General features: G+C 67.4%; 215 protein-coding genes, 2 tRNA genes and 1 other RNA gene (2 of these 218 running past the window's edge). 116 read left to right on the top strand and 102 right to left on the bottom strand.

What is annotated here, in order from left to right:
- Positions 1-1,142, top strand: partial view of an NADH-quinone oxidoreductase subunit NuoN gene (gene nuoN / locus ROZ00_07755; protein ID MDT3736101.1) — the 3' portion only. 337 nt of this gene lie to the left of the window's left edge; only the last 1,142 of its 1,479 coding nucleotides appear in the window; the start codon falls outside the window, past its left edge; the stop codon is at positions 1,140-1,142.
- A 43-nt stretch (positions 1,143-1,185) separates the two neighbouring features.
- Here nuoN and ROZ00_07750 read toward each other — a convergent pair whose 3' ends face one another.
- Positions 1,186-1,641 carry a ligand-binding protein SH3 gene (locus ROZ00_07750; GenBank protein ID MDT3736100.1) on the bottom strand — a complete coding sequence of 152 codons (456 nt, stop codon included), beginning with the start codon at positions 1,639-1,641 and terminating at the stop codon, positions 1,186-1,188.
- Between the two features lie 90 nt (positions 1,642-1,731).
- Between ROZ00_07750 and ROZ00_07745 the strand changes: the two genes are divergently transcribed.
- The 3 genes from ROZ00_07745 (at position 1,732) to ROZ00_07735 (ending at position 4,251) form a co-directional block, all read left to right on the top strand.
- Positions 1,732-2,304 (top strand): NUDIX hydrolase, encoded by a 573-nt coding sequence (locus ROZ00_07745; protein MDT3736099.1) that lies wholly within the window; start codon positions 1,732-1,734, stop codon positions 2,302-2,304.
- 82 nt (positions 2,305-2,386) lie between these two features.
- Positions 2,387-3,586 carry a GAF domain-containing protein gene (locus ROZ00_07740; protein MDT3736098.1) on the top strand — a complete coding sequence of 400 codons (1,200 nt, stop codon included), beginning with the start codon at positions 2,387-2,389 and terminating at the stop codon, positions 3,584-3,586.
- The gene (locus ROZ00_07735) at positions 3,583-4,251 is read left to right on the top strand and encodes a response regulator (GenBank protein ID MDT3736097.1); all 669 of its coding nucleotides are present in this window, start codon (positions 3,583-3,585) and stop codon (positions 4,249-4,251) included. The genes ROZ00_07740 and ROZ00_07735 overlap by 4 nt, the downstream gene beginning before the upstream one ends.
- Before the next feature lie 49 nt (positions 4,252-4,300).
- Here ROZ00_07735 and ROZ00_07730 read toward each other — a convergent pair.
- Positions 4,301-4,375, bottom strand: a tRNA-Arg gene (locus tag ROZ00_07730).
- Positions 4,376-4,431: 56 nt separating this feature from the next.
- Between ROZ00_07730 and ROZ00_07725 the strand changes: the two genes are divergently transcribed.
- Complete coding sequence (locus ROZ00_07725) at positions 4,432-4,962, top strand: peroxiredoxin (GenBank protein MDT3736096.1); 531 nt, start codon at positions 4,432-4,434, stop codon at positions 4,960-4,962.
- Between the two features lie 3 nt (positions 4,963-4,965).
- A complete protein-coding gene (locus ROZ00_07720; GenBank protein MDT3736095.1) occupies positions 4,966-6,876 on the top strand; it encodes an ATP-binding cassette domain-containing protein in 1,911 nt (636 codons plus the stop codon).
- Positions 6,877-6,909: 33 nt separating this feature from the next.
- Here ROZ00_07720 and ROZ00_07715 read toward each other — a convergent pair whose 3' ends face one another.
- From ROZ00_07715 to ROZ00_07705, 3 genes are all read right to left on the bottom strand, one after another.
- Positions 6,910-7,812, bottom strand: a complete 903-nt coding sequence (locus ROZ00_07715; GenBank protein MDT3736094.1) for a hypothetical protein — start codon at positions 7,810-7,812, stop codon at positions 6,910-6,912.
- A gap of 13 nt (positions 7,813-7,825) precedes the next feature.
- Entirely contained in the window at positions 7,826-8,398 is a 573-nt protein-coding gene (locus ROZ00_07710) for a LemA family protein (protein MDT3736093.1), read from the bottom strand.
- A gap of 61 nt (positions 8,399-8,459) precedes the next feature.
- Entirely contained in the window at positions 8,460-9,323 is an 864-nt protein-coding gene (locus ROZ00_07705) for an HDOD domain-containing protein (protein ID MDT3736092.1), read from the bottom strand.
- Between the two features lie 135 nt (positions 9,324-9,458).
- Between ROZ00_07705 and earP the strand changes: the two genes are divergently transcribed.
- Positions 9,459-10,604 (top strand): elongation factor P maturation arginine rhamnosyltransferase EarP, encoded by a 1,146-nt coding sequence (earP, locus tag ROZ00_07700; protein ID MDT3736091.1) that lies wholly within the window; start codon positions 9,459-9,461, stop codon positions 10,602-10,604.
- A 60-nt stretch (positions 10,605-10,664) separates the two neighbouring features.
- Positions 10,665-11,225: an elongation factor P gene (gene efp, locus ROZ00_07695; GenBank protein MDT3736090.1), complete on the top strand. Its 561-nt coding sequence runs from the start codon at positions 10,665-10,667 to the stop codon at positions 11,223-11,225.
- A gap of 61 nt (positions 11,226-11,286) precedes the next feature.
- On the opposite strand, the gene ROZ00_07690 is transcribed toward efp, so the two are convergent.
- From ROZ00_07690 to ROZ00_07660, 7 genes are all read right to left on the bottom strand, one after another.
- Complete coding sequence (locus ROZ00_07690) at positions 11,287-11,565, bottom strand: hypothetical protein (protein MDT3736089.1); 279 nt, start codon at positions 11,563-11,565, stop codon at positions 11,287-11,289.
- An 83-nt stretch (positions 11,566-11,648) separates the two neighbouring features.
- Positions 11,649-12,009, bottom strand: a transfer-messenger RNA (tmRNA) gene (gene ssrA / locus ROZ00_07685).
- Positions 12,010-12,106: 97 nt separating this feature from the next.
- Positions 12,107-12,757, bottom strand: coding sequence for an HAD-IA family hydrolase (locus ROZ00_07680; protein MDT3736088.1), 651 nt, complete (start codon positions 12,755-12,757; stop codon positions 12,107-12,109).
- Positions 12,750-13,463: a bifunctional 2-polyprenyl-6-hydroxyphenol methylase/3-demethylubiquinol 3-O-methyltransferase UbiG gene (gene ubiG, locus ROZ00_07675; protein ID MDT3736087.1), complete on the bottom strand. Its 714-nt coding sequence runs from the start codon at positions 13,461-13,463 to the stop codon at positions 12,750-12,752. Before ubiG ends, ROZ00_07680 begins: the two co-directional genes overlap by 8 nt.
- A 64-nt stretch (positions 13,464-13,527) precedes the next feature.
- Entirely contained in the window at positions 13,528-14,163 is a 636-nt protein-coding gene (locus tag ROZ00_07670) for an OmpA family protein (protein ID MDT3736086.1), read from the bottom strand.
- Positions 14,164-14,270: 107 nt separating this feature from the next.
- Positions 14,271-15,587, bottom strand: coding sequence for a TRZ/ATZ family hydrolase (locus tag ROZ00_07665; GenBank protein ID MDT3736085.1), 1,317 nt, complete (start codon positions 15,585-15,587; stop codon positions 14,271-14,273).
- Between the two features lie 52 nt (positions 15,588-15,639).
- The gene (locus ROZ00_07660; protein ID MDT3736084.1) at positions 15,640-16,287 is read right to left on the bottom strand and encodes an OmpA family protein; all 648 of its coding nucleotides are present in this window, start codon (positions 16,285-16,287) and stop codon (positions 15,640-15,642) included.
- A 239-nt stretch (positions 16,288-16,526) separates the two neighbouring features.
- On the opposite strand from ROZ00_07660, the gene gyrA reads away from it, so the two are divergent.
- From gyrA to ROZ00_07540, 24 genes are all read left to right on the top strand, one after another.
- Positions 16,527-19,070 (top strand): DNA gyrase subunit A, encoded by a 2,544-nt coding sequence (gyrA, locus tag ROZ00_07655; GenBank protein ID MDT3736083.1) that lies wholly within the window; start codon positions 16,527-16,529, stop codon positions 19,068-19,070.
- Positions 19,071-19,076: 6 nt separating this feature from the next.
- Positions 19,077-20,159: a 3-phosphoserine/phosphohydroxythreonine transaminase gene (serC, locus tag ROZ00_07650; GenBank protein MDT3736082.1), complete on the top strand. Its 1,083-nt coding sequence runs from the start codon at positions 19,077-19,079 to the stop codon at positions 20,157-20,159.
- Positions 20,152-21,330 (top strand): phosphoglycerate dehydrogenase, encoded by a 1,179-nt coding sequence (locus ROZ00_07645; protein ID MDT3736081.1) that lies wholly within the window; start codon positions 20,152-20,154, stop codon positions 21,328-21,330. Before serC ends, ROZ00_07645 begins: the two co-directional genes overlap by 8 nt.
- A gap of 3 nt (positions 21,331-21,333) precedes the next feature.
- Positions 21,334-22,401, top strand: a complete 1,068-nt coding sequence (gene pheA, locus ROZ00_07640) for a prephenate dehydratase (protein ID MDT3736080.1) — start codon at positions 21,334-21,336, stop codon at positions 22,399-22,401.
- Between the two features lie 49 nt (positions 22,402-22,450).
- The gene (gene hisC, locus ROZ00_07635; GenBank protein ID MDT3736079.1) at positions 22,451-23,551 is read left to right on the top strand and encodes a histidinol-phosphate transaminase; all 1,101 of its coding nucleotides are present in this window, start codon (positions 22,451-22,453) and stop codon (positions 23,549-23,551) included.
- Between the two features lie 7 nt (positions 23,552-23,558).
- Positions 23,559-24,437: a prephenate dehydrogenase/arogenate dehydrogenase family protein gene (locus ROZ00_07630; GenBank protein MDT3736078.1), complete on the top strand. Its 879-nt coding sequence runs from the start codon at positions 23,559-23,561 to the stop codon at positions 24,435-24,437.
- Positions 24,437-26,392, top strand: a complete 1,956-nt coding sequence (locus ROZ00_07625) for a bifunctional 3-phosphoshikimate 1-carboxyvinyltransferase/cytidylate kinase (GenBank protein MDT3736077.1) — start codon at positions 24,437-24,439, stop codon at positions 26,390-26,392. The genes ROZ00_07630 and ROZ00_07625 overlap by 1 nt, the downstream gene beginning before the upstream one ends.
- Before the next feature lie 187 nt (positions 26,393-26,579).
- Entirely contained in the window at positions 26,580-28,292 is a 1,713-nt protein-coding gene (gene rpsA, locus ROZ00_07620; GenBank protein MDT3736076.1) for a 30S ribosomal protein S1, read from the top strand.
- Between the two features lie 15 nt (positions 28,293-28,307).
- Positions 28,308-28,592 (top strand): integration host factor subunit beta, encoded by a 285-nt coding sequence (locus ROZ00_07615; protein MDT3736075.1) that lies wholly within the window; start codon positions 28,308-28,310, stop codon positions 28,590-28,592.
- Between the two features lie 103 nt (positions 28,593-28,695).
- On the top strand, positions 28,696-28,953 hold the full coding sequence (locus ROZ00_07610) for a LapA family protein (protein MDT3736074.1): 258 nt from the start codon (positions 28,696-28,698) through the stop codon (positions 28,951-28,953).
- A gap of 43 nt (positions 28,954-28,996) precedes the next feature.
- Complete coding sequence (gene lapB, locus ROZ00_07605) at positions 28,997-30,172, top strand: lipopolysaccharide assembly protein LapB (GenBank protein MDT3736073.1); 1,176 nt, start codon at positions 28,997-28,999, stop codon at positions 30,170-30,172.
- A gap of 10 nt (positions 30,173-30,182) precedes the next feature.
- Entirely contained in the window at positions 30,183-31,508 is a 1,326-nt protein-coding gene (locus tag ROZ00_07600) for a UDP-glucose/GDP-mannose dehydrogenase family protein (GenBank protein ID MDT3736072.1), read from the top strand.
- A complete protein-coding gene (gene rfaE1 / locus ROZ00_07595; GenBank protein ID MDT3736071.1) occupies positions 31,505-32,443 on the top strand; it encodes a D-glycero-beta-D-manno-heptose-7-phosphate kinase in 939 nt (312 codons plus the stop codon). The genes ROZ00_07600 and rfaE1 overlap by 4 nt, the downstream gene beginning before the upstream one ends.
- Before the next feature lie 19 nt (positions 32,444-32,462).
- A complete protein-coding gene (gene rfaD / locus ROZ00_07590) occupies positions 32,463-33,458 on the top strand; it encodes an ADP-glyceromanno-heptose 6-epimerase (protein MDT3736070.1) in 996 nt (331 codons plus the stop codon).
- Positions 33,455-34,354: a cysteine synthase CysM gene (gene cysM / locus ROZ00_07585; protein ID MDT3736069.1), complete on the top strand. Its 900-nt coding sequence runs from the start codon at positions 33,455-33,457 to the stop codon at positions 34,352-34,354. Before rfaD ends, cysM begins: the two co-directional genes overlap by 4 nt.
- Positions 34,338-36,275 (top strand): hypothetical protein, encoded by a 1,938-nt coding sequence (locus tag ROZ00_07580; protein MDT3736068.1) that lies wholly within the window; start codon positions 34,338-34,340, stop codon positions 36,273-36,275. The genes cysM and ROZ00_07580 overlap by 17 nt, the downstream gene beginning before the upstream one ends.
- 130 nt (positions 36,276-36,405) lie before the next feature.
- Entirely contained in the window at positions 36,406-37,185 is a 780-nt protein-coding gene (locus ROZ00_07575) for a 3'-5' exonuclease (protein MDT3736067.1), read from the top strand.
- A 13-nt stretch (positions 37,186-37,198) separates the two neighbouring features.
- Complete coding sequence (locus ROZ00_07570; GenBank protein ID MDT3736066.1) at positions 37,199-38,920, top strand: carbamoyltransferase; 1,722 nt, start codon at positions 37,199-37,201, stop codon at positions 38,918-38,920.
- A 19-nt stretch (positions 38,921-38,939) separates the two neighbouring features.
- Positions 38,940-39,578 (top strand): class I SAM-dependent methyltransferase, encoded by a 639-nt coding sequence (locus tag ROZ00_07565; GenBank protein ID MDT3736065.1) that lies wholly within the window; start codon positions 38,940-38,942, stop codon positions 39,576-39,578.
- Between the two features lie 104 nt (positions 39,579-39,682).
- Positions 39,683-40,606, top strand: coding sequence for a glycosyltransferase (locus tag ROZ00_07560; GenBank protein MDT3736064.1), 924 nt, complete (start codon positions 39,683-39,685; stop codon positions 40,604-40,606).
- 45 nt (positions 40,607-40,651) lie between these two features.
- The gene (locus ROZ00_07555) at positions 40,652-41,401 is read left to right on the top strand and encodes a glycosyltransferase family 2 protein (protein ID MDT3736063.1); all 750 of its coding nucleotides are present in this window, start codon (positions 40,652-40,654) and stop codon (positions 41,399-41,401) included.
- Positions 41,398-42,132 carry a VTT domain-containing protein gene (locus ROZ00_07550; GenBank protein ID MDT3736062.1) on the top strand — a complete coding sequence of 245 codons (735 nt, stop codon included), beginning with the start codon at positions 41,398-41,400 and terminating at the stop codon, positions 42,130-42,132. The genes ROZ00_07555 and ROZ00_07550 overlap by 4 nt, the downstream gene beginning before the upstream one ends.
- Complete coding sequence (locus ROZ00_07545) at positions 42,132-43,616, top strand: glycosyltransferase family 39 protein (protein ID MDT3736061.1); 1,485 nt, start codon at positions 42,132-42,134, stop codon at positions 43,614-43,616. Before ROZ00_07550 ends, ROZ00_07545 begins: the two co-directional genes overlap by 1 nt.
- The gene (locus ROZ00_07540; GenBank protein MDT3736060.1) at positions 43,613-45,076 is read left to right on the top strand and encodes a hypothetical protein; all 1,464 of its coding nucleotides are present in this window, start codon (positions 43,613-43,615) and stop codon (positions 45,074-45,076) included. Before ROZ00_07545 ends, ROZ00_07540 begins: the two co-directional genes overlap by 4 nt.
- On the opposite strand, the gene ROZ00_07535 is transcribed toward ROZ00_07540, so the two are convergent.
- From ROZ00_07535 to ROZ00_07525, 3 genes are read right to left on the bottom strand one after another with little or no spacing between them, the layout of a single operon-like run.
- Complete coding sequence (locus ROZ00_07535) at positions 45,073-46,053, bottom strand: glycosyltransferase family 4 protein (protein ID MDT3736059.1); 981 nt, start codon at positions 46,051-46,053, stop codon at positions 45,073-45,075. The genes ROZ00_07540 and ROZ00_07535 overlap by 4 nt on opposite strands.
- Entirely contained in the window at positions 46,050-47,987 is a 1,938-nt protein-coding gene (locus ROZ00_07530; protein ID MDT3736058.1) for an acyltransferase family protein, read from the bottom strand. Before ROZ00_07530 ends, ROZ00_07535 begins: the two co-directional genes overlap by 4 nt.
- Positions 47,984-48,592 carry a lipopolysaccharide kinase InaA family protein gene (locus ROZ00_07525; protein ID MDT3736057.1) on the bottom strand — a complete coding sequence of 203 codons (609 nt, stop codon included), beginning with the start codon at positions 48,590-48,592 and terminating at the stop codon, positions 47,984-47,986. Before ROZ00_07525 ends, ROZ00_07530 begins: the two co-directional genes overlap by 4 nt.
- Positions 48,593-48,710: 118 nt before the next feature.
- Between ROZ00_07525 and msbA the strand changes: the two genes are divergently transcribed.
- On the top strand, positions 48,711-50,501 hold the full coding sequence (gene msbA / locus ROZ00_07520) for a lipid A export permease/ATP-binding protein MsbA (GenBank protein MDT3736056.1): 1,791 nt from the start codon (positions 48,711-48,713) through the stop codon (positions 50,499-50,501).
- A 6-nt stretch (positions 50,502-50,507) separates the two neighbouring features.
- Here the strand turns inward: msbA and ROZ00_07515 are convergent, their stop codons facing one another.
- From ROZ00_07515 to ROZ00_07495, 5 genes are read right to left on the bottom strand one after another with little or no spacing between them, the layout of a single operon-like run.
- Positions 50,508-52,631 carry a lipopolysaccharide kinase InaA family protein gene (locus ROZ00_07515; GenBank protein MDT3736055.1) on the bottom strand — a complete coding sequence of 708 codons (2,124 nt, stop codon included), beginning with the start codon at positions 52,629-52,631 and terminating at the stop codon, positions 50,508-50,510.
- Complete coding sequence (gene rfaP, locus ROZ00_07510) at positions 52,628-53,458, bottom strand: lipopolysaccharide core heptose(I) kinase RfaP (protein MDT3736054.1); 831 nt, start codon at positions 53,456-53,458, stop codon at positions 52,628-52,630. The genes ROZ00_07515 and rfaP overlap by 4 nt, the downstream gene beginning before the upstream one ends.
- Positions 53,455-54,570, bottom strand: a complete 1,116-nt coding sequence (locus tag ROZ00_07505; protein MDT3736053.1) for a glycosyltransferase family 4 protein — start codon at positions 54,568-54,570, stop codon at positions 53,455-53,457. Before ROZ00_07505 ends, rfaP begins: the two co-directional genes overlap by 4 nt.
- A 12-nt stretch (positions 54,571-54,582) precedes the next feature.
- Complete coding sequence (locus tag ROZ00_07500; protein MDT3736052.1) at positions 54,583-55,410, bottom strand: lipopolysaccharide kinase InaA family protein; 828 nt, start codon at positions 55,408-55,410, stop codon at positions 54,583-54,585.
- Positions 55,411-55,417: 7 nt separating this feature from the next.
- Positions 55,418-56,116, bottom strand: a complete 699-nt coding sequence (locus ROZ00_07495) for a class I SAM-dependent methyltransferase (GenBank protein MDT3736051.1) — start codon at positions 56,114-56,116, stop codon at positions 55,418-55,420.
- 126 nt (positions 56,117-56,242) lie between these two features.
- On the opposite strand from ROZ00_07495, the gene ROZ00_07490 reads away from it, so the two are divergent.
- Positions 56,243-56,512: a hypothetical protein gene (locus tag ROZ00_07490; protein ID MDT3736050.1), complete on the top strand. Its 270-nt coding sequence runs from the start codon at positions 56,243-56,245 to the stop codon at positions 56,510-56,512.
- Positions 56,513-56,524: 12 nt separating this feature from the next.
- Here the strand turns inward: ROZ00_07490 and ROZ00_07485 are convergent, their stop codons facing one another.
- Together ROZ00_07485 and ROZ00_07480 are read right to left on the bottom strand one after the other, a co-directional pair.
- Positions 56,525-57,301 (bottom strand): transporter, encoded by a 777-nt coding sequence (locus ROZ00_07485; protein MDT3736049.1) that lies wholly within the window; start codon positions 57,299-57,301, stop codon positions 56,525-56,527.
- A gap of 77 nt (positions 57,302-57,378) precedes the next feature.
- A tRNA-Val gene (locus tag ROZ00_07480) sits at positions 57,379-57,453 on the bottom strand.
- Positions 57,454-57,556: 103 nt separating this feature from the next.
- On the opposite strand from ROZ00_07480, the gene gltX reads away from it, so the two are divergent.
- On the top strand, positions 57,557-58,951 hold the full coding sequence (gene gltX, locus ROZ00_07475) for a glutamate--tRNA ligase (GenBank protein MDT3736048.1): 1,395 nt from the start codon (positions 57,557-57,559) through the stop codon (positions 58,949-58,951).
- Here gltX and mnmC read toward each other — a convergent pair.
- The 4 genes from mnmC to prfB all read right to left on the bottom strand — a co-directional run bounded on the left by mnmC (position 58,934) and on the right by prfB (position 64,101).
- Positions 58,934-60,784, bottom strand: a complete 1,851-nt coding sequence (gene mnmC, locus ROZ00_07470) for a bifunctional tRNA (5-methylaminomethyl-2-thiouridine)(34)-methyltransferase MnmD/FAD-dependent 5-carboxymethylaminomethyl-2-thiouridine(34) oxidoreductase MnmC (protein ID MDT3736047.1) — start codon at positions 60,782-60,784, stop codon at positions 58,934-58,936. The genes gltX and mnmC overlap by 18 nt on opposite strands.
- Position 60,785: 1 nt before the next feature.
- The gene (locus ROZ00_07465) at positions 60,786-61,412 is read right to left on the bottom strand and encodes a glycine zipper 2TM domain-containing protein (GenBank protein ID MDT3736046.1); all 627 of its coding nucleotides are present in this window, start codon (positions 61,410-61,412) and stop codon (positions 60,786-60,788) included.
- Between the two features lie 72 nt (positions 61,413-61,484).
- The gene (lysS, locus tag ROZ00_07460) at positions 61,485-62,987 is read right to left on the bottom strand and encodes a lysine--tRNA ligase (protein ID MDT3736045.1); all 1,503 of its coding nucleotides are present in this window, start codon (positions 62,985-62,987) and stop codon (positions 61,485-61,487) included.
- Positions 62,988-62,996: 9 nt separating this feature from the next.
- A protein-coding gene (gene prfB, locus ROZ00_07455) for a peptide chain release factor 2 (GenBank protein ID MDT3736044.1) occupies positions 62,997-64,101 on the bottom strand; the annotation gives its coding sequence in 2 pieces (ribosomal slippage) (positions 62,997-64,019 and positions 64,021-64,101; 1,104 coding nt in all).
- Between the two features lie 64 nt (positions 64,102-64,165).
- Between prfB and ROZ00_07450 the strand changes: the two genes are divergently transcribed.
- Entirely contained in the window at positions 64,166-65,056 is an 891-nt protein-coding gene (locus ROZ00_07450) for a DMT family transporter (protein ID MDT3736043.1), read from the top strand.
- An 83-nt stretch (positions 65,057-65,139) separates the two neighbouring features.
- Here ROZ00_07450 and ROZ00_07445 read toward each other — a convergent pair whose 3' ends face one another.
- The 4 genes from ROZ00_07445 to ROZ00_07430 form a co-directional block, all read right to left on the bottom strand.
- Complete coding sequence (locus ROZ00_07445; protein ID MDT3736042.1) at positions 65,140-66,114, bottom strand: hypothetical protein; 975 nt, start codon at positions 66,112-66,114, stop codon at positions 65,140-65,142.
- A 19-nt stretch (positions 66,115-66,133) separates the two neighbouring features.
- Positions 66,134-66,535, bottom strand: coding sequence for a DUF3568 family protein (locus ROZ00_07440; protein MDT3736041.1), 402 nt, complete (start codon positions 66,533-66,535; stop codon positions 66,134-66,136).
- 101 nt (positions 66,536-66,636) lie between these two features.
- Positions 66,637-68,340, bottom strand: coding sequence for a single-stranded-DNA-specific exonuclease RecJ (recJ, locus tag ROZ00_07435; GenBank protein ID MDT3736040.1), 1,704 nt, complete (start codon positions 68,338-68,340; stop codon positions 66,637-66,639).
- Positions 68,337-69,344 (bottom strand): hypothetical protein, encoded by a 1,008-nt coding sequence (locus ROZ00_07430; protein MDT3736039.1) that lies wholly within the window; start codon positions 69,342-69,344, stop codon positions 68,337-68,339. The genes recJ and ROZ00_07430 overlap by 4 nt, the downstream gene beginning before the upstream one ends.
- A 26-nt stretch (positions 69,345-69,370) precedes the next feature.
- Here ROZ00_07430 and ROZ00_07425 point away from each other — a divergent pair, with 26 nt between their 5' ends.
- From ROZ00_07425 to ROZ00_07415, 3 genes are all read left to right on the top strand, one after another.
- Complete coding sequence (locus ROZ00_07425; protein MDT3736038.1) at positions 69,371-70,612, top strand: lipoprotein-releasing ABC transporter permease subunit; 1,242 nt, start codon at positions 69,371-69,373, stop codon at positions 70,610-70,612.
- Positions 70,605-71,294 carry a lipoprotein-releasing ABC transporter ATP-binding protein LolD gene (gene lolD / locus ROZ00_07420; GenBank protein ID MDT3736037.1) on the top strand — a complete coding sequence of 230 codons (690 nt, stop codon included), beginning with the start codon at positions 70,605-70,607 and terminating at the stop codon, positions 71,292-71,294. The genes ROZ00_07425 and lolD overlap by 8 nt, the downstream gene beginning before the upstream one ends.
- A 125-nt stretch (positions 71,295-71,419) precedes the next feature.
- Entirely contained in the window at positions 71,420-73,447 is a 2,028-nt protein-coding gene (locus ROZ00_07415; protein MDT3736036.1) for a methyl-accepting chemotaxis protein, read from the top strand.
- Positions 73,448-73,451: 4 nt separating this feature from the next.
- Here ROZ00_07415 and ROZ00_07410 read toward each other — a convergent pair whose 3' ends face one another.
- Positions 73,452-74,003, bottom strand: a complete 552-nt coding sequence (locus tag ROZ00_07410) for a DUF2062 domain-containing protein (protein ID MDT3736035.1) — start codon at positions 74,001-74,003, stop codon at positions 73,452-73,454.
- 79 nt (positions 74,004-74,082) lie between these two features.
- On the opposite strand from ROZ00_07410, the gene ROZ00_07405 reads away from it, so the two are divergent.
- Positions 74,083-76,419, top strand: coding sequence for a DNA internalization-related competence protein ComEC/Rec2 (locus tag ROZ00_07405; protein MDT3736034.1), 2,337 nt, complete (start codon positions 74,083-74,085; stop codon positions 76,417-76,419).
- Positions 76,416-76,937, top strand: a complete 522-nt coding sequence (locus tag ROZ00_07400; protein MDT3736033.1) for a DUF411 domain-containing protein — start codon at positions 76,416-76,418, stop codon at positions 76,935-76,937. Before ROZ00_07405 ends, ROZ00_07400 begins: the two co-directional genes overlap by 4 nt.
- On the opposite strand, the gene ROZ00_07395 is transcribed toward ROZ00_07400, so the two are convergent.
- Positions 76,934-78,217 (bottom strand): FAD/NAD(P)-binding oxidoreductase, encoded by a 1,284-nt coding sequence (locus tag ROZ00_07395; GenBank protein MDT3736032.1) that lies wholly within the window; start codon positions 78,215-78,217, stop codon positions 76,934-76,936. The genes ROZ00_07400 and ROZ00_07395 overlap by 4 nt on opposite strands.
- 313 nt (positions 78,218-78,530) lie before the next feature.
- Here ROZ00_07395 and ROZ00_07390 point away from each other — a divergent pair, with 313 nt between their 5' ends.
- Positions 78,531-79,388 carry an alpha/beta hydrolase gene (locus tag ROZ00_07390; GenBank protein MDT3736031.1) on the top strand — a complete coding sequence of 286 codons (858 nt, stop codon included), beginning with the start codon at positions 78,531-78,533 and terminating at the stop codon, positions 79,386-79,388.
- Positions 79,385-80,392 carry an NADP-dependent oxidoreductase gene (locus ROZ00_07385; GenBank protein ID MDT3736030.1) on the top strand — a complete coding sequence of 336 codons (1,008 nt, stop codon included), beginning with the start codon at positions 79,385-79,387 and terminating at the stop codon, positions 80,390-80,392. Before ROZ00_07390 ends, ROZ00_07385 begins: the two co-directional genes overlap by 4 nt.
- A 27-nt stretch (positions 80,393-80,419) precedes the next feature.
- On the opposite strand, the gene boxA is transcribed toward ROZ00_07385, so the two are convergent.
- From boxA to ROZ00_07365, 4 genes are all read right to left on the bottom strand, one after another.
- Complete coding sequence (gene boxA, locus ROZ00_07380; GenBank protein MDT3736029.1) at positions 80,420-81,631, bottom strand: benzoyl-CoA 2,3-epoxidase subunit BoxA; 1,212 nt, start codon at positions 81,629-81,631, stop codon at positions 80,420-80,422.
- Positions 81,632-81,650: 19 nt separating this feature from the next.
- Entirely contained in the window at positions 81,651-83,075 is a 1,425-nt protein-coding gene (gene boxB / locus ROZ00_07375; GenBank protein ID MDT3736028.1) for a benzoyl-CoA 2,3-epoxidase subunit BoxB, read from the bottom strand.
- Positions 83,076-83,091: 16 nt separating this feature from the next.
- Positions 83,092-84,732, bottom strand: a complete 1,641-nt coding sequence (gene boxC / locus ROZ00_07370; protein ID MDT3736027.1) for a 2,3-epoxybenzoyl-CoA dihydrolase — start codon at positions 84,730-84,732, stop codon at positions 83,092-83,094.
- A gap of 65 nt (positions 84,733-84,797) precedes the next feature.
- Positions 84,798-85,691 (bottom strand): helix-turn-helix transcriptional regulator, encoded by an 894-nt coding sequence (locus ROZ00_07365; protein MDT3736026.1) that lies wholly within the window; start codon positions 85,689-85,691, stop codon positions 84,798-84,800.
- Positions 85,692-85,927: 236 nt separating this feature from the next.
- Between ROZ00_07365 and ROZ00_07360 the strand changes: the two genes are divergently transcribed.
- The 10 genes from ROZ00_07360 to ROZ00_07315 all read left to right on the top strand — a co-directional run bounded on the left by ROZ00_07360 (position 85,928) and on the right by ROZ00_07315 (position 95,585).
- Positions 85,928-86,401, top strand: coding sequence for a DUF4863 family protein (locus tag ROZ00_07360; GenBank protein MDT3736025.1), 474 nt, complete (start codon positions 85,928-85,930; stop codon positions 86,399-86,401).
- 43 nt (positions 86,402-86,444) lie between these two features.
- Entirely contained in the window at positions 86,445-88,025 is a 1,581-nt protein-coding gene (locus ROZ00_07355; protein ID MDT3736024.1) for a benzoate-CoA ligase family protein, read from the top strand.
- 15 nt (positions 88,026-88,040) lie between these two features.
- Positions 88,041-88,730: a response regulator transcription factor gene (locus ROZ00_07350; protein ID MDT3736023.1), complete on the top strand. Its 690-nt coding sequence runs from the start codon at positions 88,041-88,043 to the stop codon at positions 88,728-88,730.
- Positions 88,714-90,054, top strand: coding sequence for an ATP-binding protein (locus tag ROZ00_07345; GenBank protein ID MDT3736022.1), 1,341 nt, complete (start codon positions 88,714-88,716; stop codon positions 90,052-90,054). The genes ROZ00_07350 and ROZ00_07345 overlap by 17 nt, the downstream gene beginning before the upstream one ends.
- A 145-nt stretch (positions 90,055-90,199) precedes the next feature.
- Complete coding sequence (locus ROZ00_07340) at positions 90,200-91,408, top strand: ABC transporter substrate-binding protein (GenBank protein MDT3736021.1); 1,209 nt, start codon at positions 90,200-90,202, stop codon at positions 91,406-91,408.
- 55 nt (positions 91,409-91,463) lie between these two features.
- On the top strand, positions 91,464-92,330 hold the full coding sequence (locus ROZ00_07335) for a branched-chain amino acid ABC transporter permease (GenBank protein ID MDT3736020.1): 867 nt from the start codon (positions 91,464-91,466) through the stop codon (positions 92,328-92,330).
- Between the two features lies 1 nt (position 92,331).
- Positions 92,332-93,348, top strand: a complete 1,017-nt coding sequence (locus tag ROZ00_07330; protein MDT3736019.1) for a branched-chain amino acid ABC transporter permease — start codon at positions 92,332-92,334, stop codon at positions 93,346-93,348.
- Positions 93,345-94,106 carry an ABC transporter ATP-binding protein gene (locus ROZ00_07325; GenBank protein MDT3736018.1) on the top strand — a complete coding sequence of 254 codons (762 nt, stop codon included), beginning with the start codon at positions 93,345-93,347 and terminating at the stop codon, positions 94,104-94,106. The genes ROZ00_07330 and ROZ00_07325 overlap by 4 nt, the downstream gene beginning before the upstream one ends.
- Positions 94,099-94,812 carry an ABC transporter ATP-binding protein gene (locus ROZ00_07320; protein MDT3736017.1) on the top strand — a complete coding sequence of 238 codons (714 nt, stop codon included), beginning with the start codon at positions 94,099-94,101 and terminating at the stop codon, positions 94,810-94,812. Before ROZ00_07325 ends, ROZ00_07320 begins: the two co-directional genes overlap by 8 nt.
- A gap of 2 nt (positions 94,813-94,814) precedes the next feature.
- Positions 94,815-95,585, top strand: coding sequence for an alpha/beta hydrolase (locus ROZ00_07315; protein MDT3736016.1), 771 nt, complete (start codon positions 94,815-94,817; stop codon positions 95,583-95,585).
- Between the two features lie 77 nt (positions 95,586-95,662).
- On the opposite strand, the gene ROZ00_07310 is transcribed toward ROZ00_07315, so the two are convergent.
- Entirely contained in the window at positions 95,663-95,875 is a 213-nt protein-coding gene (locus ROZ00_07310; protein ID MDT3736015.1) for a type II toxin-antitoxin system HicA family toxin, read from the bottom strand.
- Positions 95,872-96,081 carry a type II toxin-antitoxin system HicB family antitoxin gene (locus ROZ00_07305; GenBank protein ID MDT3736014.1) on the bottom strand — a complete coding sequence of 70 codons (210 nt, stop codon included), beginning with the start codon at positions 96,079-96,081 and terminating at the stop codon, positions 95,872-95,874. The genes ROZ00_07310 and ROZ00_07305 overlap by 4 nt, the downstream gene beginning before the upstream one ends.
- A gap of 62 nt (positions 96,082-96,143) precedes the next feature.
- Between ROZ00_07305 and ROZ00_07300 the strand changes: the two genes are divergently transcribed.
- On the top strand, positions 96,144-96,284 hold the full coding sequence (locus ROZ00_07300) for a hypothetical protein (protein MDT3736013.1): 141 nt from the start codon (positions 96,144-96,146) through the stop codon (positions 96,282-96,284).
- 146 nt (positions 96,285-96,430) lie between these two features.
- Here the strand turns inward: ROZ00_07300 and ROZ00_07295 are convergent, their stop codons facing one another.
- Positions 96,431-96,964, bottom strand: a complete 534-nt coding sequence (locus tag ROZ00_07295) for a hypothetical protein (protein MDT3736012.1) — start codon at positions 96,962-96,964, stop codon at positions 96,431-96,433.
- A 257-nt stretch (positions 96,965-97,221) separates the two neighbouring features.
- Between ROZ00_07295 and ROZ00_07290 the strand changes: the two genes are divergently transcribed.
- Positions 97,222-98,034 carry an SDR family oxidoreductase gene (locus ROZ00_07290; GenBank protein MDT3736011.1) on the top strand — a complete coding sequence of 271 codons (813 nt, stop codon included), beginning with the start codon at positions 97,222-97,224 and terminating at the stop codon, positions 98,032-98,034.
- Positions 98,035-98,037: 3 nt separating this feature from the next.
- Here ROZ00_07290 and ROZ00_07285 read toward each other — a convergent pair whose 3' ends face one another.
- The 3 genes from ROZ00_07285 to ROZ00_07275 are packed head-to-tail and all read right to left on the bottom strand — an operon-like array spanning position 98,038 to position 99,778.
- Entirely contained in the window at positions 98,038-98,559 is a 522-nt protein-coding gene (locus ROZ00_07285; GenBank protein ID MDT3736010.1) for a hypothetical protein, read from the bottom strand.
- 2 nt (positions 98,560-98,561) lie between these two features.
- Positions 98,562-99,017, bottom strand: a complete 456-nt coding sequence (locus ROZ00_07280; protein MDT3736009.1) for an NAD(P)H-dependent oxidoreductase — start codon at positions 99,015-99,017, stop codon at positions 98,562-98,564.
- Entirely contained in the window at positions 99,014-99,778 is a 765-nt protein-coding gene (locus ROZ00_07275) for a zinc-dependent peptidase (protein MDT3736008.1), read from the bottom strand. Before ROZ00_07275 ends, ROZ00_07280 begins: the two co-directional genes overlap by 4 nt.
- 45 nt (positions 99,779-99,823) lie before the next feature.
- On the opposite strand from ROZ00_07275, the gene ROZ00_07270 reads away from it, so the two are divergent.
- Positions 99,824-100,288: an OsmC family protein gene (locus ROZ00_07270; GenBank protein ID MDT3736007.1), complete on the top strand. Its 465-nt coding sequence runs from the start codon at positions 99,824-99,826 to the stop codon at positions 100,286-100,288.
- Positions 100,289-100,550: 262 nt separating this feature from the next.
- Here the strand turns inward: ROZ00_07270 and ROZ00_07265 are convergent, their stop codons facing one another.
- The gene (locus ROZ00_07265) at positions 100,551-101,453 is read right to left on the bottom strand and encodes a DMT family transporter (protein ID MDT3736006.1); all 903 of its coding nucleotides are present in this window, start codon (positions 101,451-101,453) and stop codon (positions 100,551-100,553) included.
- Positions 101,454-101,567: 114 nt separating this feature from the next.
- On the opposite strand from ROZ00_07265, the gene ROZ00_07260 reads away from it, so the two are divergent.
- The 5 genes from ROZ00_07260 to ROZ00_07240 all read left to right on the top strand — a co-directional run bounded on the left by ROZ00_07260 (position 101,568) and on the right by ROZ00_07240 (position 109,535).
- Positions 101,568-103,370, top strand: a complete 1,803-nt coding sequence (locus ROZ00_07260) for an FAD-dependent oxidoreductase (protein MDT3736005.1) — start codon at positions 101,568-101,570, stop codon at positions 103,368-103,370.
- 1 nt (position 103,371) lies between these two features.
- Positions 103,372-104,421: an FAD/NAD(P)-binding oxidoreductase gene (locus ROZ00_07255; protein ID MDT3736004.1), complete on the top strand. Its 1,050-nt coding sequence runs from the start codon at positions 103,372-103,374 to the stop codon at positions 104,419-104,421.
- Position 104,422: 1 nt separating this feature from the next.
- Positions 104,423-106,213, top strand: a complete 1,791-nt coding sequence (locus tag ROZ00_07250; protein ID MDT3736003.1) for a 2-oxoacid:acceptor oxidoreductase subunit alpha — start codon at positions 104,423-104,425, stop codon at positions 106,211-106,213.
- 11 nt (positions 106,214-106,224) lie between these two features.
- The gene (locus ROZ00_07245) at positions 106,225-107,130 is read left to right on the top strand and encodes a 2-oxoacid:ferredoxin oxidoreductase subunit beta (GenBank protein MDT3736002.1); all 906 of its coding nucleotides are present in this window, start codon (positions 106,225-106,227) and stop codon (positions 107,128-107,130) included.
- A 212-nt stretch (positions 107,131-107,342) separates the two neighbouring features.
- Positions 107,343-109,535, top strand: a complete 2,193-nt coding sequence (locus tag ROZ00_07240) for a bifunctional (p)ppGpp synthetase/guanosine-3',5'-bis(diphosphate) 3'-pyrophosphohydrolase (protein MDT3736001.1) — start codon at positions 107,343-107,345, stop codon at positions 109,533-109,535.
- Between the two features lie 112 nt (positions 109,536-109,647).
- On the opposite strand, the gene ROZ00_07235 is transcribed toward ROZ00_07240, so the two are convergent.
- The 13 genes from ROZ00_07235 to ROZ00_07175 form a co-directional block, all read right to left on the bottom strand.
- Positions 109,648-110,007, bottom strand: a complete 360-nt coding sequence (locus ROZ00_07235; protein ID MDT3736000.1) for a hypothetical protein — start codon at positions 110,005-110,007, stop codon at positions 109,648-109,650.
- Positions 110,008-110,073: 66 nt separating this feature from the next.
- On the bottom strand, positions 110,074-111,252 hold the full coding sequence (locus tag ROZ00_07230) for an MFS transporter (protein ID MDT3735999.1): 1,179 nt from the start codon (positions 111,250-111,252) through the stop codon (positions 110,074-110,076).
- A gap of 19 nt (positions 111,253-111,271) precedes the next feature.
- Entirely contained in the window at positions 111,272-111,622 is a 351-nt protein-coding gene (locus ROZ00_07225) for a DsrE family protein (GenBank protein ID MDT3735998.1), read from the bottom strand.
- A gap of 13 nt (positions 111,623-111,635) precedes the next feature.
- Positions 111,636-112,280 (bottom strand): metalloregulator ArsR/SmtB family transcription factor, encoded by a 645-nt coding sequence (locus ROZ00_07220; protein ID MDT3735997.1) that lies wholly within the window; start codon positions 112,278-112,280, stop codon positions 111,636-111,638.
- Between the two features lie 77 nt (positions 112,281-112,357).
- Complete coding sequence (locus ROZ00_07215) at positions 112,358-113,128, bottom strand: DUF2189 domain-containing protein (GenBank protein MDT3735996.1); 771 nt, start codon at positions 113,126-113,128, stop codon at positions 112,358-112,360.
- Positions 113,129-113,229: 101 nt separating this feature from the next.
- A complete protein-coding gene (locus tag ROZ00_07210; GenBank protein ID MDT3735995.1) occupies positions 113,230-114,453 on the bottom strand; it encodes an MFS transporter in 1,224 nt (407 codons plus the stop codon).
- A gap of 6 nt (positions 114,454-114,459) precedes the next feature.
- Positions 114,460-115,659, bottom strand: a complete 1,200-nt coding sequence (locus ROZ00_07205; GenBank protein MDT3735994.1) for an ABC transporter permease — start codon at positions 115,657-115,659, stop codon at positions 114,460-114,462.
- The gene (locus tag ROZ00_07200) at positions 115,656-116,864 is read right to left on the bottom strand and encodes an ABC transporter permease (protein ID MDT3735993.1); all 1,209 of its coding nucleotides are present in this window, start codon (positions 116,862-116,864) and stop codon (positions 115,656-115,658) included. The genes ROZ00_07205 and ROZ00_07200 overlap by 4 nt, the downstream gene beginning before the upstream one ends.
- 2 nt (positions 116,865-116,866) lie before the next feature.
- Entirely contained in the window at positions 116,867-117,547 is a 681-nt protein-coding gene (locus tag ROZ00_07195) for an ABC transporter ATP-binding protein (protein MDT3735992.1), read from the bottom strand.
- 261 nt (positions 117,548-117,808) lie between these two features.
- Complete coding sequence (locus ROZ00_07190; GenBank protein ID MDT3735991.1) at positions 117,809-118,975, bottom strand: efflux RND transporter periplasmic adaptor subunit; 1,167 nt, start codon at positions 118,973-118,975, stop codon at positions 117,809-117,811.
- Positions 118,972-119,766 carry an alpha/beta hydrolase gene (locus tag ROZ00_07185; protein ID MDT3735990.1) on the bottom strand — a complete coding sequence of 265 codons (795 nt, stop codon included), beginning with the start codon at positions 119,764-119,766 and terminating at the stop codon, positions 118,972-118,974. Before ROZ00_07185 ends, ROZ00_07190 begins: the two co-directional genes overlap by 4 nt.
- A 2-nt stretch (positions 119,767-119,768) precedes the next feature.
- Entirely contained in the window at positions 119,769-121,076 is a 1,308-nt protein-coding gene (locus ROZ00_07180) for an O-acetylhomoserine aminocarboxypropyltransferase (protein MDT3735989.1), read from the bottom strand.
- Positions 121,073-121,282 (bottom strand): YdcH family protein, encoded by a 210-nt coding sequence (locus ROZ00_07175; GenBank protein MDT3735988.1) that lies wholly within the window; start codon positions 121,280-121,282, stop codon positions 121,073-121,075. The genes ROZ00_07180 and ROZ00_07175 overlap by 4 nt, the downstream gene beginning before the upstream one ends.
- Before the next feature lie 96 nt (positions 121,283-121,378).
- On the opposite strand from ROZ00_07175, the gene ROZ00_07170 reads away from it, so the two are divergent.
- Positions 121,379-121,612, top strand: a complete 234-nt coding sequence (locus ROZ00_07170) for a DUF3567 family protein (GenBank protein MDT3735987.1) — start codon at positions 121,379-121,381, stop codon at positions 121,610-121,612.
- Here ROZ00_07170 and ROZ00_07165 read toward each other — a convergent pair.
- Positions 121,603-121,929, bottom strand: coding sequence for an AzlD domain-containing protein (locus ROZ00_07165; GenBank protein MDT3735986.1), 327 nt, complete (start codon positions 121,927-121,929; stop codon positions 121,603-121,605). The two genes, ROZ00_07170 and ROZ00_07165, sit on opposite strands and share 10 nt — an antisense overlap.
- On the bottom strand, positions 121,902-122,603 hold the full coding sequence (locus tag ROZ00_07160; protein MDT3735985.1) for an AzlC family ABC transporter permease: 702 nt from the start codon (positions 122,601-122,603) through the stop codon (positions 121,902-121,904). The genes ROZ00_07165 and ROZ00_07160 overlap by 28 nt, the downstream gene beginning before the upstream one ends.
- Positions 122,604-122,663: 60 nt before the next feature.
- Here ROZ00_07160 and greB point away from each other — a divergent pair, with 60 nt between their 5' ends.
- The 3 genes from greB to ROZ00_07145 all read left to right on the top strand — a co-directional run bounded on the left by greB (position 122,664) and on the right by ROZ00_07145 (position 127,076).
- On the top strand, positions 122,664-123,212 hold the full coding sequence (greB, locus tag ROZ00_07155) for a transcription elongation factor GreB (protein ID MDT3735984.1): 549 nt from the start codon (positions 122,664-122,666) through the stop codon (positions 123,210-123,212).
- Positions 123,213-123,284: 72 nt separating this feature from the next.
- The gene (htpG, locus tag ROZ00_07150; protein MDT3735983.1) at positions 123,285-125,180 is read left to right on the top strand and encodes a molecular chaperone HtpG; all 1,896 of its coding nucleotides are present in this window, start codon (positions 123,285-123,287) and stop codon (positions 125,178-125,180) included.
- A gap of 99 nt (positions 125,181-125,279) precedes the next feature.
- Positions 125,280-127,076, top strand: coding sequence for a GspE/PulE family protein (locus ROZ00_07145; protein MDT3735982.1), 1,797 nt, complete (start codon positions 125,280-125,282; stop codon positions 127,074-127,076).
- 4 nt (positions 127,077-127,080) lie between these two features.
- On the opposite strand, the gene ROZ00_07140 is transcribed toward ROZ00_07145, so the two are convergent.
- From ROZ00_07140 to ROZ00_07125, 4 genes are read right to left on the bottom strand one after another with little or no spacing between them, the layout of a single operon-like run.
- Complete coding sequence (locus ROZ00_07140) at positions 127,081-127,785, bottom strand: hypothetical protein (protein ID MDT3735981.1); 705 nt, start codon at positions 127,783-127,785, stop codon at positions 127,081-127,083.
- A gap of 34 nt (positions 127,786-127,819) precedes the next feature.
- On the bottom strand, positions 127,820-128,992 hold the full coding sequence (locus tag ROZ00_07135; GenBank protein ID MDT3735980.1) for a VWA domain-containing protein: 1,173 nt from the start codon (positions 128,990-128,992) through the stop codon (positions 127,820-127,822).
- Between the two features lie 6 nt (positions 128,993-128,998).
- Positions 128,999-131,386, bottom strand: coding sequence for a diguanylate cyclase (locus tag ROZ00_07130; protein ID MDT3735979.1), 2,388 nt, complete (start codon positions 131,384-131,386; stop codon positions 128,999-129,001).
- A gap of 12 nt (positions 131,387-131,398) precedes the next feature.
- Entirely contained in the window at positions 131,399-132,250 is an 852-nt protein-coding gene (locus ROZ00_07125; protein MDT3735978.1) for a MoxR family ATPase, read from the bottom strand.
- 126 nt (positions 132,251-132,376) lie between these two features.
- Between ROZ00_07125 and ROZ00_07120 the strand changes: the two genes are divergently transcribed.
- Positions 132,377-133,264 (top strand): HDOD domain-containing protein, encoded by an 888-nt coding sequence (locus ROZ00_07120; GenBank protein ID MDT3735977.1) that lies wholly within the window; start codon positions 132,377-132,379, stop codon positions 133,262-133,264.
- Here the strand turns inward: ROZ00_07120 and ROZ00_07115 are convergent.
- From ROZ00_07115 to ROZ00_07050, 14 genes are all read right to left on the bottom strand, one after another.
- Positions 133,257-133,694 carry a DUF1841 family protein gene (locus ROZ00_07115; protein MDT3735976.1) on the bottom strand — a complete coding sequence of 146 codons (438 nt, stop codon included), beginning with the start codon at positions 133,692-133,694 and terminating at the stop codon, positions 133,257-133,259. The genes ROZ00_07120 and ROZ00_07115 overlap by 8 nt on opposite strands.
- The gene (locus ROZ00_07110; protein ID MDT3735975.1) at positions 133,687-134,766 is read right to left on the bottom strand and encodes an FIST C-terminal domain-containing protein; all 1,080 of its coding nucleotides are present in this window, start codon (positions 134,764-134,766) and stop codon (positions 133,687-133,689) included. Before ROZ00_07110 ends, ROZ00_07115 begins: the two co-directional genes overlap by 8 nt.
- Positions 134,763-135,398, bottom strand: a complete 636-nt coding sequence (gene nth, locus ROZ00_07105) for an endonuclease III (GenBank protein MDT3735974.1) — start codon at positions 135,396-135,398, stop codon at positions 134,763-134,765. Before nth ends, ROZ00_07110 begins: the two co-directional genes overlap by 4 nt.
- Before the next feature lie 8 nt (positions 135,399-135,406).
- Positions 135,407-136,075 (bottom strand): electron transport complex subunit E, encoded by a 669-nt coding sequence (locus ROZ00_07100; GenBank protein ID MDT3735973.1) that lies wholly within the window; start codon positions 136,073-136,075, stop codon positions 135,407-135,409.
- On the bottom strand, positions 136,072-136,758 hold the full coding sequence (rsxG, locus tag ROZ00_07095; GenBank protein MDT3735972.1) for an electron transport complex subunit RsxG: 687 nt from the start codon (positions 136,756-136,758) through the stop codon (positions 136,072-136,074). The genes ROZ00_07100 and rsxG overlap by 4 nt, the downstream gene beginning before the upstream one ends.
- Complete coding sequence (locus ROZ00_07090; protein MDT3735971.1) at positions 136,755-137,783, bottom strand: RnfABCDGE type electron transport complex subunit D; 1,029 nt, start codon at positions 137,781-137,783, stop codon at positions 136,755-136,757. The genes rsxG and ROZ00_07090 overlap by 4 nt, the downstream gene beginning before the upstream one ends.
- A gap of 3 nt (positions 137,784-137,786) precedes the next feature.
- Complete coding sequence (gene rsxC, locus ROZ00_07085; protein ID MDT3735970.1) at positions 137,787-139,484, bottom strand: electron transport complex subunit RsxC; 1,698 nt, start codon at positions 139,482-139,484, stop codon at positions 137,787-137,789.
- The gene (gene rsxB, locus ROZ00_07080; protein MDT3735969.1) at positions 139,484-140,041 is read right to left on the bottom strand and encodes an electron transport complex subunit RsxB; all 558 of its coding nucleotides are present in this window, start codon (positions 140,039-140,041) and stop codon (positions 139,484-139,486) included. Before rsxB ends, rsxC begins: the two co-directional genes overlap by 1 nt.
- A complete protein-coding gene (gene rsxA, locus ROZ00_07075) occupies positions 140,041-140,622 on the bottom strand; it encodes an electron transport complex subunit RsxA (protein MDT3735968.1) in 582 nt (193 codons plus the stop codon). Before rsxA ends, rsxB begins: the two co-directional genes overlap by 1 nt.
- 83 nt (positions 140,623-140,705) lie before the next feature.
- A complete protein-coding gene (gene ald, locus ROZ00_07070; protein MDT3735967.1) occupies positions 140,706-141,827 on the bottom strand; it encodes an alanine dehydrogenase in 1,122 nt (373 codons plus the stop codon).
- Positions 141,828-141,837: 10 nt separating this feature from the next.
- Positions 141,838-142,854, bottom strand: a complete 1,017-nt coding sequence (locus tag ROZ00_07065) for a quinone-dependent dihydroorotate dehydrogenase (GenBank protein ID MDT3735966.1) — start codon at positions 142,852-142,854, stop codon at positions 141,838-141,840.
- A 39-nt stretch (positions 142,855-142,893) separates the two neighbouring features.
- Positions 142,894-143,637, bottom strand: coding sequence for an arginyltransferase (locus ROZ00_07060; GenBank protein ID MDT3735965.1), 744 nt, complete (start codon positions 143,635-143,637; stop codon positions 142,894-142,896).
- Positions 143,634-144,350, bottom strand: a complete 717-nt coding sequence (gene aat, locus ROZ00_07055) for a leucyl/phenylalanyl-tRNA--protein transferase (protein ID MDT3735964.1) — start codon at positions 144,348-144,350, stop codon at positions 143,634-143,636. The genes ROZ00_07060 and aat overlap by 4 nt, the downstream gene beginning before the upstream one ends.
- Positions 144,347-145,411 carry an ABC transporter ATP-binding protein gene (locus tag ROZ00_07050; GenBank protein MDT3735963.1) on the bottom strand — a complete coding sequence of 355 codons (1,065 nt, stop codon included), beginning with the start codon at positions 145,409-145,411 and terminating at the stop codon, positions 144,347-144,349. The genes aat and ROZ00_07050 overlap by 4 nt, the downstream gene beginning before the upstream one ends.
- Positions 145,412-145,471: 60 nt before the next feature.
- Between ROZ00_07050 and ROZ00_07045 the strand changes: the two genes are divergently transcribed.
- Entirely contained in the window at positions 145,472-147,154 is a 1,683-nt protein-coding gene (locus ROZ00_07045) for an iron ABC transporter permease (protein ID MDT3735962.1), read from the top strand.
- Positions 147,155-147,158: 4 nt separating this feature from the next.
- On the opposite strand, the gene ROZ00_07040 is transcribed toward ROZ00_07045, so the two are convergent.
- The 3 genes from ROZ00_07040 to ROZ00_07030 all read right to left on the bottom strand — a co-directional run bounded on the left by ROZ00_07040 (position 147,159) and on the right by ROZ00_07030 (position 149,240).
- Positions 147,159-147,353, bottom strand: coding sequence for a hypothetical protein (locus ROZ00_07040; protein ID MDT3735961.1), 195 nt, complete (start codon positions 147,351-147,353; stop codon positions 147,159-147,161).
- A gap of 219 nt (positions 147,354-147,572) precedes the next feature.
- A complete protein-coding gene (locus ROZ00_07035) occupies positions 147,573-148,589 on the bottom strand; it encodes a Fe(3+) ABC transporter substrate-binding protein (GenBank protein MDT3735960.1) in 1,017 nt (338 codons plus the stop codon).
- Between the two features lie 132 nt (positions 148,590-148,721).
- The gene (locus tag ROZ00_07030) at positions 148,722-149,240 is read right to left on the bottom strand and encodes a C40 family peptidase (GenBank protein ID MDT3735959.1); all 519 of its coding nucleotides are present in this window, start codon (positions 149,238-149,240) and stop codon (positions 148,722-148,724) included.
- A 171-nt stretch (positions 149,241-149,411) separates the two neighbouring features.
- Here ROZ00_07030 and ROZ00_07025 point away from each other — a divergent pair, with 171 nt between their 5' ends.
- Both ROZ00_07025 and ROZ00_07020 read left to right on the top strand, forming a co-directional pair.
- Entirely contained in the window at positions 149,412-150,404 is a 993-nt protein-coding gene (locus tag ROZ00_07025) for an oxidoreductase (protein MDT3735958.1), read from the top strand.
- A gap of 10 nt (positions 150,405-150,414) precedes the next feature.
- The gene (locus ROZ00_07020) at positions 150,415-151,536 is read left to right on the top strand and encodes a diguanylate cyclase (GenBank protein MDT3735957.1); all 1,122 of its coding nucleotides are present in this window, start codon (positions 150,415-150,417) and stop codon (positions 151,534-151,536) included.
- Positions 151,537-151,549: 13 nt separating this feature from the next.
- Here the strand turns inward: ROZ00_07020 and ROZ00_07015 are convergent, their stop codons facing one another.
- Positions 151,550-153,076 carry a fumarate hydratase gene (locus ROZ00_07015; GenBank protein ID MDT3735956.1) on the bottom strand — a complete coding sequence of 509 codons (1,527 nt, stop codon included), beginning with the start codon at positions 153,074-153,076 and terminating at the stop codon, positions 151,550-151,552.
- A gap of 11 nt (positions 153,077-153,087) precedes the next feature.
- Positions 153,088-153,621: a TIGR00645 family protein gene (locus tag ROZ00_07010; GenBank protein ID MDT3735955.1), complete on the bottom strand. Its 534-nt coding sequence runs from the start codon at positions 153,619-153,621 to the stop codon at positions 153,088-153,090.
- A gap of 250 nt (positions 153,622-153,871) precedes the next feature.
- On the opposite strand from ROZ00_07010, the gene acs reads away from it, so the two are divergent.
- The 6 genes from acs (at position 153,872) to ROZ00_06980 (ending at position 162,977) form a co-directional block, all read left to right on the top strand.
- Positions 153,872-155,839, top strand: a complete 1,968-nt coding sequence (acs, locus tag ROZ00_07005; GenBank protein MDT3735954.1) for an acetate--CoA ligase — start codon at positions 153,872-153,874, stop codon at positions 155,837-155,839.
- 127 nt (positions 155,840-155,966) lie between these two features.
- Positions 155,967-156,167 (top strand): hypothetical protein, encoded by a 201-nt coding sequence (locus ROZ00_07000; protein ID MDT3735953.1) that lies wholly within the window; start codon positions 155,967-155,969, stop codon positions 156,165-156,167.
- 9 nt (positions 156,168-156,176) lie between these two features.
- On the top strand, positions 156,177-158,942 hold the full coding sequence (locus tag ROZ00_06995; GenBank protein ID MDT3735952.1) for a sensor histidine kinase: 2,766 nt from the start codon (positions 156,177-156,179) through the stop codon (positions 158,940-158,942).
- Positions 158,939-159,310 (top strand): response regulator, encoded by a 372-nt coding sequence (locus ROZ00_06990; protein MDT3735951.1) that lies wholly within the window; start codon positions 158,939-158,941, stop codon positions 159,308-159,310. The genes ROZ00_06995 and ROZ00_06990 overlap by 4 nt, the downstream gene beginning before the upstream one ends.
- Before the next feature lie 8 nt (positions 159,311-159,318).
- Entirely contained in the window at positions 159,319-161,505 is a 2,187-nt protein-coding gene (locus tag ROZ00_06985; protein ID MDT3735950.1) for an exonuclease domain-containing protein, read from the top strand.
- Positions 161,506-161,522: 17 nt separating this feature from the next.
- Positions 161,523-162,977 (top strand): DUF294 nucleotidyltransferase-like domain-containing protein, encoded by a 1,455-nt coding sequence (locus tag ROZ00_06980; GenBank protein MDT3735949.1) that lies wholly within the window; start codon positions 161,523-161,525, stop codon positions 162,975-162,977.
- 40 nt (positions 162,978-163,017) lie between these two features.
- Here the strand turns inward: ROZ00_06980 and ROZ00_06975 are convergent, their stop codons facing one another.
- Genes ROZ00_06975 through ROZ00_06965 form a run of 3 tightly spaced genes read right to left on the bottom strand, consistent with a single transcriptional unit; the run spans position 163,018 to position 165,679 of the window.
- Positions 163,018-163,833 (bottom strand): IclR family transcriptional regulator, encoded by an 816-nt coding sequence (locus tag ROZ00_06975; GenBank protein ID MDT3735948.1) that lies wholly within the window; start codon positions 163,831-163,833, stop codon positions 163,018-163,020.
- Positions 163,834-163,848: 15 nt separating this feature from the next.
- A complete protein-coding gene (locus ROZ00_06970; GenBank protein MDT3735947.1) occupies positions 163,849-164,829 on the bottom strand; it encodes an NADPH:quinone oxidoreductase family protein in 981 nt (326 codons plus the stop codon).
- A gap of 13 nt (positions 164,830-164,842) precedes the next feature.
- Positions 164,843-165,679 (bottom strand): SDR family NAD(P)-dependent oxidoreductase, encoded by an 837-nt coding sequence (locus ROZ00_06965; protein MDT3735946.1) that lies wholly within the window; start codon positions 165,677-165,679, stop codon positions 164,843-164,845.
- Positions 165,680-165,756: 77 nt separating this feature from the next.
- On the opposite strand from ROZ00_06965, the gene ROZ00_06960 reads away from it, so the two are divergent.
- The 7 genes from ROZ00_06960 (at position 165,757) to ROZ00_06930 (ending at position 169,931) form a co-directional block, all read left to right on the top strand.
- Complete coding sequence (locus tag ROZ00_06960) at positions 165,757-166,110, top strand: YkgJ family cysteine cluster protein (protein ID MDT3735945.1); 354 nt, start codon at positions 165,757-165,759, stop codon at positions 166,108-166,110.
- A 1-nt stretch (position 166,111) separates the two neighbouring features.
- Positions 166,112-166,798 carry an alternative ribosome rescue aminoacyl-tRNA hydrolase ArfB gene (arfB, locus tag ROZ00_06955; protein ID MDT3735944.1) on the top strand — a complete coding sequence of 229 codons (687 nt, stop codon included), beginning with the start codon at positions 166,112-166,114 and terminating at the stop codon, positions 166,796-166,798.
- A 16-nt stretch (positions 166,799-166,814) separates the two neighbouring features.
- Positions 166,815-167,249: a hypothetical protein gene (locus ROZ00_06950; protein ID MDT3735943.1), complete on the top strand. Its 435-nt coding sequence runs from the start codon at positions 166,815-166,817 to the stop codon at positions 167,247-167,249.
- A gap of 10 nt (positions 167,250-167,259) precedes the next feature.
- Complete coding sequence (locus ROZ00_06945) at positions 167,260-168,243, top strand: NAD(P)H-quinone oxidoreductase (GenBank protein MDT3735942.1); 984 nt, start codon at positions 167,260-167,262, stop codon at positions 168,241-168,243.
- The gene (locus ROZ00_06940) at positions 168,240-168,890 is read left to right on the top strand and encodes a DsbA family oxidoreductase (protein MDT3735941.1); all 651 of its coding nucleotides are present in this window, start codon (positions 168,240-168,242) and stop codon (positions 168,888-168,890) included. Before ROZ00_06945 ends, ROZ00_06940 begins: the two co-directional genes overlap by 4 nt.
- A gap of 9 nt (positions 168,891-168,899) precedes the next feature.
- Positions 168,900-169,568, top strand: coding sequence for a metal-dependent hydrolase (locus tag ROZ00_06935; GenBank protein ID MDT3735940.1), 669 nt, complete (start codon positions 168,900-168,902; stop codon positions 169,566-169,568).
- 159 nt (positions 169,569-169,727) lie between these two features.
- Positions 169,728-169,931, top strand: coding sequence for a cold-shock protein (locus ROZ00_06930; GenBank protein ID MDT3735939.1), 204 nt, complete (start codon positions 169,728-169,730; stop codon positions 169,929-169,931).
- A gap of 63 nt (positions 169,932-169,994) precedes the next feature.
- Here ROZ00_06930 and ROZ00_06925 read toward each other — a convergent pair whose 3' ends face one another.
- From ROZ00_06925 to ROZ00_06915, 3 genes are read right to left on the bottom strand one after another with little or no spacing between them, the layout of a single operon-like run.
- Positions 169,995-171,104: a Zn-dependent alcohol dehydrogenase gene (locus ROZ00_06925; protein ID MDT3735938.1), complete on the bottom strand. Its 1,110-nt coding sequence runs from the start codon at positions 171,102-171,104 to the stop codon at positions 169,995-169,997.
- 10 nt (positions 171,105-171,114) lie between these two features.
- A complete protein-coding gene (locus ROZ00_06920) occupies positions 171,115-172,203 on the bottom strand; it encodes an acyl-CoA dehydrogenase (GenBank protein ID MDT3735937.1) in 1,089 nt (362 codons plus the stop codon).
- Positions 172,204-172,205: 2 nt separating this feature from the next.
- Complete coding sequence (locus ROZ00_06915; protein MDT3735936.1) at positions 172,206-173,378, bottom strand: acyl-CoA dehydrogenase family protein; 1,173 nt, start codon at positions 173,376-173,378, stop codon at positions 172,206-172,208.
- Positions 173,379-173,547: 169 nt separating this feature from the next.
- On the opposite strand from ROZ00_06915, the gene ROZ00_06910 reads away from it, so the two are divergent.
- Complete coding sequence (locus ROZ00_06910; protein MDT3735935.1) at positions 173,548-174,369, top strand: IclR family transcriptional regulator; 822 nt, start codon at positions 173,548-173,550, stop codon at positions 174,367-174,369.
- Here the strand turns inward: ROZ00_06910 and ROZ00_06905 are convergent, their stop codons facing one another.
- Complete coding sequence (locus ROZ00_06905; GenBank protein MDT3735934.1) at positions 174,370-176,382, bottom strand: fused MFS/spermidine synthase; 2,013 nt, start codon at positions 176,380-176,382, stop codon at positions 174,370-174,372. It lies immediately after the preceding gene.
- Between the two features lie 106 nt (positions 176,383-176,488).
- Here ROZ00_06905 and ROZ00_06900 point away from each other — a divergent pair, with 106 nt between their 5' ends.
- The 3 genes from ROZ00_06900 to yfcF are packed head-to-tail and all read left to right on the top strand — an operon-like array spanning position 176,489 to position 179,583.
- Positions 176,489-177,256 carry a pentapeptide repeat-containing protein gene (locus ROZ00_06900; protein ID MDT3735933.1) on the top strand — a complete coding sequence of 256 codons (768 nt, stop codon included), beginning with the start codon at positions 176,489-176,491 and terminating at the stop codon, positions 177,254-177,256.
- Between the two features lies 1 nt (position 177,257).
- A complete protein-coding gene (locus ROZ00_06895) occupies positions 177,258-178,931 on the top strand; it encodes an AMP-binding protein (GenBank protein MDT3735932.1) in 1,674 nt (557 codons plus the stop codon).
- Between the two features lie 31 nt (positions 178,932-178,962).
- Complete coding sequence (gene yfcF / locus ROZ00_06890; protein MDT3735931.1) at positions 178,963-179,583, top strand: glutathione transferase; 621 nt, start codon at positions 178,963-178,965, stop codon at positions 179,581-179,583.
- A gap of 15 nt (positions 179,584-179,598) precedes the next feature.
- Here yfcF and ROZ00_06885 read toward each other — a convergent pair whose 3' ends face one another.
- Positions 179,599-180,084 carry a diguanylate cyclase gene (locus tag ROZ00_06885; GenBank protein ID MDT3735930.1) on the bottom strand — a complete coding sequence of 162 codons (486 nt, stop codon included), beginning with the start codon at positions 180,082-180,084 and terminating at the stop codon, positions 179,599-179,601.
- A gap of 203 nt (positions 180,085-180,287) precedes the next feature.
- Between ROZ00_06885 and ROZ00_06880 the strand changes: the two genes are divergently transcribed.
- The 22 genes from ROZ00_06880 (at position 180,288) to ROZ00_06775 (ending at position 203,741) form a co-directional block, all read left to right on the top strand.
- Complete coding sequence (locus tag ROZ00_06880; GenBank protein ID MDT3735929.1) at positions 180,288-181,241, top strand: LysR substrate-binding domain-containing protein; 954 nt, start codon at positions 180,288-180,290, stop codon at positions 181,239-181,241.
- Positions 181,242-181,297: 56 nt separating this feature from the next.
- Entirely contained in the window at positions 181,298-181,987 is a 690-nt protein-coding gene (locus tag ROZ00_06875; protein ID MDT3735928.1) for a substrate-binding domain-containing protein, read from the top strand.
- A gap of 13 nt (positions 181,988-182,000) precedes the next feature.
- Entirely contained in the window at positions 182,001-183,041 is a 1,041-nt protein-coding gene (locus ROZ00_06870; GenBank protein MDT3735927.1) for an amidohydrolase family protein, read from the top strand.
- Position 183,042: 1 nt separating this feature from the next.
- Positions 183,043-183,726: a 4-carboxy-4-hydroxy-2-oxoadipate aldolase/oxaloacetate decarboxylase gene (ligK, locus tag ROZ00_06865; protein ID MDT3735926.1), complete on the top strand. Its 684-nt coding sequence runs from the start codon at positions 183,043-183,045 to the stop codon at positions 183,724-183,726.
- Positions 183,726-184,637 (top strand): DUF1932 domain-containing protein, encoded by a 912-nt coding sequence (locus tag ROZ00_06860; GenBank protein MDT3735925.1) that lies wholly within the window; start codon positions 183,726-183,728, stop codon positions 184,635-184,637. The genes ligK and ROZ00_06860 overlap by 1 nt, the downstream gene beginning before the upstream one ends.
- A 17-nt stretch (positions 184,638-184,654) precedes the next feature.
- On the top strand, positions 184,655-185,536 hold the full coding sequence (locus tag ROZ00_06855) for an amidohydrolase family protein (GenBank protein MDT3735924.1): 882 nt from the start codon (positions 184,655-184,657) through the stop codon (positions 185,534-185,536).
- A 1-nt stretch (position 185,537) separates the two neighbouring features.
- The gene (ligA, locus tag ROZ00_06850) at positions 185,538-185,927 is read left to right on the top strand and encodes a protocatechuate 4,5-dioxygenase subunit alpha (GenBank protein ID MDT3735923.1); all 390 of its coding nucleotides are present in this window, start codon (positions 185,538-185,540) and stop codon (positions 185,925-185,927) included.
- 1,832 nt (positions 185,928-187,759) lie between these two features.
- On the top strand, positions 187,760-188,791 hold the full coding sequence (locus ROZ00_06845; protein ID MDT3735922.1) for a TRAP transporter substrate-binding protein: 1,032 nt from the start codon (positions 187,760-187,762) through the stop codon (positions 188,789-188,791).
- Positions 188,792-188,840: 49 nt separating this feature from the next.
- Entirely contained in the window at positions 188,841-189,359 is a 519-nt protein-coding gene (locus ROZ00_06840) for a TRAP transporter small permease (GenBank protein MDT3735921.1), read from the top strand.
- Positions 189,359-190,678, top strand: coding sequence for a TRAP transporter large permease (locus ROZ00_06835; protein ID MDT3735920.1), 1,320 nt, complete (start codon positions 189,359-189,361; stop codon positions 190,676-190,678). Before ROZ00_06840 ends, ROZ00_06835 begins: the two co-directional genes overlap by 1 nt.
- 1 nt (position 190,679) lies before the next feature.
- The gene (locus tag ROZ00_06830) at positions 190,680-191,669 is read left to right on the top strand and encodes an aldo/keto reductase (protein ID MDT3735919.1); all 990 of its coding nucleotides are present in this window, start codon (positions 190,680-190,682) and stop codon (positions 191,667-191,669) included.
- Between the two features lie 10 nt (positions 191,670-191,679).
- A complete protein-coding gene (locus ROZ00_06825) occupies positions 191,680-192,036 on the top strand; it encodes a protocatechuate 4,5-dioxygenase subunit alpha (protein MDT3735918.1) in 357 nt (118 codons plus the stop codon).
- Positions 192,037-192,038: 2 nt separating this feature from the next.
- Positions 192,039-192,878, top strand: a complete 840-nt coding sequence (locus ROZ00_06820) for a class III extradiol dioxygenase family protein (protein ID MDT3735917.1) — start codon at positions 192,039-192,041, stop codon at positions 192,876-192,878.
- Between the two features lie 28 nt (positions 192,879-192,906).
- Entirely contained in the window at positions 192,907-194,082 is a 1,176-nt protein-coding gene (pobA, locus tag ROZ00_06815; GenBank protein ID MDT3735916.1) for a 4-hydroxybenzoate 3-monooxygenase, read from the top strand.
- Between the two features lie 271 nt (positions 194,083-194,353).
- Positions 194,354-194,713 carry a hypothetical protein gene (locus ROZ00_06810; protein MDT3735915.1) on the top strand — a complete coding sequence of 120 codons (360 nt, stop codon included), beginning with the start codon at positions 194,354-194,356 and terminating at the stop codon, positions 194,711-194,713.
- Between the two features lie 338 nt (positions 194,714-195,051).
- Positions 195,052-195,882, top strand: a complete 831-nt coding sequence (locus ROZ00_06805; protein MDT3735914.1) for an alpha/beta hydrolase — start codon at positions 195,052-195,054, stop codon at positions 195,880-195,882.
- A gap of 32 nt (positions 195,883-195,914) precedes the next feature.
- Positions 195,915-196,316 carry a diacylglycerol kinase gene (locus ROZ00_06800; protein ID MDT3735913.1) on the top strand — a complete coding sequence of 134 codons (402 nt, stop codon included), beginning with the start codon at positions 195,915-195,917 and terminating at the stop codon, positions 196,314-196,316.
- 90 nt (positions 196,317-196,406) lie between these two features.
- Positions 196,407-198,284, top strand: coding sequence for a sulfatase-like hydrolase/transferase (locus tag ROZ00_06795; protein ID MDT3735912.1), 1,878 nt, complete (start codon positions 196,407-196,409; stop codon positions 198,282-198,284).
- A 46-nt stretch (positions 198,285-198,330) separates the two neighbouring features.
- Complete coding sequence (locus tag ROZ00_06790; protein ID MDT3735911.1) at positions 198,331-199,014, top strand: response regulator transcription factor; 684 nt, start codon at positions 198,331-198,333, stop codon at positions 199,012-199,014.
- On the top strand, positions 199,011-200,273 hold the full coding sequence (locus ROZ00_06785) for a HAMP domain-containing sensor histidine kinase (GenBank protein MDT3735910.1): 1,263 nt from the start codon (positions 199,011-199,013) through the stop codon (positions 200,271-200,273). Before ROZ00_06790 ends, ROZ00_06785 begins: the two co-directional genes overlap by 4 nt.
- Before the next feature lie 97 nt (positions 200,274-200,370).
- A complete protein-coding gene (gene cptA / locus ROZ00_06780; GenBank protein MDT3735909.1) occupies positions 200,371-202,101 on the top strand; it encodes a phosphoethanolamine transferase CptA in 1,731 nt (576 codons plus the stop codon).
- 23 nt (positions 202,102-202,124) lie between these two features.
- Positions 202,125-203,741, top strand: a complete 1,617-nt coding sequence (locus ROZ00_06775) for a phosphoethanolamine--lipid A transferase (protein ID MDT3735908.1) — start codon at positions 202,125-202,127, stop codon at positions 203,739-203,741.
- Between the two features lie 54 nt (positions 203,742-203,795).
- Here the strand turns inward: ROZ00_06775 and ylqF are convergent, their stop codons facing one another.
- Both ylqF and ROZ00_06765 read right to left on the bottom strand, forming a co-directional pair.
- Positions 203,796-204,668: a ribosome biogenesis GTPase YlqF gene (ylqF, locus tag ROZ00_06770; protein ID MDT3735907.1), complete on the bottom strand. Its 873-nt coding sequence runs from the start codon at positions 204,666-204,668 to the stop codon at positions 203,796-203,798.
- The gene (locus ROZ00_06765) at positions 204,665-204,913 is read right to left on the bottom strand and encodes an RNA-binding S4 domain-containing protein (protein MDT3735906.1); all 249 of its coding nucleotides are present in this window, start codon (positions 204,911-204,913) and stop codon (positions 204,665-204,667) included. The genes ylqF and ROZ00_06765 overlap by 4 nt, the downstream gene beginning before the upstream one ends.
- A 239-nt stretch (positions 204,914-205,152) precedes the next feature.
- Here ROZ00_06765 and ROZ00_06760 point away from each other — a divergent pair, with 239 nt between their 5' ends.
- Positions 205,153-207,438 carry a TonB-dependent receptor gene (locus tag ROZ00_06760; GenBank protein ID MDT3735905.1) on the top strand — a complete coding sequence of 762 codons (2,286 nt, stop codon included), beginning with the start codon at positions 205,153-205,155 and terminating at the stop codon, positions 207,436-207,438.
- Positions 207,439-207,493: 55 nt separating this feature from the next.
- Here ROZ00_06760 and ROZ00_06755 read toward each other — a convergent pair whose 3' ends face one another.
- The 11 genes from ROZ00_06755 to ROZ00_06705 form a co-directional block, all read right to left on the bottom strand.
- Positions 207,494-207,955 carry a MaoC family dehydratase gene (locus ROZ00_06755; protein MDT3735904.1) on the bottom strand — a complete coding sequence of 154 codons (462 nt, stop codon included), beginning with the start codon at positions 207,953-207,955 and terminating at the stop codon, positions 207,494-207,496.
- A gap of 2 nt (positions 207,956-207,957) precedes the next feature.
- Positions 207,958-208,839, bottom strand: coding sequence for an alpha/beta hydrolase (locus ROZ00_06750; GenBank protein MDT3735903.1), 882 nt, complete (start codon positions 208,837-208,839; stop codon positions 207,958-207,960).
- Positions 208,836-209,555, bottom strand: coding sequence for a 2-phosphosulfolactate phosphatase (locus tag ROZ00_06745; protein ID MDT3735902.1), 720 nt, complete (start codon positions 209,553-209,555; stop codon positions 208,836-208,838). The genes ROZ00_06750 and ROZ00_06745 overlap by 4 nt, the downstream gene beginning before the upstream one ends.
- Positions 209,555-210,013, bottom strand: coding sequence for a MaoC family dehydratase (locus tag ROZ00_06740; GenBank protein ID MDT3735901.1), 459 nt, complete (start codon positions 210,011-210,013; stop codon positions 209,555-209,557). Before ROZ00_06740 ends, ROZ00_06745 begins: the two co-directional genes overlap by 1 nt.
- Positions 210,010-210,447, bottom strand: coding sequence for a PaaI family thioesterase (locus tag ROZ00_06735; protein ID MDT3735900.1), 438 nt, complete (start codon positions 210,445-210,447; stop codon positions 210,010-210,012). The genes ROZ00_06740 and ROZ00_06735 overlap by 4 nt, the downstream gene beginning before the upstream one ends.
- Before the next feature lie 2 nt (positions 210,448-210,449).
- Positions 210,450-211,220, bottom strand: a complete 771-nt coding sequence (locus ROZ00_06730; protein ID MDT3735899.1) for an enoyl-CoA hydratase — start codon at positions 211,218-211,220, stop codon at positions 210,450-210,452.
- A 10-nt stretch (positions 211,221-211,230) separates the two neighbouring features.
- Positions 211,231-213,039, bottom strand: coding sequence for an acyl-CoA dehydrogenase (locus ROZ00_06725; protein MDT3735898.1), 1,809 nt, complete (start codon positions 213,037-213,039; stop codon positions 211,231-211,233).
- Between the two features lie 136 nt (positions 213,040-213,175).
- Positions 213,176-214,300 (bottom strand): acyl-CoA dehydrogenase family protein, encoded by a 1,125-nt coding sequence (locus ROZ00_06720; GenBank protein MDT3735897.1) that lies wholly within the window; start codon positions 214,298-214,300, stop codon positions 213,176-213,178.
- Between the two features lie 9 nt (positions 214,301-214,309).
- On the bottom strand, positions 214,310-215,506 hold the full coding sequence (locus ROZ00_06715; protein MDT3735896.1) for an acyl-CoA dehydrogenase family protein: 1,197 nt from the start codon (positions 215,504-215,506) through the stop codon (positions 214,310-214,312).
- Between the two features lie 22 nt (positions 215,507-215,528).
- Entirely contained in the window at positions 215,529-216,191 is a 663-nt protein-coding gene (locus ROZ00_06710) for a glutathione S-transferase (GenBank protein ID MDT3735895.1), read from the bottom strand.
- 11 nt (positions 216,192-216,202) lie between these two features.
- Positions 216,203-217,639, bottom strand: a complete 1,437-nt coding sequence (locus ROZ00_06705) for an aldehyde dehydrogenase family protein (protein MDT3735894.1) — start codon at positions 217,637-217,639, stop codon at positions 216,203-216,205.
- A 123-nt stretch (positions 217,640-217,762) separates the two neighbouring features.
- Here ROZ00_06705 and ROZ00_06700 point away from each other — a divergent pair, with 123 nt between their 5' ends.
- The 7 genes from ROZ00_06700 to ROZ00_06670 form a co-directional block, all read left to right on the top strand.
- Complete coding sequence (locus ROZ00_06700; GenBank protein MDT3735893.1) at positions 217,763-219,847, top strand: 3-hydroxyacyl-CoA dehydrogenase NAD-binding domain-containing protein; 2,085 nt, start codon at positions 217,763-217,765, stop codon at positions 219,845-219,847.
- 18 nt (positions 219,848-219,865) lie between these two features.
- Positions 219,866-221,044 carry an acetyl-CoA C-acyltransferase gene (locus tag ROZ00_06695; protein MDT3735892.1) on the top strand — a complete coding sequence of 393 codons (1,179 nt, stop codon included), beginning with the start codon at positions 219,866-219,868 and terminating at the stop codon, positions 221,042-221,044.
- Between the two features lie 11 nt (positions 221,045-221,055).
- Positions 221,056-221,832, top strand: coding sequence for an SDR family oxidoreductase (locus tag ROZ00_06690; GenBank protein ID MDT3735891.1), 777 nt, complete (start codon positions 221,056-221,058; stop codon positions 221,830-221,832).
- Positions 221,829-222,245, top strand: coding sequence for a PaaI family thioesterase (locus ROZ00_06685; protein ID MDT3735890.1), 417 nt, complete (start codon positions 221,829-221,831; stop codon positions 222,243-222,245). The genes ROZ00_06690 and ROZ00_06685 overlap by 4 nt, the downstream gene beginning before the upstream one ends.
- 11 nt (positions 222,246-222,256) lie before the next feature.
- The gene (locus tag ROZ00_06680; protein MDT3735889.1) at positions 222,257-223,255 is read left to right on the top strand and encodes an NADP-dependent oxidoreductase; all 999 of its coding nucleotides are present in this window, start codon (positions 222,257-222,259) and stop codon (positions 223,253-223,255) included.
- Positions 223,252-224,322 (top strand): phosphotransferase, encoded by a 1,071-nt coding sequence (locus tag ROZ00_06675; protein MDT3735888.1) that lies wholly within the window; start codon positions 223,252-223,254, stop codon positions 224,320-224,322. Before ROZ00_06680 ends, ROZ00_06675 begins: the two co-directional genes overlap by 4 nt.
- A gap of 149 nt (positions 224,323-224,471) precedes the next feature.
- Positions 224,472-224,544 carry the 5' portion of an acyl-CoA dehydrogenase family protein gene (locus ROZ00_06670; GenBank protein ID MDT3735887.1) on the top strand. 1,154 nt of this gene lie beyond the right edge of the window, so 73 of the gene's 1,227 nt are visible here — the first part of the coding sequence; its start codon is at positions 224,472-224,474; its stop codon lies beyond the right edge, outside the window.

Genomic DNA, 224,544 nt, shown 5'->3' with positions numbered 1-224,544 from the left:
TGTTCGCCACCCTCGGCATGATGGTGATGATCTCGGCCAGCCACTTCCTCACCATCTATCTGGGGCTGGAGATGCTGGCCCTCTCGCTCTACGCCCTTGTGGCGATCGACCGTGATTCCGCCCGAGCCACCGAGGCGGCGATGAAATACTTCGTCCTCGGCGCCATGGCCTCAGGCCTGCTGCTCTATGGCATGTCCATGGTCTATGGTGCAGTCGGCAGCCTGGAGCTCTTCGAGATCGGCCAGCGCATCGCACTGGGCGGTGGCAACAAGGCGGTGCTGGTGTTCGGCCTGGTCTTCGTCGTTGCCGGCCTCGCCTTCAAGCTGGGCGTGGTGCCCTTCCATATGTGGGTGCCGGATGTCTATCACGGCGCGCCGACGGCAGTGACGCTGTTCATCGGCTCGGCGCCGAAGCTGGCCGCCTTCGCCATCGCCCTGCGCATCCTGGTCACCGGCCTGGCCGAGCTGGCCGAGCACTGGCAGGTGATGCTGATGATCCTTGCCGCGCTTTCCATCGCCCTGGGCAACCTGGCTGCGATCGCGCAGACCAACCTCAAGCGCATGCTGGCCTATTCGGCGATTTCCCACATGGGCTTCATGCTGCTCGGCCTGCTCTCCGGCATCGTCGGCGGCGATCCGAGCTTCACGCCGAATGCCTACAGTTCTGCGATGTTCTATGCCATTGCCTACGTGCTGATGAGCCTCGGCTCCTTCGGCATGATTCTGCTGCTCTCGCGTGCCGGCTTCGAGGCCGAGAACATCGAGGACTTCAAGGGTCTCAACAAGCGCAGCCCTTGGTTTGCCGCGATCATGATGATCCTCATGTTCTCGATGGCAGGCGTGCCGTTCTTCGTCGGCTTCTTCGCAAAGTTCGCCGTGCTTCAGGCGGTGGTCGCCGCCAAGCAGGTCTGGCTGGCGGTGTTCGCCGTGCTGTTCTCGCTGGTCGGCGCCTTCTACTACCTGCGCGTGGTGAAGGTGATGTATTTCGACGCACCGACCGACAACGCGCCGATCGAGGCACCGCGCGACATGCGCATCCTGCTCTCCATCAATGGCCTGGCCGTGGCGCTGCTTGGTCTGCTGCCCGATGGCGTGCTTAAGTATTCCTTTTACGCAACCTACGCCTTCCTCACCGGGCATTGAGTTGAAACGGGGCAGGGTGCCCCGGTCATAGGCCGATTAGTTTTCAGGCGACCTTCGCGTATTCGACCTTGGCCATGCGTGCGGCCTTTGCCTCTTCCTCTGAATAAGCCTTGCCCGACCACAGCATGCGGTAGGCGATTTCCTCGTTGCCGTTTTCGCACAGCTCAAGCACCTGCCTGAACAGCGGCTGAAAGGTGTCGCTGCGGTGCGAGGCCTCGTGCTCGGCGAAGGAGCGCCAGAAGGTGACGATCAGCGCCTCACGCTCCTTGAGCGGGCTTTCCACGGCCTGGCCGACGGTGCTTCCCTCGTTGGAAATCATGCCCGAATTGAGGGCCACGAAGCCGCCGACGAAACCGGTATCAGAGTGATAGGTCTTCACGTTTTCGCAGAGCAGGGCGACCCGTTCCTCGAGGTCGTCGACGCTATACTCGGGCTTCAGCAGCACGCGGTTGACCGTCACAACGCCTTCATCGTTGAAACCAGGAATGAAACCGGACATTTTTGCCTCCAATGTGTTAATTAGGGAATGCTTATAATAGACTAAATTAGTCGGATATAAGTTCCCTCCATCAGAGAAGTCGAAAAATCAATGAAAGACAGTCACTTGCGAGAGTCGGAAGTGTCCAGTGAAGAAGTTTTTGCAGGCAAGTTGCTCCATGTCCGGTGCGATACTGTTCGACTTCCCGACGGCAAGCAGGCCAGTCGCGAATTCGTCGTCCACCCCGGCGCGGTGGTGATGATCGCCGAACTGCCTAACGGCAAACTGCTCTTCGAACGCCAATTTCGCTACCCGCTCGACCGTGTCTTCCTGGAGCTTCCGGCCGGCAAGATCCATCCCGGCGAAGACACCCTGATCACCGCCAAGCGCGAACTGCAGGAGGAGACCGGCTATGTGGCAGACCACTGGCACCATCTCGGCGTGATTCATCCCTGCATCGGCTATTCCGACGAACGCATCGAGATATTCTTCGCGCGCGGGCTGTCTCATGTCGGACATGCCCTCGACGATGGCGAATTCCTTGAGGTGCACGAATTGGCCCTGGGTGAGGCGATCGAAGCGGTGCGTGACGGCCGTCTGACCGATGGCAAGAGCGTCGCCGGCCTGCTCTGGGCCGAGCGCGTGCTCGACGGTCGCTGGCCACTGCCGACGGCAAGCGAGTAATTAGTATTTCAGCGAATACTTATGGCGTGTAAAATCAAGCAGCAGACCTGCACCAAGCAGGCAGACCGGGTGGAGACGAGGCATGAAGCAAGGCAGCCCCATGTTGCAACAGGCTGACGTCGAATCGCAGAAGGAGGAGATCAACCGCATTCAGGCCCTGCGCGTCCTCTCCGAAGTCACTGCCACGCTGGCCTCCGAATACGACCTCGAGGCGCTGCTCGACCGCTTTCTCGGCATGATGGTGCGGCTCTCCGGCGCCTCGGCCGGCGTCGTCCGCGTGCTCACCAGCGACGGTCAGCACCTGAGGCTTGCCGCCTCGCAGGGCCTGCCCCCCGAACTGGTCGAGAACGAACGCCTGGTCGACATCGACTGCGGCGTCTGCGGCGCAGCCCTGCGCAACGACGAGATCAGGCAGACATTCGACCTCAAGCCCTGCGCTGCGCGTACCGGCCAGCCCTTCTTCGGCGGTTGCCGCTCGATGGTCGTCGTGCCGCTCGAGCACAACGGGCGGCTGCTCGGCGTCTATAACCTCTACATGACCGAGGAGCGCTCGATTCCCGAGGAGGTGTCGCTGCTTTTCCGCTCGATCAGCGAGCATCTCGCCATGGCGCTCGAGAACACCCGTCTCATGCGCGAGAACCTGCGCATGACTCTGATGAGCGAGCGGCAGATGATGGCCAACGAGGTACACGACTCGCTGGCACAGACCATGGCCTACATGAAGATGCGCATCGAGCTGTTGCGCGAGGCGCTGTTGCAGTATGAGAGCGGCAAGGCCCTCAAGTACTCCGCCGACATCCAGCAGGCGCTCGACGAAGCCTATGCCAGCCTGCGCGAGTTGCTGACGCAGTTCCGCAATCGGATGGATCCTCTCGGCCTCGAGCATGCCCTCAAGGAACTCGTCGCCGGCTATTTCGACCGCACCGGTGTCAGGCTCGAATTCGAGAACCGCATTCCCGACCTCAACTTCACGGTCGACCAGGAGGTACAGGTCTTCCACATTTTGCAGGAGGCCCTCTCCAACGTCGCACGCCATGCCGGCGCCAAGCAGGCGTGGCTGACGCTGGAAGTCGTCGACGGCCATTACGCCTTTACCGTCGAGGACGACGGCCGAGGCGTCTTCGTCATGGGGGCGCAGCCCGACCTGCGCCACCATTTCGGCATCAGCATCATGAGCGAGCGTGCCCAGCGCCTCGGCGGCAACATCGAGATCGCCAACCGGCCGCAGGGAGGTGCACGCCTGCGCCTGCTCGTGCCGATCCACCCGGAAAAGGCCAAATGAGCGAAGAGATCATCAAGGTCATGCTGGTCGACGACCACACCCTGTTCCGCAAGGGACTGGCGGAGCTGCTCGACGGCCGCGACAACATTCGCGTTGCCGCCGCCACCGGCGTCCCGGCCGATGCGGCGGGCCTGCTCGACGAAGCGCAACCTGACGTGCTGGTGCTCGACCTCAACATGCCGCCTCATGGCGGCCTTGCCCTGCTGCGCGAACTTCAGTCGAAGGGATGGAGCAGGCCGACCCTGATCCTGACCGTCAGCGACGCCGAGGACGACCTCGCCAACGCCATGCGGGCCGGCGCCCGCGGCTACCTGCTGAAGGACATGGAACCCGACGACGTCGTCGACGCCATCCAGCGCGCCGTGCGTGGCGAGACGGTGGTGGCGCCAGCCATGACGCTGAAGCTGGTGAACCTCCTGCAAGGCGGCGGCAGCAAGAATGCCGCGCGCGAGAACCTGCTTGCCCAACTCACCGCGCGCGAGCGGGAAATCCTCGACCACTTGGCACAAGGCCAGTCCAACAAGGCCATCGCCCGCGCGCTGGACATCTCGCACGACACCGTCAAGCTGCACGTTCGCCATATCCTTTCCAAGCTCAACCTCACCTCGCGTGTCGAGGCGGCGGTCTTTGCCATCGAACAGAAAATGGCGCCGCGGCAGAAATAGCCGCAGCCTCGCCGTATTCCGGGGACTGACTTTTTTCGGACGGGGAACCTGGTCCCCTCGACAGGAATCGAACCTGTATTTGCCGCTTAGGAGGCGGCCGTTCTATCCATTGAACTACGAGGAGCGCGGGCGCGTATTCTAGCAGGTTGCCGCGCAGCGCTCCGCTATAATCCGGGACCCATGAAACGCATTCTCGCAGCATTCGTCGCCTTGTTCGCCCCGTTCTGGATGGCTTGCGCCGTCGCGGCGGGGGTGCCCGCCGTCGGCTCGGCGGCGCCGGAGTTTTCCCTGCCGGACCAGGCCGGCCGCACGGTGCGGCTGGCGGATTTCCGCGGCAAGTGGGTGGTGCTGTACTTCTACCCCAAGGACGACACGCCCGGCTGCACCGAGGAGGCGTGCACCTTCCGCGACGACCAGGCGGCACTGACGCTGCTCGGCGCGCAGGTGGTCGGCGTCAGCCTGGACGATTCCGCCTCGCACGCCGCCTTCGCGAAGAAGTACAGCCTGCCGTTCCCGCTACTGGCGGACACCGATGCCAGGGTATCGGCGAGCTACGGCGCGGTGACCAACCTCGTCGTGGCGAAGTTCGCCAAGCGCTACACCTTCCTCATCGACCCGCAGGGCCGCATCGCCAAGGCCTACCTCAACGTCGATACCTCCCGCCATTCCGCCGAGATCATCGCCGATCTGAAGCGGCTGACTTCCCGCTGATTCATGCCGATTCTCACGCTGGACAAGGGCTGCCTGGCCTTCGGCCACGTCGCCTTGCTCGACCGGGCCGACTTCCAGGTCGACGACGGCGAGCGCATCGCGCTGATCGGCCGCAACGGCAGCGGCAAGTCGAGCCTGCTGCGCGCGCTGGCGGGGCAGGGCGCGCTCGACGACGGCACGGTGTGGCGCCACGACGGCCTGCGCATCGCCTACGTGCCGCAGGAGCCGGACTTCCCGCCGGAGCAGACGGCCTACGAGGCGGTCGCCTCGGGTGTCGGCGAGGCGAGCCGCCTGCTCGTCGAATACCACGACGCCGCCCAGCGCCTGGCGCACGACTACGGCGAGGCGGCGCTGGCCCGGCTGCATGAACTGCAGGTGCAGCTCGAGGCGGGCGACGGCTGGCGGCTCAACACGCGCGTCGAGCAGGCGTTGTCGCAATTGAACCTGGCGGGCGAGGCACGCCTGGGCGAACTCTCCGGCGGCGGCCTCAAGCGCGTGGCGCTGGCCCGCGCGCTCGCCGGCGACCCGGAGCTGCTGCTGCTCGACGAGCCGACCAACCACCTCGACCTCGACGGCATCCTCTGGCTTGAGAGTCTCATCGCCGGCTTCGGCGGTGCGGTGGTGGTGATCACGCACGACCGCCGCTTCCTCGACTCGGTGGCGACGCGCATCGTCGAGCTGGACCGGGGAAAATTGGCGAGCTTCCCAGGGCGCTTTGCCGATTACCAGAACCGCAAGGCGGAGATGCTGGCGGCCGAGGCGCAGCAGAACGCGAAGTTCGACAAGCTGCTGGCGCAGGAGGAGGTGTGGATCCGCAAGGGCATCGAGGCGCGGCGCACGCGCAACGAGGGCCGCGTGCGGCGGCTGGAGCAGCTGCGTCGCGAGCGCGCGGCGCGGCGCGAGCGCCTGGGCGGCGTCGGCTTCCAGCTTACGCGCGGCGAGGCCTCCGGCAAACTGGTGGCGGAGCTGGAGCATGTCTCGAAGCGCTACGGCGAGCACGACATCGTGCGCGACTTCTCCTGCCGCATCCTGCGCGGCGACCGCGTCGGCATCATCGGCCCCAATGGTGCCGGCAAGACCACGCTGATCCGCCTGATCCTCGGCGAGATCGCGCCGGACGCGGGCAGCGTACGCCTCGGCACCAAGCTGGCGGTGGCCTACTTCGACCAGTTCCGCGCTGCGCTCGACGAGGAGGCGACGCTGGCCGACGTCATCAGCCCGGGCTCGGACTACGTGCAGCTCGGCGGCGAGAAGAAGCACGTCATCAGCTACCTCGAGGACTTCCTCTTCCCCTCGGCGCGGGCGCGTTCGCCGGTCAAGTCGCTTTCCGGCGGCGAGCGCAACCGCCTGCTGCTGGCGCGGCTGTTCAGCCGGCCGGCCAACGTCATCGTCCTCGACGAGCCGACCAACGACCTCGACATCGAAACGCTGGAGCTGCTCGAGTCGCTGTTGCAGGACTACGACGGCACGGTGTTCCTCGTCAGCCACGACCGCAGCTTCCTCGACAACATCGTCACCCAGGTGATTGCGGCGGAGGGCGAAGGCCGCTGGCGCGAGACCGTCGGCGGCTACGAGGACTGGCTGCGCGAGACGCAGTCGCGACGTGCACAGCAGGCCGCCGCCGCGCCCGCCGCGGAGAAGCGCGAGGCCGCCGAGAAGAAGCGCGAGCCGCGCCCGAAGGCCAAGCTGTCCTTCAAGGAAGCGCGCGAGCTGGAGGCGCTGCCGGACCGCATCGCCGCGCTGGAAGCCGAGCAGGCGGCGCTCAATGTACGCCTGGCCGATCCGGCGCTTTACCGCGGGGCGCCGGAGGAGGCAAGGGCACTGCGCGAACGGCTGGCCGTGCTGGATGAGGAAATCACGCAGGCCATGCTGCGCTGGGAGGAACTCGAGTCCCGTTCCGCAGCCGCCGGGTAAAAGTCAGTCCCCGCGGGGCGGCGCCGGAAGTCCTCAGAAGTCGTTGATGCGCCAGATGAAAGGCAGGGCGATCAGTGCGCCGAGGAAGACGGCGATGTGGAACCACGACCACCAGCGGTATTTCGAGGCGAGCCTGCCGGGATCGAGATCGGAGATGATGTAGTGGCGCCCGTCCTGCGGCAGGTGCATGACGTGCAGCTCGGCGGAGGCACGCAGGTCGCGGTGGTTGGCCAGCACTTCGCGCTTCGCCTGCGACCGGGCGAGTTCCCATTCCTTCAGGTCGAGTTGGCCGTTCCTGTCGAGGTCGAAGCGGTGCAGGAGCTCGGCGGGCCGGGATTTCCACTCGGCGAGCAGGTGCTTGACGTCCTCGGCGACGTTTAGGTCGAGGTCGACGCTGCCGCGCGTGGCGAACTGGCCGAGGGCGTAGATGGTCTGCCGCTCGATGAGCAGCCACTGCGTGTAGCGGCGGTCGCCGTCGATCCAGGAGTCCTTCTTCGTCACCAGCATCTCGGCGTCTTCCGGGTCCACCACGCATTCGCCCGTGCCGTCGTCGAGGATGAAGGAGGCGTCGCTCTCGCCCTTGCTCTCCTGCACCCACTTGTTCTCGCTGTCCTTGCGCTCGACGGTGTAGCGGAACCACAGGCAGGGCAGGTGGGTGAGCGGGCTGAGCAGCGGTGCGCCGGCGAGCGGCTTCCCCGTGCCGATCAGCTCGACGTAGCCCTGCGCCGCCGAGGCGACCTTGGAGGTCGGCGTGTCGGCCACTGCGCGCGTGCGGCGATAGGCGGAAGTCCAGGCGACAAGGCTCAGCGGCGCCATCAGCGCCACGCAGACGAACATGCCGAGGCTCGATTCGGTTTTCAGGCCGACGAGGAGCAGGATGAGTTGGCCGCCGGAGGTGACGAGGTTGCCGTACCCTCGGCGCAGACGGACCAGCATCGCGCTGCGCGCTTCAGCCGAACAGCGCCTTCATGTCGACGTCGGCCTTTTCGGCGCTGGCGAATTCGAGCAGGGGCTTGGCCTCGAAGCGGAACATGCCGGCGACGATGGAGTCGGGGAACTGCTCGATGCGCACGTTGTTGATGTTGACCGCCTCGTTGTAGAGCTCGCGGCGGTCGGCGATGCCGTTTTCCAGGGCGGTGATGCGGCCCTGCAGCTGCATGAAGCTCTCGTTCGTCTTCAGTTCGGGGTAGGCTTCCGCAACGGCGAAAATCTGGCCCAGCCCCATGCGCAGGGCCCCCTCGGCCTGGCCCAGTGCCGGGATGTTCTGGCTCTCCCGCGCCGTCTGCACGCGCGAACGGGCCTCGACGACGCGCTGCAGGGTTTCCTGTTCGAACTGCTTGTACTGCTTGCAGGTCTCGACCAGCTTGGGCAGCTCGTCGTGGCGCTGCTTGAGCAGCACGTCGATGTTGGCCCAGGCCTTGGCGACGGCATGCTTTACCTGCACCAGGCCGTTGTAGATCATCACGCCGTACACCACGGCGACGACGATGATGCCCAGTGCCACCAACGAAACGATGCCCATGATCTCCCCCTTGGTTCGGATAGCGTGCGGTTATTCTAAACGACTGTGGCGGCCAGCATCATCAGGGCGTCTGCGGCGCCTCCGCCGCGGTTGGCGCTTCCGGAATATCCACCATCCGGCGCAGACGCTCCATCAGCGAGGCCTCGGCGATGCCGAGCAGCTTGCAGATCTCGGCGATGTCGTCCGGGATGGCTGGGTCGTCCCACCCGTTGGCCGAATGCCGAGCCAGGTTGACGGCGTGGAGGACGGTGCGCACGCGCGGATGTTCGGCATGGGTGTCGTCCATCAGGCTCTGCAGCAGGACTGGCAGGCGCCAGGCACGGGCCAAGGCGAGCTGCAATTCGCCGGCCGTGATGCCGAGCACGGCCTCTTGCGCGGCGGCACTGCGCAGGCCGCGGTTCTCCGCCTGCAGGGCGCGGATGCCGAGCATCAGCGTGGGGGCGAAGCACCAAAGCAGGATTTCCGCGGTGTCGTGCAGCAGGGCGGCGACGGTGATCTCCTCGACATCGAGATCGTGGCGCAGCACCGCCCAGTCGCGTGCGAAGAGCGACGCTTGGCGGGCGCGCGCAATCACGCGCAGCAGGCCGATGAGCGCCTGCGGTTGGTCTTTCAGGCTGCCTTCGACCAGCGGCAGGTTCTCGAACTTGGTGAAGAAGGGCGAGACGCCGATCATCATCACAGCACGATCGATGGTGGTGATGTCGGTTGTCTGGCTCCGGCGCCGGTTCGCCTCGATATAGGCCAGTACGCGCAGGGTCATCAACGGATCGTGCAGGATGACGCCCGCCAGTTGGCGGCCGGTGACGTTTTCCTCGTTTTCACGCAGGCGAGCCAGTTCCCGTACCGTTCGCTTCAGCACAGGAATGTCGGCCTGGCTGAGGTAATTCACCCAGGACTCGAGCGAAGGCAGCGGGCGCTGTAGCATCGATGACAAATAATTCAGTCAATACCGGTAGTTATAATTACGGCAGAGAGGCGGGCAGCTTGAGCCCGGGCCGCCGGGCCGGTTTCGGATCATGGCTGCGCGCAAGAAATAATTCATTTAATAACAAACAGATAAATGCCTACGCCGCAATCCTGGGATATCTTCTGCAGCGTCGTCGATAATTACGGCGACATCGGTGTTTGCTGGCGACTCGCCCGCCAGTTGGCGGGCGAGTACGGCTTGCGCGTCCGACTGTGGGTGGATGACCTTGCCGCCTTTCGGCGCATCTGTCCGGATATCGATGCAGGCCGGACAACCCAGAATTGCGGCGGCGTGCAGATATGCTACTGGCAGGAGCCGTTTCCGCCTGTCGAGCCGGGGGAGGTGGTGGTCGAGGCGTTCGCCTGCAACCTGCCGGACAGCTATCTCAAGGCGATGGCGGAGCGCCCCCGGAAGCCTCGCTGGATCAACCTGGAATATCTCAGCGCGGAGGATTGGGTCGGTGAATGTCACGGCCTGGCATCGCCTAATCCGCGTCTGCCGTTGGTCAAGCATTTCTTTTTCCCCGGCTTTGCGGCGGACACCGGTGGAGTGCTGCTGGAACGTGATCTCTTCAGGCGGCGCCAGGCATTTCAGTTCGATGCGGGGGCGCAAGCCGCCTTCTGGCAGGAACTCGGCCTGCCAGCGCCGCATGGGGAGGAAATCCGCATTTCCCTCTTCTGCTACCCGGGCAGCAGGGCGGAAGATCTCTTCGACTGTTGGCGCGGGCAGGCCGCCCCGGTGACTTGCCTGGTCCCGGAAGGCATTGCTGGAGAGGCGATTGCCGCCTTTTTCGGGCAGGCGACCCCGGCCGTCGGCGGCGCCTTGCGTCGGGGCAGTCTGGAAGTGCGCGTCTTTCCCTTCCTTGATCAGGACCGCTACGACCGACTGCTGTGGGCCTGTGACTGCAATTTCGTGCGCGGCGAGGATTCCTTCGTCCGGGCACAGTGGGCCTTGCGGCCGATGGTCTGGCAGCCCTATCCCCAGGCTGAAGGGACCCACCTGAACAAGCTGGCTGCGTTTCTCGGACGCTATTGCGAAGGATTGCCAAGGGAGACAGCCGGAGCTGTGAGCGCCTTCTGGGGCGCGTGGAGCCGCGGCGAGGGGATGGCCTCAGCCTGGCCGGCCTTCTGGGCTCGGCAGATACAGCTGGCACGTCATGCCGAATCATGGGCGGCCTGCCTGCAGGGAAATGGCGACCTTGCTGCCAAGCTGGTGCAATTTTGCTCGAATGGGCTATAATTTCCCGTTAATTTTTCGCCGCTTAACCGGTGGCGGCCAACTTTTTGAGCAGGATCAAGCATGAAACTGGCACAGGAACTCCGCGTAGGCAACGTCATCATGATCGGCAAAGACCCGATGGTCGTGCAGAAAGCCGAGTACAACAAGTCGGGCCGCAATGCTGCCGTGGTCAAAATGAAGTTCAAGAACCTCCTTACCGACGCCCCGAGCGAGAATGTCTACAAGGCCGACGACAAGTTCGAGATCGTCACGCTGGAACGCAAGGAAGTGACGTATTCGTACTTCGCCGACCCCATGTACGTCTTCATGGACGCCGAGTACAACCAGTACGAGGTTGAGAAGGAGAGCATGGGCGACGCCGTTAACTATCTCGATGACGGCATGCCCTGCGAGGTGGTGTTCTACAATGGCAAGGCCATCTCCGTCGAGATGCCCACCAGCGTTGTGCGTGAAATCATCTACACTGAACCGGCCGTGCGCGGCGACACCTCGGGCAAGGTGCTGAAGCCGGCGAAGATCTCCACCGGCTTTGAATTGCCCGTGCCGCTCTTCTGCGAGATCGGCGACAAGATCGAGATCGATACTCGCACCGGCGAGTACCGTAATCGCGTCAAGGGCTGACCCCCGGCCGCGCAAACGAAAAAGCCACCCGAGGGTGGCTTTTTCGTTGGAGCCGGAGGAGTCAGCGCCAAACTTCCTTGCACTGGGCGATCTGGGCGTCGGTCATCACGGGCTTGATGACGCACAGACGTTCGCGCTCATAGCGTTCCCTTTCCTGTTCCCGGGCCCGTTCTGCTCGCGCCAGTTGCCTGGCCTCTGCCTGCTCCTCCTTGGTGAGGATTTTTTGTTCTTCCTGTGTCTTGCCTGCAGCCGGATTTTCGCTGGCGTTCTGGGCTACGCCGCTTGCCGACAGGAGGGCCAGGCAAGCAGCTACGAGAAAGGTGAGAGTAGGGCGCATCATTGCCTCCTATCCGGATTCGGGAGGGCAAAGAGTACCGCGTCGAAGCGTAAAACGCCACCCGCAGCATAGGTGGCGTTGTTGTGTGGTGGAGGCGGCGGGAATCGAACCCGCGTCCGCAAGCCCTCTACAGGCAGTACTACATGCTTAGCCTGGTTGTTTGATTTAACCCGGCACACGCCAACCGGCAGGCTGGTGCAAGGCGATCCGCTGAGTTTTCGTGATCGGCCACGCGGCGAGGACGATCCTTAGCTGGTGTGAATGACTCTGCTGCCGCTTGCGCGGCCCGGCCCGTCAGCAAACCGGTGCAGAGCTAGCCGGTATTAAGCGGCTAGAGCGAAACGCTCGTCGTTGGCGTTTGTAGATTTCCAGATGGATTTTCGAGGTAACTGGGCCTCGGCATGCACTGCACTGCTTCGCGACCCACGTCGAAGCCAGGTCGCCCCCGGATTCGGTGTGATGCGCAACTGCTGTCTAACCCTGCTCATCTTTGAAACCCGGCATCGTTCCCAAGTTCCACAGACCTTGAACATTCTAGCATGTGCTACATGAGCAGTCCGACAAGGTCTGCCGGCGACTGAATGATGGTGTCGGCGCCCCATTTTTCAAGGGGCAGACCGTCGCCCAGATAGCCCCAGGCAGCGGCAACGGCCCCCATGCCGGCGGCCCGTGCGGCCTGCATGTCGCGCAGGTCGTCGCCGACATACAGGCAGCGCGCAGGATCGGCGCCGGCAATGGCGCTGGCCAGCCACAGGGGGTCGGGCGCCGGCTTTGGGCGCGGCGAGGAATCGCCGCTGACGATACAGTCGGCGCGTCGCACCAAGCCCAGTGCCTCCATCACCGGCAGGGTGTAACGGCTGGTCTTATTGGTAACTACGCCCCACTTGATGCCATGCGCCTCCAAGTAGTCCAGCAGGTCCGCGACGCCTTCGAAGAGGGTAGTAGCCACGCACAGCGATTCACCGTAATAGGTCAGGAAGTGCTGGTGCAGGTCGGCATAACCGTTGTCACCCGGTGCAAGGGCGAAGCCGATGCCGAGCAGGCCGCGCACCCCCTTTGAGACATGTGGGCGGATGGTTTCTGGTGGCAGCGGCGCGTTTCCTGCTTCGCTGCGTAGCCGGTTGAGCACAGCGCCGAGATCGGCGGCGGTGTCGGCCAGCGTGCCGTCGAGATCGAATAGGACGGCGTCAGTCATCGCGCCGCGCGCGCATCAAGTAGTTGACGTCGGTGTCCGAGCCTAGGGCGTAGGTCTTCGTGAGCGGGTTGTAGGTCATGCCGATGACCTCGCCGACGCTCAGGCCGGCTTCGCGGCAATAGCGAGCCAACTCGGCCGGCCGAATGAATTTGGCGTAATCGTGCGTGCCGCGCGGCAGCAGTTTGAGCACATATTCGGCGCCGACTACCGCAAAAAGGTAAGACTTGGGATTGCGGTTGATGGTGGAAAAGAAAACCATCCCGTCGGGGTGGACGAGTTGGGCGCAGGCGCGCACGGTGCTGGCGGGATCGGGTACATGCTCTAGCATTTCCAGGCAGGTCACGACATCAAAAGCACCTGGCGCTTCGACGGCCAGTTCCTCCGCTGAGATTTTCCGGTAATCGACTTTCTGACCGGTTTCCATCAGGTGCAGTTTCGCGACGGCCAGCGCCTTGTCGGAGAGATCGATGCCGGTCACGGCGGCGCCGCGCGTTGCCATTGATTCGGCAAGGATACCGCCGCCGCAGCCGACGTCGAGCACCTTCTTGCCGGCGAGACCGACGGTCCGGTCGATCCAGTCCAGGCGCAGGGGGTTGATGTCGTGCAGGGGCCTGAACTCGGACTCGGGATCCCACCAGCGGTGGGCAAGTTCGCTGAACTTGTCGAGTTCGGCCTGGTCGGCGTTGCGGTTTGCGGGTTCGTTCATGATTCGAAGTATATAAAATAAAAAAGCCCTGCTTGCGCAGGGCTTTTTTCGGCAATGAGCCGACTTACTTGGTGCCGATGACCTCGATCTCTACGCGACGATCGGGCTGCAGGCACTCGATGAGTTGCTTCGACTTCTTCTCGCTCTTGCCGCACTTGTCGCCGGTGACGGGCTGCTTCTCGCCCTTGCCTTCGGTGTAGACGCGGTTCGGCTCGACGCCCTTGCCGACCAGGTAGGCCTTGACGGCCTCGGCGCGCTTCTCCGACAACTTCTGGTTGTACTTGTCGGAGCCGATGCGGTCGGTGTGGCCGACGGCGATGATGACTTCCAGCTTCATGCCTTTCAGCTTGCTGGTAACGTCATCCAGCTTGGCCTTGCCTTCCGGACGCAGAACGGCCTTGTCGAAATCAAACAGGGCGTCGGCGGCCAGCGTTACCTTCTGGGCGGCGGGTTTCGGCGTCGCAGCCGGGGCGGCGGGTTTTGCCGCTTCAGGCTTCTTCACCAGTTCCGGATCGCACTCAGCGATGGCCATGGCGGGCGTCCAGCGGGTGGTCTTCCAGCACAGGCCGAACCCGCTCTTGGCGACAAGGCCGCGCGTGTCGAACAGGTAACCGTCGTTGTTCGGCACTTGAGCAAGCGCGACGGAGGCGCTCATTCCAAGGGCGGCCAGCAGCGTGATTTTCGAAATTTGTTTGTTCATATTCCCCCTCGTTGCGGTGCGAAAAATGAGTGGATTGATCGGCCCAAAAAACAGCGGAGTTATTAAAAACACGTTTGTTCCGGCCCTCTGCTTTCGGCCCTGCCGGTTCAAGCGGTTAATTTATTTTGCCACAAATTGACAGTGTCAAGCAATCGAGTAGTGTCGCATCCCCGCAACACTCCATTTTCGACCTGCAGTACTCCATCTACCCAGACATGGGTCACATGTTCCCTTCCGGCAGTATAGACCAAGTGGGAAGCGGGGTCGAAGCAGGGACTGGTTTCAAGTGCGTCGAGCCGGATGGCGCACACGTCGGCGGCCTTTCCGGCCTGGATTGAGCCGATGCGATTGTCCAGGCCGACTGCCGAGGCGCCGCCCAAGGTGGCCATGCGCAATATTTCATGGGCGTTCAGCACCGCAGCGTCGCCGGAGGTGACTTTGGCCAGTAGTCCGGCGTGGCGCATCTCCTGAAAGATGTCAAGACGATTATTGCTGGCTGCGCCATCCGTGCCCAGGCCAATGCGCACTCCCTGCCTCAATAGTTGGGCGATCGGGGCGGCGCCGCTCGCGAGTTTCATGTTCGATGTTGGGCAATGCGCCACCGCGCAGTTGTTCTCCGCAAGCAGGGCGATTTCGGGCTCATCAAGATGCACCGCATGTACGCCGATCAGGCCCGGGCCGAGTAGTCCCAGCCGCCGCAGCCGATCGAGGGGGCGGGTGCCGTGCTGGGCCAGGCTCTGCCTGATCTCCCAGTTTGTCTCGTGTAGATGGACATGGACGGGCAGGTCAAGCTGGGCTGAGAGGGTGGCGATACGCTCGAAGGTTTTGTCAGCTACGGTGTAGGGCGCATGCGGTGCCATGCAGAACGAGATCAGGGGCTCGCCGCGCAGCCGATCGCGCGCGGCCAATCCCTTGCTGATGTAGTCGTCGGCATCGGTGGCGTATGCAGTGGGGAATTCGATGATGACCATGCCGAGCACGGCGCGCACCCCGAGACTTTGCGCCGCTTCGGCCGCCGCCTCTGGGAAGAAGTACATGTCATTGAAGCAGGTGATGCCGCCGCGCAGCATTTCGGCGCACGCGAGCAGCGTGCCGTCGCGCACGAAAGCGGCGGAGACATGCCTTGCCTCGGCTGGCCAGATGCGTGTCTTCAGCCAGTCCATCAATGGCAGGTCATCGGCGATGCCGCGCATCAGCGCCATGGCGGCGTGGGTGTGCAAGTTGACCAGTCCGGGAATCAGCGCCTGCTGCGGCAGTGCTGCGCGTTGCGCCGGCTGATAGCGGCCGAGCGCTTCCTTCGCGGGCAGGACATCGAGGATATTCCCGGCGGAAACGGCGACGGCATGGTCCTCGAGTACCACGCCGTGCGGTTCCACCGGTATGAGCCAGCGCGGCTCGATCAGCAGGTCTATCGGTTCTGACATGCGTAAAAAAACCCCGCCGATGAGGGGCGGGGTTTTTGCAATTTGGGCTGGCTTATTTGCCGGGGCCCTGCACTTCGACAACAACGCGGCGGTTCGGCGCCAAGCACTCGATGAGCTTCTTGCGCGGTAGCTTGTCGTCGCATTTCACGCCCGGCACGGGCTGGGTCTTGCCCGCACCCATGGTCTCGACGGCATCGGCCTTGGCGCCTTTGCTTGCTAGGTAGGCTTTGACGGCGTCGGCACGCTTCTCGGAAAGTTTCTGGTTGGCCTCGTGACTGCCGATGCGGTCGGTGTGGCCGGTGATCAGCATCAGCTTGACACTGGCGCAGTTGCCCAGCTTGGCGATGACATTCTTGTCGAGTTGATCCTTGCCGGCGGCGTTCAGGTTGGCCTTGCCGAAGGCGAAGGTCGCATCGTTTTGCAGGGAGTAGGTGAAGTTGCAGGCCTTCGGTTTGGCAGGCGCGGCCGGTGCGGCCGGCTTCGGCGCTTCAGCTTTCTTCAGTTCCGGATCGCATTCGGCGATGGCCATGGCGGGCGTCCAGCGGGTGGTCTTCCAGCACAGGCCGAACCCGCTCTTGGCGACAAGTCCGCGCGTGTCGAACAGATAGCCGTCGTTGTTCGGCACCTGGGCGTTGGCTGCGCTTACGGCCAGGCCGAGTGCGGTAGCGAGAAGAGCTTTGGATACGAGAGTGTTTTTCAAGGGTTCATCCTCCACTGGCTAGAGATTGTTGATTGTTCTGTTTTCCGGCGGGTCAGTGCGCGCCGCCGCCGGCTACTGAAAATGGATTTAAGCACAAAAACCAAAGGCCTACAACTTGTTGTCGGAACGACAATTGAATGGCCGCGGGCGCATCCTGACGGCTGCGAAGGGCAAGGACGGCATGCTAAACTTATACCTTTTTGGTGAAGGGCTTTGCCCTGCCTTCGGTTACCCCTTAGATGACCACTCAATTCGCCAAAGAAACCCTGCCGGTCAGCCTCGAAGAGGAGATGCGCCATTCCTACCTCGATTACGCCATGAGCGTGATCAAGGGCCGGGCACTCCCTGATGTACGCGACGGACTCAAGCCGGTGCACCGGCGTGTGCTCTTCGCCATGCACGAGCTGTCCAACGACTGGAACAAGGCCTACAAGAAATCCGCCCGCATCGTCGGCGACGTGATCGGTAAGTATCACCCGCACGGCGACACTGCAGTCTACGACACCATCGTCCGCATGGCGCAGGATTTCAGCCTGCGCTATATGCTGGTGGATGGCCAGGGCAACTTTGGTTCTGTCGACGGCGACAATGCTGCTGCCATGCGCTACACGGAAATCCGCATGGCACGCATCGGCCACGAGTTGCTGGCCGACATCGACAAGGAGACGGTCGATTTCGGGCCGAACTACGACGGCTCGGAGCGCGAACCGCTGATCCTGCCGGCGAAGATTCCCAACCTGCTCATCAACGGCAGTTCGGGCATCGCCGTCGGCATGGCGACCAACATTCCGCCGCACAACCTGAACGAGGTGGTGGATGGCTGCCTGGCGCTGCTGGACAACCCCGAACTGGGCATCGAGGATCTGATTGCGATCATTCCTGCCCCCGACTTTCCCACGGCCGGCATCATTTACGGCACCGTCGGCGTGCGCGAGGGTTACCTGACCGGCCGCGGCCGCATCGTCATGCGGGCGCGTACGCATTTCGAGGACCTGGAGAAGGGCAACCGCCAGGCCATCATCGTCGACGAGCTGCCCTACCAGGTTAACAAGAAATCCCTGCTGGAACGCATCGCCGAGCTGGTCAACGAGAAGAAGCTGGAGGGGATTTCCCACATTCAGGACGAGTCCGACAAGTCCGGCATGCGCGTGGTCATCGAATTGAAGCGCGGCGAGGTGCCGGAGGTTGTGCTCAACAACCTGTACAAGATGACGCAGTTGCAGGATACCTTCGGCGTGAACATGGTGGCCCTGGTCGACGGCCGACCGCGCCTGCTCAACCTGAAGGAGATGCTCGGCGCCTTCCTCGCTCACCGGCGCGAGGTAGTGACGCGGCGCACCGTGTTCGAACTGCGCAAGGCGCGCGAGCGGGGCCATATCCTGGAGGGCCTGGCGGTGGCCTTGTCCAATGTCGACGAGATCATCGCCCTCATCAAGGCGGCGACGACGCCGCCGGAGGCCAAGCGCGAACTGATGGCGCGCACCTGGCGTTCGACACTCGTCGAGGAGATGTTGGCGCGTGCTAACGCGCAGGCTTCGCGACCGGATGGACTGTTGCCCGAATTCGGCATGTCCGGGCAGGGCTACCGGTTGTCCGACGCCCAGGCCCAGGCCATCCTCGAACTGCGTCTGCAGCGCCTGACCGGCCTCGAACAGGACAAGATCGTCTCCGAGTATCGCGAAGTGATGGCGCAGATCGCCGACCTGCTCGACATTCTGGCTAATCCCGCACGCATCACCCGCATCATCGCCGAAGAGCTGCAAGCTATCCGCGAGCAGTTCGGAGACGCGCGGCGCTCCGAGATCGTGGTGAACGCCGAGGATCTCTGCCTGGAGGACCTCATCACCCCGACCGACGTGGTCGTGACCCTCTCCCATGGCGGCTACTTCAAGCGCCAGGTGTTGGCCGACTATCGCGCCCAGCGGCGCGGCGGCCGCGGCCGCCAGGCCACTGCGATGAAGGAGGACGACTTCGTCGACCGTCTCTTCGTGGCCAACACGCACGATTACATCCTGTGCTTCTCCAACCGCGGACGTGTCTATTGGCTGAAGGTGTACGAGGTGCCGGAAGGCTCCTCGACCAGCCGCGGCAAACCTATCGTCAATCTCTTCCCGCTTGCCGAGGGCGAGAAGATCACCGCAGTGCTGCCGGTGAAGGAGTTCGACGAGGGACATTATGTGTTCATGGCGACGATGGGCGGAACGGTGAAGAAGACCCCGCTGTCGGCTTTCGCCAATCCGCGCAAGGCCGGCATCATCGCCGTCGATCTCGATGAGGGGGACCACCTCATCGGCGTCGCCATCACCGACGGCGAGTACGACGTGATGCTGTTCTCCGATGCCGGCAAGGCTGTGCGTTTCGCCGAGGAGGACGTGCGCCCCATGGGCCGCGAGGCGCGCGGCGTGCGCGGCATGATGCTCGAACCGGCTCAGAGCGTGATTTCGATGCTCGTCGCCAAGGGCGAGGAGCAGAGCGTGCTGACGGCGACCGAGAACGGCTTCGGCAAGCGCACGGCGATTGCCGAATACACCCGGCACGGCCGCGGCACTAAAGGCATGATCGCCATCCAGACGTCCGACCGCAATGGCAGGCTGATCGGCGCCGTGCTGGTTTCCGATACCGATGAACTGATGCTGATATCCACTGGCGGCGTGCTGATTCGCACGCTGGTGCAGGACATTCGCGAGATGGGGCGCTCGACGCAGGGCGTGACCCTGATCAACCTGGATGACGGCACCAAGCTGGCCGGCATGGAAAAGATTATTGAGACCGAGGAGGAGTAAGAAGAAATGGCACGCGTATTCAATTTCAGCGCCGGCCCGGCGACCCTGCCGGAGTCCGTGCTCAAGCAGGCGGCGGAAGAGATGCTCGACTGGCACGGCAGCGGCCAGTCCGTCATGGAGATGAGCCACCGCGGCAAGGAGTTCATGAGCATCGCCGCCCAGGCCGAGGCCGACCTGCGCGAGCTGATGGGCATTCCCGCCAACTACAAGGTGCTCTTCCTGCAGGGCGGCGCCACCCTGCAGTTCGCCATGATTCCGATCAACCTGCTGCGCGGCAAGGCGAGCGCCGACTACGTCAACACGGGTGAGTGGGCCAAGAAGGCGATCAAGGAAGCCAAGCAGTACTGCCAGGTGAACGTCGTCGCCTCCAGCGAGGACAAGGGCTTCAACTACGCCCCGGCCCAGGCCGGCTGGAAGCTTTCCAGGGACGCAGCCTACGTTCACTACACCGCCAACGAGACCATCGGCGGTGTCGAGTTCCACTGGGTGCCGCAGACGGGCGACGTGCCTCTGGTGTGCGACATGTCCTCGAACATCCTGTCCAAGCCGGTGGACGTTTCCAAGTACGGCCTCATCTATGCCGGTGCGCAGAAGAACATCGGACCGGCCGGCCTGACCATCGTCGTCGTGCGCGAGGACCTCATCGGCCAGGTGCTGCCGAAGACCCCGGTGATGCTCGACTACAAGACGCATGCCGAGAACGAATCGATGTACAACACGCCGCCCACCTACGGCATCTACATTGCCGGATTGGTGTTCCAGTGGCTGAAGCAGCAGGGCGGCCTGGCGGCCATGGAGAAGCACAACCGCGAGAAGGCGGCGCTGCTCTACGCCTTCCTCGACCAGAGCAAGTTCTTCGTCAGCCCGGTGGCCAAGGCCGACCGCTCGCTGATGAATGTGCCGTTCACCCTGAAGAAGGCCGAACTCGACGAGGAATTCCTCAAGGGTGCCAAGGCACGCGGAATGATCCAGCTGAAGGGCCATCGCTCCGTTGGCGGGATGCGCGCCTCGATCTACAACGCGATGCCGGTCGAGGGCGTCAAGGCCCTGGTCGACTACATGAAGGAATTCGAGGCGAAGCATGGCTAAGAATTTCCAGGTCCTGGTCCTCAACCAGATATCCCAGGCCGGCCTGAAGCGCCTGCCGGCCGAGCAGTACACCGTCGGCAAGGACATCGTGTCGCCGGATGCCATCCTGGTGCGCTCGGCCGACATGCACAAGATGGACATCCCGGCCTCGGTGCGCGCCATCGGCCGAGCCGGCGCCGGCACCAACAACATTCCGGTCAAGGCCATGAGCGGGCGGGGCGTGCCGGTCTTCAACGCGCCGGGCGCCAACGCCAACGCGGTGAAGGAACTCGTCATCGCCGGCATGCTGCTGGCGGCGCGCAACCTGACCGGCGCCATGCGCTTCGTCTCCACCCTCGATCCGAAGGATCCGGAGATGGAGAAGAAGGTCGAGGACGGCAAGAAGAACTTCGCCGGCTACGAGTTGGCCGGCCATACCCTCGGGGTCATCGGTCTCGGCAAGATCGGCTGTCTGGTGGCGGATGCCGCCATCAAGCTTGGCATGAACGTCATGGGCTACGACCCGGAAATCACCGTGGATGCCGCCTGGAGCCTGCCCTCGCAGGTGAGGAAGGCGCACAGCGTCGGCGAGGTGCTGAAGAACGCCAATTTCGTCAGTCTGCACGTGCCGCTGGTGGATGCCACGCGCAAGATGGTCAACGAACAGTCGTTGGAGCATGTCCGCCACGGCGCCGTGCTGCTCAACTTCTCACGCGAAGGCGTGGTGGACGAAGCCGCCGTGCTGGCGGCCCTGGAAGGGAAGAAGCTCGGCTGCTACGTCTGCGATTTCCCCAGCCCGCACGTCAACAACCATCCCCATGTGGTGGCCTTGCCCCACCTCGGCGCATCGACGCGCGAGGCGGAGGACAATTGCGCCGCGATGGTGGCCGACCAGGTGCGCGATTACCTTGAACACGGCAACGTGCAGAACTCGGTGAACTTTCCCAATACCGTGATGCCGCGCGAGTCGGGTTTCCGCATTGCCATCGTTAACGCCAACGTGCCGAACATGGTCGGGCAGATCTCCACGGCGATGGCCAAGGCCAACCTGAACATCCACAACATGGTGAACAAGTCGCGCGGCGACATTGCCTACACCCTGGTAGATGTGGACAGTGCCGTCTCGCAGGCGGTGATCGATTCGATCTCCGGCATCGAGGGCGTGTTAACCGTGCGCTACCTGCCCGCATAACAAATGAGCGACGACCTGCAGCGCCTGCGCGCCGAGATCGACCGCCTCGACGAGGAGGTGCTGCAACGCCTGTCGCGCCGGGCCGAGATCGCCCACGAGATCGGCCGCGTCAAGGGCGGAGCGGTGGTGTACCGGCCCGAGCGCGAAGCGCAGGTGCTGCGGCGCATCACCGGGCTCAATCCGGGGCCGCTGGCCGACGGTACGGTCTGGCATATCTTCCGCGAAATCATGTCGGCCTGCCTGGCACTGGAACAGCCCCTGCGCATCGCCTATTTCGGACCGGAGGGCACCTTCACCGAGAGCGCTGCGAAAAAGCATTTCGGCGCGTCGCCGCAGTTTACGGCGACGGCGACCATCGACGAGGTGTTCCGCTCCGTCGAGGCGGGCCACGCCGACTATGGCGTGGTGCCGGTGGAGAATTCGACGGAAGGTGCAGTCGGACGCACTCTCGACCTGCTCCTGCAGATGCCGATCAAGATCTGCGGCGAGGTCATGCTGCGCATTCACCAGCACCTGCTCTCGAAGGCGGAGCGGCTGGAGGCGGTCAAGCGTCTTTATTCGCACAGCCAGTCGTTGGCACAGTGCCATGAGTGGCTCAACAACAACCTGCCGGCCCTGCCGCGCGTGCCGGTGGCGAGCAATGCGGAGGCGGCGCGCATGGCAGCCGAGGATGCGGAGTCCTGCGCCATTGCCGGCGAGGCGGCGGCAGATCGTTATGGCCTGAACCGGTTGGCGAACGACATCGAGGATGACCCGAACAATACGACCCGTTTTCTCGTCATCGGCATGCATGACGCCGGTCCGTCCGGCCGCGACAAGACCTCGATCGTCTGCGCCTCGCAGAACAAGGCCGGGGCAATGTATGCCCTTCTTGAGCCGCTGGCGCGGCACGGCGTGTCGATGAGCAAGTTCGAGTCGCGCCCTTCGCGCACCGGACTGTGGGAGTACGTCTTCTACGTTGACGTCGAAGGCCACCAGAGCGAGGAGCGGGTGATCAAGGCCTTCGCCGAACTGCGCGACCGCGCCGCCTTCGTCAAGGTACTCGGCTCCTATCCGAGCGCTGCGGTTTGACAAGCCGGAACAAACGGGAGAGGTTGACCTTCGAGGGGGGAATCACACCATGAGTATCGCTGAACTCGCACCAACGTATATCCGCGCCATCTCGCCCTACCAGCCGGGCAAGCCGATCACCCAGCTGGCGCGAGAAATGGGTTTGCCCGTCGAAAAGATCGTCAAGCTGGCCTCCAACGAAAACCCGCTCGGCATGAGCCCGCGGGCCCGCGCCGCCATGAAGGCGGCCATGGAGGGCATCGAGCGCTATCCGGACCAGTTCGACCTGACCGCAGCGCTCGCCGAGAAACTCGGCGTCGGCATGGAACAGATCGTGCTGGGCAACGGCTCGAACGACGTGCTTGACTTGGCTGCGCGCGTCTTCCTGGCGCCGGGTCGCTCCTCCGTGTTCTCCAGGCATGCCTTCGCAGTGTACCCGCTGGCGACCATGTCGGCCGGCGGCGAGTGCATCGTCGTGCCGGCCAAGCATTACGGCCACGACCTCGACGCCATGCGTGCCGCCATCCGCCCCGACACCCGCATCGTCTGGGTGGCCAACCCGAACAACCCGACTGGCAACTTCCTGCCCGGCGCCCAGGTGAAGGCCTTCCTGCAGGCGGTGCCGAAGGACGTGGTGGTGGTGCTGGATGAAGCCTACAACGAATACCTGCCGCCGGCCGACCGCGTCGACACCCTGGCCTGGGTGAAGGAATTCCCCAACCTGGTCGTCACGCGCACCTTCTCGAAGATCCACGGCCTGGCGGGACTTCGCGTCGGCTACGCCGTCACCACGGCCGAGATCGCCGACCTGATGCACCGCGTGCGCCAGCCCTTCAACGTGAACAACCTGGCGCTGGCCGGCGCCATCGCCGCGCTCGACGACCATGCCTTCATTGCCGAGAGCTACGACAACAACCGGCGCGGCATGGAGCAGATCATCGCCGGCCTGAAGCGCCTCGGCCTCGAGCACATTCCCTCGCACGGCAACTTCGTCACCTTCAAGGCGGGCGACGCCGGGAAAGTGAACCAGGCGCTGCTCAAGCAGGGCGTCATCGTGCGGCCGATCGGCGGCTACGCGCTGCCCGAGCACCTGCGCGTCACCATCGGCCTGGAGAGCGAGAACGCGCGCTTCCTCGCGGCCTTGGAGAAGGCGCTCGAAGGCGCCCGTTAGCACGCTGATGGGCTTCCGCCTCGACAGAGTTGTCGTCTTCGGCGTCGGCCTGATCGGCGGCTCGTTTGCCCTGGCACTGAAGCAGGCCGGGGCGGCGGGCGAGGTGGTCGGCATCGGCCGCAGCCGGGCCACGCTCGACGAGGCGCTGCGCCTGGGCATCATCAACCGCATCGGCGCCTGCGATGCCGCCACGCTGCGCGATGCTGATCTTGTCCTCCTCGCCACCCCGGTCGGCCAGATGCCGGCGCTGATGCAGGCGATGGCGCTGCACCTCGGCCCGCGGACGGCCATCACCGACGGCGGCAGCACCAAAAGCGACGTCGTCGCTGCTGTCCGCCAATACTTGCCGAAGCATCTCTCGCATTTCGTGCCGGCCCATCCCATCGCCGGGGCGGAGAACAGCGGCGCGGCGGCGGCGAAGGCCGACCTCTACGTCGGGCGCAAGGTGGTGCTGACGCCGCTGCCGGAGAACGCTCCCGAGGCGGTCGAGCGCGTGCGCGCAGCATGGGCTACCTGCGGTGCCACCGTGCACGAGATGGCGCCGGCGCGCCACGACCAGGTGTTCGCCGCCGTGAGCCACCTGCCGCACCTGCTTTCGTTCGCCCTTGTGCACGACCTGGCGCAGCGCGAGAACCGCGAGGAGTTCTTCCGCTTCGCCGCCAGCGGCTTCCGCGACTTCACGCGCATCGCCGCCAGCCATCCCGAGATGTGGCGCGACATCTGCATCGCCAACAGGACGGCCCTGTTGGGCGAACTCGAGCAGTACCAGCGCCAGCTGGACGAATTGCGCCAGGCGCTATTGTCCGGCGACGCCGCCGCCCTCGAGGCCGTCTTCGACGAGGCGCGCACCGTGCGCCGCGCCTGGGCCGAGGGCAAGCTGTCCTGATGGAATTTCTCGACCTCGCTCCCGCGCGCCACGCATCGGGCACGGTGCGGCTGCCCGGATCGAAGAGCATCTCCAACCGCTTCCTGCTGCTCGCTGCCCTGGCCGAGGGCGAGACCGACATACGCGACTTGCTGCTCTCAGACGACGTCGAGCGCATGCTCGAGGCTCTCAAGGCGCTCGGCATCGATTGGCGGCGTGGGGAGGGCAACGACTTCCGCGTGCATGGCGCCGGCGGCGCCTTCCGGGTCAAGCAGGCGGAGCTGTTCCTCGGCAATGCCGGCACGGCCTTTCGTCCGCTGACGGCGGCACTGGCGCTCTCGAACGGCCATTACCGGCTCTCCGGCGTGCCGCGCATGCACGAGCGGCCGATCGGCGATCTGGTGGACGCGCTGCGCCAGATTGGCGCCGACATCCGCTATCTCGGCAACGAAGGCTTCCCGCCTCTGCAAATCCAACCGGCAGCGATCAAGGCCGGCGGCCGGGTCACGGTGCGCGGCGAGGCTTCCAGCCAGTTCCTCACAGCGCTCCTGATGGCGTTGCCGCTGACCGGCGCAGGGGAGACGGTGGAGGTGGCCGGCGAGCTCATCTCCAAGCCCTACATCGACATCACGCTGAACCTGATGGCGCGCTTCGGCGTAAACGTCGAGCGGGAAAGCTGGCGCGCCTTCCGTATCCCGGCCGGTGCCCGCTACCGCAGTCCGGGCACGCTGTTCGTCGAGGGCGACGCTTCCGCCGCCTCGTATTTCCTGGCGGCGGGGGCGATCGCCGGCGGGCCGGTGCGCGTCGAGGGGGTGGGACGGGACAGCATCCAGGGCGACGTGCGTTTCGCCGAAGCGCTTGCGGGGATGGGTGCGCTGGTGGCGATGGGGCCCAACTGGATCGAAGCTGCCGCGCCGAAGGGCGGCCGGCTGAAAGCCATCGACCTCGACTGCAACCACATCCCGGACGCCGCCATGACCCTGGCCGTGGCGGCACTCTTCGCCGAGGGTACGACGCGACTCGGAAACATCGCCAGCTGGCGGGTCAAGGAAACCGACCGCATCGCCGCCATGGCCACCGAGTTGCGCAAGCTCGGTGCGACGGTGGAGGAGGGCGCGGACTTCATCGCCGTCTCCCCGGGACTGACTTTGTCGCCGAACGCCGTCATCGACACCTACGACGACCACCGCATGGCGATGTGCTTCTCGCTGGCCTGCCTGGGCGGGGTACCGGTGCGCATCAACGACCCGAAGTGCGTGAACAAGACCTTTCCGGACTACTTCGAGCGCTTCGCCGGCCTGCTGGCGCCGGTGATCGCCATCGACGGCCCCTCGGCTTCCGGCAAGGGCACGGTGGCGGCCCGGGTGGCGGAAGCGTTGGGCTTTCACTATCTGGACAGCGGCGCCCTCTACCGCCTGGTGGCCCTGGCCGCCTTGCGGGCCAACGTGGCGTTGGACGACGGCGCGGCCCTGGCGCGCATCGCCGAGACCCTGCCGGCGGCCTTCGAGGGCGGCCGCATCCTGCTCGGCGGCGAGGAGGCGACCGAAGCCATCCGCAGCGAGGCATGCTCGGCAGGATCCTCGAAAGTGGCCGCCTTTCCGGCCGTCCGGGCCGCCCTGCTCGGGCGCCAGCGCGCCTACCGGCAGGCGCCGGGCCTGGTTGCAGAGGGGCGCGACATGGGTTCGGTGGTCTTCCCCGATGCCCCCCTCAAGGTCTTCCTGACGGCAACGGCCGAGGCGCGTGCCGAGCGGCGCTATAAACAGTTGATCGACAAAGGAATGTCTGTTAGCATTGATACCCTTTTGCAGGATCTGCGTGAACGTGATGCGCGCGACAGCGCGCGGGCGATCGCCCCCCTGCAGAAATGCGCGGATGCCGAGTTGCTCGACACCACGGCAATGACGGTCGATGAGGCCGTCGCCTGGGTTGTCGAACGAGTCCGGCAACGTTTGCCGCAAGCTGCGGCGCGCTCCTGAAACAACGGAAGCGCCGCAGGCGTGGTGTCGCGAAGGCGATGGCGCAGCAGGTGCCGCCCGGCGGGCGGGTCAATCGACTGATTGTTTGATGCAGGGCTACCCTGCCGCAGTGCGCGGTTTTTTCTTTGCGGCGATGTTCAACTTACAAGAGCCGTCCCTTTTTGGCCGGCGTTAGGTTTAATAATTTATGTCTATTGCAACTTCTACCCCCGCCTCGACCCCGGAAAGCTTTGCCGCCCTCTTTGAAGAAAGCCTGTCGCGCCAGGAGATGCGCGCAGGCGAGGTGATCACCGCCGAAGTCGTCCGCATCGACCAGAACTTCGTGGTCGTGAACGCCGGTCTCAAGTCCGAGAGCTTCATCACCATCGACGAATTCCGCAACGACCGCGGCGAGGTCGAGGTCAAGCCGGGCGACTACGTCAGCGTCGCCATCGAGATGCTCGAGGACGGCTATGGCGAGACGCGCCTGTCGCGCGAGAAGGCCAAGCGCATTGCCGCCTGGAACGACCTGGAGAAGGCGCTCAACGAAGGCGCCCTGGTCAAGGGCGTCATCAACGGCAAGGTGAAGGGCGGCCTGACGGTCATGACCAACGGCATCCGCGCCTTCCTGCCCGGCTCGCTGGTGGATGTCCGCCCGGTCAAGGACACCACGCCCTACGAGAACAAGGAATTCGAATTCAAGGTCATCAAGCTCGACCGCAAGCGCAACAACGTCGTCGTGTCGCGCCGCGCCGTGCTCGAAGCCTCCGCCGGCGAGGAGCGCGAACAGCTGCTCGCCAATCTGAAGGAAGGCACCGTCGTCAAGGGCATCGTCAAGAACATCACCGACTACGGCGCGTTCGTCGACCTCGGCGGCATCGACGGCCTGCTGCACATCACCGACCTGGCCTGGCGCCGCGTGCGTCATCCCTCGGAAGTCCTCAACGTGGGCGACGAGGTGCAGGCCAAGGTGCTAAAGTTCGACCAGGAGAAGAACCGCGTCTCCCTCGGCCTCAAGCAACTCGGCGAAGATCCGTGGGTCGGCATCTCGCGTCGCTACCCGCAGGGCACCCGCCTGTTCGGTAAGGTCACCAACCTCACCGACTACGGCGCTTTCGTCGAGGTGGAACAGGGCATCGAAGGCCTGGTGCATGTCTCCGAGATGGACTGGACCAACAAGAACGTGCATCCCTCCAAGGTCGTCCAGTTGGGCGACGAGGTCGAGGTGATGATCCTGGAGATCGACGAGGATCGCCGCCGCATTTCGCTGGGCATGAAGCAGTGCCTGCCGAACCCGTGGGACGAGTTCTCGATGAACCACAAGAAGGGCGACAAGGTGCGCGGCCAGATCAAGTCGATCACCGACTTCGGCATCTTCATCGGCCTGCCCGGCAACATCGACGGCCTGGTGCACCTGTCCGACCTGTCCTGGTCGGCGGCCGGCGAGGAGGCCGTGCGCAACTTCAAGAAGGGCGACGAGGTCGAGGCCGTGGTGCTGGCCATCGACGTCGAACGCGAGCGCATCTCGCTGGGCATCAAACAGCTGGAGGGCGACCCCTTCACCAACTTCATCGCCACCCACGACAAGAACAGCGTCGTCAAGGGCACGGTGAAGAGCGTCGATGCCCGTGGCGCGGTGGTGCAGCTGTCCGAAGAGGTCGAGGGCTACCTGCGCGCCTCCGAGGCCGCCCGCGAGCGCGTCGAGGACCTGCGCACCCTCGTCAAGGAAGGCGACGTTCTCGACGCCATGATCATCAACGTGGACCGCAAGTCGCGTTCGATCAACCTGTCGATCAAGGCCAAGGACCAGGCCGAGCAGAACGAGGCCATGCAGAAGTTCCAGAGCGAATCGTCCGCGTCCAGCGGCACGACCAACCTCGGCGCCCTGCTGAAAGCCAAGCTCGGCAATACCCAGCAATAACCTCATCAGGCGAACATGACGAAGTCGGAACTCATCGCGAAACTGGCGGGACGCTTCCCGCAATTGGTCGCCAAGGATGCCGATTACGCCGTCAAGATGATTCTCGATGCCATGACCGCCGCGCTCACCCGCGGCGATCGCATCGAGATTCGCGGCTTCGGCAGCTTTGCGCTGAACTACCGGCCGCCACGCATCGGACGCAACCCGAAATCCGGCGAGAAGGTGCAGGTGCCCGAGAAATACGTGCCGCACTTCAAGGCGGGCAAGGAGCTGCGCGAGCGCGTGGACCAGCTCGGCTGATCGGCCCGGCTTGCTGCCGGACTGATCTGATGGAATCGGGCGGCGTCTGGCGATGCCGCCCTTTTTTTAGGCGTGCCCGGCCGGACCGGCCGTGTGGATCGACATGAAAATTCTCATCTGGCTGCTGCGCATCGTGCTGTTCGTCGTGTTGCTTGGCTTTGCAGTGAAGAACAGCAGCATGGTCACGCTGCATTTCTTCTTCGATGCAGCCTGGCCGCTGCCGCTGGTCGCCGTCATGTTGATCTTCTTCGCGGCCGGGGCGATTGCGGGGCTGTCTGCCGCGCTCGGCACCTTCCTGCGCCAGCGCCGGGAACTCGTCCGCCTGAGGCAGGAACTGGAAGCGGGCGCGCGGCAGGAATAGGGCTGCGTCCCTCCGAGACACAAGAGAAGGGCAGGCCCGGCATATGGAATTCGAACTGTGGTGGCTGCTGGCGATCCCGCTGTTTTTCGCCCTGGGTTGGATGGCCGCGCGCGTCGATATCCGGCACGTCGTGCGCGAGTCGCGCGCCCTGCCGAAATCCTATTTCAAAGGGCTCAATTTCCTTCTCAACGAGCAGCCCGACAAGGCGATCGACGCCTTTCTCGAGGCAGCCAGGGTCGACCCTGAAACGGCCGAATTGCATTTCGCCCTGGGCAATCTGTTCCGCCGCCGCGGAGAGACGGACCGCGCCATCCGCATGCACCAGAATCTGGTCGAGCGGGAGGGGCTGAAGGAGGAGCAGCGCCAGCATGCCCTGGCCGAGTTGGGACACGACTACCTCAAGGCTGGCCTGCTCGATCGTGCCGAGGACATCTTCGCCGGCCTTCTCGGCACCAGCCAGAACGAGGCTGCCCTGAATTTCCTGCTGGAGATCTACCAGCAGGAGAAGGAGTGGCGCAAGGCCATCGACATCGCCCGCCAGTTGCCCGACCATTCCGGCCATCTCTGGCAAAAGGAGATTGCCAACTTTTACTGCGAACTTGCCGCTACCGAGATCAGCAACTCCCGTCCCGGAGAGGCGCGGGTCCTGCTTGAAGAGGCGCTGGCGACGCACCGCAAGTCGGTGCGCGCGACCATCCTGCTCGGCGACCTGCATGCCGCCGCCGGCGATCTCGAAGCCGCCATCGAGGCCTGGAAGCGCATCGAGCAGCAGAATCCGGTGTATATCGCACTGGTCGCCGCCAAGCTGATGGAGTCCTATCGCAAACTGGGGCGCAGCGAGCAGGGCCTGCAATTGTTGCGCAGCTATCTTGCACAAACCCCTTCGCTCGACTTGCTCGATGCCGCCTTCCAGTGGGCACTGGCCGACGAGAGCCCCGAGGCGGCCTACCAGCTGGTGCGCGACGAGCTGCGGCGCAACCCGACCCTGCTCGGCCTGGACAAGCTGCTGGAGGCGCAGATCCTGGTCGCGCCGCCCGAGCGGCGTGCGGACCTGGAGCTGGTGAAGAACCTGATTCATAACCACACGCGCAAGGTGGCGCGCTACCGCTGCGACAGCTGCGGCTTCAAGGCGCGGCAGTTCTACTGGCGCTGCCCGGGCTGCGGCGCTTGGGAAAGCTATCCGCCAAGGCGCACGGAAGAATTCGATCTGACACCCTGAGAGGCCATTCTTGAAGATTACCGTCATCGGCACCGGCTACGTCGGCCTGGTCAGCGGCACCTGTCTCGCCGAGGTGGGCAACGACGTGCTGTGCCTGGATCTCGATGCGGAAAAGATTCGCGTCCTCAACGCCGGCGGCATGCCGATCCACGAGCCGGGCCTGCTCGAGATGGTCGCGCGCAACCGCTCTGCCGGCCGCCTGCGCTTCACCACGGACGCGAGGGAGGCAGTGGCGCATGGACTGCTGCAGTTCATCGCGGTGGGCACGCCGCCCGACGAGGACGGCTCGGCCGACCTGCAGTACGTCGTCTCGGCGGCCCGCTCGATCGGCCGCCACATGGACGGCTACAAGGTGATCGTGGACAAGTCGACGGTGCCGGTCGGGACGGCGGACCAAGTGCGCGCGGCGGTGGCCGAGGAACTGGCGGCGCGCGGCCTGAAGGCCGAATTCAGCGTCGTTTCCAACCCGGAGTTCCTCAAGGAAGGGGCGGCGGTGGAGGACTTCATGCGCCCGGACCGCATCATCGTCGGGGCCGAGGAGGCGCGGGCGGTCGAACTGATGCGGCAGCTCTACGCGCCCTTCCAGCGCAGCCATGAACGGCTGATCGTCATGGACGTGCGCTCGGCCGAGCTGACGAAGTATGCGGCCAACGCCATGCTGGCGACGCGCATTTCCTTCATGAACGAGCTGGCCAACCTGGCCGAGAGGCTGGGCGCCGACATCGAGCAGGTGAGGCAGGGCATCGGCGCCGACCCGCGCATCGGCTACCAGTTCCTCTATCCGGGCTGCGGCTACGGCGGCTCCTGTTTCCCGAAAGATGTGCAGGCGCTCAATCGCACGGCGCGCGACGCCGGGGGCGAGCTGCGCGTCCTCGAAGCGGTGGAGGCGGCCAACGAATTCCAGAAGGGTGTGCTCGGCCGCAAGATCGTGCGGCGCTTCGGCGAGGATCTCTCCGGCCGCAGCTTTGCCCTCTGGGGGCTGGCCTTCAAGCCCAACACCGACGACATGCGCGAGGCGCCCAGCCGCCGCGTGATCGCCGACCTGCTGGCGCGCGGCGCGCGCGTCTGCGCCTACGATCCGGTGGCGATGGACGAGGCCCGCCGCGTCTTCGGCGCCGAGCCGCGCATCGCCTATGCCGACTCGCCGATGGCGGCGCTCGACGGCGCGGCCGCGCTGGTGATCGTCACCGAATGGAAGGAATTCCGCAGCCCGGATTTCGAGGACATGAAGCGCCGTCTCAAGGCGCCGCTGGTCTTCGACGGGCGCAACCTCTACGATCCGGCGCAGATGCGCGCTGCCGGCATCGAATACCACGCGATAGGAAGGTCGCAATGAGCACGCTGACGCTGCCCGACACCTCCAAGGCCCGCATTCTCGTCGTCGGCGACGTCATGCTCGACCGCTACTGGTTCGGCGAAGTCAGCCGCATCTCGCCCGAGGCGCCGGTGCCGGTGGTCAAGGTCGAGCGCACCGAGGAGCGCCCCGGCGGTGCCGCCAACGTCGCGCGCAACTGTGCGGCGCTGGGGGCGAAGGTTACGCTGCTCTCCGTCGTCGGTGCCGACGAGGCCGGCCGGTCGCTGGCGCGGCTGATGGCGGCCGAGGGCATCGAGACCAGCCTGCACGAGGATGCTGAGCTGTCGACCACCATCAAGCTGCGCGTCGTCGGCCGCCAGCAGCAGCTGCTGCGCATCGATTTCGAGAACTGCCCCGCGCACGAGGTGTTGCGCGCCAAGCTGGCGGATTTCGAACGCCAGCTGCCGGACTGCAATGCGGTCATCCTGTCCGACTACGGCAAGGGCGGCCTTGCCCACATCGGCGAGATGATCCGGCTGGCGCGTGCGGCCGGAAAACCGGTGCTGGTGGACCCGAAGGGCGAGGATTTCGCCCGCTACGCCGGCGCCACGCTGCTGACGCCGAACCGCGCCGAGCTGCGCCAGGTGATCGGCCGCTGGGTCTCCGAGGCCGAGCTCGAAGCCAAGGCGACGCGCCTGCGCGGGGAGCTGGGCCTGGAGGCCCTGCTGGTGACGCGCAGCGAGGAGGGTATGACCCTGTTCCGCGGCCAGGAGGCCTTGCACGAACCGGCCCAGGCGCGGGAGGTTTATGATGTAAGCGGCGCCGGCGACACCGTCATCGCCACCCTGGCGGTGATGCTGGCGAGCGGCGCGGACCTGCACGCGGCGATGCGACTGGCCAACCGCACGGCCGGCATCGTCGTCGGCAAGCTGGGCACGGCCGTCGTGCAGCTCGACGAATTGCGTGCCGCACTCTGACCAACGGAAGAAGACCGACATGTACACCATCGTGACCGGCGCCGCCGGCTTCATAGGATCCAATCTGGTGAAGGCGCTCAACGAACGCGGCGTCACCGACATCATCGCCGTCGACAACCTCTCCAAGGGCGACAAGTATCGCAACCTGGTCGATTGCGAGATCGCCGACTATCTCGACAAGAACGAGTTCACCGAGGCGCTGGCAGCGGGCGAGCTCGACGGAGCGGTCGACGCGGTGCTGCACCAGGGTGCCTGCTCCGACACGATGGAGCACAACGGCCAGTACATGATGGACAACAACTATCGCTACTCCCTGGAACTGCTCGACTTCTGCCTCGACCAGGACGTGCCCTTTCTCTACGCCTCGTCTGCTTCCGTGTACGGCGGCGGCCGCGTCTTCCGCGAGTCGCGCGAGTTCGAATCCCCGCTCAACGTCTACGGCTATTCGAAGTTCCTCTTCGACCAGGTCGTGCGCCGCCGCCTCGCCCGGGCTGACTTTTCCGCACAGGTCGCCGGCTTCCGCTATTTCAACGTCTACGGCCCGCGCGAGCAGCACAAGGGCCGCATGGCCTCGGTGGCCTTCCACTTCTTCAACCAGTACCAGGCCGAGGGCAAGGTCAGGCTCTTCGAGGGCTGCGACGGCTACGGCAATGGCGAGCAGCGTCGCGACTTCGTCTTCATTGGCGACGTCGTCAAGGTGAACCTGCATTTCCTCGACAGCGGCGCCTCCGGCATCTACAACCTCGGCACCGGCCGCGCGCAGTCGTTCAATGACGTTGCCGTCGCCACTGTGAATGCCTGCCGTGCCTCCAGGGGCGAGCCCCCCCTTTCGCTGGAGGAACTGCGGGCGGCGGGTGTGATCGAATACATTGCCTTCCCTGAGGCCCTGAAAGGCAAGTACCAGAGCTACACCGAGGCCGACGTGTCGCTGCTGCGCCAGGCCGGCTACGAGGCGCCATTCGCGACGGTGGAAGAAGGCGTTGCGCAGTATGTGAGCAGCCGGATCGGATCATGAAACAGGTTCTCGAAGACTTCGTCGGCAATACCCCCTTGGTGCGCCTGAAGCGCCTGCCCGGCGCGGACAACGAGCGCCGCGGCAACGTGATCCTCGCCAAGCTGGAGGGCAACAACCCGGCCGGCTCGGTAAAGGACCGGCCGGCGCTGTCGATGATCCTGCGCGCCGAGAAGCGCGGCGACATCAAGCCGGGCGACACCCTGATCGAGGCCACCAGCGGCAACACCGGCATCGCCCTGGCGATGGCAGCGACCATGCGCGGCTACAGGATGGTGTTGATCATGCCCGAGCACCTCTCCATCGAGCGCCGCCAGACCATGCGCGCCTTCGGTGCCGACATCGTGCTCACCCCGCAGAAGGGCGGCATGGAGATGGCGCGCGACGTCGCCGACAAGATGGTCGCGGAAGGCAAGGGCATCATGCTCGACCAGTTCGCCAATCCCGACAATCCGCTCGCCCACTACGAGGGCACCGGCCCGGAGATCTGGCGCGACACGCAGGGAAAGATTACCCACTTCGTCTCCAGCATGGGCACTACCGGCACCATCATGGGCTGCTCGCGCTTCTTCAAGGAGCAGAACCCGAAGATCGAGATCGTCGGCTGCCAGCCGGAGGAGGGCTCACAGATCCCCGGCATCCGCAAATGGCCGGAGGAATACCTGCCGAAGATCTACGACAAACGTGGCGTCGACCGCCTGGAGTACGTCAGCCAGGCCGATGCCGAGGAGATGACGCGGCGCATGGCGCGCGAGGAGGGCCTCTTCGCCGGCATCTCTTCCGGCGGCGCCATGGCGGTGGCCCTGCGCGTGGCCGGGCAGGTGCGCGATGCGGTGATCGTCACCATCGTCTGCGACCGCGGCGACCGCTACCTTTCCACGGGTGTTTTCCCTGCTTGAGATGATGCTGCGCGGGCGTCGCCGCGCCGTCTTCCTGGCGCTGACTTTCCTGCCTGTGCTGTCCTGCAGTGCAGCGCAGATCACCCTGTCGCTCGGCTCGATCCGGCACGAAGCCTTCGAGGCCGACGGCGTCACCGTCGCCTTCGACGCGGTGCGCCGCGGCGAGGCCGACATCCGCCTTGGCCGCCTGAAGGTCGCCGGCACCGAGTACCGCGAACTCAAGCTGCACTGCTCGGGCTTCTATTTCGACGGGCGCCGACTCGATTGCCCGGACGGCGCCCTGCAGCGCCAGGACGAGCGTGGCCGCAACCGGCCGGCGCTGCCGTTCTCGCTGGCCTGGCGCGCCGACGGCTTCCTAGACTTCTCGCTGCGCGACGTCGACGCCGTCGCCCTGTCGCCGCTGGTGAAGCGCCTGCGCGGCTGGCGGCCGCAGGGCAAGTTCGACCTTGCCCTCGCCGCCGAGGGCGGCCGGGCGCGGCTCGACCTCGCCGTGCGCGACCTTGCCTTCGCCAGCCGCGCGGGCGACATCGCGGGGAAGGACATCGCCTTCACCCTGAACGCGGCGGCCGAGCGCAACGGCGCCGGCTGGCACTGGCGTGCCCGCCTCGATTGGCCGCAGGGCGAGCTCTATCGCGCACCGTGGCGGCGCCTGGCCGGCGTGCGCCTGGAGGCCGAGGGCGACCTGACCCCGGCGGAACTGGAGGTGGACCTGGCGCGGCTTGACGTCGCCGGGCTGGGCGGCGTCACTGCCGGCCTGCGCTGGGACCGCGAGCGCGGCGAGGCGACCGACTGGGGTTTCATTACCGACCGCATCGACCTGGCGGCGGCCCAGCGCGACTGGCTGCAGCCCTGGCTGGCTTCGCTCGGCATTCCCGAATGGCAGGCCTCGGGCCACGCCCGCATCTCGGCGGAATGGACGGCGCGGGAACTGCGCCGCTTCTATGCCGGGCTGGAGGATGCCCGGCTTGCCGATGCCACCGGCTACCTCGAACTGAATGGCGTCAATGCGCGCATACCCTGGGAGGAAGGGGCGGCAACCGAGGCCGAGTTCGGCGTCGGCAGCGGCCGCCTTGGCGACCTGCCGCTGGGCGGCTTCACGCTGCCTCTGAAGCTCGATGGAAACGAGGCCAAGGTCGATAAACTCGCGGCGCCGCTGCTCGACGGCCGTCTCCTCATCGACGAGCTGCACCTGGCCAAGAGTCAGTCCGGCTGGCACGGCGAGTTCGAGGGCGGCATCGAGGGCGTCTCCATGCCGAAGCTCTCGCGCGCCCTCAAGATGCCGGCTATGGCGGGCAGCCTGACGGCGCGCATCCCCCGCATCGCCTATGAGCCGGGGGTGCTGCATCTCGACGGCGCGCTCGCCATCGAGGTCTTCGACGGCGGCATCATCGTGCACCAGCTGCGCCTGATCGATCCCTTCGGCAAGGACCGCCGCTTCGTCGCCGACGTCACTGCGCGCAATCTCGACCTCGGCATGCTCACGCGCACCTTCGCCTTCGGCGCCATCGAGGGGCGCTTCGACGCCGACCTGCACGACCTCGAGATGCAAGGCTGGAAGCCGCTGCGCTTCGAGGCGCGCGTCGCCAGCAGCGAAGGGAACTACCCGCGCAGCCTGAGTGTCGGCGCGTTGAAGGACATCACCGCGCTGGGCGAGGATGCGCCGCCGCAGGCGCTGGCGCGCGTGCCGGAACGTTCCGGCTTCAGCTTCGGCTACTCGCGCATCGGCTTCGGCTGCCGGCTTTCGAACGGCGTCTGCCTGCTCGACGGCGTCGAACGCGACGGCGACGGCGTCGTCCTCATGCGCGGCAGCGGCATGCCGTCGGTGAGCATCATCGGCTACAATCGGCATATCGACTGGGAGGCGCTGGTGGCGCGCATCCGCGAAGTGATCGCGGGCCGGCCCGGCGTCGTCATCGAATGATTAAAGAAATCCTCTTGCCGATCACGGTCTTCCTCCTGCAGGGCTGCGTCAACCTGCACGTTCACTTTCCGGATGCCTCGGTCAGGACGACTGAAGCCGCGCCTGCCGGCGCGGCCGGCGGTGAAGCGAAATGACGCCCATCCTCGCCTTCGACATCGAGACGATTCCCGACGTGGCGGGGATCCGCAAGCTGCACGACCTGCCCGACGATCTCTCGGACAACGAGGTGGCCGAGTTCGCCTTCCAGAAGCGGCGCGCGGCCAGCGGCAACGACTTCCTGCCGCTGCACCTGCAGCGCGTCGTCGTCATTTCCTGCGCGCTGCGCGAGGGCGATCGCTTCACCGTCTGGTCGCTGGCCGAGCCGAAGCTCGCGGAAGCCGAGATCATCCAGCGCTTCTACGACGGCATCGAGAAGTTCACGCCGCAGATCGTTTCCTGGAACGGCGGCGGCTTCGACCTGCCGGTGCTGCACTACCGCGGCCTGATCCACCACGTCGCCGCGCCGCGCTACTGGGACCAGGGGGAAGACGACCGCGACTTCAAGTGGAACAACTACATCAGCCGCTACCATTCGCGCCACCTCGATCTGATGGACCTGCTGGCGCTGTACCAGCCGCGCGCCAATGCGCCGCTCGACGAGCTGGCGAAACTCATGGGACTGCCGGGCAAGCTCGGCATGGACGGCGGGGCGGTGTGGGGCGCCTGGCAGGAGGGCCGCATCGACGAGATCCGCGACTACTGCGAGACCGATGTGGTGAATACCTTCCTCGTCTACCTGCGCTTCCAGCGCATGCGCGGCGCGCTGACGGCGAAGGCCTTCGACGCCGAGATGCAGGCGGTGCGCAGCGCGCTGGAAGGGCTGAAGCTGCCGCACTGGCAGGCCTTCCTGGCCGCCTGGGAAAAATCGTGAGGTTGTCTTGTCATTGACCGTACTGGGCCTTTCCGGCTCGCTTTCGCACGACCCCTCCGCCGCGCTCTACATCGACGGCAGGCTGGTGGCCGCCGCGGAAGAGGAGCGCTTCATCCGCGACAAGCACGCCAAGGGCCGCATGCCATTCGAGGCGGCGAAGTTCTGCCTCGACTTCGCCGGCATCAAACCGGCCGATGTCGACGCCGTGGCGATTCCCTTCGCGCCGATCAGTCTGATGGAGCCGGCGCGCTGGCACTATGCGAAACGCTACTGGTATGCGCCGGATCGCGCGCTCGACGCGCTGTTCAACGGCAACCGCCGCTACCGCCGCTACCGCGGCCGCATCCTCGAATGCCTCGCGCAGCTCGGCTTCGATCCGGCGAAGGTCGACCTCGTGCCGGTCGAGCACCACCTGACCCACGCCTCCAGCGCCTACCACTGCTCCGGCTTCACGGAGAAGACCGCCATCCTCGGCATCGACGGCAAGGGCGAGTACGCGACGACCTTCTTCGGCTACGGCGAGAACGGCCGCATCCACAAGATCAGGGAGTTCTACGATCCCGACTCGCTCGGCGGCCTCTACGGCGCCATCACCGAGTACCTCGGCTTCGAGATGCTCGACGGCGAGTACAAGGTGATGGGCATGGCGCCCTACGGCGACCCGCGCCGCTACGACTTCTCGCGCCTGGCGAAATTCGAGAACGGAGAACTGGTCATCAACACCGACTACGCCAACGTGATCGGCCTGCGCCGTTACAAGGATAACGGCAAGGGCTACTATTTCTCGCCGAAGCTGATCGACTGGCTCGGACCGCGCCGCCTGGGCGACATCGCCGACGACCCCTACATCCACTACGCGGCGAGCATGCAGAAGCTGTTCGAGGACATCGCCCTGCAGATGCTCGAGCACTACCTCGGCGACATCCTGCGCGAGACCGGCCGGCTCGCCTTCGCCGGCGGCGGCGCCCTCAACGTCAAGCTCAACCAGCGCATCATCGCGCGGCCCGACGTCAAGGAGCTGTTCGTGCAGCCGGCCTCGGGCGATTCCGGCACGGCGGTGGGGGCGGCGTCGTACGTCTCGGTGGCGCGCGGCGTGCCGGTGGAGAAGATGGAGCATGTCTACCTCGGCCCGGCCTACACCAACGAGGAGGTCGTCGCCGCCTGCGAACGGCATCCGTCGAAGCCGGCCTGGCAGAGGATCGAGCAGGTGCCGCAGCGCATCGCGCACCTGCTCGCCGACGGACAGCCGGTGGCCTGGTTCCAGGGCCGCATGGAGTTCGGCCCGCGCGCGCTGGGCGGACGCTCCATCCTCGGCTGCCCGAGCGTGGCCGGCGTGGCCGACCGCATCAACGAACAGATCAAGTTCCGCGAGCGCTGGCGGCCGTTCTGCCCGTCGATGCTCGACACGGTCGGCCCGCAGATGCTGGGCTCCGATCATCCGGCGCCGTTCATGACCTTCACCTTCCCGGTGGCGGACGCATGGAAGACGCGCGTGCCCGAGGTGGTGCACGAGGACGGCACGGCGCGCGCCCAGGTGCTGCGCCGCGAGTTCAACCCGCGCTACTACGATCTGATGCTGGAGATGGAAAAGCTCACCGGCAACGGCGTCGTGCTCAACACCTCGCTCAACCGCCGCGGCGAACCGATGATCTGCTCGCCGACCGACGCCCTCGACATGTTCTTCGGCTCCGACCTGCGCTACCTCATCATGGAGGACGTGCTGGTCACCAAGTGACGGCACGCCATCCCGCGCCATGAACGCCAGCGAGATCGCCGAGTACTTCGCCGCCGAGCGGCCGGAGCTGCTGGCCTTTCTTCGGCCGTACGGCCGCTTCGGCGCGGCGCTCGACATCGGCTGCGCCGCCGGCATGCTCGGCGCCGGCCTGCTGCGCGAGGGCACCGTCGGCGCCTGCGACGGCGTCGAGCTCAATTACGCGGCGGCGCGCCGAGCCGAGACGCGGCTGCGTCAAGTCTGGACGGGATCGCTCGAATCGGTGGCGGCGGAGGTGCCCTGGGAGCACTACGATCTGGTCATCCTCGCCGACGTACTCGAGCACCTCGCCGATCCCTGGGCCGCCCTGCGCCAGCTGCAGGCACGCACGGCGCCGGGCTGCAAGCTGATGCTCTCCGTGCCCAATGTGCGCCACTACAAGGTATCGCTGCCGCTGCTCTTGCGGGGCGAGTTCCGCTACGCCGACGCCGGCATCATGGACCGCACCCACCTGCATTTCTTCACCCGCGGCAGCCTCGAGGAAACCGTGCGCGACTGCGGCTGGACTGTCCGCGCCTGGGGCAGCCACATGAAGGGACGCTACCGCCGCTGGTACATGCCGACGCGCCTACTCGAGCCCTTCGTCGCCGTGCAATACATGCTGCTGGCCGAGAAGCAGTGAGTGCCGTCCGCCGGGCCGTCCCAAGGGCGGCACAGTCAGAGACAGGGAGCGGGGGCAGCCCGCGAACGACCGTCACCCCCTTCCATGGGAAGGGGGATGGGGGGATGGCCCTCCCCCTCGTCAGCGTCGCCATCCCCGCCTACAACCATGCCGCCTTCATCGAGGCCTGCCTGGCCTCCGTTTACGCCCAGACCTATCCGGAACTGGAACTGGTGCTGATCGACGACGGCTCGCAGGACGACACGCTGGAGGTCGCCCGCCGCTTTCTCGAGCCGCGCCGCGCGCGCTTCCGTCGCATCGTGCTGGAGCGCCAGGGGAACCAGGGCGTCAGCGCCGCCTCGAATGCCTGCATCGCCGCCTGCCAGGGCGAATGGGTGCACCTGCTCGGCTCGGACGACGTGCTCTATCCGGAGAAGGTCGCCCGCATCCAGCAAGCCATCGCCGACTGGGATTGTCCCGATCTGGCGCTGGTGCATGCCGATGCGGACACCATCGACGCGCACGGCCGGCCCGTCGTGCGCCGCCGGCAGAAACCGCGCCCGGCGCCGGGGCCGGACCGCGCGGCGTGGCGCGCCCTGTTCCTGGACGACAACTTCATCGTCAACCCGACCGTCGCACTGCGACGGGAAACCTTCCTGGCCGAGGGCGGCTTCGACCGCAACCTGGCGCTGGAGGACATCGACTGCTGGCTGCGCCTGTCGGCCCGCTACGCCATCGCCCGCGTGCCGGAAGTGCTGGCCGGCTACCGCAAGCATCCCGGCAACACCCTGCGCCGGCGCGTGCGCATGCTCGGCGCGCAGTTCCACACTTTCGGCAAGTTCCTCGCCGAGCATCCCGGCCTCATTGCCGAGGAGGATGTCCGCCGCCATTTCCGCCGCTACCTCAAGCGCTTCTGGCGGCGCATGCGCCGCAGGCGGCCCTGGCTACTGCCGCGCGTGCTGGGCGCGCAGCTGATGAGCCGCCTGCGCACGCCATTGCCCGAGGACTACCGCCGCTTTGGCCGCCTGCTCGATGGGGCGGCGCTCTAAGCCCCTGTTCTTCCTGTATCATTCGCATTTTTTGCCCGGCAGCCCATGCAGACCCCCCCGTTTTTCTCCATCGTGATTCCCGTCTACAACGAGGCGGAGAACATCGAGCCGATGGTGCGCGAGATCCAGGCCGCCTTTCAGGGCAGGACGGAATCCTACGAAGTGATCTTCGTCGATGATGCCAGCAGCGATGACAGTCCCGCCGTGCTGCAGCGACTGACTTCCGAAACCGCCGGCGTCGTGCGCAGCCTGCGCCACCGCCGCAACTTCGGCCAGAGCGCCGCCGTGGCGACCGGCTTCCGCGCCGCGCGCGGCGAGTGGGTCGGCACCCTCGACGGCGACGGCCAGAACGATCCGGCCGACCTGCCGCACATGCTGGATGAAGCGCGCCGGCTCGGCGTCGACTGCGTCACCGGCGTACGCGCCAAGCGCCAGGACAACTTCATCCGCAAGTTGTCCTCCCGCGTCGGCAACGGCTTCCGGAACTGGGCGACCGGCGACCGCGTCACCGACAGCGGCTGCGGCGTGCGCGTGGTGCGCGCCGCCTGCACGCGCGAGTTGCCGGTGTTCAACGGCCTGCACCGCTTCATGCCCACGCTGTTGCGCAGCAAGGGCTTTACGGTCTCCGAGTCCCCGGTGAACCATCGTCCGCGCCTGCGCGGCGTCTCCAAATACGGCGTGCACAACCGTCTCTGGCGCGGCATCCGCGACTGCTTCGGCGTGCGCTGGTTCGCAGCGCGCGGGGTGCCGGCCGAGCGGGTCGGGGACGGAAGCGGGCAAGGGCCCGGCAGATGAGCCAGTCCGGGGAGGACATCCCGGAAGGCACAGGGGACGGCATCGAACTCGAAGCGGTGGCGCCCGGCTTCGGCAAGGAGCTGCGCCGTCTCCTGATGCTCCTCGTGGCTGCGGCTGCGGCTTTCGTGCTGCTCTACTTCACTCCCGTCGGCGCCCTGGTGCGCGACATCCACCGGCTGCGCGCCTTCCTCGCCGGCGACGACCTGTGGGCCGAAGTCGTCTATGTCATGCTGGTCTTCGGCCTGGTTGCCGCCGGCGCGCCGCGGCTGATTTTCTATGTCCTCGGCGGCCTGGCCTTCGGCTTCTGGCAGGGGCTGTTGCTCGCCCAGGTCGGCGCCGTTGCCGGCTCCGGGCTGACATTCTGGGCCGTGCGCCACGGCGGACGCGCCTGGTTCGAGCGTCATTTCGGCCGCCACCGCCTCGTCGGCCGCGCCTTCCGCGTGCGCTCCTCGGTGAAGGCGGTGGTGCTGATCCGCCAGTTGCCGCTCACCAGCGTGATGATCAACAGCGGGCTGGCGCTGAGCCAGGTCAGTGCGCGCGCGTTCCTCGTCGGCACCTTCATCGGCTACCTGCCGCAGGGCATCATCGCCGTGCTCATCGGCAGCGGCGTCGTCGACGAGAAGGCGATGGACGGCATCGGCAAGCTGGTCGCCGCCGGCATCGTGCTCCTGGTCGGCGCCTTCCTGCTCTGGCGCTGGCGCAAGCGGGGCAGCAGCCCGGGAGAACCCTGATGGGCGGTGCCTGGAACCGGCCGCGGGCCTGGCGCGTCCTGCTGGCAGCGCTGGTCCTGGCGCTCTTCGCGCTTCGCCTCGCCGGACCGTCCAACCTCGAAGCCGACGCGCAGGACCGCAACGTCGGCTACGTCATGGATGTGGTCTGGGAGGGCCACTGGCTGGTACAGCAGGACATCCGCGGCCGCATCATGTCGAAGCCGCCGCTGCACACCTGGATCGCCGCCGCCTTCGCGGAAATCGGCGGCATCAACCGCCTGACCCTGGCCCTGCCGTCGGCCCTGGCGGTGCTGGCCATGGCGCTGCTCGTCCTCGAGGTCGGGCGGCGGCGCTACGGCATCCTGGCGGGCGGACTGGCGGGGTTCGCCGTGGTGATGGCGCCGATGATGTCCAAGCACATCGCGCTGGTGCGCACCGATGCGCTGTTCGCGCTGGCCGTCGCGCTGGGCGCCTTCGCCGCGCAGCGCGCCTGGGAACGTGGCGGCGGCTGGACGCCGTTCTGGTTCTGGGCGGCCCTGGCCACCCTGATCAAGGGGCCGCTCGGCCTGGTGCTGGCCGCCATGGGATTGCTGGCCTGGTTCTGGGAGCGGCGCAGCGATCCGGTCACGCCGCGCCCGGCCGGCGCGCATTGGGCCGGCGTCGCCGTGTTCCTGCTGCTGACGCTGGGCTGGCTGGTGCCGGCCATCGTCTCCGCCGGGCAGCCGCTCGTGGACAAGCTGTTCTTCCAGGAGCTGGTCGGCCAGGCGGCGGGCGTCGGCAAGGAGGGCTATCCCGGCCGCAACCTGCCCAGGCCGACGCTCTATTTCATCCTGCGCTTCCTGCCCTTCAGCCTGTTCGCGCTGTACGCCCTGTGGCGCATCGTCCGCCATCCCGCTGCGGATATCGCTGCGCGCCGCTTCGAGCGCTTCCTCTTCTGCTGGGTCGTCGGCGGCATCGTCCTCTTCTCGCTGGCCTCGCACCACCGGGGCGACCTGCTGCTGCCGCTGTGGCCGGCGGCGGCGCTGCTCGCCGGACGCGAACTGGCGGGGTTGTCCGAACGGCACGGCCGACGTCCGATGGCCGCCGTCCTGGCGGGACTGACTTTGTTCTTCCTCGCCGGCGCCTGGTGGACCTATCATGACAAGGCCGCGCGCGACAGCGAGGAAGTGCGCTACACCGTCGCGGCGGAGCGCGCCGCCCGTGCGCTGGCCGCCAGCGGCCTCGACGTGAAACGGATCCACCATCTCGACACGCCGGTCACGCTGCAGCTCGGCCTCGGCACCTTCCACACCTGGATAGGCGAAGAGGAGGCGCTGCGCCTGGCGAACGGCACGGCGCCGGTCCTGCTGGCGGTGGAATCGCCGGAGGACTTCCCGCGGCTGCTCGGACCGGGCGGCCCGGCATTGAAGGAAGTGTTCCGCTGGCCGACCGACGCCGGCGGAAAGGCGACGATGCAGGTGTTTGCCTCGGCCGGAAAAGCTGCCGAGGCGGGGAGGGCGCAATGACATCGCAATGGTCGGCGCGGGTGCGGGCAATCGGCCCGGTGTGGGTGGCGTTCGTCGGCAGCCTGCTGCTGTCATGGACCGCGCTCAGAGGTACCCTCCTCAACCGTGACGCGATCTACTACGTCGAAGCAGCGCGCTCGATGCTCGACCAAGGTGCGGGAACTTCCGCCCTCCGTTTCGATTGGCAGTTCCTCTCTATCCTGATGGCCGGCCTCTCGGCTCTGACGGGGCTGTCACCGGAGACGGCCGGGCATCTGCTCAACGCCTTCTTTCTGGCGGGTGCCTGCAGCCTGCTCGTCGCCATCACGCGCAACCGCCTTCCGGAAGCCGCCTGGGCGGCCTGCCTGGTCGTGCTGGCCATGCCGGCCTACAACGGCTATCGCAACGAACTGCTACGGGAATACGGCTTCTGGTTCTTCTGCATGCTGGCGTTCTGGCTGGCGATGCGCTGGGAGGACTCGCACCGCTGGAGGGAAGCGCTGGCCTGCCAGCTTGCACTGGCCGCTGCCGCGCTGTTCCGCCTCGAGGCGGTGGCTTTCTATCCGGCACTGATGCTGTGGCAGGCCTTTGCCGCGCCGGCGGGGCAACGTCTACGTCGCATACTCATGATCGGCTGCCTGCCGCTGGCGGGTGCGGTCCTGGCGGGCCTGCTTGTCGGCAGCGGCCTGGTCGTGCCGCCGAATCGAGTGGTTTATTATCTCGAAGCCGCCAATCCGCTGCACAAGTTGCGGTTTCTTTCCGAAGCGGCCGGACGGATGACCGAGTCGGTGCTCAGCAAGTACTCGCGCGAGGAAGCCGCGTACATCCTCTTCTTCGGCCTGCTTTCCATCATTCCGGTGAAGTTCATCAAGATGGCCGGCGTGCTCATCGTGCCACTGGGCTACGCCTTTGCCCGCCAACCAGTGCGAGCCGTCCTCTCGCGCTGGCAGCCGCTGCCCTGGTCCTTCCTAGCCTACCTGCTGGTGCTGGTTGCCTTCGTCACGCATCAGTTCTTCCTCGTCGGCCGCTACGTCAGCCTGCTCAACCTGCTGGCTGTGCCGCTGGCGGCTGCCGGCCTGGCGCTGCTGATGCAGCGCTTTCCGCGCTGGAAGGGGGTGATGGTGGCGCTGGCGCTGGTGACCATGGCGGCGAACGTCGTATCCCTCTCGCCGAAGAAGACGCACATCATCGAGGCCGGGCGCTGGCTCGGCGCCAACCTGCAGGATCCGACGCGCATCGGCGTCGACAATGCGCGCCTCGCCTATTACGCGGGGTGGTGGACGACCCATACCGTTATCCTCGACCGCCCGGCCCTGGCACGGGAACTGGCGCAGAAGCGCATCGACATGGTTGCCGTCGAGGCGCCGCACAAGGATGTGGAAGTGGAACGGTGGCTGGCAGAGCGTCATCTCAAGCCCGTGCAGCGTTTCGCCAACAAGGCGGGCGATGCGGTGATCGTTGCCGTGCCGGCGCAACCCTAGCGCAGGGACGCGACGACCGAGCGCAGCCGCCCGAACACCGCCTCGATGGAATAGTCAGTCTCCACGAGACGGCGCCCCGCTTCCCCCAGGCGCCGGCGCAGTTTGCCGTCCCCGGCGAGTTGCGCGATGCGCGCCGCCCATTCCGCAGTCGTGGATACGAGAAATCCGGTTTCGCCCTCGACGATCACCTCGGCATTGGCGCCGGCCTTCGACGACACCACCGGCAGGCCGGCCGCCATGTACTGCAGCACCTTCAGCGCGCACTTGCCGCGGCTCCAGTCGTCGTTGCGCATCGGCGCGATGCCGATGTGCGAGGCGGCCAGCTCCTGCGCCTCCGACTCGGCGCGCCAGGCCACCGGCAGCGTCGTCACGCCGCAGCCGGGCAGGTCGAAGTCGGCGATGATCTTCAGGCGCAGGCCGGGCACCGCGTCGGCCGCCACCTTCAGCCACAGCATCGCCTCGGCCAGGTACTTGCGCGTCGAATGGCTGCCGATCCACACCAGGTCAAGCGAATCGGCCGGCTTGTCCGCCTCGACGCGGTAGCGCGCCGCATCGACGCAGGTGGGAACCAGCGTCACCGCCGGATTGAAGGCGGCGGCATGGCCGGCGAGGAAGGCATTGCCGGCGAAGACGTGGTCGCAGGCCCGCGCCATCGCGGCGAAGCGCGCCATGCGCGTGCGCGAGGGCGTGCCGTCGGTGTTGCAGAAGATGGCGTCGTCGAAATCGAAGACGAGGCGGCGCGCCGCCCGCCGCAGCAGCCAGAGCAGGGCGGCGGGGAAGGTCTTGCGCAGCACGACCACCACGTCGGCGCGCCTTGCCTGCCGCAGCATGTCGAGCGTGGCGCGGAGGCCGCCGGAGGCGGTGACGTGCGCCGGCGTGAAGCCGGCCGCTCGCCAGAGCGGGAAGAACTGCAGCGCGCGGTAGCGCGTCGAGGAGGCGTCCTCGCCCTTGGAGACGAAGAGGAGGCGGGTGTTCATGGCTGCCGCGCCGGGGTGTCGCTCAGCTGCCGGAACAGCGCGGCCACCACCATCACCGAGCTCTCCTCGATCATGTGGCCGTAGTCGAAGGCGAAGGGCAGGCGGGCGCCATCCTTCTCGATGTAGCGCAGGCAGCCGCTGTCGTCGCAGGCGGCGGCGATCGGCGAGAAGAATTCGGCGCGGCCGCCGGCGAGTTCCCGGATCAGCGCGTCGCGGCGCGCCATGTCCGGATCGAGGTCGTTGCGCGAGCGCGCCCGCTCGTCGCCGCCGAGGAAGTCGCTGGCGAGCAGCTTCGGCAGCGGCTTGCGCCAGGCCGGCACGCTGCCGACCAGCACGATGCGCGGGCGCCAGGACGGATCGGCGCCGAGCCGCGACAGGGTTTCCGCCAGGCCGCGGCGGATCGTCGCCTCGTCGTGCTTGATCCAGGCGCCGGCGAGGATGAGAACCTGCGGCCGCGTCTCCAGCACCTTGCGCAGCACCCACTCGTTGATGGCGCCGCAGTGCGGCCGCTTGGCGAAGGCTTCGCCGATCAGCGGCGGGCAGCCCGAGGCCGTCCATTGCGCCGCTTCCCCGGGCACGGTCGCCGCCTTCAGGCCCGGCCACAGGTGGGCGGCGTGGGAGTCGCCCCACAGTACGATGCGCGGCCGATCGCCGGCGCACTCGGGCGCGAAGCTGTCGTGGGATTTTTCCGGCACCAGAAAGCAGCTGCCCTCGCGATAGAGCGGCTTGTAGAGTTCGCCGAAGTAGCGCGCCTGCAGCGTCTCCAGGGCGCGCACGTCGGCCAGGCGCGGATGGTCCTTGAAGCGCAGCGCCGTCACGCGATCGCTCTGGTAGTGCAGGACGGCGGCGATGGCGAAGGGCGCGAGCACCATCGCGGCGCTCAGCGCCAGCGCAGGCGCCAGGCGGAAGCGGTTGATGAGGCGCCGCGCCGGATTCTCGACGAGGCGGAAGGACAGCCAGCCGAGCAGCACCGAGGCCGCCATGCCGGCGGCGATCCAGGCGCCGTGCTGGCGCGACTGACTTTGCTGCAGCCACACGACGATGGGCCAGTGCCACAGGTAGATCGAGTAGGACCAGCGGCCGATGCCCTGCAGGGCGGCGCTGCCGAGCAGTCGCGTCCGGCCGTCGCTGCCGAGGATGAGCAGCGCGGCGCCGGCCACCGGCAGCAGCGCGGCGAGGCCCGGCCAGGGCGTGTCCGGCGTCAGCCACAGGCTTGCCGCGAGGAGGGCGGCGAGGCCGGCCGGCTCCCGCCAGCGCAGCCGCTGCGCCAGGCGGTTGCAGGCGTCCTGGTGCACGAAGATCAGTCCGCCGGCCAGCATCTCCCAGGCGCGCGTCGGCAGCAGGAAGAAGGCCTTCGACGGGTCGGCGAAGGCCAGCCAGGCCGACCAGGCGAGCGAAGCGAGAAAGACCGCCCACAGCGCGCCGGCGACGCCGCCCGGCCGGCGGAACAGGCGATGCACGGCGACGATGAGCAGCGGGTAGAGCAGGTAGAACTGCCACTCGACGGAAAGCGACCAGGTGTGCAGCAGCCACTTCTCGTGCGCGTCGGCGTCGAAGTAGCCCGATTCCTTCCAGTACACCTGGTTGGAGAGGAACAGCAGGCTGGCGCCGGCGTGCTTGGCGAGCAGCTTGTAGTCCATCGGCGAGAGCGCGAACCAGCCGTAGAGCAGGAGCAGCGCGCTCAATGCCGCCAGCGCCGGGAAGATGCGGCGCGCCCGCGCCAGGTAGAAGCCGAACACCGAGAAACGGCCCTGGGCGAGCGGGCCGAGGATGATGCGCGTCATCAGGTAGCCGGAGATGACGAAGAAGGCGTCGACGCCGACGAAGCCGCCGGAAAAGCCGGCCACGCGGAAATGGAACAGCACCACGGCGATCACCGCTACGGCGCGCAAGCCGTTGATGTCGGCGCGGAAGTCGGCGCTGGCGGGTTTCATCGCGGCGGCGCCTCCTGTGCAGCGCGGTAGGCGGCGTCGAAGGCCGTGTCGGCCTGCAGCCAGGCGCGGTCGTTGCCGTCGCGCAGCATGTGCTGCAGGTTGCGCCGCCGGCGGTGCGCCGGCAACGGCCGCGGGCCGGCGCGCAGGTCGGCGATGTCGATCAGGCCGAGGGCGCCGTCCGGCGTCAGCACGATGTTGCCGAGGTGCAGCGAGCGGAAGTAGACGCCGGCGGCGTGCAGGGCGGCGACGAAGGCGCCGAGTTGCTTGCGCACTTCGGCCGTGGCCGCGCCTTCGCTCACCAGCTGGCGCAGCGTCCTGCCTTCCAGCGGGCGGTAGCGCACCGCGTCGCGGCGGATGGCCGGGATGCGGTAGACGCCGTCGACCGAGGGGCAGGGGATGCCGCGCGCGGCCAGCGCCGCGGCGTTGTCGGCGAAGCGCTGCGCGTAGGGATACCAGGCGGCGGAGGAGATCAGGCGCTTGCGGCGGAACAGCTTGAGATAGCTGCCGTCGGCGAGTGCCAGCACCTTCTCGCCGAAGCGGTCGCGCTCCAGCACCCGGGCGCCGGCGCGCAGGGCGAGATAGTCGTCGTGTTCCAGTATCTGCAAGGGAGCGTGCCTGTGGCCGGGCGAGTCGAAGGCCGGCATTTTACCAGCCGGACCGCCCATGCCGCCCATGCTAGAATTCCCGCATCATTTCCGCCGTCCGGCGTCCTATCGGCGTCCTATGTCATCCCCAGAATCGCGCGCCAGCGTCACTTCCAGCCTGAGCCTGTATTTCCGCCTGCTGGGCTACGTCAGGCCGTACGTCGGCTGGTTCGCCGTGAGCATCGCGGGCTACGTCATCTTCGCCTCGGCCCAGCCGATGCTGGCCTCGGTGTTGAAGTATTTCGTCGACGGCCTCGTCGACCCGGCGGGAGCGAGCCTCGGCGGCCTGCAGATGATGCACGCCGTGCCGCTGCTGATCGTGCTCATCGCCGCCTGGCAGGGCATCGGCTCCTACCTCGGCAACTACTTCCTCGCCCGCGTCTCGATGGGCGTGGTGCACGACCTGCGCGTGGCCCTCTTCGACAGCCTGCTGACGCTGCCCGACCGCTACTTCGACATGCACAACTCCGGGCACCTGATCTCGCGCATCACCTTCAATGTCACGATGGTGACGGGCGCCGCCACCGACGCCATCAAGGTGGTGATCCGGGAGGGGCTGACGGTGATCTTCCTCTTCGCCTACCTGCTCTGGATGAACTGGCGCCTGACCCTGGTGATGGCCGCCCTGCTGCCGGTCATCGCCCTGCTGGTGGTCAGCGCCAGCCGCAAGTTCCGCAAGCAGGCGAAGAAGATCCAGGTGGCGATGGGCGACGTCACCCACGTCGCCTCCGAGGCCATCCAGGGCCACCGCGTCGTGCGCAGTTTCGGCGGCGAGGATTACGAGCAGCGCCGCTTCCGCGAGGCGAGCAGCAACAACATGAGCAAGCAGCTGCGCATGGTGCGCACCGGCTCGGTCTACACGCCGGTGCTGCAGCTCCTGATCTACAGCGCCATGGGCGTGCTGTTCTTCCTCGTGCTGTGGCTGCGCGGCGATGCCTCGCCCGGCGAACTGGTGGCCTACATCACCGCGGCCGGGCTGCTGCCCAAGCCGATCCGCCAGCTCTCCGAAGTGAGTTCGACGATCCAGAAGGGCGTGGCGGCGGCCGAAAGCATCTTCGAGCAGCTCGACGAGCCGCCCGAGACCGACACCGGGTCGGTGAGTCGCGAGCGCGTCGGCGGCCGGCTCGAGGTGCGCGACCTCTCCTTCACCTACCCCGGCGGCGAGCGGCGCGTGCTCGACGGCGTCAGCTTCGCCATCGAGCCGGGGCAGATGGTGGCGCTGGTCGGCCGCTCGGGCAGCGGCAAGTCGACGCTCGCCAACCTGATCCCGCGCTTCTACCACCACGACAATGGGCAGATCCTCATCGACGGCACGGATGTCGAGGACTACGTCCTGCGCAACCTGCGCCGCCATGTCGCCGTCGTCACCCAGCAGGTGACGCTGTTCAACGACACGGTGGCGAACAACATCGCCTACGGCGATCTCGCCGGTGCCCCGCGCGCCGAGGTCGAGCGTGCCGCCGAAGCCGCCTTCGCCCGCGAGTTCATCGACAGATTGCCGCAGGGCTTCGACACCCTGGTCGGCGAGAACGGCGTGCTGCTCTCCGGCGGCCAGCGCCAGCGCCTGGCCATCGCGCGGGCGCTGCTGAAGGACGCGCCGATCCTCATCCTCGACGAGGCCACCTCGGCGCTCGACACCGAATCCGAGCGCCACATCCAGGCCGCGCTCGACCGCGTCATGCGCGGGCGCACCACGCTGGTCATCGCCCACCGCCTGTCCACCATCGAGCGCGCCGACGTCATCCTGGTGATGGAGCAGGGCCGCATCGTCGAACGCGGCACGCATGCCGAGCTGCTTGCGCTGAACGGACACTATGCACGGCTGCACGCCATGCAGTTCCGCGAACCGGCAGAAGCAACGATTCAGTAAGGAAAGTCAGTCCGGCGGCAGCGCCGCATCCATCTCGCGCTGCAATACGCTGCCATCCGGCCAGTTGCGCAGGAAGCGGTCGCGGTCCTTCTGCCAGGCCTTGCGCCAGGCGGTTTCGCTGTCGTGCCGGCGCATGGCGTCGAGGTCGAGCACGACCAGTTCATCCCCGTTGCAGAGAAAGTTGGTGGCTTTCAGGTCGCCGTGGCTGAGACGTTCGGCGGCCAGCCGGGCGAAGAGCGTGCGGACGGCTTCCTTCAACCTGGTCGGCGCGCCGCTCTCGGCGTGTTCGGCCAGGCGCTCCTGCAGGCTCTGCCCCTCGCAATGCTCGGTGACGAGCCAGGCGCGGCCGCGCAGCGGGCCGAGGCGGTGCTCGATGAGCGCCAGCGGTCGCGGCGTGGCGATGCCGAGGAAGCGCAGGCGGTGCGCCTCGATCCAGGCATGCCAGGCGCGGCTCGGCCGCCAGGCGCGCGAGAGGGCGTGGCCGGCGCTCTTGATGTTGTAGCGCTTGATGACCAGCTTGCGGCCGTTCAGTTCGACCAGCGCCAGCGTGGCGCTGCGGCCGCGCTTGAGGGCGGTGCCCTGCTCGAGCCAGGCATCCGGATCGGCGATCAGGGGCGCGAGGAAGTCGGCCTCGTCGCGCACCAGCGAGAAGAAACGGTCGACGCGCCTGGCGACCTTGAAGAGGCTGCAATCGCGCAGGCACTTGTCGAGGTAGTCGGCGAGGCGCGCCTCGCAGGCCCGGGCGATGGCGGCCTTGAGTTGCGCCGCATCGACGGCGAGATGCGGATTGGCCTTGCGGTAGGCTGCCAGCAGACCGGGCAGCAGGCCGCTGCAGGTCGCCTGGGGCAACTGGGCGAACAGCAGGGCCAGGTTGTCCAGGCGCTCGCGATCCGAGCCCGCCGGCCGGATGGCGTCGCCGTCGATGACGTACAGCTTGTCCTTCCTGAACAGGAAATTGCCGAGGTGGACGTCCTCCTGCAGGATGCCGCGGGCGTGCATGCGGCCGACCGTCTCGAACACGCCCTCCAGTTCGCCGACGGCCGTGGCGTCCGGGCAGCGCGCGCCATCGAGATATTCGGTGAGCACGTAATGTCCCGCGCCCTCCAGCCTGCCGCTCGCCAGCAGCTTCGCCGTCGGCAGGTCGTATTTGTTCAGGCTGTCGATGCCGCGGCATTCGCGCTGCCAGTGGCGCTCGCTGCCGCGCGCGGCGATGAAGAGCTTGGCCAGCACGGTTTGCCCGTTCCAGTTGCCGACGCCGGTGAGCCGCTTGCCGGGCAGGATGCGCAGCCAGCGTTCGACGACCAGCTCGCGGCCGTCTTCGAGCGCGATCGTGCTCGGCACGAGCAGGCGTCGGCCGCCGGCGCGCAGGGATTCGGCGGATTCCTGCGCCTCGTCCCGCCCCGCAAAGAAGCCGGCGATCTGGCGGATGCGCCGCTTGTCGGCGTCGTCGAGTTTTTTCTTCTGCGCGTAGTCGAGGTAGAAGCGCAGGCGCTGCGTGCGGGAGAGCTGGCGCTTGGCCACCTTGTCGAGGCAGGCGAGGTCCTTGACGATGCGGTACTGCAGGAAGGGCGGCCACCAGAAGCCGCCGCTCGGGCAATCGATGAGGAAGACCTTGCCGGCCGCGTCCACCAGCAGGTTGCGCCACTTGAGGTCGCCATGCACGAAGCGGCGGCCGTGCATGCGGCGCGCGATGTCGGCCACCTGGGCGGAGACGCCGTTCCGCCAGGACTGACTTTTCAGCCGCGGGTCGTGGCTGCGGGCGAGCTTGCCCAGATCGGTCGTATCCGGAATTTCCGCCGTGATCAGCGCCCCGCGCACGAAGCGGCCGCCCTGGCTTTCGAGTCCGCAGGCGACGAGTTGCGCGGTGGGGATGCCCCAGTCGGCGAAGCGCTGCAGGTTCTCCCATTCCAGCTGCACGCGCGGGGTGCCGAACCAGCGCCGCAGCGGCTTCTTGCCGAGGCCGTGGTAGCGCTTGACGTAGTAGCGGCGGCCGTTGACCTCGACACGCACGGTGCGGGTGGTGGAGTCCTTGGCGACGATCTCGCCTTCGAGGGCGAAGACGGCGTCGAGATCGGCGAAGCGCGCGGCCGCCGCGGCATCTGCACCAGGCAGGACCTGCCACTGGCTCATGCGCTCACCCTGGAGGCGAACTTGCGCCGGTAGCGCTCCATCAGGCGTTTGCCTTCGCGCCCGAGATGGGCGAGCAGATCGGCTTCCTCGACCAGTATCTCGCGCAGGGGCCGCTCGAAGTAGGCGCGCAGGAAGCGCAGCCGGTCGCGCGCGGTGAGTCCGATTTCCAGCGTCGAGAAATGCAGCGCGGCGAGGTCCTTGTCGCGCCAGCGGCGCGGCGCCGCGCCCTCGCGCACCTGGGCGCGGTGCAGGTCGATCAGCGACAGGCGCAGCCGCTCGGGCGACGGCGCCGGCTCGGTGTGCAGCAGGAAGTGACAGATGTAGCAGTCGCGGTGATTCACGCCGCCCCGGTGCATCTTTCCCGTCATCTCCGCCACGCGGGCGATCAGCGCGCGCTTCAGCGCCGGCGCCGGCGGATGCGACGGCCAGTCGCGGCAGAAGTCTTCCAGGCTCACCGTCGGCGCCAACTCCTCCGTGACGATGAAGGATTCCAGCTTCGCCGGGTTCGACCCGCGCCGGCCGAAGGCGACGGCCTTCATGGTGTCGACGCCGAGTTCGGTCAGGCGATTGATGGCGCGCCACTCGTGCTCGGCGCCGAGCACCGGCAGGCGCGCCGTGACGAGGTTCTTGAAAATTTCGCCCCAGCCGACGCCGCGGTGCAGCTTGGCGTAATAGCCGCGGCCGGCGACCTCGGTGCGCAGCGTGCGCCGGCCTTCCAGTTCGCGCAGCACCGTGCCCTGCAGGGCGGCGGCGGCGAGGAAGGGGTCCTGCCCGGCCCACATTGTGCGGAAAGGTTCTTCGAGGAAGAGCGCCTCTGGCTGGCTCATGGCTTGAGGATGATATCCGCCGCCCGCTCGGGCAGGCTGTAGATGTCGGCCGTTTCCGCCCAGGCGAGGCCGCTGGCGCCCCACTGCTTGCGCGCCGCGTCGTCGGCCAGCATGCCGGCGAGGATGCCGTTGAAACCCGGCTGGTCGAAGGGCAGCGGCACGACGCGGCCGGCGCCGGCTTCCTCGATGTAATGCGCGTAGCCGCAGGCGGCGGTGGTCAGCACCGGCAGTCCGGCGACGACGGCCTCCAGCAGCACCGTGCCGGTGTTCTCGTTGTAGGCGGGGTGGATCAGCAGGTCGGCGCCGAGCAGGAAGCGCGGGATGTCGTCGCGGCCCTTGAGGATGCGCACCTTGTCTGCGAGGCCGAGCGAGCGGGTCATGGAGACGAAGGGCTTCGGATCATCCTGGCCGATGGCGATCAGGCGCGTGCGCCGCTTCAGGCCGTCGGGCAGGGCGGCGAGGGCCTTGAGGCTGCGGTCGAGGCCCTTGGTCTTGAAGCCGGAGCCGATCTGCGCCAGCAGCAGGTCGCCGTCGGCGAGGTGGAACTCGCGGCGGAAGTCCGCGCGGATCTCCGCGGCATCGGCCGGCGCGCGGCGGTCCTGCGCGATGCCGGGCGGCAGGAGATGCAGGCGCTCCGGCGGCGTGCCGTAATGCTTCACGTAGAGGGCCTGCTGCACGGCGGAAATCATGAGGATCTCGGTCTTCGCCTCCGGCGCGAACACCGCGCGCTCGTAGGCGGCGAAGTGGCGGTAGCGGCCGGAGAGGCGGTACATCGGGTTGCGCAGGGTGCGCGCCTTGTCCTCGTAGCAGGGGTCGGCGCAGTAGTAAACGTCCAGCCCCGGCATCTTGTTGAAGCCGACGAGGCGGTCGGCCGGCCGCGCCGCCAGATCCTTGCGCACCCATTCGGCGAACTTCTCGTAGCGGCGGTGGTTGGAGAGCGCCTTCACCGGCGCCTTCACCACCTCGAATCCCGCCGGAATGTCGCCCTGCCAGGACAGGGTGTAGACGCGGATGGCGTGGCCGCGCGCCTGGCAGGCGAGGGCGATGCGCAGGAAATCGCGCTGCAGGCCGCCGAAGGGGAAATACTTGAAGAGGGTGAACGCGAGCTGCATCGCCCTTCGCGCCTACTCGGCGACGCCGGGCTTTGCGGTGAGGAAGCGCGCCGGCGGCTGGATGCGCTTCTTCCGGCCGGAGCGCGCCGCGACGGTGCGCCACAGCCACTTGGCGAAGGGCGTCAGGCGGTCGACCTGCAGGTAGGACTTGAAGAACCACAGGCGGTCGCTGCGGCTCCACATCTGCGAATGGTAGTTGAGCGTGTACAGGTCGCGGATGGCGCAGACGACCTTCGACGGGCGCCAGCGTGACTTCTCCAGGTCGATGACGCGCGCCTCGACGCCGCCGTCCGCATTGACGCGGACGAAGACGTGCTTGGGGAAGAAGCAGTTGTGCTGGATGCCGTGGGCGTGCATGTCGCGCAGCAGCGCGGCGATCGCTTCGAGCATCCGCAGCCGGACGGGGCGCGTCGGCGCGCCGTCCTTCAGCCAGCGCTGGACGCGGTCCTCCATCGAGACGAAGCCGGCCAGCTCCTCGGTGACGAGGATGGCGCGCTCGTCCTTGCCGACCTTGTGCATGGCGAAGTACACCGGCTCCAGCGTCGGGACGCCGCAGCTGCGGTAGTGCTGGATGTGGCGGAACTCGCGCAGGAAGGTCGGCGCGCCGCGCACCGGGTGGGTCCACAGGCGCGCCTTGTGGTTCTCCTGGCGCTTGAGGAAGATGGCGCAGCTGCCGCCGCCGGGCAGGGCCAGCTCGCAGCGCGAGACGCCGCTCCAGCCGCCGCGGCGGTGGTTGGGCTCCTCGAACCAGTCCGCCTTCAGCTTCCACAGGGCGTCGAAGTCGGACAGGCCGTTGTGGGCGAGGATCGGCCGCCAGCGTTCGTTGACGAAGTCCTTCATCGGCGGTTTATTTTTTCACGCGCAGCACGTAGGCGCGCCATTTGTCCCAGTACTTGATGAAGTCGACGTGGCCGATCATCTCGAGCCCGGCAGCGGCGAAGTCGCGCTCGATGTCGGCGCGCTTGAAGACGAAGCGGTCGCGCGGGCGGTCGGCGCCGCGGATGCGCGCCTTGCGCGCGTCGTTGACCTCGTTGCGCCAGGCGCGGAAGTTGCCGTCCACCCAGAGCGAGACGATCACCGTGCCGGAGCTGATGCGGGCAAACTCCTTCAGCATGGTGATGCGGTCCGCGCTCTTCTCGATGTGGTGCATCAGGCGGATGCTGAAGACGCACTCGACGAAGTTGTCCGGCAGGCCGGTGTCGAAGGCGGAGAGGCAGAAGGACTTCTCGATGCGCGCGACGACCTCGCGCTGGCGCAGCTCCAGCCCGGCATCGATCATGTTCTGGCTGTTGTCGGCCACGTAGATCTTGCGCTCCGGCTCCTCGGCCAGCATGGCCCAGAAGCGGCCGGTGCCGCAGGGCAGGTCGAGCACCGAGCGCGGACGTCCGGCCATGACCAGCGCCTTGCGCGCCATGCCGACCTCGCGCCAGGTCGACAGCTGGCGCCAAAAACCGGTGTTGTGCTTGTGAAAATACTTCCGGGCGTGGTCGGGGTCGTATTTCTCGGAGAATTCGTAGTGCGGGGGGGTGATGCCTTCGTCAGCCATGCTTGAAACCACCTGATTTGAAGCCTCTTATCATGCCTGAAAACCCCAAAAAAGTCATCCACTTATCGAGGAAATCCGGGCGTGGCGGCCGTATAATGCGGCAGGCCTCATGCGGGAACGAAGGAAATGAAAAAGACCGACCTGGAAAAACTCAAGGGACTGAAAATCGACAGCCGGATGAAGCACGCCGGCACGCCGGGCCGCTTCGGCGCGGCGGCGGATGCGGCGACGAGCCGGCGCGAACAACGCGAAAGGGAGCGGGCGCAGGGCCTGGTGCCTTTCGCCGTCAAGCTCGACGGCGAGCTGGTGAAGCGGGTCCAGGCGCTGGCACAGGAAAGAAAGACGGGCCTGAACGAGGTGGTGGCGGAACTGCTGGAAAAGGGGTTGAAGGGCTGAAGCGGCGCCGTCCTACCAGCGAAGGGTTGCGCCGAAGAGGAGGGCGTGATCCGTGGCCGCCCGGCCGTGGCCATGCTTCAGGCCGGCATCGAGATCGAGCGCGGGTGTCGGCGAATAGATGAATCCCAGCACCCGGTAACGGATAGAACTGCGATCCGCCCGGTCCGGGTTGGAATCGGCGCTGAAGTCGGCAACCAGCTTGAGTCGCTCCGTCGCCTTCCAGGCGAGCGCGCCGGAGAGGTGCATGAGGTCGCTGCGCTGGTCCACCGTGTTGTTGTTGCGGCGGTAGCCGAGGTGGGAATGGAAGGCCAGCGGCCCCGGCTCGTAGCTGAGTACCAGCAGGGCGCCCCAGGTGGCGCGCCCGGCGCCGAAGCCGCGTTCTGCGTCGCCGGTCGGCAGCGTGATGCCCGGCTTGAAGGCGAGGCTCAGCGCCTCGCGCTCGTAGAAGCGCCACTTCAAATCCAGCGAAGCGTCGAGCGGCCCCTTGCGGGCATGGCGGCCGCCGGCGTCATGCGTGTGCTGGCGCAGTACGGGCAGGCCGACCTGCAGATCGGCGTTCTCCAGAAGACCGTAACTCAGCACGGCCGCCGTCTGCAGTTCGCGCACCGTGACGCCCGGGGGATTGTCGCGGGTCTTGTCGATCATCAGTTCGAGCTGGTATTTGCCGTCTCCCTGCGTGCCGGTATCCTCGGTGAGCAGCGGGTGGGCCGCCTCGACGGACGGGACGAATCCTGCGGCGAGGACGGCGGCTGCGGCAAGGCGGGTTTTGCGTGCGATCTCGTGGTTCACAAGCAGGGGCGGGTTTTTCCGGATTCGCGATGATAAACAAAAAAGGGCCTGCAATCGCTTGCAGGCCCTTCGTGTTCTGGTGGGCGGCACAGGGTTCGAACCTGTGACCCCTGCCGTGTGAAGGCAGTGCTCTACCGCTGAGCTAGCCGCCCGTTTGGGAGGCGCGCATTCTCTCATGGCGGCCGTTTTCGGTCAATTTCCGCGGGGCGGACACCCCCGATCGCTTAAAATATCGTCTTTTTTGCGTCTCCAGCCATGAACCGACCCGTCCGCACCCGCTTCGCCCCCAGCCCCACCGGCTACCTCCACGTCGGCGGCGCCCGCACGGCGCTGTATTCCTGGGCCTATGCGCGCAAGCACGGCGGCACTTTCATCCTGCGCATCGAGGACACCGACATCGAGCGCTCGACGCAGGCTTCCATCGACGCCATCCTCGACGGCATGACCTGGCTCGGCCTCGACTGGGACGAGGGCCCGTTCTACCAGATGCAGCGCCTGGAGCGCTATGCCGATGTGGCGCAGCAGCTGATCAAGTCGGGCCACGCCTACTGGTGCTACGCCAGCAAGGAGGAACTGGATGAAATGCGCGAGGCGCAGCGCGCGCGCGGCGAGAAGCCGCGCTACGACGGCCGCTGGCGGCCGGAGAACGCGAAGGGGAAGACGCCGCCCGCGGATGTGAAGCCGATCCTGCGCTTCCGCAACCCGGACGACGGCTCGGTGGTGTGGGACGATCTGGTCAAGGGCCGCATCGAGATCGCCAACGCCGAGCTGGACGACCTCGTGCTGCTGCGCGCCGACGGCGTGCCGACCTACAACTTCGGCGTGGTGGTGGACGACCTCGACATGGGCATCAGCCACTGCATCCGCGGCGACGACCACGTGAACAACACGCCGCGCCAGATCAACATCTACCGCGCGCTGGGTGCGCCGCTGCCGGCCTTCGCCCACGTGCCGATGATCCTGGGCTCGGACGGCGAGCGCCTCTCCAAGCGCCACGGCGCGGTGTCGGTGATGCAGTACGCCGAGGACGGCTTTCTGCCCGAGGCGCTGCTCAACTATCTGGCTCGGCTCGGCTGGTCGCACGGCAACCACGAAGTGTTCTCGCTCGAGCAGTTCGTCGAGTGGTTCGACCTCGAGCACATCAGCCGGTCGCCGGCGCAGTTCAATCCGGAGAAGCTCGCCTGGCTCGACCAGCAGCACCTCAAGGTGCGCGACGACAGGATGCTGGCCGAGGAGGTGGCGCCGCGCCTGGCGGCGCGCAACATCGGCACCGCCGCCGGCCCGTCGCTGGAAAGAGTGGTGGCGCTCTACAAGGATCGCGTGTCCACGCTGAACGAACTGGCCGACGCGGTCGAGCCGTTCTATGTCGAGGTCTATCCCGGCGCCGAACTGCTGGCGCAGCACGTCACCGACGCGGCGCGCGACGCGCTGCGCGAGCTGCGCACGCGTCTGGAGACGACGGTGTGGGAGAAAGCGCAGCTCAACCAGGCGCTGAAGGACGTCGTCGCCGCGCGCGGCCTCAAGCTGCCGCAGCTGGCGATCCCGCTGCGCGTGGTGCTCACCGGCCAGCCGCAGACGCCGTCCATCGACGCCGTGCTGGAAGCCTTCGGCCGCGACGTCGTGCTGGCGCGGCTAGCGCGCCACGTCTAGACGCGCCGCCGGCGCGAGGCCGGCGGCAAGATCCCGCTCGACCGGCAGCGGTTCCCCTTCGATTCCGCTGACGAGCAGTTCCGCGCACAGCGGCGCATAGACGAGGCCACGCGAGCCGAGGCCGAGCAGTCCGAACAAACCCTCATTGCCGGGCGTCGCACCCACGGCCCCGACCAGCGGCAGGCGGTCCGGTCCCACCGTGCGGATGCCGGCGCGGCCGCCGACGCGGGCGGCATCCGCCGTCGCGGCGAAATCCGGCAGCAGCTGCTTCAGGCGCGCCAGGTTGGCGCGATGGTCTTCCTCGCGCGCCAGTTCGTCCGTCGAGCCTTCCTCGTAGGTGGCGCCGACGACGTGCACGCCGAAGGAGGTGGCCGGCGTGACGTAGCCCTCGCGCGACACCACGGTCTTGATGGCGCGGCCCGGCTCCGCGGGGATGCAGGTGATCTGGCCGCGCACCGGGCGCAGGGGCAGGGATGCCGAGACCTCGAAGCGCCGCGCCTGATGGCCGTTGGCGAGGATCGCCACGGGCGCTTCGGCGATGACATTTCCCGAAGCGTCGACGGCGCGCCAGCCATTGCCGGCGCGCAGGAGGTCGGCAACCTCGCGTTGCGTGTGCAGGCGCACGGCATTGCCGGCAACGCGCAGGGCAATATCGCACAGCGCCGGCGGATGCACCCAGCCGCCTTGCGGGAACCACCAGCCCGGCGCCGGCACGCGCCAGCCCGCCAGTCGCGAGGCTTCCTCGACATCCACCCAGCACAGCACCTCGGGCGGCAGCAGGCCGGACTCGGCGATGCGCCGCTGCCGCTCGACCTGCTTCGCGTCGCGCGCCAGGCGCAGCACGCCGCACTGCTGCCAGATGAGCTTCGGGTCAGCCGAGAATTCCTGCAGCCGGCGCAGGGCGTAGTGGAAGCCGGCCAGCGTCAGGCGCGACAGGCGGTTGCCGTCGGCGGAGGGCACCGGCTGCAGCACGCCGGCCGGGTTGCCCGAGGTCTCGCGCGCCAGGCCGTCGCGCCGCTCGACGAGGTCGACGGCCCAGCCGCGTGCGGCGAGACGCTCGGCGACGAGCGTGCCGGCGATGCCGCCGCCGATGACGAGGGCGCGGCGCTCCCTCGTTGTTTCCGGTTCCGCCGTGCCGCCAAGGCGGCCGCGCAGCATCTCGCGCTTGCGACCGAAGCCCGCCTGCTTCTCGACGGCGAAGCCGGCCGCCGTCATGCCGCGACTGACTTTTCCGGCGGCGCTGTAGGTGGCGAAGCTGGCGCCCGGCGCGGCCAGCCGTCCCAGTTGCGCGAACAGCGCTTCGCTCCACATGTCGGGGTTGCGCGCAGGGGCGAAGCCGTCGAGGAAGAAGGCATCGACGCGCGCCTCGGCCCGCGCCAGCATGTCCGCCGCTTCGCCGAAGAGCAGGGTGAGGACGACGCGGCCGCCGTCGAGGTGCACGCGGTGGAAGCCGGGAATCAGCGGCGGATAGCGCTCGAGAAGTTCGGCACCGAGCGGCGCCAGTTCCGGCCACAGGCCATAGAGGCGCTGCAGGTCGACACGGCGGAAGGGATGCTTGTCGACCGAGAGGTAATGCAGGCGCGCGCCGGCCGGCGCCGTCTCGCGGAAGCGCTGCCACGTGCAGAGGAAGTTCAGCCCGGTGCCGAAGCCGGTCTCGAGAATGACGAATTGCCCGCGCGCCTGCCAGCGCGCGGGGAGGTCGTTGCCGGAGAGAAAGACATGGCGGGTCTCGTCGAGCCCGCCATCCAGCGACCAGTAGGTGTCGCCGTAGCTTTCGCTGAAGGCCGCGCCGTCACGGAAGGACGGCGCGGCCGGTTCGATGGGGCGCGGCAACTTATCGCGCGGTGATGACGTTGTTTTCCACCCTCACCTTGTCGCCGACGCGCCAGACGGGCTGGGTGTCGACATCGAATTCGCGGGCGGTGCCGTCCTCGAAGCGTACGATGATTTCCCACTTGCTCGTCTTGCGGATGTAACGCTCGGCCTGATGGCCGGCGACGGCGCCGCCGACACCGCCGATCACCGTGGCCGCGGTCTTGCCGCTGCCCTTGCCGACCTGGCTGCCGAGCACGGCGCCGGCGACGCCGCCGGCCACGGCGCCGATGCCGGTGCCTTCGCCTTTCTGCGTTTTTTCGGTCACCGATTCGATCGTGCCGCAGTTGGCGCAGATGGCCGGCGCCGGGGCGGGCTGCGACGCGGCCTTTTGCGCAGGCTTGCTCTCCGCCGGCTTGGCGGCAGCCACTTTCCTGGCCGGGGCCGGCTCGGCGGGCTTGGTTGCGGTGGCCGGCGCAGTCGCAGGCGCAGGCTCGGCGGCGACCGGCTCGGCCTGCTTCGAGGAGCTCCCGACAGTCGGGATGACGCCGAAGATGGCGGCGACGCCCGCCGCCGAGAGGATGATCACCGCGACGGCGGCGACCCAGAGAAGGGGATGCAGTTTATTGCCGGTGACTTGGGCTTCCATGCGGGTCTCCTATGAAAACTTCAGCAAGATTAACGCATCGGCCGAGCCTGGGCTGACGCCTGAAACAACTCCTTACACTTCCCGCCGCAGCTGCGGGAAGAGGATCACGTCGCGGATGCTCGGGCTGTCGGTGAGCAGCATGACCAGGCGGTCGATGCCGACGCCGCAGCCGGCGGTCGGCGGCAGGCCGTATTCCAGCGCGCGGATGTAGTCTGCATCATAGTACATGGCCTCCTCGTCGCCGGCCTCCTTGGCCTTGGCCTGCTCGAGGAAGCGCGCCGCCTGGTCCTCCGGGTCGTTCAGCTCGGAGAAGCCGTTGGCGATTTCGCGCCCGGCGATGTAGAGCTCGAAGCGTTCGGCGATTTCCGGATTCTTGTCGCTGCGCCGGGCGAGCGGGCTGGCCTCGGCCGGCCAGTCGACGATGTAGGTCGGTTCGAACAGCTCGCTCTCGGTGGTCTCCTCGAACAGGGTGAGCTGCAGCTCGCCCAGGGTGGCGCCATGCTTCGGCTCGATGTGCAGCTCCTTCAGCTTGGCGGCGAGCCAGGCACGGTCGTTGAGCTGCTCGAGCGTGTAGCCCGGATGGTGCTTGTGGATCGCTTCCACCGCCGTCATGCGGGCGAAGGGCCTGGCGAAGTCCAGCGTGCGGCCCTGGTACTCGAAGGTCTCGGTGCCGAGCGCCTCGCGCGCGGCGTGGCGCAGCAGGCCTTCGGTGAAGTTCATGAGGAGCTTGTAGTCCGAGTAGGCCTCGTAGAACTCCATCATTGTGAACTCGGGGTTGTGGCGAGTCGAGATGCCTTCGTTCCTGAAGTTGCGGTTGATCTCGAACACCTTCTCGAAGCCGCCGACCACCAGGCGCTTCAGGTAGAGCTCCGGCGCGATGCGCAGGAACAGCTCCATGTCGAGCGCGTTGTGGTGGGTCTTGAAGGGCTTGGCCGAGGCGCCGCCGGGGATGGCGTGCATCATCGGCGTCTCGACCTCGAGGAAGCCGTGGCCGCTCATGTAGTTGCGGATCGAGGCCACCAGGCGCGAGCGGGCGGCGAAGACCCAGCGCGCGCGCTCGTTGGTGATCAGGTCGAGGTGGCGCTGGCGCACCTTCTGCTCGGTGTCGGTGAGGCCGTGGAACTTCTCCGGCAGCGGGCGCAGCGATTTCGTGAGCAGGCGCAGCTCGGTGACGTTGATGGTCAGCTCGCCGGTCTTGGTCTTGAACAGCGTGCCGCGCGCGCCGACGATGTCGCCGATGTCCCAGTGCTTGAAGGCGGCGTGCACCGCCTCGCCGGTGCCGTCGTTGCTGACGTAGAGCTGGATGCGGCCGGAGAGGTCCTGCACGGTGGCGAAGGAGGCCTTGCCCATGACGCGCTTCAGCATGATGCGGCCGGCGACGCAGACGTCGACCGGCTGGGCCTCGAGTTCCTCGCGGCTTTTCTCGCCGTAGAGCTCGTCGAGCTTCTCGGCGGTGTTCTCGCGCAGGAAGTCGTTGGGGAAGGCGACGCCTTCGGCGCGCAGCTTCGCCAGCTTCTCGCGGCGCTCGGCCATGATCTGGTTCTCGTCCTGGGGCAGCGGGGTTTGTTCGCTCATGTTGTTTCCTTAGACGCCCTGTTTCAGGCTGGCTTCGATGAATGGGTCGAGATCGCCGTCGAGCACCGACTGGGTGTTGCCGATCTCGACGTTGGTGCGCAGGTCCTTGATGCGCGACTGGTCGAGCACGTAGGAGCGGATCTGGTGGCCCCAGCCGATGTCGGTCTTGGCATCCTCCATCTGCTGCGCCGCCGCCTGGCGCTTCCTCAGCTCGGCCTCGTAGAGGCGCGATTTCAGCATGGCCATGGCCTCGGCCTTGTTGCGGTGCTGCGAGCGGTCGTTCTGGCACTGCACGACGATGCCGGAGGGGGCGTGCGTGATGCGCACCGCCGAATCGGTCTTGTTGATGTGCTGGCCGCCGGCGCCCGAGGCGCGGAAGGTGTCGATGCGCAGATCCGCCGGGTTGATCTCGATCTCGATGGAGTCGTCGACCTCGGGGTAGACGAAGACGCTGGCAAAGGAGGTGTGGCGCCGCGCATTGGAATCGTAGGGCGATTTGCGCACCAGGCGGTGGATGCCGGTCTCGGTGCGCAGGTGGCCGTAGGCGTATTCGCCGGTGAGCTTGAGCGTGGCGGTCTTGATGCCGGCCACTTCGCCGTCGGATTCTTCCAGCACCTCGACCTGGAAACCCTTGCGCTCGCAGTACTTCAGGTACATGCGCAGCAGCATCGAGGCCCAGTCCTGCGCCTCGGTGCCGCCGGCGCCGGCCTGGATGTCGAGGAAGCAGTTGTTGGGGTCGGCGGGGTTGGAGAACATGCGGCGGAACTCGAGCGCCGCCACCTGCTGCTCGATGCCGGCGGCGTCGGCCTCCACCGCCTCCAGCGTGTCGTCGTCGTTCTCGCCGCGCGCCATCTCGAACAGTTCGCGCGAATCGCGCAGGTTCTGGTCGATGTCGGTGAGGGCGACGACGACGCCTTCGAGGGATTTCTTCTCGCGGCCCAGCTCCTGGGCGCGCTCGGCATCGTTCCAGACGGCCGGGTCCTCGAGGGCCCGGGAGACTTCGTTCAGCTTCGACTGCTTGGCGTCGAAGTCAAAGATACCTCCGCAGATCCTGCTCCCGTGCGGAGAGGTCCGAGAGGCGATTGGCGAGGCTGTTGAGGCGTTCGGCTTCCATGTTGATGCTAGACTTTCGAAAACAATGAATTATACAGGCTTCGCGGCACCTGCCGCGCTCCGACATGAGTGAAGAACGCGCCCGCCTGTCCCGTTTCGGCCTGGTCCTCCTCGCCCTGCTGGCGCTCGGCTGGGGCCTCAACTGGCCGATCATGAAGATCGTCCTGCGCGACGTGCCGCCGCTCACCTTCCGCGGCAGCTGCCTGCTGCTGGGCGGCCTCGGCGTGATGCTGATCGGCCGACTCGACGGCCAGTCGTGGCGCATTCCGCCGGGCGCCTTCGGCAAGCTGGTGCTGCTGGCGGCGACCAACATGGTCGGCTGGAACGTGCTGATGATCTACGGCGTCGGTCTGATGCCCTCGGGGCGGGCGGCCCTGCTCGGCTACACCATGCCGTTGTGGAGCGTTGCCTTCTCGGTGTGGTTGCTGGGCGAACGCCTGAACCTGCGCCGCGCGCTGGGCCTGGCGCTGGGCCTGGCCGGGGTTGCGGCGCTGATGGGCTCGTACAGGGTGCAACTGGGCGAAGCGCCGCTCGGCGTGCTGTGCATGCTCGGCGCGGCGATGTCCTGGGGGCTCGGCGTCGTGCTGCTCAAGCGTTTCGCGCTGAAGATGCCGACCACCATGCTCACCGGCTGGGCCATGCTGATCGGCGCGGCGCCGGTGCTCGCGGCGGCGCTTGCGCTCGAAGCCGGCGAATGGCGCGCGGTCGGCCTCGGGCCGTGCCTCGGCTTCGTCTACAACGTCCTCGTCGCCTTCATGTTCTGCTACTGGGCGTGGAACCGCATCGTGCTGATGGTGCCGGTGGCCGTGTCCTCGCTGAGCTCGCTGATCACGCCGGTGATCGGCGTGCTGGGCGGCATGTGGCTGCTCGGCGAGCAGCCGGGGTGGAACGAGCTTGCCGGTGCGGCGCTGATCCTCGGCGCGCTGGCGACCGTGCTGCTGCCGCAGAGGAAGTGAACTTCGGCCCTGCAGCCGTGTGCGCTGGTTCCGATGCTTCCGGGGAGTCCGGCGGACAGGAGTTTCCGGCCCGTCGGAAGGCTTCAGTGCTTGCCGCTGCCCTTGCCCTGGCCGCCGCCAGCCCCCTGGCCGTGTCCGCTGCCTTGGGCAGTGACAACGCCGGAGGCGTTGGCGCCGCTGTGGCCGGCCGCGGAGACGACTCCGCTGCCTCCGCCGGCCGTGGTAACGATGCCCGAACTGCCGCCGCGGCCATGGCCGGTAGACATTGCCCCGCCGGCGCCGCTGGATGCGGTGACGATGCCGGAATTCCTGCCGTGACCCGAGGCAGTGGTCGTACCCGAGCGGGATTGGCTCGTGCCGGCGGCTGTCGTGGTGCCCGAACGGGAATGGTTGCCGCCGGAGGCCGTCGTCGTACCCGAACGGGAATGGCCGTTGCCGGAGACGGTTGCGTTGGTCGTGGCCGTGGTGGTCGATGCGGCGGCAGGCGCGCGGCCGCTCATCACGGCGCCGAGCTTGAAGCCCATGGAGTTGGCGATCTGGCCCCAGCCCATGCCGTCGGCACGCATTTGCAGGATGCCCTGTGTCTGCGTCGTCGTGCCGGCGGGCGAGGTCTGTGATGTGCCCATCAGTGCGGTTTGCAGTTGCTGCGGCGTCGGCTGGGTGATGCCCTGGCTGGCTAGCTGCGTCTGGGCGAGGGAGAGGGCGATGCGGACGTTGCCGTAGCCCATGGGCCGCGTCGGCGGGGTGAACGTCACGGCGCCGCCGTCGGCGGGGACGGTGGTCGTGGTCGTCGTGCCCGCCGGGTTCAGCGTGATCGCGCTTCCTGTGCGCAGCCCGTTCACCAGCGAGGCCGAGTTTTCCGTCGAACCGGCGAAAGAGGCGTAGGACGCGGTCAGCCGGTTGCTGACCGTGCTGCTTGTGGCGGGGGTGGCGGTTGTCGTCGTGCCTGCGCTTGTTGTTGCAGCCGCGGTGGTTGCCGTCGTGGCCGTGCTGCTGGCATGGGCCGCGCCGAACAGCGCTGCGGCGAGGGAAAGCCCAGCAAGTCGTTTGAGTCTCATGATGCTCTCCTTGGGGTTTTTATGTACCGAGTGCGCGTTCGGTCTGGGTGATGATCTCCACCGCCGTGGCGGAGTCGACGAGCAGGCCGCCGTCCTTGCGGGCGACGGTGCGCATGCGCGTGGTGTTGGGCGTCAGCGCCTCCAGTTCGATCTCGATGTTGCGATCGGCCGCCTTCGCCTTGATCATTTCGCCGTTGTCGATCTTCTCGTAGCCCTCGACCTTGATCGCCATGCGCTTGAGCGCTGCGAGCGTGGCCTTCTTGACTCTGGTCTGGGGTTCGGAGAACGTTTTGTAGGCGATGCCGCCGAGATGATGGCCGACGCCGGCACCGGCGCCGATGCCGAGCATGGTGACGGAAACGGGTTCGCAGGCGGTCAGCAGGGCCAGGCATCCCATGGCAAAAGTCAATCTGGTTTTCATGATGGCGAGCCAATCTTCGAGTGTGTATATATAAAATATGGTTCAAAAAATTTTCGTCCGCAAGTGTCGTTGACCCACGACACTATTCACCTAGCGGTTATTCAGAGCGTTTCGAGGTGCTCGACGACGAGCTGCACGCTGGCGAGGCCGTTGAATTCGTTGACTGCGAGGCGGTAGGCGGCGCGCACGTTGGACGGGACGCTCTCGGCGAAGTTGAACTGGATGGCCTCGAAGCGGGCGGCGCCCTTGCGCAGGGTGAGCTTGAGGTGGCGGTCCTTGAGGATGCGCTGCTTTTCCACGTCGAACTCGTCGCTGAAGACCGGCGCCGGGAAGCCCTGGCCCCAGATTTCGCCTTCGAGCAGGCGGGCCGATTCGAGCGACATCCAGCCGGCCTCGAGCGGGCCGTCGGTCTCGATGGTGCGGGTGAGGTCGGCCGGGCTGACCAGGCCGCGCACGACGTCTTCAAACAAGGCTTCGAAGCGCTCCAGGTTTTCCTCGCGCAAAGTCAGTCCCGCCGCGGCGGCGTGGCCGCCGAAGCGCAGCAGCAGGCCGGGCGCCTGCTTCGACACCAGGTCGAGGGCGTCGCGCAGGTGCAGGCCGGCAATCGAGCGGCCCGAGCCCTTCAACTCGCCGGCGTTGCCGCGGGCGAAGGCGATCACCGGGCGGTGCAGCTTGTCCTTCACGCGCGAGGCGAGGATGCCGATGACGCCCTGGTGCCAGGCCGGATCGTAGAGGGCGAGGCTGGCGCGCTCGGCGGCCTCGATGTTGTCGAGAATGGCCAGGGCCTGTTCCTGCATGTCGGCCTCGATCGTGCGCCGCTCGCGATTCAACTGGTCGAGCTGCTGCGCGATGTTCAGTGCCCGGCCGAGGTCGTCGGTAATCAGGCACTCGATGCCGAGCGACATGTCGGAGAGCCGGCCGGCGGCGTTCAGGCGCGGCCCCAGAGCGAAACCGAGGTCGAAGGTGCTGGCGCGCTCCGATTCTCGACCTGCGACGCGGAAGAGGGCGCGCAGGCCGGGCTGCAGCTTGCCCTGGCGGATGCGGGCGAGACCCTGTGCGACGAAGATGCGGTTGTTGCGGTCGAGCTTCACTACGTCGGCCACCGTGCCGAGGGCGACGAGGTCGAGCAGGGCGGCGAGGTTCGGCTCGGGGCTGACGGCGAAGGCGCCGCGCTTCCGCAGTTCGGCGCGCAGCGCCAGCATGACGTAGAACATCACGCCGACGCCGGCGATGGACTTGCTCGGGAAGCCGCAGCCGGGCTGGTTCGGGTTGACGATGACGTCGGCCGCCGGCAGTTCGTCGCCGGGCAGGTGGTGGTCGGTGACGAGGGTGGCGATGCCGAGCCGCTTCGCCTCGGCGACGCCCTCGACGCTGGCGATGCCGTTGTCGACCGTGATGATCACGTCGGGCTTTCCGAATTTGCCAGATGCGGCAGCGAGGCGCACCACCTCCGGCGTCAGGCCGTAGCCGTAGTCGAAGCGGTTGGGCACCAGGTAGGAGACGTCGGCGCCGAAAGCGGAGAGTGCCCGCACGCCGACGGCGCAGGCGGTGGCGCCGTCGCAATCGTAGTCGGCGACGATGAGCAGGCGGCGTTTCGCCGCGATGGCGTCGGCGAGGAGCCGGGCCGCCTCGTCTGCGCCCTTCAGCTGCGCGGGATCGAGCAGGGTGGAGAGCGCGGTGTCGAGCTCTTCCGCCCGACTGACGCCGCGCGCGGCGTAGAGGCGCGCGAGCAGCGGATGCACGCCGGCGTATTCGAGGCGCTCGCGCGCGACTTGCGATGTTTTTCGCGTCAGTATGCGCGTCATGCAAGCAAGTCCGCGAGCGTTTTCGGCCGGCGCCAGAACTGCCACAGGTCGCCGGCATCCAGCGTGACGTCCACGACGGCGTCGTCGCCGAGGACGGTCAGGCGCAGGCCGTGGGTGCGGCGCGCCTTCAGCGCGGCGAGCATCGGTGCGAACCAGCGCGCCTCCAATTCGGCCAGTCCAGTGCGCCAGGCGGCGGCATCCAGGCCCTGGGCGGGCGCCTCAAGGGTTTCCAGGAAAGTCAGGCTGTGCGGCACGGCGTCGCCGGCGCCGGCCGGCAGCGGTGTGGCAGGCGCGCCGGCGAGTTTCGCCAGGCCCAGCGCCAGCGGCTGGTCGGCGTGCACGTGCGGAGCGGGCGCCTTGGCGGTGTCCGGAAGGATGCCGGCGCCCCAGGGCCACAGGCTGTTCGCCGTTGCCCGTCCGGCGGCCTCGCGCGCGGTGTTGAGCGGATGGTTGTGCAGCAGCACCTGCGCCTCGTTGATGAGGCGCCGCCAGTCGCGCGCCTCCTCGCCCTGCGGCAGGAAGGGCTCGAGCGTGCGCCCGGCGACCGCCGCGGGCGGATGCGTGGCGATGCGCGGCGGTTTCCTCGGGCGCAGGTACCAGCGGCGCGGATGCGGGGCGAGGAATTCGCCGAAATCGGCGAGGTGGTCGTTCAGGGCGGTGGCGAGTTGGGCCGCCTCGTCCATGCCGAGATCCGGCCCGGCCGCATCGACGACCAGGGTGTTGCGCGAGAAGCGCAGGTGCACCGGGTCGGCGCACAGCCAGGCATCCTTGCCGGGGTCGCGGCCCTCGCCGAGCAGGCGCAGCGCGCCGATGGGTAATTCTCGCAGTTCCTCGCCCGCGATGCCGAAGGCTTCGCACAGCCAGCGCTCCGCCGGCACGGCGGGCCGGCGCATGCGGCGGCCGCGGCCGAGGAGGGCATGCAGGGCGGGCAGTTCGAGGCCGCGCGTGACCTCGGCGATGGAATCCTTGGGCCAGAGCAGGCCCGGAACGACGAGATGAATCATCCAAGGAATGTTAACATAGCGACCCTATGCAGTATGAACTCTTCATCGGCCTGCGCTACACGCGCGCCAAGCGGCGCAACCATTTCATCTCCTTCATTTCGCTGATCTCGATGTGCGGCATTGCGCTCGGCGTGATGGCGCTGATCGTCGTGCTGTCGGTGATGAACGGCTTCCAGAAGGAGCTGCGCACGCGCATCCTCGGCGTCGCCTCGCACGTGCAGATTTCCGGCCGCGGCGGCGAGCTGGCGGCCTGGCAGCAGGTGGCCGAGCAGGCGTCGAAGCACAAGTCGGTGCTGGCGGCGGCGCCCTACGTCGCGGCGCAGGGCATGCTGTCCTTCGACCAGACGGTGCGCGGCGCGCTGGTGCGCGGCATCCTGCCGGACGCCGAGGAGCAGGTGGCCGAGTTCAACCGCCACATGCGCGGCGGCTCGATGCAGCTGCTCAAGCCGGGCGAGTTCGGCATCATCCTCGGCGGCGAGCTGGCGCGGGCGCTGCAGGTGTTCACCGGCGACAAGGTGACGCTGATCGCGCCGCAGGGGCTGGTGACGCCGGCGGCGATCCTGCCGCGCCTGAAGCAGTTCAGGGTGGTCGGCATCTTCGAGGCGGGCATGTACGAGTACGACTCGGGCCTGGCGCTGATCCACCTCGCCGACGCGCAGGCGCTCTACCGCATGGAGGATCGCGTCTCCGGCGTGCGCCTCAAGCTCGACGATCTCTTCGCCGCGCCGCGCGTGGCGCGCGAGCTGCTGCCGCTGGTCGAGGCCGACGTCTTCATCGCCGACTGGACGCGCAGCCACGCCAACTTCTTCCGCGCCGTGCAGATCGAGAAGAACGTGATGTTCATCATCCTGCTGCTGATCGTCGCCGTGGCCGCCTTCAACATCGTGTCCACGCTGGTGATGGCGGTGACCGACAAGGAGTCCGACATCGCCATCCTGCGCACGCTGGGGGCGAGCCCGGGCAGCATCATGCAGGTGTTCATCGTGCAGGGCGCGCTGATCGGCACAATAGGTTTGGCGCTCGGGCTGGCCGGCGGCGTCGCGCTGGCGCTCAACATCGACGTGGTGGTGCCGGCCATCGAGCGGCTGTTCAACACCCAGTTCCTCGCCAAGGAGGTGTACTACATCTCCGAGCTGCCCTCCGACCTGCAGTGGCGCGACGTCGGCATCATCGCCGCCGTGTCCTTCGCACTGACTTTGCTGGCGACGCTGTACCCGAGCTGGCGCGCCTCGCGCGTGAACCCCGCTGAAGCCCTGCGCTATGAGTGAATCCATTCTTTCCTGCCGCGGCCTGAAGAAGACCTACCTCCAGGGCAAGGTCGAGGTGCCGGTGCTGCACGGCATCGACCTCGACATCGCCCGCGGCGAGCGGGTCGCCATCGTCGGCGCCTCCGGCTCGGGCAAGAGCACGCTATTGCATCTGCTCGGCGGGCTGGACGCGCCGACGGCCGGCAGCATCAGCCTGCTCGGCCGGGAGCTGACCAAAGTGGGGGAGGCCGAGCGCGGCCGCCTGCGCAACGAGGCCCTCGGCTTCGTCTACCAGTTCCACCACCTGCTGCCGGAATTCAGCGCTCTGGAGAATGTCGCCATGCCGCTGCTGATCCGGCGCCTGCCGCGCGCCGAGGCGGAGGCGCGCGCGGCGGCCATGCTGACGGAGGTCGGCCTGGCGCATCGGCTCGGCCATACGCCCGGCGAACTCTCCGGCGGCGAGCGCCAGCGGGCGGCGGTGGCGCGCGCGCTGGTGACGCAACCGGCCTGCGTGCTGGCCGACGAGCCGACCGGCAACCTCGACCGCCACACGGCGGAGGCCGTCTTCGACCTCATGCTGGCGCTCAACGAATCCCACCGCACCAGCTTCATCATCGTCACCCACGACCTGCAGCTTGCCGCCAAGGCGCAACGCACGCTGACCCTCGACGACGGGATGCTGCGGCCGCCGGTCGCAGCGTAAACAATTCAAAACTAAAGAATTATTCCCGCCCGATCCGGCGATCCCGGCTCAAGTTCGTGCGGCGGGCGCCGTTACGAGTCCTGTTACGTCCTCGGAAACCGGACCTTAAAAAACGGAAAAAAAGAATGAATGCCCTGTTCCTGCCGGCGGTCGCCCTGATGAACCGTCTCCGCTATCCCTACAAATTCGGCCTGATCGGATCGGTCGCCCTCCTGGCCATCGCCTATCTTCTCGTGATCACGGCTTTCCACCTGCGCGCCTCGCTGAGCCAGAGCGAACGCGAGCTGTCCGGCGCCGAAGCGATCAAGCCCATGCTCGGCCTCATACAACTGGTGCAGCAGCACCGCGGCATGGCCAACGGCGTGCTGGCGGGCAACGCCCAGATGAAGGATAAGGTGGCGGCCAAGGCAACCGAGATTTCCCAGGCATTTGCCGGCGCCGATGCCGCCATGCTCAGGCACGGCGACATCGTCGGCCAGCAGGAAGCGTGGCAGCGGCTGAAGGATGAATGGACGGCGCTGGCGAAGGAGTGGGCGGAGATGACCGGTCCGGCCAGTTTTTCCGCGCACACCTCAGTCGTGCAAGGGGTCATGCAGATCGTCACGGGCATCGGCGAAAGCAGCGGCCTGGTGATGGATCCCGACCTGGATTCCTACTACCTGGCCAATACGGCGGTGTTCGTCATGCCGGAGACCCTCGAGCGGCTGGCGGTCATTCGCGGCGCCGGCAACGGGGTGCTGACGAGAAAGGCCGTCACGGAGGACGAGCGGCACGAGTTCTCCACGCGCCTCGGCGTGCTCGACAAGATGACCACCGACCTGCTGGCCGCCCTGGCCCGTTCCGAGAAATACAATCCGCTGATCAAGCCGGCGATGGACGAGTTCCGGCAGAAGTTCGTCGGCGGCGCCGGCGAAGTCGTCGTGGTGACGCAAGGCGAATTGACCACCGGGCGGCTGAGCACCCCGGCGGAGCATTTCTTCGGCAAGGCGACCGAGGCCATCGACACCGGCTATGCGCAACTGGCGAACACCCTGTTTCCGACGATCGACCAGCTGATCGCGGCACGCATCGTCCGCCTCAATGGCCAGCTCTACCTGAGCCTTGGCATCGCCATGCTGGTCATCCTGGTCTGCGGGTACCTGTCGATCGGTTCCTATCTGGCCGTGACCGGCGAGGTGCGCCGCCTGTCCGATGCCGCGGCACGGATCGCGGCGGGCGATCTGACCACGCACGTCGAACTGGTCGCCCGCGACGAGCTGGCTGCCGTCGGGGAAGGGTTCAATTCGATGTCGCAATCCCTCAACGAGCTGATCGGCAGGGTCCAGGCGAGCGCCGGCGACGTTACCGCCGCGGCCGGCGAACTGGCCGCATCCTCCTCGCAGATCCACAGCGGCTCGCAGAAGCAGAGCGAGGCGGCGTCCTCGATGGCCGCCGCCGTCGAGCAGACGACGGTCGGCATCGACCAGATCGCCGAGCATGCAAGGCAGGCGCATGAAATCTCGACGGAATCCGGGGCGCTTTCGGACGAGGGCAGCGAGGTCGTGCACCGGACGGTCGCCGAAATGAAGCAGATCGCCGCCTCCGTCGAGCAGTCGGCGCAATTGATCGAGGAACTCGGCCGGCAGTCCGGTCGCATCTCGGAAATCGTAAACGTCATCAAGGACATTGCCGACCAGACCAACCTGCTGGCCTTGAACGCGGCGATCGAGGCGGCCCGGGCGGGCGAGTCCGGCCGGGGATTCGCCGTGGTGGCCGACGAAGTGCGCAAGCTGGCCGAGCGCACGACGAAGTCGACGCAGGACATCGCCGCCATGATCGACTCGATCCAGAACGGCACCAATCAGGCGGTGGAGAGCATGAATGCCGGCGTCGAGCGGGTCACCGGAGGCGTCGAGCTGGCCACGCGCGCCGGCGAGGCGATGGAGCGCATCAAGGCGGGCGCCCTGCGCGTGGTGAGCTCCGTCAGCGACATTTCCCTGGCCTTGCGCGAGCAAAGCTCGGCAAGCGCGGAGATTGCCGCCAACGTCGAACGGATTGCCCAGATGGCCGAGGAGAACAATGCCGCGGTGGCAGCCAGCACGGCGACTGCGCGCAGGATGGAGCAACTCGCTGCCGTACTGCAGGGGGATATCCGGCGCTATCGGGTCAGTTGAAAAGTCAGTCCGGCCGGGACGTCGAGCGGCGCCGGCACCGCTGGCGCCAGGACCAGAGCAGGTACGAGCGCCACACCACGCGCACGATGAGGTAGCCGGCCGCCGCCAGCAGCGAGGCGAGCAGCACCAGGCCCAGGGCCAGCGGCTTGCCCAGATGCGCCATCCAGTCCATCAGCGCCAGGGTCCACACCCACAATCCCTCCGCACCCCATTCGGGCGGCGGGACAAACTCGCCGCCGCCGCCGAGCACCAGCCGGCCGAGTCCGTAGGCGGCGAAATACAACGGTACGATGGTGAAGGGGTTGGTGTAGAAGGTCGTGAACAGGGCCAGCGGCAGGTTGACGCGGAAAACCACCGCGAAGATCGCCGCGCCAAGCATCTGGAAGGGGCCGGGGATCAGGCCGCAGAACAGGCCGACCGCCACGCCGCCGGCTGCCGAATGGCGGTTGAGGTGCCACAGCCGCGGGTGAAGCAGGGTGTTCTCGAACGGCGCCAGCCAGCGGTTTGAGCGGACGGCCTCGTGGTCGGGGAGAATTTTGCGGAGTTTCTTGCGCATCGCGATCAGGACTTTTCCTGGGCCATTGTAGCGAATCGGCGGCGCGGTGCTGCAAAGGCCGTAGAATCCGCTTATGCGCATGTCAATTCTCGCCTTCGCGGCCGGTGTCTGGCTGTTGCAGCAACAACCCGGTCTGCCCGGCGGAAGCCTGCTGGCGGGGCTGGCCGCCGCCTCGGCGGGACTGACTTTGGCCGCCTGGAAAGCGGATGGCGGCGCCCGGAGGACGCTGGCGGTGCTGGCGGCGGCGCTGGCGGGCTTCGCCTGGGCGGCGGCGCTCGGACAGGCGCGCCTGGCCGATGCGCTGCCGGCGGAGAGCGAGGGGCGCGACATCCGCATCACCGGCGTCGTCGCCGGACTGCCGCAGGACTACGAGAACGGCGTGCGCTTCGACTTCGACGTGGAGCAGGCCGGGGCGCCGGTGCCGTCGAGGATTTCCCTGGCCTGGTACCGCGGCTGGCGCCTGGAGGAAAGCGAGGAGTGGCATGCCCTGCAGGAGGTGCATGCCGGCGAGCGCTGGCAGTTCACCGTGCGCCTGAAGCGTCCGCACGGCAACCTCAATCCCCACGGCTTCGACTACGAGGCCTGGCTGTTCGAGCGCGGCGTGCGCGCCGCCGGCTACGTGCGCAACGCCGACGACAACCGGCGCATCGAGGCCTTCGTGCCGCGTCCCGGCTACGCCGTCGAGCGCCTGCGCGAGACGGTCCGCGAGCGCTTCCGGCGTTCCCTGCCGGAACACGACTACGCCGGCGTGCTGGTGGCGCTGGCGGTGGGCGACCAGCGCGCCATCGATGGCGGACTGTGGCAGCTGTTCGCGCGCACCGGCATCTCGCACCTCATGAGCATTTCGGGACTGCACGTCACCATGGTGGCGGCGCTCGGCGCCTGGCTGGCCTCGTTCGTCTGGCGGCGCCGGCCGGCGCTGATGTTGCGCCTGCCGGCGCAGAAGGCCGCGGCGGCGGCGGGCTGGGCGACGGCCTTCGCCTATTGCCTGCTGGCCGGCTTCGGCGTGCCGGCGCAGCGCACGCTGTACATGCTCTCGGGGGTGGCGCTGGCGCTGTGGCTGGGACGTGCCTCTTCCGGCAGCCGCGTGCTGGCGCTGGCGCTCCTGCTGGTGCTGCTGGCCGATCCCTGGGCGGTGCTGTCGGCGGGATTCTGGCTGTCGTTCGGCGCCGTGGCGCTGCTCTTCTACATCGGCGCCGGGCGCCTGGCGCCGCGCCACTGGCTGGCGGAGTGGGGGCGGGCGCAATGGGCGGTGACGATCGGCCTGATTCCGGCATTGCTGGCGCTGTTCCAGCAGTTCTCCCTCGTCTCGCCGCTGGCCAACGCCGTCGCCATTCCCATGGTCAGCCTCGTCGTCACGCCCCTGGCGCTGATCGCGGCCGTGCTGCCCTTCGATGCGCTCCTGCTGCTGGCGCACCAGATCCTGTATTGGCTGATGGCCTTCGTCGAATGGCTGGCCGAACTGCCGCTGGCGGTGTGGCAGCAGCACGCGCCGCCGGCCTGGGCGGTGGCATTGGCCACACTGGGCTGCGTCTGGCTGCTGCTGCCGAAAGGCTTTCCCTCGCGCAGTGCCGGTGCGGTGCTCATGCTGCCGCTGGTGCTGGTGGCGCCGGCGCGGCCGGCACCGGGCGAACTGCGCCTCACCGTGCTCGACGTCGGCCAGGGCCTCGCCGTGCATGCGCAGACGGCTTCGCACGACCTCGTCTACGACACCGGGCCGCAGTTCTCGCCCGACGCCAACAGCGGCAACCGCATCCTGCTGCCCTACCTGCGCGCCGCCGGCGTGCGCCGGCTCGACGGCCTCGTCCTCACCCACGAGGACAAGGACCATTCCGGCGGCGCGCTGTCGCTCATCGACGGCCTGCCGGTGGCGTGGACCATGAGTTCGCTGCCGGCGGGCCATCCCTTCCGCGACGCGCCCGGCCACCGGCCCTGCGCGGACGGCCAGGCCTGGGAGTGGGACGGCGTGCGCTTCGAGATGCTGCATCCGGAGGCGGACGCCTACGACGCCGCCAGGCGCAAGAGCAACGACATGTCCTGCGTGCTCAAGCTGACCTCGGCGCATGGCAGCGCGCTGCTCACCGGCGACATCGAAACCCTTTCCGAGCAGGCGCTGTCGAAGCGGCAGGGCGAACGGCTGCGGGCGGACGTGCTGCTGGCGCCGCACCACGGCAGCCGCACCTCGTCCACGCCGGAATTCCTCGCGGCGGTGGGGGCGCGCACGGTGATCTTCCCGGTCGGCTACCGCAACCGCTTCCGCCATCCGAACGAGGCGGTGTGGCGGCGTTACGAGGAGTCGGGTGCGCAACTGATGCGCACCGACCGCGACGGCGCGATCACGGTGCGCTTCGGCGCCGTGTCGCCGGGACTGACTTTCGAGCGCGCGGCGCGCCGCCGCTACTGGCACGGAGAATGAGTTTCGAAGAGAATGCAGCCATGCTGAAGAAAATCGCCTTGCTTGCCGCGCTGGCGGCGCCCCTTTTCGCCCGCGCGGAGACCCTGCCGCCGGTGGAGGTATTCGTGCCGAAGGTCTGCCTGTCCTGCATCGACTGGGCCGAACACCTGCGCCAGAACGGCTTCAAGGTCACGGTGAAGGAGACCGACGACATCGACGCGGTCAAGCGCCGCTTCAAGGTGCCGGCCGACGTCGAATCGCGCATGACCGCGCGCGTGGCGGGGTATTTCGTCGAGGGCCACGTGCCGGCCGAGGACATCAAGGACCTGCTCAAGGAAAAGCCGAAGGCGCGCGGCCTGGCGGTGCCGGGCCTGCCGATGGGCGCGCCGGGGCGCGAGCCGACCGGCGCCGACGGCAGCTGCGAGAGCGGCTGCATCATCCTCGACCAGGGCAGCGGCGAGCGCATCGCCCGCCGCGAGTTCTTCGACACCCTGCTGGTGCTGCCGGACGGCAGCACCAAGGTGTGGGCGCGGCACTAGCCGAACAGTTCTCCGAACATCCCCTTCGCCCAGTCGACATCCTCCCCGCGCGGGTTGTAGTCGGCCTCCTGCTTCGTCGTCTGCACGATCAGCCTGTCGCCGCGCAGGCGGTAGTGCGCGTCGAAGCGAAGCAGCTCCTGCGGCGCCAGCCGTGCCGTGACGAAGCAACGGCTCTCCGGCAGCAGCGTTTCCGGCGACTGGCCGCGCGAGCGGGCGGCGATCTCGGCTGCGGCGATGCGGCCGAGGCGCGCCGCCAGGTGTCCGCTTTTCGGGTAGTGGCCGAACAGGGGCGAGGCGCGGTCGATCAGGTCGCCAACGAGAAATACCCGCTCGTCGCCGACGGCGTGGAGATGCAGCGGATCCTGCGCCGCCCAGCCGGTGGGTTTTCCCTGCGCATCGCGGCCGATCAGCCCCGCCTGCCAGGCCAGGTCGCCGGCCTGCTGCGGCGGCATGAGCAGGGCGTCGTCGAAGCGGATGTCGTCGAACTCGGTGGCGAGGGTCTTCGCGAAGGGATCGACCGACTTCACGCGGGCGTGGGGCACGACGGCGATCTGGTCCTTGTATTGCTCCTCGAAGACGTCGGCAAAGTGCTGCGGGACCTGGTTGGGGTCGAGCAAAGTCAGTCTCGCCGGCACGGCGCGCGTCTTGAAGAGATGCCCGATGACGAGCGCCCGCTCGTAGGGCGCGGGTTGGCAGCGATAGGGCGGCGGCGGAATCGTCATGACGAGGTCGCCGCCCTTGAAGTTCTCCAGCTTGGCCTTGAGGGCGCGGAACTCCCCGCCCGGCGTGTACGCGCAATAGTAGTTCTGCCTCGCCTGCTCGATGGCGCGGCGTTCCTCGCCGAACCAGGCGGCGTAGTCGTGGCGGATGCCGATGGCGAACACCAGCCAGTCGTAGTCGAGCGTGCCCTGCGCGGTGTGCACGCGGCGCCTGTCGCGGTCGATGGCAGTGGCTTCGGCCTGGAGGAAGGCGTAGCCGTGGGCCTGCGCCGCGGCCCGGTAGTCGTGCGTCAGCAGCCTTTCGTCCACCAGGCCGGCCAGCCACTTGTTCGACAGCGGCATGGAGAAGAAGGACGGGTTGCGCTCCAGCAGCACCACCTCGAGTTCCGGCGCCAGCGCGCGCAGGTGGCGCGCCGCCGACAGCCCGCCCCAGCCGCCGCCGACGACCACCACGCGCCGTCCCTTAGAAGGAGGAAGAAGGGCCGGCGCCTGCTGCGCGAACAGCGGCGCGGCGCAGGCGGCGAGGGCGGCGGAAAGCAGACGACGACGAGTGAAAGCCATGGCGCCGAGTTTAACGATAAACTCTTCGGCAAAGGAGATTAGAACCTATCTCAAGAACCCCCATGGATCGCGTTTCCACGAAAACCGCTCAGCTGCTAGGCGCGCGACGCCGCCAAGGGTCATTCCCTTGGCAAGGAGCGCAACGCCGCAGATGGGCGGTTTTCGTGGAAACCCGGAGGGGTGTGGCCATCCGGGCGGTCTGCGTCGTTGCAGCGGCTCGTCGTGGAATGACCACTGTCTTCGCCGCTGCGCCTAGCAGCCCATCCCGGATGGTCGCGCCGCGACCATCCGGGTTCTTGAGATAGGTTCTAACATGACCGAAATGCGCCAACACACCGTCCAGTGCCTCAGCCCCGGCGGCCTCCACCGCATGGCCTACGTCGAGTGGGGCGATCCGCACAACCCGCGCGTGCTGGTCTGCGTGCACGGCCTCACGCGCAACTGCCGCGACTTCGACGTCCTGGCGCAGGCGCTGGCCGGGCATTACCGCGTCGTCTGTCCCGACGTCGTCGGCCGCGGCCGCAGCAACTGGCTGCGCCTCAAGGACCATTACCAGGTGCAGCAGTACGTCGCCGACATGGTGACGCTGATTGCGCGCCTCGGCGTGGACGAAGTGCACTGGGTCGGCACCTCGATGGGCGGCATGATCGGCATGGCGCTCGCCGCACAGGCGGAGACGCCGGTCACGCGCCTGGTACTGAACGACGTCGGCCCGGTGATCAGTGCCGCAGCGGTGAAGCGCATCGGCGAGTACGTCGGCCTCGCACCGCAGTTCGCCAGCTTCGCCGAGGCCGAGCAGTACGTCCGCCTCGTCAGCGCGCCCTTCGGCAAGCTCACCGACGCGCAGTGGAAGCACCTCACCGAGCACGTCACGCGGCAGAAGGCCGGCGGCGGCTACGAGTTCGTCTACGACCCGGGCATCGCCGAGCCCTTCCGGGCGGCGATGAGCGACGAGGATGTGCTGCTCTGGCCACTCTACGATGCCATCCGCTGCCCGACCCTGGTGGTGCGCGGCGCCGAGTCCGACCTGCTGTCGCACGAGACCTGCCTGGAAATGGGCAAGCGCGGCCCGAAGGCGCTGATCGCCGAGATCCCCGGCGTCGGCCACGCGCCGATGTTCCTCGACGAGGCCCAGGTGGCAATCGTGAAGGAATTCCTGCTCTCGAAATGAAAGCCGCCTTCCTCCGCCGCTACGGCGGCAACGCCGTCGTTGAATTGGGCGAACTGCCGGCGCCGCAGGCGGGGCCGGGCGAGCTGCTGGTGGAAGTGCATGCCGCCAGCGTGAACCCGGTGGACTTCAAGATCCGCGACGGCCTGCTGAAGATGATCGTCCCCTTCGGCTTTCCGCTCATCCTCGGCAACGATTTCTCCGGCGTGGTGAAGGCGGTCGGCGCCGGCGTGACGCGCTTCCGGCCCGGCGACGCGGTGTTCGCGCGCATGGACAAGCGGCGCATCGGCGCCTTCGCCGAGTTCGCCGTGGTGGCCGAGGCGGATGCCGCCGCCAAGCCGGCGAACCTCACGCACGTCGAGGCGGCGGCGGTGCCGCTGGCCGGCCTCACCGCCTGGCAGGCGCTGTTCGAGATCGGCAGACTGCAAGCCGGGCAGAAGGTGCTGATCCATGGCGGTTCGGGCGGGGTGGGCAGCTTCGCCATCCAGCTCGCCCATCACGCCGGCGCGACGGTCGCCACCACCGTCGGTGCGCGCAATGCGGACCTGGCCCGCAGCCTGGGCGCCGACGTCGTCATCGATTACAAGGCGCAGCGCTTCGAGGACGTCGTCAGCGGCCAGGACCTGGTCTTCGACACGCAGGCCGGCGACATCCAGCACCGTTCCTTCGCCGTGCTCAGGCGCGGCGGCGTGCTGGTGAGCATCGCCGGCAAGCCGGACAGCCGGCTGGTGCGCGAATTCGGGCTGAATCCGCTTCTCGGCGTGCTGCTCGATTTCCTCGGCCGCAAGACCCTGCGCCTCGCGAAGCGGCACGGCGTGCGCTACGAATACCTGTTCATGCACCCGAGCGGCGAGCAACTGGCGCAGCTCGGCCGCCTGCTCGCGGAAGGCAGCGTCAGGCCGGTCATCGACAGGGTGTTTCCGCTGGCGCAGGTGCGCGAGGCGCTGGCCCATGTCGAGGCCGGCCACGCCACCGGCAAGGTGGTGGTGGAGGTGAAGTCGCCGTAGTGCAGGGACTGACTTTTGCGGGCAAGCTCAGTACGTCTCGACGTGGTAGCGGCTCTTCTCGCGTAGCTGCGGCAGCAGCGCGTCCCAGTCGCCGCCGTGCTGGCGGCAGACGTCGCGGAAGGCTTCGTCGACGCCTTTCTCCATGCCCTTCAGGCCGCACAGGTAGATGTAGCAGTTCTCGTCGTTGATCTGGCGCCAGACGTCTTCGTGCCGCTCGCGGATGCGGTCCTGCACGTACTGCTTGGGCTGGCCGGGCACGCGCGAGAAGGCGAAGTTGATGTCGATGAACTCCTTCGGCAGCTTCATCAGCGGGCCGAAGTAGGGCAGCTCGTCGGGCGCGCGGGCGCCGAAGAACAGCATCAATTCGCCGCCTTCCTTGAGGTCGATGCGCCGGCGGCGCCGCTCGGTCATGGCGCGCATCGGCGCCGAGCCGGTGCCGGTGCAGATCATCATCAGCGAGCTGCCGGCATGGTTGGGCATGAGGAAGTTCGACCCGAAGGGGCCGATCACCTGCACCTTGTCGCCCTTCTTCAGGTCGCACAGGTAGTTCGAGCAGACGCCCTTCACGGGCTTCTTCTCGTGGTCCTCGGTGACGCGCTTCACCGTCAGCGCGCAGTTGTGGTAGCCGGGGCGCTCGCCGTCGCGCGGGCTCGCCACCGAGTACAGGCGCACGTGGTGCGGCCGCCCCTGCGCGTCGGTGCCGGGCGGGACGATGCCGATGTTCTGGCCCTCGAGCAGCGGGAAGTGTACGCCGCCGAAGTCGAGCACGATGTGGCGGATGTCGGCGCTGGCCTTGTCGCCGGTGAGACGGAAGTTGCCGGCCACCGTGGCGGTGATCGGCCCCTTCTCGTTGTAGAGGTTCACCGCCGGCTTTTCCGCCGACCACGGCGCGGCCACCGGGCCGCCCTGGCCGGCGGTGGCCTCCGAGGTCAGGCGCGCGACGTCCTCGGGCTCGGCGATGGCCGTCGCCACCGGCACGGCGGCGGGCGCAGGCAGTTCGTCCCAGGTGAATTGTTCCTCGATCGACCAGGGCTTGCCCGGCGCGATGGGGAACCAGTTGTCGATGGCGCCGGTGGGGCAGGGCGGCACGCAGGCGCGGCAGTCGTTGCAGACCTCGGCCTTGACGACGTAGTTGCGCGAGTCGTGGGTGATGGCCTTGACCGGGCAGGTCTCCTCGCAGGTGTTGCAGCGGATGCAGATGCCCGGGTCGATGAGGTGCTGCTTGACGATTTCTGTCATGACTGCCGCTCCCGCTCCTTTAGTTGAAGCGCACGTACTCGAAGTCCACCGGCTGGTTGTTGATGCCGCGCGCCGGCGGGGCGATCCAGTTGGCGAACTTGCCGGGCTCGGCGACGCGGCCCATGAGCGACTGTACGAAGGCGCGGTCCTCCTCGGTGGGCAGCCAGTCGCGGTGCTTGTGCGTCCACTCGGCCTCCGAAATCACCTTGCCCTCGGGGCTGAGGTGCAGCTCGCCGAAGATGCCGATCTTGCGGTGGAAGCCCTTGTGCGGCAGCGTGAAGCGGAAGGGGATGCCGAGCTTCTCCGGCACCTTGTTCCAGCGGTCGATGCCGCCCTGCACGTCCTTCACCCAGTCGTCGCGCAGGCGCTCGTTGAGCGCGGTGAGCGCCGGCACGTGCTTGGTGACGATCCGGTCGCCGACCACTTCCATCACCGGGTACTCCGCGGTGTCGAGGCGGTGGTCGTCGCCGAGCTTGGTCTCCTCGTAGCGGCCCTTCAGGCCGTTGGTGTAGAAGGAGGCGGCGTTCGAAGAAATTTCCGCGCCGTACAGGTCGCTGGTGACGCTGTAGTGGAAGTTGAGGTACTTCTGCAGCGTCGGCAGGTCGATGACGCCCATCGAACGCAGCTTGGCGGGGTCGTCGGTCTTGTGCTGCGCCATGACTTCGCAGGTGCGCTGGATGATGCGGCTGATGCCGGACTCGCCGACGAAGAGGTGGTGCGCCTCCTCGGTGAGCATGAACTTGCAGGTGCGCGCCAGCGGATCGAAGCCGGACTCGGCCAGGGCGGCGAGCTGGAACTTGCCGTCGCGGTCGGTGATGAAGGTGAACATGAAGAAGGACAGCCAGTCCGGCGTCTTCTCGTTGAAGGCGGTGAGGATGCGCGGATTGTCGGCATCGCCCGAGCGGCGCTCGAGCAGGGCCTCGCCTTCCTCGCGGCCGTCGCGGCCGAAGTGGGCGTGCAGCAGGTAGACCATCGCCCACAGGTGACGGCCTTCCTCGACGTTCACCTGGAACAGGTTGCGCATGTCGTAGAGCGAGGGGCAGGTCATGCCGAGGTGGCGCTGCTGCTCGACCGAGGCCGGCTCGGTGTCGCCCTGGGTGACGATGATGCGGCGCAGGGTCGAGCGGTACTCGCCCGGCACTTCCTGCCAGGCCGGCTGGCCCTTGTGCTCGCCGAAGTTCACCGTGCGGCCGGCCTCCTGCGGGGCGAGGAAGATGCCCCAGCGGTACTCGGGCATTTTCACGTAATCGAAGTGCGCCCAGCCCTTCGGGTCGACGCTGATGGCGGTGCGCAGGTACACCTCGGCGGTGGTGGTCTTGTCCGGCCCCATCTCGTTCCACCAGTCGAGGTAGGCGGGCTGCCAGTGCTCGAGGGCGCGCTGCAGGGTCTTGTTCGACGCGAGGTCGACGTTGTTGGGTATCTTCTGGCTGTAATCGATGCTCATGGTGTCTCTCCGTTGTTTATACGCGTTCCCAATTGAATTTGGCCTTGGCGCCCGTGCCGTACACCTTCAGCGCGCCCGCCTCGCCGACGGCGTTGGGCCGGTTGAAGATCCAGTTCTGCCAGGCGGTGAGGCGGCCGAAGATGCGCGTGTCCATGGTCTCGCTGCCGGCGAAGCGCAGGCTGGCTTCCATGCCGGTCAGCGCGTCGGGCGACAGCGCCGTGCGCTCCTCGATGGCGATGCGCACTTCCTCGTCCCAGTCCAGCTCGTCCGGCGTGAAGGTGACGAGGCCGAGTTCGGCGGCCTGGTCGGCTTCCAGCATCTTGCCCAGCGTGGCGCGGGCGGCCTCCACCGGGGCGGACTCGCCGGCGAAGCGCGTGGCGAGGCGGGAGAGGCCGTTGTTCATCGGATAGAGGCCGAAGTTGGCTTCCGACAGCGCCACCTTCGGCGCGCGCGCGAAATCGTCCTCGATCTTCAGCATGAAGCTGCGGTCGGCGGCGAGCGCCAGCTCGAAGAACAGGCCGCCGAAGCAGGAGCCCTCGTCGAGCACGGCGAACATCGAGCGCGAGGAGACGTCGAGGCGGCGCAGGCAGCGGCGCAGCATGCCGATCGTCTCGCGCACGAACCAGTTGTCCTTGAATTTCGCCATGGTCGCGTCGGCTTCGAGCACGGCGGCGATGTCGCCGCGCGTCCTGATCTGCCACAGGCCGACGTCGAGGTCGTTGGTGCGCAGCATGAGGATGGCGTCGTCCAGCTCGCGCGCCACGGCCAGCGGCCACCAGCGCGCGCCCTGGGTGAGGATCTCCTCCAGTTCGTCCGGCTGGCGGCCCATCGGCGCCGTCACGGTCAGCGTGGCGGTGCGGGAAGCGCGGTCGATTTCGACGTCGACGTGGTTGTAGTGGTAGCCCTTGTCGTCGTCCTTGCGCTTGAGCGGGGTCAGGCTGATGCCCTGGCCGCCGGGGCGGTCGGATTTTTTCGCGAGTTCGGCGGCGCGCGCCTTGACCATCTCCTCGAACTGCTGCGGCTTGGCGATGTGGTCGACCAGCTTCCACTCCTTCGCCCGCTCGGCGCGCACGCCCTCCGAGGTGGTGCAGAACACGTCGGCGAGGTCGCGGCGCATCCTGCGCTTGTCCACCAGTCGGGTGAGGCCGCCGGTGCCGGGCAGCACGCCGAGCAGGGGCACTTCCGGCAGGCTGACCGCGGTGGAACGGTCGTCGATCATGGCGATCTCGTCGCAGGCCAGCGCCAGCTCGTAACCGCCGCCGGCGGTGGCGCCGTTGAGCGCGGCGAGGAACTTCAGGCCGGAATGCTCGCTGGAATCCTCCAGGCCGTTGCGCGTCTCGTTGGTGAACTTGCAGAAATTCACCTTCCAGGCGTGGGTCGACAGGCCCAGCATGTAGATGTTGGCGCCGGAGCAGAACATGCGCGACTTGCCGCTGGTGATGACGACGCATTTCACCTCGGGGTGCTCGAAGCGGATGCGCTGCACGGCGTCGTGCAGTTCCATGTCGACGCCGAGGTCGTAGGAATTCAGCTTGAGCTTGTAGCCGGGCTTGATGCCGCGGTCTTCCTGGATGTCCAGGGTGAGAGTGGCGATGGGGCCGTCGAAGCTCAGTCGCCAGTGGGCGTAGCGGGATGGGTCGGTATCGTAGGTGATCATCTCTGTGCCTCCGTGGGTTTGCAGCCCCCGTCGGCACATGATGCATTAAAGTGCCAACAAGAGCTTTAAGTCGAAATATTATACATATTCTGCAGCTCTTCTTGACTTGCGTCAACTGTTTTGTTTGAGGTGTCAATTATGGCATCGGCCAGGCCATAAAGTTCGTTTCTTTCCGCGAGGATACGGCGCAGGTCGGCCATCGCCTCCTCGCGTCCCGTCATCGGCCGCAGGTCGCCCTGGGCAATCACCCGCTGCATGTGCTCCTCCGGGCTGGCCTTGATCCATACGGTATAGCAGGCCGAGCGCAGCAACTCGTAGGTGGGCGGGTCGTTGACGATGCCGCCGCCGGCGGCGATGACGACATGTTCATGGTGCTCGACGATGCGCTCCAGGCAGCGCTTCTCGAAGCGCCGGTAGGCGTTCTGGCCATAGAGCGAGAAGATCTCCGAGGCGGGCACGCCGGCCTCGCGCTCGATCTCGTCGTCCAGTTCGACGAAATGAACGCCGAGGCTCTCGGCAAGGCGCCGGCCGAGGGTGGACTTGCCGGCGCCGCGCAGACCGATGAGAGCGATGCGGTGGCGCCGTTCGAGGGGATCCTGCTCGCCGAAGGCGCTGGACAGGATGGCTCTCGCCTGGGTCAGCTTCTTCGGCGAGAGCTTCTCCAGATACTGGATCAGCAGGGTCAGTTCGATGGGGTGGCCGTCGCGTTCGCTGAGCAGTTCGGTCAGCGGCGTTTCGAGGGCGGCCGACACCTGGCGCAGGAGCAGGATGGAGATGTTGCCCTGGCCGCTTTCGAGCTGGGCCAGGTAGCGCTCGGAGACGCCGGACTTGGCCGCCAGCGCCTTGCGCGACAGGCCGTGACGGGTGCGGGCATCCCGGACGCGGGCACCCAGTTGTTGCAGGTAGGACTGGTCGTCGTGCGGCGGCTCGGCAGGGGACGGGGACAGTTCGGCCGTCATTGGATGTTCCCCCTCGGGATCAAATGCTTGATATCGGAAGGCATATTAGCACACAGCAATGCAATATAACACTTGCCATATTGTTGTTATGCATTATACTGGCAAAAAGTCGCTGTGGTGACACTGCAGCGACGGAGGGCCGAGCCATTCAAAGCATGCCAAAATAGCTTCTCTTGCTGCCTGGCGGTTCTGGCGCTGGCACTATACTGCAAACTGTCGATACGGGCCAATCCGAAATGGGAAATATCACAGTCGAGGAATTCACCACCCTGATCGCCGGCGTCACCGGCCGCATCGCCGGCCAGACGCTGGACAGCCAGCTCGATGCCAGGCTGAATGCCGAATTTCCGGCCGACGGCGCCGAGTTCAACAAAATCTTCGAAGCCTGCAAGGACGCCATCGCTGCCGGCTGGATGTGCAACCGCGAGGCGGGCGGCATCAAGTTCGGCCGCGTCATCAAGCCTACCGACGCCATCCACGGCTTCAGCGTCGATGTCGTCGTGATGGACGACTGCAAGGGACCCCACCACCGCCACACCAACGGCGAGATCGACATGATCATGCCGCTCGATGATGGTGCGAAGTTCGATGGTCGCGGCAAGGGCTGGCTGGTCTATCCGGCCGGCCACGCCCACTTCCCGACCGTGACCGGCGGCAAGGCCATCGTGCTCTACCTGCTGCCGGGCGGGGCGATCGAATTCACGAAATAGGTCGGGCTTCAGTCCGACCTGCGAAAAAAAGGAGGAGCAGGACATGCCGCAGCTTTCCACGGCCGATCACCGTTTTTCACCGCCGCGCGTCACGGTGCCGCGCGACTACAACGCCGCCTGGGATCTGATCCAGCGCAACCTGCAGGCCGGGCGCGGCGCCAAGACCGCCTTCATCGACGACGCCGGCAGCTACACTTACAACGATCTGGCGGAGCGGGCGAACCGCTTCGGCAACGTGCTCGCCGGCCTCGGCATCGAGGCCGAGAGTCGCATCATGCTGTGCCTGCTCGACACCATCGACTTTCCGACCGCCTTCCTCGGCGCCATCCAGGCCGGCGTCGTGCCGATCGCCGCCAACACCCTGCTCACCGCGAACGACTACGACTTCATGCTGGGCGATTCGCGCGCCCGCGCCCTGGTCGTCTCCGAGGCGCTGTGGCCGCAGTTCGAGAGCATCGTCGGCAAGCACAAGCACCTCAGGCACATCATCGTCTCCGGCAAAGACGGCAAGGGCAGACTGCTCCTGTCCGACCTGATGGCCAAGGCCCCGGCGCAATTCGCGCCGGCGGAGACCACCTGCGACGACATGTGCTTCTGGCTGTATTCCTCCGGCTCCACCGGCTCGCCGAAGGGCACGGTGCACCTGCACTCGCACCTGATCCAGACCGCCGAGCTGTATGCGCGGCCGATCCTCGGCATCCAGGAAAACGACCTGGTGTATTCGGCGGCCAAATTGTTCTTCGCCTACGGACTCGGCAACGGCATGACCTTCCCGATGTCGGTGGGCGCCACCGCCGTGCTGATGGCCGAGCGGCCGACGCCGCAGGCGGTGTTCAAGCGCCTGCGCGAGCACAAGCCTTCCATCTTCTACGGCGTGCCGACGCTGTATGCCGCGCTGCTCGTCAGCCCCGAGCTGCCGAAGAAGGAGGAGCTGCGCCTGCGCATGTGCACCTCGGCCGGCGAGGCGCTGCCGGCGGATATCGGCAAGCGCTGGACCGAGCACTTCGGCGTCGAGATCCTCGACGGCATCGGCTCCACCGAGATGCTGCACATCTTCCTCTCCAACCGCCCCGGCGAGGTGCGCTACGGCACCACCGGCAAGGCGGTGCCCGGCTACGACATCCGCCTCATCGGCGAGGACGGCCAGCCGGTGGCCGACGGCGAGATCGGCGAACTGCAGATCAACGGCCCGTCGTCGGCCATCATGTACTGGAACAACCGCGAGAAATCGCGCAACACCTTCATGGGCGAGTGGACGCGCAGCGGCGACAAGTACACCCGCGACGCCGACGGCTACTACCAGTACTGCGGCCGCACCGACGACATGCTCAAGGTCTCCGGCATCTACGTCTCGCCCTTCGAGGTCGAGGCGGCGCTGATGACCCATGAAGCGGTGCTGGAAGCCGCCGTCGTCGCGCACGCCGACACCGACCAGCTCGTCAAGCCGAAGGCCTTCGTCGTGCTCAAGCCCGGCGTCGAGTCCTCCGACGCGCTGGCCGACCAGCTCAAGCAGCACGTCAAGGACAAGCTGGCGCCCTACAAGTATCCGCGCTGGCTTGACTTCGTCGCCGAGCTGCCGAAGACGGCGACGGGCAAGATCCAGCGCTTCAAGCTGCGCGGCTAGCCTGTCGGTGAAACCATGCGCGTCCTGATCGTCGAGGACGACCTCGACATCGCCACCAACCTCTACGAGTTCCTTGAGGGGCGCGGCAATATCGTGGACATGGCGCGCGACGGTGTCTCCGGCATGCACCTGGCCGTCTCGCAGGAGTTCGACGCCATCGTGCTCGACCTCGGCCTGCCCGGCATGGACGGCCTCTGCCTGTGCCGCAAGCTGCGGCAGGAGGCGAAGCGGGACGTGCCCATCCTGATCCTCACCGCGCGCGACGTGCTCGACGACAAGCTGGCGGCCTTCGACTGCGGCGCCGACGACTACCTCGTCAAGCCCTTCGCCCTGCGCGAGGTGGAGGCGCGGCTGAAGGCCTTGGTGGCCCGCCGCCGCGGCCGCGTCGTCAGCCGCAAGCTGGTCCATGGCGGCATCGAGTTCGACCCGACCAACCTGGCGGTCAGCGTCGACGGCCGCCCGGTGCACCTTTCCCGCAAGTGCCTGCGCCTGCTGGAGATGATGATGACGGCGCCGAACCGCGTCTATTCGCGCGCCGAGTTGGAGCAGGAACTGTGGGGCGACGAGCACCCGCAGAGCGACTCCCTGCGCAGCCACATGCACATGCTGCGCCGCGCGCTCACCGATGCGCGAGGACTCTCGCCCATCGAGACGGTGCACGGCGTCGGCTACCGTTTCGCCGCGGCCGATGCGCGTCAGGCGTAGCCTCAGGCTCAAGCTCGCCACGACCTTCGCCCTGGCCGGCATGGTGCTGGTGCTGGCCTTCGCCTTCGCCCTGCTGCAGCTCAGCCGATACCAGGAAGCGCAGCTCATCGACCAGATCGTTTCCGACGAGGTGGAAGCGCTGCTGCAGCAGTACGAGCGGCACGGCGAGGTCGACGGCCCCCCCTATCGCAAGCTGCAGCGCTACGACGTGCGGCCCGACACCCAGGCCCTTTCCCTGCGCAAGTGGTTCCGCGCCAGCTGGCTGGTGCACGGCTACGTCGCCCGCATGGAAGAGGAAAGACGCCAGCTGCCGGAGGAACTGCGCGAGCTGGGTCCCGGCTTCCACGACGTCTGGAGCGGCGCCGACCGCTACCGCGTCGAGGTCCGCGAGATCGGCAGCACGCGCTTCTACATCGCCTATTCCGTCGCCCTGCACGAGGAGAGGGGGCGCTATTTCACCGTGGCGCTGGTGCTCAGTGCGGTGCTCACCGCGCTGGCGACCGCCCTCATCGGCCTGTGGGCCTCCGGCCGCCTGACGCGGCAGATCGTCGACCTGGCGCAGCGGGTCCGGCAACTCGACGGGCAGTCGGTCGACAGCACCCTGGAGCGGCACTACCCCGAGCGGGAGGTGGCCGACCTGGCCGCCGCCTTCGACGGCTACCACGAGCGCACCGCCCGCCTGCTCGAGCGGGAGCGCGCCTTCACCGCCGACGTCAGCCACGAGCTGCGCACGCCGCTCACCGCCATCCAGACCAGCTGCGAACTGATGCTGGAGGATGCGGGCCTGTCCGCCAAGTCGCGCGAAAGGCTGGAAAAGATTTCCGCCGCCACGGCGCGGCTGACCGACCTGGTCAATGCCTTCCTGCTGATGGCGCGCGAACAGGCCGACGGCATCCGCGGCGAGGTCGACCTGCGCGAATGCATCGAGGAAGCCGCGGAGAGCGTGCGCGAGCGCGCCGCATCGAAGGGACTGACTTTGCTGGTGGACGTGCCGGAGAGCCTGTCCGTGCGCGTGCCGCGCCGGGCGCTGCATGTGGTCCTGTCCAACCTGCTGGCCAATGCGGTGAGCTATACCGAGCGCGGCACCGTGGCGCTGCGCACGCAGGGGGCCACGGTCGAAATCACCGACACCGGCAGCGGCGTGGCCTCGGACAAGATCCCGGAACTGTTCCGCCGCTTCCACCGCGGCGACGATGCGCGCGGCGGCGACGGCTTCGGCCTGGGGCTGGCCATCGTCAAGCGCATCTGCGAGCAGGCCGGCTGGAAGATCGGCATCGAGCGGCGGGCCGAAGGCGGCACGCGGGTGCTGCTGGCCCTGATTTGACAAAGATTTGACATTCCCCTGACCAGGATTTGACGCCGCTGCCCTAGACTGTATCGGTTGCCTTGACGCGACAGATGGGAAGTGTTGTTATAAACGCCGTCGAAAAAAACCCAAACGGACGTACATCAACCAGGAGGAGAAAAGAATGAGCGAACATGAAAAGCACGGATTCGATCGCCGCGAGTTTCTGAAGGGCACGGCCGCAGTGGCCGGCGCCACCGCACTGGGCACGCTGGCGCCCGTCGGCATGGCGCGCGCCCAGGGCGCCAAGCTGAAAGTCGGCCTGATGCTGCCCTATACCGGCACGTTCACCGCGCTCGGCGTGGCCATCACCAACGGCTTCAAGCTGGCGGTCGAGGAGCGCGGCGGCAAGCTGGGCGGCCGCGAGATCGAGTACTTCGTGGTGGACGACGAGTCCAACCCCGGCAAGGCGCCCGAGAACACCAACAAGCTGGTGCAGCGCGACAAGGTCGACGTCATCATCGGCACGGTGCACTCCGGCGTCGCGATGGGCATGGCCAAGGTGATCCGGGAAGCAGGCACGCTGTGGATCAACCCGAACGCCGGCGCCGACGAGGTCACCGGCCCGCTGTGCGCCCCCAACATCTTCCGCACCTCCTTCTCCAACTGGCAGACCACCCACGCGCTGGGCAAGGTGCTCAAGGCCCGGGGCCACAAGAACGCCGTCTTCATCACCTGGAAATACGCCGCCGGCGAGCAGATGATGCAGGGCTTCAAGGAGGGCTTCGAGAAGGAGGGCGGCAAGCTCATCAAGGAGCTCTACACGCCCTTCCCGCAGGTCGAGTTCCAGGCCCTGCTCACCGAGATCGCCAGCATCAAGCCGGACGCCGTGGTGTCCTTCTTCGCCGGCGGCGGCGCCGCCAAGTTCCTCAAGGACTACGCCGCGGCGGGCCTCAAGGGCAAGATCCCGCTCTACGGCTCGGGCTTCCTCACTGACGGCGTGCTGGAAGCCGTCGGCGACGCCGCCGAAGGCGTCGAGACCACGCTGCACTACGCCGACGGCCTGAACACCAAGAAGGACAACGCCTTCCGCCTGGCCTATGCCAAGACCTACAAGCTGCAGCCCGACGTGTATGCCGTGCAGGGCTACGACGCCGGCCAGCTGCTGGCCGCCGGCCTCGATGCGGTGAAGGGCGACGTCTCCAACAAGGCGGCGATGATCAAGGCCATGGAATCGGCCAAGATCGACAGCCCGCGCGGCGTCTGGACGCTCTCCAAGGCGCACAACCCGGTGCAGGACATGTACCTGCGCAAGGTGGTCGGCAAGCAGAACCTGGTGCAGGGCGTGGCCTGGAAGGCGCTGGCCGACCCGGCGCGCGGCTGCAAGGCGTAAGCGACCGTCACTCCGAACGGCGGCAGGGTTCTGCCGCCGTTCGCTTGTCCGCACGATGGATTTCGCCTTCTTCCTCATCCAGCTGCTCAACGGCCTGCAATACGGCCTGCTGCTGTTCCTCGTCGCCTCCGGGCTGACGCTGATCTTCGGCATCATGGGCATCATCAACCTGGCCCATGGCAGCTTCTACATGCTCGGCGCCTACCTGGCCTGGTGGCTCGCCAGCCTGACCGGCAGCCTGCTCGCCGCCGTTCTCGTCGCGGTGCCGCTGACCGTCCTCTTCGGCATGGCGCTGGAATGGCTGCTGATCCGCCGCCTCTACGAGCGCGACCACCTCTTCCAGGTGCTGCTCACCTACGGCCTGATCCTGGTCTTCGAGGAGATGCGCAGCATCCTCTGGGGCGACGACGTGCACGGCGTGCCGGTGCCGGCGCTGCTGAACGCCTCGATCCCGCTCACCGAAAACCTGTCCTATCCGGTGTATCGGCTGTTCATCTCCGCCGTCTGCCTGCTGCTGGCCCTCGGCCTCTACCTGCTGATCCAGAAGACCCGGCTCGGCATGATGATCCGCGCCGGCGCCAGCAACCGCGAAATGGCGCAGTCGCTCGGCATCAACATCAAGTTCCTGTACACCCTGGTCTTCGCGATAGGGGTGGCACTGGCCGGATTCGCCGGCATGATCAACGCGCCGCTGTCCTCGGTGTTCCCCAACATGGGCGGGCAGGTGCTGATCATCTGCTTCGTCGTGGTGGTGATCGGCGGCATCGGCTCGGTGAAGGGCGCCATGGCCGCCTCGCTGATGATCGGCCTGGCCGATACCTTCGGCCAGGTGCTGCTGCCCGAAGTGGCCGGCATGATCGTCTACCTGCTGATGGCCGTCGTGCTGGTCTGGCGGCCGGCCGGCCTGTTCGGGAGGGCCTGAGGTGGCTGATTCGCGCCGGTCGCTCACCGTCTTCCTCGCCGCGGCGCTGCTGCTGGCGCTGTTCCCGCTCTTCGGCGGCACTTTCTACATCCAGCTCATCGCCAAGGTGATGATCCTGGCCATCTTCGCCATGAGCCTGGACCTGCTGATCGGCTATACCGGCCTGGTGAGCTTCGGCCATGCCGCCTACTTCGGCCTGGCCGGCTACGCCCTCGCCCTGATGGGGCCGAAATACGAGGCGGCCAGCCTGTGGTGGTCGCTGCCGGCGGCGATGGGGGTGTGCGCGCTGTTCGCGCTCGTCACCGGCCTGCTGGTGCTGCGCACCAAGGGCATCTTCTTCATCATGGTGACGCTGGCCTTCGCCCAGATGCTGTTCTTCGTCTTCCACGACACCAAGCTGGGCGGCGGTTCCGACGGCATCTACATCTACAACAAGCCGGAACTGAAGATCGGCGACTTCGCACTGGCCAACCTCGACAAGACCGAGCACTTCTACTGGCTCGTGCTGATCCTGATGCTGGCCGTCTACCTGCTGCTGCGCCGCGTGCTCGGCTCGACCTTCGGCCGGGCGCTCGTCGGCATCAAGGTCAACGAGCACCGCATGCAGGCGCTCGGCTTCCCCGTCTTCCGCTACAAGCTGGCGAGTTTCGTGCTGGCCGGTGCCCTGGGCGGGCTCTCCGGCTACCTCGCGGCGGTGCAGTTCGGCTTCGTGAACCCGGAGATCCTCTCCTGGCACAAGTCGGGGCAGGTGATGATGATGGTCATCCTCGGCGGCATGGGCACGCTCTACGGCCCGGTGCTCGGCGCCTTCGCCTTCGTGCTGCTGCAGGAAGCCTTCTCCAACCAGGCCTGGTTCGGCCCCTGGGCCAAGCACTGGCAGCTGGCGATGGGCATCTTCGTCATCCTGGTGGCGATGTACCTGCCGCAGGGCCTGGCCGGCCTGATGCAGCGCTTCGGGCGCAAGCCGGAAGCCGAAGCGGCGGAAGCGGCCGAGGACGCGCCGGAGAACAAGCCGTGAGCGGCCCGATCCTGCGCACCTCCGAACTGACCAAGCGCTTCGGCGGCCTCACCGCCGTCGACAAGGTGTCGCTGGAACTGCATGTCGGCGAGGTGCACGCCGTGATCGGGCCCAACGGCGCCGGCAAGTCGACCCTGACCAACCTGCTCTCCGGCGACCTGCCGCCGACCTCCGGCAGCGTGCAGTTCGAGGGCCGCGACATCGCCGGGCTGAAGTCCGACACCATTTCCCGCCTCGGCGTCGGCCGCAGCTACCAGAAGACCAACATCTTCCTGCCGTTCTCGGTGTTTGAAAATTGTCGCTTGGCCGCGCAGTCGCGCACGCCGCGTGCCTGGCGCGTCTGGCAGGGCACCGGCGCCTTCGGCGACATCAACCGCCTGGCCGAAGAGGCCATGGAGGCGGCCGGGCTGGCGCACCGGCGCGACCGCGTCGCCGCCACGCTCTCGCACGGCGAGCAGCGCCAGCTGGAGATCGCCATGTGCCTGGCGACGCGGCCGCGCCTGCTGCTGCTCGACGAACCGCTCGCCGGCATGGGGCCGCACGAATCCCACCGCATGGTCGACCTGATCAAGAAGCTCTCCGAAGGCCACGCCATCATGCTCATCGAGCACGACATGGACGCCGTCTTCGCCGTGGCGCACAAGCTGACCGTGATGGTGAACGGCGAGGTGATCGAATCCGGCGTGCCCGAGGCGGTGCGCAACAGCCCGGCCGTGCAGCTCGCCTACCTCGGCGGGGAGGACAACCTCCATGGCTGATCTGTTGCTGGAAGCCCGGGGCCTGCACAGCTTCTACGGCGTCAGCCACATCCTGCACGGCGTCGACTTCACGGTCGCGCGCGGCGAATGCATCGGCCTGATGGGCCGCAACGGCATGGGCAAGACGACGCTGATCAAGTCGATGCTCGGCCTGGTGCGGCCGAAGCAGGGCGATGTCCGCGTGCGCGGCAAGGAAATGACCCACGCCGCGCCGCACGCCATCGCCCGCGCCGGCATCGCCTACGTGCCGGAAGGCCGCGGCATCTTTCCGAACCTCACGGTGCGCGAGAACCTCGTCATGGCGGCGCGCGCCGGCGTCGACGGCCGCAAGGAATGGGATTTCGAGCGTGTTATGGCCACCTTCCCGCGGCTGGGCGAGCGCATCAACAACGGCGGCGCCCAGCTCTCCGGCGGCGAGCAGCAGATGCTCACCATCGGCCGCGCGCTGATGACCAACCCCGACTTGCTCATCCTCGACGAAGCCACCGAGGGCCTCGCCCCGCTCATCGCCAAGGAGATCTGGAACATCATCCGCACCATCCGCGCCTCGGGCATCGCCACGGTGATCGTCGACAAGAACTACGGCGCCGTGATGGCGCTCGCCGACCGCAGCGTGGTGATCGTCAAGGGCCGCGTCGTCTTCGCCGGCACGTCGAGCGAGCTGTCCGACAACGAAGAGCTGATGCATCGCTTCCTCGGCGTTTGAGCATGCAAAAGGGTTTTGTCGAGGCCGCCGGCCGCCAGCTCGAATACCAGCTCATCCCCGCCCACCAACTGAACCGCCCCACGCTGGTCTTCCTGCACGAAGGCCTCGGCTCGGTGGCGATGTGGCGCGACTTCCCGGCGAAGGTCGCCAACGCCACCGGCTGCCGCACACTGGTGTACTCGCGCTACGGCTACGGCGAGTCCGATCTCCTCGCCGAATCCTTTGGCGTGCGCTACATGCACGACGAGGCGCTGCAGGCGTTGCCCGAACTCCTCGACAGGCTCGGCATCGACAAGCCGGTGCTGGTCGGCCATTCCGACGGTGGTTCCATCGCGCTGATCCACGCCGGCGGGGCAGGGCGGGCCGTCGCCGGCCTCATCCTCATGGCGCCGCACGTCTTCGTCGAAGATATTTCCATCGCCAGCATCGCCCAGGCCAAGGTGACCTTCGAGACCACCGACCTCGGCCAGAAGCTCGGCAAGTACCACCGCGACCCCGCGAAGACGTTCTGGGGCTGGAACGACATCTGGCTGCATCCCGACTTCCGTGCCTGGAACATCGAGGAGTATCTGCCGAAGGTGATCTGCCCGGTGCTCGCCCTCCAGGGCGAGGACGACGAGTATGGCACTCCCGCGCAGGTCGAGGCCATCCGCAAGCAGGCGAAAGGCGAGGTCGAAGTCCTCATGCTCGCCGACTGCCGCCACTCCCCCCACAAGGACCAGCCCCAGGCCACGCTCGAGGCGATGGCGGGGTTCATCGAGCGGATCAGCTAAAACGAAGTTTCAGAGCAGGCTAATGCCCGCGTCCGCGGGCGTTATGCCGGAACTAAAAGTCAGTCGCTGCAGGACGGCTACAGGTCTTCCGGGGTAATGCCGGTGTGCTTGGCGATGCGGGCGAGCATTCTCGGCCCGATTTCCTCGCCGTCATGAAAGGCGAAGACGAAGTCCTGCCAGCCGTCGCGGCTGAGGGTGCGGTGCGAACCGGATTGACGTTTGAGTTTCCACCCGATGCCAAACAAGGCGGCAAGCAGACGCTTGGCCTTGATGGCGGGCCATTGACTCATGCGGCGAGGGGAATGGAAATGCTGATTTCGACCGGACGCGACTCGCCATGCTCGAGGCGCTCGGCCATGGCGCGAAGGGCCAGCACTTCCGCTTTCGCCATGGCTTCCTCCGCCGTGCTGCCGTAGCTCAACACGCCGGGCAACTGCGGAACCTCGGCGATCCAGCGGCCATCAATCTCTTCCTCGCACTCGATGGTGAAATTCATGATTGCACTCCGGTAGAGGGTTGTACGGATTGTAACCTGTTCCGCTGCCGGAATATCGAGGCATGTCTGCCGCGCGTAACCTGCCCTGGAAAGAAATCGACTCCGGTACCTTTAGCTTTCCCGACTGCCGCCACTCCCCCCACAAGGACCAGCCCCAGGCCACGCTCGAGGCGATGGCGGGGTTCATCGAGCGGATCGGTTAAAACGAAGTTTCAGTGAAGGCCAATGCCAGCGTGAGCGGGCGTTATGCCGGAACTAAAAGTCAGTCGTTGTGACACGACGGACGGCAGGCTTCTTGCGCCGTGCTGTAGCGGCTGACTTTTGCCAGGTTGCTGTTGAACGTACTATTTCAAGGGCGCTGAGCCGGCTTACCGGCGTTAGCGTCCGTGCGAACTGCGAGGTTAGAGGTCGGTTCTTCATGAAACGTGCCAAGGAAAATCAGCACGCCAAGGCCAATCAATAGAGAAATAGACGAGATAGCCAAGGATCGGAGAGGAATAGAACGTTTGGCTACCTTCGACCGATGAACGGCAACAGCAGCGACCCCGCAAAGAAGACAGACGGCGCCGACCACGACGGACCCAGCCACTGCGCTTACCCAGCCCCCAATGAGCGCGCCGAAGAAAGCAAGCGCGAGAACCGCAACAGGCCAAGAAATTTCCTGTCCAGAAGTAGACGCTGTTGGTGTTGGCTGGGGATTCGCCGCAGTTTCCCAAAGCAGACCAGCACCGAAGCCGCCGAACACGAGGACGATACCGGCAACACCGGTGAATGCGGGGATGAGTGCAGCGAGGACAACTGCAAGAACGACCGAGATAGCCGTAACGAGCGCTGTGCGCCAAGAAAGCAGGAGCAACGCGACGAGTTCAAAAATCCGTTCCATACGACTTCTAACAGATATGAGACGGACTACGGGTCCGTATATGAATTGATATCCAGCCAGCAGTATGCCTCCGTAATACCTTGATGCACAAGACATCCTGCTTGGCGGGGTCCGTATAGCAACGCGAATAATCCGGACGGCCGATGCTGTTCATTCCGAGCCGAACGGTGCGGGGAAAAGACAGTCTCCGCGATACGGCGCGCTTCCCCGACTGCGCCATAATGCGGCCAGCAGAAACTTTCCTGCGTGGAGAAACCATGTCCGAATTCCTGAATCGACGCGTACTGATCACCGGCGCCGCCAGCGGCATCGGGCATTTGCTGGCGCTGCGCATCGCGGCGCGGGGCGGGCGGCTGATCCTGTGGGATGTGGACGCGGCGCACCTGGCGGCCGTGGCCGGCGAGATCGCGGCCGCGGGCGGGCAGGCGTCGGTGTATGCCTGCAACCTCGCCGAGCGCGAGGCCATCGAGGCCGCCGCCGCGCGCACGCTGCAGGACCACGGCGCGGTGGACATCCTCATCAACAACGCCGGCATCGTGGACGGCAAGCGGCTGCTGGAGGCCACCGACGAGGAGATCGCACGTACCTTTGCGGTGAACACGCTGGCGCCGTTCCGCACGGTGCGCGCCTTCCTGCCCGGCATGCTGGCGCAGGGCAGGGGGCACATCGTCACCATCGCTTCGGCTTCGGGCATCGCCGCGGTGCCGCGCCTGGCCGACTACTCCGCCAGCAAGGCCGCCGCCATCGCCTTCGACGAATCGCTGCGGCTGGAACTCAAACACGACGGCGCGCCGGTGAAGACCACCGTCGTCTGCCCCTTCTACATCGCCACCGGCATGTTCGCGGGCGTGCGCACGCGCTTCCCGCTGCTGTTGCCGATCCTGAAGCCGGAGGCCGTCGCCGGGCGCATCGTGCGCGCCATCGAGCGCGACGAGGCACGGCTGATCCTGCCATGGTTCGTGCGCAACGTCTTTCCGCTGCGCCTGCTGCCGACTTCATGGTTCGACGCGCTGATGGATTTCTTCGGCATCACCAAGAGCATGGACGCCTTCACCGGGCGGAAGAAGTAAAAGTCAGTCGCTGCGGGACGGCGGTTCTTCCGCCTTCGGCACCAGCTGGTGGAACAGGCTCGATTCGCGCTTGTAGAAGCCCTCGGTGTGGAAGGTCTCTTCCAGCTTGTACAGCTCGTAGTCGAGGTGGTGGCAGAGCTCGTGCAGCAGGGTGCGCAGGAAGCTGCGGAAGGCCACCACGCGCTGGTTCTTCGCCGTGCGCATCCACAGCTTGATGACCGCGGTCTTGCCTTCGTCCTCCGGCAGGTAGAGGCCGTGCAGCTCGCCCCAGTCGCTGCTCGGGCGCACCGCCAGCACCGCCACTTTGACGGGCGGCGCGCCCAACTGGCCGACGATTCCCGAGGCAATGCTTGCGCAGAGGCGCTCGGCCTCGGCGCGTTGCTCCGACTTCAGCGCGGTTTCCAGCGGCGCCACCAGCGGCCGCAGCGCCGCGGCATCGGGCAGGTCGATGCGCTCGATGGCGTCGCTCCGGTCGTAGATGCGCTTGCGCGCCGCCGACAGCCGGTCGTAGTAGGCGAAGCGCAAGGCTAGAAAATTCCCAACGCCACGCCGCTCGCCATCGCCTCGCCGAGTTCCTCGCAGGCGGCGAGGTCGGCTTCGGTCACTTCATGCCGCGCGATGAGCGGTTCGGCGACGCGCTTCCAGCCGTAGCCGGTGGCGATGCGGTCGATCTGCGTCACGGCGCCGGTGCCATCGTTGCCGGCGCTGACGAAGAGGGCGTAGGGCAGGCCCACCGTTTTTCCTTCCGCCGGGTAGTAGGTGCGGTCGAAGAAGTCCTTCACCATGCCGGCCATGGTGCCGAAATTCTCCGGCGTGCCGACGATCAAACCCTGGCAGCCGAGCAGGTCTTCCAGCGTCGCCTCGCCGGCGCGCTTCATCACGATTTCGGTTTCCGTCGCGCGCCGCGCGCCGCGCAGCACGGCCTCGGCCATGGCGCCGGTATGGCCGCCTTGCGTGTGATAGACGATGAGCAGGCGCTTCATCGGGAATAGGCGGCGACGGGGTCCTGTCGGTAGAACTGGCGCAGCTGTTCGTACACCGCCGGATATTCCGCCTGCAGCAGGTCGGGCGCCTCGAAGAAGACCTCGCTCGTCACGGCGAAGAACTCGGCGGGATGCTCGGCGGCGTAGGGATCGATCCAGGTGTCCTCGCCGTCGTCGACGCGTTCGCAGAAGTCGCGGTAGGCCGGCTCGAAGGCGCCGGTCCAGTCCTGCCGGCGCATGCCCTCGTGCAGCGGCGGCAGGCCGTCGGGTGGGCCGTTGAGCATGTCCAGCTTGTGGGCGAACTCGTGGATCACCACGTTCATGCCGTCGGCCTGTTCCGGCCGGTCGAACCAGGACAGCAGCACCGGGCCGCCCTCCCAGGCCTCGCCCGCCACCCGGTCGTCGAATTCGTGCATCACACCGTCCTCCGACATCTGCCTGCGCGGGATGACGAAGTCGCCGGGGTAGACGATGACGCCGAGCCAGCCGCGGTAGGAATCGAGGCCGAGCTTGAGCACCGGCAGGCAGGCCTGCAGCGCGATGGAGAGCTGGATGTCCGGCGTCAGTGCCAGCCCCTGTGCGCCGTGCCATTCCTTGGCGGCGATGAATTCCAGCGCCATCTCGCGCAGGCGCGCCCGTTCGGCGTCAGTGAGGTGATCGAGGAACGGCAGGCCGGCCTCGACCCGCGCCCACTGTGCCTCGTCGATGGCCGGCATGGCCGGGGCGGCCTTGCCGAAGAGTTTTGTCAGAGTGTTCAGCATCGGTTTAGGATAAGCGAACTCGATCCGCTGCGTAACCCTACGGCCATGTCCACCTATTCCGCCACCATCCGCTGGCAGCGCAACGGCGCCGCCTTCACCGACCAGCGCTACAGCCGCGCCCACGCCTGGCACTTCGACGGCGGGGCGGTGGTGCCGGGCTCCAGTTCGCCGCACACCGTGCCGCTGCCTTACTCCGATGCGGCGGCGGTCGATCCCGAGGAGGCCTTCGTCGCCGCGCTGTCGAGCTGCCACCTGCTGTGGTTCCTGCATCTCGCGGCCAAGGCCGGCTTCGTCGTCGAACACTACGAGGACTGCGCCGACGGCGTCATGGCGAAGAATGCCGAAGGCAGGCTGGCCATGACCCGGGTGACGCTGCGCCCGCGCGTCGCCTTCGTCGGCGACCGACTGCCGTCCCGCCAGGACATCGAGTCGCTGCACCATGCCGCGCACGAGGCATGCTTCATCGCCAACTCGGTGAAGAGCGAAGTGCGTTGCGAGCCGCAGTTCTAGGGTCTGTTCACATTCATTCTGTCGGATGCGTTGTGGCCAAAAGCGTCGACTGCTAGGCGTGCGACGCAGTTAATGGCCATTCCCTTAACAAGGAGCGCAACGACGCAGCCGGCGCTTTTGGCCGCAACCCGAAGGGAACGAGTTTTCCGGGCGCATGGCGGCGTTGCGGCGGCTCGCCGTGGAATACCACTGTCTTCGCCACCGCGCCTTGCCCTGCACCCGGAAAACCCGTTCGCACCGACAGAATGAATGTGAACAGACCCTAGGCCCGCACCCGCGTCGTCAGGAAGATGCCGGCCAGGATGAGGGCGATGCCGGCGAGGTGGTAGAGCGCCGGATCCTCGCCGAGAAAGATCACCGCGAGGAGGGTGCCGAAGGCCGGCATCAGGTGCATGAACTGGCCGGCGCGGTTGCCGCCGACCTCGGCCACGGCGCGGTTCCAGAAGATGAAGCCGAGCGCCGCCGGGAAGATGCCGGCGTAGGCGATGGCGGCGAAGGCCGGTGCGCCCGGCACGATGAGTCTTCCGGAAGCCATTTCCCACAGGTAGAAGGGCGCCAGCCCGACGAGTCCCCACAGCGTGATCGCCGAGAGGAAGGAGAGGGCGTGCAGGCCGGGCGGGCGGCGCGCCAGCAGCACGGTGTACAGCGCCCAGAACAGCATCGCCGCCAGCACCCAGAGGTCGCCCGCGTTGGGGCGCAGTTCCAGCAGCCGCGCCGCTTCGCCGTGGGCGAGGATGGCCAGCACCCCCGAGAAGGACACCATCACTCCCAGCCATTCCAGCGGGCGCAGGCGCTTGCCGAACAGCGCCCAGGACAGGCCGATGATCATGATCGGCGTCGCCGAGGCGAGCAGCACGCCGTTGGTGGCGGTGGTGTGGGCGAGGCCGATGTAGGTAAGCGCGTTGTGGCAGGCGCCGCCGAAGAGGCCCAGCATGGCCAGTACCTTCCAGTGCGCGACGACCTCCCGCCATTGCGCCCGCAGGTGCGGCCAGGCCCAGGGCAGCAGGCAGAGGAAGGCGATCACCCAGCGCCAGAAGGACAGGGCGATCGGCGGCACGTCGCCGCGGATCCAGCGGCCGACCACCCAGTTGCCCGACCAGAACAGCACGGTCAGGGTCAGCAGCAGGTAGGCGAAGGCGCGCGAAGGGGGCGGGGTGGCGGTCACGAAGGATATTTTAAGTCTTAAGCTGTTGATCGGTATCAAAACCTTGCCGGATTTATGGCAGCATTATGCCTTTCGATGGCCGGGCACCAGGCCCGGTCCGGGATGGAGGCAGGCATGGGCGACATCAAACCGCCGTCGAACGCACCGGGGACGCCGGCGGCCGAGCAGCGCGAATACCTCTCCGACGATCCGCGCGACATCGGCTGGGTCAGGCAGAACGTTCCCTGCCAGACGGCCTGTCCGGCGGGCACCAACGTCCCGGTCTACATCCGGGAAATCATCGAGCGCCAGTTCGGCCGCTCCTACGAAACCAACCGCGAAGCCAACGTCCTGCCCGGCATCCTCGGCCGCATTTGCTCGCGGCCCTGCGAGTCGCAGTGCCGCCACGGCTGGCCCGGCAACGGCGAGCCGGTGGCGATCTGCCACCTGAAGCGCGTCGCCGCCGACCTGAAGGACGCCGGCCACCGCATCACCGAGCGCCTGTATTCGCCCACCGGCAAGCGCGTCGCCATCGTCGGCGCAGGACCGGCCGGCGTCGCCGCCGCGCACGACCTCTCGCTGCTCGGCCACGACGTGGTGATCTTCGAGCGCGAGGAGCGCGCCGGCGGCATGCTGCGCTACGGCATTCCCGAGTTCCGCCTGCCGCGCGACACGCTCGACATCGAACTGCACAACGCGCTGCGCCTTGGCGTGCAGATCCGCACCGGCGCCGAGATCGGCAACGGGCAGGGGCAGATCCCGATGGCCAAGCTGGAGCAGGAGTTCGACGCCGTGCTGCTCGCCACCGGCTGCATGGCGGCCTCGCCGCTGCCGCTCGCCGGTGAGTGGGAAAAGCGCGAGCTGCGCGGCCTCGAGGGCGTCGAGTACGGCCTGGACTTCCTCGTGCAGATGCACCGCGGCGTGAAGAAGGTCGTCGGCAAGCGCGTCGCCGTGGTCGGCGCCGGCTTCACGGCGCTCGACTGCGCCCGCGTCGCCGCGCGGCTCGGCGCGCAGGAGGTGACCATCCACATCCGCACCGCCGAGGAATACATCCCGGTGACGCAGGAGGAGATCTTCGAGGCCAAGCGCGAGGGCGTGCGCATCAAGGGCCTGCGCACCCCGGTCGGCCTCACCGCCGAGGGCAACCGCCTCACCGGCATCGAGTTCGTGCAGAACCGCCTCGGCGGCTGGCGCGCCGGCGGGCGCCGCCAGGCCATCCCCATCGAGGGCTCGGAGTTCCACGAGCCCTGCGACACCATCATCATCGCCATCGGCCAGCAGACGGTGAACGACTTCCTCGGCACGAAGCTGGAGCTCGACCGCTGGGGCAACGTGCGCGTCGGCGAGGACGGCATGACCTCGCACAAGGGCATCTTCGCCGCCGGCGACTACGTGAACGGCGCGTCCACCGTGATCCAGGCGGTCGGCCATGGCCGTCAGGTGGCCAAGCGCATCGACGCCTGGCTGATGGGCCGCGAGCGGCGCAAGCAGGTGGTGCGCATCGTGCCGGTCGGGCAGCCGCTGCGCGAGCGCGCCTTCGACTTCATTCCGCGCCAGCACATGCCGACGGCGCAGCTCGGCGAGCGCATGAAGGACGGCCGCCACGAGGTCGAGCTCGGCCTCGACGACAAGCTCGCCTTCGAGGAGGCCAAGCGCTGTTATCTCTGCAACCTGCGTTACCAGATCGACGTCGACCGCTGCATCTTCTGCCGCGCCTGCATCGAGGTGGCGCCGCGCAACTGCATCAAGCTGGTGCGCGGCGTCGAGGTGAACGACGACGGCGCCTACGGCAAGCTGCTCGAGACCAAGGAATGGAACCAGGTCGGCGCCATCTGGATCGACAACAACGAGTGCATCCGCTGCGGCCAGTGCTTCAAGGCCTGCCCGGTGCAGTGCATCTCGATCTCGCGCTGCGAGCTGACCGAGGTGGAGGTCTGAGATGACAAAAGCCAAGAATGCCCGGCACCACATCGTCATCGGCAGCGGCGTCGCCGGCAGYCAGGCSGCSGAGACSCTGCGCGARCGCGAGCCCGACGCCCGCGTCACCATCCTGACGCTGTCCAGCCTGCTCTTCTACAACCGCTACGACCTGCCSAARGTSTTTCGCGGGCATCGCGACTGGCGCGAGTTCCTCGCCTTYCCGGCCGAGTACTACAAGGACCACCGCATCGAGGTGCGCCGCTGCAGCCGCGTCGCCGGGGTGGACGGCCCGCGCCGCACCATCRCSCTGGAGCACAAGGARGAGATCCGCTTCGACACCCTGCTGGTGGCYTCCGGCGGGCGCGGCTACMTSCCCGAGGARCTGGYCGAGTTCCGSCCGCTGATGCATCCCTTCGCCAGCTACACCGARGCGGTCASYGCCGCSGSCGTSGTGCCGGASMGMGGCCACGTCATCATGCTCGGCGGCGACATGATCGGCCTCGACCTCGCSCGCACSCTGGTCGACACCCGCCACCGCGTCACCCTGGTGGCCGGCCCGCAGACCTTCTGGCCGCACGAGGTSRSCGASGACGAGCGCCCCGGCCTGATCGCCGCMYTSGARAASATGGGCGTCGAGGTGSTCGAGKCRGYSGACGCCGGCGGCATCGCCTCSATCGAGCAGGGCGCCAGGGGCCTCTCGGCGCGGCGCGTGCTGTTCAAGGACGGCACCGARCTSTACGGCGACGCGGTGATGCCCTTCTTCGGCCTGTCGCCCTCGGTCGAGTTCATGCTGGGGTCGGGCACCGACATCGAGCGCGGCCTGCTGGTGAATCCGGCCCTGCGCACCACCGGCGAGGGCATCTGGGCCGCCGGCGACGTCTGCCAGATCTGGTCGGATGCCGAGAAGCGCTACCGCTTCTTCTACGGCTGGAAGAACGTGCGGGCGATGGGCGACCTCGCCGCGCGCAACATCACCGGCGGCGACGAGCCGTGGGTGCCGGCGCAGGACGAGAAGCTGCACATATCGGACGACGGCAGGATCCAGTCGCCGTTCTGGGAGTACGAATAACATGGCCACCGACATCCAGATCTCCATCGTCGGCTCGGCCGGCGACGGCACCATCGCCGCCGGCGAAATCCTCCGCAATGCGCTGGCCGGCATGGGCTACAAGGTCATCAGCTTCGACGTCTATCCGCCCGAGATCCGCGGCTTCGGCAAGTGCATCGCACGCATGCGCATCACCACCGAGCAGGCCTATTCGCTCAAGCACAAGTCCGACGTGCTGGTGTCGCTCGACGACAGCCACGCCATCCCGCACGCCGGCGAGGTGCGCGACTGCGGCGCCGTCATCTACGAACAGGGCTCCATCGTCAGGCTGCCGGAAGGCGGCCACATGAGCGCCCATGTCGGGCCGGGCCAGCTGCCCTATCCGGTGCCGATCCGCGAGCTGTCCGAGAAGAGCACCGGCGCCAACCGCTCGCGCAACATCGTCGTGCTCGGCTTCCTCGCCGGCCTCTTCAACCTGCCGGTGGAGGGCTTCCGCAAGGCCATCGGCAAGAAGTTCAGGAACAAGGCCGCCGCCGCCGAGGCGAGCGAGGCCGCCTTCAAGGCCGGCCTCGACTACGCCGCGAAGACCTTCAAGCTCGACGACGTGGTGTTCGGTCCGCCGGTGTCTTCGGTGGTCGCCGGCGCCACGGTGGAAATGATCAACGGCAACGCCGCCATCGTGCGCGGCGCGCTCGATGCCGGCATCGACACCTTCTTCGGCTACCCGATCACGCCGGCCACTTCGATCATGGAGCGGCTGGCGACCGAGATGCCGAAGCGCGGCGGCCGCCTGCTGCAGACCGAGGACGAGATCTCGGCGATCTCCGCCGTCGTCGGCGCCGGCTTCGCCGGCGCGCGGGCGGCGACATCGACCTCCGGCCCCGGCCTGTCGCTGATGGCGGAGATGCTTGGCATGGGCGTCATCGGCGAGGTGCCGGCGGTGCTCTTCGTGTCGCAGCGCGGCGGTCCGTCGACCGGCATGCCGACCAAGACCGAGCAGTCGGACCTGCACATGGCGGTGTACGGCGGCCACGGCGACGCGCCGCGCATCGTCATCGCGCCGACCAACGTCGACGGCTGCTACCGCTGCGCCGGCAAGGCCTTCGAGATGGCCGAGGCCTACCAGACGCCGGTGATCGTGCTGATCGACCTGTATCTCTCAAACCGCTACGAGACGGTGGTGTTCCCGGCGCGGCCGCCCTTCGAGTCGGACATGAACCGCAAGCCGGGCAAGCAGGCCGCCGGCGCGCCGTACAAGCGCTACGCCCTCACGGCGGACCACGTCAGCCCGCGCACCATCCCCGGCGACAAGGGCGGCATGCACGTCGTCACCGGCCTCGAGCACAACGAGCTGGGACGGCCCAACGACTCGGCGGAACTGCACACGGCGATGAGCCGCAAGCGCCACGAGAAGCTGAAGGCGGCGCTGCGCCACCCCGACTTCACCCACTTCAAGCGCTTCGGCGACGAGGGGCCGGTGGACGTCGGCGTGATCTCCTGGGGCTCCAACTTCGGCGAGTGCCTGGAGGCGATGCTCAAGGCGCGCGCCGAGGGCATCCGCTGCGCGGCGATGAAGGTGGTGATGCTCTCGCCCTTCCCGACGCACGGCGTCTCGGCCTTCCTCGCCGACTGCAAGGAGGTGCTGGTGCCGGAGCTCAACTACGAGGGCCAGTTCGCCAACCTGCTGCAGGCCAACGTGGCGCGCCAGGTGACGCGGCTCAGCCGCGTGCCGGGCGAGCCGATGAAGGTCGAGGAGATTCTCGAGGAAATCCGCCGCCTGGCGGGCAGGAAAGCCGCACAGAAGGCGGCATAAGGAGCATTGAAATGGGCGACATCAAACCGGTCTATCTCGAAGAGAAGCTCAAGGAAGTCGAGGAGAGCGGGCGGCTCGACTACCGCTCGAAGACGCTGCCGACCTGGTGTCCGGGCTGCGGCTACTTCTCCATCGTCGAGGCGGTGGCGGCTTCGCTGTGCGAGCTGAACATCCCCAACGAGAACGCCGTGGTGGTCTCCGGCATCGGCTGTTCCTCGCGCTTTCCCTTCTTCGTGAACACCTACGGCATGCACACCCTGCACGGCCGCGCGCTGCCGGTGGCCACCGGCGTCAAGACGGCGAACGACGCGCTGACGGTGGTGGCGGTGGGCGGCGACGGCGACGGCTTCGCCATCGGCGGCGGCCACGTGCCGCACGCGGCGCGGCGCAACGTCGACATCACCTACCTGCTGTTCGACAACGGCATCTACGGTTTGACGAAGGGGCAGACCTCGCCGACCTCGGCGACCGGCTTCCGCACGCCGACCAGTCCCTACGAGAATCCCGACCGGCCGCTCAACCCGCTGCTGATGCTGCTCTCCTACGGCGCCAGCTGGGTCGGCCAGGCCTACGCCGGCCGGCCGGACCAGCTGCGCAGCATGATCACCCAGGCGATGGCGCACCGCGGCTTTTCCTACCTGCACATCCTCTCGCCCTGCGTCACCTTCGACAAGACGCACCGCACCTACCAGAACCTCGGCATGCAGGTGCGCGATCTGCCGGCCGACCACGATCCCTCCGACCGGCTGGCGGCGATGCGCGAGGCGATGGACGATGCGCTGCCGGCGCTCGGCCTCTACTACCGCGAGGAACGGCCGACGCTGGGCGACGCTCTCGACAGCCTGGTCGAGAAGGCCGGCGGCGAGTTGCCCGGCAAGGTTGCCGCCAAACCGGCGCGGAAGACCGCCCGGCGCTAGGAAAAGTCAGTCCCCACAGCACGGCGGCAGGTGCGCTCCCTCGCCCCGCTTGCGGGGGCGAAGGCGGGATTTCACGAAGCATGCTTCGTGCCGACTGAGCCGGCCGGCTGTGTAAAGCCGGCCGTGGGCGCAGAGCGGGGCTGGGGAGAGGGGGCGCTTTTCGGCGATAATTCGCCTGTTGGCCCGATCGCGGGCCTGTCTCAATTCATCACGTGGTCTCCGTCACCCATTCCATCGCCCAGGCCGGCGCCGAGGAAGCGCAGCTCGACCTCCTCGCCGAAGGCCTGCCGCCCGAAGCACGCCAGACCCTCGTGCAGGCGACCGGCTTCGCCCGCGGCCTGTACGGCGAGAGCGTCCTCGGCACCGGCGAGCCCGCCTGGCAGCACGCCCTCGGCATGGCGCTGGTGGCGGCTTCATTGCGGCTCGACCTCGACACGCGCCTGGCCGCGCTGCTCTTCGCCGCCTCGGATTACCTCGAGGACGCCGCCGAGACGCTGGCGGCCGAATACGGCGCGCCGGTGGCCGAGCTGGTCGGCGGCCTCAGCCGCCTGAAGGGCCTGCAGCTCGTCACCGGCAAGAGCGAGCGCGCGCAGAGCGTCAAGGCGCAGGCCGAGGTGCTGCGCAAGATGCTGCTGGCGATGTCGGAGGACATCCGCGTCGTGCTGCTGCGCCTGGCCAGCCGCACGCAGACCCTGCGCCACCTCGCCGAGCATCCCGAGGCCGAGCGCGCCGAGGTGGCGCGCGAGAGCCTCGATATCTACGCGCCGCTGGCCAACCGCATCGGCGTCTGGCATTTGAAGTGGGAGCTGGAGGACCTCGCCTTCCGCTTCCTCGAGCCGGACACCTACAAGCGCATCGCGAAGATGCTCGACGAGCGCCGCGTCGAGCGCGAGCAGTTCATCGAGGAGGCCATCGCCCGCCTGCAGGGCGAGCTGGCCGCCGCCGGCATCAGGGCCGAAGTCTACGGCCGGCCGAAGCACATCTACAGCATCTACAGCAAGATGAAGGCGAAGAACCTCGACTTCGCCGAGGTCTACGACGTGCGCGCGCTGCGCGTGCTTGTCGACGAGGTGAAGGACTGCTACACCGTGCTCGGCATCGCCCACCACATCTGGCAGCCGATCCCGAAGGAATTCGACGACTACATCGCGCACCCGAAGGGCAACAACTACCGCTCGCTGCACACCGCCGTGATCGGGCCGGGGGGGCGGGCGCTGGAGGTGCAGATCCGCACCCACGAGATGCACCGCCACGCCGAACTGGGCGTCGCCGCGCACTGGCGCTACAAGGAAGGCGCCGGCCAGGATGCGCGCTACGACGACAAGATCGCCTGGCTGCGCCAGCTGCTGTCGTGGCGCGACGAGATCAGCGACTCCTCCGAGTGGGTGCGCCAGTTCAAGCGCGCCGCCCTCGACGACACCATCTACGTGCTGACGCCGCAGGGCCGCGTCTTCGATCTCACGCATGGCGCAACGCCGGTGGACTTCGCCTATCGCCTGCACACCGACCTCGGCCACCGCTGCCGCGGCGCCCGCGTGAACGGTGCGCTGGTGCCGCTCAACACGCCGCTGGAGAACGGCCAGACCGTCGAGATCGTCACCGTCAAGCAGGGTGGCCCCTCGCGCGACTGGCTGCAGCCGGAGCAGGGCTACCTCGCCACCTCGCGTGCGCGCGCCAAGGTTCGGCAGTGGTTTACGGCGCAGGAAGAGGCCGAGATGCTGGCGCAGGGCCGCGCCTTCGTCACGCGCGAGCTGCAGCGCGAGGGCCAGACCGGCGCCAGCCTCGACGAGCTGGCGCACAAGCTCGGCTTCGCCAACGCCGACGCGCTCTACCTGGCGGCGGCGAGAAACGAGGTCGGCCAGCGCCAGCTGCAGACGGCGCTGCGCGGGGAGCCGGAGGCGGCGCCCGAAGCGCCGGCGATACAGACCCGGCGCAGCAAGGCGGGGAGTTCAAGCAGCCGCGTCCTCATCGTCGGCGTCGACAAGCTGCTGACCCAGCTCGGCCGCTGCTGCAAGCCGGCGCCGCCCGACGCCATCGCCGGCTTCGTTACGCGCGGCAAGGGCGTCTCCATCCACCGCCTGGAGTGCACCAACTTCCGCAACATCAGCGCGCGCAATCCCGAGCGCGTCATCAGCGCCGAGTGGGGAATGGGTACGGGGGGGGGCGCCGACGCACTCTACCCGGTCGACATCGTCGTCGAGGCGCAGGACCGCCAGGGCCTGCTGCGCGACATCTCCGAAGTGCTCTCGCGCGAGAAGATCAACGTCACGGCGGTGCGCACCCAGTCGAAGCAGGGCGCCGCCCGCATGGGCTTCACCATCGAAGTGAGCGGCGTCGCCCAGCTGCAGCGGGCCTTGAAGCTGATCGGCGACATCGGCGGCGTGCAACGCGCCAGCCGCAGTTGAACCTGCCCCCTCCCGCTTGCGGGAGAGGGGGAACGGCTTCTTTCAAGGGAAAGTCAGTCCCTGCGGGGCGGCGAAGAATTCCCGCCCTCTGTCCGTCTGAACGCGCTGGGTTTTATCTGCCCGAGCCGCAGCTGGCGTTGAGCTTGGCTTCCTGAAGCTGGATGTTCGGCGGCGGCAGGTCGCCGCAGAGTTTCGCAAGGTCGGCAGCGGAGGCATCGAGGGCGGCGCGCCAGCCGCCGGGGCGGGTGGCGGTGTAGTTGACCATGGTGCGGCCCTGCGTGCCGGTGGAGCGGATGTGGAACCAGGTGACGGTCGGCCCGGCGCAGTCGGTGCGGCGAACGTTGGAGATGTCGGTGCGCTTGATCTGGCCGCCGGAAGCGGCGCACAGGGCGTCGAGGTCGGCGGCTTCGTCGGCGCGGGCGGCGCCGAGGCAGGCGACGGTGAGGAGCAGCGGCAGAAGCAGGCGTTTCATCGGGCGGCGGCAGTCACGACGATGCCGCACTATAGCGGCCCCGCCCGGGACAGACCCTGACATATGTCAAGCCGCGGCGGCGCGGCGGCGCTTCAGCCAGAACAGGCTCGTGGCGAAGGCGCTCACGGCGACGAAGGGGAGGGCGATCTGGTTGAGCACCGTCCAGCCGGCGCTGGTGACGAGCACGCCGGAGCCGAAGGAGGAGCCGGCCATGGCGAAGAACATCAGGAAGTCGTTGAGGCCCTGGGTCTTGGCCTTCTCCTCGGGCGCGTAGGCCTCGGTGAGCAGCGTGGTGCCGCCGATGTAGAGGAAGTTCCAGCCGATGCCGAGCAGCAGCAGCGCCCACCAGAAGTGCATCAGGGTGATGCCCTGCACGGCGATGGCGATGCAGGCGGCCATGAGGAGGGCGCCGGCGAAGAGGACGTTGAGCACGCCGAAGCGGGCGATCAGGTGGCCGGTGAAGAAGCTCGGCGCGAACATGCCGATGACGTGCCACTGCAGGACGAAGGCGGTGTCGCCGAAGCCGAGGCCGCAGAAGTCCATCGCCAGCGGCGTGGCGTTCATGAGCAGGTTCATCACGCCGTAGCCGACGGCGGCCGCCAGCGCGGCGACGATGAACACCGGCTGCTTGGCGATCTCGCGCAGGGGCCGCCCGCCGCCGTGCTGCTCGGACTGACTTTGCGGCGGGAAGCGCAGGCTCGAAGCGATGGCCATGGCGACGAGGGCGAAGCCGATCAGCGAGGCGTACGAGGCGAGGTACTGCGGCTGCGCGAGGTCGCGCGTCACCTTGCCGACCGCCGGGCCGATGAAGCCGCCGACGATGCCGCCGGCCAGCGTCAGCGAGATGGCGCGGCTCTTCCAGTCCGGCGGCGCCACTTCCGCCGCGGCGAAGCGCAGGTACTGGCCGAAGGCCTGGTAGATGCCCGAGCAGAAGGTGGCGGCGCACAGCAGCCAGAAGCTCTGCAGGAAAATCGCCAGCGCGCCGATGGCGCCGCCGAGCATGCCGCTGAAGGCGCCGAGCAGGAAGCCGGCGCGCCGGCCGTGCAGCCGCATGAAGTGCGAGGCGGGCAGGGTCGAGACGGCGGAACCGAGCACGTAGCCGACCACCGGCAGGGTGGCGAGGCGCTTGTCCGGCGCCAGGGCGTAGCCGGCCAGGGCATTGATGGCGACGAGGGTGACGCCGTTGGTGAGCAGCAGCGCCTGGCAGGCGGCGAGGAGTGCGACGGCGCGGCGGGGAGCGGGCATGTTCGGTTCCGGTGTGAAATCAGAAAACCAGCACCTTGTCCGCCCAGGCGGTCCATTGCGCCAGTTCGTCCAGGGTGCCGCGATGGATGTCTTCGCCGAGTTCATCGGCGGCGATGCCGCGCGCGTCGAGGCAGGTGCCGCAGGCCGCCACCTCGCCGCCGGCGCGTGCGACGCGGCCCAGCATGTGCTGGACGTTGTAGTAGCCCTCGGGCACCTTCTGCCCGGCTTTGGCGCCGCCGGCGGCATCGCCCATGAGGAACAGGCGCACGGCCTGTCCTTCCTGGCGCGCCAGCGCGCCGGCCAGGCGCAGGCCGTTGTAGGTCGGTTCGGCACCATAGGGGGCGCCATTGAGGATGAACAGGGTGTTCATGACGATCCTCCTTTCAGGTTTCGACGGGGAGTCCCTGCGCGCGCCATTCGGCCACGCCGTCGGCTAGCTTGGCGGCGCGGAAGCCGCGCTTCTTCAGCAGGGCGACGGCCTCGCCGGACATCAGGCAGAAGGGGCCGCGGCAGTAGGCGACGACGGGCTTGTGCTTCGGCAGCTCGCGCAGGCGGGCGCGCAGTTCGGCGAGCGGGATCGAGCGGGCGCGCGGCAGGTGGCCGGCCGCGTACTCGTCGGCCGGGCGCACGTCGATCACGACGACGTCGCCGCGCGCCGCGCGGCGCAGCAGGGTGGCGCGGTCGGTGCCGATGAGGGCTTCGTCGGGCGCCGCCATCGATTGCAGGGCGGTCTGCAGCTCGAGCAGGCGCTCCTCGGCCAGGGCGCGCAGGCTCACCCAGAGGTCGGCGACGTGTGCGTCGGCGAGCCGGTAGTAGACGTATTTGCCGTCGCGGCGCGCTTCGACCAGGCGCGCCTGCCTCAGCGCCTTCAGGTGGGCGCTGGCGAGCTTGACGCTGCAGCGGGCGGCCTCGGCCAGCGCGTCAACGGTTTTTTCGCTCTGGCACAGCAGCTCGATCAGTTCCAGCCGCTTCGGGCTGGCCAGCGCCTTGCCGATGCGGCCGACCTGTTCGTACAGGGTATCTCTCATGACGGGCTATCATTCTAACGATCGTTGGAATGATAGCCGCGCCGGCACGGGGGCGCAAGCGTTGGTGCGGAAGGGGGCTATTCGACCAGGTCGCGGTAGGCGTGCCAGGTGGCGTGGCCGAGGATCGGGCCGGCGATGAGGATGCCGGCGAGGAAGGTGACGAGGCCGAGGCCGCCGAGCAGGGCGATGAGGCCGGCCCAGACGAACATCGCGGCCGGATTGGCGGCCAGCGCGCGCACGCTGGTGATGGCGGCGGTGACGGCGTCGAGGTGGCGGTCGAGCATCAGCGGCACCGTGATCAGGCTGATGGCGAAGGCGATCAGCGCGAACAGGCCGCCGACGGCGAAATAGGCGATGAGGAAGCCGAGGTGGTCGGTGGAGATCACGTGGCGCAGGAAGCCGCTCACGCTCGGCATCTCGCCGGAATAGAAGAGGGCGAAGACCACCATCGAGGCGCGCGCCCAGACCAGGAAGATGACCAGCAGGATGGCCGTGAATATGCCGAGGTTGCCGGCGTTGCCCTTCCAGGCCATCAGCGTGGGCACCAGGCTGCAGGGCTGCTGCTTCTCGTTGCGGCGGCTGACCTCGTAGAGCCCGATGGCGAAGAAGGGGCCGAGGATGAGGAAGCCGGAAGTGACGGCGGCGATGTATTCCGGCGCGCCGCCGAGGGCCAGCACCATCAGCGCGCCGCCGGCGGCGAAGCACAGGCCGTAGAACAGGCTGGCGGTGGGGCAGGAGAGCAGGTCGCGCCAGCCGCGCTTCAGCCACTGCAGCGGCTGCTCGATCGGCACGTCGCGGATCTTCGGGAAGGCCGGATACACCCCGGCCGGGGTCTCCTGCTGGGCCATCGTCTCGTCTCCTCTCTATGCCCCCGGTCCTGGCCGAAAGCTTTATATGTAAAACGATTCTAGCGGGGGGATATCCGGGAAGCAAGCACGATTCTTCCGGCTCAGGACTGGACGCGGATGCGGCTGGCCAGCGCCATCGCCAGCAGCGTGGCGGCGACCGCCAGATAGCCGACCTGGTCGTAGCGCAGGATGTGGCCGGCCGCGTCCTGGGTGATGATGAGGCCGCCGATGTAGGAGGCGACGCCGGAGGCAAACTGCTGCGTCGCGCCGGTGATCGAGAGGAAGGTGCCGCGCAGCCGCGGCTGCGCCGCCGAGGTGACGAGGGCCATGGCCGGCACCATGCGGCCGGGGACGAGGATGAAGAACAGCGTCGACACGACGATCATCAGCCACAGCGGGACCGGCACGAGGTGGGTCTGGATCAGCAGCGGCGCCATCGAGAGCAGGGCGACCGTGCGGTAGACGCGCACCTTGCCGTGGCGATCCGCCAGCCGCCCGATCAGGCGCGAGGTGAAGAAGGTGGCGGTGCCGCCGGCGAGGTAGATCAGGTAGAGGTCCTCCTGGCGGATGCCGACGTTGGCCACCGAGTAGATGGTGATGTAGGGAATCACCGTGAAGCCGGAGAACATGATCAGCGCCATGAAAGCCAGCGCCCGCAGGTGGTTGGCATCGCGCAGCACGCCGAGGATGGCGGAGAGGGGATGGGCGCGCTCGGTTTCGCTGATGACCGCCTGGCTCAGGTGGCCGCGCAGCGTCGGCAGCATCTTCCAGCCGGGCAGCAGCAGGAGGACGGCCATCGCGGCAATGAAAAGGAAGGGGATGCGCCAGCCGAAATGGGTGGCGAGCACCAGCGAGAGGGGCACGCCGGCGACGGTCGACAGGGCGAAGGCCGACATGATGGTGCCGCTGGCGCGGCCGCGCCGCTCGAAGGGGATGAGGTCGCCGACCATGGTCTGCACCATCGCGCCGAGCACGCCGCCGAAGGCGCCGGCGGCGCTGCGCGCCGCCATGAGGAACCAGAAGCCCGGCGCCAGGCCGCAGGCCAGGGTGGCCAGGGCGAAGAGGGCGAACATGCCGAGCAGCAGGCGCTTGCGCTCGAAGCGGTCGACGAAGGTGGCCGCCAGCACGCCGGAGAAGGCGGCGCTGAAGGTGTAGCTCGAGACCAGCAGGCCGAACTCGTGCGTGCCGATGGCGAGTTCGCGCATCAGGATCGGCCCGAGCGGCATCATCACCATGAAGTCGAGGATGTGCGCGAACTGGATGCCGGCCAGCGTCAGCAGCAGCAGGCGTTCGCGTGCCGGATCGAGGGGCTGGACGGTGCTCACCCGGGACTACTCGCTGCGCAGCGCTTCGAGCGGGTCGAGGCTGGCGGCGTGGCGGGCCGGGGCGACGCCGGCAGCGAGGCCGACGGCGACGGCGACCAGCTCGGCGAGCACGGCGTAAGCCCAGGGCGTGTGCACCGGCAGCGCAGGAAAAGTCAGTTCCAGCAGCACGGCGATGCTCCAGCCCAGCGCCAGCCCCGCCGCGCCGCCGAGGGCCGAGAGCAGCGCCGCCTCGCCGAGGAAGAGCAGCAGGATGCTCCGCTGCGTCGCGCCGATGGCGCGCAGCAGGCCGATCTCGGAGGTGCGCTCGGCSACGCCGATGGTGAGGATGGTGAGGATGCCSACSCCGCCCACCACCAGCGAGATGCCGCCGATGGCGGCGACSGCGAAGGTGATGGCGTYGAGCACSGTGCCGAASACCTCSAGCATCTTCTGCTGCGGCGTGAGGGTGAAGTCCTCGGCGCCGTGGCGGGCGACSAGGATGCGGCGGATGCCTTCCTCSACCTCGGCCAGCGGCGCCGTCGGCTCGTAGGTGACGTGGATCTCCATCAGGCYCTCGCGGTTGAACATGTCGAGSGCGCGCGMCACCGGGATGWACACCGTGTCGTCSAKGTCGAAGCCGAGGATCTGSCCCTTSGAYTCCATGACGCCGAYGACGCGGTAGCGCTCGCYGCCGACGCGGATGCGSSYGCCGAGCGGRTTSTCSGYGCCGAACAGCTCGSTCGCCACCTTCGAGCCGAGCACGACSAAGGCGCGCGCSGCGYGCGGGTCGTCGGGYGGSAGGWAKTCGCCGCTCGCCACGCGCATSGACAGCGCSCKGGCGAARTCCGGKCCSGTGCCGTAGAGCGTGACGCGGCGGCTCTTGCCGKSGWGCRCCACCTCGGCGTTGCCCTGCACCAGCGGGTCGGCCACCTGCACGTRGGGCGCYTTYTTCAGGGCGAKGGCRTCSTCGATGCTGAGCGGGCGCRMGGTGTTCACCGCGCCGAGCGAGGCGCCGTGGGTCTGGATGCGCCCCGGCGCGACGCCGATGATGTTGGTGCCGAACTGGGTGAACTCGKCGATGAYGAAGCGGTGCAGSCCCTCGCCGATSGAGGTGAGCAGGATCACCGAGGCGATGCCYACCGCGATGCCSAGCGCCGTCAGCGCCGTGCGCATCCGGTGCGCCTTGAGCGAGGCGAGGGTGAAGCCGATGAAGTCGCGGACGATCATCGCTTGGAGAGGGCCTGGACGGGATCGAGCATCGCCGCGCGCTTCGCCGGCACCACGGTGAACAGCACCGAGGTGACGAYGGCGGTGAGCGGGGCGGCRAYCACSGCCCACCAGGGCGCSGTGAASGGRATGTCGGGGAAGGCCTGGCCGATGGCGASCTGGCCGAGCTTGCCGRCGRSGAGGCCGMRGRYGGCGCCGCCCAGCGCCAGCATGATSGCCTCGGTGAAGAAGGCGGCGCGGAYSTGCKSSCCSGTGGCGCCGATSGCCTTSARCAGGCCGATCTCCTTGCGCCGCTGCGTCACGGCGATGAGCATGACGTTCATGATGAGGATGCCGGCCACGGCGAGGCTGATGGCGGCGATGCCGCCGACGGCGAGCGTGAGGGCGCGCAGGATGCGGTCGAAGGTCTCCAGCACGGCGTCCTGGGTGATCACCGTGACGTCGCGCTCGCCTTCGTGGCGCAGGCGGATGATCTCCTCGACGTCGGCCTTGGCATAGGCGATCTGCTCGCGGCTCTTCGCCTCGACGAGGACGCGGAACAGCGACTCGGTGTTGAACAGCGCCTGCGCCGCGGCGAGCGGGACGACGACGATCTCGTCGGTGTTGAAGCCGAGCGACTGCCCCTGCTTGGCCAGCACGCCGATGATGCGGAAGCGGCGGTCGCCGATGCGCAGCCATTCGCCGAGGGCCGGGCGGGCGCCGAACAGTTCGGCCGCCACCGTCGAGCCGATGACGCACACCGGCTGGCTGTGGCGCGGATCGCCCGGCGGCAGGAAGAGGCCCTGCGCGATGTCCATCTGCCGCACCTGGATGAATTCGGCGGTGGTGCCGAGCACCGGCGTCTCGCGCGTGCGGCTGCCGACGCGCACGTCGCCGGCGCCGACGATGAGCGGGGCGAAGCGCAGGACCGCGGGGCTGCGCTTGAGCGAGAGGGCGTCGTCGATGGTGAGGTCGCGCGGCGTCTTGCCGACCAGCACGCCGGGCATGGCGCCGGCCGTCTCGGAGCGGCCGGGCAGCACGATGATGAGGTTGGTGCCGAGCGAGCCGAACTGATTGACGACGTAGAGCCGCGCGCCTTCGCCGATGGAGCTGACCGCCACCACGGCGGCGACGCCGATGCCCATGGCCAGCAGGATCAGCGCCGTGCGGGCGCGGTAGCCGCCCAGCACCTGCCAGGCGAAGCGGAGGAGGTCGGCGAAACGCATGCCTACGCCTGCTCCCGGAAGTCCTCGACGATGGCGCCGTCCACCAGGCGGATGCGGCGGTGGGCGCGGGCGCCGATCTCCGGGTCGTGGGTGACGACGGCCACCGTGCCGCCCTCGTGGTGCACGCGCTCGAGCACCGCCATGACGTCCTGGCCGGTGTGGCGGTCGAGGTTGCCTGTCGGTTCGTCGGCGAGGATCAGCGTCGGCCCCATCGACATGGCGCGGGCGATGGCAACGCGCTGGCACTGGCCGCCGGAGAGCTGGTCGGGGCGATGGCCGGCGCGCGCCTCCAGGCCGTAGTCGGCGAGCAGCTTGTCGAGGCGCTTGCGCCGCTCGGCCGGCTCGATGCCGGCCAGCACCATCGGCAGCTCGATGTTCTGCTCGGCGGTGAGGCGCGGCACGAGATGGAAGAACTGGAAGACGAAGCCGATGGCCTCGCGGCGCACGCGCGCCAGCTCGTCGTCGGCGAGGCCGGTGACGTCGTGGCCGTTCAGCTCGTAGCGGCCGGCATTGGGCCGGTCGAGCAGGCCGAGGATGTTGAGCAGGGTGGACTTGCCGGAGCCGGACGGCCCCATGATGGAGAGGTACTCGCCCTGGGCGATGTCGAGGCTGACGCCGCGCAGGGCGTGCACCTCCTCGTCACCGACGCGGAAGATGCGTTCGATGCCGGTGAGGCGGATCATTTATAGAGACCCTGACGCAAGGAAACGCATGTGCGGCTAAGGCGTTTGGGATGCAGCGCTAGGCGCGGCCGCGCAGGCAGTGGTTGTTCCACGACAAGCGGCCGCAACGACGCGAGGCGCCCAAACGCCGACGCCCCGAAGGGTTGTGCTTGGATGGCGCGTCTGCGGCGTTGCGGCGCTTGCCCGTAGATGACTACGGGCGGCGCGCCGCGCCTAGCATCCATCGCCATCCAAGCACAACGCATCATGCGTTTCCTTGCGTCAGGGTCTCTTTGCGGCGGGTTTTTCCTCGGCCACCGCATGGGCGCCGGCCTTGACGCCGGCGCGCTCGAGCGAGGTGACGACGCGGTCGCCGCGGGCCACGCCGCTCCTCACTTCGGTGAATTCCCAGTTGCTCAGGCCGGCCTCGATCCTCCGCTCCTCCAGCACGCCGCGTTCGGTCAGTGCCAGCACGCGGCTGCCCGGCATGAGGGCCGAGGTGGGGATGCGCAGCACGTCGTCGCGGGCATCCACCACCACCTCGATGTCGGCGCTGTAGCCGACCAGCAGGTGGCGGATGTCGGCCGGGCTGTCGAACTCGACCTCCACCTCGACGGTGCGCGCCTGCTTCTCCAGCGCGAGGACGTAGGGCGCGATGCGGCGCAGCTTGCCGGTGAAATGCTTGCCGCGGTAGGCGTCGAGGCTGATGCGGCCGGTCATGCCGATCTTCAGCTGGGCGGCGTCCACCTCGTCGATGGGGGCGGAGACGTAGAGGCAGGAGTCGTCGATGAGGTCGATCGCCGGCAGCGTCGGGATGCCGGGCGGGGAGGGGGTCAGGTATTCGCCGACCTCGCCGTTCACCTCGGCGACGATGCCGTCGAAGGGCGCCTTGACGACGGTGCGCGAGGTGTCGGCGCGCGAGGCGCCGATGCGCGCGCTGGCCTCCTGCACCTGGGCGCGGGCGGAATCGCAGCCGGCCTGCCTGGCCTTGGCTTCGCTCTCGGCGCGGTCGACGCGCTCTTCCGAGACGAAGCCCTTGTCGCGCAGCTGGCGCGTGCGGGCGGCGTCGCGCTTGGCGGTGTCCGCCAGCAGGCAGGCTTCGCGCACATGCGCCTGCGCCGTGGCGCGCTGCTCGACGGAGATGCGCTCGCGCGCCGAGAGGTCGTCGTTCCACAGCTCGACCAGCACCTGGCCGGCCTTGACGCGGTCGCCCTCGCGCACCAGCAGCTTGTCGATGCGTCCGCCCATCGGCGGCGCCAGCTTGGCGCGGCGGCAGGCGGTGACGGAGCCGGCGCGGGTGTTGGCGACGGTGGTCTCGACCTTGCCGGTTTCGACGGCGGCCACGGTCACGGCGATGGGCTTCGGTCGCGTCAGGGCAAAAGTCAGTCCCGCCAGCACGGCGAGCACGGCCACGACGATCAGGACGGTGCGCAAGGCGGGCGTTTTCATGATGCGATGAAGCTCCGCAAGGCGTCGAGCACGGCGTCGGGGTATTCCGCCATGAGGGCGTGGCCGCTGCCTTCGATCGAAGCGATGCGGGCGTCCTGCATGGCGGCGGCGAGCTTCGGCGCGCCGCGCGGCGAGGTCATCATGTCGCGGCTGCCGACGACGAGCAGCGCCGGGCACCGCGCGGCGGCGGCGGCCTCCATGCCGCGCTGGTAGGCGTTGCAGGCATTGAGGTCGTTGAACAGCACTTCGGGCCCGGCGCGCTCCATCAGGCGGATGCTGGCGCCCATCATCCACAGGCCGGGCACGGTGTTGCCGCCGATGGCGCCGCGCGGACCGTGCGACCAGACGTTGACCATGCCCTCGGCCTTCGGCCGCGCCTCGCGCGCGGCGGTGAGCAGGGCCTCCGAGACGGGCATCGGCACGGCGGTGCCGACGAGGGCGATCTTCGCCACGCGGTCCGGGAAGCGCGAAGCGGCTTCGAGGGAGATCAGCGAGCCCATGCTGTGGCCGACCAGCGCCGCCTGCCGCACGCCGGCCGCGTCGAGCAGGGCGACGATCCAGTCGGCCTGCGCTTCCACCGTCGGCAGCAGCGGGCCGTCGGAGCGGCCGTGGCCGGGCAGGTCGACGGCGAGCACGGAAAAGCCGTGGTGGGCGAACCAGCGGCTCTGCAGGCCCCACACGCTGTGGTCGTTCTCGGCGCCGTGGATGAAGACGACGGCGGGCAGTTCCGGATTGGAAGGCTTGCCGCCGGTGTAGGCGTAGGTCTTGTTGTTGTTGACGGTGAATTCCATGGTCAGGTCTTTTGCGAAGCGCGCAGGCCGGCTTCGAGGTCGGCGATGAGGTCGGCGGCGTCTTCCAGGCCGATGGAGAGGCGCACCGTGCCCTCGTGGATGCCGGAGGCGCGCAGGGCCTCGTCGGACATGCGGAAGTGGGTGGTGCTGGCCGGGTGGATGACCAGCGACTTGGCGTCGCCGACGTTGGCGAGGTGCGAGAAGACACGCAGCGACTCGATGAATTTCCGCCCTGCGGCCCGCCCGCCCTTGAGGACGAAGCTGAACACCGAGCCGCAGCCCTTCGGCAGCAGCTGCTTCGCCAGGGCGTGGTCGGGATGGCTCTCCAGTTCGGGGTAGGAGACCGACTCCACCGCCGCATGGGCGGCGAGGTGGGCAACGACCTTTCGCGTGTTGTCCACGTGGCGCTGCATGCGCAGCGGCAGGGTCTCCATGCCCTGCAGGAGCTGGAAGGCGGTCATCGGGCTCATGCAGGCGCCGAAGTCGCGCAGGCCCTCGCGCCGCGCCCGCAGCAGGAAGGCGGCGACGGTGGATTCCTCGGCGAAGTCCATGCCGTGGAAGCCGGAATAGGGTTCGGTCAGGGTCGGGAATTTGCCCGCGTTGTTTCCTTGTCCCTCCCAGTCGAATTTCCCGCTGTCGACCAGCAGGCCACCGATGGCGACGCCATGGCCGCCGAGGAACTTGGTCGCCGAGTGGAAGAGCAGGTCGGCGCCGAGCTCGAAGGGGCGCATCAGGTAGGGCGTGGTGAAGGTCGAATCGACCATCAGCGGCAGGCCGGCTGAGTGGGCGATCTCCGCCACGCGCGGCACGTCGAGCACGTCCAGCCCGGGGTTGCCCAGCGTCTCGCCGAAGAGCAGGCGGGTGTTCGGCCGGATCGCCGCGCGCCAGGCATCGAGGTTGCGCGGGTCGACGAAGGTGGTCTCGATGCCGAAGCGCGGCAGGGTGTATTCGAGCAGGTTGTGCGAGCCGCCGTAGAGCGAGCGCGAGGCGACGATGTGAGAGCCTGAGCCCATCAGCGTGGCGACGGCGAGGTGCAGCGCCGCCTGGCCGGAGGCGACGGCGATGGCGCCGACGCCGCCTTCGAGGGCGGCGATGCGCTCCTCGAGCACGGCGTTTGTCGGGTTCGAGATGCGCGAATAGACGTGGCCGGCGCGCTCCATGTTGAAGAGGGCGGCGGCCTGGTCGGCATCCTTGAAGACGAAGCTGGTGGTGAGGTAGATCGGCGCGGCGCGGGCGCCGAATTGCGGGTCGGGAACCTGGCCGGCGTGCAGGCTCAGGGTGTCGAAATTGAAGGCGGATGTCTTGCTCATGCGGATTCGTCGGGTTCGATCATGCGTTCGAGGAGGGCGATGCGATCCTTCAGCTGCAACTTGCGCTTCTTCAGCCGCCGCAGCATGAGGTCGTCGTGCGGCGGGGTTTGCAGCAGGCGCTCGATGATGTCGTCCAGGTCGCGGTGCTCGACCTGGATTTCGTGCAGCTTCAGGCGCAGGGCGGCGATGTCTTCGGATTCCTTCATGCATCTATTATGCGGCGGCGCAGTGAAAAACAACAGAGCGGGCAGGGTTGAAATGGCTCTCGGCGTACCCACATTTGCACCACGGAGGTAGCCAACATGATGATCGTCTTCGACAATCCGGTGATGCATGTGGTCGACTACCCGGCGCAGGATGCCGTGGAGGTGATCGACAAGCGCGTGAACAAGGGCGTCCTGATGCGCAACGGCGCGGCGGAACGCTTCCGCGCCGAGCTGAAGGCGCTCGTCTCGGGCGAGCCCGACATCGAGGCCTTCGGCGACCTGCTCGAGGAATACGGCTCGCTGATCACCCAGCCCGCTGTTTACCATTGAACTAAAGTCAGTCCCCACAGCACGGCCATGCCCACCGCGATGGTGGCGAAGGTGCTGCGCGTCAGCAGGGCGACGGCGAAGCCGGCCAGCGCCGCCACGGTGCGCGGGCCGTCCAGCGTCGCTGCCAGCCCCGGCGCGCCGGCCAGCAGTTGCGGTGAAATGATGGCGGCGAGGATGGCCGGCGGCACGTAGTGCAGGATGCGCCGCAGCCAGAGCGGCAATTCCCCCTCGCCCAGCAGGGCCAGGAAGGACAGCCGGGTGGCGAAGGTCGCCAGCCCGAGCGCGGCGATCACGCCCCAGGTCGCGATTTCGGCCATAGCTTTTCCAGTGCGATGCCGACGGCGGCGCCGATCAGGGCGGCGGCCATCAGGTTCAATTTCAGCGGCAGGACGAGGAAGACGGAAGTCAGTCCCCCCGACACGGCGGCCGCCGCCATGGCGCGGTCGCGCAGCAGCGGCGCCAGCACGCCGATGAAGGTGAGGGCGACGACGAAATCGATCGACCAGCTGGCCGGCACCCGTGCGCCGAGGAAGATGCCGATCAGGCTGGCGATCTGCCAGAGCAGCCACAGCGTCGCGGCGATGCCGAGGAAGAACCAGGGGATGTCCTTGCGGCCGTCGAGGACCCGCGCCAGCGTCACGGCGAAGGCCTGGTCGGTGAGCAGGTAGCCGGCCAGCCAGCGCTCGAGGCGGGAGGTGCCGCGGAAGTGCTGCGCGAGGGTGGCGCTGTACATCATGAAGCGCAGGTTGACCACCCAGCCGGTGAGGACGATGACCCAGCCCGGCGCGCCGGCGGCGAAGAGCTGGGTGGCGACGATCTGCGAGGAGCCGGCGAAGACCAGCCAGGAGAGGGCGAAGGACTGCCCCGGCGTGAGGCCGACGCCGGCCGCGGCGGCGCCGCAGACCATGCCGAAGAGCAGGATGCCGGGGGCGAGCGGGATGCAGGCGCGTACGCCGGCGAGGAGCGCCTGCCGTCTGTCTGGGGTGGCCACGCGATTCTTCATTGTTGTTCGAACGCTATAATTATCTCATTCAAACGAAAGTTCCCGCCGATGAACAAGGCCTTCGTCAAGGAAGATGCGCCCGAGGAGGAGGACGGCCACCCGTCCGCCCCGGCGCTGCCGCACGGCACGAAGAACTACATGACGCGCCGCGGCTACGCTCTGCTCAAGGCCGAGCTGGAACACCTCGTCAAGACCGAGCGGCCGGCGCTGGTGCAGGTCGTCTCCTGGGCGGCCAAGAACGGCGACCGCTCCGAGAACGGCGACTACATCTACGGCAAGAAGCGCCTGCGCGAGATCGACCGTCGCATCCGCTTCCTCATGAAGCGGCTGGAGAGCGCCGTCCTGGTCGACCCGGCCGCGCAGGAGAACGCGGAGCAGGTGTTCTTCGGCGCCACCGTCACGGTGTGCGACGTCGAGGGCTGCGAGAGCACCTACCAGATCGTCGGCATCGACGAGGCCGATGCCGGCAAGGGCATGATCAGCTGGATTTCGCCGCTGGCGCGGGCCCTGCTCAAGGCGCGCGAGGGCGACGCCGTGCGCTTCCAAAGCCCGGCCGGCCTGCGCGAGCTGGAGATCGTCGAGATACGCTACGAGTAACCCCTGCCGCGGGGGCTTGAAAACGCCCGCGGCCGTCCCCATTTCCCCTCCCGTCTTCATCCGGAGAGCACCATGACCACTGCAACCAAAGAGACCCTCGGCTTCCAGGCCGAGGTAAAACAACTGCTGCAGCTGATGATCCACTCGCTGTACAGCAACCGGGAAATCTTCCTGCGCGAACTGATCTCGAACGCTTCCGATGCCTGCGACAAGCTGCGCTTCGAGGCCCTGCACAACGGCAGCCTGTTCGAGTCCGATCCCGACCTGCGGATAAAAGTCAGCTTCGACAAGGCGGCGCGCACCCTGACCCTCGCCGACAACGGCATCGGCATGAGCCGCGAGGAAGTGGTGAACAACCTCGGCACCATCGCCAAGTCCGGCACGCGCGAGTTCTTCCAGGCGCTCACCGGCGACCAGCAGAAGGACGCCCACCTGATCGGACAGTTCGGCGTCGGCTTCTATTCCTCCTTCATCGTCGCCGATCGCGTCACGGTGGTGACGCGCCGCGCCGGCCTGGCGGCCGACCAGGGCGTGCGCTGGGAATCGGAAGGCGCCGGCGAGTTTTCCATCGAGATGACGGATCGGCCCGCGCGCGGCACCGAGATCACCCTGCACCTGAAGGAAGGGCAGGACGATCTCCTCTCCGGCTGGAAGCTGCGCGAGATCGTCCGCAAGTACTCCGACCACATCGTCCAGCCGATCGTCATGAAGAAGGAAGAATGGAAGGACGGCGAACAGGTCGTCACCGACGAGGACGAGACGGTCAACCAGGCGAGCGCCCTGTGGGCGCGGCCGAAATCCGAGATCACCGACGAGCAGTACAAGGCGTTCTACAAGCACGTCGGCCACGACTTCGACGAGCCGCTGGCCTGGCTGCACGCCCGCGTCGAGGGCCGCCAGGACTACACCCAGCTGCTCTACATCCCGGCGCATGCGCCCTTCGACCTGTCGGACCGCCAGCAGCGCCACGGCGTCAAGCTCTACGTGCGGCGCGTCTTCATCATGGACGATGCCGAGCAGCTGCTGCCGGTGTATATGCGCTTCGTGCGCGGCGTCGTCGACTCCAACGACCTGCCGCTCAACGTCTCGCGCGAGATCCTGCAGGAGTCGAAGGACATCGAGGCGATCCGCGCCGGCTGCACCAAGAAGGTGCTCGGCCTGCTCGAGGATCTGGCCGGGAACCGGAAGGACGACTATGCGAGGTTCTGGAAGGAATTCGGCCGCGTGCTGAAGGAGGGCGTCGGCGAAGACCACGCCAACCGCGAGAAGATCGCCGGCCTGCTGCGCTTCGCCTCCACCCGTGCCGACACCGAGGAGGAAAGCGTCTCCCTGGCTGACTACCTCGGCCGCATGAAGGAAGGCCAGGACAGGATCTACTACGTCACGGCGGATTCCTTCCTCGCCGCAAAAAACAGCCCGCACCTGGAGATCTTCCGCAAGAAGGGCATCGAGGTGCTGCTGCTCTCCGACCGCGTGGACGAATGGGTGCTCGGCCATCTGACTGAGTTCGAGGGCAAGCCGCTGCAGTCGGTGGCGAAGGGCGGGCTCGACCTGGGCAAGCTGGAAGACGAGGCGGAGAAGCAGGCGCAGGAGGCCCAGGCCGGCGAGTTCAAGGAACTCGTGGAAAAGATGCAGGCCTCGCTCGGCGAGCGGGTGAAGGAGGTGCGCGTGACGCACCGCCTCATCGACAGCCCGGCCTGCCTGGTCGCCGACGAGCACGACCTGGGCGGCAACCTGGCGCGCCTGCTCAAGGCGGCCGGCCAGAAGGTGCCGGCGTCGAAGCCGATCCTCGAGATCAACCCCGACCACCCGGTGGTGCAGCGGCTGAAATACGAGGAACAGCACTTCGACGACTGGAGCGCCGTCCTGTTCGACCAGGCGCTGCTGGCCGAGGGCGGCCAGCTGGAAGACCCGGCGGCCTTCGTCAAGCGGGTGAACGCCCTGATGCTGGCGATGGGCGGCAAGTAGGCGCCGCGCCGCAGGGACTGACTATTCGTCCCGGCGGCGCCATTGAGCGGGGCGGGCGGCTCGGCTATAGTGCTGCCACCCCAACGCCATCGTCCCGCCATGAACAAAGCCAGTGAAGCACCCGAGGCGCGCGAGCACCGCCTGACCCTGCCCGAGGTGGTGGACGGCCTGGTGGCCGACGGCCTCATTCCCAAGGGCGTCGGCGAGGCCTTCAAGAAGGAGCGGCGCTACTTCAAGGGCGACATCCATCCGCTGGTCGTCATCGCCGACCAGAAGTGGAAGACGCTCGCCGAGCCGCACCGGGCGCTGACCCTGGAGCACCTGACCGAGTGGCTGGCGCGCCGCACCGGGCTCGACTACCTGCACATCGATCCGCTGAAGATCAACTTCCAGGCCGTCACGGAGGTGATGTCGAACGCCTACGCGACGCGTTTCCGCATTCTGCCGGTCGAGGTGACCACGCGCGAGGTGACGGTCGCCACCGCCGAGCCGTTCCTGCGCGAATGGGAAGCCGAGCTGAAGCCGATTTTGCGCAAGGAAATCCGCCGCGTCGTCGCCAATCCGCAGGACATCGATCGCTACCAGGTCGAGTTCTACAACCTGGCGCGCTCGGTGAAGAAGGCCGAGCAGCAGGGCGAGGTGCGCGGCGGCGTCTCCAGCTTCGAGCAGCTGGTCGAGCTGGGCAAGGCCAACCGCCAGTTCGACGCCAACGACCAGCACATCGTCAGCATCGTCGACTGGCTCTGGCAGTACGCATTCGAGCAGCGCGCCAGCGACATCCACATCGAGCCGCGGCGCGAGCTGGGCATCGTGCGCTTCCGCATCGACGGCGTGCTGCACCAGGTGTACCAGATCCCGATGTCGGTGCTCAACGCCATGACCAGCCGCATCAAGATCCTCGGCCGCATGGACGTGGTGGAGAAGCGCCGCCCGCAGGACGGCCGCGTCAAGACGCGCACGGCGGACGGCCAGGAGATCGAGCTGCGCCTGTCGACGCTGCCGACCGCCTTCGGCGAGAAGCTGGTGATGCGCGTATTCGACCCGGAAGTGCTGGTGCGCGACTTCGCCGAGCTCGGCTTCAACGACGACGACAAGGCGCGCTGGACGCAGATGACCGACAAGCCGAACGGCATCATCCTGGTGACGGGCCCGACCGGTTCGGGCAAGACCACCACGCTGTATTCGACCCTGAAGCAGCTGGCCACGCCGGAAGTCAACGTGTGCACCATCGAGGACCCGATCGAGATGATCGAGTCGTCCTTCAACCAGGTGCAGGTGCAGACCAACATCGACATGACCTTCGCCGCCGGCGTGCGCGCGCTGATGCGGCAGGATCCGGACATCATCATGGTGGGCGAGGTCCGCGACATCGAGACGGCAGACATGGCGGTGCAGGCGGCGCTGACCGGCCACCTGGTGCTGTCCACCCTGCACACCAACGACGCGCCGACGGCGGTGACGCGGCTGCTCGACCTGGGCACGCCGGCCTATCTGCTGAATGCCACGCTGCTGGGCGTGATGGCGCAGCGCCTGGTGCGCACGCTCTGCCCGCACTGCAAGAAGGCGGCGCCGATGACGCCGGAGGAGGAGGATATCTGGCAGGCTATGGTCGCGCCCTGGAAGGCCGCCCGGCCGCAGCAGGTCTATCACCCGGTCGGCTGCCTCGACTGCCGCATGACCGGCTACATGGGCCGCGTCGGACTCTACGAGATCATGCTGATGTCGTCCGAACTGCGCAAGCTGATCACGCCGACGACGGACCTGGCCAGGGTGCGGGAACAGGCCCACCGCGAAGGCATGAAGCCCCTGCGCATCTCCGGCGCGATGAAGGTCGCCGCCGGCCTCACCACCCTCGAGGAAGTCCTCCAGGTGGCGCCGCCGTCGCAGAACGAGTGATCTCTCAGTAGCTCTTGCCGCCCTGGCCGTAGAACGGCGGCCAGCGGCCGACCGCGTTTTCCAGCAGGATCAGCTCGGCGTCGGTGTGGTTGATCACCGCGGCCGGCGCCATCATCTTGCTGCCGGCGGCGCCGATGGTGATCGGGTGGTCGTGGTGCTGGGTCTTGATCGCTTCCTTCTGCTTCGGATCGGCCTTCGGCGTCACTTCGGCCTCGCCGTAGCAGAGGCAGAAATAGGTGCTGGACTCTTCGGCCTCGATGTAGCAGCCGGTGCCGCGGATGCCGATGGTGGCGGTCGGCGTCACCAGTTGCAGGTTGCGCGCCGCGGCCTTGTCGCGGCTCCTGCCGAAGACGCTGAGGACCTTGCCGGTGATGATGCGCATGACCTGGACGCCGGCGTTGTCCTCGAAGGTGATCTTGGTCTTTTCGCGTTGCAGGAAAGCGTCGGGACCGATGATGTAGACGGCCTCGCCGCCTTCCCCGGTCATCACGGTCTGTCCCATCTTGATGTTCAGCCCGATCGAGGCGCGGGTGTTGTCGACGCCGACCGGGCCCTTGAGCCGGCGGAAGCCCGGCGTCGCCGGCAGCGATCCTGCCGAGAGGGCGTCTCGCACCAGGCCAAGGATGCCGCCGGCGCCCAGCGCGCCCGCGGCGACCAGCTTGAGCAGCGATTCGCGGCGGGCCAGACGTTCGATTTCCTGTTCGTTCATTGTGGGGTTCTCCGGTGAAGTCCGCTATTTTCCACTATTTGCTGAGCAGGCGCATGGCCCGTTCCAGGCCTTCCAGGGTCAGCGGGAACATGCGGCTGCCCATCAGGCTGTGCAGGATCGTGATGGAGTGGCGGTAGGGCCACAGGTGCTCCGGCTCGGGATTGAGCCAGACGGCGTGCGGGTAGGTGTCGAGCAGGCGCCGCATCCAGGTGGCGCCGGACTCCTCGTTCATGTATTCCACCGAGCCGCCCGGCTGCATGATCTCGTAGGGGCTCATGGTGGCGTCGCCGACCAGGATCAGCTTGTAGTCGGGGCCGTACTTGTGCATGACGTCCCACAGCGGGAAACGCTCGGAGTGGCGGCGCCGGTTGTCGCGCCAGACGTGGTCGTAGACGCAGTTGTGGAAATAGAAGTACTCGAGGTGCTTGAACTCGGTCTTGGCCGCCGAGAACAGCTCCTCGCAGACGCGGATGTGGTCGTCCATCGAGCCGCCGATGTCGAGGAACAGCAGCACCTTCACCTTGTTGTGCCGCTCCGGGCGCATCAGGATGTCGAGCCAGCCGGCATTGCGCGCGGTCGACGAGATGGTGCCGTCGAGGTCGAGCTCCTCCTCGGCGCCCTCGCGGGCGAAGCGGCGCAGGCGGCGCAGCGCCACCTTGATGTTGCGCGTGCCCAGCTCGAGGGTGTCGTCGAGGTTGCGGTATTCGCGGTTCTCCCAGACCTTGACCGCCGTGCGGTTGCCGGCGGACTCGCCGCCGACGCGGATGCCCTCGGGGTGGTAGCCGTGGGCGCCGAAGGGGCTGCTGCCGCCGGTGCCGATCCACTTCGAGCCGCCGGCATGGCGCTTCTTCTGCTCCTGCAGGCGTTTCTTGAATTCCTCCATCAGCTTGTCCCAGCCGAGCGCCTGCAATTTCGCCTTTTCCTCCGGCGTCAGGTGCTTCTTCGCCATCAGGCGCAGCCAGTCCTCCGGGATGTCCGCCTCCAGGCCGGGGATGCGCTCGACGCCCTTGAAGTATTCGCCGAAGGCCTTGTCGAACTTGTCGTAGTTCGACTCGTCCTTCACCAGGCAGGCGCGCGAGAGGAAGTAGAACTCGTCGATGCTGTGGCCGGCGACGTGCTTCTGCAGGGCCTCCAGCAGGGTGAGGAATTCCTTGGTCGAGACCGGCAGCTTGCTGGCCTTCAGGTGGTGGAAGAAGTCGATCAGCATGCGCGCCTACTTGTGGGCATGGTGGGGGTGGCTGAATGTCTCGCAGCGGTTGCGGCCGTGGTGCTTGGCCTTGTAAAGGGCGTCGTCGCAACAGCGTATCAGATCGTCGGGCGTGCGGGCGTGTTCCGGGTACGCCGACAGCCCGCAGGAAATGGTCGTTTCGAGCTGGAAGTCGCCGAAGGGCACGCGGGTGGCCTGGAAGGTCCGGCGCCACTCCTCGGCGCGCTCCAGCGCGACATCCAGCGGCATGCGCGGCAGCAGGACGAGGAATTCCTCGCCGCCGTAGCGGCAGGGAACGTCTTCCGCCCGGATGTCGCCCCAGAGCAGGGCCGCCAGTTCGCGCAGCACCTTGTCGCCGGCCTGGTGGCCGTAGGTGTCGTTCAGGCGCTTGAAATGGTCGATGTCGATCATGACCAGCGACAGGGGATAGCCTTCCCGCTTGGCGCGGGCCAGCTCGCGCTCGAGGGTCTCGTCGAGGTAACGACGGTTGAAGAGGTTGGTCAGTCCGTCGCGCACCGCCCGCTCGCGCAACTCTTCCTGCAGCCGGTGGATTTCCTCGATCTGGTGCTCCAGCGTCGCATTGGTGCGCTTCAGGTCGGTCTCCATGCGCTTGCGCTCGGAGATGTCGTGCTTGACGGCGACGAAGTGGACCGTATCCCCATGCTCGTTGCGGACCGGCGCGATGGCCATCAGTTCGGTGTACAGGCTGCCGTCCTTGCGCCGGTTGATGATTTCGCCGCGCCAGACACGGCCGGCGCGGATGGTGCCCCACAGTTCGTCGTAGAAGGGCCGGTCCTGCCGTCCGCTGTTGAAGATGCGCGTGTGCTGGCCGACCAGCTCCTCGGCGGCATAGCCGGCAATCGCCGTCAGGGCGGGGTTGACGTACTCGATGACCCCGTCCGGATCGCTGATGGCGATGCCTTCGGCGGCGGCCTCGATGGCGGCGCTGCGCGCGAGCAGCGCCGCCTCCAGCCGCTTGCGCTCGCGCAGGTCGGCGATGGCGACGAACAGGGCCGGCTGGTCGTTCAGCGTGCCAAGCGTGGCGGAGCGCTGGGTCAGCACCGGGGTGCCGTCGCTGCGCAGGAACTCGATGACCTGGTTGCGGACGGAACCGGTGGCGCGCAGTTCCTCGATGAAGCGCTGGCGGGCGGACGGGTCGGGATAGAAGCGCATGACGTTGCTGTCGAGCAACTCGTCGAGCGGCAGCCCGCCGAGATCGGCCGCAGCACGGTTGGCATAGACGATCCTGCCGTCCTCGGGGCGGGTGATCAGCAGGGCGATCGGCGTAGTGTCGGCAATGGTGCGGAATTTCCTGTCGCTTTCGCGCAGCTCGGCCTCGATCTGCTTGCGTCCGGCGATTTCCCGCCTGAGCTTGCGCGTCAGTCCGATGAAGCCGGCCAGCACGGCGGTGAGGATCAGCAGGGCGCCGTAGCTGGCGGCGGCGGCTGCCGTCATGCGCCGCTCGGCGCGCGGCGCCGGATCGTAGAGGAAGCCGTCGAGCGGGAAATCCCGCTCCAGCATGCCGAGGTCGGCATAGGTGTCGGCGATGTGCCGCCAGCGGCCGGGATTCATGTGGCCGATCTCGATGAGGTCCGTCCGCAGCAGTCCCTGCATTTCACGCGCCTCGTAGAGCAGGTGCTCGCGGCTCTTGCGCTTGCCGTGGCGGGCAATGATGAGGTCGGCGATTTCCTGCGGATGCTGCATGGCATAGGCCCAACCCTGGAGGCTGGCGTCGCGAAAGGCCTTCACCCGCTCGGGCTGTCGCGCGAGCAGCTCCGCGGAGGTGAACAGGTTGTCGCCGTAGAAGTCGATGCCGGCGGCGCGCGGGGAAAATTCGAGATAGGCGAACTTCTTCTGCTCGAAGAAGTAGGGCTCGTCGGTGCTGTAGGCGGTCAGCACGTCGGTGCGGCCGTCGATCAGGTCCTGGTGGTCGAAGCTGTGCGGCTGGATCTTGAGAAGCTGCTCGCTGATGCCTTCCTTGCGCAGGTAGGCGAAGACCTCGTCGGCATGCGGCTCGACCATGAGGCGCTTGCCGGCGAGGTCGTGCACGGTGCGGATGCTCGCGTCGCGGCGGGCGGCGAGGATGAAGGGCGAGTGCTGGAAGATGACGGCCAGCGCCACCACCGGCTTGCCTTGGGCGCGGGCCAGGAGCAGCGCCGAATTGGAGACGCCGAACTGGGCGCGGCCCTCGAGGACTTCCTTGACCGGGTCGGTTTCCGGGCCGGCCTCGCGGATGTCGACCTCCAGGCCGGCATTGCGGTAGTAGCCCTTTTCAATCGCCGCGTAGTAGCCGGCGAACTGGAACTGGTGCTTCCATTTCAGCTGAAGCGCGACCTTCTCCAGCGCGCCCGCGGGCAGCGGCAGCAGGGCGGCCAGGAGAAGGAGCAGGCGCATTTCGACCGCTTGTCAGCGATTCTGTCGCGCCATGTAGACGAGGCGCTCGAAGAGGTGCACGTCTTGCTCGTTCTTCAGCAGCGCGCCGTGCAGCGGCGGGATGGCCGCCTTCTGGTCCTTGGCGCGCAGCGCCTCGGGCGGAATGTCCTCGGCGACGAGGAGTTTCAGCCAGTCGAGCAGCTCCGAGGTGGAAGGCTTCTTCTTCAGGCCGGGTATCTCGCGCAGCTCGAAGAAGACCTCCAGCGCCTCGCGGATCAGCGCCTGCTTCAGGCCGGGGAAGTGCACGTCGATGATGCTCTGCATCGTCTCCTTGTCGGGAAACTTGATGTAGTGGAAGAAGCAGCGGCGCAGGAAGGCGTCGGGCAGCTCCTTCTCGTTGTTGCTGGTGATGAAGACGATGGGCCGATTCCTGGCCTTGATCAGCTCGCGCGTCTCGTACACATAGAATTCCATGCGATCGAGCTCGCGCAGCAGGTCGTTGGGGAATTCGATGTCGGCCTTGTCGATCTCGTCGATGAGGATCACCGTCGGCGTCTCGGCGCTGAAGGCCTGCCACAGCACGCCCTTGACGATGTAGTTGGAGATGTCGTGGACGCGGCTGCCGTGCTCGCCGCCGAGCTGGGAGTCGCGCAGGCGCGAGACGGCGTCGTATTCGTAGAGGCCCTGCTGCGCCTTGGTGGTGGACTTGATGTGCCATTGCAGGAGCGGCAGGCCGAGCGCCTCGGCGACGGTTTCGGCCAGCATGGTCTTGCCGGTGCCCGGCTCACCCTTGACGAGCAGCGGGCGCTGCAGGGTGATGGCGGCGTTGACGGCCAGCATGAGGTCCGGCGTGGCGACGTAATCGGTGGAGCCTTCGAAGCGCATGATGAAAATCCGTAGGGATGAAGAGGCAATTATAGATGCTGGGACTGCGGTTTATCCACAGCCGCGGGGGCGTTCCGCAGGCGTTTTTCGATACAATGCAGATTCCCTTCCGAGACAGGAGCGACGATGGAGCACGCGGATTTCTTCGATGCCGACCTCACCGACGAAGCGGCGGTCGAGACGCTGAAGGAAATTTCCGTGCCGCCCTGCCCGGAGATCATTGCCGAGCTGCTCGAGGAGGCCCGGCGCGAGGATATCGACTTCATCCGCATCTCGCGGCTGATCACGGGCGACGTGGCGCTTGCCGCCGCCGTGCTGAAGTCGGCCAATTCGCCGTTCTTCGCCCTGCGCCGCAAGGTGCAGTCGGTGCAGCAGGCGGTGGCGGTGCTGGGTCTGCGCAACCTGCTGAAGATCGTCTATGGCGTCGTGCTCAGGCAGAGCCTGGGCGGGCCGGGCGCGCCGCCGCTGGAGCGCTTCTGGGAGCGCTCCAACTACAACGCCGTGGTGTCGGCCTACCTGGCCGGCCGCCTGCCTGGCGTGTCGACCGACGATGCCTACACCTTCGGCCTCTTCCACGATGCCGGCATCGCCATCCTGACGCAAAAATTTCCCGACTACATCCAGACGATGATGCGGGCCAATGCCTCGACGCTGCCGGTGACGGCGATCGAGGACGAGCACCATCCTACCAACCACGTCGTCGTCGGCGCGCTGCTGGCGCGCAGCTGGTATCTGCCCGAGCAGGTCGTGTGGGCCATCCGCTATCACCACGAACCGTCGATCTTCACGACGCCGCGCAAGCATGCTACGCCGGACGTCTGCCTGCTGGTGGCGATCCGCCTGGTCTCCGAGCACATCGTCGCGCGCTTCCTCAACTATCCCGACGACGCCGAGTGGGAAAACAACAAGGAGGCGGCGCTGGGCCATCTCGGCTGGTTCGAGGACGACATCGACGACCTGGCGCGCGGCCTGGCGGTGGACCTGCGCGAGATCCAGGCGTATCGCTCTACCTGAGGGATCCGGCCTTCCGCCTGACGCATTCCACGTAGGCTTCGCCGTCCGGCGGAGACTGACTTTTCTGCGCACGCCACATCGCCTCGCCGAGGCATTCCAGCACGCCGTGCAGGGCGGCGTGGCGGTCGCCGCTGCGGGCGAGCAGCGCCTCGAAGGCGGCGCGCAGGCCGGGCGGCTGGTCGATGGAGAGCTGCTCCTCGATGGCCAGGTGCAGCGAGAGGTGCAGGAAAGGGTTGGCTTCGCCGGACTCCGGCGTCCACTCGCGCGCCAGCGCGGCCTCGCCGTCGTCGAGCAGCCCGTGGTATTCGGGATGCTGGGCGACGAGACGGATCGCCGCGTCTTCGAGGGGCGAAACGACTTCCTTCGCCCGGTGCTTGCGCCAGGCTTCGATGAAGAAGCGGCGGGCCTGGTCCCGGCTGGGATTAAACATCGGCGGCGAAGAGCGAAAGCACGGCGGCGTTGTGAACCTGCTCGTTGCCGTCGATGAGCGGCGCGATCTGGCCGCCGCCGTAGGCGCCGATCAGCGGCATCCCCGGGAAGCGCTCCCTGACTACCGCCAGGTCGCGGTCCTCGCCGCCGAAGAAGTAGGGGCCGCGGCCGAGGCAGGAGAAGAGCAGGCCGAAGTCCGGCGCCGCACCGAGCTTTCCCGACAGATCCTCGGCGAGGCGCCGCATGTCGCTTTCCGCCGCCAGGCCCTGCCGCATCGCCCAGAAAACCCGGTCGCCGTCGTCCAGCGGCAGCGTCAGCGTGACCGAGCGCTCGTCGTGGCTGGCGGCGATGATCGGCACCAGGGTGAAGCGGCCTTCCTCGATGGCGCCTTCCGGCCGGCCCTTGACGATGCCGGCCGCCAGGAGGTGGAAGGGCAGCTTCTCCATTTCCCGCATCTCCAGGGGCAGCTCGCGCAGCAGCGCATTGAGCGCGGGATGTTCTCCGGCTTTCAGCACGTCGCGGCCGTTGCAGGTTACCGGGCGCGGCTCGCCGAGGATGCGCATGCCGCGCGAGACGCCGATGGCGGCGCGGGCACCGGCGATGGCCGTTTCGCAGCGTCCGTCGACGGCCATCTTGCCGTGGCACCAGATGCGCCCGGCGCCGTGCGCGCTGTTGTCGGTCGACAGCAGGCCATAGCGTTCTCCGCCGTTCGACAGCCAGCCGCGGACGGCCGTGGCCGGCGTGGCCAGGCTGAGCAGCGGGGCGCCCGCCTCGGGATGCGCCGCCAGTCCGCAGTCGCCGCCGAAGACCATGGCGCAGGCGGCAGGGCGGTCGAGCACCCAGTCCTCCTCGGTGAGCACGCCCGGCGCGGTGCAGCCGGTCACCTGCAGGCAGTGCGCGGCGCGCGAGGCGGCCAGCACGGCGGCGTGGGCCTGGTGCACGAAGTCCGTGCTGAGGAAGAGCAGCACGCTGCGGGCGATGCCGGCGCCGGCGCGGGCGAGCGCCGCGCGCACGACATCGGCGGCCAGTTCCGGGTCGGCCTTGTCGGCCGAGGCCAAGGCTGTAGCGATCATCCCGCGGTTTTCTCCGGCCATTCGCACAGGTCGTTGATGAGGCAGTGCGGGCAGTCCGGCTTCAGGGCCTTGCAGACGTAGCGGCCGTGCAGGATCAGCCAGTGGTGGGCGTTGTGGCGGAATTCGGCGGGGACGGCCTTGAGCAGTTTCTCCTCCACCTCGCGCACGTCCTTGCCGGGGGCGAGGCGGCTGCGGTTGGACAGGCGGAAGACGTGGGTGTCCACGGCGATGGCCGGTTCGCCGAAGAGGGTGTTCAGCACCACGTTGGCGGTCTTGCGGCCGACCCCGGGCAGCGCCTCCAGCGCGGCGCGGTCGTGCGGCACCTCGCCGCCGTACCGGTCGAGCAGGATCTGCGACATGGCGGCGACGTTCTTCGCCTTCGACTTGTAGAGGCCGATGCGGCTGATGTAGGGCGTCAGCCCCGCCTCGCCGAGGCGCGCCATCTTCTGCGGCGTGCCGGCCGCCTTGAACAGCTCGCGCGTGGCGAGGTTTACGCTCTTGTCGGTGGCCTGCGCGGAGAGGATCACCGCCACCAGCAGCTGGTAGGGCGTCTTGTATTCGAGTTCGGTAGTCGGGGCGGGATTGGCCTGCGCGAAGCGCTCGAAGATCGTGCGGATTTTCTTCGGGCTCATCGCGGCATTCAGGCGGCAGCCTGGGCGGGCGCCGCCAGGCGGGCGCGTTGCTCGGCGCGGGCGTCCAGCCAGTTGCGTCCGGCGACCATGAAGCCGAGGACGAGGAAGGCGCCGGGCGGCAGGATGGCGACCAGGAAGCCGGGGTAATCCGCCGGCAGCAGCTGCAGGGCGCGCGTGCCGGGAATCACCATCTCGATGCCGGTGAACAGCAAGCCGGTGCCGATGATCTCGCGCAGGCCGCCCAGCACGGCGATGGCCACCACCATGCCGACGCCCATCATGGCGCCGTCCCAGGCGGCGACCAGCGGCGTGTTCTTGGCGGCGAAGGCCTCGACGCGGGCCAGCACGATGCAGTTAACCACGATGAGCGGGATGAAGATGCCGAGCACCAGATACAGCTCGTGCAGCCAGGCGTTCATGGCGAGGTCCACCATCGTCACCAGGGCGGCGATGATGAGGATGAACACCGGGATGCGGATCTCGTGCGGGATGAAGCTGCGCACGCTGGCCACCACGCCGCTCGCCAGCGCCATGACGAGTATGGTGGCCAGTCCCAGGCTGACGCCATTCACGAAAGAGGTGCTGACGGCGAGCAGCGGACAGAGGCCGAGCAGCTGCACCAGGCTGGTGTTCTGCTTCCAGATGCCGTTGTGGGCGATGTCGCGGAATGTGCTCATGGTTTGCCTTCCTCCTCCAGCTTCGATTGTGCCGGAAGTGCGTAGAGGCTGTCGCGGTGGCCGGCGGCGAACTGCAGGGCGCGGCGCACCGCGTTGGTGACGGCGCGGGCGCTGATGGTGGCGCCGGTGCGGGCGTCGAAGCGGCCGCCGTCCTTGCTCACCTTCCAGTCGGCCGCGGCCACCTCGCCGAAGCCCCTGGCATCGAACTGGCGTATCCAGGGCGAGGCCTTGTTGCGGTCCTTCTTCGGGTCGATGTAGTCGCCCAGCCCCGGCGTCTCCTTGTGGCTGACCACGCGCACGCCGATCACGCGGTCGTCGGCGCCGACGGCCACGAGCAGGCGGATGCGGCCGCCGTAGCCGTCCGGCGCCACCGCCTCGAACACCAGGGCCGCCGGCGCGCCGGCCTTGCGCGCGCGGAACAGGCGTACCGGGTCGTCCTGCGCGGCGAGGCCGAGCCCGGCGCGCGGCGCGACGTCGACCCAGTCTGCCAGCAGCGCATTGTCGTAGAGGGCGGCGGGCAGGACCTCGCCCACCAGTTTCATCTTCTCCGCCTCGGCGCTGGCGTCGATGGCCGGCTTGGTGGCCTTGTAGGTCGCCGCCATGAGCGTGGTGAACACCGCGGTGAATACCGTCAGGATGGCGGCGGTGCGCAGGGAGGCGCGGGCGGCATTCCGCTCGGTCATGGCGTTCCGCCCTTCTGCTCGTCCTTGTGCCCGAACACCGGCGGCTGGGTGCCCATGTCGATCAGCGGCACGCACAGGTTCATCAGCAGCACGCCGAAGGCCATGCCGTCGGGGTAGGCGCCGAAGGTGCGGATGATCCAGGCGAGGAGGGCCACCCCGGCGGCGAAGATCAGCTTGCCGCGCGGCGTCGTCGCGCCGGACACCGGATCGGTGAGGATGAAGAAGGCACCCAGCATGGCGCCGCCGGTGACGACGTGGAAGACCGGGCCGGCATAGCGGTCCGGGTTGGCCAGGCTGAAGCCGCCGGCGATCAGCGCCAGCACGCCGAGGAAGGCGACCGGCACGTGCCAGGTGATGACGCGCTGCTGCAGCAGCCAGAGGCCGCCGAGAAGGTAGGCCAGCGCGATCCACTCCCAGCCCTTGCCGCCGATGTTGCCGAAGCTGGCGTGCGAGCCGAGCACGCCGGCCACGGTGGCGCGCGCCTCCGGTACGTGCAACTGGGTGCGCAGGGCGTCGAGGGGCGTGGCCATCGTCACGGCGTCCTGCGCGGACTGACTTTGGAAGACGACGGCCATCTGCGCGGAGAAATCGGTGAATCCGACCGCCGGCCACTTCGACATCAGGGCCGGGAAGGCGATGATCGAGACGCAGAAGGCGACCATCGCCGGGTTGAAGGGGTTCTGGCCGAGGCCGCCGTAGAGGTGCTTGGCGACGACGATGGCGAACAGGGTGGCCGAGACGGTGAGCCACCATGGCGCGATGGGCGGGAAGGTCAGTGCGATCAGCCAGGCCGTCACCAGGGCGCTGCCGTCGGAGAGGAACAGGCCGACCGGCTTGCCGCGCAGCCTGAGCATGGCCGCCTCGCCGGCCAGCGCCGCGGCGGACGCCAGGGCGATCTGTACGAGGATGGCCGCGCCGAAGAACCAGACGTAGACCGCGATGCCGGGCACGAGGGCGGCCAGCACCTTGAACATGATGAGCCGGACGCTGATGGGCAAATGCAGATGGGGGGAGGTGCCGTTCATTTTTTATACCGGTTCCTCGGGGGGGGTCTTGGCGATCTCGCGCACCTTGGCGCGGCGCGCCTCGATCTCGCGGATCTCGGCCTGTTTTTCCGGTGCCAGGTTGTCGGTGTTCTTCGGCTGCACGCCTTCCTTCTGCGCGCGGGCGCGTTCGACGGCCGCGGCGATCAATGCCTTCTTGGCTTCGTCCAGATGCGGCAACGCCGGCGTTTGTTCCGCCGCGGCCGGAGATGGCGCGGCGGCGGCCGGCTTCTCGCCGCCGGCGATGGCCTGCCGGGCGGCGGCGGTCTTGGCGGCGAGGCGCTCGGCCTTTTCCTTCTGTTCGCGCTCGGTGCGGAAATTGCGGAATTCGAAGCGCAGGCGCGCCGCGTCGGAGGCGTTCTTCTCGCGTTCCAGCGCGCGCATCGAGGTCTTGGCGAAGCGATAGTAGTCCACCAGGCGGATGTTCGAGGGGCAGACGTAGGCGCAGCAGCCGCATTCGATGCAGTCGAAGATGTGGTATTCCTGCGCCTTGCCGAAGTTCTTCGCGCGCGAGAACCAGTACAGCTCGTGCGGCTGCAGCTCGGCCGGGCAGGCGCGGGTGCAGGCGCCGCAGCGAATGCAGGGCATTTCCTGGCCCGGCGGCGGAAACAGCGCCGGACTGGCGGCGAGGATGCAGTTGGCCGCCTTGGTGACCGGCAGGTCGGTGCGCGGCAGGGTGAAGCCCATCATCGGGCCGCCCATGACGTAGCGATCGGTATCGCCTTTTGGCCCGACCAGCGCGAGCAGGTCGTCGATCGGCGTGCCGATCAGCACTTCGAAATTCCCCGGCCGTTCGACGTTGCCGGTGAGCGTGACGATGCGCGAGACGAGCGGTTCGCCCAGTTCGACGGCGCGGTGCACGCTCCAGGCGGTGCCGACATTGAAGCATTGCACGCCGAACTCGGGGCCGATGCGGCCGTAGGGTATCTCGATGCCGGTGAGCACGCGGATCAGCTGCTTCTCGCCGCCGGCCGGGTAGCGCGTCGGCACCGGCACGACTTCGATGCCTTCCGATCGGGCGGTTGCGGCGCGCATGGCGGCGATGGCCTGCGGCTTGTTGTCCTCGATGCCGATCAGCACGCGCTCCGCCGAGGCGATGTGGCGGAGGATGGCGATGCCGCGCACGATGTCCCCGGCCCGCTCGCGCATCAGCAGGTCGTCGCACGTGATCCACGGCTCGCATTCGGCGCCGTTGACGATCAGGTTGCCGATGCGGCCGGAAGCGCCCGGCTTCAGCTTGAGGTGGCTGGGGAAGGTGGCGCCGCCGAGGCCGACGATGCCCGAGTCGCGCAGCAGGTCGCGCAGGGCGTCCGGGGATTCCGCCGCGTAGTTTGCCGGCACGCGCTCGATCCAGCGCTCCTCGCCGTCCGGCTCGATCACCACGCAGGGCGCCGACAGGCCCGAGGGATGCGGCAGCATGCGGTGTTCGATCGACAGGACGGTCCCCGAGGTGGGGGCGTGGATGGCGGCGGAAAAGCTGCCCTCGGGCGCGCCGATGCGTTCGCCCTTGAGCACCTTCTGTCCCGCCTTAACCAGCGGCAGCGGCGTGCCGCCCGCACTCTGGCGCAGCGGCACGACCAGCCGAGCCGGCAGCGGCGCGCGCACGATGGGCGCGCGCGTCGATTCGTCCTTGTGCGAGGCCGGCTTGACGCCGCCCCTGAACTTGAACAGGCTGGCGAGCATCAGGCCGGCTCCTTCAGCCTGATGGTCACCACCGGGTATTTCCACTTCCAGGTCTCCACCGTCTCCGGCACCGGCACCATGCGGATGCAGTCGACCGGGCAGGGCGGCACGCACAGCTCGCAGCCGGTGCACAGCGGCGCGACGATGGTGTGCATCTGCTTGGCCGCGCCGACGATGGCGTCCACCGGGCAGGCCTGGGTGCACAGCGTGCAGCCGATGCACAGGGCCTCGTCGATGACGGCCACCTGCTTCGGCTTTTCCACGCCGTGCTCGGCGGAGAGCGGCTTGAATTCCTTGCCGAGGAGGTCGGCCAGCTTGCGGATGCCTTCCTCGCCGCCGGGCGGGCACTGGTTGATCTCGGCCTCGCCTTTGGCGATGGCCTGGGCGTAGGGCTTGCAGCCGGGGAAGCCGCACTGGCCGCATTGCGTCTGCGGCAGGATGGCGTCGATCTTGTCCACCAGCGGATCGCCCTTGACCTTGAAGCGGACGGAGGCGAAACCGAGCATCGCACCGAGCACCAATGCGATGCCGGCCATGACGAGCAGCGCAGTCAACATCAGTACTTGTCCAGCCCGGCGAAGCCCATGAAGGCGATGCTCATCAGGCCGGCGGTGATCATGGCGATGGCCGTGCCGCGGAACGGCAGGGGCACGTCGGCGCCCTCGAGCCGCTCGCGCAGGCTGCCGAACAGCACCAGCGCCAGCGAGAAGCCCACCGCGCTGCCGAAGCCGAACAGCAGCGATTCGAGCAGATTGTGCTTGAAGGCGATGTTGAGCAGCGGCACGCCGAGCACGGCGCAGTTGGTGGTGATGAGGGGCAGGTAGATGCCGAGCACTTGGTGCAGCAGCGGGCTGGTCTTCTGAATCACCATTTCGGTGAGCTGCACCAGGCCGGCGATGACGACGATGAAGGACAGGGTGCGCAGGTATTCGAGGCCGTTCGGCAGCAGCAGGTAGCGGTCGATCAGATAGGACGCGCCTGAGGCGACGGTCAGCACGAAGGTGGTGGCCGCGCTCATGCCGATGGCCGTCTCCAGCTTCTTCGAGACGCCCATGAAGGGGCACAGGCCGAGGACGCGGCCGAAGACGACGTTATTGACGAGAACGGCGCCGATGACGATGAAGAGATAGCCGGTCATTTGGGAGTGCTGGATCGCGACCGCAAATTATCGCTTTTCGCGGCGCAGCATACAACCCTGGTGCGGTTATAGGCTTATGACTTTTATGAATTTCTCAGTGCATCCCGGGCAGGGGTGAAGGCGCGCCCGGTGTCTTCGGCAAGACCGGCGTGGGTCACCTTGCCGGCATGCACCTGCAAGCCCTCCATGAGTCCGGTGTCCTCCTCGAGCGCCCGGCGCAGTCCGAGGTTGGCCAGCCTGAGGGCATGGGGCAGGGTGGCCTGGGTCAGCGCCAGCGTTGCCGTACGCGCCACCGCCGAGGGCATGTTCGGCACGCAGTAGTGCACGACGTCTTCCTCGACGAAGATCGGATTCGTGTGTGAAGTCGGCCGCGAGGTTTCGGCGATGCCGCCCTGGTCGATGCCGACGTCGACGACGACCGAACCGGGGCGCATCCTGCGCAGCAGCGCACGCGAGATGCACTTCGGCGACAGCTTGCCGGGAATCAGCACGGCGCCGATGACGAGGTCGGCGTCGACGATGGCGTGCTCGAGCGTGAGCGGGTCGGCGACGCAGGTCGTGATGCGGCCGCGGTAGATGCGGTCGAGCGCGGCGATCTTCTCGATGCCGCGGTCGAAGACCGTCACCTGGGCGCCCATGCCGACGGCGATCTGCAGGGCATTGGCGCCGACGTTGCCGGCGCCGACGATGACCACCTTGCCCGGCGGCACGCCGGCGACGCCGCCGAGCAGCACGCCGGAGCCGCCGTTGGCCATCTGCAGGGCCCAGGCGCCGACCTGCGGGGCGAGGCGGCCGGCCACCCGCGACATGGGCGCCAGCAGCGGCAGCTCGCCATGCGCATCGGCGACGGTTTCATAGGCGACGCAGGAGAGGCCGCAGTCGATGACGTGCTGCAGCAGGTCGGGGTCGGGGGCGAAGTGCTGGTAGGCGAAGAGCAGCTGGCCGGGTCGCGTCAGGGGGAATTCCGCCGCCTGCAGTTCCTTGACCTTGACGACCATGTCCGCGCGGCCATAGGCCTCGGCGGCGCTCGCCGCGATGCGGGCGCCGGCGGCTACGTAATCGGCGTCGGCGAAGCCGACGCGGGCACCGGCATTCGCCTCGACGAGGACTTCATGGCCGGCCAAAGTCAGTGCGTGCGCCCCGGCGGGCGTCAGGCCGACGCGGTATTCGTGGTTCTTGATCTCCTTCGGGACGCCGACCTTCATGGTGCTCTCCTCAGAAATCCCGCGTCGCCTCGATGGCTTCCTTCACCAGCGCCGGGCCGCGGTAGATGAGGCCGGTGTAGAGCTGCACCAGCTGCGCACCGGCCTCCAGCTTGGCGCGTGCCGCCTTCCCGTCCATGACGCCGCCGACGCCGATCAGCGGGATCTCATTGCCGAGGTAGTGGGACAGGGCGTCGAGCACGTGGGTGGCCTTCTCGAAGACCGGCGCGCCGGAGAGGCCGCCGGCCTCGCCGGCATGGGCGAGGTGTTCGACGCCCGCGCGCGAGACCGTCGTGTTGGTGGCGATGGCCGCGTCGATGCGGTGGCGGCGCAGGGAATCTGCGATGACGAGGATCTGCGCCTCGTCCAGATCCGGCGCGATTTTCAGTGCCAGCGGCACGTAGCGGCCTTGCTGCTGGGCGAGGGACTCCTGCTCGCGCTTGAGCGGGGCGAGCAGGCCGTCGAGTTCGGATTCACCCTGCAGCTGGCGCAGGTCCTTGGTGTTGGGCGAGGAGATGTTCACCGTCACGTAGCTGGCATGAGCGTACACCTTGCGCAGGCAGGCGAGGTAGTCGTCGGCGGCGCGCTCGATCGGCGTGTCGAAGTTCTTGCCGATGTTGATGCCGAGAATGCCTTTCCAGGCGGCGCGCTGCACGTTGGCGACGAGGGCGTCGACGCCGTGGTTGTTGAAGCCCATGCGGTTGATGATGGCCCGCCGTTGCGGCAGGCGAAACAGGCGCGGCTTCGGATTGCCGGCCTGCGGGCGCGGCGTCACCGTGCCGATCTCGATGTGGCCGAAGCCCAGTGCGGCGAGCCCCTCGATGCACTCGCCGTTCTTGTCGAGGCCGGCGGCCAGGCCGATGCGGTTGGGGAATTCCAGACCCATCACGCGTACCGGCTTGCCGGCCGGCGCGGCACAGGCAACGGGCAGGTGCAGCGCACGTGCGGTGCGCAGGCTGGCGAGGGTCAGGTCGTGGGCGGTTTCGGCGTCGAGCGCGAAGAGGAAGGGGCGGGCGAATTCGTAGAGCATGGCGCGATTCTAACGCAAGGCGCCGATCGGCCCGGCCGGCTAGCGGCGCAGCAGGTCTTCGTCGTCGAGCTCGCGCCAGGCGCCGCCGACGCGTCCCTCGATGGGGCGGAAATTCGCCTTGTAGGCCATCTTGCGGCTTTCGCCGATCCAGTAGCCGAGGTAGAGGTAGGGCAGGCCGAGGGAACGGCACTGGGCCACCTGCCAGAGGATGCACCAGGTGCCGAAGCTGGCGCCGGGCACGTCCGGGTCGAAGAAGGTGTAGACCGAGGATAGCCCGTCAGTGAGCACGTCTACGATGCTCACCATGCGCAGGATGCCGTCCTGCCGGAATTCGACCAGCCGGCTGTCGACATGGCTTTGCAGCAGGAAATGGGCGTACTGCTCGCGGCTGTCCTGGTCCATGCCGCCGCCGGAGTGGCGCGAGGCCTGGTAGCGCTGGTAGAGCTCGTAGTGCTCCTCGCGGAAGGCCAGCGGCAGTTCGCTGGCGACGAGGCCGTCGTGGCGCGCTGCCGAGCGGCGCTGGGCGCGGTTCGGCGCGAAGCGGCCGACCGGCAGGCGCACGGGGACGCAGGCGCGGCAGGCATCGCAATAGGGACGGTAGGTGAAGATGCCGCTGCGGCGGAAGCCGGAGCGCACCAGTTCGCTGTAGATGCGGGCGTCGATGAGGTGGCTGGGCGTGGCGACCTGCGAACGGGCGACGCGGCCGGGCAGGTACGAGCAGGCGTAGGGCGCGGTGGCGTAGAACTGCAGCAGGGGAAAGGGCAGGTCCTTCAGCAGGCTCATGTGTTGTCCACACCAAACAGATTCTTCGCGCCGTCCCGCGGCCACATGCCGGGCCCCTGGCCTTCGCGGGTCCAGGTTGCCAGGCCGCCCGCCAGTTCGCGCCGCCGGATTTCGCGTGCGCCGAGCGACGCCAGGTGCGCGGTTTTCATCTGGCAATCTATCACGGCGAATCCGCGGCATTCAAGATAGCGCACCAGGTGGGCGAGGGCGATTTTCGAGGCGTCGGTGACGCGGGTGAACATCGATTCGCCGTAGAAGGCGCGTCCGATCGCCATGCCGTACAGCCCGCCGGCGAGCTTGCCGTCGATCCAGGTCTCGACGCAATGGGCATGGCCGAGTTCGTGCAGGCGGACGTAGGCCTGCTGCATTTCCGGGGTGATCCAGGTGCCGTCCTGGCCCGGCCGCGGCAGGCTGCATTCGCGGATCACCGTCGCAAAGGCCGTGTCGAGTCGCATTTCGTAGCCTCCGCGCCGCAGCGTCCTGGCGAGCGAACGCGCGATTTTCAGTTCCGCCGGAAACAGCACCATGCGCGGGTCCGGACTCCACCAGAGGATGGGTTCGCCTGCGGAGAACCAGGGAAAGATGCCGTGGCGGTAGGCATCCAGCAGACGCTCCGGCGACAGGTCGCCGCCGGCGCAGAGCAGGCCGTTGGGGCGGCGCAGCGCCTTCTCCACGGGCGGAAACGGCGCATCGCCTTCCAGCCAGGGAATCATGCGTTGCGAAAAACGACCACGTGGTCTACATCCAGGCGGATGCCGATCTTCTCGCCGATGGCGTGGTTGTGGTGGCTGGGCACCAGCGACAGCACGCGCTTGCCGCTGGGCAGCTTGAGGGTGTAGAGGAATTCGGCGCCGCGGAAGGCCTTCGCCACGACCTCGGCCTGCGTGGCGGCCGCATCGTCGTGCACAACGTCGTCCGGCCGCAGCAGGACCGACACGCGGCAGTCCTTGCCGCACTGCCTGCAGCCGGCGATGCAGTCGGTCGGGATGGAGCCGGACAGGGTGCCCAGTTCGATCCGCACCTCGCGCGAATTGATCACCTCGCCCTGCAGGAAGACGCCCTGTCCGACGAAATCCGCGACGAAGCGATTGGCCGGGCGGTGGTAGAGGTTGTACGGCGTGTCCCACTGCTGGATGCGCCCCTCGTGCATGATGCCGATCTCGTCGGCCACGGCGAAGGCCTCGTGCTGGTCGTGGGTGACCAGGATGGCGGTGATGCCGGACTGCTTGAGGATGTCGCGCACTTCCAGCGAGAGCCGCTCGCGCAGGTCGACATCGAGGTTCGAGAAGGGTTCGTCGAGCAGCAGCAGGTGGGGCTTCGGCGCCAGGGCGCGGGCCAGCGCGACGCGCTGCTGCTGGCCGCCGGAAAGTTCGTGCGGATACTTGCCGCCGGACCCGGCGAGGCCCACCGTGACGAGCAGTTCCTCGATGCGCGTGCGTCGTTCCGCTTCGCCGGCATGGCGCAGGCCGAAGGCGATGTTGTCGGCGACGCTCAAGTGCGGGAACAGGGCATAGTCCTGGAAGACCATGCCGATGCGGCGCTGTTCCGGCGGCACATGCCGCCCGGGGCTGCTGACGGGCGCTCCGTTGAGGTGGATTTCACCGGAACTGATGTGCTCGAAACCGGCGATGGCGCGCAGTACCGTCGTCTTGCCGCAACCGGAAGGGCCAAGCAGGCAGCCGATCGATCCTTTCTCGAGGGCGCAGGAAAGATCGATCACCACGGCGTGGTTGCCGTAGGCATGGGAAATGTTCTTGAGTTCGAGCAGGGGCATATAGGCTAATCGATTACAATTCGTATTATGCGTCAGCCAACCGTCTGGCGCACGAATCCGATGCAAGCCACCACGATAACCCTGCCTTCCTTCCGTTTCGCCTTCGGCGGATGGAGTGCGCTTGCCCTGGCGGCGCTGGTCATTGCCGTCCTGGCGGCGGCACCCATCGCCAGCGTCTGGGCCAACCTGTTCGCCGGCGGCACCGGCGACACCTGGGCGCACCTGGCGGCCACCGTGCTGCCGGAGTACGTCGCCAACACCCTGTGGCTATGCCTCGGCGTGGGTTGCGGCGTCATCGCCGTCGGCGTTCCAACCGCTTGGCTGGTCACGATGCACGAGTTTCCCGGCCGGCGCCTCTTCGAGTGGGCGCTGGTGCTGCCGCTGGCCGTGCCGGCATACGTCATGGCGTATACCTACACGGACCTGCTGCAGTTCGTCGGCCCGCTGCAGAGCGGATTGCGCGAGAGCTTCGGCTGGCAGAGGGGGGATTACTGGTTCCCCGACGTGCGCACGCTCGGCGGCGCTGTCGTCATGTTCACCTTTGTCCTCTACCCCTACGTCTACCTGCTTGCCCGCACGGCTTTCATGGAGCGCGCGAGCGGCATGCTGGAGGTCGGCCGCTCGCTCGGCCTGGGTGCCTGGGGCAGTTTCTTCCGTATCTCGCTGCCGCTGGCAAGGCCGGCCATCGCGGCGGGTACCGCGCTGGCCCTGATGGAGACGCTGGCGGACTACGGCACGGTGGCCTATTTCGCCGTGCAGACCTTTACGACCGGTATCTACCGCGCCTGGTTCTCGCTGGGCGACCGGGCCGCCGCCGCCCAGCTTTCCGTGGCGCTGCTGGGTTTCGTCGTGCTGGTGCTGCTGCTCGAGCGCATGAGCCGCGGGCGGGCGCGCTTCCACAATACGACCGGGCGCAACCGCCCGCATCCCGGACGCCGCCTGTCCGGCGCCCGGGCCGCAGGCGCGTTGCTTGCCTGTGTCCTGCCGCTGCTTCTGGGGTTTCTTCTGCCGGCCGGCTTGCTGCTGAAAATGGCGCTGAGCGAAGGTGACGCGCAGTTCGGCGTGCGCTTCGCGCAACTGGCCGGCAACAGTTTCACGCTGGCGTCGCTGACCGCGCTGCTGGCGGTCGGGTTTGCCCTGCTGCTGGCCTACGCTGCGCGAATGTCCCGCTCTCGCTGGCCGCAATTGTTGAACCGTTTCGTCGGCTTGGGCTATGCCGTGCCGGGCTCGGTGATCGCCGTCGGCGTGCTGATTCCGGTGACGAGGCTGGACAACTGGCTGGCCGGATGGATTGCCTCCTGGTCGGGCGCAAATCCCGGCCTGCTGCTCACCGGCGGGATTGCAGCGCTGGTCTACGCCTATCTTGTGCGCTTCCTTGCCATTGCCCTGCAGACAGTGGAGGCAAGCCTCGGCAAGATCACGCCGAGCATGGATGACGCCGCCCGTTCATTGGGCCTGGGGCAGGGCGCCACGCTCCGGCGGGTGCATCTGCCGCTGCTGAGCGGCAGCCTCCTGACGGCCGGCCTGCTGGTGTTCGTGGATGTGATGAAGGAATTGCCCGCGACGCTGGTGATGCGCCCATTCAATTACGATACGCTGGCGACGCAAGCCTATACGCTGGCGTCGGACGAAAGACTGGCGGAAGCTTCGACGGCCGCCTTGGCGATTGTCGCTGTCGGCGTCCTGCCATTGATTGCGGTGTCGCGGCAGATCGCGAAAGGTAAAACGGCGCAGGGGTGCTAGGAGGCTAGCCCCAGATCACCCGCCAACCCTTGCGCTCGATGTAGCGGGATACCTCGTGGTAGGGCTTGCCGATCATCCAGTGCAAGACCGGTCCGGCGCTGATGCAGGTCCACTTCGAACCCCGCTTGCGCCACAAGGCTTCGTCGTGGAAATTCGGTGCCGTCACCTTCATGACCTTGCCGTGAGCCGTTGCCGCCATGGCCAATCTCCATGTTGTCCTTGTGATCGTATTAACGACTGAGATTGTTGCCGGCATGAGTCGGTTCTAGGCTTTTCCTCCTAAAATTTTTCAATCGGCTCAGTGGGTTGTGCTTACATCGGCATGTAAACAGGAGGTTACCCGGCGAGCTTCAAGTCGTTTCCGAAATGAAAAAAAACCGGGCGCCGTCAGCGCCCGGTCTCCTTGTAGGACGGATTCCTACCGCCAGCCGGCGCGGTCGAATACCTTCTGGGCCAGGGCGGTGTTTTTGGACAGCGTGCCGACGTTGAGGCTGTCGGACTTGAAGGCGCCGAGCGACTCCAGCGCCGGGTTTTTTGCATTGACGCTCTTCACGGCAGGCCACTCGTTGTTGCCGTTGGCGAAATAGGCCTGCGCCTCGTCGCTGGCCAGGTATTCGAGGAACTTCACGGCGGCCTCCTTGTGCGGCGCGGTTTTCAGCATGCCGCCGCCGGAGACGTTGATGTGCGTGCCGAAGTTCTTCTGGTTGGGCCAGATCACGCCGACTTTCTCCATGGCTTTCTTGTCCGCCTCCTTGTCCGAGCGGAGCAGGCGGGCGATGTAATAGGAATTGGAGATCGCAACGCCGCATTCGCCGGCGGATACCGCCTTGATCTGGTCAGTGTCGCCGCCTTTCGGCGCACGGGCGAAATTGGCCACCAGGCCCCTGGCCCATTCCTCGGTCTTCTGCTCGCCCAGATGGTGGATCAGGGCCGAGCCGAGCGAGAGATTGTAGGGGTGGGCGCCGGAACGCACGCAGACCTTGCCCTTCAGTTTCGGGCTGGCGAGATCTTCGTAGTTCTGCACGTCGGCCGGGTTGATCGAAGCCTTGTTGTAGATGATGACGCGGGCGCGGGTCGAGAAGGCGAACCAGTCGCGGGAACGCAGGTTGTCGGGGATGCGTTCCTCCAGCGTTTTCGATTTCACCGGGGCGAACAGTCCCAGCGCGTCGGCCTGGGCGAGGCGTGCGGCGTCGACCGTGATGAAGACGTCGGCCGGGCTGTTGGCGCCTTCGTTTTTGATGCGCTCGAGCAGTTCGTCTTCCTTGCCCTCGATGCGGTTGATCTTGATGCCCGTCTGCCGGGTGAAGTTCTCATAGAGCGCTTCATCCGTCTGATAGTGGCGTGCCGAATAGAGATTGAGCGCCTTTTCCTGGGAGAGTGCAGGCAGGGCGCCGGCGGACGCAAGCAGAAACAGGCCTAGGCGTATCGATTTCATGACGGCTCCGTTGAACGAATTTGTATGGGCTGGATCCTATCAAAGATATTAAACGAATGCAAATCATTCGCATTAACAGTAATAATAAGGAGGCGCTGGCCGGCCTGTACATCGGGGTGGGACTTGGGAGAACTAGTTTGACGAAGGCGGGGTGCCGGCTGCCGCGATCCTGCGGGCGCCGTTGAAGCGTCGTGTCCAATAGCGCTGGCGCATGTCTTCCACCCGCACTTCCCCGCCCGAGGCGGGCGCATGCACGAAACGGTGTTCGCCCAGATAGATGCCGACGTGGGAGAAGCCCCGGCGCAGAGTGTTGAAGAACACCAGATCCCCGGGCTGCAGTTCGTCCTGATGCACGGTTTCCCCGATTCGGCTCATGTCGCGGGAGGTCCGGGGCAACACCAGCCCCAGGCTTTCCCGGAAAACATGGCGAACGAGGCCGCTGCAATCGAACCCGGTTTCAGGGGACTCGCCTCCGCGCCGATAATTGACTCCGACGAAAGTCAGGGCGCGCAACACCAGCTCCTGGGCATTCGTGGCATAGCGGCCAAACAATGTCTCCTCCCGCTGCTCGTTGTAGACATGCTCCGAGGCGAAGGAGGGAGAGGCCAGGGCCAGCAAACTCAAGCCGAAGGCAATCTTTCGAAAATTCATGGATTTGACTATAGATGGCGAGTCTGGCTTTGTAAAGCGGATTATGCGTTTCGACTTGAAGAACAAGGGGCAGCCTTATGACGGATAAAGAGAAATTGCAATGCAATTGGGTATAATCGATTCAATTCCCGAAAGCCTCGCCACTGGCGCGTAATACGACAGGAGATCCCCATGAGTCCGTTCAAGGCCTATCTGATCGACCAGAAAGAGGGCAAGACCGTTGCCGGTTTCACCGACTTCCAAGAAGACCGGCTCGACAAAGGGGAGGTGACGATCAAGGTCGCCTATTCCAGCGTGAACTACAAGGATGCCCTGGCCGCCACCGGCGCCGGGCGGATCATCCGCCGCTATCCCTGCATCGGCGGCATCGACATGGCCGGCACCGTTGCGAAAAGCACGGACGCCCGCTTCAAGGAGGGCGACCAGGTCATCGCCACCAGCTACGACATCGGCGTGGCGCATCATGGCGGCTATGCCGGGTACGGCCGCGTGCCGGCCGACTGGGTGGTGCCCTTGCCCAAGGGCATGTCCCTGTTCGAGTCGATGGCGCTGGGCACGGCCGGCTACACTGCCGCCCTGGGTGTGGTGCGCATGGAGGAGAACGGCCTGCAGCCGGCCAACGGCAGGGTCATCGTCAGCGGCGCCACCGGCGGCGTCGGCAGCATCGCCATCGACATCCTGGCCCGGCTGGGCTATGAAGTCGTTGCGCTCACCGGCAAGGAAAGCCAGGCGGATTACCTGAAGGGGCTGGGTGCGAAGGAAGTGATGCTGCGCGCCAGTCTCGATCTTTCCAAGATCAAGCCGCTCGACAAGACCTTGTGGGCGGGTGCCGTGGACAATCTCGGCGGCGACGTGCTGGCCTGGATCGCCAGCACCATGCAGCAGAACGGCGTCATCGCCAGCATCGGCCTGGCCGCGAGCATGAGCCTGAACACCACCGTGGCGCCCTTCATCCTGCGCGGTGCGAGTCTGCTCGGCATCGATTCCGGCTACACCGCCATGCCGCTGCGCCGCAAAGTATGGGAGCGCCTCGCCGGCGACATGCGTCCGGCGCACCTGGCCGGCATGACGCGCACCGTCAAGCTGGCCGACCTGCCGCCGGTTTTCGACGAGTTCATCAAGGGCCAGGCGCACGGGCGCGTCGTGGTCGATTGCGCCGGCTGATTCTTCTGCAATGAGCGAGACAGCCGCACCCGCCCTGCCGCGCGTGCTCATCGTCGACGATTCGCGCATGGTGCGCGCGACCATCGTCAAGCACATCAAGGGGCGGTTCGATCCGCGGGAAGAAGGCGACGGGGAGGCCGGCTGGCAGACGCTGATGCTGGATCCGTCCATCCAGGTGCTGATCTCCGATCTCACCATGCCGAAGCTCGACGGCTACGGCCTGCTCAAGCGCGTGCGTGAGTCGAACATCGCCCGCATCCGCGAGATGCCGGTCATCATGATTTCCGGCGACGAGGATGAGTCCGCACGCAATCGGGCCAAGGAAAACGGTGCGACGGATTTCATTACCAAGGGCATTGGCACCGTCGAACTGGTCTCGCGCCTCGAAGCCCTGGTCAAATTGGCGCAGACGCAAAGCGAGCTCGAGGCCATGGCCAAGCAGGTCATGGTCGACCCGGAATCCGGGCTTCCCACCGGGGAATACCTCAAGCAGCAGGGCCGGCAGGCGCTGGCGCTGGCGCAGCGGCACGGCGGCGAGATCAGTGTCATCGTCGTGGAGATCGATGACTTCGATGCCTTTGTCGGCAAGCTGGGTCGCGCCATCGGCGACCAACTCATCCGGCAGTTTCGGGCTGTGCTCTCCAAACGGGTGCGGCTGGAAGATACGGTTTCGCAGACCGGCCCGGCGCAGTTCACGGTGGTCTGCCCCGGCATCGGGCTCGAGGATGCCCGCGCCTTCGCCAACCGGCTGGACCAGACCATCCGCAATGCAACGATCAGCTATCGCGGCGAGCGCGTCGAGGTCCGGCTGAAGTTCGGCTTCGCCAACAGCAGGGACGATGAATGGCAGACCATGACCCATCTCCTGCAACTGGCCGAGGGGAGGGCCGTGCAGGAAGAGGAAATCGCAGCCGAGCCGATCGCGCCCGAAGCGATCGAGGAGGCTCCGCTGCCCGGCCTGGGGATCGAGGACGCCATGGCCTTGCTGCATTCGGGCGATGCGGAGGGCATCAAGCCGCATCTGGCGGCGATCGCCGCCCAGCTCATGCCGCTGCTCAAGCTCATCGATGCCGAACTCAAGCTCGGCATCGATGCGGAAAACGCCGAAGCCAGGCTGAAGAATCTCGGCTGAGACGGTCCAGCCCTCAGCCCCTCACCACCGGAATCTTGCCGATCCGCGCCTGCCACTCCAGTGGGCCGGTCTGGTGCACCGAGTTACCCTTCGAATCGACCGCTACCGTGACCGGCATGTCCTTCACCTCGAACTCGTAGATCGCCTCCATGCCGAGGTCGGCGAACGCCGCCACGCGCGCGGCGCGGATGGCCTTCGAGACCAGGTAGGCGGCGCCGCCGACGGCCATCAAGTAGACCGCCCGGTTGTCGCGGATCGCCTCGATGGCGGCGGGCCCGCGTTCCGCCTTGCCGACCATGCCGAGCAGGCCCGTCTGCTCGAGCATCTGGCGGGTGAACTTGTCCATGCGGGTGGCGGTGGTCGGGCCGGCCGGTCCGACGACCTCGTCGCGCACCGGATCGACCGGGCCGACGTAGTAGATGAAGCGGTTGGTGAAGTCCACCGGCAGCTTCTCGCCCTTGTTCAGCATGTCGACCATGCGCTTGTGGGCGGCGTCGCGTCCCGTGAGCAGCTTGCCGTTGAGGAGGAGGACGTCGCCCGGTTGCCAGCTGGCAACTTCTTCACGCGTGACCTTGTCGAGGTCGACGCGCTTGCCCTTGCTGGCGTCGTAGGTGATTTGCGGCCAGTCGGCCAGGCTGGGCGGGTCGAGTTTCGCCGGTCCGGAGCCGTCGAGATGGAAGTGGGCATGGCGGGTGGCCGCGCAGTTGGGAATCATCGCCACCGGCAGGGACGCCGCGTGCGTCGGGTAATCGAGGATCTTGACGTCGAGCACGGTGGTGAGGCCACCGAGTCCCTGGGCGCCGATGCCGAGGGCGTTGACCTTTTCATACAGCTCCAGGCGCAGTTCCTCGATGCGGTTGAGTTTTTCACCCTTTTGGCCGCGCGCGATCAGTTCGTGCATGTCCACCGGTGCCATCAGCGACTCCTTGGCCAGCAGCATGGCCTTCTCCGGCGTGCCGCCGATGCCTAGCCCAAGGATGCCGGGCGGGCACCAGCCGGCACCCATGGTCGGGACGGTCTTCAGCACCCAGTCGACGATCGAGTCGGAGGGGTTCAGCATGACCATCTTCGACTTGTTCTCCGAGCCGCCGCCCTTGGCCGCGCAGATCACCTCGACGTGGTCGCCCGCCACGATTTCGGTATGCACCACGGCCGGCGTGTTGTCCTTGGAATTGGTGCGGGCGCCGGCCGGATCGAGCAGCACGGAGGCGCGCAGCTTGTTGTCCGGGTTGTTGTAGGCGCGGCGCACGCCCTCGTCGACCATCTCCTGCACGCTCATCGCGGCATCCCAGCGGGCGTTCATGCCGACCTTGAGGAAGACCACGGCAATGCCGGTGTCCTGGCAGATCGGACGGTGGCCCTCGGCGCACATGCGGGAATTGATGAGGATCTGGGCGATGGCGTCCTTGGCGGCCGGGCTCTGCTCGCGCTCGTAGGCGGCGGAAAGCGCCTTGATGTAGTCGGCGGGATGGTAGTAGCTGATGTACTGGAAGGCGTCGGCGATGCTCCGGATGAAGTCTTCCTGGCGGATGGTTGCCATGCAGTGTCCTTTCAATGCTTCTTCGCCATCAGCAGCGAACTGGTCATGATCTTGTCGGTCCAGGCCATGGTCAGCGCCGAGACGAGGAAGGTGACGTGGATCACCACTTGCCAGAGGATGGCCCGGTCCTCCAGATTCCCTGCGTTGATGAAGGTCTTCAGAAGGTGAATCGACGAGATGCTGATGATGGCAGTCGCCAGCTTGATCTTCAGCACGCCGGCGTTGACGTGGGAAAGCCATTCCGGCTGGTCCGGATGGCCTTCCAGGTCCAGGCGGGAGACGAAGGTCTCGTAGCCGCCGATGATGACCATGATCAGCAGGTTGGCGATCATCACGACGTCGATCAGCCCGAGCACGATGAGCATCACGTCGGTATCGGTCAGGCCGCCCACCTTGCCCACCAGGTGGCTCAGTTCGATCATGAATTGATAGACGTAGACACCCTGGGCGATGATGAGCCCGAGATAGAGCGGGGCCTGCAGCCAGCGGCTCCAGAAAATGAAGCCTTCCAATGCCTTGATGGAGCGGGGAGCGGATTTTTGCATGTTTTCGAGAGGGCTTGGAGAATGCAAAATTCTAGCATCCATGCTGCAATGCGGCAGGGGGCGCGAACCGATTTTCGTCCTGTAAGTAGGACGTAAGCTTTTGTCTATAAATTGCATCTTTCGCTAAAATGGGCTGATTCAAGGAAATAATCCGTCCCAACAAGGCCAAGGCGAATTCAGCCCCCGAGGGTGCTTTGCAGGCGGTTTCGCCGCCACATTCCAGTACTAGCTAGATAGAGGAGAGGTCCAGATGTCCACGATCGAATCGGTCTTGAATGAAACCCGCGTTTTCCCGCCGCCCCCCGAGTGCGTCGCCCAGGCGAACGTGTCGGGCATGGATGCCTACCGGGAGCTGTACGCCAAGAGCGAAAAGGACTACCAGGGGTTCTGGGGCAAGATCGCCCGCGACAACCTGATCTGGCACAAGCAGTTCACCAAGGTGCTGGATGAATCCAACGCCCCCTTCTACACCTGGTTCGAGGACGGCGAGATCAACGTTTCCTACAACTGCCTCGACCGGCACCTGGAATCGAAACCCCACAAGACGGCCATCATCTTCGAGGCCGACAACGGCCAGGTCACCAAGATCACCTACAAGGAGCTCTATCACCGCGTCTGCCGCTTCGCCAACGGGCTGAAGAAGCTGGGCGTGCAGAAGGGCGACCGCGTGCTTATCTACCTGCCGATGTCGATCGAGGCGGTGGTGGCCATGCAGGCCTGCGCCCGCATCGGCGCGATCCACTCCGTGGTGTTCGGCGGCTTCTCGGCGAAGAGCGTGCAGGAGCGCATCATCGATGCCAAGGCCCGGCTGGTCATCACGGCCGACGGCCAGTACCGCGGCGGCAAGGAAATGGCGCTCAAGCCGGCCGTCGACGAGGCGCTCGGCATGGGGGGCTGCGGTTCCATCGAGAAGGTCATCGTCTACAAGCGCACCGGCGGCGAGGTGACCTGGAACGCCGCGCACGACATCTGGTGGCATGAACTGGAGGAGGGCCTGGCCGACGAGTGCCCGCCGACCTTTGTCGGCGCCGAGCATCCGCTGTTCATCCTTTACACTTCCGGCTCGACCGGCAAGCCGAAGGGCGTGCAGCATTCCAGCGGCGGCTATCTGCTGGGCGCGGTCATGAGCATGAAGTGGGTGTTCGACATCAAGTCGAACGACGTCTTCTGGTGCACGGCGGACGTCGGCTGGGTCACCGGCCACACCTATGTGACCTATGGCCCGCTGGCGATGGGCGCCACCGAAGTGATCTTCGAGGGCGTGCCGACCTATCCGGACGCCGGCCGCTTCTGGCGCATGATCCAGGACCACAAAGTCAGCATCTTCTATACGGCGCCGACGGCGATCCGCTCGCTGATCAAGGCCGGCGCCGACCTGCCGAAGAACTACAACCTGTCCAGCCTGCGCATCCTCGGCACGGTGGGCGAGCCGATCAACCCGGAAGCCTGGATGTGGTACCACAACACCGTCGGCGGCGGACGCTGCCCGATCGTCGATACCTGGTGGCAGACCGAGACCGGCGGCCACATGATTTCCCCGCTGCCGGGCGCCACGCCCACCAAGCCGGGTTCGTGCACGCTGCCGCTGCCGGGCATCATGGCCGCCATCGTCGACGAGACCGGCGCCGACGTCGAACTGGGCAAGGGCGGCTTCCTCGTCATCAAGAAGCCGTGGCCGTCGATGATTCGCAACATCTGGGGCGATCCCGATCGCTTCAAGAAGTCCTACTATCCGGACGATTTCGGCGGCAAGTACTACCTGGCCGGCGACGGCGCCAACCGCGACCTGGACGGCTATTTCTGGATCATGGGCCGCATCGACGACGTGCTCAACGTCTCCGGCCACCGCCTCGGCACGATGGAAATCGAGTCGGCGCTGGTGGCGCACCCGCTGGTGGCGGAAGCCGCCGTGGTGGGACGGCCCGACGATCTGACCGGCGAGGCGGTGTGCGCCTTCGTCGTGCTCAAGCAGGCGCGTCCGTCGGGCGCCGATGCCAAGAAGATCGCCGATGCGCTGCGCGTGCATGTCGCCAAGGAGATCGGCGCGCTCGCCAAGCCGAAGGACATCCGCTTCGGCGACAACCTGCCGAAGACGCGCTCCGGCAAGATCATGCGCCGCCTGCTGCGCTCCATCGCCAAGGGGGAGGAGATCACCCAGGACATCACCACCCTGGAGAACCCCGCCATCCTCCAGCAGCTGAAGGAGCCGGCGGCCTGAGCGCGGATGCGCATCAATCCAAAAGGGCGCTGCGGCGCCCTTTTTTTTGCCTCGCCGAATGGGTTGCAGGGGCGCACGCTATAATCGAAGCGGCATCGACGCCGGATATGCGTCAGGGGGGAGAGCCATGAATCGCGCCATCATCACGGGCCAGCGCCTGGCGGCGGTATTCCTGCTGGGCTGCGTGCTGTTCAACTATCCGCTGATTGCCCTCTTCAACAAGCCGGGCGAGCTGTTCGACATCCCGCTCCTCTATCTCTACCTGTTCGTGGTCTGGGCGATCCTGATCGGGCTGATGGCCCTGGCCATCGAACGCCGCAGGGACTAGGGGCCGGCGATGCTCCAGGGCTGGGTGATCGCGAGCGTCTCCTTCGCCTACCTGGGGGTGCTGTTCGCCATCGCCTACTTCGGCGACAAGCGCGCCGACGCCGGGCGCTCGGTGATCGCCAATCCGACGATCTACGCGCTGTCTCTGGCGGTGTACTGCACGACGTGGACCTTCTACGGCAGCGTCGGCCGCGCCGCCTCGACCGGCATCGGCTTCCTGCCCATCTACCTCGGGCCGACGCTGATGGCCGGCCTGTGGTGGTTCGTCATGCTGAAGATCATCCGCATCAGCAAGGCCAATCGCATCACCTCCATCGCCGACTTCGTTTCCTCGCGCTACGGCAAGAGCCAACTGCTCGGCGGCCTCGTCACCGTGATTGCGGTCATCGGCATCATTCCCTACATATCCCTGCAGCTGAAGGCGGTGTCCAACAGCTTCACCATCCTGCTGCATTACCCCGAGATCGTCATGCCGGCGCGGGCGGGGGCGCAGCCGCTGCTGCAGGACAGCGCGCTCTACATCGCCATGATCCTGGCGGCGTTCACCATCCTGTTCGGCACGCGGCATCTCGACGCCACGGAGCGGCACGAGGGCATGGTGGCGGCGATCGCCTTCGAGTCCCTGGTCAAGCTGCTGGCCTTCGTCGCCGTCGGCGCCTTCGTCACCTTCGGCATCTACAACGGCTTCGGCGACATCTTCGACCGGGCCGAGGCGGTGCCGAAGCTGAAATCGCTGATGACGGTGGCGGACAACGGCGCCAGCTACGGCAGCTGGTGGTCGCTGACCTTTCTCTCCATGCTGTCCATCATGTTCCTGCCGCGGCAGTTCCAGATCGCCGTGGTGGAAAACGTGAACGAGCGCCACCTGGCACGGGCGATCTGGCTGTTTCCGCTTTATCTCATCCTCATCAACATCTTCGTCCTGCCCATCGCCGTCGGCGGCATGCTGCATTTTCCGGACGGCAGCGTCGACGCCGACACCTTCGTGCTGACCTTGCCGATGGCCGAGCGCCAGGAGGCCCTCGCGCTGTTCGTCTTCATCGGCGGCCTGTCCGCCGCCACCGGCATGGTCATCGTCGAGACCATCGCCTTGTCGACCATGGTCTGCAACGACCTGGTGATGCCGGTGCTGCTGCGCTGGAAGGCCCTGCGGCTGCAGGAAGAGCAGGACCTTTCGTGGCTGCTGCTGTCCATCCGCCGCTGGGCCATCGCCGTCATCCTGCTGTTGGGGTACATCTACTTCCGTGCCGCCGGCGAGGCCTATGCGCTGGTCGGCATCGGCCTCATCTCCTTCGCCGCCGTGGCGCAGTTCGCGCCGGCGATTTTCGGCGGCATCTACTGGAAGGGCGGCACCCGGCAGGGCGCCATCGCCGGGCTGCTGGCCGGCTTTGCCGTGTGGATCTACACCCTGTTGCTGCCGTCCTTCGCCAAGTCGGGATGGTTGTCGCTGGATTTCATCAGCGAAGGCCTGTTCGGCGTCGCGCTGCTCAGGCCGCAGCAGTTGTTCGGCCTGGCCGGCCTCGACGAGATCTCCCACAGCCTGTTCTGGAGCATGCTGGCGAATATCGGCTGCTATGTCGCCGTCTCGTTGCGCAAGCGGCCGGACGTGGTGGAAACCAGCCAGGGCACGCTGTTCGTGGATGTGTTCCGGCATACCGAAGGCGCCGAGCGCTCGCGCTTCTGGCGCGGCAGCGCCCAGGTGCAGGACCTCCTGCCGCTGATCGGCCGTTTCCTCGGCCCGGAGCGGGCGCGCGAGGCGTTTCTCGCCTATGCCCGCCGGCGCGGCCTGGCCTCGCTCGATCAGTTGCAGGCGAACGCCGACCTGGTGCATTACGCCGAAACCCTGCTGGCGGGCGCCATCGGCGGCGCGTCCGCGCGGGTGATGGTGGCGTCGGTCGTGAAGGAGGAGCCGCTCGGCATCGACGAGGTCATGAACATCCTCGACGAGGCCTCGCAGGTGCGCGCCTATTCGCGCCAGCTCGAGCAGAAATCGCGCGAGCTGGAGGCGGCGACCGCCGAGCTGCGCGCGGCCAACGAGCGGCTGAAGGAACTCGACCGCATGAAGGACGATTTCATGTCGACTGTGACGCACGAGCTGCGCACGCCGCTGACGTCGATTCGCGCCTTTTCGGAAATCCTGCTGGAAGACCCGAAGACCAACCTGGCCAACCGCAGGAAATTCCTGGCCATCATCGTCAAGGAAACCGAGCGCCTGACCCGGCTCATCAACCAGGTGCTCGACATGGCCAAGATCGAGTCGGGCAATGCGGAATGGCATACTGCCGACATCGACCTGCACGAGGTCATCGAGGAATCGCTGGCCGCCACCTCCTCGCTGTTCGGCGACAAGCGGATCCGGCTGGAGAAACGGCTCGCCGAGGGCGTGCCTCGCGTAAGGGCGGATCGCGATCGTTTGATTCAGGTCATGCTGAACCTGCTGGCGAATGCGGTCAAATTCTGCGATGAGGACCGGGGTTGCGTGACGGTGCGGCTGTCGGCCGGCTCCGATGCGGTGCGGGTCGATGTCGAGGACAACGGCCCGGGCATCGCCGAGGCGGACCAGCACACGATTTTCGAGAAGTTCCGCCAGGTCGGCGACACGATGACTGCCAAGCCGCAGGGCACCGGACTCGGCCTGCCGATCAGCCGGCAGATCATCGAGCATTTCGGCGGGCGGTTGTGGGTGGAAAGCAGTTCTGGCAGGGGCGCGACATTTTCATTTATCCTGCCACTGAACAGGGAAGGCATGGGCCAGGAGGAGAGAGCGGAAAAATGACGAAACGGATACTGATCGTCGACGACGAGCCGAACATCGTGGTTTCACTTGAGTTCCTCATGAAGCGGGAAGGCTTCGAGGTGGCCGTTGCGTCGGACGGGGAGGCGGCGCTCAGATCGGTCGAGGAAAGCAGGCCCGACCTGGTGCTGCTGGACATCATGCTGCCGAAGAAGAACGGCTTCGAGGTGTGCCAGACGATCCGTGCCAATCCCGCCTGGCAATCGGTGAAGATCGTGATGCTGACGGCCAAGGGGCGCGACACCGAAGTCGCCAAGGGCACCGCCCTGGGCGCGGATGCCTACATGACCAAGCCATTCTCGACCAAGGATCTGATCGCCCAGGTAAGGCAGATACTCGGCGAATCCTGAGACCTTTCATGGCGGCGCAATCCGGCAAGCTCAAGCTCGCGCTCATCCTGGGCAGCGTCTATCTCCTGCTTGTGCTGCTGTTCAGCGCGCTCGGCACGGTCCTGTGGGCCGACATGAAGGAGGCCGAACGCCAGGCTTTCCTGGCCATCCTGCAGCCGCGCATCGAGCTGTCGATCCTGATCATCCTGATGACCTGGTTCGTGCTCGGCCTCATCGTGCACGCCGTCTACCGGGCCTATGCGCTGGCGCCGCTGGCGCTGCGCGAGCAGGCGCTGGTCATGGTCAACGCCAATCCCGGATTGCGCCTGCAGGAACTGGGGGCGCCGGAAATCAGGACCCTGGCCCAGGTGGTCAACGCCCTGGCCGAGCAGCGCGAATCCCTGCAGCGCGACGTCGAGGGCAGGATACGGGAGGCCAAGGCCTCCATCGAGGAGGAAAAGAACCGGCTGGCGGCCCTCATGTCGGAGCTGACGCAGAGCGTCGTGGTCTGCAACCTCGACGGCCGCATCCTCCTCTACAACAACCGCGCCCGGCTGCAGTTCAAGGCGCTGGCAGGCGAAAGTCAGTCTGCGCAGGACGGCGTCCTGATCGGGCTGGGGCGCTCGATCTTCGCCATCCTCGAGCGCAACCTGATCACCCACGCGCTGGAGAACATCCAGCAGCGCCTGGCGCGCGGCAGCCAGCAGCCGACGGCCAACTTCGTCACCGCCAGTCGTGCCGGACAGCTGATCCGCGTGCAGATGGCGCCGGTGCTCGGGGCGGCACGGGACGGCGGGGCGGAGAGAGAGCGCAGCATCGCCGGCTACGTCCTCATGCTGGACAACATCACGCGAAATTTCGAGATGGAGAGCCGGCGCGACGCCCTGCTGCAGTCCCTCACCGAGGGCAGCCGCGCCTCGCTCGGCAACATCCGCGCCGCCGTCGAGAACCTGCTCGATTACCCCGACATGGACGTCGGACAGCGCGACCGCTTCGTCGGCATCGTCCGCGACGAGGTGGCGGCGATGGGCCAGCGGCTCGACCAGACCGTCAACGAATTCTCCGACGCCCTCAAGGCGCGCTGGCCGCTCGAGGACATGCTGGGCGAGGACTTCATCGCGGCGGCGCAGCGGCGCATCGAGAAGAAGCTGGGCCTGCCGACCAAGCTCGACGAGGTCGCCGAAGGGGTGTGGGTCAAGGTGGACAGCTTTTCGCTGCTGCAGGCGGTGACCTACCTGGCGTCCCGCCTGCATGACGAATACGACATCCGGGAAATCCGCTTCCGCCTCCTGCCGGACGGCCGCCTGGTGCACCTCGACCTGGTCTGGTCAGGCGCCGTGGTCGGCAGCCAGACCCTGCTGGCGTGGGAGATCGATCCGATGAACGTGGCGGGCGAGAACAGTCCGCTCACCCTGCGCGAAGTGATCGAGCGCCACGGCGGCGAGATCTGGTTCGAGCGCGAGAAGGCCTCGCACCGCGCCTTCATCCGCATGCTGCTGCCATCCGCCCTGCCGCAGGAAACCGTCGAGCCCGCGGCGCTGCTGCACGCGGAAAGCCGCCCCGAGTACTACGACTTCAACCTGTTCCGGCAGACCGAGGAAAGCCGCGCCCTCGACGACCGCCTGCTGACCGAACTGACCTACACCGTCTTCGATACCGAGACGACCGGGCTGGAGCCCTCCGCCGGGGACGAGATCATCCAGATCGGCGCGACGCGCATCGTCAACGGCCGCCTCCTCAGGAGCGAATGCATCGACCAGATCGTCGACCCGCGTCGGCCGCTGCGGCCGGAGGGCATCCCCATCCATGGCATTACCGAGGAGATGGTGGCCGGCCAACCGACCATCGGGGAGGTGCTGCCGACCTTTTATGCCTTCAGCGAGGACACCGTGCTGGTCGCGCACAATGCCGCCTTCGACATGCGCTTCCTGCAGCTGAAGGAGGAGGCGACCGGCATCCGCTTCCGCCACCCGGTGCTCGACACGCTGCTGCTCTCCGCGGTGATCCATCCCAACCAGGAGTCGCACAAGCTGGAAGCGATCTGCGCGCGACTCGGCATCAACGTCATCGGCCGCCATACCGCGCTGGGCGACGCCATCGTCACCGGCGAGGTATTCCTCAGGATGATCCCCCTGCTGAACGAAATGGGCATCCGCACCCTGCGCGAGGCGCGCGAGGCGGCGGAGCGCACCTATTACGCCAGAATCAAGTATTGACCCGGACGACACCCATCATGGACGAACCYGCCCACCCATCCGCCAGGAGCGATTTCCAGGCGATGTACAGCCCCCTCGGCAGCTTGATCCGGCGCCAGCCGGTGACCGTGCCGCTGGACGCCACCGTGCGGCAGGCCATCCGCGTGATGGACGAGAAGCGCATCGGCTCGATCATCGTCGCCGACGGCGGAGGCAAGCTGCCCCTGGGGATATTCACCCTGCGCGACCTGCTGCACCGCGTGGCCTTGCCCGGCTGCACCCTCGACCTGCCGATTGCGGCGGTCATGACGGCGGGCGTCATCACCGTCAAGCCGAATACCACCGCCTACCAGGCGGCCCTCATCATGGGCAGCCGCGGCCTGCGCCATTTGCTGGTGGTCGACGACGCGGGCGAACTGATCGGCATCGTCTCCCAGAACGACCTCTTCGCGCTGCAGCGCTCCGGCCTCAACGACGTCACCGGCAACATCCGCGAGGCGAAGGACCTGGCCGCCCTGCAGACCTGCTCGAAGGACATCCGGCGCATGGCCGACACCATGCTCGGGCAGGGCGTCGCCGCCGAACAGCTGACCCACCTCATCTCGACCCTCAACGACCTGCTCACCCTGCGCATCGTCGAGCTGACGCACGACGAATTCGAATTGCCGCAGGTGAAGTGGTGCTGGATCGCGCTCGGATCGGAAGGGCGCTACGAGCAGACGCTGTCCACCGACCAGGACAACGGCATCATCTTCGATGCCGACGGCGGGGAGGCCGGGGAAGTGCGCAAGAGCCTGCTGCCCTTTGCCGAATCGGTGAACCGCAAGCTGGACGCCTGCGGGTTTCCGCTCTGCAAGGGCGGCATCATGGCGGGGAATCCGGAGTGGTGCCTGTCGGAAGAGGAGTGGCGGGGGAAATTCGCACGATGGATCCAGTCGCCCGAGCCGAAGGCGCTCCTCAACGCATCGATCTTCTTCGACTTCCGCCCCTTGTACGGCAACGAGGAACTGTCGCACAGCCTGCGCGACTGGCTGCTGGCTGCCAGCGGCAAGGCCACCCTGTTCCTGCGCCTGATGTCGGAGAACGCGCTGCAGTGCCAGCCGCCGCTGGGCCTGATCCGCGACTTCACCTACGACAACAACAAGGATTTCCCGCACACCATCGACCTCAAGATGCACGGCTCGCGGCCCTTCGTCGATGCCGCCCGCATCTTCTCCCTGGCCTATGGCGTGGATGTCACCAGCACGGCGCAGCGCCTGCGCGGCGCGGCCGAAGCCACCAGCCTGGGGGCGGACGTCGAGGCGATGATCGACGGCTTCTATTTCATCCAGCTGTTGCGCCTGCGCCACCAGCACGGCCTGAACGGCAACGACGCCGGCGCCAACCGCATCGATCCGGACGACCTCAACGAGCTCGACCGCCACATCCTCAAGGAAGCCTTCAAGCAGGCGCGCAAGCTGCAGGACAAGCTGCGGCTGGACTACCGCCTTTAGGTGCGCCGAAAAGTCAGTCGCCCGGGCACGGCGTGCCGGTTCAGAAACTGCCGCCGGTGGCGGCGAAGAGGCGGTCGCGCAGCTGGATCAGGCGCGGGCCGATCTCCTCGAAGATGCGGCTGCGCGTCATCTCGAAGGGCGGGCCGGCGCAGGTGAGGGCGAGGACCTTCGACTGGTCGCGCGAGATCAGCGGCACGGCGACCGAATAGACATCCTTGTTCCACTCGCCGAGCGAGACGCAGAAGCCGTATTTCTGGTATTCGCGCACTGCCTTCTCGAAACTGGCGCGGAAACCTTCCCAGTCCTCCTTGCGCCCGGTCTTGCGGTGCTCCTCCAGCATCGCGGCGCGCGCCGCCTCGGGCAGGCCGCAGTGGTAGGCGCGGCCCAGCGCCGTCATGCCGTAGGGCACGCGCGCGCCGACCTCGAGCCGCATCTGGAAGGTCGGGTTGCCCTGGCAGACCTCGAGGAAGACCATGTGCGGCTGGTCGCGCGCCGCCAGGCAAACCGTGGCGCGGGCGTAGTCGGCGAACTCCTGCATCAGCGGCCGCGCGATGGCGCGGATATCCTGGCTGGCGAGGAAGGAATAGCCCAGCGCGAGCACGCCCACGGAAAGGGAATACTTGCCCGATTCCGGCGAGTAGTTGAGGTAGCCGAGCTGGGTCAGCGTATAGGTCAGGCGCGTGACCGTCGGTTTCGGCAGGTGCGTGCGCTGCGCGATCTCGCTGTTGCCCAGCACCGGATGGCGCGGCGTGAAGGCACGCAGGATGTCGAGGCCGCGCGCCAGCGCCGTGACGAACTGGCGGTCCTTGGCGGCGCGGGGCTTTTCGGCAGGCGTCTTGCGGGCGGTCTTGGCCATGTTGTCCTTCCCTGGTTAGGCTTCCGGCAGGATGACGACCTTGCCCTTCACCTGCCGGTCCAGCAGCCGCTGGATGGCTTCCGGCGCCCGCGCCAGCGGGAACTGCTCGCTGACGACGGGGTTGATCCTTTTCTCGGCGAACCAGGCCATCAGCTGCTTCATGTTGCGGACATGGCCGCGCGGGTCATGGCGCACCGAGTCGCCCCAGTACACGCCGAGCAGCTGGCGTTCCTTGAGCAGCGCCAGGTTGAGCGGGATCTTCGGGATCTCGCCGGCGGCGAAGCCGACGATGAGCAGCCGCCCGCGCCAGGCCATGGCGCGCAGCGCCGATTCGGTGTAGCCGCCGCCGACCGGGTCGTAGACGACATCGACCCCCTTCTCGCCGGTGAGGGCGAGGCTGCGCTTGCGCAGGTCTTCCGTCGCGTAGTTGATCGTCTCGTCGGCGCCGAGCTGACGGCACAGCGCCAGCTTGTCCTCGCTCGAGGCGGCGGCGATGACGCGCGCGCCCATCGCCTTGCCGATCTCCACCGCCGCCGCGCCGACGCCGCCGGCGGCGCCGAGCACCAGCAGCGACTCGCCCGGCTGCAGGCGGCCGCAGTCCTGCAGGGCATGCAGGGAAGTGCCGTAAGTCAGCACCAGCGCGGCCCCCGTGGCGAAGTCCATGTTCTCCGGCAGCGGCATGAGCTTCTCGGCGGCCACGGCGCATTCCTCGGCGAAGCCGCCGGTGCCGGGAAAGCCGATGACGCGGTCGCCGGGCTTGAGGCCCTGCACGCCTTCGCCGACCTCCTTGACCAGGCCGGCCACCTCGGCGCCGGGCGAGAAGGGCAGCGGCGGCTTGACCTGGTAGAGGCCCTGCACCATCAGTGCGTCGGGGAAATTCAGTGCGCTCGCCTTGACGTCGACGACCACCTGGCCGGGGGCGGCCTTCGGCGAGGGGACATCCTGCACGGTCAGGTTTTGCGGCGGGCCATATTCGGCGCAGAGCAGGGCTTTCATCTTGACGTGCCTCTCAGAGCGGGGTCGGGTTGCGGTCCTCGAGGATGTCTTCCATCCTCAGGCGCACGGCCTGCTTGATGCGGGTGTGCGGGATGACATAGAAGCGGTCCGCAGCGACGGCGTCGAAGACCGCATTCGCCATGTCGTCCGCCGTCAGGCGGCCGGACTTCACGGCCTGGTCCATGCGGGCATGGTAGGCGGCGGAGGCGGCCGAGGGCGGTGCGGCCGTGCCGAAGCGTTCCGGCCGGTTGCGCTCCGAGGTGTGGATGGCCGTCGGCACCCAGGCCGGGCAGAGTACCGAGACGCCGATCCTCGCCTGCTGTGCCCGCAGTTCCGTGTACAGCGTTTCCGACAGCGTGACGACGCCGTGCTTGCTGACGTTGTAGGCGGCCATGGCCGGGGTGGACAGCAGGCCGGCGACGGAGGCGGTGTTCACGATGTGGCTCTCGCCGTCCTGCGTCAGCATGCGCGGCACGAAGTGACGGATGGCGTGCACCACGCTCCACAGGTTCACGCCGAGGATCCATTCCCAGTCGGCGGTGGTCAGCTCCCACGACAGCCGCGTCAGGCCGACGCCGGCGTTGTTGCACAGCAGGTGCACGCCGCCGAAACGGTCGAAGGCCGCGTCGGCGAGGGCGGCGATGTCCGCCTCGCGGCTGACGTCGACGCGCCGGGTGCACAGCGCCTCGGCCGCCACCGGCAGGGTCTTCGCCGCCTCGGCGAGCTTCGCCTCGTCGATGTCCGCCAGCACGAGGCGCATGCCTTCGCGCGCCGCCCGCTGCGCCAGGGCGAGGCCGATGCCGCTGGCCGCGCCGGTGATGACCGCCGTCTTGCCCTTCAAATCGTGCATAGTGTCGTTCCGCTAGAATTTGCGGGAAGATAGCATGAAGGCAAGCAAAACGAAACCATCGTTCGCATAGCGAAATCATGACGAGAGAAGCGGATGAAGCGCCCGGCTTTGCAGAGCGGGGCGGCAGCGTGAGCGCAAGCGCATCGGAGATCCCCGACTGCGTCGCCTGCGGCGGCTGCTGCGCCTGGTCGGAAACCTGGCCGGTGCTGATGGGCGAGGGCGACGGCGCCGGCATCCCGGACGACCTGATCGATGTCGAGCAATGGCGCATGCAATCCTGGGGCCATCGCTGCGCGGCGCTGGAGGGCGAGCTCGGCTGCCGGGTGCGATGCACAGTCTATGAGAACCGTCCGCTGGTATGTCGGGAGTTCCAGGCCGGCTCGGACGACTGCCACATGGTGCGGCGCGCGTTGCGCCTCGAGGCGGCCTGAGATGAAGGAATGGTTTCTCTACCTGATCGAATGCCGCGACGGCAGCATCTACACCGGCGTCAGCGTCGATGTCGAGGCGCGCTACGCCGCGCACGCCGCCGGCCGGGGCGCGCGCTACACGCGCTCGCACCCGCCGCTGCGCCTGCTGGGCAGCGTCGCCTTCCCGGACCGCTCCTCGGCACAGAAGGCGGAGCACGAGGTGAAGCAGCTGTCGCCTGGCGCCAAGCGCGCATTCGCCGGCGGCCTCGCCTGCGGCGAGCGTCCCGCCGAGTCGATGCTGGAGGTCTTTCCCGGCCTCTCCATCCCGCTCGACGAGATCGGGCTGCATGCGATTCGCGCGCAGGGGGCGGGCGGCCAGAACGTCAACAAGGTGTCCAGCGCCATCCATCTGCGCTTCGACATCGGCGCGTCCTCGCTGCCCGAGGACTGCAAGGCGCGGCTGCTCGCGCGGGGCGACCAGCGCATCACCGGCGACGGCGTGGTCGTCATCAAGGCGCAGCAGTTCCGCAGCCAGGAGAAGAACCGCGCGGCGGCGCTCGAGCGCCTGCGGGAACTCATAGCCGGCGCCGCCGTCGCACCGCGGGCGCGCAAGCCGACGCGGCCGACGCGCGGCGCGCAGAAGAAACGCCTCGAAGGCAAGACCCGGCGCGGCGCGATCAAGGCGCTGCGCGGCAAGGTCGTCGATTGAGAAAGGAAAACGATCCATGGGAATGATGAGCAGCGTGGTGGTGGCGGACCTGGACGAGGCCGCCGACATCGTCGGATCCGAGCGGCCGGTCGACGACTGGAAGGGCTTCGAGGCGCGCGGCCTCGACATGGCCAAGTTCGCCATGCTGCATGCCCTGCTGTCCGGACAATACTTCGACGAGGCGCAGCGTGACTTCGGCCTGCTGCATGCCGAGTCCGAGGAGGGACCGTGGCTGCTGCGCTTCCCGGCAGCCTCCGTGCGGCGACTGGCCGAGCTTGACGAGGCGGGGCTGGAGGCGGTCGGCGCGGAGCTTGCGGCGACCGAAGACTTCGAGGACGAGGAATGGGCGGTCGAGGACGTGCAGAAGCTCGTCCAGCAGATGGCCGAGCTGGCCGGCATGGCGACGGCGCAGGACAAGGCGGTCTTCCTCTGGATCGTCGCCGACGAATGAAGGGGTTCGCATGAAGCAAATCATCTACGGCGCCGACGGCACGCCGGAGTCCATGCAACTGGCCGAGGGCGAGCGGCCGCAGCCGGGCCCGGGTGACATCCTCATCGAGGTGCAATGCGCCGGCATCAACCGGCCCGACGTGCTGCAACGCTCGGGCCGCTATCCGCCGCCGCCGGGCGCATCAAAGATCCTCGGCCTGGAGGTGGCCGGCACGGTGGCGGCGCTGGGCGAGGGCGTCACGGAATGGAAAGTCAGTCAGCGTGTCGCGGCGCTGGTGCCCGGCGGCGGCTATGCCGAATACTGCACGGCGCCGGCTGCGCATGCCCTGCCGATCCCCGACGGCCTCGATATGGCGCAGGCGGCGGCATTGCCGGAGACCTGGTTTACCGTCTGGGCCAACCTGGTCGATCTGGGACGATTGAAGCAGGGCGAGCGGCTGCTGGTGCATGGCGGCTCCAGCGGCATCGGGCTGACGGCGATCCAGCTTGCGCGCCGCCTCGGCGTCGAGTGCCTCGTCACCGTCGGCAGCGAGGCCAAGGCGCGCTTCTGCCGCGACTTCGGCGCCGATCACGCCCTCAATTACCGCGAGGGCGATTTCGCCGCACGGGTCAAGGAGATCACCGGCGGCGAGGGCGTCGACGTCGTCCTCGACATGGTCGGCGCACCCTACCTGCAGAAGAACCTCTCGCTGCTGCGGCGCGACGGCCGCCTGGTGCTGATCGCCTTCCTCGAGGGCAGCAAGGGCGAGTTCGACCTGATGCCGGTGATGTTGAAGCGCCTCACCGTCACCGGCTCGACCATGCGCCCGCGCACGGTGGCCGAGAAGGCGGAGATCCGTGACGCCCTCCTCAAGAACATCTGGCCGGAGATCGCCGCCGGCCGGCTGCGGCCGCACATCCATGCGACGTTTCCGTTGGCGCAGGCGGGCGAGGCGCACCGCCTGATGGAGAGCAGCGCCCACATCGGCAAGATCGTGCTGCAGGTGAAGCCATGAGCGAACTCCGGATCGACATCGTCTCCGACGTCGTCTGCCCCTGGTGCTTCATCGGCAAGCGGCGCCTCGAGGCCGCCCTGCGCGCATTGAGGCAGGAGCGGCCCGACGTCGTGCCGCGGATACGCTGGCTGCCGTTCTTCCTCAACCCCGACACGTCGGAGGCGGGCGAGCCCTACCGGCCCTTTCTCGAGAGGAAGTTCGGCGGCCCGGAAAAGCTGGCGCAGCTCTGGGCGCAGATTGCGGAGGCCGGGCGCACCGCCGGCATCGACTTCGCCTTCGAGCGCATCGAGACGCGCGCCAACACTCTCAAGGCGCACCGGCTGATCCACCGCATGCAGGCACGCGGCGACGCCGGCGACCTGGTCGAGCGGCTCTTCGCCGCGCAGTTCCTGCACGGCGAGAACGTCGGCGACGCTGCCGTGCTGGCGCGTCTGGCCGCAGAGTGCGGCGAGGATGAAGCGGAAACACTGGCCTACCTGCGTGGCGACGAGGATGCCGCCGCGGTGCGCGCCGGCTTCGAGCGCGCGCAGGGGATGGACATCACCGGCGTGCCGTTCTTCATCCTCGCCGGCCGCTACGGCATCGGCGGCGCGCAGCCGCCCGAACTGATGCTCGGCGCCCTGCGTCAGGCGCTTGCGGCGGGCTAGAGGCGACACGTGTTCATCGGCCACTTCGGCATCGGTTTCGGCGCCAAGGCGGTGGCGCCGCGCGCCTCCCTCGGCACGCTGTTCCTGGCGGCGCAGTTCATCGATCTGCTCTGGCCGACCTTGCTCCTGCTGGGCGTCGAGCGCGTGCGCATCGAACCCGGCACCACGGCGGTGACGCCGCTCGTCTTCGAGCATTACCCGGTGTCGCACAGCCTGCTGGCCGTGGCGGCCTGGGCCCTGCTGCTGGCGCTGGCCTATCGCTTCCTGCGGCAGGATCGGCGCGGCGCGTGGGTCGTCGGCCTGGCCGTGCTCAGCCATTGGCTGCTCGATGCCGTGGTGCACCAACCCGATCTGCCGCTGTATCCGGGCAGCGCCGTCCTGGCGGGACTGACTTTGTGGGATTCCCTGACGGCGACCTTGGCGGTCGAACTGCCGCTCTTCATGGCCGGCGTCTGGTTCTATCTCAGGGCGACGCGACCCCGCGACCGGGTCGGGACATGGGGGCTCGGCGGGCTGGTCGGCCTGCTGCTCGCCATCTACGCCGGCAACCTGGCCGGACCGCCGCCGCCCGACGTCACGGCGATTGCCTGGGTCGGCCAGTTGCAGTGGCTGCTGGTGCTGTGGGCTTACTGGGTGGATGCGCATCGTTGCAACAGGTCCCCGGCCTGGACGCGATAAGGAATAAAAAAAGCTTGATTTATTGCCGAGTTACGGGTTCAATGCCGGTTCGCTCGAACTCAAGCTACAGAATGATGCGGTATGTAACTGCCATTTCGGTTCTGGGTACTCGAACGAACCGTCGGGCAGTCGCCCTTCAATTTTTTTAGGATAGGAAATATGGCAACAGGTACAGTCAAGTGGTTCAACGATGCCAAAGGCTTCGGCTTCATCACCCCGGACAACGGCGGCGAGGATCTCTTCGCGCACTTCTCCGCGATCCAGTCGAGCGGCTTCAAGTCCCTCAAGGAAGGCCAGAAGGTCTCCTATGACGAGGCCACCGGCCCGAAGGGCAAGCAGGCGGCGAACATCAAGCCCCTGTAAGCATCGAGGCAGAATTGAAAAACCCCGGCTTGCCGGGGTTTTTTTTCGCCTGTGAATCCGTGATCAGCCGAACACGATGACGCCGCGCGCGTTCTTGCCCGCGGCGAGGTCGGCGAAGGCCTGCGGCGCTTCGTCGATGGCGTAGGTGCGCGTGATCAGTTCGTCGAGCTTGAGGCGCTTCGCGCGGTAGAGCGCCAGCAGGCGCGGGAAGTCCTCGCGCGGGCGCGCCGAGCCGAAGTAGCTGCCGGTCAGCGTCTTTTCCTCGAAGGTCAGGCTCGCCGTGCGCACGGTGGTGTTGTCCTTCTGCGAGGCGACGCCGACCACCACCGCCGTGCCGCCCTTGCGCAGGCAGCCGTAGGCCTGGGCGGCGATCTCGCCGTAGCCGACGCATTCGAAGGCGTAGTCGGCGCCGCCGCCGGTGATCTTGCGCAGCGCCTTGACGACGTTCTCTTCGGTTTTCGCGTTCAGCACATGCGTGGCGCCGAACGTCCGCGCCATTTCCAGCTTGGCGTCGGCGGTGTCCACCGCCACGATCATCGCCGCGCCGGCGAGGGCGCAGCCCTGGATGGCGTTGAGGCCGACGCCGCCGGCGCCGAATACCACCGTCACCGAGCCGGCCTCCACGCGCGCCGTGTTCACCACCGCGCCGACGCCGGTCATGACGCCGCAACTCACCAGCGCGGCGCGGTCGAGCGGGATGTCCTTGTCGATCTTCACCACGTTGTCGGTGTGCAGGGTGGCGTATTCCGCCATGACGCCGCAGCCGGAAAAGATGTTGAGCGGCCGGCCCTGGAGATCCTTCGTGCGCACCGTGCCGTCGGGCAGGGTATAGGCGGCCTTCGCCGCCTGGTCGCACAGCTGCGGCCGCCCGGTCTGGCAATAGCGGCACTTGCCGCACATGCTGACGAAGGAGCTGACGACGGCGTCGCCGACGGCGATGCCGGTGACGCCTTCGCCGACCTCGACGACGATGCCGGCGCCCTCGTGGCCGAGCACGACCGGCGGCGGGAAGGGGATGGTGCCGGTGGTGACGGAATAGTCGCTGTGGCAGACGCCGCAGGCGGCGAGCCTGATCATGACTTCGCCGCGGCGCGGCGATTCGACCTCGATTTCCTCGACGACGACGGGCTGGTTGATTTCGCGGCAGATGGCTGCCTTGGCGCGCTGTGGCATGGCGGTTCCCTTAGGCGTATGCGGATGCTTGAATGAATTGTTGCAGATGCGTGTCGCTGTCGCCGGCGAGCAGTTCGATGGCGGTGAGGCGCTTGAACCAGTGGCTGACGACCAGCTCGTCGGTCATGCCCATGCCGCCGTGCAGCTGCACGGCCTGCTGGCCGATGAAGCGGGCGGCGCGATTGACGGTCACCTTGGCGGCGGCGAGCGCGCGGCGCCGTTCGTGCGCATCCTGCGCCGTGCAGCGCATGGCGGCAAGATAGCTCATGGATTTCGCCTGCTCGTAGTGCATCAGCATGTCGGCGGCGCGGTGCTGCAGCGCCTGGAAGCGGCCGATCGGCTGGCCGAACTGCTGGCGCGTGCGCAGGTAGTCGACGGTGGCGTCGAGGGCCGCCTTCATGATGCCGACGGCTTCCGCGCACAGCGCGGCGAGGCCGATGTCCAGCGCGCGCGCCAGCGCTTCGCGACCGGCGTCGAGGCGGGCCGCCGCCGGCAGGCGCACGCCTTCGAGCCGCACTTCCGCCGCGCGCGTGCCGTCCAGCGTCGGATAGCTGTCGAGCGTGAGCCCGGCCGCCTTGCGCGGGACGAGGAACAGCGCCAACTCGTCGTCCAGGCGGGCGGAGACGATCAGAAAGTCCACCGCGGCTGCGTGTGCCACCACGCACTTGCGGCCGTCGAGCAGAAAGTCAGTCCCTGTGACACGGCAATGCGTCGTGGCGCCGTTCGGCTCGTCGTGGGCGATGACGGCGATGATTTCGCCGGCGGCCATGGCCGGCAGCAGCTCCCCACCCTGCCGGCATTCGCGCAGCAGGGCGGTGGCCGTCACCGCGCTGGCGAGGTAGGGCTCGAGCGGCAGGCCCGGGCCGAGGGCGTTCATCACCAGCAGCGTGTCGGCCGGCCCGCCGCCGAGGCCACCATGCGCCTCCGGCACGTTGAGGGCCAGCAGGCCCAGGTCGGCGAGCTGCTGCCAGGCCTCGCGGCTCCAGCCCTCTGCGGAAGACAGGATGGCGCGGCGCTTTTCGAACGTGTAATCCTTCGCCACGAAGCGGCTCACGGTGTCCTCGAGCTGGCGTTGTTCTTCAGTGAAGGAGAAGTCCACGGTTACAACTCCAGGATCATCTGCGCGACGATGTTTTTCTGGATCTCGTTCGAGCCGCCGTAGATCGACAGCTTGCGCAGGTTGAGGTATTGGGCGGCGCGGTTGGCGGCGTGGGCCGGGCCGGGCGCCGCGCCCATGAAGGGCAGGGCGTAGGGGCCGACGGCCTGCAGGATCAGTTCGCTGATGGCCTGCTGGAGTTCCGTGCCCTTGATCTTCAGGATCGAGGCCTCCGGGCCCGGCGCCTTGTTCTCCGCCTCGGCCGAGAGCGCGCGCAGGTTGGTGATCTCCAGCGCCATCAGATCGATCTCGATCTCGGCGAGGCGCGCGGCGAAGAGCGGGTCTTCGATGAGCGGCCGGCCGCGCTTCGTCTCGACGGCGGCAATGCGTTTGGCGCGGGCCAGTTCGCGCTTGGCGATGCCGATGCCGGCGATGTTGCTGCGCTCGTGGCCGAGCAGGAACTTGGCGCAGGTCCAGCCCTTGTTCTCCTCGCCGACGAGGTTTTCGACGGGCACCTCGACGTCCTCGAACCAGATCTCGTTCACCTCGTGGGCGCCGTCCAGCGTGACGATCGGCCGCACCGCGATGCCGGGCGACTTCATGTCGATGAGCAGGAAGGAGATGCCGCGCTGCGCCTTGGCCTCGGGGTCGGTGCGCACCAGGCAGAAGATCCAGTCGGCGTGCTGGCCGAGGGTGTTCCAGGTTTTCTGGCCGTTGACGATGTATTTATCCCCCCGGCGGATGGCGCGCGTGCGCAGGGAGGCGAGGTCGGAGCCGGCGCCCGGCTCGGAATAGCCCTGGCACCACCACTCCTCGGCGGACAGGATCTTCGGCAGGAAACGCTCCTGTTGTTGCCGGTTGCCGAAGGCCATGATCACCGGCGCCACCATCTTGATGCCGAAGGGCACCAGGCGCGGCGCGCCGCCGAGCGCGCATTCCTCCTCGAAGATGTACTGCTCGACCGGGCTCCAGCCGGGGCCGCCGAATTCTTTCGGCCAGCCCGGCCCGCTCCATCCGCCGCGCTCGTACAGGAGGCGCTGCCATTGCAGGTGCTCGTCACGGCAGAGGTGAATGCCGTTCGCCACCTTGTCGCGGATGGCCGGGGGCAGCGCGTCGCGCACGAAGGCGCGCACTTCCGCGCGGAAGGCGTTTTCGGCATCGGTGAAGTCGAGGTTCATGGCCGGGAGCAGCCCGTAACGTACTGCATAGCGGAACTGTAGTTTGCTGGAATGGCGATGCTGCGCGAGTGTTGCGCATGCCATGTTAAGCTGTCAAGAGCGAAAAACGCGGCGGTAGCAGATCGGGATGCGAGTACCGCGATGCAGAACATGAACCGGAGGTGAGCCCATGGCCCTGACCCGCAAGAAGACCAAAGTGCCGAAAGTGCTGCCGGCGCCGCCGAAAGCCAAGGAAGACCGCCACTTCGTCACCGCGCTGGCGCGCGGCCTCGAAGTGCTCGGCTGCTTCCGCTCCGGCGACAAGCTGCTCGGCAACATCGAGATCGCCAAACGCTGCGGACTACCCAAGTCGACCGTCTCGCGCCTGACCTACACGCTGACGCGCATCGGCTACCTGCATTACGACGAGGTCTCCGGCAAGTACCGCCTCGGCACGGCGACCCTGGCGCTGGGCAGCAAGATGCTGGCGCGCCTCGACGTGCGCCAGCTGGCGCGGCCGCTGATGCAGGACCTGGCGGATTTCTCCGGCGCAGCCGTGTCGCTCGGTACGCGCGACCGTCTCAGCATGATCTACGTCGAGCACTGCCGCAGCCAGTCGGCCATCACCATCAGCCTCGACGTCGGCTCGCGCATCCCGCTCGCTACCACCGCCATGGGCCGCGCCTATCTCGCCGCAACCTCGGACGGCGAGCGCCACGAGCTGATGGACCGCATCAAGGAACTCGACGAGTTCGCCTGGCCGAAGATTCGCGAGGGCATCGAGGCCGGCATCCGGGAATACCGCGAGCTGGGCTGCTGCTGCTCCTTCGGCGCCTGGCAGAAGGACGTCAACGCCATCGCCGTCGCCTTCCGCCCCGGCCCGGGCATGCCACCGATGTCGATCAACTGCGGCGGGCCGGCGTTCACGCTGTCGCCGGAATTCCTCATGAACGAGGCGCGTCCGCGCCTGGTCGAGCTGGTGCGGCGCATCGAGGATTCCCTCGGCGGCTGATCATTTCAGCACGCCGAAGAGGTTCGAGAAGCCGTCGGTCCACGGCCGGAATCCCGGCCGCGGTGCGAGCGGTTCGCCGTCGTTCATCACCAGCGGCAGCGCCGCGGCGCGCTCCGGCGCCATGATCAGCACCCAGTCCGAGCTGTAGCAGGCGGGATTGTCCTCGTCCTTTTCCAGCGCGTAGAGCAGCGCCGTGCGGCCGTAGTGCCGCGCGGCGGCGGCCATCACCGGCTGCAGGTCGAGATAGCGGTTGGTGATGTGCACCGCCAGGATGCCGTCCGGCTTGAGATGGCGCAGGTAGGTCCGCATCGCCTCCAGCGTCAGCAGGTGCGCCGGGATGGCATCGCCGGAGAAGGCGTCCAGCGCCAGCAGGTCGAAGCCCTGGTCGGGTTCGCGCTCCAGCATCAGGCGGCCGTCGCCCAGCACCGTCTCGATGCGCGCCGGCGAGTCGGCGAGATAGCTGAAGTGGCTGTTCGCCAGTTGCAGCACCTGCTCGTTGATCTCGTAGATGCGCAGCGCGTCGCCGCTGCGCCCGTAGGCGGCCAGCGTGCCGGCGCCCAGGCCGACCATGCCGAGCTTCAGCGGCCGCGCCTGCGGCAGGGCGAAAATGGCGCGGCCGACGCCGGATTCCTCGCAGTAGTAGGTGTTCGGCACGTGGCGCGCCTCCCCCGCGAGGTACTGCTCGCCGTGGTTGATGCGCCCGTGCACCATCACGCGCTTCCAGCCGGGATCGCCGTCGTGCCGTTCGGAGACGCGCAACTGGCTGTAGAAGTTGCGCACGGTGACGATGTAGCCGTCGACGAATTCCTTCGACACCATGCCGAGGCGCCAGCCGTAGCCGGTCAGCGCCAGCACGAGCAGGATGCGCCAGTGCAGCCGCAGGCCGCGCCAGAGCACGAACACCGTCAGCAGTGCGCAGAGGAACAGGCCGATCGGCAGCTCGAAGTAGGCGCTGAAAAACGCCGGCGCCAGCAGGCCGACGAACATGCCGCCGAGCGCGCCGCCCAGCGAGAGCATCAGGTAGAACAGGGTCAGGTGGCGCGGATGCGGCTTGCGGCGAACCAGCTCGCCGTGGCAGACCATGCAGAACACGAACAGCGCGGCCGAGATCAGCGCGATCATGGCCGGCACCGCCATGCCCTCGTCCAGGATGCGGTCCATGCCGAAGAAGGCGACGGGCAGGGCGGCGAGGAACAGCGGGCGCACGTAGTAGCGCGGCGCGTCGAAGCAGAGGATGAAACTCAGCAGGTAGAGCGCCAGCGGCAGCACCCACAGGAAGGGCACCGGCGCCACGTCCTGCGTCAGGTGGCGCGTCATCGCCAGCAGCAGGGTCGACGCCGTCATTGCCAGGCCGGCCCACAGCAGGCAGTCGCGCCAGGACGGACGCGGTACGCCGGCCAGAGCCGCCGTCGTATGCTCGCGCTCCGGCGACACCTGCCGCCACGACCACCAGGCCGTCGCGCCGCAGGCGGCGACGAAGAGCGCGTAGCCGGCCGACCAGCCCAGGGCCTGGCCGCGCACCTCCAGGTAAGGCTCCACCAGCACCGGATAGCTGAGCAGCGCCAGCATCGAGGCCAGGTTCGACAGCGCATAGAGGCGGTAGGGCGTCACGCCGGCGAAGGCGCGTGCGAACCAGGCTTGCATCAGCGGGCCGGTGGTCGACAGCAGCAGGTAGGGCAGGCCGACTGCGGCGGTCAGCACGCCGAGCACGCTGAGGGTCGGATTCGCCTGTGCCGTCTCCTTCCAGGACGGATCGGCCGCCACCGGCAGGGCGAGCAGGCTCAGGAGCAGCAGCGCGGCGTGCACCAGCGCCTGCCGCCGCGGCGCCAGCGACTCGTGCAGCCAGTGCACGTACAGGTAGCCCAGCAGCAGTTCGGCCTGGAAGAACACCAGGCAGGTGCTCCACACCGAGGAGGCGCCGCCGAACCAGGGCAGGATCATCTTCGCCACCATCGGCTGGATCTGGAACAGCAGGAAGGCCGAGAGGAAGACGGTGAGGGCGAAGAGCGGCATCGCTGGGCAATAAATTGCAGGCGGCAGCCATCCTAATGGAAATGCCCGGCAAAGTGTTTATGATGGCGGAAAGCAAGAAAGCATCCGGGACAAGGGGGAGGGGACGATGAGAACCGCCTGTCTGATCGCAATCCTGGCCGGCGCGCCGCTCGGCGCGCCCGCGGCCGAACTGCCGCGCGGCGACTGCAAGCGCCCGGCGGCCCGCACCGACCTGTCCGCCTGCGACCTCTCCGGCGCCAAGCTGGCCGGCAAGGACCTGCGCGGCGCCCGCTTCGCCGGCGCCAAGATGGAGAATGCCGACTTCCGCAAGGCGCGCCTCGACAACGCCGACTTCGGCGGCGCCAACGCCAAGTGGGCCAACTTCAGCAAGGCCAGCCTGAAGGCCGCCGATTTCCGCAAGGCGGACCTCTTCCACGCCATCTTCGACGAGGCCGACCTGTCCGACGCGCGCCTGAACGGCGCCAACCTGTTCGGCGCCAACCTCATCGACACCCGTGCCGCGCGGGCCGACTTTGCCGGCGCCCAGCTGAAGGACGTCCTGATGGAGGGCATCGACCTCTCCGGCGGCTCGATTCGCGGCTGTTACGCCTTCCGCGGCGTGCTCTCCGGGGCGAAGCTGGTCGGCGCCGACTTCACCGGCGCCGACCTCACCGGCGCTGCCGCCGAGAACGCCGATTTCACCAAGGCGAAACTGGTCGGTACCCGGCTGTCCGGCGCCACCCTGCGCTTCGCCGTGTTCACCGAGGCCGACATGGCCGGTGCCGACCTGGCCAATGCCGACGTCTGGAGCGCCAACTTCACCCAGGTGCGCAACCGCCCGGCCTCGGTGCAGGAAGCCCTCATCGAGCCCTTCGTGGCGCGCGAACGGAAATGACATGGAAAAGATCTGGCTGAAAAGCTATTCCCCCGGCGTGCCGCACGAGATCGCGGTCGACGATCTCGGCTCGATCGGCGACACGTTCGAGGAAAGCGTGCGCCTGTACGGCGAGCGCACCGCCTTCGTCAGCGGCGCGGCCGGCGTCGGCCTCAGCTACCGCGAAATCGATGTCCTCTCGCGCAACGTGGCGGCGTACCTGCAGTCGGTGCTGAAGCTGGCGCCGGGCAGCCGCGTCGCGCTGATGCTGCCGAACCTCCTGCAGTTCCCGGTCTGCCTGCTCGGCGCGCTGCGCGCCGGCTGCGTGGTGGTGAACGTCAATCCGCTGTACACCGCCCGCGAGCTGGAGCACCAGCTCGCCGACTCGGGCACCGAAGCCATCTTCATCCTCGAGAACATGGCGCACGTGCTGGAGAAGGCCATCGCCCGCACGCCGGTGCGCCATGTCGTCGTCTCCGGCGTCGGCGACCTGCTCGGCTTCCCGAAGCGGCAGCTCGCCCACTTCGTCGTGCGGCGCGTGAAGAAGATGGTGCCACCGTTCTCCCTGCCTGGCGCCGTATCCTTCGACGCCATGCTGGCGCAGGGCGCTGCTGCGCGCTTCGAACCGGTCAAGGTGGCGCCCGACGACCTCGCCTTCCTGCAGTACACCGGCGGCACCACCGGCGTCTCCAAGGGCGCCATGCTCACCCATCGCAACCTGCTCGCCAACGCCCGCCAGGGCGCGGTGTGGAGCGACCCCTTCATCGACCCGGATGTCGAGTACGTCCTCGTCACGGCGATTCCGCTCTATCACATCTTCGCGCTCGGCGCGGCCGTCGGCCACCTCGGGCGCGGCGGCGTGAATGTGCTGGTGTCCGACCCGCGCAACACCGACGCCTTCGTCAAGGTGCTGGCGAAATACAGGTTCGTCGCGCTGCCGGCGGTGAACACCCTGTTCAACAGCCTGGTCCACCATCCGGATTTTCCCAAGCTGGATTTCAGCCGCCTGAAATTCGCCATCGGCGGCGGCGCGGCGGTGCAGCGCGCGGTGGCCGAGCGCTGGCAGCACATCACCGGCGTGCCGCTGTGCGAAGGCTACGGCCTGACCGAATGCTCGCCCACCGTCACGGTCAACCCGCTCGACATCGAGGGCTACACCGGCTCAATCGGCCTGCCGGTGCCGTCCACCGACATCTCGATCCGCGACGAGGACGGCCGGGAGCTGCCCATCGATACTCCCGGCGAACTGTGCGTGCGCGGGCCGCAGGTGATGAAGGGCTACTGGAACCGCCCCGACGAGACCGCCCGCGTCATGACGCCGGACGGCTACCTGCGCACTGGCGACGTCGCCGCCATCGACGCGAAAGGCTTCGTCCGCATCGTCGACCGCAAGAAGGACCTGATCCTCGTCTCCGGCTTCAATGTGTACCCGAACGAGGTCGAGCAGGTGGTGGCCATGCATCCGCAGGTGCTCGAAGCAGCGGCGGTCGGCGTGCCCGACGATGCCTCCGGCGAGGCGGTCAAGCTCTACGTCGTCAAGAAGGACCCGGCGCTCACCGCCGAATCCCTGGTCGCCCACTGCCGCGAATCGCTCACCGCCTACAAGGTGCCGCGGCTGGTCGAGTTCCTCGACGAGCTGCCGAAGAGCAACGTCGGCAAGGTGCTGCGCCGCGAGCTGCGCGAGCGCGGCAAGTAACGGATTTCCCCCAACGCAGGACAATCAAACCATGAACGACCAGCTTACCCTCTACATCGACAGCAACTGGGTCAGCCCCTACGCCATGTGGGCCTTCGTCGCGTTGAAGGAGAAGCGGCTGCCCTTCGCGCTGAAGACCGTCGACCTCGCGGCGAAGCAGCACCACGAGGCCGGCTACGAACACCTCACCCTCACCGGCAAGGTGCCGGCGCTGCTGCATGGCGACTTCGCGCTGGCCGAGTCCTCGGCGATCATCGAGTACCTCGAAGACGTCTTCCCCTCGCCGCCGGTCCTGCCGGCCGACGCGAGGCAGCGCGCCCGCGCCCGCCAGCTGCAGGCCTGGATCCGCAGCGACCTGACGGCCCTGCGCGAGGAGCGGCCGACCACCGTGATCTTCAAGGCGCCGGTGGACAAGCCGCTCAGCGAGGCCGGCCGTGCCGCCGCCGACAAGCTCGTCCGCGTCGCCGCCAGCCTGCTGGGCGAGGGCACCGGCCAGCTTTTCGGCGACTGGTGCATCGCCGACGCCGAACTGGCCCTCACCCTCAACCGGCTCGTCGCCAACGGCGATCCCGTGCCGGAGAACCTGAAGCGCTACGTCGAGGCGCAATGGGCGCGGCCGTCGGTGCAGGCGTGGTTGAAGCGGGACGCCTGAATCGCCGGTATCGGTTTACTCGACCGGCGGACAGGAAATGATGCGGCTGGCGAGCGCGATGTGATTGTTCTTCAGGTAGGCAAGAAATTCCGCTGCCGAGCAGTTTTCATCCAGTTCGGATTCTTCAAGGGGCAGCGAGAAAAACGAGATGTCGCGCTCGACGATCTCGAGGCCGCTTTGCGAAGCGATCTCGATGATGTCCCTGATCTTGTCGGCGAGCTTGCCGTTGGTCTCCGTGTAGGGCGCCAGTATCCAGAAATCGACGCCGTCGCGCACCACCAGGTCCGTCTTGCGGAACGCCTTCCTCATGGAGAGCAGAGTCGCGTCGAGCTTGTGCGAGGCCTCCTGGGCGCCGAACATGTCGCCCAGAACCCGGTGGTTGGCGAAGTTGACATGGACCAAGCCGAAGCGGACATGGTTGGTATAGCGGTGGGTGACCGCCAGCAGCCACTCCAGCGTGAAGAGGAATTTCTCGCGTAGGGCGAGGTCTTGCTGGGGCATGCGTCTCTCCTGGACGGTCTTGCGAATTGCCGTCCCCTATTTATGCTTATAGGCTACATTCCGGATGGATGCAATTTAAATTCAGCACGCCGTAATACATTGCTCTGCCGCGAACCGGGGCATGGCCTGTCGTTCCGGCCGGCGCGATGCTGGTACCATGGCTATCGCGTTTTGTTATGGGAAGCCCGGAACGGGGCCGCGCCATGAACCTCAAGCAACTCGAATACTTCGTCGCCGTCGCCGAATTGGGCAGCTTCAGCAAGGCGGCGGTGATCCTCAACATCGCCCAGCCGGCATTGTCCCGGCAAGTCCGCCTGCTGGAGACCGACCTGCACGTCACGCTGCTGATGCGCAACGGCCGCGGCGTGGTGCTGACCGAGGCCGGCAAGCGGCTGTTCGACCACAGCGTCGGCATCCTGCAGCTGGTGTCGCGCGTGCGCGAGGACATCGAGGCCTCGCGCGACGTGCCGTCCGGGCGCATCGTCGTCGGCCTGCCGCCGAGCATGGGGCGGCTGCTGACCCTGCCGCTGGTGGAAGGTTTCCGCCGCGCGCTGCCGAAGGCGCGCCTGACCATCGTCGAGGGGCTGTCGGCGCACCTGGCGGAGTGGATCTCCACCGGCCGGGTGGACATCGGTCTGCTGCACAACCCGGAGCCGCAGCCGGCGCTGGAGGTGACGCCGGTGCTGGAGGAGCCGCTCGGGCTGGTCAGCCCGGCGGGGAAGGGTGCCGCGAAGGGAGGCGCGAAGAAAGTCAGTCTCCGCGGCACGGCGACGCTGGCGGAACTGACGCGCCTGCCGCTCATCCTGCCCGAGCGCACCCACGCCATCCGCAAGCTGCTGGAGACCCAGGCGGCGCTGGCCGGCCACAAGCTGGGCGTCTCGCTCGAGGTTTCCAGCGTGCAGTCGATTCTCGACCTGGTGCGCGCCGGCCACGGCCATGCCGTGCTGACGCCCTCGGCGCTGGCCGCCTCGGGCAACGCGGCGGCTTTCCGGCTGCGGCCGATCGTCGAGCCGCGCCTGACCAGCACGCTGTGCCTGGCGGTGTCGGCGCACAAGCCGGCGACGCCCCTCTCCCGGCACGTCTTCCGCATGCTGCGCGAGCTGGTGACGGCGACCGGCAAGGCGCAGAGTCCGCCTTCCCATAACAAATTGCGATAACTGATAGCGCCCCCCGCACCTAGGCGGGGGCCAGGCGGGTGGGGAGAATCGTCCCCATGACCCTCCGCCTCCACGGCATCTCCTCGATGGCGACGCGCCTGGTGCTGGCCGAACTGGCCGGCGTCTTTCGCGCGCGCAGCGGCGTCGACGTCGCCTTCGAGTCGGTCGGCGGCGTGGATGCCGCGAAGCGGGTGCAGGCCGGCGAAGCCATCGACCTGGCGGTGCTCGACGCCGACGCGCTGGAGAAGCTCGCCGCCACGGGGCGCGTGGTGGCCGGCAGCCAGGCCGCGCTGGTGCGCTCGGGCGTGGCGATCGCCGTCCGCGCAGGCGCGCCGCGGCCGGATGTCTCTTCCGAAGAAGCCCTGAAGCGCGCCGTGCTGGCCGCGCCCAGCATCGGCCATTCCACCGGCCCGAGCGGCACGGCGTTGCTCAAGCTGCTCGAGCGCTGGGGCCTCCTCGACGCGTTGCGCCCGCGCATCGTGCAGGCGCCGCCCGGCGTGCCGGTCGGCAAGCTGGTGGCGGACGGCACGGTCGCGCTCGGCTTCCAGCAGTACAGCGAAATGATGAACGTGCCCGGCATCGACGTGCTCGGCCCGATGCCGCCCGGCTGCGAAATCGTCAGCGTCTTCTCGGCCGGCCTCTGCGCCGCCTCGGCCCAGCCCGAGGCGGTGCGCGAGCTGATCGACTTCATGCATTCGCCGGCCGCCGACGACGCCAAGCGCCGCCACGGCATGGAACCGGCGTGAACGGGAGAAAATCGTGATCATCGACATCCACGGCCACTACACCACCGCGCCAAAGGCGCTGGAAGAATGGCGCAACCGCCAAATAACAGCACTGAGCGCCGGCATCCAGGACCCGGCGCAGATGCCGAAGGCTGCCGAACTGAAGATCGGCGACGACGAGCTGCGCGAGAGCATCGAAAACAACCAGCTGCGCCAGATGAAGGAGCGCGGCTCCGACCTCACCGTCTTCTCGCCGCGCGCCAGCTTCATGGCCCACCATATCGGCGACTTCAAAGTCAGTTCCGCCTGGGCGGCGATCTGCAACGAACTGTGCTTCCGCGTCTCGCAGCTCTTCCCGGACAACTTCATCGGCTGCGCCATGCTGCCGCAGTCGCCCGGCGTCGACCCGAAGACCTGCATTCCCGAGCTGGAGAAGTGCGTCAGGGAGTACGGCTTCGTCGCCCTCAACCTCAACCCCGATCCCTCCGGCGGCCACTGGACCTCGCCGCCGCTCACCGACCGCCACTGGTACCCGATCTACGAGAAGATGGTCGAGCACCGCATCCCGGCGATGATCCACGTCAGCACGAGCTGCAACGCCTGCTTCCACACCACCGGCGCGCACTACATCAATGCCGACACCACGGCGGTGATGCAGCTGATCCAGGGCGACCTGTTCAGGGACTTCCCGGACCTGAGGTTCGTCGTCCCGCACGGCGGCGGCGCCGCGCCCTACCACTGGGGTCGCTACCGCGGACTGGCGCAAGAGCTGAAGAAGCCGCTGCTGAAGGACCACCTGCTCAACAACGTCTTCTTCGACACCTGCGTGTACCACCAGCCGGGCATCGACCTGCTGACGAAGGTGATCCCGGTGGACAACATCCTGTTCGCCTCGGAGATGATCGGCGCCGTCAAGGGCGTCGACCCCGAGACCGGCCACAACTACGACGACACCAAGCGCTACATCGAGGCGACGCTGAACCTYTCGGCGGAGGACCGCYACAAGGTCTACGAGGGCAACGCCCGCCGCGTCTACCCGCGCCTCGACGCSGCMYTSAAAGCRARRGGRAAGTGACATGTACGAACTKGGCGTCGTCTACCGCARCATCGAACGCACCGACCCGGCCACGGCCGATGCGCTGGYSCGYTTCGGCTCGGCCACSGTGCACGAGGCGATGGGCCGCGTCGGCCTGMTGAARCCGTACATGCGGCCGATCTACGCCGGYGCCCAGGTSTCGGGCACCGCSGTSACCGTGCTGCTGCAYCCCGGCGACAACTGGATGATGCACGTCGTCGCCGAGCAGATCCGSCCCGGCGACATCGTCGTCGCGGCGATCAGCGCCGAGTGCASCGACGGCTACTTCGGCGACCTGCTGGCCACCAGCTTCATGGCGCGCGGCGCCCGCGCGCTGGTGATCGACGCCGGCGTGCGCGACGTTCGCACMCTGACGGAAATGAAYTTYCCGGTGTGGAGCAAGTGCATCAGCGCCAAGGGCACCATCAAGGCGACGCTCGGCTCGGTGAACATCCCGGTGGTGTGCGCCGGCCAGCTGGTCAATCCGGGCGACGTGATCGTCGCCGACGACGACGGCGTCGTCTGCGTGCCGCGCGCGCTGGCGGCGAAGACGCTGGAGGCTGCCGCGGCGCGCGAAGACAACGAAGGCGTCAAGCGGGAAAAACTCGCTGCCGGCGTGCTCGGCCTCGACATGTATGACATGCGCCCGGCGCTGGCCAAGGCCGGCTTGAAATACATCGACTGATGACCCTGCCCGCGCCCTCCCTGCACTGGACATTCGCCCTCGTCGGCTATGGCGAGGTCGGGCAGATCCTGGCCGAAGACCTGCGCAAGATCGGCCTCGCCGTGGCCGCCTGCGACCTCAAGGCCGGCGACGGCGCCGGTGCGGCGATGCGCCGACACGCGGCGGACCATGGCGTGAGCCTGTCCGGTTCGCATTCGGAAGCCGTCGCCGGCGCCGACCTGGTGATCTCCGCCGTCACCGCGAGCCAGACGGTTGCCGCCGCCGCGGCCTGCGCGCCCGCGCTCAAGGGCGGCGCCTTCTTCCTCGATTTCAACTCGGCCTCGCCCGCCGCCAAGATCGAGGCGGCCGGCCTGGTCGACGCCGCCGGCGGGCGCTATGTCGAGGGTGCGGTGATGACCTCCATCCCGCCCTATCGCATCCGCGTGCCGTTGCTGCTCGGCGGGCCGCACGCCGCGGCGCTCGAAGGGCATCTCGGCGTGCTCGGCTTCGACGCCAGGGTCGCCTCGGCGAAGCTCGGCGTCGCCTCGGCCACCAAGATGTGCCGCAGCGTGATGATCAAGGGCCTGGAAGCCATGGTCATCGAGAGCTTCACCGCCGCGCGCGCCTACGGGGTCGAGGACGCGGTGCTGGCCTCGCTCGCCGAGACCTTCCCCGGCATCGACTGGGAGAAGCAGGGCGCCTATTTCTTCCAGAGAGTCATCCAGCACGGCCGCCGCCGCGCCGAGGAGATGCGCGAAGCGGCGCAGACCGTGCGCGAGGCGGGGCTGGAACCCTGGTCCGCCGCCGGCACCGCCGAGCGCCAGGCCTGGATGGCCGACCTCGCCGATGCCGGGCTGTTCGACGACCGCAACGCGCCCCGCAAGGATTGGCGCGCAGACGCCGACCGCATTCTTGCGGCAGCCGAAAAGTAATCCTGACCGAGAGACCCATGGACCCCGACTGGCTGCCCTTCCACCCCAACCCCTCGAAGCCCGCCTTCAGAGTGCCGGCCGGCGCCGTCGACGCGCATTGCCACGTCTTCGGCCCGGCGGCGCAGTTCCCCTTCGCGCCGGAACGCAAGTACACGCCCTGCGACGCTTCGAAGGACCAGCTCTTCGCCCTGCGCGACTTCCTCGGTTTCTCGCGCAACGTCGTCGTGCAGGCCACCTGCCACGGCAACGACAATCGCGCCATGGTCGATGCGCTGCTGCATTCGCAGGGCCGGGCGCGCGGCGTCGCTTCGGTGAGCCGCGACGTGACCGACGACGTGCTGCAGGCGATGCACAATGCCGGCGTGCGCGGCGTGCGCTTCAATTTCCTCCGGCGCCTGGTGGACTTCACGCCGAAGGAGGTGCTGATGGAGATCGCCGGCCGCATCGCGCCGCTCGGCTGGCACGTGGTGGTGTACTTCGAGGCGCAGGATCTGCCGGAGCTGTGGGACTTCTTCACCGCGCTGCCGACCGCCGTGGTGGTCGACCACATGGGCCGGCCCGACGTGGCGAAGCCGGCCGATGGCCCGGAGTTCGCGCTGTTCAGGCGGCTCCTGCGCGAGCACCCCAATGTCTGGTCCAAGGTGAGCTGCCCGGAACGGCTGTCGAAATCGGGGCCGCCAGGCTACGATGACGTGGTGCCTTTCGCGAAGCGCATCGTCGAGGATTTCCCCGACCGCGTGCTGTGGGGCACCGACTGGCCGCACCCGAACCTGAAGGGCCACATGCCCGACGACGGCGGGCTGGTGGATTTCCTGCCGAAGATCGCCGTCACGCCCGAACTGCAGCGCAGGCTGCTGGTCGGCAATCCCATGCGGCTCTACTGGCCGGAGGAAAACTGAAATGGCCCTGGAAAAACCCTACAAGGACATCCCCGGCACGACCATCTTCGACGCGGACCAGTCGCGCAAGGGCTACCACCTCAACCAGTTCTGCATGTCGCTGATGAAGCCCGAGAACCGCGCCCGCTTCAAGGCGGACGAGCGCGCCTACCTCGACGAGTGGCCGATGACGGAAGAGCAGAAGCAGGCCGTGCTGGCGCGCGACCTGAACTGGTGCATTCGCCTAGGCGGCAACATCTACTTCCTCGCCAAGATCGGCGCCACCGACGGCAAGAGCTTCCAGCAGATGGCCGGCAGCATGACCGGCATGAGCGAGGAGGAATACCGCGACATGATGATTTCCGGCGGCCGCTCCATCGAGGGCAACCGCTATATCGGGGAGAAGAAATGAGCGCGAGGATCACCGCCAGCGTCTATACGTCCCACGTGCCGGCCATCGGCGCCGCGCTCGATCTCGGCAAGACCGGCGAGCCTTACTGGCAGAAGGTGTTCGCCGGCTACGAGCCCTCCAAGGCCTGGATGAAGGCCAACACGCCCGACGTCATCTTCCTCGTCTACAACGACCATGCCACGGCCTTCAGCCTGGAGATGATCCCGACCTTCGCCATCGGCTGCGCGGCGGAGTTCAGGCCGGCCGACGAGGGCTGGGGCCCGCGCCCGGTGCCGGTGGTGAAGGGGCACCCGGAGCTGGCCGCCCACATCGCCCAGTCGGTGATCCAGGACGACTTCGACCTGACCATCGTCAACAAGATGGACGTCGACCACGGCCTCACCGTGCCGCTGTCGCTGATGTTCGGCCAGCCGTCGGAATGGCCCTGCCCGGTGATCCCCTTCGCGGTGAACGTGGTGCAGTATCCGGTCCCCTCGGGCCGCCGCTGCTTCGCCCTCGGCCGCGCCATCCGCAAGGCGGTCGAATCCTACGACGCGCCCCTCAAGGTGCAGGTGTGGGGCACCGGCGGCATGAGCCACCAGCTGCAGGGGCCGCGCGCCGGCCTCRKCRATYGMKWRYTMKMMRYCSYMKKCSKYSRMYKMCTSMKCSMMRMWMMSKMSSGSYYKTCGSMSATKSCGSACAKCRASYRYRKRYRMRWGRSWGGYKSSKAKSGMAYCKARSTGGWSRTKYKRCKSAYCGCMYSMSSKGCSRKKRKMRRCGRRWKWRCCAMYMWRKMRCCSRWMRKGKSSMWKCGMWTSTWKMRYGTCYCRRCSMSSAWMMSCRYCRTGGSMSAKYTRWYCCWRGWGRMMSMAWWRYKGSCMWMMYCRYWWMRKWYGCSSKSSYCGSRSYCGSGRCCKWYKGYATCRARSAMSYMRRSRCGWYMARSMTGRYCSRMRGCKTSGAGKTGKTSKSRSTRWYCGSCYKCGWSMGSRYYRMRMMSYMGKMGGTRRYCKMSAWSWACKSSMYCKGCYRCGTYSCCASYKMMYKMGCCGMKWSMMTRGCKYKYMRGRMSKYCGMKRYSGYGAKCMKRWKSRCKYSSWYSYMRWYGSMYSCSRSSYRKKSSAYMMMGTKSSYKWRMGCMSKMRMSCMMGTKYRSRYRGWGMYCMCSSYSSCMKASWMGYTSWAKGWSKSCKWSRMGGWKGCKGMSYYGCWKWMSGMGRSYRGSCTKSTYRSSWYGTSMGSSYASASGYSMMKCTYMAMSYYSWGCYWYSMSWGRCTRYMMRRGRMRRYMYSGKMSRRYGWWWKYSSCWKMMRSMRSWTGKMMKYKYWGAYCTWCTYMWYSMGMMSYMSMWWSAKSWMCRYSCKGRSYYMGYYSMRSWRMWRGRCSRACYMSSWSYTSWGGYMYYRMGCCRSCSWCWCMGTMRAMSWGYKYSCSWGGMWSWSSKGMRSYSRMAYSRKMSMKSYCMAYRYSMTGMWSGKGCSRRTMYRWMSSWCYYKSGSMAYYRYSMKRKRMATSTSRAKMYAGYKGRMGYYRRRSWSSKRMSCSCYSKKMRCRSTGKCSYYRYSSTYYAWCWWCRMCRGCMMSMWCGGCAMCTKYYKCCGSYACWYSGKSRAYMSSRSCWCMWWYAKSSSCSRMKMYSRYKMCCTRRWKRWSKSCRARRRCRWSWKSRYYSMYRKRTSKWMRRTGSMYGWRWYKAYSRRCGSMWYSSRRCTKCAKSRCSSMGMRTTSKKYGSMGYSATSSGYSWRKSKCKYRWACMSAWYKMGAKSKKKRYRMRRGWSMKGCCCTGCTACCGCACGCTGCACATGCTCGAACAGCAGCTTCAGCGTTAACCACAAGAGAGGAGAGATGACCATGAAAACCAGCCTGAGAAGCATCCTCGCGGCCGCCCTGCTTGCCGGCGCCGCACCCCTGGCGCACGCCGCCGACGTGACCCTGCGCTTCCACCAGTTCCTGCCGCCGCAGGCGACGATCCCGGCCAAGGCCATTACGCCGTGGGCGCAGAAGGTCGAGAAGGAGAGCGGCGGCCGCATCAAGGTGCAGCTGTTCCCCAGCATGCAGCTCGGCGGCAAGCCGCCCGAACTGTACGACCAGGCCAAGAACGGCGTCGCCGACATCGTGTGGACCGTGCTCGGCTACACGCCGGGACGCTTCCCGAAGACCGAAGTGTTCGAACTGCCGTTCAGCAGCGGCCTCGCCGAGCCGGCCTCGCGCGCCTTCCAGGAGTTCGTCGAGAAGCACGCCATGGACGAGTTCAAGGACGTCAAGGTCATCGCGGTGCACGTGCACGGCCCCGGCCTCATCCACAGCAAGGACCCGATCACCAGGCTCGAGGACATGAAGGGCATGAAGGTGCGCGGCGGCTCGCGCGTCATCAACATCATGCTCGAGCAGCTCGGCGCCACGCCGGTCGGCATGCCGGTGCCGGCCGTCGGCGAGGCGCTCTCCAAGGGCGTCATCAGCGCCACGACGATTCCCTGGGAAGTGACGCCGGCGCTGAAGGTGCAGCAGATCGTCAAGAACCACACCGGCTTCGCCGGCGACCAGGGCCTGTACACCCAGACCTTCGTGGTGGCGATGAACAAGGGCGCCTACGACAAGCTGCCGGCCGACCTGAAGAAGGTGATCGACGCCAACAGCGGCATCGAGACGGCGGCGCTGTTCGGTCGCGCCATGGACGAGGGCGACAAGGTCGGCCTGTCGCTGGCGCAGAAGGCCGGCAACAAGATCCACATGCTCGACGCCGCCGAGACCCAGACCTGGCGCCGCACCGCCTCCGGCGTGCGTGCCGTCTGGTACAAGGAAGTGGGCAGCAAGGGCATCGACGGTCCGAAGCTGGCGGAAGAAGCCGAGGCGCTGATCGCGAAGCATTCGAAGAAGAAGTGATCCTGCAGCCGGCCGGCCGTCGAAGCGGCGGCCGGCCGGCGTTTCCTCCATGAGCAAGTTCATCTACGACACCAGCCGCCGGATGGCCTGGTTCGGCGCCTTCGTGCTGGCCCTGCTGGCCGCCATGAGCGTCTTCAGCATCGCCGGCCGCGCGCTCAGCTTCGCCGGCCTCGGTCCCGTTCCCGGCGACTTCGAACTCGTCGAGGCCGGCACCGCGCTCGCCGTCTTCTGCTTCCTGCCCTGGTGCCACCTCAAGCGCGCGCATGCCCATGTGGCGATGTTCTGGCATGCCTATCCGGCTGCGCTGCGCCGTTTTCTGGAGATCCTCGGCGACGCGCTGATGTTCGGCGTCTGGCTGCTCCTGGTCTGGCGCATGGGACTGGCCATGCTGGAGTATCGCGAGAACGGCGAGGTCAGCTTCATCCTGCAGATGCCGGTCTGGTGGGGCTATGCCGCCTCCTTCGTGCCGGGCGTGCTCGGCTGCCTGGCCTATGCCTGGCGGCTGCTCGAGACGCTCGGCCTGGCCGCGCGCCCGCAAGGTTTCACGGCGGAAGAGGGGGCGCATTGATGGATCCGCTGACCCTCGCCGCCTGGTCCTTCCCCGCGCTGCTGCTGCTGATCTTCCTGCGCGTGCCGATCGGCCTGTCGATGCTGGCGCTCGGGCTCGCCGGCTCCTGGCTGGTCTATGGCAGCCTTGGCCCGCTGCTCAACCAGATGAAGACGCTGGCCTACAGCACCTTCTCCAGCCACTCGCTGTCCATCGTGCCGCTGTTCCTGCTGATGGGCCAGTTCGCCTCGCTCGGCGGCATGTCGCAGGCGCTGTTCAAGGCGGGCGAGGCCCTGCTCGGCCACCGCAAGGGCGGCGTGGCGATGGCGGCCATCGGCGCCTGCGCCGGTTTCGGTTCGATCTGCGGCTCCTCGCTCGCCACCGCGGCGACGATGGGCCAGGTGGCGCTGCCCGAACTGCGCCGCGCCGGCTACGAGGGCGGGCTCGCCAGCGGCGCGCTGGCGGCCGGCGGCACGCTCGGCATCCTCATCCCGCCCTCGATCGTGCTGGTGATCTACGCCATCCTCGCCGAGCAGAACATCGCCAAGATGTTCGCCGCCGCCTTCGTTCCCGGCATCCTGGCGGCGCTCGGCTACATGCTGGTGATCGGCATCGTCGTGCGCCTGCGGCCGCAATGGGGCGGCCACCGCTTCGCGCCGCTGCCGTGGCCGGAGCGGCTGCGCGCCCAGCGCGATGTCTGGCCGGTGGTGGTGATCTTCGTCGTCGTCATCGGCGGCATCTACACGGGCATCTTCACGCCGACCGAGGGCGCCGCCGTCGGCGCCGTCGCCACCGGCCTGCTGGCCTGGTGGAAGGGCGGCCTCGACCGCGCAAAGGTGCAGCGCGCCTTCGAAGCCACGGCAAGCGGCACCGGCATGGTCTTCATGATCGTGCTCGGCGCCGCCGCCTACAACACCTTCCTTGCCCTGTCGCAGCTGCCGCAGGAACTCGCCACCTGGGTCGGCAGCCTCGGCCTCAGCCCCTTCGCCGTGCTGTGGGCGATCCTGGTCTTCTACCTGGTCTTCGGCTGCGTCATGGACTCGCTGTCGATGATCCTGCTGACCATCCCGATCTTCTTCCCGATGGTCTCGGGGCTCGACTTCGGCCTGCCGCCGGAAGAAATGGCGATCTGGTTCGGCATCCTGGTGCTGATCGTCGTCGAGGTCGGCCTGATCACCCCGCCGGTGGGCATGAACCTGTTCGTCATCCAGTCGATGGCGCCGGACATCCCCATCCGCGACACCTACCGCGGCGTCGCCCCCTTCGTCGTAAGCGACCTGCTGCGCGTCGTCCTGCTGGTGGCTTTCCCGTCGATCACCCTGTTCGTGCTGAGGATCTGAGATGGAAAAGCGGCGCATCGGCCCCTTCGACGTCTCCGCCCTCGGCCTCGGCTGCATGAACCTCAGCCACGCCTACGGCACGCCGCCGTCGGAAGAGCAGGCCGCGGCGCTGCTGCTGCGCGCGCTCGACCATGGCATCACGCACTTCGACACCGCTGCCCTGTACGGCTTCGGCAGGAACGAGTCGCTGCTCGGCAAGGTGCTCAAGCCGCATCGGCAGAAGATCTTCCTCGCCAGCAAGTGCGGCATGACCGGGGTGGACGGCAAGCGCGTCATCGACGGCCGGCCGGAGACGCTGAAACGCACCTGCGAGGAAAGCCTGCAGCGCCTGCAGACGGACGTCATCGACCTCTACTACCTGCACCGCTGGGACAGGCAGGTGCCGATCGAGGACAGCGTCGGCGCGCTGGCCGGGCTGGTGCAGGAGGGCAAGGTGCGCATGATCGGGCTCTCGGAAGTCTCCGCCGCCACCCTGCGCCGGGCGCACGCCGTGCATCCGATCGCCGCGCTGCAGTCGGAATACTCGCTGTGGACGCGCAACCCGGAGATCGCCACGCTGGCGGCCTGCCGCGAGCTGGGCACGGCCTTCGTCGCCTTCAGCCCGCTCGCCCGCGCCTTCCTCACGTGCAGGCTGCGCGACCCGGACATCGAGCTCGAGGCGAAGGACATCCGCCGCCAGATGCCGCGCTTCGAGCCGGCCAACTACGAGAAGAACCTGGCGCTGCTGCCCGAGTACCGGCGCATCGCCGACGATGCCGGCTGCACGCCGGCCCAGCTCGCGCTCGCCTGGCTGCTGGCGAAGGGCGAGCACATCCTGCCGATCCTCGGCACCCGGCAGCCGGAGCATCTCGACGAGAACGCAGGGGGTGCTTCAGTCAGGCTCGACGGCGGCATCGTCGCCCGCCTGGACGCGCTGATCAACCAGCAGAGCGTCGCGGGGCCGCGCTACAACGCGGCCACGCAAAGGGAGATCGACACTGAAACGTTCTAGGAGACAGACGATGACCTCGGGCAAACCGAAGCGCGAGATCCCCGGCACCACGGTGTTCGACGGGGAGCAGGCGCGCAAGGGCTACGCGCTGAACAAGATGTGCTTTTCCTTCAACTCAGCGGAGAACCGTGCCGAGTTCCTCAAGGACCAGGACGCCTACTGCGCGAAGTTCGGCCTCAACACCCAGCAGCGCGAAGCCGTGCGCAGCCTCAACGTGCTGCAGATGATCGAGGCCGGCGGCAACGCCTATTACCTCGCCAAGCTCGGCGGCATCTTCGGCCTCGACATGCAGGACATCGGCGCGCAGCAGACCGGCATGAGCAAGGACGAGTTCAAGGCCAAACTGGTCGAGGCGGGGAGAAAATAGTCATGGCAAGCATCGTCGGCGCCGTCAACGTCACCCACGTCCCCTACATCGGGCGGGCCATCGCCAACAACCTGCAGCAGGACCCGTACTGGAAGCCCTTCTTCGACGGCTTCCCGCCGGTGCGCGACTGGCTGGCGAAAGTCGCTCCGGACGTGGCGGTGGTGATCTACAACGACCACGGCCTCAATTTCTTTCTCGACAAGCAGCCGACCTTCGCCATCGGCGCCGCGCCCGAGTACCGCAACGCCGACGAGGGCTGGGGCATCCCGACCCTGCCGCCGTACCGGGGCGACCTGGATCTCTCCTGGCACCTGATCGAGTCGCTGGTCGGCGAGGAGTTCGACCTCGTCACCTGCCAGGAGATGGTGGTCGACCACGCCTTCACCCTGCCGCTCGAGCTGCTCTGGCCGGACCGGCATCCCTGCCCGGTGCGCACCGTGCCGGTGTGCATCAACACCGTGCAGCACCCGCTGCCCACGGCGGCGCGCTGCTTCAAGCTCGGCCAGGCCATCGGCCGCGCCGTCGAGTCGTGGGATTCCGATGCAAAGGTGGTGGTGATCGGCACCGGCGGCCTGTCGCACCAGCTCGACGGCCAGCGCGCCGGCTTCATCAACAGGAAGTTCGACCTGCTGTTCCTCGAGAAGCTGATCGCCGATCCGCTCTGGGTGACGCGCTACTCCATCCTCGACCTGGTCGAGCTGACCGGCACCCAGGGCGTCGAGCTGCTCAACTGGCTCGCCGCGCGCGGCACGCTGCTGGGCGAAGTGCAGAAGGTGCATGCCAACTACCACGTCCCGATTTCCAACACCGCCTCCGGCCTGCTGGCCATGGAGGGCATCTAGCGCCCCGACAACAACAGAGAGACTGAACATGAGAACGCAAGTCGCCATCATCGGTGCCGGACCCTCCGGCCTCATCCTCGGCCAGCTCCTGGCCAAGGCCGGCATCGACGCCGTCATCCTCGAGGCGCACACGCCCGAATACGTGCTCGGCCGCATCCGCGCCGGCGTGCTCGAGCAGGTGGCCGTCGACCTCCTCGACGAAGCCGGCGTCGGCGCCCGCATGCATGCCGAGGGCCTGCCGCACGACGGCTTCGAGCTTCTCGTCGGCGGGGTGCGTCACCGCATCGACCTGGCCGGCCTCACCGGCGGCAAGCGCGTGATGGTGTACGGCCAGACCGAGCTGACCAAGGACCTGATGCAGGCCCGCGCCGCGGCCGGGCTGAAATCGGTGTACGAAGCGAAGGACGTCAGCATCCACGACTTCGACACGAACAAGCCGCGCGTGCGCTACGTCAAGGACGGCCAGAACCACGAGATCGAATGCGACTTCATCGCCGGCTGCGACGGCTTCCACGGCGTCTGCCGCGCCAGCGTGCCGAAGACCGCCATCACCAACTTCGAGCGCGTCTATCCCTTCGGCTGGCTCGGCCTGCTCTCCGACACGCCGCCGGTCTCCGAAGAGCTGATCTACGCCAAGACCGCGCGCGGCTTCGCCCTGTGCAGCATGCGCTCCCGCACGCGCAGCCGCTATTACCTGCAGGTGTCGCTGACCGAGCGCGTCGAAGACTGGTTCGACGACAAATTCTGGGACGAGCTGCGCCGGCGCCTTGACCCGCAGGCGAACGGACGGCTGGTCACCGGCCCGTCGATCGAGAAGAGCATTGCCCCGCTGCGCAGCTTCGTCGCCGAGCCGATGCGCTTCGGCCGCCTGTTCCTCGCCGGCGATGCCGCCCACATCGTGCCGCCGACCGGCGCCAAGGGCCTCAACCTCGCCGCCACCGACGTGCGCACCCTGTCGCGCGCCCTGATCGAGTTCTACTCGGGCAGCGAGGCCGGCATCGACCACTATTCGGCGCGCTGCCTGCGCCGCATCTGGAAGGCCGAGCGCTTCTCCTGGTGGATGACCCTGCTGCTGCATACCTTCCCCGATACCAACCCCTTCGAGCAGCGCGCGCTCGATGCCGAGCTGGACTACGTCGTGCATTCCCTCGCCGGGCGCACCACCCTGGCGGAGAACTACGTCGGGTTGCCGTTTGAGGATTAGAAATGCCCCGTCATTCCCGCTGAGGCGGGAATGCAGCTACGCTCGAACAAAGACATTGGACTCCGGGTTCCGCTGCGCGGCCTCGGAATGACGGCTCCTGGCCGATTGCGTGTGTTGAATCCGTTCTGTCCAAACGACCGCTTCTGCCGCGCAAGCTCCTCAGAGTTGCTGGAGTACGCCCAAAACGGTCGGATCGCTCGAAAAAATGCAAGGAGGAGCTTGCTAGCGGACAGCCGACCTTGGCCGCCGAAAAATTAAGTAGACTTCGTCAATGGCCTATCTAAAAAGATTGCTTGGCGCTGCCCTTCTGGGTTTCATCGTGTGGGTGCTTTACCTGACCTTTCCGGAATGGTCGAGCATTTTCGCTTCGGCCCCTGCCACCTTTAGCGCGGAGAATTGGCAGGGGGCCCACAAATATCGACGCGAAGCGATGGCCAGGGATATTCTTGAGCGGAGCCTCTATGTCGGCATGCGGCGTGAGGACGTCTTGAAGTTGCTTGGCAAGCCGGAGCAACAATCCGATCGCGCTCTCCATTACTTCGTGGCGCTCACTGCTGCCGACTATATGGTGCTGACCTTCGAGATCGATGAAGGAGGGCGAGTTGCCAAAGCATACCTGCGGCAAAGTTAGGCCGCTCTGAGCCGGATTCACCCTCTTGCGCCATGGCGGGACGCAAACGGTCTATTGGGCATTACTTCTATCCCTTCGCTTCACCGGGTTAGCGTGGCGGAGACGTCTATTTCGGCCGACATGCAGTGCTACCCTCAAAAGTCAGTCCCCGCAACACGGCGCTTCCCATCAGGCTTATCGAAATGAATGACTTCGCCCCGGATCCGGGGCTGGCGCGCCGGATGGGTTGGCGGTAGATTCGCCGTCGGTTCTCCATTCCAGGCCAAGACCCGCCATGTTCGACCCCCAGCTACGAAACCCGCGACATCGCCGTCTCCGGCACGCGCATCCATGCGCGCGTGCGCGCCAACCCCGGCCGGCCGGCGCTGCTCCTGCTGCACGGCTACCCCGAGACGCACGCCATGTGGCACAAGGTGGCGCCGCGGCTGCAGGAGGATTTTGCGCTGGTGATCCCCGACCTGCGCGGCTACGGCGATTCGGGCAAGCCGCCTTCCGGGCCGGAGGCGGCGAACCAGTCGAAGCGCGCCATGGCGCGCGACATGGCGGAGCTGATGACCGCGCTCGGCCACGCGCGCTTCCGCGTCGCCGCGCACGACCGCGGCGCGCGGGTGACGCACCGCCTGTGCCTCGACCACCCCGAGCGCGTTCTTGGCGCCTGCGTGATGGACATCGCGCCGACGGCGACCACCTTCGCGCTCACCGACCAGGCGCTGGCGACGACGTATTTCCACTGGTTCTTCCTGATCCAGCAGGCGCCGCTGCCCGAGCGCATGATCGCCGCCGACCCGGCCGCCTGGCTGAAGGGCTGCCTGTCGCGCTGGAGCCTCGGCAACGAGGCGGCTTTCGATGCGGCCGTGGTGGCGGAGTACGTGCGCTGCTTCTCCGACCCGGAGGCGATCCGCGCGAGCTGCGACGACTACCGCGCCGCCGCCGGCCTCGACCTGCGCCACGACGCCGAGGACGCCGCCGCGCGCATCCGCTGCCCGCTGCTGGTGCTGTGGGGCGCAAAGGGCTTCGTCGGCCGCACGTACGACGTGCTGGCGCTGTGGCGCGAGAAGGCCGCCGACGTGCGCGGCGAGGGCCTCGACTGCGGCCACTTCCTGCCCGAAGAGGCGCCGGCGGAAGTGGCGGACAGGCTGCTGCAGTTTTTCAGGGCGAACAGGGAATAGGTTCGCCGCGCGATCTGGTATCTTCCCGCCTCATGACGAATCCCAGCCCGACCTCCGGCGACGGAGAGAAGAGCCCGTTCAAGGGCAAGACCGGCCTGCGCCGCATCTGGAACGCCTGCCGCTATTCGCTGGACGGCCTGGCCGAAGCCTGGCGCCACGAGAACGCCTTCCGCCAGGAAGTGTTGCTGGCGCTGGTGCTGATCCCGGCCGCCTTTTTCATGCCCGTCGGCGGGACGGGCAGGGCGCTGATGGTCGGCAGCGTGCTGCTGGTGCTCGTCGTCGAGCTGCTCAACTCGGCCATCGAGGCGGTGGTCGACCGCATCTCGCTCGAACATCACGCCCTCGCCAAGCGCGCCAAGGACGCCGGCAGCGCGGCCGTCATGCTGTCGCTGGTGAATGTCGCGGCGGTGTGGGCGCTGGTGCTGTTCGGCTGATTTCCGTTTCACGCCATTTTCACGCCGTCTTGAGGCGGGCTTGACGGCCCGCTTGCTAAGGTTGGGCCCGTTCGCATCCGGAGCCCTGCCATGCCTGTCCTGCCGTCCGTCCGCCAGCTCAACCGCTTCTTCCTCCTGTCGTGGCTGATCGCCGTCGTCCAGGTGGCCGGCCTGCAGAGCGCGCGCCAGTTCGCCTCACCCGCCGTCGCCGGGTGGACCCTGGCGGCGACGGCGAGCTACGCCTTCATCTACCTGCTGCCGGCGCTGCTGGTCGTGCGTCTGCTGCGGCGACTGCTGGCGGGGCGGCCGTGGCGCGGCGCCGGACCGCTGCTGGCCGCGGCGGCGATCGTCCTGACCGGCCTGACCCAGGCGCTGCTCTACGCCGACCGCCTGATCCACGACATGTACGGCTTCCACATCAACGGCTTCGTCATCGACCTGGCGACGACGCCGGGCGGCATCGCCGCCCTCGGCGCCGGCTGGACCACCCAGCTGACGGCGGCCCTGATAGTCAGTCTCCTCGTCACGGCGCAGGCCGCCGCCTATGCCTGGACGGCACGGCGCAGCCCGCCGGAGGCGGCGGGCCGCAATCCCTGGCGCTGGGCGCTGCTGGCGCTGGTGCTGCTCGGCACCGGCGAGCGCGTCGCCTATGGCTACAGCGCAGCCTCCAACTACCAGCCCATCCTCTTCGCCAGCGAGCACTATCCGCTCTACCAGCCGCTCACCTTCCGCAAGCTGGCGAAGCGCCTCGGCATCGCCTCCAACACGGAAGAGGCGCAAAGCCTGCGCGTGAAGGAGGGCAGCCTGGCCTATCCGCTCGCGCCGCTGCGCGTCGAGCCGCCTGCGGCGCCCCTGAACATCGTCTGGCTGGTCGCCGAGTCGCTGCGCTTCGACATGCTCGACCCGCAGATCATGCCGCGCCTGTGGGCCTTCTCCAACGACGCCCTGCGCCTGGAGAAGCACTTCAGCGGCGGCAACCTGACGCAGATGGGCGTCTTCTCGATGTTCTACGGCCTCTACGGCAGCAACTGGTTCCCGATGCGGGCGGCGCAGCGCGCGCCGGTGCTGATGGACGTGCTGCAGCGGCAGAACTACCAGTTCGCGCTGCACACCAGCCAGCGCTTCACCTATCCGGCCTTCGACAAGACCGTCTTCGCGAACATGCGGCCGGAGGACATGCACCCCCTCGAGGTCGGCGCGCCGCCCTGGCAGCGCGACGCGAAGAACATCGACGAGCTGCTCGGCTTCATCGACCGGCGCGACCCGGCGCGCCCGTTCATGGGCTACATGTTCTTCGAGTCCACCCATGCCCCCTACGATTTTCCGCAGGAGGCGGCCATCGCCCGGCCGTACCTGGAGAACTTCAATTACCTCACCGCCGACTTCGCCACGCAGACGCCGCAGATCAAGAACCGCTACATCAACGCCGCGCACCACGTCGACGGCCAGATCGGCCGCGTCATCGACCATCTCAAGGCGAAGGGACTGCTCGACAGGACGATCGTCATCGTCCTCGGCGACCACGGCGAGGAGTTCATGGAGCGGGGCCGCTGGGGCCACAGCGCCGAGTTCAACCGCTTCCAGACCGGCACGCCGGCCGTGATCCGCGTGCCCGGCCAGGCGCCGCGCACGGTCGCCGGCATCACCAGCCACCTCGACATCCCGGCGACCCTGATGCCGCTGCTCGGCGTGAAGAACCCGCCCTCCGACTACTCGCACGGCTACGACCTGCTGGCGCCGGGCTACCACCGCGACTATGCGGTCGCCGCCGACTGGAACCGCATCGCCTACCTCGGCAGCGACTTCAAGGTGTCCTTCCCGGTGAATGCCCTCGGCGCCATCCGCAACGAAGTCACCGACGGCGACGACCGCCCGCTGGCCGATTCCTCCGGCGTCATCAAGGCGATCCGCACCGCCATGCTGGAGATCATGGGCAACCTGTCGCGCTTCAGCCGCGCCCCGTCCTGAACCAAGCGGTGGTAGTCTTGCCGCCGGAAGGGAGAAGGACACGGCAATGCGACTGCTGGTGGTGGAGGACAACCGCGACATCCTGGCCAACCTGGCCGACTATCTCGCGCTGAAGGGCTATGAGGTCGACTGCGCGCAGGACGGCCTCACCGGCCTGCACCTGGCGGCGACGAACCATTACGACCTGATCGTGCTCGACGTCATGCTGCCGGGCATGGACGGCTACGCCTTGTGCCAGCGCCTGCGCGAGGGCGAGCGGCGCGATACGCCGGTGATCATGCTCACCGCGCGCGACGCCCTCGACGACCGCCTGCAGGGCTTCCGCACCGGCGCCGACGACTACGTCACCAAGCCCTTCGCGCTGCCCGAGCTGGCGGCGCGCATCGAGGCGGTGCTCAAGCGCACCCGCGCCGGCGGGCGGCGCCTGCTCAAGGTCGCCGACCTCAGTTACGACCTCGACACGCTCGAAGTCGCCCGCGCCGGCCAGCCGCTGAAGATCGGGCCGATCGGGCTCAAGCTGCTCGCCGTGCTGATGCAGAAAAGCCCGGCGGTGGCCACGCGCGAGGCGCTCGAGGCGGCGCTGTGGGGCGACGCGCCGCCCGACAGCGACAGCCTGCGCAGCCACATCCACACCCTGCGCCAGCAGATCGACAAGCCCTTCCCGAAGCCGCTGCTGCACACCGTGCACGGCGTCGGCTTCCGCCTCGCCGAGCAGGACAAGCCGGAATGAACGGCGACCAGAGCCTCGCGCGGCGCATCGTCGCGTCGTTCGTGCTGATGGCGCTGGTGGTGGCGGGCCTGTTCTCGCTGACCGTGGTGATGTCGATCAGCTACACCGAGGAGAACTACGCCTCGGCCTCGATGAGCAAGCGGCTCGACGACATCCTCGGCTCGCTCGACAAGGGTCTGCCGTTCCACCTCGACCCGGACACCGAACTCTACGTGCGGGGGCCGGACGGCCAGCCGCCGCTGCCGGCCTGGCTCGCTCATGTCAGGCCCGGCTTCCAGGAGGCCTACCGCGACGGCGACGAGCACCACGTCGTGGCGCGCGAGGAGGGCGGCACGCTCTACGTGCTGGTGCAGGACCAGGAGGAGTTCGAGCGGCGCGAGGACGTGCTCTACGTCGTCATCGCCTTCGCCTTCGCGCTGAGCCTGCTCGCCGCCTGGGGCCTCGGCCTGTTGATGGCGCGCCGGGTGATCGCGCCGGTGATCCGGCTCTCCGAACAGGTACAGCACCGCGAACAGCTGCTGACGGCGGCGCCGCCCCTGGCCGCCGGCTACGCCCCCGACGAGGTTGGCCGCCTCGCCGCCGCCTTCGACGCCACGCTGGGCGAGCTGCGCCAGGCCCTCGAGCGCGAGCGCTTCTTCACCAGCGACGTCAGCCACGAGCTGCGCACGCCCCTGATGGTGATCGCCAGCACCTGCGACGTGCTGCTGGCGCAGGGGCTGGCCGACGCGAAGCAGCAGATCCAGGTGCGCCGCATCCAGGCCTCCTGCGCCGAGATGCAGGAACTGGTCGAGACCTTCATGCGCCTGGCGCGCACGCCGGAAGGCACGCTCGACGACGGGGAAACCACGCTGGCGCAACTGGCCGGCGAACAGGTCGACCGGCTGCGGCCGGACGCGGCGGGGCGCGGGCTGGAACTGACGCTGGTCAGCGAGGGCGACGATGCCGGCCATTACCCGGCGCCGCTGCTGCGCGCCGTCGTTTCCAACCTGCTGCGCAACGCCATCCACTACACCGACCGGGGCTTCGTCCGCCTGGTGCTGCGCCAGGGCGGCTTCAGCGTCTGCGACTCGGGCGCCGGCATCCCGCCCGAGAAGCGCGAAACGGTGTTCCAGCCCTTCGTGCGCGGCGATGCCACGCGCGGGGACGGCCTCGGCCTGGGCCTGTCGCTGGTGCAGCGCATCTGCCAGCGGCAGGGCTGGCGCATCCGCCTCGACGAACGCCAGGACGGCGGCTGCGAGTTCCGGGTGGATTTTTCCTAGGACTTTCACGTTTTTTTCACGCCAGATTGACGCGACCCTGATGTGACGGTCGCTAGAGTGGGCATCGATCAGCCGACACGGCTGGAAGCCCGCTCACATGCCATACGAAATTGCTGCCGCAGCGCCGATCGGCGCCCGTTTTCCGACTAACGCCTCGATCGACTGGAAGGCGCTCGGCCGGGCCTACCTGTTCTTCTGGTACTTCTCGGGCGTCATCCACGTCCTGCTCGTCGCCAGCGGCGCCACCGGCTTCTCGCCGCTGCGCCACGGCATACTCGACAGCCTGCTGTGGCTGATTCCGATGCTCCTGTTTCCGCGGCAGGGGCTGCGGATTGCCGGGGCGACCGGTCTGGTCCTGTGGGCGTGCTCGCTCGCCGGCCTCGGCTATTTCGCCATCTACCGGCAGGAATTTTCCCAGAGCGTGCTGTTCATCGCCTTCGAGTCGAATCCGGCGGAGGCGGGCGAATTCGTCGCCAACTACTTCGCCTGGTGGATGATTCCCGCTGTACTGGCCTACACGATGGGCGCGCTGTGGCTGTGGCGGCGCCTGCGGCCGCTGGCGGTGCCGCGCGGTGCCGCGTGGCTGTTGTCGCTGGCCATCGTCTTCCTCATCGCGCTGCCGGGCACCTATCGGCTCCTCTACAAGCACAAGCCGCTGACCGGCGACACCCTCGTGCGGGCGCTCGCCAGCAGCCTGGAGCCGGCGGTGCCCTGGCAATTCGCCGTCGGCTATTACAAATACGAGCGCCAGCTCGCGGTGATGCAGGACCTGCTCGAGCGGAACCGCGGCTTGCCGCCCGTCGCCAATCTGGTCGACGCCCACGCCGGCCGTCCGTCGACGCTGGTGCTGGTCATCGGCGAATCGACCAGCCGGCTGCACATGAGCCTGTACGGCTACCCGCGCCGGACCTCGCCGCGCCTGGAGTCGATGCGCGACCAGCTCGCCGTGTTCAACCGGGTGATGGCGTCGCGGCCCTACACCATCGAGACGCTGCAGCAGGCGCTGACCTTCGCCGACCAGGAAAACCCGAACCTCCACCTGACGCAGCCGTCGCTGATGAACATCATGAAGCAGGCCGGCTACAAGACGTTCTGGGTCACCAACCAGCAGACGCTGTCCGGGCGCAACACCATGCTCACCAACTTCTCGCAGCAGACGGACGAGCAGGTCTACCTGAACCATACCCGCTCGCAGAATTCCTACAGCTTCGACGAAGAGGTGCTGGAACCCTTCGCGCGCATCCTGCAGGACCCGGCCGAGCGCAAGTTTATCGTGGTGCACCTGCTCGGCACGCACATGGTCTACGAGTACCGCTATCCGCCGGAATTCGGCGCATTCAAGGACAAGGCGGGATTGCCCGGCTGGGTCGCGGACGGCCAGTTGCCGCTGATCAACCATTACGACAACGCCGTGCGCTACAACGACCATGTCCTCGCCAGCCTGATCGAACGGCTGAATGCCCAAGGCGGCCGGTCGATGCTGCTCTATTTCTCCGACCACGGCGAGGATGTCTTCGACTCGCCGGGCCATGACTTCGCCGGCCGCAACGAGGCCCGGCCGACGCTGCCGATGTATGCCGTCCCCTTCGTGCTCTGGCGCTCCGCGGCCTGGCGGGAAGCCTTCCCCCGGGATTTCGCGCGGCAGGCCGATCGCCCCTACCAGACGGCCCATCTCATCCACACCTGGGCCGACCTGGCCGGGCTCAGCTTCGACGGCTACGACCCGACCAAGAGCCTGGTCAATGCCCGCTTCCGCGAGCGTCCCCTGCTGGTGGGCGATCCCGCTTCGCCGAAGGGATTGCGTGATTTGCGCGAGATGTTCCCCTAGCCGGCCCGCTGCCGGGCGACGCCATGAACCTGACTGAGCCAAAGCGGGAAATCGGCGGCAACGCCCTGCTGCTGCTGACCTGCCTGCTGCTGGTCGCCGGCGGCAACGCCCGCTTCGTCGCGCAGGTCCTGCATGCTTTTCCCCTGGACGCTGGCACTTTGCTGCCGCTGCTCTCGCTGGCGGTCGCCTTTCTGGCGTTCAATCTCGTCCTGTTCGGCGGGCTCGCCTTCGGGCGCATGACCAAGCCGGTGCTGATCGCGGCGCTGCTGACCGCCTCGGTCACCGCCTATTTCATGGACAGCTTCGGCACCGTCATCGGCGAGGACATGCTGCGCAACGCCGCCCAGACCGATGTCGGCGAAGCGTTCGACCTGGTCACCTTCAAGCTGCTGGCCTACTTCGTCCTGCTGGGCGTCCTGCCTTCCGCCCTGGTCTGGCGGGCGCCGCTGGCCTGGCGCGGATGGCGGCGCGAACTGATCGGACGGGCGAAGCTGCTGGCCGTCTGCCTGCTGGCGATCGCATTGATGGTGATGGCGTTCGGCGGTTTCTACGCATCCTTCATCCGGGCGCACAAGGCCTTGCGGAGCTATGCCAACCCCGCCTATCCGCTGCTGACGGCGCTCAAGCTGGCCGGCAGGGCGAACGAGGCGACGGCCGGCATGAAACCGGCGGCCGTCGCGCCGGATGCGCATATCTCCAAGGACGACCGGCACCGCGAGCTGATCGTCCTCGTCGTCGGCGAGACGGCGCGGGCCGACCGTTTCTCGATCAACGGCTACGCGCGCGACACCACGCCGCGCCTGCGCGAGGCCGGCGCGATCGGCCTGCCCGATTTCCGTTCCTGCGGCACCTCCACGGCTATCTCCGTGCCGTGCATGTTCTCGCCGAGGGGCATGGCGCGGTTCGATCCGAAGCGGGCCGCCGGAGAGGAGAATCTGCTCGACGTCCTGCAGCGCGCCGGCGTGAACGTGCTGTGGCTGGACAACAACTCGGATTCGAAGGGCGTCGCCTTGCGCGTCCCCTACCGGGACTACAAGTCCCCCGCCAACAACACCGTATGCGACACCGAATGCCGCGACGAGGGCATGCTGGTGCCGCTGCAGGATTACATCGACAGCCATCCCACCGGCGACATCGTCATCGTCCTGCACCAGATGGGCAACCACGGGCCGGCCTACTACAAGCGCTATCCGCCGGCGTTCGAGAAATTCCAGCCGGCGTGCAAGAGCAAGGATCTGGGCGCATGCAGCCGGGAGGAGATCGGCAATGCCTACGACAACGCCATCCTCTACACCGACCATTTCCTGGGCAAGACGATCGAACTGCTGAAGCGGAACGATGCGAAATTCGAGACCGCGCTGTTCTACCTGAGCGACCACGGCGAATCCCTCGGCGAGGGCGGGCTCTACCTGCATGGCCTGCCGCGCCCCCTCGCGCCCGACAGCCAGGTGCACGTGCCGGCCATCCTCTGGTTCGGCAGCGGCTTCGACGAACTCGACCAGGCGGCGCTGATGCGCAAGCGCGGGCAGCGCTTCACGCACGACCACCTGTTCCACACCGTCCTCGGCTTCCTGGAAATCAGGACGAGTGCTTACAAGCCGGAACTGGACATCCTGGGCGGCTGCCGGAAAGAAGAGTAGAGGCCGCCCTCTGCGCGCCCCGAAAGTCAGTCCCCGCGGCACGGCGGGGCGGCGCTACTTCGCCGCCGCCAGCATCGCCGCGCGGCTCGCCGGCGTCTCCAGGCTGATGCGGCCGAGCTTGCCGCCGCGGTAGTCGGTGAGCAGGATCATCGCGGCCTTTTCCAGGTCGAGTTCGCCGGCGTGGCGGCCCTTCGTGATGCAGCCGCGCTTCTTCGCGATGGCCTCGACGGCGGCGACGCCGTCCAGGCCGTCGACGTCGATCTTGTAGCGCGCGGCGAGCAGGGCAGGGTAGCGCTGCAGGAGCAGCCCGGCCAGGAAGATCCCCACTTCGGAATCGATGACGGCGTTGCGGCCGATGGCGTGGCTGGCGGCGAGCATGAAGCCGTCGCTGTCGTGCTCGATCTTCGGCCACATCAGGCCCGGCGTGTCGGTGAGGGTCATCGTCGGGCCGAGGTCGTGGCTCATCTGCGTCTTGGTCACCGCCGGCTCGTCGCCGACGGCGGCGACGCGGCGCTTGAGGAGCGCGTTCATCAGCGTCGACTTGCCGACGTTGGGGATGCCCATGATGAGCATGCGCAGCGGCTTGAAGGTGTCCTTGCGGTGCGGCGCCAGCGCGCGGCACAGGGCCGGCACGCGCGCGGCCTCGCCCGGCTGCTTGCAGGAGATCGCCACCGCCTTGACGCCGGGCTGGCCGTTGTAGAAATCGAGCCAGGCCTGCGTGACGTCCGGGTCGGCGAGGTCGGCCTTGTTCAGCAGCTTGAGGCAGGGCCGCTGGCGGTGCAGGCGCAGCTCGCGGATCATCGGGTTGCTGCTGGCCTCCGGCAGGCGCGCATCGCACACCTCGATCACCACGTCGGTCAGCGCCATGGTTTTGGCGGCTTCCTTGCGGGCCGAGGTCATGTGGCCGGGGAACCATTGGATGCTCATGGGCGTTTCGTATCCGGTTGGTGGGCGCCGGCGCCGACGACGCGGATTTCCTCATCCGCGAAGCGCACCACCGCGCCCGCCCGCAGCTTGCGGCGGATGCGGGTCTCGACTTCGCCGTCCACGACGACGGCGCCCTCGGCGATCGCTGCCTTGGCGGCGCCGCCGGAGGGCACCAGGCCGAGCAGCTTGAGGAGGTCGTTGAGGGGGATGAATTCTCCCCTGAGTTCAAAGCGGTGAAGAGCCATGGTGCGCGATTATAGTCGCGCCGCGCCGCGGCATCGGATCTGCATGAACGTCACCGAGCGGCGGAAGCACGGCAGGGCCAGGCTGAAGAACACTGTGCCGAAGCACTACTGAAATCCCGCTGCAAAAGTCAGTCCCCGCGGCACGGCGACAAATCGTCGCATGCGACGCCAGGTCGCAGGGTGTGCCGGCCGGAGCGAAATAGAATGCGCCGGCCTACACAATCACTGCGGAAAAAATCATGCATAGCCTGACCCGCCTCGCCAAGAGGCCGTTGCCGTTCCTCATCGCCCTCCTGCCGTTCGCGGTGCATGCGCAGGAGAACAGCCTGGGCGAGATCGTGGTGTCCGAGCCGAAGATCGCGGTACCCCTGAATTCGGCGGGCGTCGGCGCGGCCGAGCTGCAGTCGCTGCGTCCGGCCACCAGCGACACCGCCAGCCTGCTGCGCAACACGCCGGGCGTCAGCCTCTACGGCGCCGGCGGCGTCTCCAGCCTGCCGGCGATCCACGGCCTCGCCGACGACCGCCTGCGCATCAAGGTCGACGGCATGGACCTGATCGCCTCCTGTCCCAATCACATGAATCCGGCGCTGTCGTACATCGACCCGACCAACGTCGGCACGCTGAAGGTGTATGCCGGCATCACGCCGGTGAGCGTTGGCGGGGACAGCCTCGGCGGCACCATCGTCGCCGAGACGCCGGCGCCGGAATTCGCCGCGCCGGGGCAGGGCAGCCTGGTCAAGGGGCAGGCGGGTGCGTTCTACCGCAGCAACGGTAACGCGCGCGGCGGCAACGTCACGGCCACCATCGCCACGGAGAACGTCAGCGTGACCTATTCCGGCGCGCTGAGCGAATCCGGCAATTACACGTCCGGCGGCAACTTCCGCACGACGACGGCGACCGGCCGCCCCGGCCACACGCTGTCGCGCGACGAGGTCGGCTCGACGGCCTACAAGACCGCCAACCACACGCTGGGCGTCGCGCTGAAGCACGCCAACCACCTCGTCGAGGCGAAGCTGGGCTACCAGGACATGCCCTACCAGCTCTATCCGAACCAGCGCATGGACATGCTCGAGAACACCCAGCACCGCCTGAACCTGCGCTACCTCGGCCGGTTCGACTGGGGCGGCCTGGAGGCGCGCGCCTATCACGAGAAGGTCGACCATTTCATGGATTTCGGCGACGACAAGCGCTATTGGTACGGCTCGCTCTCCGGCGCCGGTACGCCATGCTCGCCGATCCGCTTCGCCGGCGATCCGGCCGGCACCTGCGCCGCCGGCATGCCGATGTACACGGAAGGCAAGACCAGCGGCGCCTCGCTCAAGGCGGACATCGCCCTCTCGCAGCGGGACCTGCTGCGCGTCGGCGGCGAGCTGCAGCGCTACCGGCTCGACGACTGGTGGCCGGCCTCCGGCGGCGGCATGGGCCCCGGCACCTTCTGGAACATCAAGGACGGCGAGCGCGACCGCACGGCGCTGTTCGGCGAGTGGGAGGCGCGCCCCGGCCCGCAGTGGATGACCCTGCTCGGCGTGCGCTACGAGCGGGTGCGCTCGGACGCCGGCGACGTGCGGGGCTACCGCACGACGGCCGGCGCGCCGGGCAGCCAGATCGCCGATGCCGCGCGCTTCAACGCGCGCGACCATGGGCGCAACGACGACAACTGGGACTTCACCGCGCTGGCCCGCTACACGGTGGATGCGACGCGCGACATCGAGTTCGGCCTGGCCCGCAAGGTGCGCTCGCCGAACCTGTACGAGCGCTACACCTGGTCTACCTGGCCGATGGCGGCGACGATGAACAATTTCGTCGGCGACGGCAACGGCTACATCGGCAACCCCGACCTCAAGCCGGAGAAGGCGCACACCCTGAGCGCCACCTTCGACTGGCATGCGGCCGACCGCAGTTGGGAGTTCAAGGCGACGCCTTATTACACGCGCGTCAGCGACTACGTCGACGCCGTGCGCTGCACGACGGCCCTCCTGCCCGGCTCGTCCTGCCCGGCGGTGAACGCGGCGACCAACCAGTTCGTTCAACTGCGCTACGCCAACCAGTCGGCGCGCCTCTACGGACTGGACCTCTCGGGCCATGTGCCGCTCGGCAAGACCGGATGGGGGGCGTGGGGCCTGAAGGGCCTGCTCAACTATGCCAACGGCAGGAATCGCGACAGCGGCGACGGCCTCTACAACATCATGCCGATGAATGCCCGCATCACCCTCACGCAGCAGGTCGGCGGCTGGGACAATGGCATCGAGCTCGTGATGGTGAAGGCGAAGAACGGCGTCTCCGACGTGCGCAACGAGATCAGGACCGACGGCTACAGCCTGGTCAACCTGCGCGCCAGCCATTCCTGGAAGCAGACGCGGGTCGACTTCGGCATCGAGAACCTGTTCGACAAGTCCTACGACCTGCCGCTCGGCGGCGCCTATACCGCCCAGGGCACGACCATGAGCATGAACGGCATCCCCTGGGGCATCGCCGTGCCCGGCATGGGGCGTTCGGCCTATGCCGGCATCAGCGTGAAGTTCTAGTCGAGCCGGCAGTCGCGCCGGCCCAAAATCAGCCCCCGCGGCACGGCGCGGCGCTTCAGTCGTAGCGCCGCGCGATCATCTCGGCGGCGCAGGCGGGCTTGTGCTGGCCTTCGATCTCGACGAGGGCGTGCCAGGCGTACTGGATGCCGCCGGGGATGTCTTCCAGGCTGGCCAGGGTGAAGCGGCTGCGGATGCGGTCGCCGGCACGGACGGGGGCGGAGAAGCGCACGCGGTTGAGGCCGTAGTTGATGCTCATGCGGCCGCCCTGGACGTCGAGCGTCTCCATCATCATGTGCGGCAGCAGCGAGAGCGTCAGGTAGCCGTGGGCGATGGTCGCGCCGAAGGGCGACTCGGCCTTGGCGCGCGCCGGGTCGACATGGATCCACTGGTGGTCGCCGGTGGCGTCGGCGAAGCGGTCGATGCGGTCCTGGTCGACCTGCAGCCAGTCGCTGACGGCGACTTCCTTGCCGACCCACTGCTTGAGTTCTTCCAGGTTCTTGATGGTGATCTTGGGCATACTCAGTTTCCGATGAATTCCCGGATCATACGGTTAACTTCCTCCGGCCGCTCGTGGATGACCCAGTGCGTGCCGTCGGGGATGCGCTTGACGGTGAGCTGCGGCACCAGGGGGTCGAGGCCGTCGAGGAGGCCGGGCAGGAGCGCGGTGTCGCGCTCGCCCCAGATCACCAGGGTCGGCACGCGCACCGTGAAGGCGGCCGGGTCGAGCTGAATGGCTGAGGGGCCGGGCTCCTCGGGGGTGGGCGGGTGCAGCGGAGAGGCGCGGTAGAAGTTCAGGCTGGCGTCCATGGCGCCGGGCTGGGTCCACGCCTCGCGGTAGCGCGCCAGCAGCTCGGGCGTCAGCCAGCGCGGATCGGCGGTCGACTGCGCGAGCATGGCGGCGAGTCGCGCGCAGTCGTTTTCCAGCAGCTTCTCCGCCGCGCCGGGTTTTCGCAGCCAGAGCATGTACTGGCTGGCTTTCTGCTGGGCCGTGCTGTCGCGCAGCTCGCGGGCGAAGGTCACCGGGTGCGGCGAGTTGATGATGACCAGCTTATCGACGTATTCCGGATGCTCGGCGGCGAGGTTCCACGCCGCGGCGCCGCCCCAGTCGTGGGCCACGACGATGGCGGGGCGGCCGCCGAGGTGGTCGATCAGCCGGCGCAGGTCGGCGACGAGGTGCTTGGGCCGGTAGGCCTTGACGTCGGTGGGTTTGCCGGAGAGGTTGTGGCCGCGCAGGTCGAGGGCGACGGCATGGCGGTCGCGCGAGAATTCCTCCAGCTGGTCCTGCCAGGCGTGCCAGAACTCGGGAAAGCCGTGCACGAACAGCATGAGCGGGCCGTCGCCGGCGTCGACGTAGTGCAGGCGGACGTCGTCGAAGTCGACGTAGTGGTGCTGAAGGTTCACGCCGCCACCAGGCGCTTGCCGTCGAGCCGGGGGACGACGTCGTAGAGGCTCTTCTGCGCGGCGAAGTCGACCTCGCGGTCGAGCCGGCGTTCGAGCATCATGCGGCCGACGCGGGCGCGGCGCAGGCATTCGCCGGCCTCGCATTTCTCGTGCAGCAGCATGGCGGCGAGGGCGGCGTCGGTGAATTCATGTTCCTGCGCCTGCTGCGCGAAGAGCGAGACGAGGTAGCCGGCGCCGTAGAAGTCTTCCAGGTTGAAGTTGTCGGCCGAGCCGGAGCAGACGATCAGGACCGTCTCGTCGCCGTGGTGCGCGGCGATGTGCTTGACCACCGCCTCGCCGTTCAGCAGCGAGCCGACGTAGACGTGGTCGGCCTCGCGCGACTTGGCGACCGCCACCGTGCCGTTGGTGGTGGAATACACCAGCGTCTTGCCGGCGAGGTTTTCCGCGAGCAGGGCCAGCGGCGTCGGATGCACGAAGCCGGGCAGGGTGTCGGCGTTGAGTTCGCCGGAGAGCACGCAGGATTCGGCCGGGTGGCGCGCCGCCTCGGCCTGCGCCGCCGCGCCGTCGAGCGTCGGAATCACCTCAGCGGCGCCGTGCGCCATGGCGGCGACGATGCTGGAGGTGGCGAAGAGGATGTCGAGCACGACCACCGTCTTGCCCGGCAGGCGCTGCGAATCGAGCTCTTCCTTTTTCAGGAGGACGTGGATCTTCGCCATCAGTGGCTTCTTCGACGGAGCATGCCGTAGCCTTCCATCTGCATGACTTCCTCGTTGTTCTGGTTGAGCACTTCCCAGCGGTTGCGCACCAGGCCGATGTGCGGCTTGCTCTCCATCGGCCGCGCCTCCAGCGTGACGCAGCGCACGCGCAGGGTGTCGCCCGGGCGCACCGGCTTCAGCCAGCGCAGGCTGTCGACGCCGGGCGAGCCGAGGCTGGCCGTCTCCAGCAGGTAGGCGTCGCAGGTCATGCGCATGCACAGGGCGCAGGTGTGCCAGCCGCTGGCAATGATGCCGCCGAACATGGAGTGCTTGGCCGCCTCTTCGTCGATGTGGAAGGGCTGCGGGTCGAACTCCTTCGCGAAGCGGACGATGTCCTCCTGCGTCAGCGTGATGCCGCCGAACTCGATGACCTTGCCCGGGGGAAAGTCTTCCCAGTAGTACTTGAAGTGCTTGCTCATCCTTCGGACTCCTCTTTCGGTTTGGCGGGCGGCATCAGGGCGAAGACGCCCGAGGCGCGCAGGATGCGGCGTTCGCCGACGTGCAGGTGGCAGTTGGCGTAGGCGAGGCGGCTGCCGATGCGCAGGATGTCGACGTGGGCCTCGACCCAGTCGCCCGGCAGGGCGCTCTCGATGAAGTCGGTGGTCAGGCTCACCGTGACGATCGGCTGCGGCGGCGTGCGCGAGTGGTAGAGCACGATGCCGAGCGCGCTGTCGGCCAGCGTGACCAGCATGCCGCCATGCACGATGCCGCGGCTGTTGGTGTGGCGTTCCTCGATGCGCAGGCCGACGACGATCTGGCTGCCTTCCCGCTTCCAGTGGAAGGGGCCGAGTTGCGTGAGGTAGTGGCCGAGGTGCGGGATCGGCGTGAAGCCGGCGGGGATGGCGTCGCTCATGGTCAGGAGAACTTCGAAAAATCCGGCTTGCGCTTCTCGAGGAAGGCGCTGAAGGCCTCCTTCGCCGCCGGCGAAGCGAGCTGGCGCTTGAATATCTCGCCTTCCGCCTGCATCGCCTGCGGCACGAGGGCGGCGACGGATTCCTTCAACAGGCGCTTGGTCTCGCGCAGCGAGGCGGCCGGCAGGGTGGCGAGCTTCTGCGCGCGTTCCTGCGCGTGGGCGAACACCCCGGCGTCGGGCAGCACGGCGTTGACCAGGCCCATCTCGCAGGCCTTGGCGGCGCCGAAGGGCTCGCCGAAGAACAGCAGCTCGGCGGCGCGCGGGTGGCCGACCAGGCGCGGCAGCAGCAGGCTGGAGGCGGCCTCCGGACACAGCGCCAGGTTCACGAAGGGCAACTGGAAGCGCGCGCCTTCGCCGGCGTAGACCAGGTCGCAATGCAGCAGCATCGTCGTGCCGACGCCGACGGCGTTGCCGGTGACGGCGGCGACGAGGGGCTTGGGTGCGGCGGCGATGTTGCGCAGGAAGCGGAACACCGGCCGGTCGGGGTCGTCGGCCGGGCCGTTGAGGAAGTCGGCGAGGTCGTTGCCGGCGGTGAACACCTCGGGCTGGCCGTGGATGAGGACGACGCGCACGGCGTCCTCATCCACGGCGCGCTCGAGGGCGTCGGCCATGGCGGCGTACATCGGGCCGGTGAGGGCGTTCTTCTTCTCCGGCCGGCGCATCTCGATGCGCAGGACGCCTGAAGCGAGTTCGGTGTGGATGTGTTCGCTCATGTCGATTCCCTTAGAACCATTCGTTCCGCATCTCCCGGCAGCTCGGCTCCAGCGCGCGCAGCAGGGCGTGCTGCGGCTGCGTCTTCGGCAGCTCCCACTGGAAGAAGTAGCGGCAGGCGGCGAGCTTGCCGCGGTAGAAGTCTTCGTCGGCCTTGTTGCCAGAAGTCAGTCCCCGGCATGCGGCGACGGCTTGTTTCAGCCAGATCCAGGCGACGACCGTGTGGCCGAACATCTCGAGGTAGACGCTCGAATTCGCCAACGCGGCGTCGCCGTCGCGGCCGAGCGCCTCGGCCAGCGTGCGCGTGGTGACGCCGACCTCGGTGATGGCGGCGCCGAGCGCCAGCGCATGCCCTTGCAACTCCGGAATGGAACCGGCCTCCTGCACGGTCTTCTGCACCTCGCGGGCGAAGCGCTTCAGCGCCGCGCCCTCCTGCATCATCACCTTGCGGCCGAGCAGGTCGAGGCCCTGGATGCCGTGCGTGCCCTCGTGGATGGGGTTGAGGCGGTTGTCGCGGTAGAACTGCTCGACCGGGTATTCGCGCGTGTAGCCGTAGCCGCCGTGCACCTGGATGGCGAGGCTGTTGGCCTCCAGGCACCACTGCGAGGGCCAGGACTTGGCGATCGGCGTGAGGAGGTCGAGCAGCAGGCCGGCGTCGCGGCGGGCATTCTCGTCGGGCGCGCTGTTCTGTTCGTCGACCAGCCGTGCGCAGGTGAGGCACAGCGCGTAGCCGCCCTCGACGTAGGCCTTCTGCGCCAGCAGCATGCGCCGCACGTCGGCGTGCTCGATGATCTTCAGTTGCGGTGCCTGCGGGTTCTTCGAAGCCGGGTGCCGGCCCTGCGGCCGCTCGCGCGCGTAGTCGAGCGCGGCGAGGTAGCCGCGGTAGCCGAGCATCACGGCGCCCATGCCGACGCCGATGCGCGCCTCGTTCATCATGTGGAACATGTACGACAGGCCCTTGTGCGGCTCGCCGACCAGCTCGCCGCGGCATTGGCCCCCATGTGTACCTGAGCCGAAGCTGAGCATGGTCGACGTCGTGCCGCGGTAGCCCATCTTGTGGATGAGGCCGGCGAGAGCGACGTCGTTGCGCTCCCCGAGGCTGCCGTCGTCGTTCACTAGATATTTCGGCACGATGAACAGCGAGATGCCCTTCACGCCGGGCGGGCCGCCGGGGATCTTCGCCAGCACCAGGTGCACGATGTTCTCGGAGAGCTCGTGGTCGCCGGCGGAGATGAAGATCTTGTTGCCGCTGATGCTGTAGCTGCCGTCCGCGTTCGGCTCGGCGCGCGTGGCGATGTCGGACAGGCTGGAGCCGGCCTGCGGCTCGGTCAGCGCCATGGTGCCGAAGAAGCGGCCGGCGAGCAGGGGCTTGAGGTACTTCTCCTGCTGCGCGGGCGAGCCGAAGCGGCGGATCACGTTGGCGTTGCCGATGCTGAGAAAGGGATAGCCCGAGGTCGACACGTTGGCGCCCTTGAAGAGCGAAAAGCAGGCCTGCGTCATCGTCACCGGCAGCTGCATGCCGCCGAGCGCGTAGTCGTGGGCGGCGGCGGTGAAGCCGGCGTCGATGAAGGCCTGCAGGGCTTCCTTCACCTCCGGGATCATGGTTACGCGCTGGCCGTCGAACTGCGGCTCGTGCTCGTCGGCCTTCCTGTTATGGGTGGCGAACTTCTCCGCGGCGATGGCCTCGGCGGTGTCCAGCGCGGCGAGGAAGGTCTCGCGCGAGTGGTCGGCGAAACGCGGCCGCGCCGTCAGCGACTCGGCGTCGAGGAGCTCGAAGAGGACGAACTCCAGGTCGCGGCGGTTGATGATGCGTGCGGTCATGCGGACCGGCCTCCCCCTTTGGAAAAGGGGGAGGGGAGGGGGATTTTGCGGCGGTGGCTGACCGAAGGCTGCTGAAATCCCCCCTGGCCCCCCTTTTGCAAAGGGGGGAATGTGGCGTGGGGGTGATCGATTCGCATCACGCAGCCAACAAGGTGTCGCTGAACAGCCCGAGGTGGTGGTCGGTGTTGCCGAAGGTCAGCTCGATCATGGTCAGGCGCTTGAAGTAGTGGCTGACGTTGAGCTCGTCCACCACGCCCATGCCGCCGTGCAGCTGCACCGCCTGCTGGCCGACGAAGCGCGCCTGCTGGCCGATGTAGGCCTTGGCGGCGGAGATGGCGCGGCGGCGCTCGGCGTCGTCGCTGGAATCGGCCTTGACCGCGGCCATCATGGCCATCGAGCGGGACTGCTCGGTGGCGATGACCATGTCCACCATGCGGTGCTGCAGGGCCTGGAAGCGGCCGATGGGCTGGCCGAACTGCTTGCGCGTCTTCAGGTATTCCAGCGTCGCCTCGTCGAGCGCCGCCATGATGCCGACCGCCTCGGCGCACAGTGCGGCGATGCCGTAGTCGAGCGCCCGCTCGACGAGCGGCAGGGCGCCGCCCTCGGGTCCGACCAGGGCCTCCGCGTCGACGGCGACGTTGTCGAGGCGGATTTCGGCGGCGCGGCTGCCGTCCTGCGTCATGGTGTTGCGCACGGTCACGCCGGACGCCCTGGCGTCGACCAGGAACAGCGAAATTCCCTTGCCGGTGTTCGCCGTGACGAGCAGGCTGTCCGCCGCGCCGCCGCCGAGCACCACGCCCTTGGCGCCGGAGAGCTTCCAGCCGGCGCCATCGGCCTTCGCCGCCGTGTCCACGCGACTGACTTCATAGCGGGCGCCGCGCTCGTAGTGGGCGAGGGCCAGCATGCGCTCGCCGCCGGCGACGGCGGGGAGGATGTCTTCCTTCTGCGCGGCGCTGCCGGCGTCGCGGATGAGGCCGCCGGCGATGACGACGGTGGAGAGGTAGGGCTCGAGCACGAGGCCGCGGCCGAAGGCCTCCATCACCAGCAGGGTGTCGACGGCGTTGCCGTTCAGCCCGCCGAAGTCCTCGGGGAAGGGCAGGGCGAGCAGGCCGAGGTCGGCGAACTGCTTCCAGTGGTCGCGGCTGAAGCCCTCCGCGGATTTCGCCAGTGCGCGGCGCGCTTCGAACGGGTAGTCCTTGGCGATGTAGCGGGAGAGGGTGTCGCGCAGGGCGTTCTGTTCGTCGGTGTAGTTGAAGTCCATTTGTTTATCTCACAGGCCGAGGATCATCTGCGCGATGATGTTCTTCTGGATTTCGTTGGAACCGCCGTAGATCGTCGTCTTGCGGTAGTTGAAGTAGTGGCCGGAGAGCGGCGCGGCGTAGTCGGCGCCGACCGGCTCGCCGGTCCACGCCGCATCGAGCGCCTCGGGCAGCCAGGGCAGGGCGTAGTGGCCGAGCGCCTGCATCTGCAGCTCGGCGATGGTCTGCTGGATCTCGGAGCCCTTGATCTTGAGGATCGAGGCTTCGGGTCCCGGCGCCTTCTTCTCCTTCTCGGCGGAGAGCACGCGCATGTTGGTGATCTCGAGGGCCATCAGCTCCAGCTCGACCTGGGCGATGCGGTCGCGGAAGCGCACGTCCTCGATCATCGGGCGGCCGGCGGACGTCTCCTTGCGGGCGATTTCCTTCAGGTGTTTCAGCGCCGCCTTCGAGCGGCCGACGCCGGCGATGCCGGTGCGCTCGTGGCCGAGCAGGAACTTGGCATAGGTCCAGCCCTTGTTTTCCTCGCCGACGAGGTTCTGCACGGGCACCTTGACGTCCTCGAACCAGACTTCGTTGATCTCGTGCTCGCCGTCGTTCATGATGATCGGCCGCACCGTGATGCCCGGCGTCTTCATGTCGATGAGCAGGAAGGAGATGCCCTCCTGCGGGCGGCCCTCCGAGCTGGTGCGCACCAGGCAGAAGATCCAGTCGGCGTACTGCCCCAGCGTGTTCCAGGTCTTCTGGCCGTTCACCACGTAGTGGTCGCCCTGGCGTTCGGCTTTCGTCTTCAGCGAGGCGAGGTCGGAGCCGGAGCCCGGCTCGGAATAGCCCTGGCACCACCAGTCGCTGCCGTCGACGATGCGCGGCAGGAAGGTGTCCTTCTGCGCCTGGTTGCCGAAGGCCTGGATCACCGGCGCCACCATCTTCAGGCCGAAGGGCAACTGCAGCGGCGCGCCGGCCTCGGCGCATTCCTCCTCGAAGATGTGCTGCTGCACGGCGCTCCAGCCGGTGCCGCCGAACTTCTGCGGCCACATCGTCGCGCCCCAGCCCTTCTGGTGCAGCACCTTCTGCCAGCGCACGAAGTCGTCCTTGGCGAGGCGCTTGCCGGATTTCACCTTGGCGCCGATGTCGGCCGGCAGATGAGAAGCGACGAAGGCGCGCACCTCGGCGCGGAACGCCTGTTCTTCGGGGGTGTAGTTCAAATCCATGCGGGTCGTTCCGTCGAGTGGGTTATTTCTTGGCGGCCTTGGCGGCGGCGTAGGCGTCCTGCGCCGCCTTGCGGTCGGCGTTGACCTTCTGCGCGTGGGGCCGCTCGCCGACCATCTTCAGGTAGGCCTTGGCCTCGGGCAGGAATTCGTCGATGAAGTCGCGGCCGTAGGCCTTCTTCGTCGCCATCGACAGCAGCGGCAGGTGCACGAAGGCGGCGCAGTCGGCATGCGTGAAGTCCTTGCCGCCGATGAAGGGCTCGAAGCGCGCGAGGTGCGTGAGGCTGCGCACGCCCTTCTCCAGCTGTTTCTCGACTTCCTGCTTCGTCTCGTCCGACACGCTGCCGCCGAAGAACACCTCGTAGTAGAGGCGCCGCGCCGGCAGCTCGATGTGCAGCTCGAGGTGCTCGATCAGCTCGCGGATGCGGGCGCGCTCGAAGGGATCCTTCGGATAGAGCGGCGGCTCGGGGTAGACCTCCTCGATGTACTCGGTGAGCACCTGCGATTCGGTGAGCACGCCCTTGTCGGTGCGCAGGAAGGGCACCTTGCCCATCGGGGAATCCTTGCGGAACTCCTCCTTCTGCGAGGGATAGGCGAGCTCCTCCTCGAAGGGCACGCCCTTCTCGAGCAGGGAGAGCTTGACCTTGTTGTAGTAGTTGCTGACGGCGAAGCCGCAGAGCTTGAGCATGGACGTCTCCTTTACGCTTTGGGGGCCGGCTTGAATTGCAGCGCCTTGTACTCGAGGAACTCCTCGAGGCCGTACTTGCCCAGTTCGCGGCCGTTGCCGGACTGCTTGTAGCCGCCGAAGGGCGCCAGTGCGTTGAAGGCGCCGCCGTTGATGTCCACCTGGCCGGTGCGCATGCGGCGGGCGAAGGCGATGGCGCGCTCGTCGCTGCCGGCCCACACCGCGCCGGCGAGGCCGTAGGGCGTGCCGTTGGCGATGCGCGCCGCTTCGTCCTCGTCCTTGTAGGTAACGATCGACAGCACCGGGCCGAAGATCTCCTCCTGCTCGATGGTGCTGCCCGGCTTGACGCGGCCGAACACCGTCGGCTGCACGTAATAGCCCTTGGCGAGTCCCGCCGGCGCGTCGGGGCCGCCGCAGAGAAGTTCCGCGCCCTCGGCGATGCCCTTGCGGATGAAGTCCTGCACGCGGTCGCGCTGGGCGGCGGAAATCACCGGGCCGAGCTTGCTCGTCTCGGCGAAGGGATCGCCGACGGTGAACTTGGCGGCTGCCTCGGCGGCGAGCTTGGCCACCTCGGCGTAGCGCGACTCGGGCACCAGCATGCGCGTGTGCGCCGTGCAGGTCTGGCCGGAGTTGAGGAAGCAGGCGTTCACCGTGCCGCGCACGGCGGCGGCGAAGTCGGCGTCGTCGAGGATCACCGCGGCCGACTTGCCGCCCAGTTCCAGCGCCACGCGCTTGACGGTCTGCGAGGCGAGTTCCGAGACGCGCTTGCCGGCGCGGGTGGAGCCGGTGAAGGAGACCATGTCCACCTCGGGGTGGGTGACCATCGCCTCGCCGACCACCGGACCGAAGCCGGTGACGAGGTTGAAGACGCCCGCCGGCAGGCCGACCGAATCGATGACGTCGGCGAGGATGAAGGCGTTGAGCGGGGCGACTTCCGAGGGCTTCAGCACCACGGTGCAGCCGGCGGCCAGCGCCGGCGCGACCTTGGCGGCGATCTGGTGCAGGGGGTAGTTCCACGGCGTGATGGCGGCGACGACGCCGATCGGCTCGCGCACGACCAGCGAGTGGCCGACCTTCTCCTCGAAGGCGAAGTCGCCGAGCATGCGCGCGTACATGCCGAAGGTGCCGATGGGCGAGCCGGCCTGGATCAGCGTGGAGAGTTTCAGCGGCATGCCGACCTCGCCGGAAATCGTGCGGGCGATGTCCTCGGTGCGCGCCTTGAGGCCCTCCTGGATCTTCTTGAGGAAGGCGGCACGCTCGGCGACCGGCGTGGCGGCCCAGCCGTCGAAGGCGCGGCGCGCGGCGGCGACGGCGGCATTCACGTCGGCAGCATCGCCTTCGGGGATGCGCCCCATCACCTCTTCGGTGGAGGCGCTGATGACGTCGATGGTTTTCTTGCCGGAGGGGGCCGTCCAGCGGCCGTCTATATACAGCTTGTCTCTGTTTTCCATGGGGGTGTCCGCTCGTGTTGTTTACAAAATGCGAATCGAACGATACCATGCTTTCGAATAAAGCGAAATACGATTCCGCACAGCGAAACTTCACGCAATCAGCACAAGCAAGGACCTGCACTTATGACCCAAGCTGCCTATTCGACCCACGGCGCCATCGCACTGATTTCAATGAACAACCCGCCGGTCAACGGCCTCGGCTACGAGCTGCGCAGCGGCATCGTCGCCGGCCTCGACCAGGCCCTGGCCGACCCGAAGATTTCGGCCGTCGTGCTGATCGGCAACGCCAGGGCCTTCTCCGGCGGCGCCGATATCCGCGAGTTCAATTCGCCCAAGGCCCTGGCCGAGCCGAACCTGAACACGGTGATCCGCATCGTCGAGGCCAGCAGCAAACCGGTGATCGCCGCCATCGGCGGCGCCTGCATGGGCGGCGGCCTCGAGCTGGCGCTCGGTTGCCATTACCGCGTTGCAGTGGCCGGGGCGCAGATCGCCCTGCCGGAAGTGAAGCTCGGCATCCTGCCCGGCGCCGGCGGCACGCAGCGCCTGCCGCGCCTGCTCGGTCCCGAGGCGGCGCTCAACATGATCGTCTCCGGGACCATCGTGCCGTCCGAGCAGCTGAAGGGCACGCCGCTCTTCGACGAATTCATCGACGGCGACCTGCAGGCCGGCGCCCTGGCCTTCGCCGAGAAGGTGGTGAAGGAGAAGCGGCCGCTCAAGCGCGTGCGCGATCTGAAGATCGACTACCCGAACGCCGACGCCTTTTTCCAGTTCGCCCGCAACACCGTCGGCGCCATCGCCAAGAACTTCCCGGCGCCGCTGAAGTGCGTCGACGCCGTCGCCGCCGCGGTCACCAAGCCCTTCGACGAGGGCATGAAGCTGGAGCGCGAATCCTTTGTCTACCTGGTGCAGACGCCCGAGTCGAAGGCCCTGCGCCACGCTTTCTTCGGTGAGCGCGCCGCCTCGAAGATCGGCGATGTGCCGGAAGACACGCCGACGCGCGCCATCGCCAGGGTCGGCGTCATCGGCGCCGGCACCATGGGCGGCGGCATCACCATGAACTTCCTCAATGCCGGCATCCCGGTCGCCATCCTCGAGACCAAGCAGGAGGCGCTGGAGAAGGGCGTCGGCATCATCCGCAAGAACTACGAGAACTCGCTGAAGAAGGGCAAGCTGACGCAGGAGAAACTGGACCAGCGCATGGGCCTCCTGAAGCCGACGCTGTCCTACGACGACCTGAAGGACTGCGACCTCATCATCGAGGCCGTGTTCGAGGAGATCGGCGTCAAGGAGCAGGTGTTCAGGAAGCTCGACGAGGTCGCCAAGCCCGGCGCCATCCTGGCCAGCAACACCTCGACGCTGGACGTGAACAAGATTGCCAATTTCACCAAGCGCCCGCAGGACGTGGTCGGCATGCACTTCTTCAGCCCGGCCAACGTCATGAAGCTGCTGGAAGTGGTGCGCGGCGCCGCCACCGCCAAGGACGTGCTGGCCACCGTCATGCAGATCGCCAAGAAGATCAGGAAGACGGCCGTCGTCTCCGGCGTCTGCGACGGCTTCATCGGCAACCGCATGATCGAGCACTACGGCCGCGTCGCCGGCTTCCTCGTCGAGGAGGGCGCCACGCCCTGGCAGGTGGACAAGGCCCTCGAGAAATGGGGCATGGCGATGGGTCCCTTCCGCATGGGCGACCTCGCCGGCAACGACATCGGCTGGGCCATCCGCAAGCGCCGCTACGTCGAGAAGCCCGACGTGAAGTACGCGAAGATCGCCGACAAGCTGTGCGAGCTGGGCCGCTTCGGCCAGAAGACCGGCTTGGGCTGGTACCGCTACGAAGCGGGCAAGCGCGACGCCATTCCCGATCCGGTAGTCGAGAAGCTGATCGAGGACTATCGGGCGGAGCAAGGCATCGTGCCGCGCAAGATCGGCGACGCCGAGATCGTCGAGCGCTGCATCTTCGCCCTGGTGAACGAGGCGGCGCGCCTGCTCGAGGAGGGCATAGCCCAGCGCGCCTCGGACGTCGACATGGTGTACCTCACCGGCTACGGCTTCCCGCTGCACCGCGGCGGCCCGATGCTCTACGCCGACCAGGTCGGCCTCTACAACGTCGTGCGCGCCGCGCAGCGCTTCGCCGCCGAATCGGGCGACAAGTTCTGGCAGCCGGCGCCGCTGCTGGCGAAGCTCGCCGCCGAAGGCAAGACCTTCAATTAAGAATTCCAGGAGCAGACAATGACCGATGCAGTGATCGTTTCCACCGCCCGCACCGCGCTCGCCAAATCCTGGCGCGGCAGTTTCAACATGACTCACGGCGCCACGCTCGGCGGCCACGTCGTCAAGCACGCCGTCGAGCGCGCCGGCGTCGACCCGGCCGAGGTCGAGGACGTCATCATGGGCTGCGCCACGCCCGAGGGCGCCACCGGTTCCAACATCGCGCGGCAGATCGCGCTGCGCGCCGGCCTGCCGGTGACGGCCGCCGGCGTCACGGTGAACCGCTTCTGCTCCTCGGGCCTGCAGACCATCGCCATGGCGGCGCAAAGGGTGATCGTCGACAAGGTGCCGGTGATGGTGGCCGGCGGCGTCGAGTCCATCTCCTGCGTGCAGAACGAGGCCAACCGCCACATGATCATGGAGGCCTGGCTGAAGCAGAACAAGCCGGAGGTCTACTGGCCGATGCTGCAGACCGCTGAAACCGTCGCCAAGCGCTACAACATCGCCCGCGAGCTGCAGGACCAGTACGGCGCGCGCAGCCAGCAGCGCGCCGCCGCCGCCCAGGCCGCGGGCAAGTTCGACGACGAGATCGTGCCGATCACCGTCACCGCCGGCATCGCCGACAAGGCGACGGGCCGCCTGTTCACCAAGGAAGTGACGGTCTCCGCCGACGAGGGCATCCGCGCCGACACCACCTACGAGGGCGTGGCGAAGATCAAGCCGGCGATTCCGGGCGGCGTCATCGCCGCCGGCAACGCCAGCCAGTTCTCCGACGGCGCCTCGGCCTGCGTGGTGATGGATGCGAAGCTCGCCGAGAAGCGCAACCTCAAGCCGCTCGGCATCTTCCGCGGCTTCGCCGTCGCCGGCTGCGAGCCGGACGAGATGGGCATCGGCCCGGTCTTCGCCATCCCGCGCCTGCTCGAGCGCACCGGCGTGAAGCTCGCCGACGTCGGCCTGTGGGAACTCAACGAGGCCTTCGCCGTGCAGGTCATCTACTGCCGCGACAAGCTGGGCATTCCGGATGAGTACCTCAACGTGAACGGCGGCGCCATCGCGGTGGGCCATCCCTACGGCGTTTCCGGCGCGCGCCTGGTCGGCCATGCGCTGATCGAGGGCAAGCGCCGCGGCGTCAAGTACGTCGTCGTCACCATGTGCATCGGCGGCGGCCAGGGCGCGGCGGGTCTCTTCGAAGTTTGTTAAGGGGTAACGACATGAACGTGAAGAAACTGTTCGACCTCACCGGCAAGGTCGCCCTCATCACCGGCGGCTCGCGCGGGCTCGGCCTGCAGATGGCCGAAGCGCTGGGCGAGATGGGCGCCAGGGTGGCGATCACCGCGCGCAAGGCCGACGAGCTGAAGGAGGCCGAAGCGCACCTGAAGGGCAAGGGCATCGAGGTGCTGACCGTCACCAACGACCTCTCGAAGTTCGACCAGATCCCCGGCATGGTGGATGCCGTGCTGGCGAAGTTCGGCACGATCGACATCCTGGTGAACAACGCCGGCGCCACCTGGGGCGCGCCGGCCGAGTCCTATCCGGACGAAGCCTGGAACAAGGTGATGAACCTCAACATCAACGCCATGTTCTTTTTGAGCCGGGAAGTCGGCAAGCGCTGCTTCATTCCGAAGAAGTCCGGCAAGATCATCAACATCGCCTCGGTGGCGGGGCTCTCCGGCAGCCCGCAGGGCATGTACACCGTGGCCTACAACACCAGCAAGGGCGCGGCGGTGAACTTCACCCGCACGCTGGCGGCGGAGTGGGGCCGCTACAACATCAACGTGAACGCCATCTGCCCGGGCTTCTTTCCCTCGAAGATGTCGCAGGGACTGCTCGACCAGATCGGCGACCGCATCGTCTCCGTCACGCCGCTCGGCCGCCTCGGCGGCGACGAGGACCTGATGGGCACGGTGGTGTTCCTCGCCTCGGAGGCCTCGCGCCACATCACCGGCCAGTACATCGCCGTTGACGGCGGCGCCTGCATTTCCAAGTGAAGCGCGCCAAGTTCTTCGGGCTGGACATTCCCTTCATCGACCTGCTGCAGGCGAAGGCCGAGCACTGGGAGAAGGGGCGGGCGGTGGCCTCCGTCGTGGTCCGCCCGGAGCTGCACAACAGCTGGCAGTACGCCCACGGCGGCGTGGTGATGACGCTGCTCGACGTCACCATGGGCTCGGCGGCGCGCAGCATGGTGCCGCACGCGGCCGGCGTGGTGACGGTCGATATGAGCGTGAGCTTCATCAGCGCCGGCCACGGCCGACTGACGGTCGAGGCGCGCGTGCTGCGCAGCGGCGCCTCGATCATCTTCTGCGAGGGCGAAATGCGCGACGAAGCCGGCGAACTGGTGGCGAAGGCGATGGCCTCGTTCAAGGTGAAACGCAAAGTCAGTCCCGGCGAGACGGCGACATAAGGAGAATATCCATGAGCGAAACCAACAAACAGATCCTCCTCGCCAGCCGGCCGACCGGCTGGGTCGAGGAAACGAACTTCAAGCTGGTCGAGACCCCGGTGCCGGCCATCGCCGACGGCCAGGTGCTGGTGCGCAACCATTTTCTTTCGCTCGACCCCTACATGCGCGGCCGCATGAACGACGCCAAGTCCTACGCTTCGCCGGTGAATATCGGCGACGTCATGATCGGCGGCACGGCGGGCGAGGTGGTGGCCTCGAAGAACCCGAAGTTCGCCGTCGGCGACAAGGTGGTGGGCATGCTGGGCTGGCAGCTCTACGGCATCAGCGACGGCACCCAGCTGATGAAGGTCGACGACCGCCACATCCCGCTCTCGGCTTACCTCGGCACGGTCGGCATGCCGGGCGTCACCGCCTGGTACGGCCTGATGGACATCTGCCAGCCGAAGGCCGGCGAGACGGTGGTGGTGACCGCCGCCTCGGGCGCCGTCGGCAGCGTCGTCGGCCAGCTGGCGAAGATGAAGGGCTGCCGCGCCGTCGGCATCGCCGGCGGGACGGAGAAGTGCCGCTACGTCGTCGACGAACTCGGCTTCGACGCCTGCGTCGACTACAAGGCCGGCAATCTCTGGAAGGACATCAAGGAAGCCACGCCGAAGGGCATCGACTGCCTGTTCGAGAATGTCGGCGGCGAGATCTTCGACACCCTGCTCGGACGCATGAACGCCTTCTCGCGCATCGCCCTGTGCGGCCTCATCGCGCAATACAACAGCGAGCCGTACCCGATGAAGAACATCGGCTCGGTGCTGATCAACCGCATCAAGATGCAGGGCTTCATCGTCTCCGAGCACATGGAGCGCTGGCCGACGGCGCTCGCCGAGCTGGGGCAGGGCGTCGCCAGCGGCAAGATCAAGTACCGCGAAACCGTCGCCCAGGGCCTGGAGAATGCGCCGAAGGCCTTCATGGGCCTGCTCAAGGGCGCCAACCTCGGCAAGCAACTCGTCAAATTGACATGAGCGAAAAGTTCACCGGCACGCGTGCCGTCTCGCCGCAGCACGCCTTCGACAGCGGCCGCCTGGCCGACTGGCTGCGCGCCCACGTCGAGGGCTTCGCCGGCGAACTGACCGTCGAGCAGTTCAAGGGCGGCCAGTCCAATCCGACCTTCCTGCTGAGTGCCGGAAACAAGAAATACGTCATGCGGCGCAAGCCGCCCGGCAAGCTGCTGCCGTCCGCCCATGCCGTCGACCGCGAGTACCGCGTCATCTCCGCGCTGGCGCAGACCGACGTGCCGGTGGCGAAGAGCTACGCCCTCTGCGAGGACGATGCCGTCATCGGCACCGCCTTCTACGTCATGGACTACGTCGAGGGCCGCATCCTCTGGGACCCGGCGCTGCCGGGCCTGGCGCCGGCCGAGCGCACGGCCATCTTCGACGAGATGAACCGCGTCATCGCCGCCCTGCACAGCGTGGACTACGCCGCCGTCGGGCTGGCCGACTACGGCAAGCCGGGCAGCTACTTCGCGCGCCAGATCGACCGCTGGAGCAAGCAGTACCGCGCCTCGGAGACGGAGAAGATCGAGGCCATGGACAACCTGATGGCCTGGCTGCCGGCCAACATCCCGGCCGGCGACGAGACCTCCATCGTGCACGGCGACTACCGCCTCGACAACGTCATCTTCCACCCGAGCGAGCCGCGCATCCTCGCCGTGCTCGACTGGGAGCTGTCCACCCTCGGCCACCCGCTCGCCGACTTCGCCTACCACTGCATGACCTGGCGCCTGTCGCCCGGCCAGTTCCGCGGGCTCGTCGGCTACGACCTGGCGGCGCTGGGCATCCCGACCGAGCGCGAGTACGTCGCCCGCTATTGCCAGCGCACCGGCCGCGCCTCGATCCCGGCGGCCGAGTTCGAGTACTACCTCGCCTTCAACATGTTCCGCCTCACCGCCATCCTGCAGGGGATCATGGCGCGGGCGCTGCAGGGCAACGCCTCCAGCCAGGAAGCCGTCGAGACCGGCAAGCGCGCCCGCCCGCTCGCCGAGGAAGCCTGGCGCCAGGTGGAAGCCATATTGGCGGGGAAGCTATGAGGGACGGCGTTTCGATTCCGGCGGCTGTTGAAATCCCCGCTGACTCCCCTTTTGCAAAGGGGGGAAGGAAAGGGAGCCCCCCTTTGAAAAAGGGGGATTGGGGGGATTTGAAGCACGCCTGCGCACACGATTTTCACTAGAGGATCAACATGGATTTCGCACACTCGGAAAAAGTCAGGGCGCTGCAGCAGCGGCTGAACGCCTTCATGGACAAGCACGTCT

Origin of the sequence: Denitratisoma sp. (genome assembly GCA_032027165.1) — a bacterium.
Taxonomy (GTDB): Bacteria; Pseudomonadota; Gammaproteobacteria; order Burkholderiales; family Rhodocyclaceae; genus Desulfobacillus.
Note: the sequence above shows the minus strand (reverse complement) of the source record. Positions and strands in the feature narration are given on the sequence as shown.

Coding starts and splice junctions, on each gene's coding strand:
- ROZ00_07340 (MDT3736021.1), top strand. CDS start 90,200: ATGAGCGAACATGAAAAGCACGGATTCGATCGCCGCGAGTTTCTGAAG.
- ROZ00_07535 (MDT3736059.1), bottom strand. CDS start 46,053: ATGAACACCCGCCTCCTCTTCGTCTCCAAGGGCGAGGACGCCTCCTCG.
- ROZ00_07315 (MDT3736016.1), top strand. CDS start 94,815: ATGCAAAAGGGTTTTGTCGAGGCCGCCGGCCGCCAGCTCGAATACCAG.
- ROZ00_07180 (MDT3735989.1), bottom strand. CDS start 121,076: ATGAGCAAGACATCCGCCTTCAATTTCGACACCCTGAGCCTGCACGCC.
- nth (MDT3735974.1), bottom strand. CDS start 135,398: ATGAGCCCGAAGAAAATCCGCACGATCTTCGAGCGCTTCGCGCAGGCC.
- ROZ00_07395 (MDT3736032.1), bottom strand. CDS start 78,217: ATGGCTTTCACTCGTCGTCGTCTGCTTTCCGCCGCCCTCGCCGCCTGC.
- ROZ00_06810 (MDT3735915.1), top strand. CDS start 194,354: ATGGCCTATCTAAAAAGATTGCTTGGCGCTGCCCTTCTGGGTTTCATC.
- ROZ00_06875 (MDT3735928.1), top strand. CDS start 181,298: ATGACCCTCCGCCTCCACGGCATCTCCTCGATGGCGACGCGCCTGGTG.
- ROZ00_07130 (MDT3735979.1), bottom strand. CDS start 131,386: ATGCGCCTGCTCCTTCTCCTGGCCGCCCTGCTGCCGCTGCCCGCGGGC.
- ROZ00_07365 (MDT3736026.1), bottom strand. CDS start 85,691: ATGACGGCCGAACTGTCCCCGTCCCCTGCCGAGCCGCCGCACGACGAC.
- ROZ00_07260 (MDT3736005.1), top strand. CDS start 101,568: ATGGGCGACATCAAACCGCCGTCGAACGCACCGGGGACGCCGGCGGCC.
- ROZ00_06790 (MDT3735911.1), top strand. CDS start 198,331: ATGCGACTGCTGGTGGTGGAGGACAACCGCGACATCCTGGCCAACCTG.
- greB (MDT3735984.1), top strand. CDS start 122,664: ATGAACAAGGCCTTCGTCAAGGAAGATGCGCCCGAGGAGGAGGACGGC.
- ROZ00_07490 (MDT3736050.1), top strand. CDS start 56,243: ATGAAAAAGACCGACCTGGAAAAACTCAAGGGACTGAAAATCGACAGC.
- ROZ00_07300 (MDT3736013.1), top strand. CDS start 96,144: ATGTCTGCCGCGCGTAACCTGCCCTGGAAAGAAATCGACTCCGGTACC.
- ROZ00_06885 (MDT3735930.1), bottom strand. CDS start 180,084: ATGCCCCAGCAAGACCTCGCCCTACGCGAGAAATTCCTCTTCACGCTG.
- ROZ00_07120 (MDT3735977.1), top strand. CDS start 132,377: ATGGAGCACGCGGATTTCTTCGATGCCGACCTCACCGACGAAGCGGCG.
- ROZ00_07110 (MDT3735975.1), bottom strand. CDS start 134,766: ATGATCGCTACAGCCTTGGCCTCGGCCGACAAGGCCGACCCGGAACTG.
- ROZ00_07385 (MDT3736030.1), top strand. CDS start 79,385: ATGAAAGCCGCCTTCCTCCGCCGCTACGGCGGCAACGCCGTCGTTGAA.
- ROZ00_07025 (MDT3735958.1), top strand. CDS start 149,412: ATGAGTCCGTTCAAGGCCTATCTGATCGACCAGAAAGAGGGCAAGACC.
- lysS (MDT3736045.1), bottom strand. CDS start 62,987: ATGAGCGAACAAACCCCGCTGCCCCAGGACGAGAACCAGATCATGGCC.
- pheA (MDT3736080.1), top strand. CDS start 21,334: ATGAGCGACGACCTGCAGCGCCTGCGCGCCGAGATCGACCGCCTCGAC.
- ROZ00_07515 (MDT3736055.1), bottom strand. CDS start 52,631: ATGAGCCAGTGGCAGGTCCTGCCTGGTGCAGATGCCGCGGCGGCCGCG.
- ylqF (MDT3735907.1), bottom strand. CDS start 204,668: ATGAGCATCCAATGGTTCCCCGGCCACATGACCTCGGCCCGCAAGGAA.
- ROZ00_07390 (MDT3736031.1), top strand. CDS start 78,531: ATGACCGAAATGCGCCAACACACCGTCCAGTGCCTCAGCCCCGGCGGC.
- ROZ00_07195 (MDT3735992.1), bottom strand. CDS start 117,547: ATGATCCGCCTCACCGGCATCGAACGCATCTTCCGCGTCGGTGACGAG.
- ROZ00_07615 (MDT3736075.1), top strand. CDS start 28,308: ATGACGAAGTCGGAACTCATCGCGAAACTGGCGGGACGCTTCCCGCAA.
- ROZ00_07720 (MDT3736095.1), top strand. CDS start 4,966: ATGCCGATTCTCACGCTGGACAAGGGCTGCCTGGCCTTCGGCCACGTC.
- gyrA (MDT3736083.1), top strand. CDS start 16,527: ATGACCACTCAATTCGCCAAAGAAACCCTGCCGGTCAGCCTCGAAGAG.
- ROZ00_07440 (MDT3736041.1), bottom strand. CDS start 66,535: ATGAAAACCAGATTGACTTTTGCCATGGGATGCCTGGCCCTGCTGACC.
- ROZ00_06695 (MDT3735892.1), top strand. CDS start 219,866: ATGACCGATGCAGTGATCGTTTCCACCGCCCGCACCGCGCTCGCCAAA.
- ROZ00_07575 (MDT3736067.1), top strand. CDS start 36,406: ATGACGCCCATCCTCGCCTTCGACATCGAGACGATTCCCGACGTGGCG.
- ROZ00_07430 (MDT3736039.1), bottom strand. CDS start 69,344: ATGATTCATCTCGTCGTTCCGGGCCTGCTCTGGCCCAAGGATTCCATC.
- ROZ00_06725 (MDT3735898.1), bottom strand. CDS start 213,039: ATGACCGCACGCATCATCAACCGCCGCGACCTGGAGTTCGTCCTCTTC.
- ROZ00_06715 (MDT3735896.1), bottom strand. CDS start 215,506: ATGGATTTGAACTACACCCCCGAAGAACAGGCGTTCCGCGCCGAGGTG.
- ROZ00_06845 (MDT3735922.1), top strand. CDS start 187,760: ATGAAAACCAGCCTGAGAAGCATCCTCGCGGCCGCCCTGCTTGCCGGC.
- ROZ00_06705 (MDT3735894.1), bottom strand. CDS start 217,639: ATGGAAAACAGAGACAAGCTGTATATAGACGGCCGCTGGACGGCCCCC.
- ROZ00_07290 (MDT3736011.1), top strand. CDS start 97,222: ATGTCCGAATTCCTGAATCGACGCGTACTGATCACCGGCGCCGCCAGC.
- ROZ00_07165 (MDT3735986.1), bottom strand. CDS start 121,929: ATGGCCGAAATCGCGACCTGGGGCGTGATCGCCGCGCTCGGGCTGGCG.
- lapB (MDT3736073.1), top strand. CDS start 28,997: ATGGAATTCGAACTGTGGTGGCTGCTGGCGATCCCGCTGTTTTTCGCC.
- ROZ00_06910 (MDT3735935.1), top strand. CDS start 173,548: ATGGCCCTGACCCGCAAGAAGACCAAAGTGCCGAAAGTGCTGCCGGCG.
- ROZ00_07100 (MDT3735973.1), bottom strand. CDS start 136,075: ATGAGCACATTCCGCGACATCGCCCACAACGGCATCTGGAAGCAGAAC.
- ROZ00_06925 (MDT3735938.1), bottom strand. CDS start 171,104: ATGCCACAGCGCGCCAAGGCAGCCATCTGCCGCGAAATCAACCAGCCC.
- cysM (MDT3736069.1), top strand. CDS start 33,455: ATGAAACAGGTTCTCGAAGACTTCGTCGGCAATACCCCCTTGGTGCGC.
- ROZ00_06990 (MDT3735951.1), top strand. CDS start 158,939: ATGACGAAACGGATACTGATCGTCGACGACGAGCCGAACATCGTGGTT.
- ROZ00_07065 (MDT3735966.1), bottom strand. CDS start 142,854: ATGCTCTACGAATTCGCCCGCCCCTTCCTCTTCGCGCTCGACGCCGAA.
- ROZ00_07410 (MDT3736035.1), bottom strand. CDS start 74,003: ATGCGCAAGAAACTCCGCAAAATTCTCCCCGACCACGAGGCCGTCCGC.
- ROZ00_06960 (MDT3735945.1), top strand. CDS start 165,757: ATGACGAGAGAAGCGGATGAAGCGCCCGGCTTTGCAGAGCGGGGCGGC.
- rfaP (MDT3736054.1), bottom strand. CDS start 53,458: ATGAGCCAGCCAGAGGCGCTCTTCCTCGAAGAACCTTTCCGCACAATG.
- gltX (MDT3736048.1), top strand. CDS start 57,557: ATGAACCGACCCGTCCGCACCCGCTTCGCCCCCAGCCCCACCGGCTAC.
- rfaE1 (MDT3736071.1), top strand. CDS start 31,505: ATGAGCACGCTGACGCTGCCCGACACCTCCAAGGCCCGCATTCTCGTC.
- ROZ00_07145 (MDT3735982.1), top strand. CDS start 125,280: ATGAACAAAGCCAGTGAAGCACCCGAGGCGCGCGAGCACCGCCTGACC.
- serC (MDT3736082.1), top strand. CDS start 19,077: ATGGCACGCGTATTCAATTTCAGCGCCGGCCCGGCGACCCTGCCGGAG.
- ROZ00_07715 (MDT3736094.1), bottom strand. CDS start 7,812: ATGCTGGTCCGTCTGCGCCGAGGGTACGGCAACCTCGTCACCTCCGGC.
- ubiG (MDT3736087.1), bottom strand. CDS start 13,463: ATGAACGAACCCGCAAACCGCAACGCCGACCAGGCCGAACTCGACAAG.
- ROZ00_06900 (MDT3735933.1), top strand. CDS start 176,489: ATGAGAACCGCCTGTCTGATCGCAATCCTGGCCGGCGCGCCGCTCGGC.
- ald (MDT3735967.1), bottom strand. CDS start 141,827: ATGAAGGTCGGCGTCCCGAAGGAGATCAAGAACCACGAATACCGCGTC.
- ROZ00_07645 (MDT3736081.1), top strand. CDS start 20,152: ATGGCTAAGAATTTCCAGGTCCTGGTCCTCAACCAGATATCCCAGGCC.
- ROZ00_07190 (MDT3735991.1), bottom strand. CDS start 118,975: ATGAAAACGCCCGCCTTGCGCACCGTCCTGATCGTCGTGGCCGTGCTC.
- htpG (MDT3735983.1), top strand. CDS start 123,285: ATGACCACTGCAACCAAAGAGACCCTCGGCTTCCAGGCCGAGGTAAAA.
- ROZ00_07000 (MDT3735953.1), top strand. CDS start 155,967: ATGAATCGCGCCATCATCACGGGCCAGCGCCTGGCGGCGGTATTCCTG.
- ROZ00_06745 (MDT3735902.1), bottom strand. CDS start 209,555: ATGGCGAAGATCCACGTCCTCCTGAAAAAGGAAGAGCTCGATTCGCAG.
- ROZ00_07185 (MDT3735990.1), bottom strand. CDS start 119,766: ATGGAATTCACCGTCAACAACAACAAGACCTACGCCTACACCGGCGGC.
- pobA (MDT3735916.1), top strand. CDS start 192,907: ATGAGAACGCAAGTCGCCATCATCGGTGCCGGACCCTCCGGCCTCATC.
- ROZ00_06795 (MDT3735912.1), top strand. CDS start 196,407: ATGCCTGTCCTGCCGTCCGTCCGCCAGCTCAACCGCTTCTTCCTCCTG.
- ROZ00_07125 (MDT3735978.1), bottom strand. CDS start 132,250: ATGCGCTTCGAAGGCTCCACCGATTACGTCGCCACGCCGGACCTCATG.
- ROZ00_07305 (MDT3736014.1), bottom strand. CDS start 96,081: ATGAATTTCACCATCGAGTGCGAGGAAGAGATTGATGGCCGCTGGATC.
- ROZ00_06765 (MDT3735906.1), bottom strand. CDS start 204,913: ATGGCTCTTCACCGCTTTGAACTCAGGGGAGAATTCATCCCCCTCAAC.
- ROZ00_07355 (MDT3736024.1), top strand. CDS start 86,445: ATGCCGCAGCTTTCCACGGCCGATCACCGTTTTTCACCGCCGCGCGTC.
- ROZ00_06735 (MDT3735900.1), bottom strand. CDS start 210,447: ATGAGCGACGCCATCCCCGCCGGCTTCACGCCGATCCCGCACCTCGGC.
- recJ (MDT3736040.1), bottom strand. CDS start 68,340: ATGACGCGCATACTGACGCGAAAAACATCGCAAGTCGCGCGCGAGCGC.
- ROZ00_06680 (MDT3735889.1), top strand. CDS start 222,257: ATGAGCGAAACCAACAAACAGATCCTCCTCGCCAGCCGGCCGACCGGC.
- ROZ00_07550 (MDT3736062.1), top strand. CDS start 41,398: ATGAGCCAGTCCGGGGAGGACATCCCGGAAGGCACAGGGGACGGCATC.
- msbA (MDT3736056.1), top strand. CDS start 48,711: ATGTCATCCCCAGAATCGCGCGCCAGCGTCACTTCCAGCCTGAGCCTG.
- ROZ00_06785 (MDT3735910.1), top strand. CDS start 199,011: ATGAACGGCGACCAGAGCCTCGCGCGGCGCATCGTCGCGTCGTTCGTG.
- ROZ00_07115 (MDT3735976.1), bottom strand. CDS start 133,694: ATGTTTAATCCCAGCCGGGACCAGGCCCGCCGCTTCTTCATCGAAGCC.
- ROZ00_07320 (MDT3736017.1), top strand. CDS start 94,099: ATGGCTGATCTGTTGCTGGAAGCCCGGGGCCTGCACAGCTTCTACGGC.
- ROZ00_06855 (MDT3735924.1), top strand. CDS start 184,655: ATGGACCCCGACTGGCTGCCCTTCCACCCCAACCCCTCGAAGCCCGCC.
- ROZ00_06760 (MDT3735905.1), top strand. CDS start 205,153: ATGCATAGCCTGACCCGCCTCGCCAAGAGGCCGTTGCCGTTCCTCATC.
- ROZ00_06930 (MDT3735939.1), top strand. CDS start 169,728: ATGGCAACAGGTACAGTCAAGTGGTTCAACGATGCCAAAGGCTTCGGC.
- boxA (MDT3736029.1), bottom strand. CDS start 81,631: ATGACAGAAATCGTCAAGCAGCACCTCATCGACCCGGGCATCTGCATC.
- ROZ00_07630 (MDT3736078.1), top strand. CDS start 23,559: ATGGGCTTCCGCCTCGACAGAGTTGTCGTCTTCGGCGTCGGCCTGATC.
- ROZ00_07565 (MDT3736065.1), top strand. CDS start 38,940: ATGAACGCCAGCGAGATCGCCGAGTACTTCGCCGCCGAGCGGCCGGAG.
- ROZ00_07170 (MDT3735987.1), top strand. CDS start 121,379: ATGATGATCGTCTTCGACAATCCGGTGATGCATGTGGTCGACTACCCG.
- ROZ00_06740 (MDT3735901.1), bottom strand. CDS start 210,013: ATGAGCAAGCACTTCAAGTACTACTGGGAAGACTTTCCCCCGGGCAAG.
- ROZ00_07230 (MDT3735999.1), bottom strand. CDS start 111,252: ATGCCCGCTCCCCGCCGCGCCGTCGCACTCCTCGCCGCCTGCCAGGCG.
- ligA (MDT3735923.1), top strand. CDS start 185,538: ATGGCCCTGGAAAAACCCTACAAGGACATCCCCGGCACGACCATCTTC.
- rsxC (MDT3735970.1), bottom strand. CDS start 139,484: ATGCTCGCCAGCCTGTTCAAGTTCAGGGGCGGCGTCAAGCCGGCCTCG.
- ROZ00_06880 (MDT3735929.1), top strand. CDS start 180,288: ATGAACCTCAAGCAACTCGAATACTTCGTCGCCGTCGCCGAATTGGGC.
- ROZ00_06690 (MDT3735891.1), top strand. CDS start 221,056: ATGAACGTGAAGAAACTGTTCGACCTCACCGGCAAGGTCGCCCTCATC.
- ROZ00_07425 (MDT3736038.1), top strand. CDS start 69,371: ATGCAGTATGAACTCTTCATCGGCCTGCGCTACACGCGCGCCAAGCGG.
- ROZ00_07690 (MDT3736089.1), bottom strand. CDS start 11,565: ATGATGCGCCCTACTCTCACCTTTCTCGTAGCTGCTTGCCTGGCCCTC.
- ROZ00_06830 (MDT3735919.1), top strand. CDS start 190,680: ATGGAAAAGCGGCGCATCGGCCCCTTCGACGTCTCCGCCCTCGGCCTC.
- ROZ00_07445 (MDT3736042.1), bottom strand. CDS start 66,114: ATGAGACTCAAACGACTTGCTGGGCTTTCCCTCGCCGCAGCGCTGTTC.
- aat (MDT3735964.1), bottom strand. CDS start 144,350: ATGATTCCCTGGCTGGAAGGCGATGCGCCGTTTCCGCCCGTGGAGAAG.
- ROZ00_07030 (MDT3735959.1), bottom strand. CDS start 149,240: ATGAATTTTCGAAAGATTGCCTTCGGCTTGAGTTTGCTGGCCCTGGCC.
- ROZ00_06995 (MDT3735952.1), top strand. CDS start 156,177: ATGCTCCAGGGCTGGGTGATCGCGAGCGTCTCCTTCGCCTACCTGGGG.
- ROZ00_06975 (MDT3735948.1), bottom strand. CDS start 163,833: ATGGCCAAGACCGCCCGCAAGACGCCTGCCGAAAAGCCCCGCGCCGCC.
- boxB (MDT3736028.1), bottom strand. CDS start 83,075: ATGAGCATCGATTACAGCCAGAAGATACCCAACAACGTCGACCTCGCG.
- ROZ00_07245 (MDT3736002.1), top strand. CDS start 106,225: ATGGGCGACATCAAACCGGTCTATCTCGAAGAGAAGCTCAAGGAAGTC.
- ROZ00_07725 (MDT3736096.1), top strand. CDS start 4,432: ATGAAACGCATTCTCGCAGCATTCGTCGCCTTGTTCGCCCCGTTCTGG.
- rfaD (MDT3736070.1), top strand. CDS start 32,463: ATGTACACCATCGTGACCGGCGCCGCCGGCTTCATAGGATCCAATCTG.
- ROZ00_07745 (MDT3736099.1), top strand. CDS start 1,732: ATGAAAGACAGTCACTTGCGAGAGTCGGAAGTGTCCAGTGAAGAAGTT.
- ROZ00_06840 (MDT3735921.1), top strand. CDS start 188,841: ATGAGCAAGTTCATCTACGACACCAGCCGCCGGATGGCCTGGTTCGGC.
- ROZ00_07545 (MDT3736061.1), top strand. CDS start 42,132: ATGGGCGGTGCCTGGAACCGGCCGCGGGCCTGGCGCGTCCTGCTGGCA.
- ROZ00_06730 (MDT3735899.1), bottom strand. CDS start 211,220: ATGAGCGAACACATCCACACCGAACTCGCTTCAGGCGTCCTGCGCATC.
- ROZ00_07450 (MDT3736043.1), top strand. CDS start 64,166: ATGAGTGAAGAACGCGCCCGCCTGTCCCGTTTCGGCCTGGTCCTCCTC.
- ROZ00_07335 (MDT3736020.1), top strand. CDS start 91,464: ATGGATTTCGCCTTCTTCCTCATCCAGCTGCTCAACGGCCTGCAATAC.
- ROZ00_07360 (MDT3736025.1), top strand. CDS start 85,928: ATGGGAAATATCACAGTCGAGGAATTCACCACCCTGATCGCCGGCGTC.
- ROZ00_07670 (MDT3736086.1), bottom strand. CDS start 14,163: ATGAACAAACAAATTTCGAAAATCACGCTGCTGGCCGCCCTTGGAATG.
- ROZ00_06700 (MDT3735893.1), top strand. CDS start 217,763: ATGACCCAAGCTGCCTATTCGACCCACGGCGCCATCGCACTGATTTCA.
- ROZ00_07465 (MDT3736046.1), bottom strand. CDS start 61,412: ATGGAAGCCCAAGTCACCGGCAATAAACTGCATCCCCTTCTCTGGGTC.
- ROZ00_07400 (MDT3736033.1), top strand. CDS start 76,416: ATGAGTTTCGAAGAGAATGCAGCCATGCTGAAGAAAATCGCCTTGCTT.
- ROZ00_07495 (MDT3736051.1), bottom strand. CDS start 56,116: ATGGCTGACGAAGGCATCACCCCCCCGCACTACGAATTCTCCGAGAAA.
- ROZ00_07710 (MDT3736093.1), bottom strand. CDS start 8,398: ATGGGCATCGTTTCGTTGGTGGCACTGGGCATCATCGTCGTCGCCGTG.
- ROZ00_07665 (MDT3736085.1), bottom strand. CDS start 15,587: ATGTCAGAACCGATAGACCTGCTGATCGAGCCGCGCTGGCTCATACCG.
- ROZ00_06940 (MDT3735941.1), top strand. CDS start 168,240: ATGAGCGAACTCCGGATCGACATCGTCTCCGACGTCGTCTGCCCCTGG.
- ROZ00_06945 (MDT3735942.1), top strand. CDS start 167,260: ATGAAGCAAATCATCTACGGCGCCGACGGCACGCCGGAGTCCATGCAA.
- ROZ00_07680 (MDT3736088.1), bottom strand. CDS start 12,757: ATGACTGACGCCGTCCTATTCGATCTCGACGGCACGCTGGCCGACACC.
- ROZ00_07060 (MDT3735965.1), bottom strand. CDS start 143,637: ATGAGCCTGCTGAAGGACCTGCCCTTTCCCCTGCTGCAGTTCTACGCC.
- ROZ00_06775 (MDT3735908.1), top strand. CDS start 202,125: ATGAACCTGACTGAGCCAAAGCGGGAAATCGGCGGCAACGCCCTGCTG.
- ROZ00_07530 (MDT3736058.1), bottom strand. CDS start 47,987: ATGAAACCCGCCAGCGCCGACTTCCGCGCCGACATCAACGGCTTGCGC.
- ROZ00_07275 (MDT3736008.1), bottom strand. CDS start 99,778: ATGCTGAACACTCTGACAAAACTCTTCGGCAAGGCCGCCCCGGCCATG.
- rpsA (MDT3736076.1), top strand. CDS start 26,580: ATGTCTATTGCAACTTCTACCCCCGCCTCGACCCCGGAAAGCTTTGCC.
- ROZ00_07140 (MDT3735981.1), bottom strand. CDS start 127,785: ATGAACGAACAGGAAATCGAACGTCTGGCCCGCCGCGAATCGCTGCTC.
- ROZ00_06800 (MDT3735913.1), top strand. CDS start 195,915: ATGACGAATCCCAGCCCGACCTCCGGCGACGGAGAGAAGAGCCCGTTC.
- ROZ00_07295 (MDT3736012.1), bottom strand. CDS start 96,964: ATGGAACGGATTTTTGAACTCGTCGCGTTGCTCCTGCTTTCTTGGCGC.
- hisC (MDT3736079.1), top strand. CDS start 22,451: ATGAGTATCGCTGAACTCGCACCAACGTATATCCGCGCCATCTCGCCC.
- ROZ00_06755 (MDT3735904.1), bottom strand. CDS start 207,955: ATGCCCAAGATCACCATCAAGAACCTGGAAGAACTCAAGCAGTGGGTC.
- ROZ00_07270 (MDT3736007.1), top strand. CDS start 99,824: ATGTCCACCTATTCCGCCACCATCCGCTGGCAGCGCAACGGCGCCGCC.
- ROZ00_07020 (MDT3735957.1), top strand. CDS start 150,415: ATGAGCGAGACAGCCGCACCCGCCCTGCCGCGCGTGCTCATCGTCGAC.
- yfcF (MDT3735931.1), top strand. CDS start 178,963: ATGAACGACCAGCTTACCCTCTACATCGACAGCAACTGGGTCAGCCCC.
- ROZ00_07035 (MDT3735960.1), bottom strand. CDS start 148,589: ATGAAATCGATACGCCTAGGCCTGTTTCTGCTTGCGTCCGCCGGCGCC.
- ROZ00_07625 (MDT3736077.1), top strand. CDS start 24,437: ATGGAATTTCTCGACCTCGCTCCCGCGCGCCACGCATCGGGCACGGTG.
- ROZ00_07215 (MDT3735996.1), bottom strand. CDS start 113,128: ATGGCCCAGCAGGAGACCCCGGCCGGGGTGTATCCGGCCTTCCCGAAG.
- ROZ00_07045 (MDT3735962.1), top strand. CDS start 145,472: ATGCAAGCCACCACGATAACCCTGCCTTCCTTCCGTTTCGCCTTCGGC.
- ROZ00_07350 (MDT3736023.1), top strand. CDS start 88,041: ATGCGCGTCCTGATCGTCGAGGACGACCTCGACATCGCCACCAACCTC.
- ROZ00_06710 (MDT3735895.1), bottom strand. CDS start 216,191: ATGCTCAAGCTCTGCGGCTTCGCCGTCAGCAACTACTACAACAAGGTC.
- ROZ00_06950 (MDT3735943.1), top strand. CDS start 166,815: ATGGGAATGATGAGCAGCGTGGTGGTGGCGGACCTGGACGAGGCCGCC.
- ROZ00_07405 (MDT3736034.1), top strand. CDS start 74,083: ATGTCAATTCTCGCCTTCGCGGCCGGTGTCTGGCTGTTGCAGCAACAA.
- ROZ00_07555 (MDT3736063.1), top strand. CDS start 40,652: ATGCAGACCCCCCCGTTTTTCTCCATCGTGATTCCCGTCTACAACGAG.
- ROZ00_07135 (MDT3735980.1), bottom strand. CDS start 128,992: ATGCTGATCGACTTCTTCCACCACCTGAAGGCCAGCAAGCTGCCGGTC.
- acs (MDT3735954.1), top strand. CDS start 153,872: ATGTCCACGATCGAATCGGTCTTGAATGAAACCCGCGTTTTCCCGCCG.
- ROZ00_07090 (MDT3735971.1), bottom strand. CDS start 137,783: ATGAACGGCACCTCCCCCCATCTGCATTTGCCCATCAGCGTCCGGCTC.
- efp (MDT3736090.1), top strand. CDS start 10,665: ATGAAACTGGCACAGGAACTCCGCGTAGGCAACGTCATCATGATCGGC.
- ROZ00_07705 (MDT3736092.1), bottom strand. CDS start 9,323: ATGCTACAGCGCCCGCTGCCTTCGCTCGAGTCCTGGGTGAATTACCTC.
- ROZ00_07740 (MDT3736098.1), top strand. CDS start 2,387: ATGAAGCAAGGCAGCCCCATGTTGCAACAGGCTGACGTCGAATCGCAG.
- ROZ00_06720 (MDT3735897.1), bottom strand. CDS start 214,300: ATGGACTTCAACTACACCGACGAACAGAACGCCCTGCGCGACACCCTC.
- ROZ00_06825 (MDT3735918.1), top strand. CDS start 191,680: ATGACCTCGGGCAAACCGAAGCGCGAGATCCCCGGCACCACGGTGTTC.
- ROZ00_06835 (MDT3735920.1), top strand. CDS start 189,359: ATGGATCCGCTGACCCTCGCCGCCTGGTCCTTCCCCGCGCTGCTGCTG.
- ROZ00_06820 (MDT3735917.1), top strand. CDS start 192,039: ATGGCAAGCATCGTCGGCGCCGTCAACGTCACCCACGTCCCCTACATC.
- ROZ00_07540 (MDT3736060.1), top strand. CDS start 43,613: ATGACATCGCAATGGTCGGCGCGGGTGCGGGCAATCGGCCCGGTGTGG.
- ROZ00_07280 (MDT3736009.1), bottom strand. CDS start 99,017: ATGAAGCGCCTGCTCATCGTCTATCACACGCAAGGCGGCCATACCGGC.
- earP (MDT3736091.1), top strand. CDS start 9,459: ATGCCTACGCCGCAATCCTGGGATATCTTCTGCAGCGTCGTCGATAAT.
- rsxG (MDT3735972.1), bottom strand. CDS start 136,758: ATGACCGAGCGGAATGCCGCCCGCGCCTCCCTGCGCACCGCCGCCATC.
- ROZ00_07225 (MDT3735998.1), bottom strand. CDS start 111,622: ATGAACACCCTGTTCATCCTCAATGGCGCCCCCTATGGTGCCGAACCG.
- ROZ00_07560 (MDT3736064.1), top strand. CDS start 39,683: ATGGCCCTCCCCCTCGTCAGCGTCGCCATCCCCGCCTACAACCATGCC.
- ROZ00_07050 (MDT3735963.1), bottom strand. CDS start 145,411: ATGCCCCTGCTCGAACTCAAGAACATTTCCCATGCCTACGGCAACCAC.
- ROZ00_06905 (MDT3735934.1), bottom strand. CDS start 176,382: ATGCCGCTCTTCGCCCTCACCGTCTTCCTCTCGGCCTTCCTGCTGTTC.
- boxC (MDT3736027.1), bottom strand. CDS start 84,732: ATGATCACCTACGATACCGACCCATCCCGCTACGCCCACTGGCGACTG.
- ROZ00_07415 (MDT3736036.1), top strand. CDS start 71,420: ATGAATGCCCTGTTCCTGCCGGCGGTCGCCCTGATGAACCGTCTCCGC.
- ROZ00_07735 (MDT3736097.1), top strand. CDS start 3,583: ATGAGCGAAGAGATCATCAAGGTCATGCTGGTCGACGACCACACCCTG.
- ROZ00_06985 (MDT3735950.1), top strand. CDS start 159,319: ATGGCGGCGCAATCCGGCAAGCTCAAGCTCGCGCTCATCCTGGGCAGC.
- ROZ00_06675 (MDT3735888.1), top strand. CDS start 223,252: ATGAGCGAAAAGTTCACCGGCACGCGTGCCGTCTCGCCGCAGCACGCC.
- ROZ00_06965 (MDT3735946.1), bottom strand. CDS start 165,679: ATGCACGATTTGAAGGGCAAGACGGCGGTCATCACCGGCGCGGCCAGC.
- ROZ00_07220 (MDT3735997.1), bottom strand. CDS start 112,280: ATGAGAGATACCCTGTACGAACAGGTCGGCCGCATCGGCAAGGCGCTG.
- ROZ00_07175 (MDT3735988.1), bottom strand. CDS start 121,282: ATGAAGGAATCCGAAGACATCGCCGCCCTGCGCCTGAAGCTGCACGAA.
- ROZ00_07310 (MDT3736015.1), bottom strand. CDS start 95,875: ATGAGTCAATGGCCCGCCATCAAGGCCAAGCGTCTGCTTGCCGCCTTG.
- ROZ00_07505 (MDT3736053.1), bottom strand. CDS start 54,570: ATGCAGCTCGCGTTCACCCTCTTCAAGTATTTCCCCTTCGGCGGCCTG.
- ROZ00_06860 (MDT3735925.1), top strand. CDS start 183,726: ATGACCCTGCCCGCGCCCTCCCTGCACTGGACATTCGCCCTCGTCGGC.
- ROZ00_07500 (MDT3736052.1), bottom strand. CDS start 55,410: ATGAAGGACTTCGTCAACGAACGCTGGCGGCCGATCCTCGCCCACAAC.
- ROZ00_07235 (MDT3736000.1), bottom strand. CDS start 110,007: ATGAAACGCCTGCTTCTGCCGCTGCTCCTCACCGTCGCCTGCCTCGGC.
- ROZ00_07015 (MDT3735956.1), bottom strand. CDS start 153,076: ATGGCAACCATCCGCCAGGAAGACTTCATCCGGAGCATCGCCGACGCC.
- lolD (MDT3736037.1), top strand. CDS start 70,605: ATGAGTGAATCCATTCTTTCCTGCCGCGGCCTGAAGAAGACCTACCTC.
- rsxB (MDT3735969.1), bottom strand. CDS start 140,041: ATGTTGACTGCGCTGCTCGTCATGGCCGGCATCGCATTGGTGCTCGGT.
- ROZ00_07040 (MDT3735961.1), bottom strand. CDS start 147,353: ATGGCGGCAACGGCTCACGGCAAGGTCATGAAGGTGACGGCACCGAAT.
- ROZ00_06915 (MDT3735936.1), bottom strand. CDS start 173,378: ATGAACCTCGACTTCACCGATGCCGAAAACGCCTTCCGCGCGGAAGTG.
- arfB (MDT3735944.1), top strand. CDS start 166,112: ATGAAGGAATGGTTTCTCTACCTGATCGAATGCCGCGACGGCAGCATC.
- ROZ00_07345 (MDT3736022.1), top strand. CDS start 88,714: ATGCGCGTCAGGCGTAGCCTCAGGCTCAAGCTCGCCACGACCTTCGCC.
- ROZ00_06970 (MDT3735947.1), bottom strand. CDS start 164,829: ATGAAAGCCCTGCTCTGCGCCGAATATGGCCCGCCGCAAAACCTGACC.
- cptA (MDT3735909.1), top strand. CDS start 200,371: ATGCCATACGAAATTGCTGCCGCAGCGCCGATCGGCGCCCGTTTTCCG.
- ROZ00_07750 (MDT3736100.1), bottom strand. CDS start 1,641: ATGTCCGGTTTCATTCCTGGTTTCAACGATGAAGGCGTTGTGACGGTC.
- rsxA (MDT3735968.1), bottom strand. CDS start 140,622: ATGACCGGCTATCTCTTCATCGTCATCGGCGCCGTTCTCGTCAATAAC.
- ROZ00_07610 (MDT3736074.1), top strand. CDS start 28,696: ATGAAAATTCTCATCTGGCTGCTGCGCATCGTGCTGTTCGTCGTGTTG.
- ROZ00_07250 (MDT3736003.1), top strand. CDS start 104,423: ATGGCCACCGACATCCAGATCTCCATCGTCGGCTCGGCCGGCGACGGC.
- ROZ00_06895 (MDT3735932.1), top strand. CDS start 177,258: ATGGAAAAGATCTGGCTGAAAAGCTATTCCCCCGGCGTGCCGCACGAG.
- ROZ00_07010 (MDT3735955.1), bottom strand. CDS start 153,621: ATGCAAAAATCCGCTCCCCGCTCCATCAAGGCATTGGAAGGCTTCATT.